At 71.7% G+C, this 225,187-nt stretch carries 204 protein-coding genes, 4 tRNA genes, 4 pseudogenes, 1 riboswitch and 1 other annotated feature (2 of these 214 running past the window's edge); of the genes and pseudogenes, 81 read left to right on the top strand and 131 right to left on the bottom strand.

Annotation, left to right across the window (positions count from 1 at the left end; genetic code table 11):
- Positions 1-58: the 3' portion of a MarR family winged helix-turn-helix transcriptional regulator gene (locus tag HGB54_RS03185; RefSeq protein ID WP_168915170.1), read on the top strand. It extends 446 nt beyond the left edge of the window; the window shows 58 of its 504 coding nt (coding positions 447-504); its start codon lies off the left edge, out of view; it ends in the stop codon at positions 56-58.
- A gap of 19 nt (positions 59-77) precedes the next feature.
- Here HGB54_RS03185 and HGB54_RS03180 read toward each other — a convergent pair whose 3' ends face one another.
- Both HGB54_RS03180 and HGB54_RS03175 read right to left on the bottom strand, forming a co-directional pair.
- Entirely contained in the window at positions 78-479 is a 402-nt protein-coding gene (locus tag HGB54_RS03180) for a hypothetical protein (protein WP_168915169.1), read from the bottom strand.
- Between the two features lie 105 nt (positions 480-584).
- Positions 585-1,376 carry an SDR family NAD(P)-dependent oxidoreductase gene (locus HGB54_RS03175; RefSeq protein WP_228545910.1) on the bottom strand — a complete coding sequence of 264 codons (792 nt, stop codon included), beginning with the start codon at positions 1,374-1,376 and terminating at the stop codon, positions 585-587.
- 170 nt (positions 1,377-1,546) lie between these two features.
- Here HGB54_RS03175 and fgd point away from each other — a divergent pair, with 170 nt between their 5' ends.
- Entirely contained in the window at positions 1,547-2,584 is a 1,038-nt protein-coding gene (gene fgd / locus HGB54_RS03170) for a glucose-6-phosphate dehydrogenase (coenzyme-F420) (RefSeq protein ID WP_168915168.1), read from the top strand.
- Positions 2,585-2,706: 122 nt separating this feature from the next.
- Positions 2,707-3,141 (top strand): hypothetical protein, encoded by a 435-nt coding sequence (locus HGB54_RS03165; RefSeq protein WP_168915167.1) that lies wholly within the window; start codon positions 2,707-2,709, stop codon positions 3,139-3,141.
- Between the two features lie 401 nt (positions 3,142-3,542).
- Here the strand turns inward: HGB54_RS03165 and HGB54_RS03160 are convergent, their stop codons facing one another.
- Positions 3,543-5,435: an ABC-F family ATP-binding cassette domain-containing protein gene (locus HGB54_RS03160; protein WP_168915166.1), complete on the bottom strand. Its 1,893-nt coding sequence runs from the start codon at positions 5,433-5,435 to the stop codon at positions 3,543-3,545.
- Between the two features lie 32 nt (positions 5,436-5,467).
- Here HGB54_RS03160 and HGB54_RS03155 point away from each other — a divergent pair, with 32 nt between their 5' ends.
- On the top strand, positions 5,468-6,121 hold the full coding sequence (locus HGB54_RS03155; protein WP_168915165.1) for a signal peptidase II: 654 nt from the start codon (positions 5,468-5,470) through the stop codon (positions 6,119-6,121).
- On the opposite strand, the gene HGB54_RS03150 is transcribed toward HGB54_RS03155, so the two are convergent.
- From HGB54_RS03150 to HGB54_RS03140, 3 genes are all read right to left on the bottom strand, one after another.
- Positions 6,094-7,032, bottom strand: a complete 939-nt coding sequence (locus HGB54_RS03150; protein ID WP_168915164.1) for a 4-(cytidine 5'-diphospho)-2-C-methyl-D-erythritol kinase — start codon at positions 7,030-7,032, stop codon at positions 6,094-6,096. The two genes, HGB54_RS03155 and HGB54_RS03150, sit on opposite strands and share 28 nt — an antisense overlap.
- A 202-nt stretch (positions 7,033-7,234) precedes the next feature.
- Positions 7,235-8,944 carry an MDR family MFS transporter gene (locus HGB54_RS03145; RefSeq protein WP_168915163.1) on the bottom strand — a complete coding sequence of 570 codons (1,710 nt, stop codon included), beginning with the start codon at positions 8,942-8,944 and terminating at the stop codon, positions 7,235-7,237.
- On the bottom strand, positions 8,941-9,627 hold the full coding sequence (locus HGB54_RS03140) for a TetR/AcrR family transcriptional regulator (protein ID WP_267237844.1): 687 nt from the start codon (positions 9,625-9,627) through the stop codon (positions 8,941-8,943). Before HGB54_RS03140 ends, HGB54_RS03145 begins: the two co-directional genes overlap by 4 nt.
- A 65-nt stretch (positions 9,628-9,692) precedes the next feature.
- Here HGB54_RS03140 and rlmC point away from each other — a divergent pair, with 65 nt between their 5' ends.
- Complete coding sequence (rlmC, locus tag HGB54_RS03135; RefSeq protein ID WP_168915162.1) at positions 9,693-10,817, top strand: 23S rRNA (uracil(747)-C(5))-methyltransferase RlmC; 1,125 nt, start codon at positions 9,693-9,695, stop codon at positions 10,815-10,817.
- Here the strand turns inward: rlmC and HGB54_RS03130 are convergent.
- The 4 genes from HGB54_RS03130 to metG form a co-directional block, all read right to left on the bottom strand.
- Positions 10,814-11,791, bottom strand: coding sequence for a hypothetical protein (locus tag HGB54_RS03130; protein ID WP_168915161.1), 978 nt, complete (start codon positions 11,789-11,791; stop codon positions 10,814-10,816). The two genes, rlmC and HGB54_RS03130, sit on opposite strands and share 4 nt — an antisense overlap.
- Positions 11,792-11,803: 12 nt before the next feature.
- A complete protein-coding gene (gene rsmA, locus HGB54_RS03125; protein ID WP_168915160.1) occupies positions 11,804-12,733 on the bottom strand; it encodes a 16S rRNA (adenine(1518)-N(6)/adenine(1519)-N(6))-dimethyltransferase RsmA in 930 nt (309 codons plus the stop codon).
- Entirely contained in the window at positions 12,734-13,783 is a 1,050-nt protein-coding gene (locus HGB54_RS03120) for a TatD family hydrolase (RefSeq protein ID WP_168915159.1), read from the bottom strand.
- A gap of 86 nt (positions 13,784-13,869) precedes the next feature.
- Entirely contained in the window at positions 13,870-15,462 is a 1,593-nt protein-coding gene (gene metG / locus HGB54_RS03115) for a methionine--tRNA ligase (RefSeq protein ID WP_168915158.1), read from the bottom strand.
- Positions 15,463-15,531: 69 nt separating this feature from the next.
- Here metG and HGB54_RS03110 point away from each other — a divergent pair, with 69 nt between their 5' ends.
- Complete coding sequence (locus HGB54_RS03110) at positions 15,532-15,999, top strand: hypothetical protein (protein ID WP_228545909.1); 468 nt, start codon at positions 15,532-15,534, stop codon at positions 15,997-15,999.
- Here the strand turns inward: HGB54_RS03110 and rsmI are convergent.
- Positions 15,980-16,795, bottom strand: a complete 816-nt coding sequence (rsmI, locus tag HGB54_RS03105; RefSeq protein WP_168915156.1) for a 16S rRNA (cytidine(1402)-2'-O)-methyltransferase — start codon at positions 16,793-16,795, stop codon at positions 15,980-15,982. The two genes, HGB54_RS03110 and rsmI, sit on opposite strands and share 20 nt — an antisense overlap.
- Positions 16,796-16,854: 59 nt before the next feature.
- Between rsmI and HGB54_RS03100 the strand changes: the two genes are divergently transcribed.
- Positions 16,855-18,483, top strand: a complete 1,629-nt coding sequence (locus tag HGB54_RS03100; RefSeq protein ID WP_168915155.1) for a dolichyl-phosphate-mannose--protein mannosyltransferase — start codon at positions 16,855-16,857, stop codon at positions 18,481-18,483.
- A 16-nt stretch (positions 18,484-18,499) separates the two neighbouring features.
- Here the strand turns inward: HGB54_RS03100 and HGB54_RS03095 are convergent, their stop codons facing one another.
- Complete coding sequence (locus tag HGB54_RS03095; RefSeq protein ID WP_168915154.1) at positions 18,500-19,756, bottom strand: DUF418 domain-containing protein; 1,257 nt, start codon at positions 19,754-19,756, stop codon at positions 18,500-18,502.
- Positions 19,757-19,902: 146 nt separating this feature from the next.
- On the opposite strand from HGB54_RS03095, the gene HGB54_RS03090 reads away from it, so the two are divergent.
- The 4 genes from HGB54_RS03090 to HGB54_RS03075 all read left to right on the top strand — a co-directional run bounded on the left by HGB54_RS03090 (position 19,903) and on the right by HGB54_RS03075 (position 25,893).
- Positions 19,903-21,204 carry an O-acetylhomoserine aminocarboxypropyltransferase/cysteine synthase family protein gene (locus tag HGB54_RS03090; RefSeq protein ID WP_168915153.1) on the top strand — a complete coding sequence of 434 codons (1,302 nt, stop codon included), beginning with the start codon at positions 19,903-19,905 and terminating at the stop codon, positions 21,202-21,204.
- On the top strand, positions 21,201-21,785 hold the full coding sequence (locus HGB54_RS03085) for a CoA-binding protein (protein ID WP_168915152.1): 585 nt from the start codon (positions 21,201-21,203) through the stop codon (positions 21,783-21,785). The genes HGB54_RS03090 and HGB54_RS03085 overlap by 4 nt, the downstream gene beginning before the upstream one ends.
- Positions 21,786-21,958: 173 nt before the next feature.
- Complete coding sequence (locus HGB54_RS03080; protein WP_168915151.1) at positions 21,959-24,265, top strand: glycosyltransferase family 2 protein; 2,307 nt, start codon at positions 21,959-21,961, stop codon at positions 24,263-24,265.
- Positions 24,265-25,893 (top strand): chitinase, encoded by a 1,629-nt coding sequence (locus HGB54_RS03075; RefSeq protein ID WP_168915150.1) that lies wholly within the window; start codon positions 24,265-24,267, stop codon positions 25,891-25,893. The genes HGB54_RS03080 and HGB54_RS03075 overlap by 1 nt, the downstream gene beginning before the upstream one ends.
- Before the next feature lie 45 nt (positions 25,894-25,938).
- On the opposite strand, the gene HGB54_RS03070 is transcribed toward HGB54_RS03075, so the two are convergent.
- Positions 25,939-27,816: a thioredoxin domain-containing protein gene (locus HGB54_RS03070; protein ID WP_168915149.1), complete on the bottom strand. Its 1,878-nt coding sequence runs from the start codon at positions 27,814-27,816 to the stop codon at positions 25,939-25,941.
- Between the two features lie 11 nt (positions 27,817-27,827).
- On the opposite strand from HGB54_RS03070, the gene HGB54_RS03065 reads away from it, so the two are divergent.
- Entirely contained in the window at positions 27,828-28,700 is an 873-nt protein-coding gene (locus tag HGB54_RS03065; RefSeq protein WP_168915148.1) for an MBL fold metallo-hydrolase, read from the top strand.
- A gap of 12 nt (positions 28,701-28,712) precedes the next feature.
- Here the strand turns inward: HGB54_RS03065 and HGB54_RS03060 are convergent, their stop codons facing one another.
- Genes HGB54_RS03060 through HGB54_RS03035 form a run of 6 tightly spaced genes read right to left on the bottom strand, consistent with a single transcriptional unit; the run spans position 28,713 to position 34,395 of the window.
- Entirely contained in the window at positions 28,713-29,555 is an 843-nt protein-coding gene (locus HGB54_RS03060) for an aldo/keto reductase (RefSeq protein WP_228545908.1), read from the bottom strand.
- Positions 29,556-29,614: 59 nt separating this feature from the next.
- Positions 29,615-30,742 (bottom strand): bifunctional 2-methylcitrate synthase/citrate synthase, encoded by a 1,128-nt coding sequence (locus HGB54_RS03055; protein WP_168915147.1) that lies wholly within the window; start codon positions 30,740-30,742, stop codon positions 29,615-29,617.
- Between the two features lie 50 nt (positions 30,743-30,792).
- Positions 30,793-31,689 (bottom strand): methylisocitrate lyase, encoded by an 897-nt coding sequence (gene prpB, locus HGB54_RS03050; RefSeq protein ID WP_168915146.1) that lies wholly within the window; start codon positions 31,687-31,689, stop codon positions 30,793-30,795.
- The gene (locus HGB54_RS03045; protein WP_168915145.1) at positions 31,689-33,197 is read right to left on the bottom strand and encodes an MmgE/PrpD family protein; all 1,509 of its coding nucleotides are present in this window, start codon (positions 33,195-33,197) and stop codon (positions 31,689-31,691) included. The genes prpB and HGB54_RS03045 overlap by 1 nt, the downstream gene beginning before the upstream one ends.
- Positions 33,194-33,958, bottom strand: a complete 765-nt coding sequence (locus HGB54_RS03040; protein ID WP_228545907.1) for a GntR family transcriptional regulator — start codon at positions 33,956-33,958, stop codon at positions 33,194-33,196. Before HGB54_RS03040 ends, HGB54_RS03045 begins: the two co-directional genes overlap by 4 nt.
- A complete protein-coding gene (locus HGB54_RS03035) occupies positions 33,952-34,395 on the bottom strand; it encodes an ArsR/SmtB family transcription factor (protein ID WP_168915144.1) in 444 nt (147 codons plus the stop codon). Before HGB54_RS03035 ends, HGB54_RS03040 begins: the two co-directional genes overlap by 7 nt.
- Positions 34,396-34,780: 385 nt before the next feature.
- On the opposite strand from HGB54_RS03035, the gene hrpA reads away from it, so the two are divergent.
- Positions 34,781-38,674, top strand: coding sequence for an ATP-dependent RNA helicase HrpA (gene hrpA / locus HGB54_RS03030; protein WP_168915143.1), 3,894 nt, complete (start codon positions 34,781-34,783; stop codon positions 38,672-38,674).
- 35 nt (positions 38,675-38,709) lie between these two features.
- On the top strand, positions 38,710-40,539 hold the full coding sequence (locus HGB54_RS03025) for a hypothetical protein (protein ID WP_168915142.1): 1,830 nt from the start codon (positions 38,710-38,712) through the stop codon (positions 40,537-40,539).
- A 151-nt stretch (positions 40,540-40,690) separates the two neighbouring features.
- Here the strand turns inward: HGB54_RS03025 and HGB54_RS03020 are convergent, their stop codons facing one another.
- From HGB54_RS03020 to HGB54_RS03010, 4 genes are all read right to left on the bottom strand, one after another.
- The gene (locus HGB54_RS03020; protein WP_168915141.1) at positions 40,691-42,478 is read right to left on the bottom strand and encodes an amidohydrolase; all 1,788 of its coding nucleotides are present in this window, start codon (positions 42,476-42,478) and stop codon (positions 40,691-40,693) included.
- Positions 42,479-42,534: 56 nt separating this feature from the next.
- Positions 42,535-43,518, bottom strand: coding sequence for a ribonucleotide-diphosphate reductase subunit beta (locus HGB54_RS03015; RefSeq protein ID WP_168915140.1), 984 nt, complete (start codon positions 43,516-43,518; stop codon positions 42,535-42,537).
- 65 nt (positions 43,519-43,583) lie between these two features.
- Complete coding sequence (locus tag HGB54_RS12730) at positions 43,584-43,709, bottom strand: hypothetical protein (protein WP_267237843.1); 126 nt, start codon at positions 43,707-43,709, stop codon at positions 43,584-43,586.
- Positions 43,709-46,174 carry a ribonucleoside-diphosphate reductase subunit alpha gene (locus HGB54_RS03010; RefSeq protein WP_168915139.1) on the bottom strand — a complete coding sequence of 822 codons (2,466 nt, stop codon included), beginning with the start codon at positions 46,172-46,174 and terminating at the stop codon, positions 43,709-43,711. The genes HGB54_RS12730 and HGB54_RS03010 overlap by 1 nt, the downstream gene beginning before the upstream one ends.
- 262 nt (positions 46,175-46,436) lie before the next feature.
- Here HGB54_RS03010 and HGB54_RS03005 point away from each other — a divergent pair, with 262 nt between their 5' ends.
- A complete protein-coding gene (locus HGB54_RS03005; protein WP_168915138.1) occupies positions 46,437-47,642 on the top strand; it encodes an MFS transporter in 1,206 nt (401 codons plus the stop codon).
- 49 nt (positions 47,643-47,691) lie between these two features.
- Here the strand turns inward: HGB54_RS03005 and HGB54_RS03000 are convergent, their stop codons facing one another.
- Positions 47,692-48,252 (bottom strand): NADPH-dependent FMN reductase, encoded by a 561-nt coding sequence (locus HGB54_RS03000; RefSeq protein WP_168915137.1) that lies wholly within the window; start codon positions 48,250-48,252, stop codon positions 47,692-47,694.
- A gap of 89 nt (positions 48,253-48,341) precedes the next feature.
- Here HGB54_RS03000 and HGB54_RS02995 point away from each other — a divergent pair, with 89 nt between their 5' ends.
- On the top strand, positions 48,342-49,187 hold the full coding sequence (locus HGB54_RS02995; RefSeq protein WP_456085602.1) for an aldo/keto reductase: 846 nt from the start codon (positions 48,342-48,344) through the stop codon (positions 49,185-49,187).
- A gap of 47 nt (positions 49,188-49,234) precedes the next feature.
- Here the strand turns inward: HGB54_RS02995 and HGB54_RS02990 are convergent, their stop codons facing one another.
- The 6 genes from HGB54_RS02990 to HGB54_RS02965 all read right to left on the bottom strand — a co-directional run bounded on the left by HGB54_RS02990 (position 49,235) and on the right by HGB54_RS02965 (position 54,432).
- Positions 49,235-49,564 (bottom strand): EscU/YscU/HrcU family type III secretion system export apparatus switch protein, encoded by a 330-nt coding sequence (locus HGB54_RS02990; protein ID WP_168915136.1) that lies wholly within the window; start codon positions 49,562-49,564, stop codon positions 49,235-49,237.
- 45 nt (positions 49,565-49,609) lie between these two features.
- Entirely contained in the window at positions 49,610-50,410 is an 801-nt protein-coding gene (locus HGB54_RS02985) for a siderophore-interacting protein (RefSeq protein ID WP_168915135.1), read from the bottom strand.
- A 40-nt stretch (positions 50,411-50,450) separates the two neighbouring features.
- The gene (locus tag HGB54_RS02980; RefSeq protein ID WP_168915134.1) at positions 50,451-51,791 is read right to left on the bottom strand and encodes an MFS transporter; all 1,341 of its coding nucleotides are present in this window, start codon (positions 51,789-51,791) and stop codon (positions 50,451-50,453) included.
- A complete protein-coding gene (locus tag HGB54_RS02975) occupies positions 51,788-52,774 on the bottom strand; it encodes an aldo/keto reductase (RefSeq protein WP_168915133.1) in 987 nt (328 codons plus the stop codon). The genes HGB54_RS02980 and HGB54_RS02975 overlap by 4 nt, the downstream gene beginning before the upstream one ends.
- 71 nt (positions 52,775-52,845) lie before the next feature.
- Positions 52,846-53,331 (bottom strand): SRPBCC family protein, encoded by a 486-nt coding sequence (locus HGB54_RS02970; protein ID WP_168915132.1) that lies wholly within the window; start codon positions 53,329-53,331, stop codon positions 52,846-52,848.
- A 150-nt stretch (positions 53,332-53,481) separates the two neighbouring features.
- Positions 53,482-54,432, bottom strand: a complete 951-nt coding sequence (locus HGB54_RS02965) for a VOC family protein (RefSeq protein ID WP_168915131.1) — start codon at positions 54,430-54,432, stop codon at positions 53,482-53,484.
- A gap of 179 nt (positions 54,433-54,611) precedes the next feature.
- Here HGB54_RS02965 and HGB54_RS02960 point away from each other — a divergent pair, with 179 nt between their 5' ends.
- On the top strand, positions 54,612-55,223 hold the full coding sequence (locus tag HGB54_RS02960; protein WP_168915130.1) for an alpha/beta hydrolase: 612 nt from the start codon (positions 54,612-54,614) through the stop codon (positions 55,221-55,223).
- Between the two features lie 49 nt (positions 55,224-55,272).
- Here the strand turns inward: HGB54_RS02960 and HGB54_RS02955 are convergent, their stop codons facing one another.
- On the bottom strand, positions 55,273-56,133 hold the full coding sequence (locus HGB54_RS02955; protein ID WP_168915129.1) for an alpha/beta fold hydrolase: 861 nt from the start codon (positions 56,131-56,133) through the stop codon (positions 55,273-55,275).
- A 535-nt stretch (positions 56,134-56,668) separates the two neighbouring features.
- Between HGB54_RS02955 and HGB54_RS02950 the strand changes: the two genes are divergently transcribed.
- On the top strand, positions 56,669-57,814 hold the full coding sequence (locus tag HGB54_RS02950) for a DUF4349 domain-containing protein (RefSeq protein WP_168915128.1): 1,146 nt from the start codon (positions 56,669-56,671) through the stop codon (positions 57,812-57,814).
- On the opposite strand, the pseudogene HGB54_RS02945 reads toward HGB54_RS02950, so the two are convergent.
- The 6 genes and pseudogenes from HGB54_RS02945 to HGB54_RS02920 form a co-directional block, all read right to left on the bottom strand.
- Positions 57,811-58,943: pseudogene (locus tag HGB54_RS02945) on the bottom strand (mannitol-1-phosphate 5-dehydrogenase). The gene HGB54_RS02950 and the pseudogene HGB54_RS02945 sit on opposite strands and share 4 nt — an antisense overlap.
- Before the next feature lie 4 nt (positions 58,944-58,947).
- Complete coding sequence (locus HGB54_RS02940; RefSeq protein ID WP_168915127.1) at positions 58,948-59,394, bottom strand: PTS sugar transporter subunit IIA; 447 nt, start codon at positions 59,392-59,394, stop codon at positions 58,948-58,950.
- 123 nt (positions 59,395-59,517) lie between these two features.
- A complete protein-coding gene (locus HGB54_RS02935) occupies positions 59,518-61,029 on the bottom strand; it encodes a PTS mannitol transporter subunit IICB (protein WP_168915126.1) in 1,512 nt (503 codons plus the stop codon).
- 62 nt (positions 61,030-61,091) lie between these two features.
- Positions 61,092-62,714 (bottom strand): phosphoenolpyruvate--protein phosphotransferase, encoded by a 1,623-nt coding sequence (gene ptsP, locus HGB54_RS02930; protein ID WP_407663509.1) that lies wholly within the window; start codon positions 62,712-62,714, stop codon positions 61,092-61,094.
- A gap of 77 nt (positions 62,715-62,791) precedes the next feature.
- A complete protein-coding gene (locus HGB54_RS02925) occupies positions 62,792-63,055 on the bottom strand; it encodes an HPr family phosphocarrier protein (protein ID WP_168915125.1) in 264 nt (87 codons plus the stop codon).
- On the bottom strand, positions 63,048-63,425 hold the full coding sequence (locus HGB54_RS02920; RefSeq protein ID WP_168915124.1) for a PTS sugar transporter subunit IIB: 378 nt from the start codon (positions 63,423-63,425) through the stop codon (positions 63,048-63,050). Before HGB54_RS02920 ends, HGB54_RS02925 begins: the two co-directional genes overlap by 8 nt.
- 236 nt (positions 63,426-63,661) lie before the next feature.
- On the opposite strand from HGB54_RS02920, the gene HGB54_RS02915 reads away from it, so the two are divergent.
- Positions 63,662-65,575, top strand: a complete 1,914-nt coding sequence (locus HGB54_RS02915; protein ID WP_168915123.1) for a BglG family transcription antiterminator — start codon at positions 63,662-63,664, stop codon at positions 65,573-65,575.
- Between the two features lie 48 nt (positions 65,576-65,623).
- Here HGB54_RS02915 and HGB54_RS02910 read toward each other — a convergent pair whose 3' ends face one another.
- Entirely contained in the window at positions 65,624-65,998 is a 375-nt protein-coding gene (locus tag HGB54_RS02910) for a hypothetical protein (protein ID WP_228545906.1), read from the bottom strand.
- A 153-nt stretch (positions 65,999-66,151) separates the two neighbouring features.
- On the opposite strand from HGB54_RS02910, the gene HGB54_RS02905 reads away from it, so the two are divergent.
- Positions 66,152-66,613 carry a nitroreductase family deazaflavin-dependent oxidoreductase gene (locus HGB54_RS02905; RefSeq protein WP_168915122.1) on the top strand — a complete coding sequence of 154 codons (462 nt, stop codon included), beginning with the start codon at positions 66,152-66,154 and terminating at the stop codon, positions 66,611-66,613.
- A gap of 314 nt (positions 66,614-66,927) precedes the next feature.
- On the opposite strand, the gene sufU is transcribed toward HGB54_RS02905, so the two are convergent.
- Genes sufU through HGB54_RS02885 form a run of 4 tightly spaced genes read right to left on the bottom strand, consistent with a single transcriptional unit; the run spans position 66,928 to position 71,407 of the window.
- Positions 66,928-67,383: a Fe-S cluster assembly sulfur transfer protein SufU gene (gene sufU / locus HGB54_RS02900; protein WP_168915121.1), complete on the bottom strand. Its 456-nt coding sequence runs from the start codon at positions 67,381-67,383 to the stop codon at positions 66,928-66,930.
- Positions 67,380-68,666: a SufS family cysteine desulfurase gene (locus tag HGB54_RS02895; protein ID WP_168915120.1), complete on the bottom strand. Its 1,287-nt coding sequence runs from the start codon at positions 68,664-68,666 to the stop codon at positions 67,380-67,382. The genes sufU and HGB54_RS02895 overlap by 4 nt, the downstream gene beginning before the upstream one ends.
- Positions 68,667-68,693: 27 nt before the next feature.
- Positions 68,694-69,962, bottom strand: a complete 1,269-nt coding sequence (locus HGB54_RS02890; RefSeq protein WP_228545905.1) for an acyl-CoA dehydrogenase family protein — start codon at positions 69,960-69,962, stop codon at positions 68,694-68,696.
- Positions 69,959-71,407, bottom strand: coding sequence for an LLM class flavin-dependent oxidoreductase (locus HGB54_RS02885; protein ID WP_168915119.1), 1,449 nt, complete (start codon positions 71,405-71,407; stop codon positions 69,959-69,961). The genes HGB54_RS02890 and HGB54_RS02885 overlap by 4 nt, the downstream gene beginning before the upstream one ends.
- A gap of 187 nt (positions 71,408-71,594) precedes the next feature.
- On the opposite strand from HGB54_RS02885, the gene HGB54_RS02880 reads away from it, so the two are divergent.
- The 3 genes from HGB54_RS02880 (at position 71,595) to HGB54_RS02870 (ending at position 74,387) form a co-directional block, all read left to right on the top strand.
- Positions 71,595-72,599, top strand: coding sequence for a MetQ/NlpA family ABC transporter substrate-binding protein (locus tag HGB54_RS02880; RefSeq protein ID WP_168915118.1), 1,005 nt, complete (start codon positions 71,595-71,597; stop codon positions 72,597-72,599).
- A 71-nt stretch (positions 72,600-72,670) separates the two neighbouring features.
- Positions 72,671-73,726 (top strand): methionine ABC transporter ATP-binding protein, encoded by a 1,056-nt coding sequence (locus HGB54_RS02875; protein ID WP_168915117.1) that lies wholly within the window; start codon positions 72,671-72,673, stop codon positions 73,724-73,726.
- Positions 73,719-74,387: an ABC transporter permease subunit gene (locus HGB54_RS02870; RefSeq protein ID WP_323740680.1), complete on the top strand. Its 669-nt coding sequence runs from the start codon at positions 73,719-73,721 to the stop codon at positions 74,385-74,387. The genes HGB54_RS02875 and HGB54_RS02870 overlap by 8 nt, the downstream gene beginning before the upstream one ends.
- Before the next feature lie 6 nt (positions 74,388-74,393).
- Here HGB54_RS02870 and HGB54_RS02865 read toward each other — a convergent pair whose 3' ends face one another.
- On the bottom strand, positions 74,394-74,618 hold the full coding sequence (locus tag HGB54_RS02865) for an SCO4848 family membrane protein (protein ID WP_168915116.1): 225 nt from the start codon (positions 74,616-74,618) through the stop codon (positions 74,394-74,396).
- Between the two features lie 86 nt (positions 74,619-74,704).
- Here HGB54_RS02865 and HGB54_RS02860 point away from each other — a divergent pair, with 86 nt between their 5' ends.
- Positions 74,705-75,193 (top strand): hypothetical protein, encoded by a 489-nt coding sequence (locus tag HGB54_RS02860; protein ID WP_168915115.1) that lies wholly within the window; start codon positions 74,705-74,707, stop codon positions 75,191-75,193.
- An 18-nt stretch (positions 75,194-75,211) separates the two neighbouring features.
- Here HGB54_RS02860 and HGB54_RS02855 read toward each other — a convergent pair whose 3' ends face one another.
- Positions 75,212-75,562 (bottom strand): YnfA family protein, encoded by a 351-nt coding sequence (locus HGB54_RS02855; protein ID WP_168915114.1) that lies wholly within the window; start codon positions 75,560-75,562, stop codon positions 75,212-75,214.
- An 87-nt stretch (positions 75,563-75,649) separates the two neighbouring features.
- Between HGB54_RS02855 and HGB54_RS02850 the strand changes: the two genes are divergently transcribed.
- Complete coding sequence (locus HGB54_RS02850) at positions 75,650-76,384, top strand: glycosyltransferase family 2 protein (RefSeq protein ID WP_168915113.1); 735 nt, start codon at positions 75,650-75,652, stop codon at positions 76,382-76,384.
- Positions 76,385-76,417: 33 nt separating this feature from the next.
- On the opposite strand, the gene HGB54_RS02845 is transcribed toward HGB54_RS02850, so the two are convergent.
- The gene (locus HGB54_RS02845) at positions 76,418-77,362 is read right to left on the bottom strand and encodes an alpha/beta fold hydrolase (RefSeq protein WP_168915112.1); all 945 of its coding nucleotides are present in this window, start codon (positions 77,360-77,362) and stop codon (positions 76,418-76,420) included.
- Positions 77,363-77,437: 75 nt separating this feature from the next.
- Between HGB54_RS02845 and HGB54_RS02840 the strand changes: the two genes are divergently transcribed.
- Complete coding sequence (locus tag HGB54_RS02840) at positions 77,438-77,998, top strand: dihydrofolate reductase family protein (protein WP_168915111.1); 561 nt, start codon at positions 77,438-77,440, stop codon at positions 77,996-77,998.
- 69 nt (positions 77,999-78,067) lie between these two features.
- Here the strand turns inward: HGB54_RS02840 and HGB54_RS02835 are convergent.
- The 4 genes from HGB54_RS02835 to galU form a co-directional block, all read right to left on the bottom strand.
- Positions 78,068-78,140, bottom strand: a tRNA-Ala gene (locus tag HGB54_RS02835).
- A gap of 80 nt (positions 78,141-78,220) precedes the next feature.
- Complete coding sequence (locus tag HGB54_RS02830; protein ID WP_168915110.1) at positions 78,221-79,213, bottom strand: hypothetical protein; 993 nt, start codon at positions 79,211-79,213, stop codon at positions 78,221-78,223.
- Positions 79,214-79,239: 26 nt separating this feature from the next.
- On the bottom strand, positions 79,240-79,893 hold the full coding sequence (locus HGB54_RS02825) for a GNAT family N-acetyltransferase (protein ID WP_168915109.1): 654 nt from the start codon (positions 79,891-79,893) through the stop codon (positions 79,240-79,242).
- Between the two features lie 39 nt (positions 79,894-79,932).
- A complete protein-coding gene (gene galU, locus HGB54_RS02820) occupies positions 79,933-80,820 on the bottom strand; it encodes a UTP--glucose-1-phosphate uridylyltransferase GalU (protein WP_168915108.1) in 888 nt (295 codons plus the stop codon).
- A gap of 42 nt (positions 80,821-80,862) precedes the next feature.
- Between galU and HGB54_RS02815 the strand changes: the two genes are divergently transcribed.
- From HGB54_RS02815 to mscL, 3 genes are all read left to right on the top strand, one after another.
- A complete protein-coding gene (locus HGB54_RS02815; protein WP_168915107.1) occupies positions 80,863-81,447 on the top strand; it encodes a 5-formyltetrahydrofolate cyclo-ligase in 585 nt (194 codons plus the stop codon).
- A gap of 88 nt (positions 81,448-81,535) precedes the next feature.
- Positions 81,536-81,871 carry an FmdB family zinc ribbon protein gene (locus HGB54_RS02810; protein ID WP_168915106.1) on the top strand — a complete coding sequence of 112 codons (336 nt, stop codon included), beginning with the start codon at positions 81,536-81,538 and terminating at the stop codon, positions 81,869-81,871.
- Positions 81,872-81,920: 49 nt separating this feature from the next.
- Positions 81,921-82,442: a large conductance mechanosensitive channel protein MscL gene (gene mscL, locus HGB54_RS02805; RefSeq protein ID WP_323740679.1), complete on the top strand. Its 522-nt coding sequence runs from the start codon at positions 81,921-81,923 to the stop codon at positions 82,440-82,442.
- Between the two features lie 254 nt (positions 82,443-82,696).
- On the opposite strand, the gene HGB54_RS02800 is transcribed toward mscL, so the two are convergent.
- The 4 genes from HGB54_RS02800 to HGB54_RS02785 all read right to left on the bottom strand — a co-directional run bounded on the left by HGB54_RS02800 (position 82,697) and on the right by HGB54_RS02785 (position 88,000).
- Entirely contained in the window at positions 82,697-83,131 is a 435-nt protein-coding gene (locus HGB54_RS02800; RefSeq protein WP_228545904.1) for an ACT domain-containing protein, read from the bottom strand.
- A 99-nt stretch (positions 83,132-83,230) separates the two neighbouring features.
- Entirely contained in the window at positions 83,231-83,506 is a 276-nt protein-coding gene (locus tag HGB54_RS02795; RefSeq protein ID WP_168915105.1) for a hypothetical protein, read from the bottom strand.
- A gap of 20 nt (positions 83,507-83,526) precedes the next feature.
- A complete protein-coding gene (locus HGB54_RS02790) occupies positions 83,527-87,345 on the bottom strand; it encodes a DEAD/DEAH box helicase (protein WP_407663496.1) in 3,819 nt (1,272 codons plus the stop codon).
- Positions 87,346-87,451: 106 nt separating this feature from the next.
- Complete coding sequence (locus HGB54_RS02785) at positions 87,452-88,000, bottom strand: putative glycolipid-binding domain-containing protein (protein WP_168915104.1); 549 nt, start codon at positions 87,998-88,000, stop codon at positions 87,452-87,454.
- Between the two features lie 71 nt (positions 88,001-88,071).
- Here HGB54_RS02785 and HGB54_RS02780 point away from each other — a divergent pair, with 71 nt between their 5' ends.
- Positions 88,072-89,319: a hypothetical protein gene (locus tag HGB54_RS02780; protein ID WP_168915103.1), complete on the top strand. Its 1,248-nt coding sequence runs from the start codon at positions 88,072-88,074 to the stop codon at positions 89,317-89,319.
- Positions 89,320-89,533: 214 nt separating this feature from the next.
- On the opposite strand, the gene HGB54_RS02775 is transcribed toward HGB54_RS02780, so the two are convergent.
- The 6 genes from HGB54_RS02775 to HGB54_RS02750 all read right to left on the bottom strand — a co-directional run bounded on the left by HGB54_RS02775 (position 89,534) and on the right by HGB54_RS02750 (position 95,185).
- Entirely contained in the window at positions 89,534-90,193 is a 660-nt protein-coding gene (locus HGB54_RS02775; protein WP_168915102.1) for a response regulator transcription factor, read from the bottom strand.
- Positions 90,194-90,203: 10 nt separating this feature from the next.
- On the bottom strand, positions 90,204-91,580 hold the full coding sequence (locus HGB54_RS02770; RefSeq protein WP_168915101.1) for a sensor histidine kinase: 1,377 nt from the start codon (positions 91,578-91,580) through the stop codon (positions 90,204-90,206).
- Positions 91,581-91,717: 137 nt separating this feature from the next.
- Positions 91,718-92,557, bottom strand: coding sequence for a putative RNA methyltransferase (locus HGB54_RS02765; protein ID WP_168915100.1), 840 nt, complete (start codon positions 92,555-92,557; stop codon positions 91,718-91,720).
- Entirely contained in the window at positions 92,554-93,462 is a 909-nt protein-coding gene (locus HGB54_RS02760) for an SMP-30/gluconolactonase/LRE family protein (RefSeq protein ID WP_168915099.1), read from the bottom strand. The genes HGB54_RS02765 and HGB54_RS02760 overlap by 4 nt, the downstream gene beginning before the upstream one ends.
- An 84-nt stretch (positions 93,463-93,546) precedes the next feature.
- On the bottom strand, positions 93,547-94,332 hold the full coding sequence (locus HGB54_RS02755) for a CDP-alcohol phosphatidyltransferase family protein (protein WP_168915098.1): 786 nt from the start codon (positions 94,330-94,332) through the stop codon (positions 93,547-93,549).
- A gap of 124 nt (positions 94,333-94,456) precedes the next feature.
- Positions 94,457-95,185, bottom strand: a complete 729-nt coding sequence (locus HGB54_RS02750; protein ID WP_168915097.1) for a tyrosine-protein phosphatase — start codon at positions 95,183-95,185, stop codon at positions 94,457-94,459.
- 56 nt (positions 95,186-95,241) lie between these two features.
- Between HGB54_RS02750 and HGB54_RS02745 the strand changes: the two genes are divergently transcribed.
- Together HGB54_RS02745 and HGB54_RS02740 are read left to right on the top strand one after the other, a co-directional pair.
- Complete coding sequence (locus HGB54_RS02745; RefSeq protein WP_168915096.1) at positions 95,242-95,667, top strand: GNAT family acetyltransferase; 426 nt, start codon at positions 95,242-95,244, stop codon at positions 95,665-95,667.
- Between the two features lie 78 nt (positions 95,668-95,745).
- Entirely contained in the window at positions 95,746-96,078 is a 333-nt protein-coding gene (locus HGB54_RS02740; RefSeq protein ID WP_168915095.1) for a ribonuclease E inhibitor RraB, read from the top strand.
- A 30-nt stretch (positions 96,079-96,108) separates the two neighbouring features.
- On the opposite strand, the gene HGB54_RS02735 is transcribed toward HGB54_RS02740, so the two are convergent.
- Genes HGB54_RS02735 through HGB54_RS02725 form a run of 3 tightly spaced genes read right to left on the bottom strand, consistent with a single transcriptional unit; the run spans position 96,109 to position 99,187 of the window.
- The gene (locus HGB54_RS02735; protein ID WP_168915094.1) at positions 96,109-96,447 is read right to left on the bottom strand and encodes an iron chaperone; all 339 of its coding nucleotides are present in this window, start codon (positions 96,445-96,447) and stop codon (positions 96,109-96,111) included.
- On the bottom strand, positions 96,444-98,156 hold the full coding sequence (locus tag HGB54_RS02730) for an amidase (RefSeq protein ID WP_168915093.1): 1,713 nt from the start codon (positions 98,154-98,156) through the stop codon (positions 96,444-96,446). Before HGB54_RS02730 ends, HGB54_RS02735 begins: the two co-directional genes overlap by 4 nt.
- Entirely contained in the window at positions 98,153-99,187 is a 1,035-nt protein-coding gene (locus HGB54_RS02725; RefSeq protein WP_168915092.1) for an agmatine deiminase family protein, read from the bottom strand. Before HGB54_RS02725 ends, HGB54_RS02730 begins: the two co-directional genes overlap by 4 nt.
- A gap of 85 nt (positions 99,188-99,272) precedes the next feature.
- On the opposite strand from HGB54_RS02725, the gene HGB54_RS02720 reads away from it, so the two are divergent.
- Positions 99,273-99,932 carry a TetR/AcrR family transcriptional regulator gene (locus HGB54_RS02720; RefSeq protein WP_168915091.1) on the top strand — a complete coding sequence of 220 codons (660 nt, stop codon included), beginning with the start codon at positions 99,273-99,275 and terminating at the stop codon, positions 99,930-99,932.
- A 67-nt stretch (positions 99,933-99,999) separates the two neighbouring features.
- Complete coding sequence (arfB, locus tag HGB54_RS02715; protein ID WP_168915090.1) at positions 100,000-100,422, top strand: alternative ribosome rescue aminoacyl-tRNA hydrolase ArfB; 423 nt, start codon at positions 100,000-100,002, stop codon at positions 100,420-100,422.
- A gap of 234 nt (positions 100,423-100,656) precedes the next feature.
- On the opposite strand, the gene HGB54_RS02710 is transcribed toward arfB, so the two are convergent.
- Positions 100,657-101,727 (bottom strand): Glu/Leu/Phe/Val dehydrogenase family protein, encoded by a 1,071-nt coding sequence (locus HGB54_RS02710; RefSeq protein ID WP_168915089.1) that lies wholly within the window; start codon positions 101,725-101,727, stop codon positions 100,657-100,659.
- Positions 101,728-101,869: 142 nt separating this feature from the next.
- On the opposite strand from HGB54_RS02710, the gene HGB54_RS02705 reads away from it, so the two are divergent.
- Entirely contained in the window at positions 101,870-102,352 is a 483-nt protein-coding gene (locus HGB54_RS02705) for an Lrp/AsnC family transcriptional regulator (protein ID WP_168915088.1), read from the top strand.
- A 54-nt stretch (positions 102,353-102,406) separates the two neighbouring features.
- Here the strand turns inward: HGB54_RS02705 and HGB54_RS02700 are convergent, their stop codons facing one another.
- The 3 genes from HGB54_RS02700 to HGB54_RS02690 form a co-directional block, all read right to left on the bottom strand.
- Positions 102,407-103,045: a class F sortase gene (locus HGB54_RS02700; RefSeq protein WP_168915087.1), complete on the bottom strand. Its 639-nt coding sequence runs from the start codon at positions 103,043-103,045 to the stop codon at positions 102,407-102,409.
- 8 nt (positions 103,046-103,053) lie between these two features.
- On the bottom strand, positions 103,054-103,782 hold the full coding sequence (locus HGB54_RS02695) for a CHRD domain-containing protein (RefSeq protein WP_168915086.1): 729 nt from the start codon (positions 103,780-103,782) through the stop codon (positions 103,054-103,056).
- A 91-nt stretch (positions 103,783-103,873) separates the two neighbouring features.
- Positions 103,874-104,608, bottom strand: a complete 735-nt coding sequence (locus tag HGB54_RS02690; protein WP_168915085.1) for a ThuA domain-containing protein — start codon at positions 104,606-104,608, stop codon at positions 103,874-103,876.
- Positions 104,609-104,714: 106 nt separating this feature from the next.
- On the opposite strand from HGB54_RS02690, the gene HGB54_RS02685 reads away from it, so the two are divergent.
- The 5 genes and pseudogenes from HGB54_RS02685 to HGB54_RS02665 all read left to right on the top strand — a co-directional run bounded on the left by HGB54_RS02685 (position 104,715) and on the right by HGB54_RS02665 (position 109,558).
- Positions 104,715-105,143 (top strand): PDZ domain-containing protein, encoded by a 429-nt coding sequence (locus tag HGB54_RS02685; protein ID WP_168915084.1) that lies wholly within the window; start codon positions 104,715-104,717, stop codon positions 105,141-105,143.
- A 125-nt stretch (positions 105,144-105,268) separates the two neighbouring features.
- Positions 105,269-106,218, top strand: a pseudogene (locus tag HGB54_RS02680) (DUF6807 domain-containing protein).
- Positions 106,215-107,021, top strand: a complete 807-nt coding sequence (locus HGB54_RS02675) for a cupin domain-containing protein (protein WP_228545903.1) — start codon at positions 106,215-106,217, stop codon at positions 107,019-107,021. The pseudogene HGB54_RS02680 and the gene HGB54_RS02675 overlap by 4 nt, the downstream one beginning before the upstream one ends.
- Before the next feature lie 136 nt (positions 107,022-107,157).
- On the top strand, positions 107,158-107,721 hold the full coding sequence (locus HGB54_RS02670; RefSeq protein WP_168915083.1) for a PadR family transcriptional regulator: 564 nt from the start codon (positions 107,158-107,160) through the stop codon (positions 107,719-107,721).
- Positions 107,722-107,929: 208 nt separating this feature from the next.
- Positions 107,930-109,558: an ABC1 kinase family protein gene (locus HGB54_RS02665; RefSeq protein WP_228546051.1), complete on the top strand. Its 1,629-nt coding sequence runs from the start codon at positions 107,930-107,932 to the stop codon at positions 109,556-109,558.
- A gap of 40 nt (positions 109,559-109,598) precedes the next feature.
- On the opposite strand, the gene HGB54_RS02660 is transcribed toward HGB54_RS02665, so the two are convergent.
- Positions 109,599-109,832, bottom strand: coding sequence for a hypothetical protein (locus HGB54_RS02660; RefSeq protein WP_168915081.1), 234 nt, complete (start codon positions 109,830-109,832; stop codon positions 109,599-109,601).
- 192 nt (positions 109,833-110,024) lie between these two features.
- On the opposite strand from HGB54_RS02660, the gene HGB54_RS02655 reads away from it, so the two are divergent.
- From HGB54_RS02655 to HGB54_RS02645, 3 genes are read left to right on the top strand one after another with little or no spacing between them, the layout of a single operon-like run.
- On the top strand, positions 110,025-110,639 hold the full coding sequence (locus tag HGB54_RS02655) for a hypothetical protein (protein ID WP_168915080.1): 615 nt from the start codon (positions 110,025-110,027) through the stop codon (positions 110,637-110,639).
- Between the two features lie 32 nt (positions 110,640-110,671).
- A complete protein-coding gene (locus HGB54_RS02650; RefSeq protein WP_323740678.1) occupies positions 110,672-114,634 on the top strand; it encodes a Pls/PosA family non-ribosomal peptide synthetase in 3,963 nt (1,320 codons plus the stop codon).
- Entirely contained in the window at positions 114,631-115,995 is a 1,365-nt protein-coding gene (locus tag HGB54_RS02645; RefSeq protein WP_168915079.1) for a M1 family metallopeptidase, read from the top strand. Before HGB54_RS02650 ends, HGB54_RS02645 begins: the two co-directional genes overlap by 4 nt.
- Here HGB54_RS02645 and HGB54_RS02640 read toward each other — a convergent pair.
- Positions 115,958-116,491 carry a 4'-phosphopantetheinyl transferase family protein gene (locus HGB54_RS02640; RefSeq protein ID WP_168915078.1) on the bottom strand — a complete coding sequence of 178 codons (534 nt, stop codon included), beginning with the start codon at positions 116,489-116,491 and terminating at the stop codon, positions 115,958-115,960. The genes HGB54_RS02645 and HGB54_RS02640 overlap by 38 nt on opposite strands.
- A gap of 286 nt (positions 116,492-116,777) precedes the next feature.
- Between HGB54_RS02640 and HGB54_RS02635 the strand changes: the two genes are divergently transcribed.
- Positions 116,778-117,365, top strand: a complete 588-nt coding sequence (locus HGB54_RS02635; protein ID WP_168915077.1) for a recombinase family protein — start codon at positions 116,778-116,780, stop codon at positions 117,363-117,365.
- A gap of 285 nt (positions 117,366-117,650) precedes the next feature.
- Here the strand turns inward: HGB54_RS02635 and HGB54_RS02630 are convergent, their stop codons facing one another.
- From HGB54_RS02630 to HGB54_RS02615, 4 genes are all read right to left on the bottom strand, one after another.
- Positions 117,651-118,226 (bottom strand): SMI1/KNR4 family protein, encoded by a 576-nt coding sequence (locus tag HGB54_RS02630; RefSeq protein WP_168915076.1) that lies wholly within the window; start codon positions 118,224-118,226, stop codon positions 117,651-117,653.
- A gap of 3 nt (positions 118,227-118,229) precedes the next feature.
- The gene (locus HGB54_RS02625) at positions 118,230-119,546 is read right to left on the bottom strand and encodes a NucA/NucB deoxyribonuclease domain-containing protein (protein ID WP_168915075.1); all 1,317 of its coding nucleotides are present in this window, start codon (positions 119,544-119,546) and stop codon (positions 118,230-118,232) included.
- A 356-nt stretch (positions 119,547-119,902) separates the two neighbouring features.
- Entirely contained in the window at positions 119,903-121,174 is a 1,272-nt protein-coding gene (locus HGB54_RS02620; RefSeq protein WP_228545902.1) for an IS110 family RNA-guided transposase, read from the bottom strand.
- 250 nt (positions 121,175-121,424) lie between these two features.
- Positions 121,425-122,672 carry an IS256 family transposase gene (locus tag HGB54_RS02615; protein ID WP_168915074.1) on the bottom strand — a complete coding sequence of 416 codons (1,248 nt, stop codon included), beginning with the start codon at positions 122,670-122,672 and terminating at the stop codon, positions 121,425-121,427.
- A 323-nt stretch (positions 122,673-122,995) separates the two neighbouring features.
- Between HGB54_RS02615 and HGB54_RS02610 the strand changes: the two genes are divergently transcribed.
- Positions 122,996-124,267: an IS110 family RNA-guided transposase gene (locus HGB54_RS02610; protein ID WP_228545902.1), complete on the top strand. Its 1,272-nt coding sequence runs from the start codon at positions 122,996-122,998 to the stop codon at positions 124,265-124,267.
- 18 nt (positions 124,268-124,285) lie between these two features.
- On the opposite strand, the gene HGB54_RS02605 is transcribed toward HGB54_RS02610, so the two are convergent.
- Complete coding sequence (locus HGB54_RS02605; protein ID WP_168915073.1) at positions 124,286-124,960, bottom strand: SDR family NAD(P)-dependent oxidoreductase; 675 nt, start codon at positions 124,958-124,960, stop codon at positions 124,286-124,288.
- Positions 124,957-125,739, bottom strand: coding sequence for an SDR family NAD(P)-dependent oxidoreductase (locus tag HGB54_RS02600; RefSeq protein ID WP_168915072.1), 783 nt, complete (start codon positions 125,737-125,739; stop codon positions 124,957-124,959). The genes HGB54_RS02605 and HGB54_RS02600 overlap by 4 nt, the downstream gene beginning before the upstream one ends.
- Positions 125,740-125,839: 100 nt before the next feature.
- On the opposite strand from HGB54_RS02600, the gene HGB54_RS02595 reads away from it, so the two are divergent.
- Positions 125,840-126,871, top strand: coding sequence for a helix-turn-helix transcriptional regulator (locus HGB54_RS02595; protein ID WP_168915071.1), 1,032 nt, complete (start codon positions 125,840-125,842; stop codon positions 126,869-126,871).
- On the opposite strand, the gene gdhA is transcribed toward HGB54_RS02595, so the two are convergent.
- Positions 126,788-128,134, bottom strand: coding sequence for an NADP-specific glutamate dehydrogenase (gene gdhA, locus HGB54_RS02590; protein ID WP_168915070.1), 1,347 nt, complete (start codon positions 128,132-128,134; stop codon positions 126,788-126,790). The two genes, HGB54_RS02595 and gdhA, sit on opposite strands and share 84 nt — an antisense overlap.
- A gap of 200 nt (positions 128,135-128,334) precedes the next feature.
- Between gdhA and HGB54_RS02585 the strand changes: the two genes are divergently transcribed.
- A complete protein-coding gene (locus HGB54_RS02585) occupies positions 128,335-128,757 on the top strand; it encodes a GreA/GreB family elongation factor (RefSeq protein WP_168915069.1) in 423 nt (140 codons plus the stop codon).
- 28 nt (positions 128,758-128,785) lie between these two features.
- Here the strand turns inward: HGB54_RS02585 and HGB54_RS02580 are convergent, their stop codons facing one another.
- A complete protein-coding gene (locus HGB54_RS02580) occupies positions 128,786-129,148 on the bottom strand; it encodes a TraR/DksA family transcriptional regulator (RefSeq protein WP_168915068.1) in 363 nt (120 codons plus the stop codon).
- A 66-nt stretch (positions 129,149-129,214) separates the two neighbouring features.
- On the opposite strand from HGB54_RS02580, the gene HGB54_RS02575 reads away from it, so the two are divergent.
- A complete protein-coding gene (locus HGB54_RS02575; RefSeq protein WP_323740677.1) occupies positions 129,215-129,586 on the top strand; it encodes a YciI family protein in 372 nt (123 codons plus the stop codon).
- A gap of 19 nt (positions 129,587-129,605) precedes the next feature.
- On the opposite strand, the gene HGB54_RS02570 is transcribed toward HGB54_RS02575, so the two are convergent.
- On the bottom strand, positions 129,606-129,920 hold the full coding sequence (locus HGB54_RS02570) for an ArsR/SmtB family transcription factor (RefSeq protein WP_228545901.1): 315 nt from the start codon (positions 129,918-129,920) through the stop codon (positions 129,606-129,608).
- Positions 129,921-130,017: 97 nt separating this feature from the next.
- On the opposite strand from HGB54_RS02570, the gene HGB54_RS02565 reads away from it, so the two are divergent.
- Positions 130,018-131,406: an NAD(P)-binding domain-containing protein gene (locus HGB54_RS02565; RefSeq protein ID WP_168915066.1), complete on the top strand. Its 1,389-nt coding sequence runs from the start codon at positions 130,018-130,020 to the stop codon at positions 131,404-131,406.
- Positions 131,407-131,417: 11 nt separating this feature from the next.
- Here HGB54_RS02565 and HGB54_RS02560 read toward each other — a convergent pair whose 3' ends face one another.
- Both HGB54_RS02560 and HGB54_RS02555 read right to left on the bottom strand, forming a co-directional pair.
- A complete protein-coding gene (locus HGB54_RS02560; protein WP_168915065.1) occupies positions 131,418-132,110 on the bottom strand; it encodes a hypothetical protein in 693 nt (230 codons plus the stop codon).
- A complete protein-coding gene (locus HGB54_RS02555) occupies positions 132,107-132,715 on the bottom strand; it encodes a hypothetical protein (protein WP_168915064.1) in 609 nt (202 codons plus the stop codon). Before HGB54_RS02555 ends, HGB54_RS02560 begins: the two co-directional genes overlap by 4 nt.
- 150 nt (positions 132,716-132,865) lie before the next feature.
- Between HGB54_RS02555 and HGB54_RS02550 the strand changes: the two genes are divergently transcribed.
- The 5 genes from HGB54_RS02550 (at position 132,866) to HGB54_RS02530 (ending at position 138,604) form a co-directional block, all read left to right on the top strand.
- Positions 132,866-133,528, top strand: coding sequence for a hypothetical protein (locus tag HGB54_RS02550; protein WP_168915063.1), 663 nt, complete (start codon positions 132,866-132,868; stop codon positions 133,526-133,528).
- A gap of 142 nt (positions 133,529-133,670) precedes the next feature.
- Positions 133,671-134,693, top strand: coding sequence for a 3-oxoacyl-ACP synthase III (locus HGB54_RS02545; RefSeq protein ID WP_168915062.1), 1,023 nt, complete (start codon positions 133,671-133,673; stop codon positions 134,691-134,693).
- Between the two features lie 29 nt (positions 134,694-134,722).
- Complete coding sequence (locus HGB54_RS02540) at positions 134,723-137,329, top strand: alpha/beta fold hydrolase (protein ID WP_168916759.1); 2,607 nt, start codon at positions 134,723-134,725, stop codon at positions 137,327-137,329.
- Positions 137,326-138,294 carry an NAD-dependent epimerase/dehydratase family protein gene (locus tag HGB54_RS02535; RefSeq protein ID WP_168915061.1) on the top strand — a complete coding sequence of 323 codons (969 nt, stop codon included), beginning with the start codon at positions 137,326-137,328 and terminating at the stop codon, positions 138,292-138,294. The genes HGB54_RS02540 and HGB54_RS02535 overlap by 4 nt, the downstream gene beginning before the upstream one ends.
- Before the next feature lie 52 nt (positions 138,295-138,346).
- Complete coding sequence (locus tag HGB54_RS02530) at positions 138,347-138,604, top strand: zinc-ribbon domain-containing protein (RefSeq protein ID WP_168915060.1); 258 nt, start codon at positions 138,347-138,349, stop codon at positions 138,602-138,604.
- Positions 138,605-138,621: 17 nt separating this feature from the next.
- Here HGB54_RS02530 and HGB54_RS02525 read toward each other — a convergent pair whose 3' ends face one another.
- Positions 138,622-139,464 carry a phosphatase PAP2 family protein gene (locus HGB54_RS02525; RefSeq protein WP_168915059.1) on the bottom strand — a complete coding sequence of 281 codons (843 nt, stop codon included), beginning with the start codon at positions 139,462-139,464 and terminating at the stop codon, positions 138,622-138,624.
- A gap of 286 nt (positions 139,465-139,750) precedes the next feature.
- On the bottom strand, positions 139,751-140,149 hold the full coding sequence (locus tag HGB54_RS02520; RefSeq protein ID WP_168915058.1) for a heavy metal-responsive transcriptional regulator: 399 nt from the start codon (positions 140,147-140,149) through the stop codon (positions 139,751-139,753).
- Between the two features lie 55 nt (positions 140,150-140,204).
- On the opposite strand from HGB54_RS02520, the gene HGB54_RS02515 reads away from it, so the two are divergent.
- Positions 140,205-140,519: a thioredoxin family protein gene (locus HGB54_RS02515; RefSeq protein WP_168915057.1), complete on the top strand. Its 315-nt coding sequence runs from the start codon at positions 140,205-140,207 to the stop codon at positions 140,517-140,519.
- A complete protein-coding gene (locus HGB54_RS02510; protein ID WP_168915056.1) occupies positions 140,516-141,868 on the top strand; it encodes a dihydrolipoyl dehydrogenase family protein in 1,353 nt (450 codons plus the stop codon). Before HGB54_RS02515 ends, HGB54_RS02510 begins: the two co-directional genes overlap by 4 nt.
- Before the next feature lie 397 nt (positions 141,869-142,265).
- Here HGB54_RS02510 and HGB54_RS02505 read toward each other — a convergent pair whose 3' ends face one another.
- The 8 genes and pseudogenes from HGB54_RS02505 to HGB54_RS02470 all read right to left on the bottom strand — a co-directional run bounded on the left by HGB54_RS02505 (position 142,266) and on the right by HGB54_RS02470 (position 156,497).
- Positions 142,266-142,502 carry a hypothetical protein gene (locus HGB54_RS02505; RefSeq protein WP_168915055.1) on the bottom strand — a complete coding sequence of 79 codons (237 nt, stop codon included), beginning with the start codon at positions 142,500-142,502 and terminating at the stop codon, positions 142,266-142,268.
- A gap of 217 nt (positions 142,503-142,719) precedes the next feature.
- Entirely contained in the window at positions 142,720-146,703 is a 3,984-nt protein-coding gene (locus HGB54_RS02500; RefSeq protein WP_228545900.1) for an NACHT domain-containing protein, read from the bottom strand.
- Positions 146,704-147,278: 575 nt separating this feature from the next.
- Entirely contained in the window at positions 147,279-150,383 is a 3,105-nt protein-coding gene (locus HGB54_RS02495; RefSeq protein ID WP_168915053.1) for a type I restriction endonuclease subunit R, read from the bottom strand.
- Positions 150,380-151,543 carry a restriction endonuclease subunit S gene (locus HGB54_RS02490; RefSeq protein ID WP_168915052.1) on the bottom strand — a complete coding sequence of 388 codons (1,164 nt, stop codon included), beginning with the start codon at positions 151,541-151,543 and terminating at the stop codon, positions 150,380-150,382. The genes HGB54_RS02495 and HGB54_RS02490 overlap by 4 nt, the downstream gene beginning before the upstream one ends.
- Positions 151,540-153,042, bottom strand: coding sequence for a type I restriction-modification system subunit M (locus tag HGB54_RS02485; RefSeq protein WP_168915051.1), 1,503 nt, complete (start codon positions 153,040-153,042; stop codon positions 151,540-151,542). The genes HGB54_RS02490 and HGB54_RS02485 overlap by 4 nt, the downstream gene beginning before the upstream one ends.
- The gene (locus HGB54_RS02480; RefSeq protein ID WP_168915050.1) at positions 153,039-154,622 is read right to left on the bottom strand and encodes a type I restriction-modification system subunit M; all 1,584 of its coding nucleotides are present in this window, start codon (positions 154,620-154,622) and stop codon (positions 153,039-153,041) included. The genes HGB54_RS02485 and HGB54_RS02480 overlap by 4 nt, the downstream gene beginning before the upstream one ends.
- A 238-nt stretch (positions 154,623-154,860) precedes the next feature.
- Positions 154,861-155,199, bottom strand: a complete 339-nt coding sequence (locus HGB54_RS02475) for a hypothetical protein (protein ID WP_168915049.1) — start codon at positions 155,197-155,199, stop codon at positions 154,861-154,863.
- Positions 155,200-155,233: 34 nt separating this feature from the next.
- A pseudogene (locus tag HGB54_RS02470) lies at positions 155,234-156,497 on the bottom strand (IS3 family transposase).
- Positions 156,086-156,214, bottom strand: a sequence feature (AL1L pseudoknot). (Overlaps the previous pseudogene by 129 nt.)
- Here HGB54_RS02470 and HGB54_RS02465 point away from each other — a divergent pair.
- The 4 genes and pseudogenes from HGB54_RS02465 to HGB54_RS12800 form a co-directional block, all read left to right on the top strand.
- Positions 156,496-156,672, top strand: a complete 177-nt coding sequence (locus tag HGB54_RS02465; RefSeq protein ID WP_168915048.1) for a hypothetical protein — start codon at positions 156,496-156,498, stop codon at positions 156,670-156,672. The pseudogene HGB54_RS02470 and the gene HGB54_RS02465 overlap by 2 nt on opposite strands.
- A gap of 199 nt (positions 156,673-156,871) precedes the next feature.
- Complete coding sequence (locus HGB54_RS02460; protein WP_166194845.1) at positions 156,872-158,095, top strand: IS256 family transposase; 1,224 nt, start codon at positions 156,872-156,874, stop codon at positions 158,093-158,095.
- Positions 158,096-158,339: 244 nt separating this feature from the next.
- Positions 158,340-158,588, top strand: coding sequence for a hypothetical protein (locus HGB54_RS02455; protein ID WP_168915047.1), 249 nt, complete (start codon positions 158,340-158,342; stop codon positions 158,586-158,588).
- A 15-nt stretch (positions 158,589-158,603) separates the two neighbouring features.
- Positions 158,604-159,293 (top strand): annotated as a pseudogene (locus HGB54_RS12800) (recombinase family protein); the annotation flags it as partial.
- Positions 159,294-159,494: 201 nt separating this feature from the next.
- Here HGB54_RS12800 and HGB54_RS02445 read toward each other — a convergent pair.
- From HGB54_RS02445 to HGB54_RS02420, 6 genes are all read right to left on the bottom strand, one after another.
- The gene (locus HGB54_RS02445; protein WP_168915046.1) at positions 159,495-159,974 is read right to left on the bottom strand and encodes a hypothetical protein; all 480 of its coding nucleotides are present in this window, start codon (positions 159,972-159,974) and stop codon (positions 159,495-159,497) included.
- A 166-nt stretch (positions 159,975-160,140) separates the two neighbouring features.
- Positions 160,141-160,215 (bottom strand) — tRNA-Arg (locus HGB54_RS02440).
- A 48-nt stretch (positions 160,216-160,263) separates the two neighbouring features.
- Positions 160,264-161,271: a nuclease-related domain-containing protein gene (locus HGB54_RS02435; protein WP_168915045.1), complete on the bottom strand. Its 1,008-nt coding sequence runs from the start codon at positions 161,269-161,271 to the stop codon at positions 160,264-160,266.
- A 176-nt stretch (positions 161,272-161,447) separates the two neighbouring features.
- Positions 161,448-161,948, bottom strand: coding sequence for an HNH endonuclease (locus tag HGB54_RS02430; RefSeq protein WP_168915044.1), 501 nt, complete (start codon positions 161,946-161,948; stop codon positions 161,448-161,450).
- A 443-nt stretch (positions 161,949-162,391) separates the two neighbouring features.
- Positions 162,392-162,994 carry a C40 family peptidase gene (locus HGB54_RS02425; protein ID WP_228545899.1) on the bottom strand — a complete coding sequence of 201 codons (603 nt, stop codon included), beginning with the start codon at positions 162,992-162,994 and terminating at the stop codon, positions 162,392-162,394.
- 169 nt (positions 162,995-163,163) lie between these two features.
- The gene (locus HGB54_RS02420; RefSeq protein WP_168915043.1) at positions 163,164-163,853 is read right to left on the bottom strand and encodes a metal-dependent transcriptional regulator; all 690 of its coding nucleotides are present in this window, start codon (positions 163,851-163,853) and stop codon (positions 163,164-163,166) included.
- 98 nt (positions 163,854-163,951) lie between these two features.
- Here HGB54_RS02420 and serC point away from each other — a divergent pair, with 98 nt between their 5' ends.
- The 4 genes from serC (at position 163,952) to HGB54_RS02400 (ending at position 168,073) form a co-directional block, all read left to right on the top strand.
- Complete coding sequence (gene serC / locus HGB54_RS02415; protein WP_168915042.1) at positions 163,952-165,067, top strand: phosphoserine transaminase; 1,116 nt, start codon at positions 163,952-163,954, stop codon at positions 165,065-165,067.
- A gap of 5 nt (positions 165,068-165,072) precedes the next feature.
- Positions 165,073-165,393: a DUF2530 domain-containing protein gene (locus tag HGB54_RS02410; protein ID WP_168915041.1), complete on the top strand. Its 321-nt coding sequence runs from the start codon at positions 165,073-165,075 to the stop codon at positions 165,391-165,393.
- Positions 165,394-165,445: 52 nt separating this feature from the next.
- Complete coding sequence (locus tag HGB54_RS02405; protein WP_168915040.1) at positions 165,446-166,969, top strand: dihydrolipoyl dehydrogenase family protein; 1,524 nt, start codon at positions 165,446-165,448, stop codon at positions 166,967-166,969.
- 126 nt (positions 166,970-167,095) lie between these two features.
- The gene (locus HGB54_RS02400) at positions 167,096-168,073 is read left to right on the top strand and encodes an IS481 family transposase (protein WP_168915630.1); all 978 of its coding nucleotides are present in this window, start codon (positions 167,096-167,098) and stop codon (positions 168,071-168,073) included.
- Between the two features lie 27 nt (positions 168,074-168,100).
- Here HGB54_RS02400 and HGB54_RS02395 read toward each other — a convergent pair whose 3' ends face one another.
- A complete protein-coding gene (locus tag HGB54_RS02395) occupies positions 168,101-169,054 on the bottom strand; it encodes an IS481 family transposase (RefSeq protein ID WP_168915039.1) in 954 nt (317 codons plus the stop codon).
- A 193-nt stretch (positions 169,055-169,247) separates the two neighbouring features.
- Between HGB54_RS02395 and HGB54_RS02390 the strand changes: the two genes are divergently transcribed.
- A complete protein-coding gene (locus HGB54_RS02390) occupies positions 169,248-170,225 on the top strand; it encodes an IS481 family transposase (protein ID WP_168915038.1) in 978 nt (325 codons plus the stop codon).
- A gap of 10 nt (positions 170,226-170,235) precedes the next feature.
- Here HGB54_RS02390 and HGB54_RS02385 read toward each other — a convergent pair whose 3' ends face one another.
- From HGB54_RS02385 to HGB54_RS02375, 3 genes are read right to left on the bottom strand one after another with little or no spacing between them, the layout of a single operon-like run.
- Positions 170,236-170,751 carry a septum formation family protein gene (locus HGB54_RS02385; RefSeq protein WP_168915037.1) on the bottom strand — a complete coding sequence of 172 codons (516 nt, stop codon included), beginning with the start codon at positions 170,749-170,751 and terminating at the stop codon, positions 170,236-170,238.
- Positions 170,748-171,284 (bottom strand): DUF3027 domain-containing protein, encoded by a 537-nt coding sequence (locus tag HGB54_RS02380; protein WP_168915036.1) that lies wholly within the window; start codon positions 171,282-171,284, stop codon positions 170,748-170,750. Before HGB54_RS02380 ends, HGB54_RS02385 begins: the two co-directional genes overlap by 4 nt.
- A complete protein-coding gene (locus HGB54_RS02375) occupies positions 171,277-171,657 on the bottom strand; it encodes a cold-shock protein (RefSeq protein ID WP_168915035.1) in 381 nt (126 codons plus the stop codon). Before HGB54_RS02375 ends, HGB54_RS02380 begins: the two co-directional genes overlap by 8 nt.
- Before the next feature lie 120 nt (positions 171,658-171,777).
- Here HGB54_RS02375 and HGB54_RS02370 point away from each other — a divergent pair, with 120 nt between their 5' ends.
- Genes HGB54_RS02370 through HGB54_RS02360 form a run of 3 tightly spaced genes read left to right on the top strand, consistent with a single transcriptional unit; the run spans position 171,778 to position 175,602 of the window.
- On the top strand, positions 171,778-172,050 hold the full coding sequence (locus tag HGB54_RS02370) for a multidrug ABC transporter ATPase (RefSeq protein WP_228545898.1): 273 nt from the start codon (positions 171,778-171,780) through the stop codon (positions 172,048-172,050).
- The gene (locus HGB54_RS02365) at positions 172,037-173,902 is read left to right on the top strand and encodes a helicase-associated domain-containing protein (protein WP_168915034.1); all 1,866 of its coding nucleotides are present in this window, start codon (positions 172,037-172,039) and stop codon (positions 173,900-173,902) included. The genes HGB54_RS02370 and HGB54_RS02365 overlap by 14 nt, the downstream gene beginning before the upstream one ends.
- 50 nt (positions 173,903-173,952) lie before the next feature.
- Complete coding sequence (locus HGB54_RS02360) at positions 173,953-175,602, top strand: DNA repair helicase XPB (RefSeq protein ID WP_168915033.1); 1,650 nt, start codon at positions 173,953-173,955, stop codon at positions 175,600-175,602.
- Here HGB54_RS02360 and HGB54_RS02355 read toward each other — a convergent pair.
- The gene (locus HGB54_RS02355; protein ID WP_168915032.1) at positions 175,599-176,315 is read right to left on the bottom strand and encodes an alpha/beta fold hydrolase; all 717 of its coding nucleotides are present in this window, start codon (positions 176,313-176,315) and stop codon (positions 175,599-175,601) included. The two genes, HGB54_RS02360 and HGB54_RS02355, sit on opposite strands and share 4 nt — an antisense overlap.
- A 146-nt stretch (positions 176,316-176,461) precedes the next feature.
- Between HGB54_RS02355 and HGB54_RS02350 the strand changes: the two genes are divergently transcribed.
- From HGB54_RS02350 to HGB54_RS02340, 3 genes are read left to right on the top strand one after another with little or no spacing between them, the layout of a single operon-like run.
- Positions 176,462-177,154: a response regulator transcription factor gene (locus HGB54_RS02350; RefSeq protein WP_168915031.1), complete on the top strand. Its 693-nt coding sequence runs from the start codon at positions 176,462-176,464 to the stop codon at positions 177,152-177,154.
- A gap of 12 nt (positions 177,155-177,166) precedes the next feature.
- On the top strand, positions 177,167-178,891 hold the full coding sequence (locus HGB54_RS02345; RefSeq protein ID WP_168915030.1) for a sensor histidine kinase: 1,725 nt from the start codon (positions 177,167-177,169) through the stop codon (positions 178,889-178,891).
- A 49-nt stretch (positions 178,892-178,940) separates the two neighbouring features.
- On the top strand, positions 178,941-179,231 hold the full coding sequence (locus HGB54_RS02340; protein WP_168915029.1) for a WXG100 family type VII secretion target: 291 nt from the start codon (positions 178,941-178,943) through the stop codon (positions 179,229-179,231).
- Positions 179,232-179,431: 200 nt separating this feature from the next.
- Here the strand turns inward: HGB54_RS02340 and groL are convergent, their stop codons facing one another.
- The 6 genes from groL to HGB54_RS02310 form a co-directional block, all read right to left on the bottom strand.
- On the bottom strand, positions 179,432-181,060 hold the full coding sequence (gene groL, locus HGB54_RS02335; protein WP_168915028.1) for a chaperonin GroEL: 1,629 nt from the start codon (positions 181,058-181,060) through the stop codon (positions 179,432-179,434).
- A gap of 127 nt (positions 181,061-181,187) precedes the next feature.
- Complete coding sequence (locus HGB54_RS02330) at positions 181,188-182,288, bottom strand: DUF3048 domain-containing protein (protein ID WP_168915027.1); 1,101 nt, start codon at positions 182,286-182,288, stop codon at positions 181,188-181,190.
- A gap of 79 nt (positions 182,289-182,367) precedes the next feature.
- The gene (locus tag HGB54_RS02325) at positions 182,368-182,937 is read right to left on the bottom strand and encodes a LytR C-terminal domain-containing protein (RefSeq protein WP_168915026.1); all 570 of its coding nucleotides are present in this window, start codon (positions 182,935-182,937) and stop codon (positions 182,368-182,370) included.
- A 43-nt stretch (positions 182,938-182,980) separates the two neighbouring features.
- Positions 182,981-183,286: a DUF3263 domain-containing protein gene (locus tag HGB54_RS02320; protein WP_168915025.1), complete on the bottom strand. Its 306-nt coding sequence runs from the start codon at positions 183,284-183,286 to the stop codon at positions 182,981-182,983.
- Between the two features lie 48 nt (positions 183,287-183,334).
- Positions 183,335-184,321 carry a DUF2332 domain-containing protein gene (locus HGB54_RS02315; RefSeq protein ID WP_168915024.1) on the bottom strand — a complete coding sequence of 329 codons (987 nt, stop codon included), beginning with the start codon at positions 184,319-184,321 and terminating at the stop codon, positions 183,335-183,337.
- Positions 184,322-184,393: 72 nt separating this feature from the next.
- Complete coding sequence (locus tag HGB54_RS02310; protein ID WP_168915023.1) at positions 184,394-184,861, bottom strand: GNAT family N-acetyltransferase; 468 nt, start codon at positions 184,859-184,861, stop codon at positions 184,394-184,396.
- Between the two features lie 56 nt (positions 184,862-184,917).
- Here HGB54_RS02310 and msrB point away from each other — a divergent pair, with 56 nt between their 5' ends.
- Complete coding sequence (msrB, locus tag HGB54_RS02305; protein ID WP_168915022.1) at positions 184,918-185,334, top strand: peptide-methionine (R)-S-oxide reductase MsrB; 417 nt, start codon at positions 184,918-184,920, stop codon at positions 185,332-185,334.
- A gap of 102 nt (positions 185,335-185,436) precedes the next feature.
- Complete coding sequence (gene msuE, locus HGB54_RS02300) at positions 185,437-186,033, top strand: FMN reductase (RefSeq protein WP_168915021.1); 597 nt, start codon at positions 185,437-185,439, stop codon at positions 186,031-186,033.
- Here msuE and HGB54_RS02295 read toward each other — a convergent pair.
- The 11 genes from HGB54_RS02295 to HGB54_RS02245 form a co-directional block, all read right to left on the bottom strand.
- Entirely contained in the window at positions 186,030-187,004 is a 975-nt protein-coding gene (locus HGB54_RS02295; protein ID WP_228545897.1) for a DMT family transporter, read from the bottom strand. The two genes, msuE and HGB54_RS02295, sit on opposite strands and share 4 nt — an antisense overlap.
- A 52-nt stretch (positions 187,005-187,056) precedes the next feature.
- A tRNA-Thr gene (locus HGB54_RS02290) sits at positions 187,057-187,132 on the bottom strand.
- 72 nt (positions 187,133-187,204) lie between these two features.
- Positions 187,205-188,824, bottom strand: coding sequence for an alpha/beta hydrolase (locus HGB54_RS02285; RefSeq protein ID WP_228545896.1), 1,620 nt, complete (start codon positions 188,822-188,824; stop codon positions 187,205-187,207).
- Positions 188,821-189,975: a DNA polymerase III subunit delta' gene (locus HGB54_RS02280; protein ID WP_168915020.1), complete on the bottom strand. Its 1,155-nt coding sequence runs from the start codon at positions 189,973-189,975 to the stop codon at positions 188,821-188,823. Before HGB54_RS02280 ends, HGB54_RS02285 begins: the two co-directional genes overlap by 4 nt.
- Complete coding sequence (tmk, locus tag HGB54_RS02275; protein WP_168915019.1) at positions 189,972-190,604, bottom strand: dTMP kinase; 633 nt, start codon at positions 190,602-190,604, stop codon at positions 189,972-189,974. Before tmk ends, HGB54_RS02280 begins: the two co-directional genes overlap by 4 nt.
- 5 nt (positions 190,605-190,609) lie before the next feature.
- Positions 190,610-193,549 carry a type I DNA topoisomerase gene (topA, locus tag HGB54_RS02270; RefSeq protein ID WP_168915018.1) on the bottom strand — a complete coding sequence of 980 codons (2,940 nt, stop codon included), beginning with the start codon at positions 193,547-193,549 and terminating at the stop codon, positions 190,610-190,612.
- A gap of 139 nt (positions 193,550-193,688) precedes the next feature.
- A complete protein-coding gene (locus tag HGB54_RS02265; RefSeq protein ID WP_168915017.1) occupies positions 193,689-194,006 on the bottom strand; it encodes an Rv3654c family TadE-like protein in 318 nt (105 codons plus the stop codon).
- A complete protein-coding gene (locus tag HGB54_RS02260; protein ID WP_168915016.1) occupies positions 194,006-194,338 on the bottom strand; it encodes a TadE family type IV pilus minor pilin in 333 nt (110 codons plus the stop codon). Before HGB54_RS02260 ends, HGB54_RS02265 begins: the two co-directional genes overlap by 1 nt.
- Positions 194,335-194,517, bottom strand: a complete 183-nt coding sequence (locus HGB54_RS12570) for a DUF4244 domain-containing protein (RefSeq protein ID WP_228546049.1) — start codon at positions 194,515-194,517, stop codon at positions 194,335-194,337. The genes HGB54_RS02260 and HGB54_RS12570 overlap by 4 nt, the downstream gene beginning before the upstream one ends.
- A 242-nt stretch (positions 194,518-194,759) precedes the next feature.
- A complete protein-coding gene (locus tag HGB54_RS02250) occupies positions 194,760-195,671 on the bottom strand; it encodes a type II secretion system F family protein (protein WP_168915014.1) in 912 nt (303 codons plus the stop codon).
- On the bottom strand, positions 195,668-196,774 hold the full coding sequence (locus HGB54_RS02245; RefSeq protein ID WP_168915013.1) for a CpaF family protein: 1,107 nt from the start codon (positions 196,772-196,774) through the stop codon (positions 195,668-195,670). The genes HGB54_RS02250 and HGB54_RS02245 overlap by 4 nt, the downstream gene beginning before the upstream one ends.
- A 534-nt stretch (positions 196,775-197,308) precedes the next feature.
- Between HGB54_RS02245 and acs the strand changes: the two genes are divergently transcribed.
- Positions 197,309-199,273, top strand: a complete 1,965-nt coding sequence (gene acs, locus HGB54_RS02240) for an acetate--CoA ligase (RefSeq protein ID WP_168915012.1) — start codon at positions 197,309-197,311, stop codon at positions 199,271-199,273.
- A gap of 71 nt (positions 199,274-199,344) precedes the next feature.
- On the opposite strand, the gene HGB54_RS02235 is transcribed toward acs, so the two are convergent.
- Positions 199,345-199,806, bottom strand: coding sequence for a RidA family protein (locus HGB54_RS02235; protein ID WP_168915011.1), 462 nt, complete (start codon positions 199,804-199,806; stop codon positions 199,345-199,347).
- Position 199,807: 1 nt separating this feature from the next.
- A complete protein-coding gene (locus tag HGB54_RS02230) occupies positions 199,808-199,930 on the bottom strand; it encodes a DUF4177 domain-containing protein (RefSeq protein ID WP_228545895.1) in 123 nt (40 codons plus the stop codon).
- An 84-nt stretch (positions 199,931-200,014) separates the two neighbouring features.
- On the opposite strand from HGB54_RS02230, the gene HGB54_RS02225 reads away from it, so the two are divergent.
- The 3 genes from HGB54_RS02225 (at position 200,015) to HGB54_RS02215 (ending at position 203,653) form a co-directional block, all read left to right on the top strand.
- Complete coding sequence (locus HGB54_RS02225) at positions 200,015-202,612, top strand: transglycosylase domain-containing protein (protein WP_168915009.1); 2,598 nt, start codon at positions 200,015-200,017, stop codon at positions 202,610-202,612.
- Positions 202,605-203,555 carry a metallophosphoesterase gene (locus tag HGB54_RS02220; protein WP_168915008.1) on the top strand — a complete coding sequence of 317 codons (951 nt, stop codon included), beginning with the start codon at positions 202,605-202,607 and terminating at the stop codon, positions 203,553-203,555. Before HGB54_RS02225 ends, HGB54_RS02220 begins: the two co-directional genes overlap by 8 nt.
- A gap of 24 nt (positions 203,556-203,579) precedes the next feature.
- Positions 203,580-203,653: transfer RNA gene (locus tag HGB54_RS02215), tRNA-Pro, on the top strand.
- Positions 203,654-203,721: 68 nt separating this feature from the next.
- Here the strand turns inward: HGB54_RS02215 and HGB54_RS02210 are convergent.
- From HGB54_RS02210 to HGB54_RS02190, 5 genes are all read right to left on the bottom strand, one after another.
- The gene (locus HGB54_RS02210) at positions 203,722-206,373 is read right to left on the bottom strand and encodes a glycosyl hydrolase 53 family protein (RefSeq protein ID WP_228545894.1); all 2,652 of its coding nucleotides are present in this window, start codon (positions 206,371-206,373) and stop codon (positions 203,722-203,724) included.
- Between the two features lie 184 nt (positions 206,374-206,557).
- Positions 206,558-207,493: a sugar ABC transporter permease gene (locus HGB54_RS02205; RefSeq protein WP_168915007.1), complete on the bottom strand. Its 936-nt coding sequence runs from the start codon at positions 207,491-207,493 to the stop codon at positions 206,558-206,560.
- Positions 207,490-209,097 (bottom strand): ABC transporter permease subunit, encoded by a 1,608-nt coding sequence (locus HGB54_RS02200; protein WP_168915006.1) that lies wholly within the window; start codon positions 209,095-209,097, stop codon positions 207,490-207,492. Before HGB54_RS02200 ends, HGB54_RS02205 begins: the two co-directional genes overlap by 4 nt.
- Positions 209,098-209,175: 78 nt before the next feature.
- Positions 209,176-210,399, bottom strand: a complete 1,224-nt coding sequence (locus HGB54_RS02195; protein ID WP_168915005.1) for a sugar ABC transporter substrate-binding protein — start codon at positions 210,397-210,399, stop codon at positions 209,176-209,178.
- A gap of 134 nt (positions 210,400-210,533) precedes the next feature.
- Positions 210,534-212,609, bottom strand: coding sequence for a beta-galactosidase (locus tag HGB54_RS02190; RefSeq protein WP_168915004.1), 2,076 nt, complete (start codon positions 212,607-212,609; stop codon positions 210,534-210,536).
- Positions 212,610-212,778: 169 nt separating this feature from the next.
- Here HGB54_RS02190 and HGB54_RS02185 point away from each other — a divergent pair, with 169 nt between their 5' ends.
- Positions 212,779-213,795, top strand: a complete 1,017-nt coding sequence (locus HGB54_RS02185) for a LacI family DNA-binding transcriptional regulator (RefSeq protein ID WP_168915003.1) — start codon at positions 212,779-212,781, stop codon at positions 213,793-213,795.
- 27 nt (positions 213,796-213,822) lie between these two features.
- On the opposite strand, the gene HGB54_RS02180 is transcribed toward HGB54_RS02185, so the two are convergent.
- From HGB54_RS02180 to HGB54_RS02170, 3 genes are all read right to left on the bottom strand, one after another.
- Positions 213,823-214,491 carry a thymidine kinase gene (locus HGB54_RS02180; protein WP_168915002.1) on the bottom strand — a complete coding sequence of 223 codons (669 nt, stop codon included), beginning with the start codon at positions 214,489-214,491 and terminating at the stop codon, positions 213,823-213,825.
- Complete coding sequence (locus HGB54_RS02175; RefSeq protein ID WP_168915001.1) at positions 214,491-215,153, bottom strand: response regulator transcription factor; 663 nt, start codon at positions 215,151-215,153, stop codon at positions 214,491-214,493. Before HGB54_RS02175 ends, HGB54_RS02180 begins: the two co-directional genes overlap by 1 nt.
- Positions 215,154-215,228: 75 nt before the next feature.
- Positions 215,229-216,380 (bottom strand): Rv2578c family radical SAM protein, encoded by a 1,152-nt coding sequence (locus HGB54_RS02170; RefSeq protein ID WP_168915000.1) that lies wholly within the window; start codon positions 216,378-216,380, stop codon positions 215,229-215,231.
- A 61-nt stretch (positions 216,381-216,441) separates the two neighbouring features.
- On the opposite strand from HGB54_RS02170, the gene HGB54_RS02165 reads away from it, so the two are divergent.
- Together HGB54_RS02165 and HGB54_RS02160 are read left to right on the top strand one after the other, a co-directional pair.
- The gene (locus HGB54_RS02165) at positions 216,442-217,194 is read left to right on the top strand and encodes a LamB/YcsF family protein (RefSeq protein WP_168914999.1); all 753 of its coding nucleotides are present in this window, start codon (positions 216,442-216,444) and stop codon (positions 217,192-217,194) included.
- Entirely contained in the window at positions 217,194-218,792 is a 1,599-nt protein-coding gene (locus HGB54_RS02160; RefSeq protein ID WP_168914998.1) for a 5-oxoprolinase subunit B/C family protein, read from the top strand. The genes HGB54_RS02165 and HGB54_RS02160 overlap by 1 nt, the downstream gene beginning before the upstream one ends.
- A 154-nt stretch (positions 218,793-218,946) precedes the next feature.
- On the opposite strand, the gene HGB54_RS02155 is transcribed toward HGB54_RS02160, so the two are convergent.
- From HGB54_RS02155 to glyA, 3 genes are all read right to left on the bottom strand, one after another.
- A complete protein-coding gene (locus HGB54_RS02155) occupies positions 218,947-220,656 on the bottom strand; it encodes an ABC-F family ATP-binding cassette domain-containing protein (protein ID WP_168914997.1) in 1,710 nt (569 codons plus the stop codon).
- A gap of 288 nt (positions 220,657-220,944) precedes the next feature.
- Positions 220,945-221,832 carry a bifunctional methylenetetrahydrofolate dehydrogenase/methenyltetrahydrofolate cyclohydrolase gene (locus HGB54_RS02150; protein ID WP_168914996.1) on the bottom strand — a complete coding sequence of 296 codons (888 nt, stop codon included), beginning with the start codon at positions 221,830-221,832 and terminating at the stop codon, positions 220,945-220,947.
- A gap of 14 nt (positions 221,833-221,846) precedes the next feature.
- Complete coding sequence (gene glyA / locus HGB54_RS02145; protein WP_168914995.1) at positions 221,847-223,121, bottom strand: serine hydroxymethyltransferase; 1,275 nt, start codon at positions 223,119-223,121, stop codon at positions 221,847-221,849.
- 50 nt (positions 223,122-223,171) lie between these two features.
- Positions 223,172-223,255, bottom strand: a riboswitch (ZMP/ZTP riboswitch).
- Between the two features lie 97 nt (positions 223,256-223,352).
- On the opposite strand from glyA, the gene HGB54_RS02140 reads away from it, so the two are divergent.
- On the top strand, positions 223,353-224,552 hold the full coding sequence (locus HGB54_RS02140; protein ID WP_168914994.1) for a low temperature requirement protein A: 1,200 nt from the start codon (positions 223,353-223,355) through the stop codon (positions 224,550-224,552).
- Between the two features lie 79 nt (positions 224,553-224,631).
- On the opposite strand, the gene HGB54_RS02135 is transcribed toward HGB54_RS02140, so the two are convergent.
- Positions 224,632-225,187, bottom strand: the final stretch of a protein-coding gene (locus HGB54_RS02135) for an MFS transporter (protein WP_168914993.1). The gene runs 740 nt beyond the window's last position; 556 of the gene's 1,296 nt are visible here — the last part of the coding sequence; the start codon falls outside the window, past its right edge; it ends in the stop codon at positions 224,632-224,634.

Raw genomic sequence — 225,187 nt, 5'->3', positions numbered from 1 at the left:
GGAGAAGCTCGCCGCACTGCTGCGCACGCTCGGCGCCGACTTCGACGGAACCGTCTAGCGGAGCATCCCGCCGCAGCTCACTCGAAGAACGGCATCAGATTCGAGACGAGGATGCCGATCACGCCGACGCCCGTCAGGATCCAGCCGAGCAGCAGCAGTGCGCGACCGTCGTGCACGGGGGTGTCGAGTCGCGCGCTGCCGGGGCGCGCGGGGTGGATCCACACGGTGCGGGCATCCCCCACCGCCGGGATCGGGCCCGTCAGCGGCGAGGCCGTCTCGTGCACGTCGCCCTCCTCGCCGAACCAGCGCAGCTTCGCGTCGCGGTCGTCGACGTTCGTGATGACGGCCTTCGCGCTGCGGTAGCGGTTCGCCCAGGCGCGACGGCCGTAGCCGATCGCGAGCAGCACGACGCCGATGGGCACGGTGAGCCAGGCGATGACCTCCGCCGCGAGGGCGATGGCGTCGAGCGGCTCGGTCATGGGTTCATCGTAGGGCGCGGGGGCGCTGCAGGCGGGCGGCGTGTGGGGCGGACGGCGTGCGGGGCGGACGGCGTGCGGGGCGGACCGCGAGCCAGCGGCGGTGGCCTACCGCGGCGCCATGCGCACGGCGCCGTCGAGCCGGATGGTCTCGCCGTTGAGCATCGGGTTCTCGACGATGTGCTGCACGAGCGCCGCGTACTCCTCGGGCCGGCCGAGCCGGTGCGGGTGCAGCGTCTGCTCCTCGAGCGAGGCGAGCGCCTCCTCGGGCAGGGCCTTGGCCATCGGCGTGCGGAACAGGCTCGGCGCGATCGCCATCACCCGGATGCGGTGCTGCGCCAGGTCGCGCGCGAGCGGCAGCACGAGCCCGACCACGCCGCCCTTCGACGCCGAGTACGCGGCCTGCCCGACCTGCCCGTCGAAGGCGGCGACGGAGGCGGTCATGACGATGACGCCGTTCTCCTCGTTCGCTTCTTCTCCGTCCCCCGCGCCCTGCTCGGCCATGCGCGCCGCCGCGAGGCTCACCGCCGTGAAGGTGCCGGTGAGGTTGATGTCGACGACCTGCCGCCACACGTCGAGCGGGAACGGCCCCGAGCGCCCGACGACCCGCGCCCCGCGCACGATGCCGGCGCAGGCGACGAGCACGTCGAGGCGGCCCAGCTCGCTCGCGGCGTCGACCGCGGCCTGCACCTGAGCCTCGTCGGTGACGTCGGTGGGCGCGAAGCGGGCGCGATCCGGCCCGTGCTCGGCGTTCCAGGCCTCGGCGAGCGCCGCGCCCGGCGAGCCGGGCAGGTCGGCGATGACGACCGAGCTGCCCGCGGCCAGCATCCGCTCGGCGGTTGCGCGGCCGAGCCCTGAGGCCCCGCCGGTGATGAGCGCGGTACGGCCCGATGCGTGCACTGGATGCTCCCCTCGCGTTGGGCCCGCGCCGAGCATCCCGGCGCCGTCGCCCGCCGTCATGCCTACCACGGTCGCGCTGCCCTCTGCGCGGATTCGCACGCAGCGCCGCGGGGCATCCCCGTAGTCTGCAGAGACGGGCGCGCGCCCGGCCAGGACGTACGAGGAGAAGCATGACGAGGTTGCCGTTCCGCATCGGGTACAAGGCGTCGAGCGAGCAGTTCGCGCCGCAGCGGCTGCTCGACTACGGAGTGCTCGCCGAGCAGGCCGGCTTCGAGTCGGTGTTCATCTCGGACCACCTGCAGCCGTGGAAGCACACCGACGGGCACGCGCCGGCGGCGATCGCCTGGCTCGGCGCGCTCGGCGCGAAGACGGAGCGCATCGTCATGGGCACCTCGGTGCTGACCCCGACGTTCCGCCACCACCCGGCGATGGTCGCGCAGGCCTTCGGCACGCTCGGGCAGATGTTCCCCGGCCGCGTCATCCTCGGCGTCGGCACCGGCGAGTCGCTCAACGAGGCGCCCCTCGGCTTCGAGTGGCCCGACATCAAGGAGCGCTTCGCCCGCCTCAAGGAGGCCGTGCTGCTCATCGAGCGCCTCTGGCAGGAGGAGCGCGTGACCCACGAGGGCGAGTACTACCGCACCGACGCCGTCACCATCTACGACCGCCCCGAGGTCAAGGTGCCGATCTACATCGGCGCCTCCGGCCCCGCCGCCACGCGCCTCGGCGGGCGCATCGCCGACGGCTGGATCACCACCTCGGGCAAGGCGCCCTCGCTCTACACGGACAACCTGCTGCCCGCCTTCCAGGAGGGCCTGGAGAAGGGTGAGCGCGTTCCGGGCACGGTCGACACCCTCATCGAGATGAAGGTCTCGTTCGACACCGACCGCCAGCGCGCCATGGAGGACACCCGCAACTGGGCCGCCCTCGCGCTCAGCCCCGACGAGAAGATGGGCGTCGAGGATCCGCGCGAGATGGAGCGCCTCGCCGACCAGCTTCCGCTCGAGCGCGCCGCCTCGCGCTGGATCGTCTCGACCGACGCCGACGAGCACGTCGAGCGCGTCATGGAGTACGTGCGCATGGGGTTCCGGCACCTCGTCTTCCACGCTCCGGGTGATGACCAGGCGCGGTTCCTCGACCTGTACGGCAGCGAGGTCGTGCCGCGGCTGCGGGCGGCGGTCGCCGAGCACGACGCGGCGCAGGGGCTGTAGCGGGGCATCCCGTCGCTCGTCGGCGTCGCGGTCGCTGACGCTGCTGGTAACGCCGCTGCCGCTGTGGCGGGTGGATGCTGCGGCCCTCGCCGCCGCCCGCCCGCGTCTGCGAGGATCGGGGCATGGCCCTGTTCCGCAAGAAGCCCGAGTACGGCGACCTCACGCTGCCGAAGGACGATCGCGGCACCGACTCGCTCGACGGCTACGACTACGACCTGCTGCCGAAGAAGCGCGACCTGACGATGCGCCTCGCGGACGCGACCCCGCACCAGGACGAGATCGCGGAGCTCGCCGGTGAGGACCCGGAGCTGCTCACGACGGCCACCCCGGCGCGCACGATCGAGCAGGAGGGCGTCGACGCCCCCATCGAGGTGCGGGTGTTCGCCGGGCGCCGCGTCTCGGGCGTGGTCGGCGTCGTGCCGCGCGGGCTCGAGGGCGTCTACGACGAGGCCATCCGCCGCCTCGACGGCCGCGGCGACAAGCCGCGCATCCCGGTGAAGGTCGTCGAGACGAAGAAGGGCTGGCGGGTCGACCTGGTGATCGGCGCGAGCCGGTAGAGGTCGTTCGCCCGACGCCCGACGCCCGACGCCCGCGGGCCGGTTCGCTCGTCGGGCCGCGTCGCGTTCGCTCGTTCGGACGCGCGGGTCTGGAACGCGGCGAGTCGACGCCCGGCGTCGGCGTGTCGGCCGCACCGTCCGCACGACGGGGCGCGGCTTTCCTCTCCGAATGTGTGCCGTCAAGGCTCCGGAGCTTTGCGCGCACACAACCCGTCAGGGTTTCCCGACCCCGGCAGGGGTCGGTAGCCCGGCCCGCGCGTGCCCGCGATCAGGACTCGAGGGGTCGACCACGGCGTGTCGCCCCGTAAACCATCACGACGCGCCGCGGCCGTCCTGATCGCGGACACGGCTCGGCCGCGCCGGCGCCGAGGCACGTGGGGTGCGAGGCGGGGCGGGATGCCCTACGCGAGCCGCTCCGAGAGCTCGAGCCAGCGCTCCTCCAGCTCGGAGAGCTGCGCCTCGAGCACCCGCACCTCCTCGTGCAGCGCGCCGATGCCGGTGTAGTCGTTCGCGTCGTGCTCGGCGAGGCGCGCGTGCAGCGCCGCCACCTGACCCTGCAGCTTCGCCATCTTGCGGTCGGCGGCGGCGAGCTCCTTCTCGGCCGTGCGGCGCTCGGCGCCGGAGAGCGCGGGCGCGCTCCCGGCCGACCCCGACCCCGTCCCGCCCGACCCGGCCGCGCCCGCGGCGCCGCCGGAACCCTCGGAACCCGCACCCGCAGCCCCGCCCGACGTCACCGACGCGACCGTCGCGCGCCCGGCATCCTGCCCCGACCGCGTCTCGGCCTTCTGCAGCCGCAGGTACTCGTCGACCCCGCCCGGCAGGTGCCGCAGCCGGCGCGCGCCGTCCGCACCGGGCAGGATCGCGTACTGCTGGTCGGTGACCCGCTCGAGCAGGTACCGGTCGTGCGACACGACGATGAGGGTGCCCGGCCAGCCGTCGAGCAGATCCTCGATGGCGGCGAGCATGTCGGTGTCCATGTCGTTGGTGGGCTCGTCGAGGATGAGCACGTTCGGCTCGTCGAGCAGGATGAGCAGCAGCTGCAGGCGGCGCTTCTGCCCGCCAGAGAGGTTGCGCACCGGCGTCGACAGCTGCGCCGTCGTGAAGCCCAGGCGCTCGAGCAGCTGCCCGGGCGTGAGCTCCTTGCCGTCGGTGACGTAGGTGGTCTTCTTCGCCGCGATGACCGCGCTGACCCGCTCGTCGATGACGGCGCTGAGGTCGCCCAGCTGCTGGTCGAGGGTCGCGATGCGCACCGTCTTGCCGAACTTCACCCGGCCCGTGGTCGGCTGCACGCTGCCGTCGATGAGGCCCAGCAGGGTCGACTTGCCCGCGCCGTTCACGCCGAGGATGCCGGTGCGCTCGCCGGGGGCGATGCGCCACTCGATGTCGGCGAGCACGACGTCGTCGCCGTAGCTGACGCCGACGTCGAGCAGGTCGACGACGTCCTTGCCGAGGCGCGCCGTCGCCATCTGCGACAGCGCCACCGTGTTGCGCAGCGGCGGCACGTCGGCGATGAGCTCGTTGGCCGCGTCGATGCGGAACTTCGGCTTCGCCGTGCGCGCGGGTGCTCCGCGGCGCAGCCAGGCGAGCTCCTTCTTCATCAGGTTCTGGCGCTTCGCCTCGATCGTCGAGGCCTGGCGGTCGCGCTCCATGCGCTGCAGCACGTAGGCCGCGTAGCCGCCCTCGAAGGGCTCGACGATGCCGTCGTGCACCTCCCAGGTGAGGCTCGAGACCTCGTCCAGGAACCACCGGTCGTGGGTCACGACCAGCAGCGCGCCCTGCCCCGCCGGCCAGCGGCGCTTCAGGTGGTCGGCGAGCCAGGCGACTCCCGAGATGTCGAGGTGGTTGGTGGGCTCGTCGAGGGCGACGATGTGCCAGTCGCCGACGAGCAGCTTGGCGAGGGCGACGCGGCGACGCTGGCCTCCGGAGAGGTCGTCCACGATCGCGTCGCCGGGCAGGTCGGCGATGAGCCCGGCGAGGACATCCCGCACCCGGCCGTCGCCGGCCCACTCGTGCTCGGGACGATCGCCCACCACCGACTGGCGCACGGTCAGACCCGTGTCGAGCGCGTCGGTCTGGTCGAGCATCCCGAGCGTGACCCCGCGGCGCCGCGTGACGCGACCGTCGTCGGGCTGCATGGTGCCCGCCAGCAGGCGCATGAGCGTCGACTTGCCGTCGCCGTTGCGGCCGACGATGCCGATGCGGTCGCCCTCGTCGACGCCGACGGAGACCCCGTCGAAGACGACGCGGGTCGGGAACTCGAGGTGGAGGGCTTCCGCCCCCAGCAGATGGGCCACCGCACGAGCCTAGCCAGGGCAGAATGGGAGGCATGCCCGCCGCCGAACGCCCCGACGACTCCGCCGTGCCCGCGACCGACGCCGAGGCCTCCGCCGCGGCGCCGACCCAGACAGCGCCGACCGAGGTGGGGGATGCTCGCACCTCGCTCGCGAACCCCGCCGTCCGTCGCCGCATCCGCCGGGTGCTGCCCTGGACGCTGCTGCTCGCCTTCGGCGTCATCGTGCTCGACCAGGGCACGAAATTCTGGGCGGAGACCGAGCTGGAACCCGGAGTCGGCTACCCCGTCATCGGCGACGTCATCGAGTGGCGCCTCGTCTACAACCCCGGCGCCGCGTTCGGCATCGGCGGCGACTACACCTGGATCATCACCGCCGTCGCCGCGATCGCCGTCATCGCGATCGCCGTCTTCGTCTCGCGCGTCTCGAGCGTGCGGTGGTCGATCGCACTCGGTTCGCTGTTCGGCGGCGCGATCAGCCACCTGGGCGACCGGCTGTTCCGCCAGCCGGGCTTCGCGCGCGGCGAGATCGTCGACTTCATCGACTACGGCGGTCTCTTCATCGGCAACGTGACGGACATCTTCATCGTCGCCGGCGCTATCAGCGTCGCGCTGCTGAGCCTGCTCGCGGTCAACCCGAGACGCCCCGAGCCCGCGAGCGATCAGCCGGAGACGACCCGCGCTCCGTGAACCGGGCCCGTCGCCCGGATGACGCGGTGACGGCCGGCGCTCAGCGCCACCTGCAGCTCGAGCGCCGCGTCGGCGTCGGCGGCGAGGAACGCCACCGTCGGGCCAGAGCCCGAGACGATGCCGGAAAGGGCTCCCGCCCGCTCGCCCTCCTCGATGGTGCGCGAGAGGCTCGGCTCGAGGTGCAGCGCGGGCGCCTGCAGATCGTTGTGCAGGTACTCGGCGAGCTGGTGCGGATCCCCCGCGCGCAGCGCCTGCAGCACCTCGACGTCGACGGTCGGCGCCTCGACGGCGGGTGCGATGTCGTGCACGTGGCGCTCGCGGTGCTCATCGAGCTCGCTGTAGACCTGCGGCGTCGAGAGCCCGACGTCGGCGAGCACGAGCACCCAGTGGAACGTGCCCTGCGCGAGCGCGGGCGAGAGGCGGTCGCCGCGGCCCGTGCCGACGGCGGTGCCGCCCATGAGCGCGAAGGGCACGTCGGCCCCGAGCTCGGCGGCGAGGCTCAGCAGCTCGTCGCGGCCGAGGTTGGTGCCCCACAGGTGGTCGCAGGCGACGAGGGTCGCGGCGGCGTCGGCCGAGCCGCCGCCCATGCCGCCCGCGATGGGCACGTGCTTCTCGATGTCGAGGTGCACGCCACCGCGGTAGTCGGCGACGCGAGCGAGCAGGCGCGCCGCGCGGATCGCGAGGTTCGAGCCGTCGACCGCGAGGCCGCTGGTGTCGATGGGGCCGCTGAACGAGACCGAGAAGTCATCGGCGGGTCGGGCGCGAACATGCTCCAGGATGCTCAGCGCCTGATACGCGGTGGCGACGTCGTGGTACCCGTCCTCCAGCAGGGCGCCGACCTTCATGAACACGTTGATCTTGCCCGGTGCCGTGACGTGCACCACTCGGATCGGAGGAGCCGCCGCGGTCATGCCCCCACCCTATGCGCACGCCCGCCGTGGGTTCGGCGTGCTCCCGCAGCGGTCCCACTCCGCGCAGTGTCCGTCCTGCGCGGTTCCTGGCGCTCCGGTCGGCGAGTCGCCCGCGACCCGCCGTCCTTTCGCGGATCGACCGCGCCAGACGGACACGCGGGGCGGGCCGACATGCGGCGCGCGGCCGCGTCAGCGGCTCCGCTCAGCGGCGGCGGGGCGCGTCGGCGGGGTCGGTGCCGGGGGCGAGCCGCCGGCCTCCGCCGATGAGCTCGGTCGCGCGCGCGGGCTCGGCAGGGGCATCCCGAACCGCATCGTCGGCCGAGGACTCGGCCGGCTGCTGCAGCTGCCCCTCGGCGAGCGACTCGGCGGGGATGCCGCGCTCGATCGTCGTGGCGAGCGGCACCTCGCGGATGAAGAGCATGACGACGACCGACAGCAGCGCGATGGGCACCATGACGAGGAAGATCGGGATGAGCGCCTCGTTGTACGACTCGACGATCGGCACCCGCAGCGCGTCGGGCAGCGACTGCACGAGCTGCGGGGTGAGCGAGCCGGTCGATCCGGCGGCGCCGGCCTCCTCGGGCAGTCGCTCGGCGAACAGGCCGGCGAGGCGCGCGGCGAAGACCGAGCCCACGACGGCCGAGCCGAGACTGCCGCCCACCTGCCGGAAGAAGGTGTGCGCGGCGGTGGCCGTGCCGACCTCGCGGTGCGAGAACGCGTTCTGCACGATGAGCGTCATGATCTGCATGCTCGTGCCGAGCCCGACGCCGATCACGCCGATGTAGACGCCGATGAGGGCGACCGGGGTGGCGACGGTGACGGTGCCGAGCAGGCCCAGGCCGATCGCGAGCACGACGGTGCCAAGGATGGGCATGAGCTTGTAGCGCCCGGTGCGCGAGACGACGGCGCCGGTGATCATCGAGGTGAGCAGCAGCGCTCCCATCATCGGGATCATCAGCAGGCCCGCCTCGGTCGCGGTCGCGCCGGCGGCCATCTGGAAGTACGTCGGCAGGTAGCCGATCGCGCCGAACATGGCGACGCTGACGAGCAGCGCGGCGACGGTCGCGAGTACGAAGTCGCGCGAACGGAACAGGTGCAGCGGGATCACCGGCTCGGCCGCCCGGCGCTCGACGAGCACGAAGAGGGTTCCGGCGACGATCGTGCCGAGCGCGAGGCCGAGGATCTGCGGCGAGGCCCAGGCGTAGGTCGACCCGGCCCAGGTGCCGATGAGCACGACGCCGGTCGTCGCGATGGCGAGCAGGGCCATGCCGAGCGCGTCGATACGCGGCGTCGAGGCGCGGTCGGGGCGCGGCAGGCGCATGAGCACGATGATCGCGACGATGGCGAGGATGCCCAGCGGCACGTTCATCCAGAACGTCCAGCGCCATCCCGGTCCCTCTGTGAAGAAGCCGCCCAGCAGCGGCCCCGCGACGGAGGACAGCGCGAACACGCCGCCCATGACGCCCATGTACTTGCCGCGCTCGCGCGCCGGCACGACGTCGGCGATCGCGGCCTGCGAGAGCACCATGAGCCCGCCGCCGCCGAGGCCCTGCACGCCGCGGGCGAGGATGAGCGTCGTCATGTCGGTGGCGAGGCCGCCGAGGATCGAGCCGGCGACGAACAGCAGCACGGCGACGATGAGCAGCGGCTTGCGGCCGAGCATGTCGCTGACCTTGCCGTAGACCGGCATCGTGATGGTCGAGGCCAGCAGGTAGGCGGTGATGACCCAGGCGAGGTGCTCGGCGCCGCCGAGCTCGCCGACGAGGGTCGGCAGGGCGCTCGAGAGCACCATCTGGCTCAGCGAGGCGAGCAGCATCACGACCATGAGCGTGATGAAGAGCAGCAGCAGGGTGCGGCGGGCGTGGGCGTCGGCGGTCGGGGCAGGGGCGGTCGCGGGGTCGGTGCGGGTCATGAATCGGCTCTCAGGAGGTCGCGGAAGGTGTCGAGGGCGTCGACGAGGGCGGGATGCTCGGCGCCGGCCGCCATGCCCGCCAGGTCGGTCTTGTAGGCGAAGCGCACGACCGTGCCGGCGAGCATGAACGCCGCGGTCGCGCGGCGCTGCTCGGGGCTGCGCGGAGCGGGGGCGTCGAGCGGCACATGCTCGACGCCGAAGTGCTCGGACACGAGGGGCGCGACGAGAGACTCGAGCTGCGAGGCGAGCGCGTCGAGGCGCCCGCGCAGCTCGGGGTGCTTGCGCACGAGCGCGGTGCGGCGCCCGCGGGTGTTGGGGGCGTCGGTCGAGCCGTGGATGGCCGCCATGATGAGCGCGACCGTGCGGTCGACGGCGGGCGCGGGGCTGGCGCGGAAGGCCTCGATCGACTCGGGGCTGAGCCGCGGCTCGCGGAACCCGAGGATCGCGTCCTCCTTCGTGGCGAAGTAGTTGAAGAAGGTGCGCTTCGAGACCCCGGCGCGCGCGGCGATGTCGTCGACGGTCACGGCGCCGGGGCCGTGCTGCTCGGCGAGGGTGGCGGCGGCCTCGTAGAGGGCGGCCCAGGTCTCGCGGCGGTTGCGCTCGCGCAGACCGGGGGCGGCGGGCGTGCTGGCGGCGGCGTCGGCCGCGGCGGTCGGCCGGGTCGGGGTCAGGATTTCTTGCACCAATGCATAATATGCACCGATGCAGAGATTTCGCTGAGTGTGGCGGCGGCTAGCCTGAGCGGGCTATGCAGTGCTCCTACTTCGATGCCGGTCTGTGCCGCTCGTGCACCCTCATGGGCGTGCCGTACGCCGCGCAGCTGGCCGAGAAGCAGCGCAGCGTGCGCGCGCTGCTCGCCGGGCATCCCGACGCCGTCTGGTCGCCGGCCGCGGCGAGCGCCGAGTCGGGGTTCCGCGCCAAGGCGAAGATGGTCGTCGGCGGAACCGCGGCGCAGCCGACCCTCGGCGTGCTCGACGGCCGCGGGCGGGGCGTCGACCTGCGGCACTGCGGCATCATCGCGCCGGGCATCCGCGCCGCGTTCGCGCCCCTCATCGCCACGATCACGGCGGCCGGGCTCGAGCCCTACGACGTGCCGGCGCGGCGGGGCGAGCTCAAGTACCTCATCGTCACCGAGGCGGCCGACGGGGGCCTGATGGTGCGGTTCGTGCTGCGCTCGCGCGCGCGACTGGATGCCCTGCGCCGCGCCCTGCCGTCGCTGCAGCAGGCGCTCCCCCGCGCCGTCGTGGTCACCGCCAACCTGCACCCCGACCACAAGGCCGTCGTCGAGGGCGCCGAGGAGGTCGTGCTGACCGAGCAGTCGACCCTGCCCATGCGCGTCGGCGACGCGACCCTGCAGGTGCGACCGCAGAGCTTCGTGCAGACCAACACCGCCATCGCCGGCGAGCTGTACCGGCAGGGGCGGGAGTGGGTCGAGCGTGTCAGTCCGTCCTCCGTCTGGGACCTGTACTGCGGGGTCGGCGGCTTCGCGCTGCACGTCGCGGCACCCGGGCGCACCGTCACGGGGCTCGAGCTGAGCGCGGACGCCGTCGAGAGCGCGCGCCTGGCGGGGGCGGGGATGCCCGGGCTCTCGTTCGTCGTCGGCGACGCGACGGCGGCGCTCGCCGGCGGGCTTCCCGGCTCCCTGCCCGACCTCGTGATCGTCAACCCGCCGCGGCGCGGCCTCGGGGAGGCCCTCGCGACCGGGCTCGAATCCTCGGGCATCCCGACCATCGTCTACTCGAGCTGCAACGCGACGACCCTCGCCCGCGACCTGGAGCTCATGCCCGCGTACCGCGTGCGCGAGGCGCGGCTGTTCGACATGTTCCCGCAGTCGACGCACGCCGAGGTGATGGTGCTGCTCGAGCGCCGCTAGTCCTGCGCCAGCGGCCCCTTCGACTGCTGGGTCACCGAGGGGATGACGAAGCGGTAGACCGTGAGGCCGATCGACTCGACCGCCATCCACGTGACGACGACGAGCGGCACGAGCGAGAAGTCGGCGGGGAACGCGAGCGCGATCGGCAGCACGAGCAGCCCCGTGCGGGCGCCGCCGCTGAACGCGACCGCACGCACCTGCCCGATGCGCAGGCCCGCCGCGGTGCCGACGAGGATGCCGATCGGCGCCATGAGGATGAGGTAGACGCCGAAGAGCGGCGCGACCTCCTGCAGCAGGGGCAGGCGCTCGAGCGAGCGCGGCACGAGCACGGCGGCGACGACGAGGGCGGCGAGCGCGGTCGCGGGCACGGCGGCCGCTCCCCCGCGGCGCACGGCGGTCGCGAGTCGCGGCCGGCGCACCCCGCCGCGCTGCAGCAGGAAGGCGACGAGAACCGGCAGCAGGATGCCCGCGCCGACGAACAGCGGGAAGAGCGGCGCCTCGATCGTGAGGATGCCGTCGCGCGCCCCGAGCAGCGCCATGAGACCGGGCAGCGTCACGGCCTGCGACAGCAGCACGAGCGGCGCGAGCGCGGCGAGCTGCTCGGCCGCCGCCCCCGCCCGGCGGGCGATCTCGACGACGACGCCGACCGCGGGCGCGAGCAGCGCGAGGATGAGGCCGAACTGCAGGTCGGGGTCGGTGACGACGACCCGGCTCAGCACGAACACGAGCAGCGGGGCGACGACGAGGGCGTGGCCGAGCACGGCGAGCAGCAGCTCCCGCTCGAGCACCGCCCGGCCGAACGAGACCAGCGGCACGGGCAGCAGCACGATCAGCGCGGCCAGCGCGACGACGGCGAGCACGACGGCGTCGGGGGTGGCGCCGAGCTCGGGGACGAGCATCCCGAGCGCGCCGCCGGCGACCGCCCCGACCGCGATGAGCGGCAGGGGCACGAAGAAGCGGCGCGATGCGGGCACGGGATGCCCGGCTCAGGCGTCGGCGCAGTCGCCGGGCGCATCGGCCGAGGCACCCGACCCGGCCGGGCCAACCGCTGCAGCAGCCTCAGCAACTGAACCCGGCGCGAACTCGGCGACCCGCGCGAGCGCGAGGAACTGCGGCATGACGAGCTCCTCCCCCCGCGCCGTGGGGTCGAGCCCCGCGGCCTCGAGCGCCGCGCTCGCCGCCCCGGAGGAGCCGAACAGCGCGCTGAGCGACTGCCGCAGCATCTTGCGGCGCTGCCCGAAGGCCGCGTCGACGAGGGCGAAGAGGCGCTGGCGCTCGGCCTCGGTGCCGGGAGGCGCGGTGCGGCCGGCCATGCCGACGAGCACGCTGTCGACGTTCGGCACCGGCCAGAACACCTGCCGGCTGACGAGCCCCGAGAGCCTCCACTGCCCGTACCAGGCGGCCTTGACCGAGGGGCTGCCGTAGATCTTCGAGCCGGGCAGGGCGGCGAGGCGCTGGCCGACCTCGGCCTGCACCATGACGAGGGTGCGCTCGATGCTCGGGAACGTCGCGAGCAGGTGCAGCAGCACGGGCACCGAGATGTTGTACGGCAGGTTCGCCACGAGCGCGGACGGTGCCGCGGGCAGAGCATCCACCTTCATCGCGTCGGCGGTCACGACCGTGAGCGGCGCGCCCGGCTGCATCGCCTCGACGGTGAGGGGCAGCTGGGCGGCGAGGCGCTTGTCGATCTCGACGGCGACGACGGGATGCCCGGCCTCGAGCAGCCCGAGGGTGAGCGAGCCGAGCCCGGGCCCCACCTCGAGCACGGTCGCGCCCGCGGGCAGCTGCGCCGCCTGAACGATGCGCCGCACCGTGTTGCCGTCGTGCACGAAGTTCTGGCCGAGCTTCTTCGTCGGCGTCACACCGAGCAGCGCGGCGAGGTCGCGCACCTCGGCGGGGCCGAGCAGCGCCGCCACTCAGGCCCCCGGGTGCGAGACGCCCGGGCCGCTCGGGCCGTCGGGGGTCTCGTGCTGCGGCTGCAGGTCGTGCGGGTCGCCGGGAACCTCCTCGGGCGCCGGGTGCTCGGCGTCGGGGCGGTCGGCCCAGGGGTCGCCGGGCGAGGTGACCGGGTTCGCATCCCAGGTGCCGTAGACGAGCTCGGTGTTCGAGCTGATCTGGGCGGCGAGCATCGACACGTCGGTGCCGAGCTCGTCGGCCATGGCCCGCAGCGTGTGCGGCAGCAGGTACGGCGAGTTCGGCCGACCGCGGAACGGGTGCGGCGTCAGGTAGGGGGCGTCGGTCTCGACGAGCAGCAGGGCGCGCGGCAGGATCTCGAGCGCCTCGCGCAGGTTGCGCGCGCTCTTGAAGGTGACCGTCCCGGCGAAGGAGGCGAACCAGCCGTTCTCGGCGCAGAGGCTCGCCAGCTCGATGTCGCCCGAGAAGCAGTGGAAGACGGTGCGCTCGGGCGCGCCGACCCGCTTGAGCGTCGCGACGACGTCGTCGTGGGCGTCGCGATCGTGGATCTGCAGCGCGAGCCCGTGCTTCTTGGCGAGGGCGATGTGGGCCTCGAAGGCGTCGAGCTGCGCGCGGCGATCCGACTCGCCCTCGGTGCGGAAGTAGTCGAGCCCGGTCTCGCCGATGGCGACGACGCGGGGCTGCGCGGCCAGCTCGTCGATGACGGCGAGCGCGGCATCCAGCTCGCCGGATCGCGCCAGCGCGGGGGCCTCGTTGGGGTGGATGGCGACGGCGGCGAGCACCCGCGGCTCGCGCGCCGCGATCGCGGCCGACCAGCGGCTCGTGAGCACATCGGTGCCGACCTGCACGACGCCGCGCACGCCGACGGCGGACGCGCGGTCGAGGTGCTCGCGGTAGTGCATGGGGTTCTCGCCGTCGGCGATCTCGAGGTGCGTGTGGTTGTCGTACACGGGCACGACGAGCGCCTCGGGGCTCGGCGGATAGCTCAGGTCGCGGCTCGAGCCGTCCATCGTCGAGCGGTGGCGCACATGGGGGTCGAGCGAGTCGGTCATGGGGGGCTCCCTCTGCCTCGACGCCGCGCCCGCGAGTCCGCGCGCGACGATCCGTCGAGTCTACGGGCGGGGCCTGCGCGCCCGGCTCAGGCGCCGGTCGGCTCCTGCTCGATGCGCGGGAACAGCGGCTCGAGCGCCACCGTCCGCGTGCCCGCGGGCAGCTGACCCCAGTCGGCCGCGGTCGGGATGCCCTGCTCCCCCAGCGCGCCGAGCGAGTCCTCGACGCCGAGCGCCGTCCAGAGCTTCTGGGCGGCCTTCGGCAGCACGGGCGACAGCAGCACGGCGAGCGCCCGCAGCCCCTCGAGCGCCGTGTTCAGGATGGTGCGCAGGCGGTCCGCCTGCGCCTCGTCCTTCGCGACCTTCCAGGGCTCCTGCCCGGTGAGGTAGCCGTTGAGGTGCTCGACGATGCGCCAGACCGCGGCGATGGCCTCGTGGATGGCGAAGCGCTCCATCGCAGCCGAGGCGTCGCGGAGGGCATCCCGAACCGTCGCCTGCACGGCGAGCTCGGCGTCGGTGACCGGGCCGGATTCGGGCACGACGCCGTCGCAGTACTTCGCCGTCATCGCGATGACGCGCGAGGCGAGGTTGCCGAAGCCGTTGGCGAGCTCGGCCTGGTAGCGGGCGGAGAGGTCCTCCCACGAGAACGAGCCGTCCTGGCCGAAGCTGATCGCGCGCAGGAAGTAGTAGCGGAACGCGTCGGAGCCGAAGACGTCGGTGATCTGCGCGGGCGCGATGCCCGTGAGCTTCGACTTCGACATCTTCTCGCCGCCGACGAGCAGCCAGCCGTGCGCGAAGACGCGGCGCGGCGTCGGCAGCTCAGCCGCCATGAGCATGGCGGGCCAGATGACGGCGTGGAAGCGCGCGATGTCCTTGCCGACGATGTGGTTCGAGGGCCAGAAGCGCTCGAAGGCCTCCGCGGGCGCTGACGGGTCGTAGCCGAGGGCCGAGATGTAGTTGATGAGCGCGTCGAACCAGACGTAGACGACGTGGCTGTCGTCCCACGGCACGCGCACGCCCCAGTCGAAGCTCTGACGCGAGATCGAGAGGTCGTCGAGGCCGCGGCGCACGAACGAGACGATCTCGTTGCGCACGCTGTCGGGCTGGATGAAGTCGGGCTGAGCCTCGTATAGGTCGAGCAGGCGCTGCTGGAACTGGCTCATGCGGAAGAAGTAGTTCTTCTCCTTCAGCACCTCGACCGGGCGGCCGTGGATGGGGCACACCAGCTGGCCGGCGAACTCGCCCGCGCCCTCGACGAGGTCGCCCTGCTGCTTGTACTCCTCGCAGCCGACGCAGTAGTAGCCCTCGTACTCGCCGTCGTAGATGAACCCCTCGTCGTAGAGCTTCTGCAGCAGCCCCTGCACGACGCTCTCGTGGCGCTGCTCGGTGGTGCGGATGAAGTCGTCGTTGGCGATGTCGATGGTCTGCAGCAGCGGGATCCACGCCTCGGCCACGAGCTTGTCGGCCCACTCCTTCGGGGTGACGCCGTTCGCGACGGCGGTGCGCAGGATCTTCTGACCGTGCTCGTCGGTGCCCGTGAGCGACCAGGTGTCGCGCCCGCTCTGCCGGTTCCAGCGGGCGAGCACATCGGCGGCCACCTCGGTGTAGGCGTGCCCGATGTGGGGCGCGTCGTTGACGTAGAAGATCGGGGTGGTGATCGAGAAGGAGTCGCCGGAGGCCATAACTCCCCAGTCTACGGGCGCGGTGGTGGGCGTGACGGCGGCGGGGCGCGTACCGTCGAGGGGGTGAGGATGCCCCTGCCGACGCTCGCCGCCCTGCCCGTGCTGCTGCTCGCGCTCGCGGGGTGCAGCGGTTCCGAGTTCGATGCCGACACGGGCCTCGACGGCTGCGTGGTCGGCACCGTCGGCAGCATCGGCCTCGGCGTCGTCAACAGCAGCGGCGACCCCATCTCGATCGAGGGCATCGAGGCGAACGGGCTCGAGGGCGCCGAGGTGATCGACCGCTGGTTCGCCGCGGCCGAGGTCGAGACCATCGACGGGGGCGAGTCCGTCGTCTTCGGCGGCGATCGCGCCTCGAGCCCGGCGGCGCCCGTCGACCTGGACGGCATCGAGCTCGCGCCGGGCGAGGCCGGCTTCGTGACCATCGCGATCGAGCGCACCGGCGGGGCCGACGGCGTACTCGACGGCGTGCGCATCACGACCGACGGCCGCGCGCTTCCCGCGCCGGTCGGGCTGACCGTCAGCGACTCGTGCGGCTGAGCGCGGCCTCGTAGAGCTCGCGCTTGCCGAGCCCGGTGGCCTCGGCGACGGCCGAGGCCGCATCCTTCAGCCGCTCGCCGCCGGCGACGCGCCCCTGCACCTCGATGACGGCGGTCGGCAGGTCGATCGCCCGGGCCGGCGCGCCCTCGACGACGACGACGATCTCGCCGCGCGCGCCCTCGGCGTAGCGCTCGGCGAGCTCGGCGAGGGTGCCGCGCGCGACCTCCTCGAACTTCTTCGTCAGCTCGCGGCAGACGGCGGCCCGGCGCTCGGGCCCGAAGGCCTCGGCCAGGTCGGCGAGCGCCGTGGCGATGCGGTGCGGCGCCTCGAAGAAGACGAGCGTGCGCGGCTCCCGCGCGAGCCCCCGCAGGTGCCCGAGACGGCCCTTGCGCGGCAGGAACCCCTCGAAGGCGAAGCGGTCGGTCGGCAGCCCGCTGAGCACGAGCGCGGTGAGCACGGCGCTCGGGCCGGGCAGCGCGGTGACGGTGACGTCGGCGGCGATCGCGGCCTCGACGAGGATGTAGCCCGGGTCGCTGATGCCCGGCATGCCGGCATCGGTGAGCACGACGACGTCGGTCTCGCGCGCCAGCTCGACGAGCTCGGCCGAGCGGGCGCGCTCGTTGTGCTCGTGCAGGGCCAGCAGGCGCGGGCGGTTCTCGATGCCGAGCGCGCGCAGCAGGTGCGCGGTGGTGCGGGTGTCCTCCGCGACGACGAGCTCGGCGTTCTCGAGCGTCTCGACGAGGCGGCGGCTCGCATCGCCGAGGTTGCCGATGGGGGTGGCGGCGAGCACGATCATGCGGCCATCCTCCCACCCGCGCCGGGGGCGGCCGGATGCCCGGCGAATAGCATGACCGGGTGAGCACCGCCGCCGAACCCGCCGTGCGCGAGCGGCGCGGCTCGCGGCTCGACGCGGCGTGGGCGGGAGCATCCCCTCGCCGGCAGCGCCTCGTGCGCGCGGCCCTGCCGGCCGCCGTGCTCGGCCTCGCCGCGGCCACCCGGCTGATCGGCCTCGGCGAGCCCGACGTGCTCGTCTTCGACGAGACCTACTACGTCAAGGACGCCCTCGGCCTGCTCACGAACGGCTACGAGTCGCAGTGGCCGGAAGGCGCCGACGCGGCCTTCGAGGCGGGCCGCCCCGGCACCCCGCCCGCCGAGCCCGCCTTCGTGGCGCACCCGCCGCTCGGCAAGTGGGTGATCGCGCTCGGGATGCTCGCCCTGGGCCCCGCGGATCCGGCCGGCTGGCGGCTCGGCACCGCCGTCACGGGCATCGTGGTCGTCGGCCTCGTCATGCTGCTTGCGCACCGACTTCTCGGATCGCTGCCGCTCACGGTCATCGCCGGCGGCCTCGTCGCGCTCGACGGCAACGCCATCGTCATGAGCCGCGTCGCCCTGCTCGATGGCGTGCTCGCCGCCCTCGTCGTGCTGGCCCTGCTGTTCGTCGCGCTCGACCGCGAGGGCTCGCGGCGGCGGCTCGCGGCGTGGCTCGCGCGCCGCCGTGCCGAGGGGCGCGCCACCGACTGGGGCCCCGCGCTGTGGGCGCGGCCGTGGCTGCTCGCCGCGGGGGCGACGCTCGGGCTCGCCGTCGGCGTCAAGTGGAGCGCGCTCTACGTGCTCGCCGCGGTCGGCGTGCTCACCGTCGTGGCCGACGTCGTCGACCGGCGTCGCGCGGGCGTCGCGCTGTGGGCGAGCGGCACGGCGTTCCGGCAGGCGCCGATCTCGTTCCTGCTGCTCGTGCCGACGGCGCTCGCCGCGCACCTTCTCACCTGGTGGGGCTGGTTCGCCACGAGCGGCGGCTACGACCGGAACTGGGTGGCCGAGGGCGAGGGGCGGCGGGCGGAGGGCATCCTGTCGATCGTCCCCGACGCCCTGCAGAACCTCTGGCACTACCAGGCGGCCGTCTACCGGTACCACGTCGGCGTCACGAGCGATCACGCCTACGAGGCGCCCGCCGCGGGCTGGCCCCTGCTGCTGCGCCCGACCTACATGCACTACGAGGAGCTCGGCGACGGAACGGCGCGGGCGCTCACGGGCATTCCGAACCCGCTGCTGTGGTGGGGCTCCGTCGTCGCCGTGCTCGTGCTGCTCGCGGTGCTCGTCGTCGCGGCGGTGCTCGCCGCCCGGGGCGACCGCGACGCGGGAGCCCGGCTGCTCACCCGCTTCGGCGGCGGATGGCCGATCGCCCTCGTGCTCACCGCCATCGCCGCGGGCTGGCTGCCGTGGCTGCTCTACCCCGAGCGCACGATGTTCTTCTTCTACACGGTCGTGCTCACGCCGTTCCTCGTGCTCGCGTTCGTCATGGTGCTGCGCGCGGTGCTCGGCCACGCCGACGACGAGCCGTACCGGCGCCGCACCGGTATCGCCGTCGTGACCGTGGCGGTCATCGCCCTCGTCGCGGTCAGCGCGTACTTCATGCCGCTGTGGACGGGGCTGCCCGTGCCGCTGCCCTTCCTGCGCGCGCACTACTGGCTGCCCGGCTGGGTCTGAGCGGCGGCCCCGCGGCTCAGGCGGCGGGGCGGCGCCGCCCGTAGACGAGCCGGCGCAGCAGCGCCTCGGCGGGCCCCGGCTTGTCGACCGCCTCGAGCGCGATCGCGAGCACGAGCGAGGCGAGCCACGCGAGCACGGCCACCTGGGTCGCCTCGGCGGCGCCGACGATGCCGCCGAGGCCCAGCGCGTACGCCGGGAACACGAGGATGAAGATCACCGACTGCAGCAGGTAGCCGGTCAGCGAGCGCTTGCCGAGGGCCGCGAAGCCGCGGCTGATCGGGCCGGGCCGCGCACCCGGCGCCCGCACCCGCTCGACGACGAGGGCGATGAGCGCCAGGTAGGCCACCGCGCCGATCGGCCCGGTGCCGCCGTGCAGCAGCGCGAAGAGCGGGTCGAGCAGGATGCCGCCCTCGAGCACGCCGAGCAGTACGAGCGCGGCCGGCAGGGCTCCGAGCAGCGAGAGCGGGATGCCCAGACCCGCGATCATCGCCAGCCGGCGCCGATGCGGCTCGGGGTTCTCGAGCACCCGGTACCGGGCGGCCCACACGCCGAGCACCATCGTCGGCAGCATCAGCACGAATCCGCCGAAGGCCGTGCCGAGCACGTTCGCGCCCCACTCCAGCGCGCGCAGCCCGGTCGCGGCGAGGTAGGTGTCGGCGCCGGCGCTCAGGCCGGTGAGCGGGGCGCCGGGGGTCATCTCGGCGATGAGGCTCGCCGCACCCTCGACGGCGGAGAAGAGCACGAGCATCCCGAAGCTGACCCAGCCGATGATCGCCAGCCAGCGGCCGGAGGCCCGGACGAGCAGCACGAGCAGCAGCCCGAGCAGCCCGTAGGTGCCGAGCACGTCGCCGAAGAACAGCAGCACGCCGTGCACGGCGCCGAAGGCGAGCACCCAGAGGTTGCGGCGCACGAGCAGCCCGCGCACGGCGGGCCACGGCGATCCGGCCGCCTGCTCGCGCAGCAGGATCTGCGTGATCCCGTAGCCGTACAGCAGGGCGAACAGCGGGTACGAGCGATTGTCGGCGAGCAGCGCGACGACCGCGTTCGTCACCTGGTCGGCGGTGTCACCGAGCGGCTTGAAGAGGATGCCCTGCTCGACGCCGTACAGCCAGAAGGGCACGTTCGCGAGCGCGATGCCGAGCAGCACGAGGCCGCGCGCGACGTCCGGCGCGAGCGCGCGCGCCGAGCGCGGGGTCGGAGCGGAGGGGCGGCGCTCGGGCCGCGGGGAGGGCTCGGGGTTCGGCCGGGGGTGGGTCGCGGCGGCATCGGTCATGCGACCAGGGTAGGAGCGGGCGGCGCGGCGGCGCCTCCCCCGCGCGACGGATCCGGACGGGGCGCGCGAGCGCGGCATCCCGCGCCCTTTACGGTTTGTGACGGGATGCACGGCCCGCGATCGGCGGCGCGCCCTAGCCTGGCGGCATGGCCGACCGCGACTACGGATTCCGCACGCGCGCACTGCACGCGGGCAACGTTCCCGACTCGGCGACGGGCGCGCGCGCCCTGCCGATCTACCAGTCGAGCGCCTTCGTCTTCGACGACGCGCAGGACGCCGCTGCGCGGTTCGCGCTGCAGAAGTACGGCAACGTCTACAGCCGCCTGTCGAACCCGACCGTCGCGAGCTTCGAGGAGCGCATCGCGAGCCTCGAGGGCGGGCTCGGCGCCGTCGCCACCTCGAGCGGGCTCAGCGCGCAGTTCGTCACCTTCGCCTCGCTCGCGGGCGCCGGCGACCACATCGTCGCCTCCTCTAACCTGTACGGCGGCTCGATCACGCAGCTCGACGTGACGCTGCGCCGCTTCGGCGTCGAGACGACCTTCGTCGCGAGCGACGACCCGGCCGACTACGCCGCCTCGATCATCCCCGGCCGCACCAAGCTCGTCTTCGCCGAGACGATCGCCAACCCCTCCGGCGACATCGCCGACATCGCCGGGCTCGCCGACGTCGCGCACGCGGCCGACCTGCCGCTCGTCATCGACTCGACCGTCGCCACCCCCTACCTGTGCCGCCCGATCGAGTGGGGCGCCGACATCGTCGTGCACTCGGCCACCAAGTTCCTCGGCGGGCACGGCACGACCCTCGGCGGCGTCGTCGTCGAGTCGGGTCGCTTCGACTGGTCGAACCACAACTTCCCGCTGTTCGAGCAGACCGTGCCGCACTACGGCGGGCTCACCTGGTACGGCAACTTCGGCGAGTACTCGTTCCTCACCCGCCTGCGCGCCGAGCAGCTGCGAGACATCGGCCCGGCGCTCGCCCCGCACTCGGCCTTCCTGCTCGCGCAGGGCGTCGAGACCCTGCCGTACCGCATGCAGGCCCACGTCGACAACGCCCGCGTCGTCGCCGAGTGGCTCGACGCCGACTCGCGCGTCGAGGCCGTGCGCTGGGCGGGGCTGCCCTCGCACCGCCATCACGAGCGCGCGCAGCAGTACCTGCCGATCGGGCCGAGCTCGGTGTTCAGCTTCGACGTCGTCGGCGGCCGCGCCGCGGGCGAGGCCCTCATCGAGAACGTGCAGCTCGCGAGCCACCTCGCCAACATCGGCGACGCGAAGACCCTCATCATCCATCCGGGCTCGACGACCCATGCCCAGCTGACCGAGCAGCAGCTGCTCGACTCGGGGATCGGCCCGGGGCTCGTGCGGCTCTCGGTGGGCATCGAGGACGTCGAGGACATCATCCACGACCTCGATCAGGCGCTGGATGCGGCGCAGAAGGCGGCGGCGGCATGAGCGCGACAGCCCCCGGCAGCAGCACCGAGACCGTCACCCTCGCCAACGGGCTGACCTGCGCGATCCCGTCGAGCTCGCCCCTGGCGAAGCTGCTGAAGTCGCAGCGCACCTGGGTGGGGCCCTCCGCGAAGGAGCGGCTGGGCATCCTGCGCCGTGCCGGCAGCATCGCGATCGTCGGCGCCTCGCCGAACCCGGCGCGCAGCTCGTACTTCGTCGGCACCTACCTGCAGCAGTCGAGCGACTACCGGGTGTACTTCGTCAACCCGAACGCCACCGAGATCCTCGGCCAGAAGGCCTACCCCGACCTCGCCTCGCTGCCCGAGGTGCCCGACATCGTCGACGTGTTCCGCAAGGCGAGCGACATCCCCTCCGTCATCGACGACGTGCTCGCGATCGGCGCCTCGACCGTCTGGGTGCAGCTCGGCATCTGGAACGAGGAGGCTGCGCGGTACGGCGAATCGCAGGGCCTCACGGTCGTCATGGACCGCTGCATCAAGGTCGAGCACGCCCGGTTCCACGGCGGCCTGCACCTCATGGGATTCGACACGGGGGTCATCAGCGCGAAGAAGCAGGTGCGCTGAACCGTTTTCACTATCTGGCACGCCGTGTCAGCCATAGTGGGGACAATTTGTACCCCGTTTAGGGTTCGCGAAATCCTCACGGTGAGGAGTACTGTTCTGGAGTCGTGGTCTGCCACCCGACTTCTCATCGCCACCCGAAATGCGATGAGGCCGCGACGAGAAGGACACTCCCCATGCCCTCATCACCCGCCGTTCCGGCGCGCCCGAAAACCCTCCCCAGCACCCGCAAGCGCCAGTGGGGCGCCGAGAAGCGCACCGAGCCGCTGCCGATCGTGCACCCGCGCCCGAGCGACCGCCGCATCGCGCTCGCCCGCGTCGCCATCGTCGCGACCGTGGCGTTCTGGGTGCTCTACGTCGTCTACACGGTCATCGCCGAGTTCCTCAACAACGGCACCCAGAGCTTCGCCTTCACCACGCAGGCGATCTCGTACGTGGTCGTCGTCACCTTCCTGACCTTCTCCGCCCTCATGTACCTCGTGGCGCGCCACGGGGCGCTGCAGCGGTTCCGCGCCCACGTGCGCACGCCCCGCGCCGAGCTCGACCGCCACTTCGCCGACCGCTCCACCTCCATGACGGTGCTCGTGCCGTCGTACGCCGAGGAGCCCGACGTGGTCGCGACGACCCTCTGGTCGGCCGCGCTGCAGGAGTACCCCAACCTGCGCATCGTCCTCCTCGTCGACGACCCGCCCCACCCCACCGACGCCGCCGTCGCCGAGCGCCTCGACGCCACCCGCGCCCTCTCCGGCGCGATCACCGACGCGCTCCACCTGCCGGGCGCGCGGTTCCGGGATGCCCTGCTGCAGCGCGAGGTCGCCGGCACCGACGACCTCGACGACGCCGAGACGGCCGAGGTCATCGGCCACTTCCGGTGGGCCGTGCGCTGGGTCGACCAGCGGATCGCGCAGCACACCGTCTCCGATCACGTCGACGTCTTCTTCGTCGAGCAGGTGCTCGGCGGGCTGCGGCACGAGCTCGCCATCACCGCCGACGCCCTGGAGAGCGCGAACGAGGAGGGCTACGCGCTGAGCGCTGCCCACGCCGTGCACCTCATGCGCCGCCTCGCCTGGACCTTCACCGCCGAGGTCGACGTCTTCGAGCGCAAGCAGTACGCCGGGCTCTCGCACGAGGCCAACAAGGCGATGAACCTCAACGCGTACATCGGTCTCATGGGCGGCTCCTACGCCTACGACGAGACCCCCGACGGCACCGTGCTGCGCGCCGTCTCGTTCGGGCAGCCGGCCGACCTCGTCATCCCCGACAGCGACTACCTGCTGACGCTCGACGCCGACTCGATGCTGCTGCGCGACTACTGCCTGCGCCTCGTGCACTCGATGGAGCAGCCCGAGAACGCGCGCGTCGCCGTGACGCAGACGCCGTACTCCTCGTACCGCGGCGCGAGCACCCGCATCGAGCGCCTCGCGGCCGCCACGACCGACATCCAGCACATCCTCCACCAGGGGTTCTCGCACCACAACGCCACCTTCTGGGTCGGCGCGAACGCCGTCATCCGCAAGCGCGCCCTCGACGACATCGTGCAGATCGAGACGAGCGGCGGCTTCACGATCAAGCGCTACGTGCAGGACCGCACCGTCATCGAGGACACCGAGTCGAGCATCGACCTCGGCACCCACGGCTGGAGCCTCGTCAACTACCCCGAGCGCCTCAGCTACTCGGCGACGCCGCCCGACTTCGGCTCGCTCGTCATCCAGCGCCGCCGCTGGGCCAACGGCGGCCTGCTCATCCTGCCCAAGTACTTCCGGCAGATCCGCGAGCGCAAGGCCCGCGGCGAGCGCGTGACCAAGACCGAGATCCTGCTGCGCATGAACTACATGAGCTCGATCGCCTGGGCCAGCTTCGGCCTCGTCTTCCTGCTCGCGTACCCGTACGACAGCCGCCTGCTCAGCCCCATGGTGCTGCTCGCGGCCCTGCCGTACTTCATCGCCATGGCGAGCGACCTGCGCTACGCCGGCTACAAGGCCAGCGACGTGCTGCGCATCTACGGCTTCAACCTCATCCTGCTGCCGGTGAACCTCGCCGGCGTGATCAAGTCGATCGAGCAGGCCATCACCTCGAAGAAGATCCCGTTCGCCCGCACTCCGAAGGTGCGCAACCGCACCACGACGCCGCTGCTCTACGTGCTGGCGCCGTACCTGATCATCGCCTTCTCGGTGTTCACGCTCTGGCGCGACGTGCAGGCCGAGAACTGGGGCAACGCGGCCTTCGCGGGCTTCAACGCGATCCTCGCGCTCGCCGCCGTCATCGCCTACATCGGCGTCGGCAGCTCGCTCGTCGACATCTTCTACGGCCTCACCAACTGGCTGTACGCCAAGCCGAAGAGCGGCGCGGGCGCTCCCGCGACCGCCGCCGTCGAGGCCGCCGCCGACTGGCGCACCGTGCTCTACCACGGGGCGATCCACGACCACGCCGCCGACAGCCCCGCTCCGGCGCTCGCCGGCTCGACCGAGCGGAAGGCCTCCTGATGCGCGCCGCCGCCACCAGCATCCTCTGGCGCGACGGACGCCGCCTCTCCCCCTGGCGGCTGCTGCTCGCCATGCTTCTCGCCACCGCGATCGGCTTCTGGGGCTTCATCTCCATGCAGAACTGGGCGGGAGCATCCACGCTCGAGAACCAGGACCCGTGGTTCGCCGGCTACGTCGACGCGACCGCGACCCCCGTGTTCGCCTTCGAGGACGTCGAGGAGACCGCGGCGCGCGACATCGTGCTCTCGTTCATCGTCGCCGACCCCGACGAGCCGTGCACGCCCACCTGGGGCACCGCCTACGACCTCGACGAGGCCGCGGCCGAGCTCGATCTCGACCGGCGCCTCGCGCGGGTCGAGCAGCTCGGAGCGGACCTGTCGATCTCGTTCGGCGGCCTGCTGAACGACGAGCTCGCGACCGTGTGCACCAACCCGGCCGAGCTCGTCCGCGCCTACGACCAGGTGCTCGAGCGCTACGACGTGTCGACGATCGACCTCGACATCGAGGGCGAGAACCTCACCGACGCGGTCGCCGGCCAGCGCCGCGCCGAGGCGATCGCCACGCTGCAGGAGCGCCGCCGCGAGGCCGGCGACGACCTCGCCGTGTGGCTCACCCTGCCGGTCATCCCCTCGGGCCTCACCGAGGACGGCACGACCTTCGTGCAGCAGATGATCGAGGCGGGCGTCGACGTCGCGGGCGTCAACGTCATGACGATGAACTACGGCGAGGCGAAGGAGGAGGGCGAGTCGATGGCCGACGCCTCGATCCGCGCCCTGCAGGCCACGCACCGCCAGCTCGGCATCATCTACGAGCTCGCCGACATCGAGCTCGGCTCGGCGACGCTGTGGCGCAAGATCGGCGCGACGCCGATGCTCGGCCAGAACGACGTCGTCGACGAGGTCTTCACGACGAAGGATGCCGAGGAGCTCAACGCCTGGGCGGTGGAGCAGGGCATCGGCCGCATGTCGGTCTGGTCGCTCAACCGCGACGTGCAGTGCGGGCCGAACTACGTCGACCTCAGCCGCGTGAGCGACGCCTGCTCGGGCGTGCCGCAGGGCGACCTGCGGTTCGCCGACCTGCTCTCGGAGGGGTTCACCGGTCGACTCGACGACGTCGCCGGCCTCGTCACGACCCCCGAGCCGCGCGACCCCGCCGACTTCATCGACGACCCGGAGACCAGCCCGTACCCGATCTGGGACGAGGACAACGCGTACCTCGCCGGCAGCAAGGTGGTCTGGTACCGCAACGTCTACGAGGCCAAGTGGTGGACCCGCGGCGAGCTGCCCGACAACCCCGTGCTCAACGAGTGGGAGGTGCCGTGGACGCTCATCGGCCCCGTGCTCGAGGGCGAGAAGCCGCAGGAGGCCGTGACGCTGCCCGAGGGCGTCTACCCCGAGTGGCAGGGCATCGACGTCTACGACAAGGGTCAGCGCATCCTCTTCGACGGCATCCCCTACGAGTCGAAGTGGTGGAACCAGGGCGACAGCCCCGAGGCCTACGCCGCCGATCCCGACAGCTCGCCGTGGTCGCCCGTGCCGCTCGACGAGGTCGAGGAGCTCGCGGCCGAGTGGGAGGCGACCGGCACGATCGCCGACCGCACGGAGGAGGAGCCCGCGGACGAGGAGTGACCGCTGCGGGGCATCCCGGATCGCACGATCGGGATGCCCCGCGCCTCACCCGCCCGCCGTCTGCAGCCGCTCGACGCTCGTGACGGGCAGCCGGCAGACGAAGTCGGTGCAGGGGTACGCGGCCGTGCGGCCCTCGACCGGCGCGCGGCCCTCGAGCAGCTCGAACCCCGCGGCCGCCCACGCCGCGGCCCGGGCGTGCGGGAGGGCGAGGGCGAGCATCCCGTCGCCCTGCTGAGCCCGCGCGTGGGCGACCAGCGGGCCGTCCGCGCCCGCGCCGTCCGGCGCCACGACGACGAGCTGCCGCGACGGCGCTGCGAGCGCCGAGGCGAGCTGCAGCGTCGAGCCGAAGGCGATGGGCCGCTCGAGCGCGGCGGGCAGCTGCGCGGCGACGAGCGCCTCGGCGACCGCGCGGTAGCGGTCGACGGCGGTGAGGCGGTGCAGCAGCAGGGCGGCGCGCGCGATCGCGGCCGATCCGCTCGGCGCCGAGCCCTCGTTGACGTCGTCGATCGTCGCGAGGCCCTGCGCGGCGAGCACGGGGTCGCCGCCGCCCGGCAGCGCCGCGGGTGAGCCGACCGCCTCGCCCGCATCGAGGCAGGCGTCGACGATCGCGCGGGCGGTGACGGCGTACCGCTCGTCCCCGGTGGTGATCGCGAGCTCGAGCAGCCCGACGGCGAGATCCCCCGTGTCCTCGAGGGTCGCCGCGGCGGTGGATGCCCGCCCCGCGCGGCTCGCCCGCACCAGCCGCAGCGCGCCCGCGTCGTCGTGCCGCACGTGCGCGGCGACGAGCTCATCGGCGACCTCCGCGGCGAGCGCCGCCCACCCCGGCTCGTCGAGCAGGCGCGAGGCGACGGCGAGCGCCCCGACCGCGAGCCCGTTCCACGCCGTGAGCACCTTCTCGTCGAGGGGCGGAGCCGGCTGCGCCGTCCGCCCCTCCGCGTCGAGCGCGTAGTAGCCGCCCTCGTTCCGCTCGCCGTCGATGAGGCTCTCGCTGTCCTGCCCCGAGGCGAAGCCGCCCTCGACGCGCATGACGTCGCGCAGAAACTCGACGACGCCCGCCGCGGTCGCGCGGTCGCCGAGGCGCGCGGCGAGCTCGAGCAGCAGCGCGTTGTCGTTGAGCATGCGCTCGTAGTGCGGCTCGCTCCAGTCGCGGCGGGTCGCGTAGCGGAAGAAGCCGCCCTCGACGGGATCGCGCAGGTCGCTCGCGGCGATCGCGGCGAGGGTGCGGGCGGCGAGCGCGGCGGCCCCGGCATCGCCCTCGAGCCCGCGGCCGTGCAGCATGAGCAGGGCGGGGGCGACGGGGAACTTCGGCGCCCCTCCGAACCCGCCGTGCGCGGCGTCCTCGTGGCCGGCGAGCTCGGCGGTGGCGCGGGCGAGGGCGGCGGTGAGCTCATCGGCGGGCGGCAACGGGCTCGTGGGGCGGGCGCCGGCGGCGCGCAGGGCATCCTGCAGGCCGGCGGCGCTCTGCAGCACCTCGTCGCGCCGCTCGTGCCAGGCCGTGACGACCGCGTCGACGACGTCGCGGAAGGACGGCATGCCCTGCACGGGCTGCGGCGGCAGGTACGTGGCGGCGTAGAAGGCCCGCCCCTCGGGCGTGACGAAGACGGTGAGCGGCCACCCGAGCTGCTCGGTGAAGGCGCCGGCGGCGGCCATGTAGGCGGCGTCGACCTCGGGATGCTCCTCCCGATCGACCTTGACGCTGACGACCCGCTCGGCGAGCCACTGCCCCACCGCCGCATCGGCGAAGGTCTCGCGGGCCATGACGTGGCACCAGTGGCACGTCGCGTAGCCGATCGACACCATGACCGGAGCGTCGCGCCGACGCGCCTCGGCGAAGGCCTCCTCGCCCCACGGCCACCAGTCGACGGGGTTGCCGGCGTGCGAGTGCAGGTACGGGCTGACGGCGTTCTCGAGCCTGGATGCCATACGGTCAGCCTATGAGCGACGCCTCCACGACCACCCCGCCCGCCCTCGCCGTCACCGTCATCGGCGGCCCCACCGCGGTGCTCGAGTGGGGCGGGCTGCGCATCGTCACCGACCCGACCTTCGACGCCCCGCGCTCCTACGGCGAGGGCGACGACGCGCTCGTCAAGACGGCCGGCCCGGCGATCGCCGCCGCCGATCTCGGCCGGCTCGACCTCGCCCTCGTCTCGCACCACCACCACCCCGACAACCTCGACGAGTCGGGGCGCGCGCTCGCGCTGAGCCTGGCGCTCGTCGTCACGACGCCCGCCGGCGCGGCCGCGCTCGCGCACGCCGACGGCGAGGGCGGCGCGGTCGCCGCGGCGGCGCGCGTCATCGGCGCCGCCGACGACGAGGTGGTCGAGCTCGACGACGCCGCGCTCGTCGGCTCCGAGGTGGCGGGGCGGGCTCCGGCCGGCGCGCGGCTGCACGCGCTGCCCGCCCAGCACGGGCCGGAGGAGCTGCAGAGCCGGCTCGGGCCGGTCTGCGGGTTCCTGCTCGAGGCGCCCGGGCATCCCACGGTCTACATCTCGGGCGACAACTCCTCCGTCGCGGTCGTCGAGGGCATCGCCGCCCGTCACGGGCGCGTGGATGCTGCGCTCCTGTTCGCCGGAGCCGCCCGCGTCGACGCCATCGACGCCGCCCTCACGCTCACCGCCGCCGACGCCCGCGCGGCTGCCGAAGCCCTCGGCGCGCACCGCGTCGTGGCGCTGCACGTGGACCAGTGGCAGCACTTCAGCGAGGATCGCGCCGCCGTGGAGCGCGAGTTCGCCGGCCTCGAGTCGCCCGCCGGCGGGCCGCTCCTCGCGGCGACGCCCCTCGGCGAGCGCGTCGAGCTCGCGCTGTAGCCGCCCGACCCCCTAGAAGTCGGTGTTGTCCGGGTGCGCGCCGACCCGCAGATCCTTGTCGGCGGCGGCGATCGTCGCCATCTCCTCGGCCGAGAGCTCGAAGTCGAAGACGTCGGCGTTCTGCACCATGCGCTCCTTCTTCGTCGTCTTCGGGAACACGATGAGGCCCTCCTGCAGGTGCCAGCGGATGGCGACCTGCTGCACGCTCTTGCCGTGGCGCTCGGCGATCTCGGCGAGGCCGGGCAGCTCGGCGAGCTCGTACTTGCCCTGGCCGAGGGGGCCCCACGACTCGGTGAGGGTGCCGCGCGGCTCCTGGAAGGCCCGCAGCGCGCGCTGCTGGAACGCCGGGTGCAGCTCGATCTGGTTGACGACGGGCACGACGCCGGTCGCCGCGTCGATGTCCTCGAGGTGCTGCTGCATGAAGTTCGAGACGCCGATCGAGCGGGCCTTGCCGGACTCGCGCAGCTCGACGAGCGTCTGCCACGACTCGACGTGCTTGCCGTACTTGGGCGAGGGCCAGTGGATCAGGTAGAGGTCGACGTAGTCGAGCTGCAGCTTCTGCAGCGAGAGGTCGAGGGCGGCGCGGGCCGAGTCGGTTCCCTGGTCGCTGTTCCAGAGCTTGGTGGTGATGAACAGCTCCTCGCGCGGCACGCCCGACTTCGCGATGGCGCGGCCGACGCCCTCCTCGTTCTTGTAGATCATCGCCGTGTCGATGTGGCGGTAGCCCGCCTCGAGGGCGTCGGTGACGATGCGCTCCGCCTCGTCGGGGTCGACGAGGAACACGCCGAGCCCGAGCTGCGGGATGGTGCGGCCGTCGTTGAGGGTCAGGTGCGGGGTGGGGATCGGGTCAGTCATGACTCCATCCTGCCCCCGCACCCTCGGCGCGCATTCAGGCGACGATCAGGATGCCGCGCTCAGGCGCGCGGCACCTCGCGCTCCTCGGGCCCGTCGTAGAGGCTCAGCGGGCGGATGAGCGCGTTGGCGGCGAGCTGCTCCATGACGTGCGCCGTCCAGCCCGTGATGCGCGCGGCGATGAACAGCGGCGTGAAGATCTCGGTGTCGAACCCCATGAGGTTGTACGCCGGGCCGGAGGGGTAGTCGAGGTTCGGCTTGATGCTCTTCGCCGACTCCATCGCCTGCTCGAGCGCCTCGTACAGCGCGAGCACCTCGGGCCGGTCGTAGTGCTCGACGAGGGTGCCGAGCGCCTGCTTCATCGTGGGCACCCGCGAATCGCCGTTCTTGTAGACGCGGTGCCCGAAGCCCATGATCTTGCGCTTGTCGGCGAGCGCGGCATCCAGCCACGCCTGCGCACCCGCGGCCTCGCCGACCTCCTCGAAGACGTGCTGCACGGCCTCGTTCGCGCCGCCGTGCAGGGGGCCCTTGAGGGCGCCGATCGCGCCCGTGACGGCCGAGTAGACGTCGCTCAGCGTCGAGGCGATGACCCGCGCGGTGAAGGTCGAGGCGTTGAAGGAGTGCTCGGCGTACAGGATCATCGACACGTCGAAGGCGTCGACGACGACCTTCTCGGGCACCTCGCCGAAGGTCATGTGCAGGAAGTTCGCCGAGTACGCGAGGTCGTCACGGGGCTCGACGGGGTGCTCGCCGCGCAGGCGCCGCTGGGCGTAGGCGACGATCGCCGGCAGCTGGGCGAACAGGCGGATGCTGCGCTCCTGCGTGAGGTCGCGATCGATCCACGTGCGATCGGTCTGCAGCGTGCCGTCGAGGGCTCCGAGCACGCTCACAGCCGTCCGCACGACGTCCATCGGGTGCGCCTCGAGCGGGAGCGCGTCGATCGCGGCCTTGACGGTCCCGTCGAGGGGCCGGAGCGAGCGCTCGAGCTCCTGGAACTCGAGCGCCTGGGCATCGGTCGGCAGCTCGCCGTGCCACAGCAGGTAGGCGACCTCCTCGAAGGTGCAGCGCTCGGCGAGCTGCTGCACGGGGTAGCCGCGGTACAGCAGCGAGTTGGTCTCGGGGTTCACCTTCGACACGGCGGTGCGGTCGACGACGACGCCGGCCAGGCCCTTGCGGATCTCTTCGGTCATGGGGGTGCTCCTTCGCGAGGCGGTGCGGGCTTCGGGGGCGTGCGGGGGGCCTAGCGGCCGGTGTAGGTGAAGATGCTCGAGTCGAACGAGTTGTAGGCCTCGTAGTCGAGCAGCTCGTAGAGCCTGCCTCGAGTCTGCATGCCCTCGACCTCGCCGTCGAGCGTTCCGGTCTCGAGCAGGGCGTCCAGCCCCCGCTCGATCGCGCCGAAGGCGATGCGCAGCAGCGAGACGGGGTGGATCACGAGGTCGACGCCGACGTCGGCGAGCTCGGCGTGCGTGAACAGCCGGCTCTTGCCGAACTCGGTCATGTTGGCGAGGATCGGCACGTCGACGGCCGCGCGCATGGCCGCGAACTCCTCGAGCGTGCCCATGGCCTCGGGGAAGATCGCGTCGGCGCCCGCGTCGACGAGCGCCTTGGCCCGCTCGGTCGCGGCCGTGAGGCCCTCGACCCCGCGGATGTCGGTGCGCGCCATGATCACGAGCTGGTCGTCGCGGCGCGCATCCACCGCCGCCTTGATGCGTTGCACCGCGGTCTGGCCGTCGACGACCTGCTTGCCGTCGAGGTGGCCGCAGCGCTTCGGGTTGACCTGGTCCTCGATGTGCAGGCCGGCGACGCCCGCATCTTCGAGCTCGTGCACGGTGCGGGCGACGTTCATCGGCTCGCCGAAGCCGGTGTCGGCGTCGACGAGGGTCGGCAGGTCGCTCATGCGGCTGATCTGGTGGGCGCGCTGCGCGACCTCGGTGAGCGTCGTGAGGCCGATGTCGGGCAGGCCCAGCTCGGCGGCCATGACGGCGCCGGAGATGTAGGCGCCGTGGAAGCCCTTCTCCTGGATGAGCCGCACGCTCAGCGGCGTGAACGCCCCGGGCAGGATCTGCAGGGTGCTGCTGGCGAGGCCGGCGCGGAACGCGCGGCGCCGCTCGGTGGGCGTGGTGGAGGTGGACAGCATCAGAAGATCCCCTTCGCGCTCGTGGGCAGGGCCGTGGGCGGCGTGATCGTGAGGCCGCCGAGCTCGGCGGCGGTGAGCTCGGGCAGGCGCTGGGCGACGTCGAGGAACCGCTCGATCTCCTCCGCGGCCAGGATGCCCTCCGCGAGCATGCGGAACTTCGCCACGTACTCCGCTCGCCCGAAGGGCCGCGCGCCGAGGGGGTGCGCGTCGGCGACGGCGATCTCGTCGACCACCCGCTCGCCGGTCACGAGCTCGATCTCGATGCGGCCGCCGAAGGCCTTCTCGGCGATGTCGAGCGAGTGGTACCGGCGGGTCCACTCGGCGTCCTCCGTCGTGGTGATCTTCTGCCACAGGGCGACCGTGTCGGGTCGGGCGGCGCGTTCGGGCGCGTAGGAGTCGACGTGGTGCCAGCCGCCGTCCTGCAGCGCGACGGCGACGATGTACGGGATGGAGTGGTCGAGCGTCTCGCGGCTGGCGGTGGGGTCGTACTTCTGCGGGTCGCCCGCACCCGAGCCGATGACGTAGTGGGTGTGGTGGCTGGTGTGCAGCACGATGCTCGCGATGTTCGCGGGGTCGCGCAGCTCGGGGCGGGCCGTGCCGAGGCGGCGGGCGAGGTCGATCCAGGCCTGGGCCTGGTACTCGGCCGAGTGCTCCTTCGTGTACGAGTCGAGGATGGCGACGAGCGGCTCGCCCGCCTCGGGCAGGGGCACCTCGTAGCGGGCCTCGGGGCCGCCGAGCATCCAGGCGATGACGCCGTCCTCGCCCTCGTAGATGGGGCTGGGGCTGGTCTGGCCGCGCATGGCCCGGTCGACCGCTTCGACGGCCATCTTGCCGGCGAAGGCGGGGGCGTGCGCCTTCCAGGTCGAGATCTCGCCCTTGCGCGACTGGCGCGTGGCGGTGGTGGTGTGGAGGGCCTGGCCGATGGCCTGGAAGATGGTCGCCTCGTCGAGGCCGAGGAGGGTGCCGATGCCGGCGGCGGCGCTGGGGCCGAGGTGGGCGACGTGGTCGATCTTGTGCTCGTGCAGGCAGATGGCCTTGACGAGGTCGATCTGGATCTCGTAGCCGGTGAGGATGCCCCGCAGCAGCTCGGCGCCGCTGCGGCCCGCGTGCTGGGCGACCGCGAGGATGGGCGGGATGTTGTCGCCGGGGTGCGAGTAGTCGGCCGCGAGGAAGGTGTCGTGGTAGTCGAGCTCGCGCACGGCGACGCCGTTGGCCCAGGCGGCCCATTCGGGGCTGTACCGGGCGTCGGCGGCGGTGCCGAAGACGGTGGCGCCGGGCCGGTAGGGGTGGGCTTCGGCCTGCGTGCGGGCGGCGATGACGGGGGCACGGTGGATGCTCGCGGCGGCGACGCTGGCGTTGTCGATGACGCGGTTGATGACCATGTCGATGGCCCGCTCGTCGAGGGGCCGCGCGGTGTCGGCGGCGAGCGCGGCAAGCTTGCCGGCGAGCTGCTCGGCGACGGGCAGCTCTTCGGTGCTCTTGTAGACGCGCAGGGGGTGGGTCTTCATGGGGTCTCCTTCGTCGCGTTCGTTCGGGTTTGGCCGAGGTGGCTGAGGATGCTCGTGAGGGCGTGGTGCAGGTGCAGGTGCGTGGCGTGGGCGGCCCGTTCGGCGTCGCCGTCGGCGATGGCGTCGGCGATGGCGGCGTGCTCTCGGGCGGAGGCGGCGAGGCGCTCGTCGTCGTCGCGGGCGAGGCGGCGCACGCGGGCGAGGTGCACTCGGGCGCCCGCCGTGGCGGCGGCGAGGTAGGGGCTGTGCGCGGTGGCGTCGTCGACGGCGGCGTCGAACTCGGCGACGAGGGCGTAGTAGCCGTGGCGTCCGTCGTCGTCTGCGGCGGCGAGGGCGGCGGGGTCGACGGCGGCGAAGCGGGCGGCGAGCGCGCGGAGGGTGCTGCGCTGGGCCGCGTCGGCGTGCTCGGCGGCGACGCGGGCGGACTGCTCGTCGAGCGCGCGCCGCAGGGTGAAGAGGGCGATGACGTCGTCGGCGTCGATGCTGCTGACGACGAGGGTGCGGGGTCCGCGTTCGGTCACGAGGCCGTCGGCGACGAGCCGGGCGAGCGCTTCGCGCACGGGGGTGCGGCTGACGCCGAGGCGGGCGGCCTGCTCGGTCTCGGTGAGGGATGCGCCGGGGGCCAGCACGCCCTCGATGATCTCGGCGCGGAGCGCGCGGTGGACGCGCACGGCGGAGCTCTCGGCGCGCGCGGCGAACTCCCCGCCGCCGGCGGTTGCGCGCGCGCTCGTCTCGCGCATCGTCCCCTCGCTCGCTACCACCCTCCCAATGTATACATTGGCGACGCTCGCGTCGATATCGGCGCCAGTTCGTGCGACTTTCGTATACACCAGCAGCCCTCGTCGTCGAGGTCGTCGGGGTGCGGCGCGGGTTCGAGCCCGGCGCTGGCCTCGGTGCCGAGGTCGTCGTACCGCGCGGGTTCGCGCAGTTCGACGAGCCGGTCGACGAGCGCCTGCAGCGCGCCGATGAGCCGCGGGCTGAGCCGGTAGAGCCGCGCGGTCGCGTCGCGCTCGCACTCGATGAGCCCTGCCCGCGCGAGCAGCTGCAGGTGCCTCGATGCGCTCTCGCGGGCGATCCGGAAGCTCGACCCGATCTCGTCGGCGATCTCCCCCGCAGTGGAGGGCCCGCTGGCGAGCAGCTCGACGATGCGCCAGCGGACGGGGTTGCCGAGCAGCGCGAGGACGGCGGCGTGGGACATGGCGCGAGTCTGCCCGTGCGCCCGCGACCGTCGGGAGGGGTGGTCGGAATCGGTGGACCGCGGGTATCGATGCGCCGCGGGGAGGAGTCAGGAGCGCACGGCGTCGTCCAGACGCGCCGGTCGCGAAGTCGGAGCAAGCGACGGGTACTCCGCCCACCACGCGAAGCGCCGGTCACTGCTCTGGGGCGGGAGTTTCCCCTCAGCGAATGTGCGCTCAAGGCTCCGGAGCCTTGAGCGCACATAGCCGAGGAGGAAAGTGTGGCCCCGTCCGGAGTGGGCCAACCGAGCGGAGCCGGGCGGGACTGGGCGGAGCGGGGGGCGGGCGAAGGGCGGGCGGCTCCGCCCGGCCGCCGCCCCGGGAAGCCCGGCGTAGACTGGAATGCTCATGACTGCGCCCGAGAGCGGCCCCGCGCCGCGCATCCCGACCCTGCAGATCAGGTACCCCCCTGACCTGCCGGTGTCGCAGCGGCGCGACGACATCGCCGCCGCCATCCGCGACCACCAGGTCGTCATCGTCGCGGGCGAGACCGGGTCGGGCAAGACGACGCAGCTGCCGAAGATCCTGCTCGAGCTCGGGCGCGAGCGCATCGCGCACACCCAGCCGCGCCGCATCGCCGCGCGCACCATCGCCGAGCGCGTCGCCGAGGAGCTCGGCAGCGGGCTCGGCGGGCTCGTCGGCTACAAGGTGCGCTTCACCGACCAGGTCGGCCGCGACACCCGCGTCACCCTCATGACTGACGGCATCCTGCTCGCCGCCCTCCGCGGCGACCGGCAGCTCGAGAACTACGACGCCATCATCATCGACGAGGCGCACGAGCGCAGCCTCACCATCGACTTCCTGCTCGGCTACCTCAAGCAGCTCCTCCCCCGTCGCCCCGACCTCAAGGTCGTCATCACGAGCGCGACGATCGACCCCGAGAGCTTCGCCGCGCACTTCGCCGAGCCCGACGGCCGCCCCGCGCCGATCATCGAGGTCAGCGGGCGCACCTTCCCCGTCGAAGTGCGGTACCGGCCGCTCGTGCCCGACGTGGTCGACCCGGGCGGCAGCGCCGACGCCGACGACGACGCCGACACCGACGGCCCCGCCACCCCGGGCGACGCGATCGACATGATCGAGGGCGTCATCGCCGCGGTCGACGAGCTCGGCCGCGAGGGCGACGGCGATGTGCTCGTCTTCTTCAGCGGCGAGAACGAGATCCGCGACGCGGCGGATGCCCTGCGCGGGCACCTGCAGCGCCAGGGTGCCCGCGGCGCCGCCACCGAGGTGCTGCCGCTCTACGGCCGGCTCAGCGCGGCCGAGCAGCACCGGGTCTTCGAGCGCGCCCCCGGCGGCGTGCGGCGCCGCATCGTGCTGGCGACGAACGTCGCCGAGACGAGCCTCACCGTGCCGGGCATCCGCTACGTCGTCGACACCGGAACCGCCCGCATCAGCCGGTACTCCGCGCGGGCGAAGGTGCAGCGGCTGCCCATCGAGCCGATCTCGCAGGCGAGCGCCAACCAGCGCTCGGGGCGCTCCGGGCGCACGAGCGACGGCATCGCCATCCGGCTGTACTCGCAGCTCGACTACGAGAAGCGGCCCGAGTACACCGACCCCGAGATCCTGCGCACGAACCTCGCGGCGGTCATCCTGCAGATGATCTCGCTCGGGCTCGGCGACATCGAGCGGTTCCCGTTCCTGCAGCCGCCCGACAAGCGCGGCATCAAGGACGGCCTCGAGCTGCTGCTCGAGCTCAACGCCGTGACCCAGAAGGACGGTGAGAACCGCATCACCCGCGTCGGCCGCGACATCGCGCAGCTGCCGCTCGACCCCCGCTACGGCCGCATGGTCGTCGAGGCCGGCAAGCACGGCGTCGCGCGCGAGGTCATGGCGATCGTCGCGGGGCTCTCCATCCAGGATCCGCGTGAGCGCCCCGTCGAGAAGCGCGAGCAGGCGGACGCTCTGCACAACCGCTTCCGCGACCCCACGAGCGACTTCATCACCCTGCTGAACCTCTGGAACCACCTGCAGGAACGGCAGAAGGAGCTCAGCGGCAACCAGTTCCGCAAGGAGGTGCGCGGCGAGTACCTCAACTACCTGCGCATCCGCGAGTGGCAGGACGTCTACCGCCAGCTGACGAGGCAGGCGAAGCAGCTGCGGCTCACCGTCGGGGGCCCCTCGACCGACGCCGACGCCATCCACCGCTCGCTGCTCGCCGGCCTCCTCAGCCACATCGGCATCAAGGACGCCGAGAAGCGCGACTACCTCGGCGCCCGCCAACGCCGCTTCGTGCTCTTCCCCGGCTCGGGCCTCGCGAAGAAGCAGCCCACCGCCGTCATGGCCGCCGAGCTCGTCGAGACCAGCCGGCTCTTCGCGCGCACCGTCGCCGTCATCGACCCCGCCTGGGCCGAGCCGCTCGCGGGCGACCTCGTGAAGCGCCAATTCGGCGAACCGCGCTGGGAGAAGCGCCAGGGCGCCGCCGTCGCCGACGAGCGCGTCACCCTCTTCGGCGTGCCCATCGTGCCGCGCCGCCGCGTGCAGCTCTCGCGCACCGATCCGGCCCACGCGCGGCACCTGTTCATCCGCCACGCGCTCGTCGAGGGCGACTGGGACGTCTCGCGCATGGACAAGCGCCTCACGGCGTTCCTGCGAGAGAACAGCCGGGTGCGGCGCGAGCTCGAGCAGCTGGAGGAGCGCGCGCGGCGCCGCGACATCCTGCTCGACGACGAGCGCATCGTCGACTTCTTCGATGCGCGCATCCCGCAGGACGTCACCGACGTGCGCCGCTTCGAGCGGTGGTGGCGGGATGCCCGGCAGGAGCATCCCGACCTGCTCACCCTCAGCCGGGACGACCTCGTGGAGCCCGAGCAGCTGCCCGAGCACGACGAGGGCGCCTACCCGACCCGCCTCACGCTCGGCGATCAGACGCTCAGCGTCGGCTACCGCTTCGAGCCCGGAGCGGCCGACGACGGCGTCACCGTCACCGTGCCCCTGCCGCTGCTGCCGCGCCTCGACACCGCCGGCTTCGACTGGCTGGTGCCCGGCCTGCGGCACGAGCTCGTCGCGGCGCTGCTGAAGTCGCTGCCGAAGGCGATCCGCCGCAACGTCGTGCCCGCGAACGACTGGGCGCATAAGCTGCTCGCCGCCGTGCCCGAGGGCGCCGACCTGCGCGAGCTGTCGATCACGGAGTTCCTCGCGCGTGAGATCCGCCGGCAGACGTTCACGCCGGTCGAGCCCGACGACTTCGACCTCACGCGCCTGCCCTCGCACCTTCGGATGGGCTATGCCGTGGTCGACGACCGCGGCGGCCGGCTCGCGCGCGGCACCGACCTGACCGCCCTGCAGTCGAAGCTCAAGGAGCGCACGCGCGACTCGGTCGCCCGCGTCGCCACCGCCGTCGCGAAGAGCCCGATCGAGCGCGGCGGCCTCACCGCCTGGACCGACGAGATCGGGGCGGGCGCGGGCGGACCGGCGGGCACCCTCCCCCGCCTGCTGGATGCTCGCCGCGGCGACACCACCATCCGGGCCTTCCCGGCCCTCGTCGACGAGGGGTCGACGGTCGGGGTGCGCCTGCACGCCACCGCCGCCGACCAGGAGCGCGCCCACCGCGCCGGCGTGCGCCGACTCGTGCAGCTCGGCGTGCCCTCGCCGCTGTCGTACATCCAGCAGCACCTCACCCACACCGAGAAGCTCACCCTCGCGGCCTCGCCGTACCGCTCGACGGCGGCACTCATCGACGATGCGCTGCGGGCCGCGGTCGATGCCGAACTGGATGCCGCCGGAGGAATACCTTTCGACCGGGCCGCCTTCGAGGCCCTCCGCGACCGCGTCAACGCTGGCCTGCCCGACCGCCTGTTCCGCGTCGTCGGCACGACGGCGCGCATCCTCGCCGCCGCCCGCGAGGCCGACGTCGCGATCGGCCGCGCCTCCTCGCTCGCGCTCATGGCGCCGCTCGCCGACGCGCGCGAGCAGCTGAACGCCCTCGTCTTCGACGGCTTCGTCAGCCGCACCGGCCTCGAGCGGCTCCCCCGCCTCGTCACCTACCTCGGCGGCATCACGCACCGCGTCGAGCGCCTCGCCGAGAACGTCGGCCGCGACCGCACCGCGGGCGCCGAGGTGCAGCAGGCGACCGAGCTGCTGACCCGCGCGGGCGGCACGCTTCCGCTGCCCTCCGACGCCCCGGCCCGCCTCGTCACGGCCCGCTGGATGCTCGAGGAGCTGCGCATCTCGCTCTTCGCGCAGCCGCTCGGCGCGCACGGGCCGATCTCGGTGCCGCGCATCCGCAAGGCGCTCGAAGGATAGGCGCCGGTCCGACGCGAACGGAACGGTCGGTAGTCTTGACCACCATGCGGTCATTCACGAGCAATCGCCGAGTGCAGCTCGCGATGTTCGCGGCGATCGCGGGCGTTTCCCACACGCTCCTCCAGTCCTGGACCATCCTCTCGACCGGTCTGGGCTCGCTGAGAGTGTGGTTCGCACACGACCAGCTCGGCTATCTCAGCATGGTGTCGAACGTCGCCGACGGGCGGATAAACGCCCTCGAGCCCGATACCGAGACCGGGTCGAACACCTACCCGCGTGCCTACTACACGGCTGTCGGTCTCGTGGCTCGAACGTTTGATCTCCACCCGGTCCAGGCGTGGAACGGCACCGCTCTGACCTTGCAGTTCGCCATGGTGTTCGTCCTGGGCATCGCCATGGCAGTGATCTCGCGGCGGACGTGGATGGCGTTGCTCGCCCCCCTTCCCTTTCTCGTCGGCAACTTCGCGTGGGTTTTCTTCCCGGGCGATTGGTCGATCCCTCTGCAGTCCCACGCCGTGCTGTGGGGCCCATTCCTCGCGCTGTTCTCGCTGAATGCCGAAGCCGCGGGCCTGTGCATCGGGGGGATCGTCCTCGCGGCACTCGCGATGGCGTGGCTGCGCCCCGCGAGCCCGCGAGCCCGATGGATCACCTCCGCGGCCAGCGCCGCCGCCATCGGCTCGCTCGCGAACTTCCAGACCTATTCGTTCCTCGCGTCGATCTACGCGATCGGCGGCATCCTGGCGGCGATCGAGATCCATCGTCGGCGCAGCGTGCCACTGCTCGTCGCGACCGCCGTCGCCACCATCCTGGTCTTCATCCTCGGACCTGCCGTGTCTGCCGCGACCGGGCAGCTCCCGACGCTGATGTTCGGGCTCCTTCCCTTCGTGCCGGGCCTGCTGGCGCTAGCCGTCACCACGCGGGGGCGCCTAGCACTCGTGGGCGCGATCGCCGTCATCTTCGCGGCGCCCCAGATCGTCATCACAATGCTCGGCGTCGCGGCGGGAGATCCGTTCCTCACCTTCCGCACCGCATCCAATGTCGACCTCGGCATCATCTTCTGGCGGACCATCGCCGCCTCCGGGGTCGCCGCCGTCGGGCTGCTGGCGATCGCGGTATACGGGCTGTGGCGCAGGCAATCGGCCCTCATCGGCGGCGGTGCTGGGCTCGCCTTCACGATGATCCTCGTCTCCGTGAACGACTTATGGGGCGCGAACGCCGAGCCGTACCGCCTGTGGATCAACACTTACTTGCTGGCCCTCGTGGCGATCGCTTTGGGGCTCTCGCGCATGCTCGGCCGCGTGCCCCGTCTGATTCGCCGGTCGGAGGCGGCTGACGGCCTGCGCACCCACCGTCGAGCGGTCACCGTGCTCGCTGGGGTCACCCTGATCGCCGCAGGCGCGACAGCTCCGGACTTCTGGTCGTACGCCACCGACGAGCGCCTGAGAGCGGTCTGGAATCCGAGCACAGAGCGGGAGCGGGCGCAGGCCGATCTCGCGTCGGCGGCGCAGGATCGTGAGGACGCGCTCATCGCCGTTGACCCCTGCATCGACCCTCGCACGACGAAAGTCAGCAGCAGCGCCCGCATCGCTTACTACCACCTCGGGATGGCGTGGCCCGACGAGTATGAGGCGGTCGCTGCGATCGTCCAGTCTCGACTCGACGGGCAGTTCGACTTCGAGGCGGCGGAGCAGTCGGGCACGGGCTGGATCCTGACCGACTCCTCATGCGTGCTCGATTGGGCAGAGGAGTATGCCGATCGACTGGAGCTCGTGGAGTCTCGCGACTACGTTCTGGGACCTGACGACCTCGCCGATTCGCTGCTTGACACCAAGGGGACGATCTCTCTATACCGCGTCCTCGATTGAGCTCGAGTTGCGCTCGGTGAGCGTCCGGCCGGCAGATCGCAGCTTTCGGCGCTCGCGTTTCCGGCCAGTGAGCGGACGGCACGCGCCGCCGTCGCCCTGATCGTCCTGGCCCGGGTGACGTCGACGTGGTCACATGAGAAACGCGTCCCTTCTATCCGCCGATGACGCGGCGACCCGCGACCCAGGTCGCCACCGTGCGGGTCGAGTGGATGCTCGCCGCCGGCCCCGCGAAGGGGTCGCGGTCGGTCGCGGCCAGGTCGGCCACCGCGCCCACGGCGATGACGCCGCTCGGCGCCGCGACCCCCGAGTCGGAGAGCCCCCGCCCGTTGAGCCATGCCGACCCGGCCGTGTACGCGTCGAGGGCCTCGGCGACCGCGAGCGCCTCGTGCGGCAGCAGGGGCTCGGGGTCGAAGTCGGCGTCGCTCTCCGGGTGCTGCCGGTTCACCGCCACGTGGATGGCCTGCCACGGGTCGGGGGTGCTGACGGGCCAGTCGCTGCCCGCGGCGAGCCCCGGCGGAGCATCCCGCCCCGCATCGGCGCCCGCGAACGGCACTATCGCCCGCGCGATCGAGGCGAAAGGGTACTGGTGCGCCGCCCGCTCGGCGCCGAGCACGGGCACGGTGAGCTCGCGCATCTGCGGCTCGTTCGCCGCCCACAGCGCCTGCGCGTTGGCGACGACGCCGAGCTCGGCGAACCGCGGCACGTCGTCGGGGTGCACGACCTGCAGGTGCGCGATGCAGTGCCGCCCGGGCGTCGCCCAGCCGTTCGCGGCGCGGGCGGCGGCGAACCCCTCGAGGGCCTCGCGCACGGCGCGGTCGCCGATGGCGTGCACGTGCGCCGAGAAGCCGGCGGCGTCGATGGCGACGATCGCGTCGACGAGCGCCCGCCCGCCGACGAAGGCGATGCCGGCGGGATGCTCCTCCGAGGCCACCGCCCCGAGGTACGGGTCGAGCATCGCCGCGGTGCCGTTCTCGACCACCCCGTCGGCCATGATCTTGACGGCGCTGAGCCTGAAGCGGGAGTCGGGCCCGAGCTCGGCCGCGTGCCGCTCGCGGCGCGCGACAAGCTCGGGCAGCTGCTCGACCCCGCGAGCCCTGTCCCACCACAGGGCGCCCACCACGTCGACGGCGAGGCGCCCCTCGGCGAGCGCCCGGCGGTAGACGAGCGCCGTGTCGCTCGCGCCGAAGTAGTCGCCCACGATCGCGTCCTGCCATCCCGTGATGCCGAGGCTGAGGGCGTAGCGCTGCGCCTCGAGCAGGGCGGCGTACTCGTCGTCGGGCGTCGCGGCGGGGGCGACAGCGGCGACGAGGGCCGCGGCGCCCTCGTGCAGGGTGCCGCTCGGGCGGCCGTCGGGCAGGCGCTCGATGCGGCCGTCGGCCGGGTCGGGGGTCTCGGCCGTGATGCCGGCGAGCGCGAGGGCGGCCGAGTTGGCCCAGGCGCCGTGGTGGTCGCGGTTGTAGAGGAACACGGGCCGGATCGGCTCGATCTCGTCGAGCACGGCCGCGGTCGGCGTGCCGCCGGGGAAGGCGCTCATCGCCCAGCCGCCGCCGGTGATCCACGCGCGGGAGGCGTCGCAGCCGCGCGGCGGGTTCAAGGTCGCGTAGCGCTGGATGATCCGGCCGTAGTCGGTCGCGGTAGCGCCGGAACTCAGGTCGCAGCCGAGCCGTTCGAGGCCGCCCTGGATGGGGTGGATGTGCGCGTCAACGAAGCCGGCATGCAGCATCCCGCCCGCGAGATCGTGCACGACCGTGCCGGGGCCGCGCCAGTCAGCGAGGTCGGCCCCGATGGCGACGATGCGCCCGTCGACGACGGCGACCTCGAGCGCCTGCGGAACGTCGCCCCCCGCAGACGCCTCCGCCGCAGAACCCGCGGGAGCAGCACCGCGGCCCGGCCCCGCGTAGACGACTCCGCCGGTGAGGAGGAGGTCTGCGTGGGGCACGGGCCGCGGGCTGGGGGTTGGGAAAGGGCGCGAGCGCCAGGGGTTCAGACGGTCGACTACGCCGAGGTCTTGGCGTTGACCTCGTAGGAGGTGTTCGTCGACTCGAAGAAGTTGACGAGCTGCAGCGTGTCGTTCGCCGTCGCCATCCACTTCGCCGGGTTCGACACGTTGTACTCGGGCTCGAAGCCGAGCTCCTCGAGGCGACGGTCGGCCAGGTACTTGACGTACTGGTTGATGTAGTTGGCGTTCAGACCGAGGATGCCGTTGGGCAGCAGGTCGTGGTTGTACGCCGACTCCATCTCGACCGCGTCGAGGATCATCTGGCGGATCTCGGCGGCGAACTCCTCCGTCTGAAGGTCTTCGTTCTCCTCCAGCACGGTGAGGATGAGGTTCATGCCGAACTTCAGGTGCAGCGACTCGTCGCGCACGATCCAGTCGACGAGCGAGCCGAAGTTGCGCAGCAGGTTCCGCTGGCGGAACGACAGCGCCACCATGAAGCCCGAGTAGAACCAGATGCCCTCGAGGATGACGTTGTACGCCACGAGGTTGCGGATGAAGTCCTGCTTGCCCTCGGTGGTGGTGATGTCGAGGGTGTCCTCGGTCATGCGCTTGATGAACTTGACCTCGAACTCCTCCTTGCGCGCCATCGAGGGGACGTCGATGTGGCTGTCGTACGCGGCCACGCGGTCGATCGGGAAGGTCTCCAGCACGTACTCGAAGCTCATGCAGTGGTTCGCCTCCTCCCACATCTGCTTCGCGAGGTAGAGGTGCGCCTCGGGAGCCTTGACGTAGGGGTAGACGCCGAACGCGAGCGCCTTGTTGACGAGCAGCTCGTTCGGGTTGAAGTAGCTCATGAGGAACGTGATGGCGTGACGCTCTTCGTCCGTCATCTTCTTGAAGTCGGCGATGTCCTCGCCGAGCTGCACCTCGTTGGGGAACCAGGTGTTGGCCACAGCCTGGTCGTAGAGGTCCATCGCCCACTGATAGGTGACGGGCTTGAGGAGGAGGCCCTCCTGGATGCCGGTGCCGAGAATGCCCATGGTGTCGAGCCTTTCGTGATGAGTTGCGTACGGGAGATGATCGGGGTGGATGCTGCGAGAACGGCCTACTGGCAGCTCTCGCAGTGCAGTTCGTCCATCGGGTCGATCGGGACCACGTAGGAATAGGACTCAGCGGCGAAGTATTCGGTGGCGGGCGTCGTGGCGACGGGCGCCGTCGCGGTGCCCGACATCAGCTGCCCGCCTTCGCGCCGCCGAAGCCGAAGCCCTTGCGGGCGGGGGCGGCGGCAGCCGGAGCAGCGGCCGGAGCCGAGGAGGACGCGGCGCCGAAGCCCTTGCGCCCGCTCGCGTTGCCCGAATTGATGGCCTCGGCCTTGTTGACCTTGACCGTCGACTGCTCGGCCGTGTGGCGCGGCTTCATGTGCAGGTAGTAGGTCGTCTTCACGCCCTTCTTCCACGCGGCGGTGTAGATGTCGACCATCTCGTCGACGTCGCGCGTCTCGAGGTACATGTTGCGGCTGATGGCCTGGTCGATCCACTTCTGGGCGCGCGCGGCGACCTCGAGGAACGCGTACGGCGAGAGCTGGAAGCTCGTCTTGTACGTGGCCTTGATCTCGTCGGGGATCTCGGCGATGTTCTGGATGTCGCCCTGGCTGCGCAGGATGCTCTCGCGCACGCGCTCCCACAGGCCGTGCTCGCGCAGGGTCGCGACGAGGTTGCGGTTGACCTCGAGGAACTTGCCCGAGCTCGTGGAGCGGCTGAAGATCTGCGAGAACTGCGGGTCGAGGCCGGGCGTGGTGCCGGCGACGAGACCGATGGACGCCGTGGGCGCGATGGCCATGAGCGTCGCGTTGCGCATGCCGCCCTTGACCTTGGCGCGCAGCGCGTCCCAGTCGAGGCGCGTCGTGCGGTTGACCTGCACCTCGAGGCCGCGGTCGGCCTCGGTGAGGTCGATCGTGTCGAGCGGCACGAGGCCCTGCGACCAGCGCGAGCCCTCGAAGTTCGCGTACGAGCCGCGCTCCTTCGCCAGCTCGGTCGACTCGTCGATCGCCGCGTAGGAGACGTGCTCCATGATCTCGTCGATGAGGTCGAAGGCCTCCTCCGACTCGTACGAGAAGCCCAGCTTCTCGACGACGTCGGTGAAGCCCATGACGCCCAGGCCGATGGCGCGGTTGTTCTGGTTGGCGTGGTCGGCCTCGTCGACGCTCGACACGGTGATGTCGATGAGGTTGTCGAGCTGGCGCACCGCGAGGCGGGCGCTCTCCTCGATCTTCGCGAAGTCGATGCGCCCGTTCTCGATGTGGCGCGAGAGGTTGATCGAGGCCAGGTTGCAGACCGAGATGTTGTCGCGGTCCTGCGGCAGGCAGATCTCGGTGCAGAGGTTCGACAGGTGGATCGTGCCGGTGTTGTTGTTGATGGCGCGGTTGTTGATCGTGTCCTTCCACGTGAGCCACGGGTGGCTCGTGGACTGCAGCGAGATGAGGATCTGCTTGAACTGCTCGCGGGCGCCGAGCTTCTTGAACATCTTCAGCTCGCCGCGCTCGGCCATCGCCACGTACTCGGCGTACCGGGTCGAGAACTCCTTGCCGTAGAGCTCGTTGAGGTCGCTGACCTCGAGCGGGTCGAAGAGGTACCAGTCCTCGTCGTTCTGCACGCGCTTCATGAACTCGTCGCTGATCCAGACCGCGGTGTTGGCGGTGCGGGTGCGGCGGTAGGGGTCGCCGGAGTTCTGACGCAGGTCGAGGAACTCCGGGAAGTCCATGTGCCAGTTCTCCATGTAGAAGCACAGGGCGCCGAACTTCTTGCCGCCGCGGCTGACCGCGCGCAGCACCGAGTCGATCGTGTGCATGAAGGGGATCGGACCGGTGGAGGAGGTGTTGTTCGAGCGGATGGGCGAGCCCTGGGCGCGCAGCTTGGTGACCGAGAGGCCGATGCCGCCGGTGCCCTTGGTGAGCCACATGACGTCGCGCACGCTCTTGGCGATGTGCTCGATGTCGTCCTGCATCTCCATCACGAAGCAGTTCGAGAGCTGCGGGTAGCTGGTGCCCGCGTTGACGAGGGTGGAGCCGGCCGCGAGGTACTCGAGCTTCGACATCTTCTCGTAGAAGGCGATGGCGTGGCTCGTGGCGTCGGCCTCGTTGAGCGAGAGGCCCATGGCCACGCGCATCCAGAAGTACTGCGGGGTCTCGAGGGGCTCGTTGTTGCGGGCCTTGATGCCGTAGCGGTTGTTGAGCGTGACGACGCCGATGTACTTCAGCAGCTCGTCGTGGGCCGGCTCGAGGGCCGCGGCGAGGCGGTCGAGGTCGAACAGGGCCGGGAACCGCGAATCGAGCAGCTGCTCGTCCACGCCGCGGTGGATGTACGCGGAGAAGTGGTCGCGGTGCAGCTGCTTGAGCTCGGCCGGGGTCGAGTAGTCGCCGAGCACGCGCTTGTAGATGGTCTTGAGGAGGAGGCGCGCGGCGACGATGTCGAACGCCGGGTCGTCCTTGATGTTCTGCAGGGCGACCTGGATGACGGCCTCGTCGAGCTGCTGCGTCGTGATGCCGTCGAACAGCGTGAGCTCGAGCTCGCTCGCGATCTGCGTGACCCACGTGATGTCGGGGTCGAGACCCACGGCCGCGTGCTCGATCGCCAGGTTGATCTTGTTGGCGTCGTAGGGCTCGCGCGACCCGTCTCGCTTGACGACCGTAATGCTCACGTGCGTTCTCCTCTCGCGCCCTTCCAGGCCCGGTGCTGTGCTGAAATCCGTTGTCCGCCCCCGGCGGCTTGGCCACTATATATCGGGGTCAGCGGGATTGACACACCACTAGATGTAGTGGGCGTGTCGTCCACAGCTGTGCATAAGTCCGCTGACTTATCCCCATGCTGGCACCCACCACCGACACGCCGTCGAGGCCGTGAGAGCGCCGGGAATCCGGGGGTCGCGGGCCCTCCTCCGCGCCGGTCTAGGCTGTGGATCCGTGAGCGGATACGGCGACCTGTTGAGAACTCGCGGCGTCGCGCGCATCATCGGCGCACAGCTGACCGCGCGCTTCCCCTCGGGCATGATCTCGCTCGCGTACCTGCTGCACATCGAGCAGATCTTCGACTCCTATGGCTCCGCCGGCCTCGTGCTCGGCGCGACGAGCATCGGCCAGGCGATCGCCGGCCCGCTGACGAGCCGGTGGATGGGCGTCTGGGGCATGCGCCCGGTCATCACCCTCACCCTCGTCGTCTGCGCCGCGAGCCTCGGCGTCGTCGCCTTCGTCGCCCTGCCGCTGTGGGCCTACATGATCGTCGGCTTCATCGGCGGCCTCGCCAACCCGCCCATCCAGCCCGCGGTGCGCACCATCTACCCCAAGATGGTCACCTCGAAGCAGCTCACTCCCCTCTTCTCCCTCGACGCCTCCGCGCAGGAGATCATCTGGGTCGCCGGCCCTGTCATGACGACCTTCGTCGCCACGCAGGTCTCGACGGTCGCCGCGATCATGCTCGCGGGCGCCTTCCTCATCGGCGGCGGGGTGTGGTTCCTGGCCTCCCCCGAGGTGGGTCGGGTGCGCATCCCGCGATCGCGCCGCTCGATCGGCGTCGTGCTCTCCCGCCCGCCCGTGCTGCTCGCGACCGTGGTGGGGTTCCTGCTCGTCGGGGCCTGCGCCGCGATCGAGGCCGCGGTCGTGGCGAACTTCCGCGACGAAGGCGCCGAGGCGGGCATCGTGCTCGCCATCTGGGCGATCGGCTCGCTCGCGGGCGGTCTCGCCTTTGGGCAGATCCCGATCGGCCCGTGGGCGCTCGCCCGCCGCATGGCGGTCGTCTTCGTCGGCACCGCGGCGGCCGCCTTCTTCCTCGACTTCTGGGGCCTCGCGATCACCCTGCTCATCGCCGGCGCCGGCATCGCCCCGGCGCTCGCGGTCATGTTCGCGATCGTCTCGGCGAGCGTGCGGTTCAGCGAGACGGCGGAGGCCTACGGCTGGCTCGGCACGGGCCAGCTCGTGGGCGCGGCCCTGGGCTCGGCCGCCGCCGGGTTCCTCATCGACGGGTACGGCGCCACCGGCGGGTTCGCCGTGGGTGCGGCCTTCGCGCTGCTCGGCACGGTCATCCCGATCGTGTTCGTGCGCGCCCACCCCGATCTGCGCGGACGCGACGCGAGCCCGCAGGCCGACACCGAACCGGTCGCGACGATCAGCTGATCGCTACGGCGACGGGATGCCCCTGCCGGGCCCCTCGCGGGCGCCAGGCTCAGCCGCGCAGGCCGGCGAGCGCCGCGCTGTAGGCGACGAGCTGCTCCCCCATGGCCGTGAGCGCGGAGACCGCCTTCTCGTCGCCCGCGAACACCCCGTCGGCGACCTGCCCGCCGACGCCCGCGATCTCGACGTTCGCCGGCACCTTGACGAGGCCGACGGTCGTGAGCACGGGCTCGTAGGCGGCGACGGCGCGCGTGCCGCCCGAGAGCCCGCCGTAGCTGACGAAGCCGACGGGCTTCGCGCTCCACTCCTGGAAGAGGAAGTCGACGGCGTTCTTCAGCACCGGCGAGTACGAGTGGTTGTACTCGGGGGTGACGAAGACGAAACCCTCGGCAGCGTCGACGCGCTCGCTCCACGCGATCGTGTGCGGCTTCGTGTAGGCGCGCTTCGCCGGGTGGGCCGGCTCGTCGAGGAACGGCAGGGCCAGCTCGGCGAGGTCGACGAAGTCGATCTCCACCCCGTCGAGCCGCGCGAGGTGCTCGCGCGCCCACTCGGCGACGGGGAGGCCGACGCGGCCGGGACGGGTGCTGCCGACGATGATCATGAGATGGGTCATGGGTCGAGCCAAGCGCAGCTCGGCGCGCAGCGCTCCGAGGCCGGGCGGTCTCCCACGCGATTGACGGGGGATGCCGGGATACTGGCGGGGTGACCAGTGCCTTCTCACCCCTGCTGACCATGAACGACGGCCGCAGCATCCCGCAGATCGGTCTCGGCGTGTACAAGGTGCCCGCCGACGAGACGGCGGCGCTCGTGCACGGCGCGATCGGGGCCGGCTACCGGCACATCGACACCGCCGCGCTGTACCTCAACGAGGAGGGCGTCGGCGAGGGCGTGCGGGCGAGCGGCGTCGACCGCGAGCAGCTGTTCGTGACGAGCAAGGTGTGGAACGACCGGCACGGGCTCGACGAGACGCGGCGGGCGTTCCACGAGAGCCTGGCGAAGACGGGGCTCGACTACCTCGACCTGTTCCTCATCCACTGGCCGGCGCCGACGCAGGATCGCTACGTCGAGGCCTGGCGCGCCCTGATCGCCCTGCGCGAGGAGGGTGTCGTGCGCTCGATCGGCGTCAGCAACTTCGAGCCCCACCACCTCGCCCGCATCGTCGACGAGACGGGCGTCGCCCCGGCCGTCAACCAGGTCGAGCTGCACCCGCACCTGCCGCAGCACGCGATCCGCGCCGCCGACGCCGCCCACGGCACCCTCACCGAGAGCTGGAGCCCCCTCGCCCGCGGCCGCGTGCTCGAGGCCGGCTCGCGCGACCGCGAGGTGCTCGACGCGATCGGCGAGAAGCACGGGCGCACCGCGGCCCAGGTGGCGCTGCGCTGGCACGTGCAGCAGGGGCTCGTGATCATCCCCAAGAGCACCTCGCTCGAGCGCGTGCGCGCCAACGCCGACGTCGTCGACTGGATGCTCGACGCCGACGACATGGTGGCGATCGCGTCGCTCGAGACCGGCGAGCGCACCGGACTGCACCCCGACGACCACGGCTGATCGGCCGAGGGTCGGCGGGCCGGAGCGCTGACGCGCCGCGCCCGCGCTTACACGTTCAGGAAGGCGAATCCCACGAAGGCCCACGGGATCGCGACGGAGACGAGCCCGAGCCCCACGGCGATGATGCCGACGATCATCGCCAGGAGCGAGCGCAGCGTTCCTGCGAGACTGCTGTTGCTCCGCAGCTCACGACGGGCCGCGAGCGCGAAGACGATCGCCCCGATCCCTGCCGCGGCGGACGCGACGTAGCCGCCGGTGACGATCGCGACGAGGGCGACGGCCGCGAGCCACACCGCCGGCCGCACGCTCGGCGCGACGGGCTTCTCGGAGGCCACCAGCACGGGCTTCGGCGGGTAGGGCGCGTCGCTCTCGGTCATGCCGACTCCTCGTTCCCGGCGATCGACCGCCGAGCAAGGCGCACGCTACCGCTTCCAGTAGCCCTTGACCACGGCCTGCTCGACCGGGATGCCCCAGCGCGCGAGCATCGCCCGGGCCGGCGCGACGACCGACTGCTCGGCGCAGACGAAGACGAAGACGTCGTGGCCGTCGGCGCCCGCGTCGGCGTCGGGGGCGGGCAGGGGGCGCGGCCGATCCGTCAGGGCGGCCGTGATCGCGGCGCCCGGATCGTGCGGCACCGGGGGCAGGATGCTGAGCTCGACGCCCGCCGGAACCTCGAGCCCCAGCGCCCGCGGGTCGTGGCGCGTCTCGAGCAGCAGGTCGCCGCGGGTGCCCGCGCCGAGCATCCCGAGGTAGCGGCGCAGGGCGGGCACGGCGGTGTCGTCGCCGGCCAGCAGAGCCCGCTCGGGCCGGCCGGTCATGAGCACGGAGCCCTTCGGCCCGGCGATGACGGCGGGGGCGCCGATCGGGGCCGAGGCGGCCCAGCGGGCCACGCCGGCGCGGGGCTCGGCCGCGGGCTCCCCCACCGCGTCATCCTGGTCGTCGTGCAGCACGACGTCGAGGTCGACCCAGCGCGGCTCGGCCTCGACCTGCCAGGCCACGGCCGTGTACGTGCTCGACGCACCGGCCGGCTGGCCCTGCGCATCGAGGGCGACGACCATGCGGAAGTGATCGCCGGATCCGGGCGCGTCGAAGCCCGCGAGCTCCCCCGGCGACGACTCGACCAGGCGCAGGCGCACGAAGCCCGGGGCGAGCACGGTGCGCTCGGCGAGCGCCACCCGGCGCGGGACGACGACGGCGGGATGGCGCGCGAGGGTGAAGGTCATGACTCCATGCTCGCGCATCCCGTCGTCGACGATCGCGCGCCTACTCGACCGCCGGCCGCCCCGGGGGCTCGGAGGGCGGGTTCTGGTGCGGGATCGCCCCCGTCGCGGCGGGCGGCTCGTCGCCGTTGTCGATCGTCTCGGGGTCGGGCAGCGACATGAGGAAGCGGTAGAAGATCAGGCCGAGCAGCGTGATGCCCGCGCCGCCGATGATCCACGGCACGCCGAGGCCCAGCAGGGCGAGACCGCCGCCCAGGAGCGAGCCGAGCGGCATGGTGCCCCAGAGAAGCGTGCGCCAGGTGCCGTGCACTCGGCCGAGCAGCCAGCCGGGGATGACCGCCTGGCGCAGGCTCATCATCAGGATGTTCCACACGGTGATCGCGCCCGACTCGATCGCGAACAGCGCGAAGGCCGGCCCCACCTCGGGCCAGACGCCGATGAGGATCGTGCTGACGCCGGCGAGCAGGTTGACCGCCGCCATCGTCGGGCCGAGGCCGAAACGGGCGCTCAGCCGTGCGGCGGCGACGGAGCCGAGCACGCCGCCGGCGGCTCCCGCGAGCAGGAACGCGCCGAACCCCGCCTCGGGCACCGCGAGCTCGTCGAGCACGTAGAGCACGAGGGTCGCCGAGGCGGCCGCGTAGAGCAGTCCGGTCGCGATCGTGAAGATCCAGAGGGTGCGCAGCATGCGGTTGCCGACGATGAAGCGCCAGCCGTCGAGGAACTGCTGGCGGAACGGCACCACGGGCTCGGCCGGCGCGCCCTGGCGGGCGGTGCGGAACTGGCGCCCCGAGGCGGCCTGCGGCAGCAGCACCGCGAGCACCACGGCGAGGCCGAAGGCGACGGCGAGCATCCCGAGCGGCACCAGCACGGCGAAGGCGAACAGCAGCGAGGTCAGCGGCGCCGAGGCGAAGTTCTGCACGACGAGCTCGGCGCCCTCGATGCGGCTGTTCGCGCGGGCGAGCTTCGCCTTCGGCACGATGCTCGGCACCACCGCGCGGATGGCACCGTCGTAGAGGGTCTCGCACGCGCCGTAGACGAAGATCAGCAGGTACAGCCAGGCGATCGTGAGGGTGTCGGTCGCGACGAGCGCGATGAGGCCGACCGCGAGCACTGTGCGCACGCCGGCCGCGAGGGCGAGGGCGCGGCGGCGGTCCATGCGGTCGACGAGGATGCCCGACGGCAGCGCGAAGAACAGCCAGGGCAGCATCGCCAGCGCGCCGAGCCCCGCGATGAGCACCGGGTCGTCGGTGAGCCGGGCCGCGAGCAGCGGGCTCGCTGTGCGCGCGATGCCGTCACCGAGGCTCGAGACGAGGTTCGCGGTGAAGACGTTGCCGAAGGTGCGGCCGAGGCCGCGGGGCTCGGCCGCGGCCGACCCCGCGCTCACCAGCGGTCGTGGATGGCAGCGCGGAAGCTGCGGTCGTACAGGTCGACGACACGGGCGTGGAACTCGGCGCCGAGCGGCTCGACGCTGCCGGCCGCCGCGTTCATGATGGCCTGCTCGGGCGAGCGGGCGCCGGGGATGACCGTGCTGACGCCGGGCAGCTGGGTGAGCCAGGCGAGCGCGGCGGTCGCCGGGGCGAGGTCGTACTCGGCGGCGAGTGCCGAGAACTCCTGCGCGGCGGCGACGCCCTTCTCGTAGTCGACGCCCGAGAAGGTCTCGCCGACGTCGAAGGCGTCGCCCTGCCGGTTGTAGGTGCGGTGGTCGTTCTCGGCGAAAGTCGTCTCGCTCGTGTACCGCCCGCTCAGCAGGCCCGAGGCGAGCGGCACGCGGGCGATGATGCCGACGCCCGCGCCGATCGCCGCGGGCAGCACGGCGTCGAGCGGCTTGAGGCGGAAGGCGTTGATGATGATCTGCACGGTCGCGACGTTCGGGCGGGCGATGGCGGCGAGCGCCTCCTCGACCGTCTCGACGCTCACGCCGTAGGCGCGCATGCGGCCCTCGGCGACCATGGCGTCGAGGTCGTCGAAGACGCGGTCGACCGAGTACAGCGCGGTGGGAGGGCAGTGCAGCTGCGTGAGGTCGAGCGTGTCGACGCCGAGGTTCTCGCGGCTGCGGTCGTTCCAGGCGCGCAGGTTCTCGGCGGAGTAGTTCTCGACCTCCTGCGGCATGCGGCGGCCCATCTTGGTGGCCACGAGCACGTCGAGATCGCTGCGGTCGGCGAGGTAGCGGCCGATCAGCTGCTCGCTGCGGCCGTCGCCGTAGACGTCGGCGGTGTCGAACATGGTGACGCCCGACTCGACGGCGGCGTCGAGCACGGCGCGGGCATCCTCTTCGCTCACATCGCCCCAGTCGGCCCCGAGCTGCCAGGTGCCGAGGGAGATGGAGGAGACGGTCGCGCCGGTACGGCCGAGGGTGGAGGTCTTCATGCCTTCAGCCTACGCAGACGCACCACGGGCCGCCGACGCCGGGTGGCGAGGGCGGCCCGTGGAGGGGGGCTCTAGAGAGCGGGGGTAGAGCTGTCCGGCGTGCCGCCGTGCACCTCGCCGCGCCAGCCGCCGGTGGCCGCGCCGCGCTCCTCGATGAACTCCTTGAACTTCTTCAGGTCGGACTCGGCCTGGCGCTCGTCGAGCCCCAATGCCGCGCCGGCCTTCTCGGTGAACGACTCGGGCTGCCAGGCCATCCGCAGCGTGATCGCGGTGCCGTCGCCTGCCGGCGTGAAGGAGACCTCGCCGACGTGCGTGGTGCCGTCCTCGGTCGCCCAGGCGATGTGCTCGTCGGGCACCTGGTCGGTGATCACGGCGTCGAACTCGCGCTCGACCCCGCCGATCTTGGTGACCCAGCGGGTACGGGTGTCGTCGAGCTGGGTGACGCTCTCGACGGCGCCCATGAAGTGGGGGAAGTCCTCGAACTGGGTCCACTGGTTGTAGACGACGCTCACGGGAGCGTCGACCTCGATCTGCGCGTTCATCGTGCTGGCACTCATGAGTGCTCCTCTCATCGGGAATCGCTGACGAGATCGAACGCTACGCAGGGCCGGGCAGCGGCATCAGGGGGTTGACAAGGGCCGGAACGGGGTACGGGCCCGGGCCCCGCGACCACCCGCGGAACCCGAGCCCGTGCTCGTGTCGACGACCTAGACCTCGATGGGCTCCAGGCTGTCGAGGATCTCGTCGCGACGGTCTTCGAACTGCGGCGGCAACTGGAACTTCGAGCCAAGCTCCTCCGGCGACTCGTCGCAGTCCCAGCCGCCCTCGGCGTGGGTGACGGCGATCTCGAAGAGCGCGCCCGCGGGGGTGCGCACGTAGACCGACTTGAAGTACTTGCGGTCCTTCAGCTCCGAGATGTCGGTGTAGCCCGCGCCCTCGATGTCGAACTTGACCTCGGTCTGGTTCTCGAGCGTGCCGGCGTTCCAGGCGGTGTGGTGGATGGTGCCGGCGCCGAAGTGCCAGGTGCCCTGGTCGCTCGTCGTGTCGGGGATGAGCTCGATGGTGTTGCCGTACTGGGCCTCGCCCGGGCGCAGCGTGATGCGGCCGTCCTCCTCGCCGACGGCCTGGTTGAAGAAGAGCGTGTCGGCGAATTCGACGGTGCGGTCGGGCGTCGTCACGTGGATGCCCACGCCGTAGATGCCGTGCACCGCGTACTCGGCCGGCACGCCGTTCTTCGTGTAGCCCTCGCGCGGGTCGCCCGTGACCTCGACGAGCGAGTACTCGAGGCCGCAGGGGTGCGTGAAGACGACGCGGTGGGTGCCGGCGACGTCGGCGCGGACGGCGTCGATGCCGTGCTCGGTGAGGCGCTTCTGCCAGTACTCCCCCGAGCCGGCGGGCACCGAGAGCAGCACCTCGCGAGCCTGGTTGGTGCCCTGCTTGCCGTAGAGGCCGGCCTGCGCGAAGGGGAAGGTCGTGACGACCGAGCTGGGGTCGCCCGTCGCGTTGGAGTAGTAGAGGTGGTAGATCGCCGTGGCGCCGTCGAACAGCACCGTGCGCTTGATGAAGCGCATGCCGAGGGTCTTGGTGTGGAAGTCGACGTCCTCCTGCGCCGTGCCGACGCAGAGGGTGATGTGGTGGCTGCCGTGGATGAAGGCCATGGTGATCTCCTTTGATCGCGGGCGGTTCGAGGCGGTTCGAGCCGCTGGGCCCGACGCTACATCCATGCAAATGCATGCACAATAGGCGCGAGCCGATTTCAGCCGCTTTACGGACAAATAGCCGCTATGCGAACATTGCCGGATGCGCGGCCCGCGCGCATCCCGCCGGAAGGAGCGCCATGACCGAGCTGCTGCACTACGGAGCCGACCCCGCGGAGGCCAGCCGCATCGTCATCGGCGTGCACGGTCGCGGACAGGGCGCCGTGTTCATGCACGGCATCGCGGCGCTCGTCGACGACCCGGGGCTGCACTGGATGCTGCCCGAGGCGCCCGGCGCCACCTGGTACCCGGCGCAGTTCATGGAGCCCTACGAGGCCAACCAGCCGCAGCTCGACGCGGGGCTCGACCGCATCGACGCGCTGCTCGCCGAGGCCGTCGCGCGGGGCGCCGAGCCCTCGCGCATCGCGGTCGTCGGCTTCTCGCAGGGCGCCTGCCTGCTCGCGCACCACCTGCTCACCCGCCCGGGGATCCGCGGGCCGGTCGCCCTGCTCACCGGCGGCTTCATCGGCCCCGCCGGTACCGTCGTCGCGTCGTCGCGCTCGCTGGAGGGCCAGACCGTCTACATGGAGGCGGCCGACGACGACCCCTGGGTGCCGCTCGGGCGCGTGCACGAGACGCTCGACGCCCTGCGGGCGGCGGGGGCGGATGCGCGGCTCGACGTGCGCGAGGGGAACGAGCACCACGTGCCCGAGTCGGCGCTCGCCGCGGTGCGGGCGTTGCTCGCGGGCTGAGCGCGGGGCAAGCCGCGGCGGCGCGGGATGCGGCGCGCGGCGGCGCGGCTCAGGCCGGCGGCGCCGGAGCGGCCGGGGCCGCGTCGATGATGGCCGCCACCGCGCGCGCAAGCTTGCGCCGCACGATGTGGTCGACGCCGTTCACCCGGGTGGTGGTGACGTGCCGCAGCTGCTCGGCGATCTTGAGGCCCCCGGGCGCGAGGAAGGGGTCGAGGGTTCCGTAGACGACGTCGACGGCGACGGGCACGGACGCGAGGTCGGCGATGGTGGTCTGCGTCTCGATGGCGTTCTGCAGCGAGAGCACGAAGGCCTGCCAGTTGCGCTCGGTCACCTCGAGCACGTTCTTGATGGGAGCGATGCGCGCGAGCGCCGCCGCGGTCGCGGTCGTGAACTGCCGGTTGGCGCGCATGAACTCGTAGAGCGAGAAGTAGAGGCCCATCGAGGCGCGGTCGCGCTGATCCCCGATGACGCTCGGCGGCAGGTAGAGGGGCGGGCTGATGAGCACGAGGCGCTCGAGCTCGCGCCGGTGGGTGGCGGCGTAGCGGGTGGCGATGAGGCTGCCGAGCGAGTGCCCGACGAGCACGAAGGGCTCGCGCAGGCGCAGGGCGCGGATGGCGGCCTCGACCGCCGCGGTGTGCTCCTCGAGGGTGTACGTGGCGTCGGCGGGAGCCGGCGATCGGCCGAAGCCGAGGAGGTCGATCGTGATGCAGCGGTGCGTGGGCGAGAGCAGCGGCACGAGGTTCTGGAACGTGACCGACGAGCTCGCGATGCCGTGGATCATGACGACGACGGGGCCCGGCGCGTCGGGCGGCGTGACGGGCACGCCCTCGCCGGCGCGCTCGGGATCGGCCGTGTCGCCGGCGACGTGCAGCTCGGGGGCCGGCCGGAGCCAGCGATCGAGGATGCCCATGGGCTCGAGTATGGCGGGCGGGGCTATGACGTGTCTCGGCGTTCTGCGTGCGGATCCGACCCGCTCTCGCCGGCGCTGATCCGGCGGAGGCGGTTTCGTGTTCGCGCTCCTTCCACTGCGCAGGACTTCGGTGACGAATCGTCGAGCATGTCCTGCAGAGTGGAAGGCGCGAGGATGACGGCACGGAATACGCGAGGCGTCGGCGTCCGGGAGGCGGGCCGGGGAGCCAGCCGGCAAAGCCGGCAGCCCCGAGGATTCGCAACGCGGGCTCGCGTCGCAGCAGGCGGAACGCAACGGAGGGGCCGGCTCAGCCGGCCCCTCCGTCCTTCGCGTCCACCCCTAGTCGCGCAGGTTGTCGGCCCTCCCCGGATGCGTCGCGAACAGGGCCTGGTCAGACCGTACCGACGCCGAAGCCCTCGCCCGCTCGTCTGCAGAATCCGCCCAGTGCACTGTCGGCGAGCGATCAGATAACGAACACGTCTCTGCGCGAAACGTTGGGTGGCGGCGCGCGGAGAGCGCTCCGTACGGTCGCCCCATGACCGCACACGACGCCCGCACGACGCCCCGCCGCACCGTCGCCCCCGGCGCGGCGCGCTCCACCTGCGATTCACACGGTGCGCGGCGCACCAGCGCCGCCCGCACACCCCGCGGGGCCCGCGGCGCCCGCGCTGCCGCCCTCGCCGCTCCGCTCGCGCTGCTGCTCCTGCTCGCGGGCTGCACGAGCGCAGCCGACTCGGCCGCCGACGAGCGCGGCGGGTTCGGCGGCATCGACGGCGGGCCGCTGCCCGCCGAGACGTTCCAGCCCGGCATCGAGGCACCGACCGCCGAGAGCGGCGGCGGCGGCGACGGGGATGCCGGCGGCGGGCTCGGCGAGGAGGTCGGGGACGGGACGGGCGACCTCGTCGACGGCTCCGGCTCGGGGCGCGAGGTCATCACCACCGGCAGCCTCTACGTCACCGTCGACGAGCCCCTGGACGCCGCGGCCGAGGCGGCCCGGATCGTGGAGCGCGCGGGCGGCCGCGTCGACGGCCGCGACGAGTACGCACCGCGGCAGGGCGACCGGGGCGGGGCCGAGCTCGTGCTCCGCATCCCGTCGGCGCAGCTCACCGAGGTGATCGAGTCGCTGCAGAAGCTCGGCGAGTCGGAGGAGCTCAGCCTCAGCGCGAGCGACGTGACCCGCGAGGTGCGCGACGTCGAGGCCCGCATCGGCGCGCTGACGTCGTCGGTCGAGCGGCTGCTCGCCCTGCAGGGCTCGGCGGGAGACGTCGAGGAGCTCATCGCGCTCGAGACCGCCATCAGCGACCGGCAGGCGCAGCTCGAGAGCCTGCAGTCGCAGCAGCGGTCCCTCGCCGACCAGGTCAGCCTCTCGACGCTGCGGCTCACCCTCGGCAGCGAGCAGACGGCGCCGGTCGACGAGCCCGACACCTTCCTCTCTGGCCTCGAGACCGGGTGGGATGCTCTGCTCGCCTTCCTCGGCGGCGCCCTCGTCGCCGTCGGCGTGCTGCTGCCGTGGATGCTCGCCATCGGTCTGATCGTGCTCATCGCGCTGCTCGTGCTGCGGCGCGCGCGCCGGCGCCACGACGCCGCGCGCGCCGCAGCCGCATCCGCGTCGATGTCGACGCCGGCCGAGCCGACGCAGGCCGGGCCCGCGTCCGCCCCGGCCCCCTTGGCGACCGACTAGCCCGCGCGCACCTCGGCGACGACGCTCGCGAGCGCGGCCGCGAGCGGCTCCCCCGCGGCGACGCCCATGACCTCGGCGACGATCTGCTCGTCGCTCGCCTCGGAGGCGAGCAGCTGCTGCAGGGCGACGCTCTCGGGATCGTCGGCGACGTCGAACCGCAGCCCGGCGCCGACCGCCGCGAGGATCGCGACCGGCGCGATGCCGAGGTCGGCGAGGCCGCGCGCGGGCGAGAGGAACCGCTCGTCCCGTGAGAGCTTGCGCATCGGCTGGCGGCCGACCCGGTCGACGCCGTCGGCGAGCGCCGGGTTCGCGAGGTCTCGCGGTAGGCGTCCTGCTCGGCGGCGGCGAAGCCGTGGCGGTCGACGAGCAGCCGCGAGGTCTCGAGCAGCACGGCCTCGACGGCGGCGCGCACGCTCGGAACGCGCATCCCCTCGTCGATCGTGGCCGCCCCGGCGAGGTGGCCGAAGTAGGCGCAGGCCGCGTGGCCCGCGTTCACGGTGAAGAGCTTGCGCTCGATGTAGGGGGCGAGCTCGGGCACGAAGTGCGCGCCCGGGATGCTCGGCACGGCGCCCGCGAACGGCCCCGACTCGATCGCCCACTCGCAGAACGGCTCGACGCGCACGTCGAGACCCGACGCGTCCTGCGCCGGCACGATGCGGTCGACCGCGGTGTTCGCGAAGACGCCGCGCGCGAGCACGGCCGCGGCGTCGTCCCCGAGCGCCTCGGCGATGTGACCGTGCAGCAGATCGGTAGCGCCGAGCGCGTTCTCGCAGGCCATGACGACGACGGGCGGGAGTTCGGCCGGGCGCGCGCGCAGGCCGTCGGCGATCACCGGCGCGATGAAGCGCAGCACGGTCGGGCCGACGGCGCAGGTGACGATGTCGGCGCTCGCGACCGCGGCGACGGCGGCGTCGCGGTCGGCGGAGGAGTCGATCGCGGTGAAGCCCGTGACGGTCTTCTCGCGCTCGTCCTCGCCGATCTCGATGACCCGGTACGAGTCGGCCGCGGCGATCTGGGCGATGAGCGGGCCGTTGACGTCGACGAAGACGAGGTCGTGCCCGGCCTCGTGCAGCAGCAGGCCGATGAAGCCGCGCCCGATGTTGCCGGCGCCGAAGTGCACGGCGGTCATGCCGCTACTCCGCCGCGTCGTTGACGTCGCCGAGCAGGGCGAGCACGGTCTCGGCGTCGGGGGCGGCGAGCATCTGCTCGACCGCGGCCTCGTCGCTGAAGACGAGCGCGAGGGAGGACAGCACGGCCATGTGCCCGCCGTCCTTGCCCGCGATGCAGGCGACGACGCGCACGGGGTTGCCGGCCCAGTCGATGGGCTCGGCGTAGCGCACGACCGTCATGGCCGAGGCGAGGATGGCGGCCTTCGCCTCGTTCGTGCCGTGCGGGATGGCGAGGTGGCTGCCCATGTAGGTGGAGGTGAGCGCCTCGCGCTCGTGCATCGCCGCCGCGTAGTCGGCGGTCACGGCTCCGGCGCGCTCCAGCAGTCGCGCGCCCTCCTCGATCGCCTCCTCCCGGGTGCGGGCGGTCCCGTCGAGGATGATGCGGTCGGTGGTCAGAACGGCGGAGCTCATGGGATGCCTGGTCTCTCTCGTGATCGGTCGGTGCCGAGCGGGGTGGTGCCGCGCGGCGGGGGCCGAGCCGGCCGCGACCTCAGGGGCCGCGGCCGGCTCAGCGCGAGGGTAGCGCCGCCGCCTCTACTCGGACTGCTGCGCGCGCACCCGCGCGACGACGTCGTCGTACGTCGGGCTCGACATGAAGTTGTCGACCGAGACGTGCACGGCGCCGGGGGCGGCCTGCTTGGCCCGCGGGGTCAGATCCTGGTGCGTGACGATGAGGTCGGCCTCAGCATCCAGGTTCGCGATCGCCTTGTTCGTGACGGTCACGCCCTCGACGCCGGCGTCCTTCAGCTTCTTGCGCAGCACCGTGGCGCCCATGGCGCTCGAGCCCATGCCCGCGTCGCAGGCGAACACGATGTTCTGGATGCGCACGTCGGTCGCCGAGGCGGTTCCGGCGGCAGCGCCCTCGGTGCCGAGGAGGCGGCCCACGTCGGAGTCGCGGCCCTTGTTCGACGCGTTCTGGTCGACGGCCGAGGTGAAGGAGTCGCCCTTCTCCTCGAGCGCGGCGAGATCCCGCTTGCGGCTCGCGCGCAGGATGAGCGACGCGATGAGGAAGGTGACCGTCGCCGAGAGCACGACCGAGAGCATGACGGCGACGATGCTGCCCGCGGGGGACTGCAGCGCGATGGCGAAGATCGAGCCCGGCGAGGCCGGGGCGCGGAGCCCGCCGCCCAGGAGCAGGTTCGTCGCGACACCGGTGGCGCCGCCGCCGATGAGGGCGAGCACGAGGATCGGCTTCATGAGCACGTACGGGAAGTAGATCTCGTGGATGCCGCCGAGGAACTGGATGATGATCGCACCCGGCGCCGAGGCCTTCGCGATGCCGACGCCGAAGAAGGTGAAGGCGAGCAGCAGACCGAGTCCGGGGCCCGCGTTGGCCTCGAGCAGGAACAGGATCGACTGGCCGCTCTCCTGCGCCTCCTGCGCGCCGAGAGGCGTGAGGACGCCCTGGTTGATCGCGTTGTTGAGGAACAGCACCTTGGCCGGCTCGATCACGATGCTCGCCAGCGGCAGGAGGCCGGTCTCGGTGAGGAAGCGCGCGCCCTCGCCGAGCGCGTTGCTCAGCGCGGTCACGACGGGAGCGATGCCGAAGAAGGCACCGAGGGCGAGCAGGAACCCGAGGATGCCGGCGGAGAAGTTGTCCACGAGCATCTCGAAGCCGGCGCGGATCTTGCCGGCCCACAGGGCGTCGACCTTCTTCATGAGGTAGGCCGCGAGAGGGCCGACGATCATCGCGCCGATGAACATCGGCACGGGGCTGCCGACGATGACGCCCATCGTCGCGATCGTGGCGACCACGCCGCCGCGGGCGCCGTAGATCATGCGCCCGCCGGTGTTGGCGATGAGCAGCGGCAGCAGGTAGGTGATCATCGGGCCGACGAGCCCGATGTACTCGTTGCCGTCGGCGTCGGGGAAGCCGCCGAGCTGCGGGACGGGCGTCCACCCGGTCGGGATGAAGAACGCGGTGATGAATCCCCAGGCGATGAACGCCGCGATGTTCGGCATGATCATGCCGCTGAGGAAGGTGCCGAAGCGCTGAACGCGCACGCGCGCGTTCCCCTTGGCGGGTGGTGCTGACGTCGTCGTCATGAGGTGGGTCTCCTTGCTGGTGGGTTGGGAGTGCTGGTGGTGGTGGGTGATGCGGGAAGGGGTCAGGGAGCCGCGGGCTCGACCGGGTCGAGCTCGTCGGCTGCGGCCGCGACGGCGTCGCGCGCCGACTCGGCGCTGTCGGCGGCGACGGCGATCGCCGCCAGGGCGCGGGCCTCGTCGAGGGTGTACTGCGAGATCTCGGCGCGCACGTCGGCGATCGACGTCGACGACATCGACAGCGTGGTGGCGCCGAGCCCGACGAGCACGACGGCGAGCAGCGGGTCGGCCGCGGCCTCGCCGCAGATGCCCACCGGCACGCCGTGCTCGGTGCCCGCCGAGCCGACCTGCTGGATGAGCCGCAGCACCGCCGGGTGCCAGGGGTTCTGGAATCCTGCGACGCTGCCGAGCAGCCGGTCGGCGGCGAAGACGTACTGCGTCAGGTCGTTGGTGCCGATCGAGACGAAGTCGGCGTTCGGCACGACGTGGTCGGCCATGATCGCGCAGGACGGCACCTCGACCATGACGCCGGCGATGCGGATGCCCAGCTCGTGCGCGAGGTCGCGGAAGTACGTCGCCTCCTGCGCCGTCGAGACCATCGGGGCCATGACCTGCACCTCCGCCTCGGAGCCCTCGGCGGCCTGCGCGAGCGCGGTCAGCTGGTCGCGCAGCACCTCCTCGTGCGCGGCGAGCGCCCGCAGGCCGCGGCGGCCGAGCGCGGGGTTCTCCTCCCCCGCGTCGGTGAGGAAGGCGAGCGGCTTGTCGGCGCCGGCGTCGAGCACGCGCACGACGACCTTCTGGCCGGGGAAGTTCGCGAAGACCTCGCGGTACGTGGCGGCCTGCTCCTCGACGGAGGGCGCCTTCTCGGCACCGAGGAACAGTACCTCGGTGCGGAAGAGCCCCACGCCCTCGGCGCCGCGCGCGGCGGCTTCGCGGGCCGACTCGGGCGAACCGATGTTGGCGAGCAGCGGCACCGCGTGGCCGTCGGCGAGGCGCCCCGGGCCCGAGCTCGCGGCGCGGATGGCCTGCAGCGTCGCGGTGCGCTGCACGGCGAGGTCGATGCGCTCCTGCGCCGGGTCGAGCTCGATCGTGCCGTTCTCGGCGTCGACGAGCACGAGGTCGCCGTCGTTCAGCTCGGCGGCCTGCAGCGCGCCGACGATCGCGGTGATGCCCTTCTCTCGGGCGAGGATCGCCGTGTGCGAGGTGGGGCCGCCCTCGGTGGTGACGAGCGCGAGCACGCGGTCGAGGTCGAGCGTCGCGGTGTCGGCGGGGGCGAGGTCGCGGGCGACGAGGATGAAGGGATGCTCCGACTCGGGCACGCCGGGAGCGGGCAGCCCCTGCAGGCGCGCGATCGCGCGCCTCGCCACGTCGCCGAGGTCGTCGGCGCGCTCGCCGAGGTACCCGCCCATGCCGGCGAGCAGCTCGCGGAAGGCATCCATGGCGGCGAAGACGGCGTACTCGGCGGTCGCGCCCTTCTCGATGCGCTGCTGCACGTCCGTCGCCAGCGACGGGTCCTCGGCCATCATGGCGAGGGCGTCGAGCACCTCGGCCGCGGTGCCGCCGGCGGCCTGGCCGCGCTCGCGCAGCTGGGCCGCGGTCGCGGCGAGCGCCTCGGTGGCGCGCGCCTTCTCCTCATCGGGCGTGAGGGCGCTCGGGGTGTCGGTCGGGTCGGGCACGGGATCGGGCATGCGCAGCACGGGGCCGACGGCGGTGCCGCGGCCGATGCCGGTGCCGCGCAGCAGGGCGGGGGCGCTCACGGGGGCGCTCACGCGTCGTGGTCCTGCTCGAGGAAGGCCGCGAGCTCGTTCAGCACGGCCTCGTCGTTCTCGCCCTCGACGGCGAGGGTGACCTCGTCGCCGTGGTCGATGCCGAGCGAGATGACCCCGAGGATGCTCTTGGCGTCGACGGTGCGATCGCCCTTGCGCAGGTGCACCGAGGCCCCCGAGTCGGTCGCCGCCTTGACGAACAGCGCGGCGGGGCGGGCGTGCAGGCCGTGCGCGGATGCGACGACGAGGGTGCGATCAGCCATGGGGGTCTCCTTCGTGAGGGGCGGGACGGTGATCGGCGGCGACGGATGCGTCGGCGTCGGACGTATCGGGCGAGGGGATGCCCTGCAGCAGATCGAGGGCCTCGCGCGCCGCGGGCTCGTCGATGCCGCCGACGCTCAGCGGCACGACGATCGCGCCGGGCACGCGCGCGCTCACGGCGGCGTGCTCGGCGCTCACGTGCTGGCCGAGCAGCACGACGTCGAGCTCGTCGGCGCGGTCGTCGAGCTCGTCGAGCGCGAGGGGCAGCACGTGCCAGAACTGGCCGCGGGCGGAGAGCAGCGAACGCAGGCCGCGGGCGAGGAAGGTGCTCGACACCCCGGATCCGCAGACGACGGCGACGGTGCGGGTCATGATCGCCTCCTCGCGGTCGTGAGCGTCGTGCTGTCGAGCAGTGCTGCGGGAACGGTGGGTGGAGCGCGGGCGCAGAGCACCTGCACTAGTGATCGTGCCCGCCGCGCGCCGCGCGCTCCAGCAGACTTCCTTCCTCCCCCGCGGAAAGGGGCTTCCGCCCCGGCCTTCGGGGCCGCGCGCTCGGGCCCGCCGGGCCCCGTTCGGCGCGGCGGCCGCTGGTCTACAGTGGCCAGACGATGGCCGACAAGTACGAGCGGATGCTCGAGCTCCTGCTGCAGCAGGACGACTGGGTGACCGCGGCCGACCTCGCCGAGCAGCTCGGGGTGACGACGCGCTCGGTGCGCAGCTACGTCGCCGCCGCGAAGTCGGCGGCGCATCCCCTCGCCATCCTCACCGCCTCGACCTCCGGCTACCGCCTCAACCGCGAGGCGTACGCCGACTTCGCGGCGCTGAGCCGCGGCCGCGCGTCCGGACCGGAGACACCGCAGGCGCGCGTGCACCACCTCGTGCGCCGGCTCACCGAGGCCCCGGGCGGGCTCGACCTGCACGGCCTCGCCGACGGCCTGTTCGTGAGCGAGTCGACGCTCGAGGCCGATCTGCGCAAGGTGAAGTCGCTCGCCGACGAGAGCGGGGCGGTGCTGAGCCGCCGCGGCGCGACCGTCGAGCTCAGCGGCACCGAGTCGGCCAAGCGCCGGCTGCTCAGCCGGCTGCTGCAGGGCGAGAGCACCCAGGGCGTGCTCGAGCTCGACGCCATCGAGGCCGAGTTCGGGCTCGCCGGCCTCGGCGCGTTCAAGACCGAGCTGATCCAGTCGCTCGACGGCGAGGGCTTCTTCATCAACGAGTACGGCATCGACGCCGTCATCCTGCACGTGGCCATCGCCGTCGACCGCGTGCGGCGCGACCAGCACCTGCCGCCGAGCGCGCGCCCCGCCGCCGTCGCGCAGACCGCGCCGATCGCCGCCGCGCTGCACCGGTTGATCCCCGAGCACTTCGCCGTCGAGGTCACCGACAGCGACGTCGACTACCTCGCGCGCCTGCTCACCACGCGCGTCATCGCCCCCGGGGCGGACGCCGGCAGCGCGCCGACCGTCGACCCCGAGGATCTGGCGACCGTGCGGCGCATCGTCGACCTCGTCGCCGAGGAGTACCTCGTCGACTTCCGCGACGACGCCTTCATCGCCCGGCTCGCCATCCACTTGGGCAACCTCGTCTCGCGGGCCCGCGAGAACGCGCACACCCGCAACCCGCTCACCCGATCCATCAAGAGCTCGTACCCGCTGATCTTCGACATCGCGGTGTTCATCGCCTCGATCGTGCAGCGCGAGCGCAGCATCCAGGTCGACGACGACGAGATCTCGTACATCGCTCTGCACCTCGGCTCGCACCTCGAGCGCATGTCGCGCCGCGAGGAGCGCGTGACCGGCACGATCGTCTGCCCCAGCTACTACGACCTGCACGCCATCCTGCGCACGCGCATCGAGCGCGAGCTCGGCGCGGACCTGTCGATCGAGTTCGTCGTCACGCGCACCGACGTCGACCCGCGCGAGCTCACGAGCGACCTCGTCATCTCGACCATCCCCACCGCGGCCCTGCGCGAGGGCGTCGTGGTGGTGCAGCCCTTCCTCACCGACGACGACGTCGACGCCATCCGCGCCGCGATCTCGCGCGTGCGCCGGCAGCGCCGCCGGGCCCGCATCACCGACGAGCTGCTCGAGTACTTCGACCGCGAGCTGTTCTTCGCCGAGCCGCCCGGCAACGACCCCGAGTCGATCATCCGCGCGCTCGGCGAGGCGATGGCCGCCTCGGGCGCCGTCGGGCAGGAGTACGTCGAGGGCGCCATCGAGCGCGAGCGCATGTCGTCGACGGCCTTCACCGAGACGCTCGCCATGCCGCACGCCATGGGCCTCACCGCCGCGCGCACCGCCATCGCCGTGGCCCTCTGCCCCACGCCGGTGCAATGGGGGGATGCCCGCGTCTCGGTCGTCGCCCTCATCGCGTTCAGCGCCGAGGGCCGGGCGCGGTTCCAGCCCCTGTTCGACCAGTTCGTCGACGTCTTCGCCTCGCGTCGCGACGTCACCGAGCTCGTGCGCACCTCCGAGGGGTTCGACGGCTTCATCGCCGAGCTCGCGCACCTCATCGAGGGGCGCTAGGGGCGCTCGCGTCGGCGGGCGCGGTGCGCCGCGCTTCGCGGGTCGCCGCTACTCGTAGACCTTCACGACGAGCCAGCGGGCGGCGTCACCGCCGTCGCGCACATCGAAGACGCACGAGCGGCCGTCCTCCGCCGTCGCCTGGAACCGCCAGCCGCACGCCGTGCGCGGCGCCGCGGCGAGCGCCGCCCCGTCGGGGTCGAGCCGCGACCACCACGAGATGGGCTCGGTGATCACCGTCGGGCGGTCGGAGACGCGCCAACGCTCGCCGCCGACGACGAGGCGCAGCGGGAGGCCCTCGGCGTCGGCCCAGAGCACGGCGGGCTGCGGGGCGGGGCGCGCGCCGGATGGGCGGGGGTGCGCCGCGGGATCCGCGGGGCGGGCGGCGGCGGGGCAGGCAGCGGTCGCGGGGCGAGCGGCGAACACGGATCCTCCTGTCACGACGGCCGGCCGACGTCGGGGTCTAGTTGGGTGGTCGAGGGTGGAAGCTGTTCGAACATGTGTTCGAATGCTCCGATGGTAGGCCGAGCGGGTGCGACACGCCAAGACCGCGTGCGGGCATCCCGATACGCTCGATGCATGCCATTGACCGGGGAGTACGCGCCGAGCACATCCGAGTGGGCGCGCGAGCAGGCCGAGACCTACGAGCGCACGAACGGGCAGGAGATGAACCTGCTGCGCGGCGTTCCGATCATCGTGCTGACCACCGTCGGCGCCGCGAGCGGCAAGCTGCGCAAGACCGCCCTCATGCGGGTCGAGCACGAGGGCGACTACCTCGTCGTCGCGTCGAAGGGCGGCGCCCCCGAGAACCCGGCCTGGTACGCGAACCTCGTCGAGCACCCGCACTGCGAGCTGCAGGACGGCGCCGAGAAGCGCGACTACCGCGCCCGCGAGCTCGGGGCCGACGACCCCGACCGCGCCGCGTGGTGGCAGCGCGCCTGCGCGGTCTGGCCCGACTACGAGAACTACCAGCAGAAGACCGACCGGCTCATCCCGATCTTCGTGCTCGAGGCCTTCGACCCTGGCGCGCCGGCGGCCTGAGCCGACTCGGTCCGCTCGGCGGCGAGGCACGATCGGCCCGCGCGCTGCCCGCGATCAGGAGCCGCACGGCGTGCCGACCCGATGAGTGCGGCGACACGCCGAGCCCGAGCCCGCGCATCCTGATCGCGGGCAGCCGCACCGCGAGCAGCGTGCACAAATGCAGGACTCGCGCAGCGTGTCGGTCGGAGCGCCGCGGCGACACGCCGGGTCGGGATGCTCGGCTCCTGCATTTGTGCACCGTCGGGGGCGCTCGGCTCGGGTCGGGCGGCCTCCCGCACGCGGACCGGTGGCGCGGCCCAGCCGCGGCGCGGCTCTCAGCCGGCGGCGCGTCGGGCCAGCAGGTCCTCGGCCGCGACCCAGGCGAGCATCGCGCACTTGACCCGCGCGACGTAGCGGGAGACCCCGCTGAGCGCGGCGGCGTCGCCGAAGCGCTCCTCGTCGAGCTCGATCGTGCCGCGCGAGCGCATCGCGGTGCGGAACTCCTCGATCAACTGCGAGAGGTCGGCCGCGCTGACCGGGCCCTCCTCGCGCAGCTCCTCGACGAGGGTGACGAGCAGCGAGGCGCTCGACTGCGAGATGCTGCAGCCGGCACCCTCCCAGGCGACAACGGCGAGCGCATCCCCTTCCCAGCGCAGCGCGAGCGTGATCTCGTCGCCGCAGACCGGGTTGCGCTGGTGGCTGGTCTCCTCCCCCGCCTCGAGCCCGCGGCCGTGCGGGTGCTTCGAGTGGTCGAGGATGATCTGCTGGTAGAGGGCATCGAGGCTGCTCATGCGGCGACTCCGAAGTAGGGGCGCACGCCGGCGACGGCCTCGAGCGCGAGGTCGATCTCGGCGGCGGTCGTGTGCACGCCGCAGCTGAGGCGCAGGCTCGCGGTGGCGCCGAGGCGGCGGTGCAGGGGCTGGGCGCAGTGGTGGCCGACGCGGGCGGCGATGCCGCGGTCGTCGAGGAACTGGCCCGCGTCGTGCGCGTGCACGCCGTCGACGACGACGCTCGCGAGGCCGACGCGGCCGTCGGGGTCGGTGCCGCCGAGCACGCGAACGCCCGGGATGCCCGCGAGCCCGTCGAGCAGGCGGCGACCGAGCGCCTCCTCAGTCGCGGCGATGCGCAGCATGCCGATCTCGGTCACGAACCGCAGCGCCTCGGCGAGGCCCACGGCCTGCGCGATGCGCGGGGTTCCGGGCTCGAAGCGCTGCGGGGAGGGCAGGTACTCGGCCTTCTCGAGCGTGACGGTCGTGATCATCGAGCCGCCGAACAGGAACGGGGGCAGGGCGTCGAGCAGCGCGGCGCGGCCGTAGAGCACGCCGATCCCCGTCGGGCCGTAGACCTTGTGGCCGCTGAACACGGCGAGGTCGACGTCGAGCGCGCGCGGGTGCAGCACGCCGTGCGGCGCCGACTGGCAGGCGTCGAGCACGACGAGCGCGCCGACCGCCCGGGCGAGGGGCACGAGCTGCTCGAGCGGGGAGACGACGCCGGTGACGTTCGACACGTGGGTGAGGGCGAGCAGGCGCGTGCGCTCGGTGATGACCTCGGCAGCGGCATCCACCCACAGGCGGCCCTCGTCGTCGACGGGGATGTGCCGCAGCGTCGCGCCGGTGCGGGCCGCGAGCTCCTGCCAGGGGATGAGGTTCGCGTGATGCTCGAGCTCGGTCGTGACGATCTCGTCGCCGGGGCGCAGCGCGTAGGGCGCCGCCGCCGCGCCGCCCATGCCGAGGCTCGCGTTGCCGATCGCGTAGGCGATGAGGTTGAGGCCCTCGGTGGCGTTCGAGGTGAAGACGACCTCGTTCTCGTCGACGGCGAGGAAGCGGGCGACCTCGGCGCGGGCATCCTCGTAGCGCTCGGTCGCCTCGGCGGCGAGGGTGTGCGCGCCGCGGTGCACGGCCGCGTTCGCCTCGCGGTAGAAGGCGCCCTCGGCGGCGATGACGCGCTCGGGCTTCTGCGCCGTCGCGGCCGAGTCGAGGTAGACGAGGGGATGCCCGTTCACCGTCTGCGCGAGGATCGGGAATTGCGCGCGCAGGCCGTCGACCTCGGCGGGCTCGAGCGGGGCGGCGGTCACCCCACCAGGGTATCGGGGCCGGATCGGCTACTTCTCCCCGGCGTCGCCTCGGGCCCGATGCAGCGGGCTCTTCGGCAGCACGTCGTTGAGCCGGTAGTCGCCGAGCAGCTGGGCGCGCAGGATCGCCGGATTGTGCGACGCGAGGGTGCGGGCGTTGCGCCAGTGCCGATCGAGTGCCCGATCGGCGTCGACGGCGGATGCTCCGCCCACCTCGAACAGGCGGCTCGCGGCGTCGAGCACGAGGTCGATCACCACCTGCTGCGCCTCGAACACGTGCGCCAGTGCGCCGTAGTACCGCGCCTCGTCGCTCTCGTCGAAGCGGCGCTCGCGGTCGGCGGCGTCGAGCCGGCGCACCGCCTCGAGCACGGTCGACTCGACGGCGAAGGCCTGGGCCCCGAGCCGCCCGACGACCTGCTGCACGAGCGGGTCGTGCCGCGGCGACGAGAGACCGGGCACGCCGAAGGTGCGGGTGCGCGGCCGCACGAAGTCGACGGCGTCGCGCACGATCGCCTTCGCGACCCCGGCGAGCGCCGAGAGCAGGATGAGCTGGTAGAGGCCGGTGACGTAGGCCAGCGACCGGTTCTCGTCGTTGTCGCTCCACGCGAGGATGTGCCGCGGGTCGACCTCGACGTCGTCGAAGACCGTCGTGCCGCTGCCGGTGAGTCGCTGACCGAAGCCGCCCCAGTCGTCGATGCGGGTCACCCCGGGCGCGTCGGCGGCCACGGCGAGCGCGACGAACTGCTCGCCGTAGCGGCCGCCCGTCCAGATCCAGTCGGCGTAGAGCGTGCCCGTGCTGTAGAACTTGCGCCCGCGCAGCAGCAGACGCCCGTCGACCTCGACGATCTCGGTGGTCGCCGTCGACGACTCGCCCCGCTCCGCCTGCGCGTTGCCGAACAGCACCTCGCCGCCGGCGATGCGGCTCAGCCACTCGGTGCGCAGGGCGCTCGGCGGCAGAGCCCGCTGGGTCTCGACGAAGGCGATGTGGCCGCGCAGCAACTGCGGCAGGTTCGCGTCGGCCTCGCCGAGCGCGATGAGCAGGCGGAACAGCTGCTCGAGGCTCGCCCCCCAGCCGCCGTACTGCACGGGCACGCGCAGCGCGCCGAACCCCGCGTCGCGCAGCGCCGTCACCTCGGCCACGGGCAGCCGGCGCTGCGTCTCGCGGTCGGCGGCTCCGGCGGCGATCTCGGCGAGGATCGGGGTGAACGCTCGGTCGATGCGCGCGTCGACCTCGGCGGGGGTCGGCTCGCGGCCGGCGTCGTGCGGGCGGTGAGCATCCACCTGCAGGATGCCCGTCACGAGGCCACCTCGATGCGCTCGCGCTCGACGCTCGCGCGCGCGGCGCGCGCCGGGGCGGACGGCCCGAGGTTCGCGCCCCCGCGGTACCGCGCCGCCGGATGCCGCTCGGGCACGCGCTGAGCGCCGGGCCCGAACAGCCGCTCGCGGAAGGTCGACTCCTCGTACCGCGTGCGGTACCGGCCGCGGCGCTGCAGCTCGGGGATGACGTGCTCGATGAAGTCCTCGGCGGTGCCGGGAGTGAGGAACTGCCGCAGGTTGAAGCCGTCGAGCCCGGTCTCGTCCGTCCAGCGCTCGAGCGCATCGGCGACCTCGACGGCCGAGCCGGCGACGAAGAAGGGGTTGCGGTCGAAGGCGGTGACGGCGTCGAGCGCCTCGCCGACGGTCGTGCCGGGGGCGTGGAAGCGGCGGCCCGACTGGCTGTTGTCGCGGCCGGCGCGCGCCTCGGCGGCGATGATGTCGTCGACGATGGCGTCTCGGGGGTGAGCGGCGAGGTCGATGCCGCCGCCGCCCGCGTGCGCGAGGTAGCCCTCCGGGCTCGACAGCCGCCGGAACTCCGAGGCCTTCTCCTGGGCGTCGGCGGTGTCGCGGCCGACGATGACGACGGCGCTCGCGTAGGTCTTGACGTCGTCGGCGCGGCGACCGTGCTCGACGGCCCGGCGGCGGATGTCGGCGACGTTCTCGCGGTACACCTCCAGCGAGCGCCCGCCGACGAAGACGCCCTCGGCGTGCTGCGCGGCGAACTCGCGCCCGCGGTCGCTGCTGCCCGCCTGGAAGATGACGGGCGTTCGCTGCAGCGACGGCTCGGCGAGGTGCGGCCCGGCGACCCGGAAGTGCTCGCCGACGTGGTCGATCGCGCGCACCTTGGCCGGGTCGGTGTAAACGCGCCGGCCGCGGTCGACGACCACCGCGTCGTCGTCCCACGAGCCCTCCCACAGCTTGTAGAGCACCTGCAGGTACTCCTCGGCGATGCCGTAGCGGTCGTCGTGCGCGATCTCATCCTCGAGGCCGAAGTTGCGGGCGGCGTTCGGCAGGTACGAGGTGACGACGTTCCAGCCGAAGCGCCCCTTGGTGAGGTGATCGAGGGTGGATGCCCGGCGCGCGAACGCGAACGGGGGCTCGTACGTCGTGCTGAACGTCGCGGCGAAGGCGAGGTGCTTCGTTGCCGTCGCCATCGCCGGGATGACGAGCAGCGGATCGTTGCTCGGGATCTGCACCGCCTCGCGGATGGCCGTCTCCGGCCCGCCGCGGTACCCGTCGTAGGCGCCGATGACGTCGGCGAGGAAGACCGCGTCGAAGAGCCCTTCCTCGAGGAGCCTCGCCTGCTCGACCCAGAAGTCGATATCGGCGTAGCGGTGGCGGGTGTTCTCGGGGTGCACCCAGAGGCCGTGGGAGATGTGGCCGACGGTGTTCATCTCGAAGAGGTTGAGGCCGATGTAGTCGCTCATGGCCCCTAGATCACACGACCGCGGCGGTGCCGGCAATTGTTACGAAACCTCGCGTCACAGTGCGCCACGAACTGGCGGCACGCCCGAGGCCGCCCCCAGCATGGCCGCACCGCATCGAGCGGATCACCTTCCTGAGCGGGATGCCCGTCGCGGGCATCCCGCCGCCCTCACCGAAAGCAGGCGCAGCATGTCCACCACCACCCCGCCCCCCGCACCGTCCAGCGATCTCCGCGCCGCGCTCGACGACTCGAAGCGCCGTCGTCGGAACGTGCTCATCGGGGCAGGCTCCGTCGTCGGCGTCGGACTCCTCGTCGGCGGCGTGGTGCTCGGCTCCTCGCTCCTCTCCGACGGCTCCGGCCCTGCGGAGGCCGCGGCCGGGGGTGCGCAGGAGGAGCGGCTCAGCATCACGATCGCCGGCAGCGGCGAGAGCGAGTTCCAGGACGCGATCGAGCTCGTCGCCGAGGAGAAGGGCCTCGACGTCGAGTGGGTCAACTTCGAGAACGACTGGGTGCTGCCGAACTCGTCGCTCGTCGCGGGCGAGGTCGACGCCAACGCCTTCCAGCACATCGCCTTCCTCAGCGCGTTCAACGTCGCGAACGACGCGGATCTCACCCCCGTGTTCTCGACCGTCATCACGCAGTGGGGCATCTTCTCGAACTCGATCACCGCCCTCGACGAGCTGGTGCAGGGAGACCGGGTGGTCATCCCCGACGATGCGTCGAACGGGGGCCGGGCGCTCTTCATCCTCGAGGACGCCGGACTCATCGAGCTCTCGGACGACGCGGGGCTGTACCCCACCGTCGATGACGTGACCGGCAACGAGCTCGCGCTCGAGTTCGTGCCCGTGCAGGCCACGACCATCCCCCAGCAGTACTCCGACCCGAGCATCGCGGCCGTCGTCGTCGGTACCTCGTACTTCGATCCCTCGCAGGGCATCACCAAGGACGACGCGCTGTTCCTCGACGACTCGCTCGCCGAGTCCTCGCTGCCGTACGTGAACGTCGTGGCGACGACCGCCGACAACGTCGACGACCCGGCCTTCGAGGTGCTGCAGGAGGTCTACCAGGACGAGCGCGTCGCCGCCGGCCTCGACGCCGACTCCTTCGGCAACAGCGTGCTCGTCGACGTCTCGGTGGACGACCTGCGCGACCGCCTCGCCGACCTCGAGGAGCTCGCCCGCGAGCTGCAGTAGTCGCGCCGTACCGCGGTCGGGGCGGCTGACGCCGCCCCGACCGCTCACCCGCCCCCGTCGAAAGGCTCCCCATGACCACGGCCATCTCGTTCGAGAACGTGTCGAAGACCTACACCGTCGGCAAGCGCGACTTCGCCGCCCTCAGCGATGTGAACCTCGAGATCGAGCGCGGCGACGTCTTCGGCATCGTCGGCTACTCCGGCGCGGGCAAGTCGACGCTGCTGCGCACCATCAACGCCCTCGAGCGCCCCAGCGCGGGGCGGGTCGTCGTCGACGGCATCGAGGTGTCGGCCCTGCGCGGCCGCCCCCTGCATCGCGCGCGCCAGCGCGTCGGGATGATCTTCCAGCAGTTCAACCTGCTGCAATCGCGCACGGTCTACAAGAACATCGCCTACCCCCTGCAGGTGGCGGGGGTGCCGAAGGAGCAGATCCTCGACCGTGTGGAGGAGCTGCTGCACTTCGTCGGGCTCACCGACAAGGCGCTCGAGTACCCCGCGCGACTCTCCGGCGGGCAGAAGCAGCGCGTGGGCATCGCACGGGCGCTCGCGAACCGGCCCGACGTGCTCCTCAGCGACGAGGCGACGAGCGCCCTCGATCCGCAGACGACGGGCGAGGTGCTCGACCTCCTGCGCCGGGTGAACACCGAGTACGGCGTCACCATCGCCCTCGTGACCCACGAGATGGAGGTCGTCCGCGAGATCGCGAACAAGGTCGCCGTCATGCAGCTCGGCCGGGTGGTCGAGCAGGGCAGCGTCTACGACGTCTTCGCCGACCCGCAGCACGAGACCTCGCGCCGGTTCGTCTCCTCCGTGCTCCACCACATCCCCGACACCGGCGCGCTCAAGCGCATCCGCCGGGTGCACCGCGGCCGCATCGTGCAGATCCACGTCGAGAACCGCGAGTCGAACGACCCGTTCCTCTCCCGCATCGCCCGCGAGCGGGGCGTCGACTACAACGTCGTGTACGGCGGCGTGAGCGAGCTGCAGTCGCGCCTCTTCGGCACGCTCACGGTCGAGCTGCTGGGCGACGACCGCGCCGTCGACCTCGCCATCTCCGACATCGCCATCACCGCGGCCATCACGGAGATCACGGCCACCACCCCTGCAGAGGAGCTCGCCCGTGCGTGACATCGACCTCGAGACCCTGCTGCCGAAACTGGGTGAGGCGCTCCTCCAGACGCTGCAGATGATCACGTTCTCGTTCATCATCGCGGGAGTGCTGGGGGTGCTGCTCGGGATCCTGCTCTACGCCACCCGCCCGGGCAATCTGCTCGAGAACCGGGCCGTGTTCGCGGTGCTCAACGCCGCCATCAACATCGTCCGCCCCATCCCGTTCATCATCATCATCATCGCGCTCATCCCCGTGACGCGGGCCCTCATCGGCACGAGCATCGGCACGAGCGCGGCCGTGCCGGCGCTCGCCCTCGTGGCGACCGTCGCGATCGCCCGCATCGCGGAGTCGAACCTCGTCGCCGTCGACCCCGGCACCGTCGAGGCCGGCGCGGCGATGGGCGCCTCGCCCCCGCGCGTGCTGTTCACGATCGTGATCCCCGAGTCGCTCGGCCCGCTCACCCTCGGGCTGACCTACATCTTCGTCGCGCTCGTGGATGCCACTGCCGTCGCGGGGTTGGTCGGCGCCGGCGGCCTCGGCAGCCTCGCGCTGACCTACGGCTACCAGCGCTTCGACTGGTTCGTGATGGTCGCCGTGATCGTCACGCTCATCGTGCTCGTGCAACTGGCGCAGGTCGCCGGCAACCGCATCGCCCGCGCGGTGCAGCACCAGCGCTAGGGGCGATCAGGCGAGCAGCAGCAGCACCGCCGCGAGCACCGAGAGCGCGGCGATCACGAGCGCGATCGTGATGAGCACGACGTGCACGCGGAAGAACGCGGTGCGCCGCCCCCCGGCGTCGCGCGAGCGCGGGTCCGCCGCGATCCGCGGGTAGAACCGCGGCCAGGCGACGACGTTGAACAGTGCGCCGAGCAGCAGCACGGCGACGGCGACGACGGCGGGGGCATCCATGCGATCGAGGCTAGCGGGCCTGGATGCGCGCTCCACGTTTCGCGCGGCGGTCAACCGCCCTCGGCCCGCGCGCCTATGGTTACCGGGTGCCGTTGACCATCGCCGAGACCGTCTGGTGCCAGCACACCGTGCTCCGGCGCCTGCCGGACGACGCCATCGGTACGGTCAGTCCGCCGGCGGGCGCCCGCCGCTTCCTCGGCCGCTGGTCCATCTCCGTGCTCGAGACATTCACGCGCATCGGCACGATCGACCTCGGGTACACGCCGGGCGGGCTCGACAAGGGGAGCGAGCTCACCGCTCTCGTCCTCACCGATGACGTCGCCGATCGGATGACCTACGGCGTCGAGGCGGTGTGGGCGATGATCGACTGGGCGTCGCTCGGCGGCGCGGAATGCTTCGCCGTGCAGACCGTCGTACCGACCGGGCCGCGGCTCGAGATCATGCGCGAGGTGGGTCTGAGCCCCGATGAGAGCCGTCCCGGGGTGTGGCACGCGACCTCGAAGTCGCTCCGTCTGCCGCTCATGCTCGGCCACCAGTCGCCCGACTGGACCAGGTTCCAGCGCAACGACGCCTGAGCGCCGCCTCCGCCACCATCACTCCGGCGGGGTGGCCGTGGCCGTCGGTGCGCCGATGATGATCGCGGCGCCCACCAGCGCCACCGTCGCGCCGATCCAGTCCCAGCGCGTCGGCGCGAAGCCGTCGACGATGACGCCCCAGGCGAGCGAGCCCGCGATGAAGATGCCGCCGTACGCCGCGAGCACCCGCCCGAAGCTCGCGTCGGGTTGCAGCGCGGCGATGAAGCCGTAGGCGCCGAGCAGCGCGACCCCCAGCCCGGCGAACCACCACGGCTTCGACTCGCGCACGGCCTGCCAGACGAGCCAGGCTCCCCCGATCTCGGCGACGGCGGCGAGCACGAACAGGATGGCGATGCGCGCGACGGTCATGGGGCCATCGTGCCAGGCCGGTGCCACACTCCTCGCCGACCGCGCAAGGGCCCGCAGCGCACCACCGCGATCGATCATGATGGGGGGATGCCCTCCGCACCCCGCACGATCACCGTCGTCATCCCGGTCAAGGACGACGCCCGTCACCTCGAGGTCTGCCTCGCCGCCCTCGCCCGCCAGACCCGGAAGCCGCTCGAGATCGTCGTCGTCGACAACGGCAGCACCGACGACAGCGCCGGGGGCGCGCGCGCGGCGGGCGCCCGCGTGGTCGTTGAGGCCGAGCCGGGCATCCCCGCCGCCGCGTCGACCGGCTACGACGCCGCGCGCGGCGAGATCATCGCGCGCCTCGACGCCGACTCCGTGCCGCACGACGACTGGCTGCAGCGGCTCGGGGGCGCGCTCGACGCCGACCCCGGCCTCAGCGCGGTGACGGGGCCGGGCGACTTCTCCTCGCTGCCGTCGGCTGCGGCCCGCCTCGCGATGCTGCTGTACATGCGGCCGTACTTCCGCGTGTTCACGAAGCGGCTCGGGCACCCGCCGCTCTTCGGCTCGAACTTCGCCATGACGCGCGAGACGTGGCTCGCGGCGCGCGACGCCGTGCACCGCCACGACTCAGAGGTGCACGACGACCTCGACCTCAGCTACGCGCTCGCCCCGGGCTCGCGGGTGCTGCTGCTCACCGAGGCGTCGGTGCCGATCTCGGCGCGCCCGTTCGCCGATCCCGTCGCACTCGTCAAGCGCGTGCGCCGCGGCCGTCGCACGATGCGCGTCAACCGCGTGCCGAAGCCCGTGGTGCACCGGCGCCGCGGACTGCGCGACTGAGCCACCGGGCCCGAGCGGCCGACGTCGCGCGCCTCAGCGCGCGGCCGCGTACCCGCTGACGACGCCGAGCACGATCGAGGCGCACCCCATCGGATCGTCGAGCGGCAGCCGGTGGCTGCCCGGCAGGCGCGCGGCGGTGACCGAGGCGGAGTCCTCGGCGAGCGCGTCCGCGCGGCCCGGCACGGGCACCGGGTCGTCGACGCCGTCGACGAGCCACACGGGCACCTCGCGCTCGTCGAGCGCGCGCAGAGCATCCGCCCACCCGCCGTCGCGCACGATCGCGTCGAAGCCGGCGAGGTAGCCCCGCCAGGTGTGGCGGATGACGTCCCGGGCGACGGCGACGGGCAGGCGCGGGCTTACGGCCACCGCGACCGACTCGGCGACGGCGCGGTTCTCGCACATCCAGTGGCAGACGCGCTCGGCGAGCGGGCCCTGCGCCAGCAGCGACTCGAACCAGCCCATGTGCCGCACGCGCGCATCCGCCTCCTCGACCGTGCGGTAGAGCGGGGCGTCGAAGGCGACGACGGCGCGGGCGGAGGGCAGGCGCGCGGCCACCCGCAGCGCGAGCGAGGCCCCCATCGAGTGGCCGACGAGGATCGTCGGGCGGGAATCCAGGTCGAGCGCGCGCAGCACGCCGAGCACCGCGTCGACGTGGGCCGCGGCATCGAGCGGTCCGTCGAGCAGCGGGCTGCTCATCGAGGCGCCGAAGCCGATCGGATCGACCGCCACGACCGTCGCGCGGCGACCGAGCACGTCGTACTCGGCGCCCCACATCCGCTCGCTCGAGGCGAGTCCCGAGAGCAGCACGATCACGGGCTGCCCGGCGCCGAAGCGCCGCACGCCGAGTCCGGCGACCGTCGACCGCTCCCCCTCGCCCGGGCGCCAGCGCCGCGCCTGCCGCGAGCTCGCGTGCACGGCCGCCCAGGCGAGCGGCGGGGCGAGCACGGCGGCGGTCGAGACGATGCGGGATGCCCTCATGCGGGTCGAGCGTAGCCGCGAGCCCCGCCTCGCGCGCCCCTTGCGGTCGGTCGCGCGACCGCCTTGGATGAGCCGATGGGACGCATCATCTACTCCGTGGCCTCATCGCTCGACGGGTTCAACACCGACGGCGACGGCGGTTTCGCATGGGCGATGCCGGACGAGGAGGTCATCGCCGCGCTGACCGCGGATGCGGCATCCGTCAGCACCTACCTCTACGGCCGGCGCATGTACGAGACGATGGCCGGGTGGGAGACCGACCCCTCCTGGGCCGAGGGCTCGCCCGAGTCGGCCCGCTTCGCCCAGGTCTGGACGCGCGCCGAGAAGGTCGTCTTCTCGACCACCCTCGAGTCGGTGACGACCTCGCGCACGCGCATCGAGCGCGCCCTCACCGTCGAGGCGGTCGAGCGGGCGAAGGCCGAGGCGCCGGGCGATCTGACCGTCGAAGGCCCGACCCTCGCGGCGAACGCCCTGCGGCTCGGCGTCGTCGACGTCGTCGAGCTGCTCATCTGCCCGGCCGTCGTCGGCGGCGGGACGCCGGTGTTCCCGCCCGGGGTGCGGCTCGACCTGCGGCTGGCGCGCGAGCGGCGGTTCCCGAACGGGATGGTGCAGGTCACGTACGAGCGAGCGGCCTGACGCCCGAGATTACTCAGCCGGGAAACGCGAGAACCCCGGTCGGGTGACCGGGGTTCTCGCGTGTTTCGGTGGACCTGAGGGGAATCGAACCCCTGACCTCTTCATTGCGAACGAAGCGCGCTACCAACTGCGCCACAGGCCCTCGAACGTCGTCAACCTTATCACCACGGGAACGGGCGGCTCGCACCACGCGGGCCGCCGCGAGGGCCGCGGGAGGAGCGCTCAGCCGACGGCGCGACGGCGCTGCAGCACCTCGTCGAGGTCGGGCGCACCGCCCGCGAGATCGTCGACGATTCCCATGCTGGCGAAGCGGCTGGGGGCGTTCTCGACGGCGGTGAGGCGGGCGGGCGCGGTCGGCCTCTCGGCGACGGAAGCGGCCGCCGACGCGGCGGGAGCGGCGACCGGCCGGGGCCGCGCGGCCTCCGCGGCGGCGACGGCGGCGCTGCGCTCGGCGCGCTCGGCCTCGACGGCGGCGGCGGCGAGCACCGCGGTGTGGTCGATGCCGCCGAGCCCGGGGCGGGCGCCCTCGTCGTAGTCGGGCTGCGTCATGTAGCGCGAGCGGGGCAACGGCACGGGCGTCCAGGCGCGCTCGGCCCCGGCGGCGGTACGCGGGGCGCGCGCGGCGGGCGCCAGGTCGACGAAGCGCGGCGCGGCGGGGCGGGCGACCTCGCCCGTCACGGCGTCGCGACGGCGGTGCGCGCGGGCGAGGGCGACGAGCAGGGATGCCCCGCTCAGGCCCACGAACGCGGCGAGCGCGGCGAAGGCCCACGCTCCGCTCGCGACGGCGGCGGCGAGACCCACGAGGGCGACGAGCGTGAGCGCCGACGTCGCGGCGCGGGATCGGCGCAGCCGCGCCTGACCGCGGCGCGCAGCATCCACCTCGGCGACCAGGCCCGGAGCGGTCTGCGCGAGCCGCTCGCGGACGGCGCGCTGGGCGGCCTCCTCGCGGGCGCGGGCGATGGCGGCCTCCTCGCGCTGGCGGGCGGCGAGCGTGCGCTCCTGGGCGGCGATCTCTCGAGCGGTCATCTCGGCACGCACCTCGGGCGGCAGTTCGGTCGATTGGGCCATGATGCGCAGCGTCTGCTGCAGGCGGATGGCGTTGCGCTCGGTCGCGAGGTACTCGCGGCGCCGGCGCCAGGTGGGCACGAGGTAGACGAGCCAGAGCACCGCTGATGCCGCGATGAGGATGGCCGTGCCGCCGCCCGTGAACTCCATGCGCTCACGGTAGGGCCGAGCGGGCTCTAGGCCAGTGAGATGCCGCGGCGCGCCGCGATGCGATCGACCTCGGGAACCTCGGCGACCCCTCGCGGCACCCGCCCGTCGAGCCAGCGGCGCAGCACGCCCTGCGGCACCTCCTCGACGGTGAGCGCGAAGCAGAAGTGGTCGCGCCAGTCGCCGTTGATGTGGATGTACCGCCGGCGCAGCCCCTCGTAGCGGAAGCCGAGCTTCTCGACGACCCGCAGCGATGGCGCGTTCTCGGGCCGGATGCAGATCTCCATGCGGTGCAGTCCCGCGCCGAAGAAGATGTGGTCGGTGGCGAGCGCGACGGCGGTGGGGGTGAGCCCCCGGCCGGCGAAGCGCTCGCCCACCCAGTAGCCGATGGTCGCCGAGGCGAGCGAGCCGTAGGTGAGGCCCGAGACGTTGAGCTGGCCGGCGAGCTCGCCCTCCGTCTCGATGACGAAGGGGATGCCCGTGCCGGCCCGCGCGCCGGCGAGCAGACTGCGGATCGAGCCCTTGGTGTCCCACGACACGGGCGCGACGGGGCTCGTCGCCTCCCACGGCCGCAGCCAGGCGCGGTTCGCGAGCAGCTCGCGCTCGAGGGCGCGCGCATCGCGCACCCGCACGGGGCGCAGCGTCGTCGCCCCCTCGCGCAGGGTCGGGATGCTCTGGCTCACGTCTCGGTCTGGCTCACGTCTCGACTCGGCGGGGCCGGGCTACTCGAGCCCGGCGGCGAAGTCGCGCAGCCACGGCCGGAGCTCGGGCCCGAGGTCGTCGCGCTCGACGGCGAGCTGCACGATCGCCTTGATGTAGTCGAGGCGGTCGCCCGTGTCGTAGCGGCGGCCGTCGAACACGACGCCGTGGACGCCGCCGTGCTCGGGGTTCTCAGCGAGCTCGAGCAGGGCATCCGTCAGCTGGATCTCATTGCCCTTGCCGGGCGCGGTGGTCTCGAGGATGCCGAAGATCTCGGGCTTGAGCACGTAGCGGCCGATGATGGCGTAGTTGGAGGGGGCGGTGCCGGGCGCGGGCTTCTCGACGAGGCCGGTGATGCGCACGACGTCGCTCTCGTCGGTCTTCTCGACCGTGGCGATTCCGTAGAGGTGGGTCTGCGAGGGGTCGACCTCGAGCAGCGCGACGACGGTGGTGTCGCGGGCCTCGTGCACGTCGCTCATGCGGGTGAGCAGCGGGTCGCGGGGGTCGATGATGTCGTCGCCGAGCAGCACGGCGAAGGGCTCGTGCCCGACGTGCATCTTGGCGCGCAGCACGGCGTGGCCGAGCCCGAGGGGGTCGCCCTGGCGCACGTAGTGCATGTCGGCGAGGTCGGTGGAGTACTCGACCTTCGCGAGCTTCTCGGTGTCGCCCTTCTTGGTGAGGGTGGCCTCGAGCTCGCCGACGCGGTCGAAGTGGTTCTCGAGGGCGGTCTTGTTGCGCCCGGTGATCATGAGCACGTCGGTGAGGCCGGCGGCGACCGCCTCCTCGACGACGTACTGGATCGCGGGCTTGTCGACGACGGGGAGCATCTCCTTGGGCATCGCCTTGGTGGCGGGGAGGAATCGGGTTCCGAGGCCGGCTGCGGGGATCACGGCTTTGGTGAGGCGGGTCATGGGGCCCAGCGTACTGGTGAGGGGCCTTCTACAATGAGCCCCATGTCGAGCGACACAGCCCACGCCAAGCGGGCCCTGCGGGCGGAGCTGCGCGAGCGTCGCCGGATCAGGCCCTGCGCCGAGCGCGATGAGGCGCGGGATGCCCTCACGACGCAGCTCGTCGCCCTCGCCCAGACGCTCGGCGCCCGATCCCTCAGCTGCTACCTCTCCACCGCCGACGAGCCCGACACCCGGCCGTTCCTGCGGTGGGCCTGCGAGCGGGGCGTGCGCGTGCTCGTCCCCGTCTCGCGCGAGGACGGACTGCTCGACTGGGCGCTCTTCACCGACGCCGACGAGATCGAGGATGCCCAGGGGATGCCCGCGCCCGACGGCGAGGTGCTCGGCCCGATCGCCGTCAACGAGGTCGACCTCATGCTCGTGCCCGCCGCCGCCGTCGACGCCTCGGGGATGCGGATGGGCTGGGGCCGCGGCTACTTCGACAAGACCCTCGGCTCGATGGATCGCCGCCCGCCGGTGTTCGCCGTCGTCTTCGACCACGAGGTGGTCGACGCGCTGCCGGCCGAGACGCACGACCAGGGGGTCGACGGGGTCGTCACGCCGACCGGCATCCGGCGCTTCGACCGCTGAGGCGGCCGGGTCGGCTCGCGGTCGGGGCGCGGGCGTCCGCGGTCGGGGGCACGGGCGGCCGCCCGTATCCTTGACCCTCGGAGGATCCATGCCCACGTACTCGTACCGCTGCACCGAATGCTCGACGGCGTTCGACATCCAGCAGGCCTTCACCGACGACGCGCTCACCGCCTGCCCCGCCTGCCAGGGCAAGCTGCGCAAGCTGTTCTCGGTCACCGGCGTGACCTTCAACGGCTCCGGCTTCTACCGCACCGACAGCCGCGCGGCGGCGGGCGGCGGGGAGAAGAAGAGCTCGGGCGGGGAGACGGGTGCCTCGAGCTCCTCCGGCTCGAGCGGGGAGAAGAGCTCCTCCGGTTCGGGTTCGAGCGCGGGGTCGAGCAGCTCGGGCTCGTCGTCGAGCGCCGCGCCCGCCGCTGCGGGCTGACGCGCGCCGAGCATCCCGACCCCGCCGTTGCCGACGGCACGCTACAGTCGTGCCGACCGGGGGCACGCCGGAAGAGATTATTAAGGAGAGCGTCATGCTCAAGGGCTTCAAGGAATTCATCCTGCGCGGCAACGTCATCGAGCTGGCCGTCGCGGTCGTCGTGGGCACGGCGTTCACCGCGCTGGTGAACTCGATCGTCACCGCGGTGATCAACCCCGCGATCGGCGCGCTGTTCAACGCAGAGAGCCTGGCCGACGCCTTCGTCGTGCGCATCCCGACCCTCGACGGCGGCAACGCCGAGCTGCTGTTCGGCGCGGTCGTCGCGGCCGTGCTCAACTTCATCATCGTCGCGGCCGTCGTCTACTTCGCCCTCGTCATGCCCATGAACTACCTCGCGCACCGCGCCGAGGCCCGCCGCAAGGCGGGCGCACCCGCTGTGTCGGAGAACGCCCCGCCCACCGAGATCGAGTTGCTCGCGCAGATCCGCGACCTGCTCGCCGAGCGCGACGCGGCCGGCAACTCGACCGCGACCGGCGCGCACGTCGCGACGCCGGACGAGCCGCGCGCCTAGCTCCTCAGCCCCGGGTTCCGTCGCGGGGTCCCCGGCGTCCGTCCCTCCTGCTCGTCGCGACGCGGCAGTGGACGGGCGGTGTCCGGCCTGCGCGGTCGATCGCAGTCAACACCGGCGATCCGCCCTTCGACGTCGGCGCGTCGTACGCTCGACCGCGCCAGCCGGACAGACGAGGAAGTCGACGAGGCGATCGAGCTACGGGTGCGAGTGCGGGCGCGGGCAGGAGTGCAGGCGACGCCGGACGAGCCGCGCGCCTAGCCGAGCGGGCGCGTCGGCGGGCGCGCGCCGAGCCGGCGCAGCACGACGAGCGCGTCGTCGGCGCGGGCGAGCGGCACGAGCAGGTGGTCGTGGTGGTAGCCGGCGACGACGTTCGCGCTGATGCCGACCTGCGCGAGGGCGGTGCTGATCGCCGCCGTGAGGCCGACCGAGTCGAGCGCCGAGTGCACGTCGAGCGTGATCCAGGCGTAGGCGGCCGAGCCGGGCACCCCGGCCGCGGCCGCATCGGCCGCGCGCAGCACGAGGGTGAGGCCCTCGCGCTCGCGCACGGTGATCGCGGCGACCCGCAGCAGCGCGTCCGGAGCGGGCTCGGGCATGACGGCGAAGACCCACTCCCCCGGCTCGCGGCGCGGGCTGAGTCCCCCGAGCAGGCGGCGCAGGTCGCGCTCGCCGTGCGGCAGTGCATCGGTCACGGGCGCCTCCTCGGCGGGGTCGGGAGCAGAGGTCGTGCACGGGGTGCCGCAGCGAGCGGTGCTCCACTGTAGACGCGCGCGCCGCCGCCCGCGCCCGGCTCAGTAGTGCGGGGGCTTCTCGGCGCGGAGGCGGTCGTCGTTCTCGTCGAGGCGGTGCCGCTCCGGCTCGGGGGCGGGAGCCGGGTCGCTGCCGGCGGGCGGCGACGTGGTCGCGCGTCGCCGCGGGCGGCGCGCGACGAGGGTCTCGGCCGATGACTCGGCGGCGGGATGCTCCGCCGGGGCCGCGGCGTCGGCGTCAGCATCCCGACCCTCGTCGGGGGGCGGCGCGGAGTCGGCGTCCGCTCCGCGACCGGGCGGGGCGGGCTCGGTGCTCATGCGACGGCGCTCGCCCCTGCTCAGCCGACCGTCGTGATCGGCTGGGTCTCGACCATCGCCGCAGCGGCGCGGGCGTTGGCGTGGGTGCCCGCCGGTCGCGGGGCCGGAGCCGGGTCGATCGGAGCCTGACCGGGCACGATGCCCGCCATCGAGGCGATGTGGTCGGCGACCGCGTCGGGCCGGCTGAACAGCTCGAACACGTGCACGCGCGCGTAGTGCCAGCCGAGGCGGCGCAGCAGGTCGGGGCGCAGGCGCAGCGACTCGCGCAGGCTCGTCCCCGCGAGCGCGGCATCGGTGTCGACGGCGACGCAGTAGCCGCCGCGGCTCGCGACGAGCGGGAACTTGCCGCGGTGGCCGAGGGCGACGCGCATGCCGCGCAGCTCGAGGCGGCGGGCGAGGTCGACGAGCATCGGGTCGGAGTCGTCGGGCACCGGCACGGCGGCGCGACGCTCCTCGATGTCGGCGAGCAGGTCGGCGAGCGCGCGCGCGCCGTGCGACAGGCGGTCGTCGTCGAGGTCGTCCGCGCGGATGCAGCTGACGATGCGCACGAATCGGCGGGCGCGGGTCATCGCGACGGCGAGCAGGCGGTCGCCGCCCGGTCGGCCGAGGGCGCCGAACTCGCTCAGCACGCGGCCGTGCGGGGTGCGGCCGAAGCCGATCGAGAAGACGACGCGGTCGCGGCTCTGCGCGACGGCCTGCTCGATCGTCATGACGGCGAAGGGCTCGGGCCGGTCGCCGAGCACGAAGTCGTGCAGGTCGGGGCGGGTGCCGATGGCCTCGAGCACCGCGGTCTGCACGCGCGCGGCGTGCTTGACGCTCGCGGTGATGACCATGAGCGACTCCTTGGGGCGGGCGCTCGCGTGCTCGAGCACGAGGTCGACGACGCGGCGCACCTCGACGTCGACGCTCTCGACCGCTCCCGACTCGTCGTCGGGCATGCCGTGGCCGTCGTCGAGGTAGTCGACGGCGATGCTCGGGTGGCCGAGGAAGGAGCCGGCCCAGGGCAGCGAGTCGATGCGGCCGCCGTAGAAGCGGCGGTTGACGAGCTCGGCGAGATCCTCGCCGCCGGCGCGGTACGAGCGCGTGAGCGACATGACGGGCAGGAGGTCGGCGAGCTGGAACAGGGCGGATGCCGCGTGCCGGGCATCCACGTCGCCGTCGCCCTGCGCGCTCTCGGCCGCGTCGCCCAGCCCGACCGTGAAGGGCGAGGGGCTCTGCGTGACGGGGTCGCCGACGGCGACCACCTGGCGCCCGCGCCGGATCGCCCCGGCGACCTCGGGCACGGTGACCGCCCCGGCGTCGAGCAGGATGACCGTGTCGAAGGGCACGTCGTCGCTGATGCGGTGCACGTCGTAGGGCGAGGCGAGCCAGACCGGCGCGAGCGGGCGGCTGAGGTGCGGGGCGGCGCGCTGCAGCTGCGCGGCCGTGATCGAGCCGCTCTTCAGCAGCGCCTTGAGCTCGGCGGCCTCGTCGGGCCAGTCGGTGATGCCGATCGACCAGCTCTCGGCGAGCTGCCACCCGAGAAGGGCGGCCGTGCCGGCGGCGTGCGCCTCGTCGACGAGGCGGAAGTCGGCCTCGAGGCGGTCGAGCACGGCGGTGTCGGCGCCGAGGAGGGCGCGGTCGGCCTGCAGCAGGGCGTCGAGGGCCGAGCGCCACCAGGCCAGCTCGAGCTCGGCCGAGACCTGCTCGTGCGGCACGTGGCGCACGGCGAGGTCGCTCAGCAGCGGCCCGACCTCCCAGCGCTCCATCTCCTGCAGCAGGGCGGTGCGCTCCTGCAGGTTCGCGAGCACGTCGCTGTCGGCGGCGAGGCCCTCGACCAGCACGACGAGGTCGGCGAGGCGGCGGTGGCGCAGCAGCTGCTCCTTGGCGTCGTGCCCGAGCGGGGCATCCAGCGCCTCGAGATCCTGCTCGACCTGCTGATACGCGTGGTGCACGTCGGCGATGCCCACCGGCACCTCGGGCGTGATGCCGATCGGCACGTAGCGCTGCCAGAGGATGCGCTGCTGCTGGATGCGCGTGAGCGCCTCGTGCAGGTCGCCGACGTGCACGCCGGGGCGCAGGTACTCCTTGGCGAGGCCCTTGAGTCGGCGGCGCGTGGCGGCGGGCATGCTCGAGCCCTCGCGGCGCGGGGCGGTCGCGGCGATGAGCTCGCTGAGCGAGCGGTCGAACACCGCGGGCTGGAACTTGTCGAGCGTGTCGCGGATGTCGGTGAGCAGGCGCAGGTAGATGCCGAGCTCGGCGAGCGTGTCGAAGGGCCGCATGGGCGTGGCGGCGATGAGGGCGCCGGCGCGCTCGAGCAGGCGCGGCAGCAGCTCCCTGTGCAGGCGCTTGGCGCGGTCGTGCGCGCGGTGCGCCTCCTCGCTCGTGCCGAAGCGGGCGTTGAACCAGGGTGAGTCGTCGGGCCCGTACTTGAACTGCCCGAGCTGCGCGGCCTTCACCATGACGTCGCTGGCGTGGGCGCGGTCGTGCGCGAGCAGCTCGACCGCGGTGCGGCTGAGGCGGGCGCGCGTCGTCGGCGGCACGGGCAGCAGCGCGAGGCGGCTGAGCTCGGTGACGCAGTCGTAGACGCTGATGCCGAGCGCGGGGTCGGGGCGCGAGAGCGCCTCGCGGTAGTCGACGAGCACGCCGCGCAGGCGGCTGAGCGCCTCATTGACCTCGCCCACCTGCGGCTTCTCGGCCTTCTCGTTGCGGCCGATGCCGCGGATGAGGTCGCGGCGCAGGCCGGCCGGGCTCACGGCGACGCCGGGCAGCCCGATCTCGGTGAAGCGGCCGGCGATCGAGCGCAGGCTCGCACGGCGCGAGCTGACGACGAGCACGCGCTTGTTCTGCGCGATGAGCTGACCGAGCGCATTGATGACGGTCTGCGTGCCGCCCGTGCCGGGCAGCGTCTTGACGACGAGCGAGTTGCCGGCCGCTATGTGCGCGATGACCGTCTCCTGCTCGGTGTCGGCGTCGAGCAGCATGAGGTCGGTCTCGGGGGCGCGGCGGTCGGCGGGCGTGACCTCGACGGGGCTCGCGCTCTCTTTCACCGCCCAGCGGGCGCTCGAGTTGCCGGCGAGGGCGTCGAGCACGGGATGCGCCAGATCGTGGGCATCGGCCGCCATGGGCGCGCCGACCTCGGCGAAGGTGCTGACGACGAGCCGCGGCGTGATGGTGAAGCCGTCGAGGTGCGCCGTGATGCCGCGCAGGCGGTCGAGCGGCGGGTTCGGCTTGAAGGTGCCCTCGTCGTCGGTGAGCGCGACGAAGGCCTCGGTGTCGAGGTGCAGCGAGAACTGCTGGGCGAGCGAGCGCACGAGGGCGGGGTTGACCTGCACGCGGCCGCGCAGGGTCAGCTCGACGTCGCGCCCGCGACGGCGCAGGCGCAGCGGGCGCAGCAGCAGCGGGGCGCGGAAGTCGACGCCGCCGTGGCTCCACTGCACCATGCCGATGCCGAGGGCGACGGCGTCGAGGCCGCGCACGCTCGCGAGCTCGAGGCCCTTGTCGGCGATGCGCTCGGCCGCGGTGCGGGCGCGGCGGAGGGCGATGTCGTCGCGCACGAGGTTGCTGAGCAGGGTCGGGCTGCCGGCGATGAAGCGGGCGAGACCGCCGGGGTGGCTCGTGCCGAGCTCGATGCGGGTGCGATCGGCGTCGTCGAAGTGCAGCAGCGGGGTCTCGCCGCCGAGGTGGGCGATCTCGTCGCGCCAGCGCTCCCAGACGGGGGCCGCGATGTTGCCGACGCTCACCGCGGGGTCGCCGAGGGTGAGCGCACCGGCCCGGCCGGCGCTCGTCGCGTCGGGGGTCGGGGCGTCGTCAGGGGTCTCGACCTCATCGGGGTCGTCATATCGCTCGGGTCGCCACACGCGGTCACCCTACGCGCGGTGCGGCGCCGAGGGCGGCATTGCGGCCCGCCCGGCGCGGAATCAGGCGGATCCGGGCGCCGCTGGGGCGCCTCGACCGCCCCGGGCGTCACGGGATGCGCGCGAAGAGCCCCTCGTAGCGCTCGACCATGCCGACCGGATCGACGTCGACGAGCGCCGAGAAATCGCTGTCGAGCGAGGAGTAGCGGTACTGCATCGCGCCGAGCCGCTCGTAGCGCTGCGGGCTCGTCCTGACCGGGCCGCCGTCGTCGGGCACGTACGCGGTGACGATGTCGGCGGTGCCGCCGACCGCGAGCCGGAGGCGGCGGATCGGCAGGGTGTTCGTGAGCGGCGACCCGGCGAGGTCGACGTCGAGGGCGCCGTCGAGGCGCGGCAGGGCTCCGGCCGCATCGGCCCAGCCGCCGCGCCCGTCGGCCACGAGGGCGAGAGCGGGGCCGGATGCCCGCTCGACGTCGACCGAGCGCGTGCACCAGCGGGCATCCCACGTCACCAGGTAGCGCAGCACGATGCCGCCGGCCGCGTCGACGATCGCCCCCGTCGCCCTGCCGCCGGCCGTGCCGTGCTCCACGGTGGCGCGCTCGACGCGGGCGGGCTCGACGTCGAGCGACTGCCAGCGGCGGGCGAGGCGCAGGAGCATGACCACATCATGCCGCGCGGCCCGGGAGCGCGCACGGTCGGCGCTCCGACGCGGCTCGTAGACTGCGGCGCATGGAGCTGATCGGCGGGGTCGTGGGCGGCCTCGTCGCCGCCGGGGGCCTCGTGCTCGTGCTCGTCGCGGGCGTCGTCGTCGGCGGCCTGGTGATCGTCGCGCGCCGCCGCCCGAAGCCGCAGGCGGCCCTCGACGAGGTTCGGCTCACCGCCGGCTCGGCCCTCGTGCGCGCCGAAGCCCGCGTCGCCGAGGCCGAGCAGGATCTCGAGTTCGCCGCCGCGCAGTTCGGCGAGCGCGCCACGCAGGAGTACCGCGCCGCGCTGCGCCGCGCGCAGGGCGACCGCGAGGAGGTGTTCCGGCTGCACGGGCTGCTGCAGAGCGACCCCGGCGCCAACCTGCGTCACCGCGAGCGCGCCGCGCGCATCGCCATGCTCGCCGACCGCATCGACCGCGGGCTCGGCGAGCAGGCCGACCGGTTCCGGCAGCAGCGGGCCGTCGAGACCGGCGCGCCCGAGCGGCTGCAGCGCCTGCGCGACCGCATCGGCGAGACCGGCCGCCGCATCGAGGCCGCGGCGCGGCGACGGGATGCGCGGCGCGAGACCTTCGACGCCCCCGCGCTCGGCGCCGAGGTCGACGCCCCCGAGCGCGCCGCCCGCCAGCTGACCCGTGCCGAGAGCCTGGCCTCGGAGGCCGCCGCGCAGCTCGCCGCCTCCGCGGCGAGCGCCGTCGCCGAGCGCCTCGCCGACGCCGAGCGGCTGCTCTACGCCGCGGAGGAAGGGCTCGAGCGCCTGGATGCCCGGCTCGCGCGGCTCGACGACGCGGCCGAGGCGCTCGACCGCCTGCGGCTCGACGCCCGGCTCGCGCGCGACGAGGCGCTCGGCGCCGTCGCGGCGGCTCCCGACCCGGCGACGGCGGACGGGCTGACCCGGGCCGTCGCCGAGACCGATGCCGCGATCGCGGATGCGGCGGAGGGCTCGCGGGATCCGCTGCGGGCGCTGGAGGGCATCCAGCAGGCGCTCGACCGGCTCGAGACGGCGCAGGCCTCGAGTCGCACGCAGACGCAGCGGCTGAGCCACGCGCGCGAGGCGTACCACGCGGCCCGGGTGCAGGCCGAGGCGCAGATCGCCGCCGCGCGCGACGCCATGGGCGGCGGCGCCCCGGCCTCGGCGCGGGCCCGCCTGGAGGACGCGCTCGTCGAGCTGCGGGCCTCGCGCGGGGCCTACGAGCACGACCCCGTCGAGGCGCTCGACGCGGCGCGGCGCGCGCTCGTGCACGCGCGCGACGCCGAGGTGCTCGCGAAGTACTAGCGCCGCGCCGCGGCCCGCGCGGCGACCCGGCCCGCGGCGGCGGAGGCGCGACGCCGAGTTGCGCGTTCCAGCCGAGTTGCGCCGACCGAACCCTCATCTCGGCGCGGAACCCGCGACTCGGCGGGCGCGGGCGCGAGCGGGCCGCGCCGCGGGTCGGTGCGCGGGTCGGTGCGCTGATCGGTGCGCTGATCGGGGTGCGAGCGCGCCGCCGGGCTCAGCCCGCGGCGCCCCGCTGCAGCCACGCGATGACGGCGAGCACGCGGCGGTGGTCGCCGCCGCCCTCCTCGAGGCCGAGCTTGGAGAAGATCGCCGAGATGTGCTTCTCGACCGCACCGGTGCGGATCACGAGGGCCTGCGCGATAGCCGCGTTCGAGCGGCCCTGGGCCATGCGCTCGAGCACCTCGCGCTCGCGGCCGGTGAGCGACTGCAGCGGGTCGACCCGGCGGGCCATGAGCTGCCCCACGACCTCGGGGTCGAGCACGGTGCCGCCCGCCGCCACGCGCTCGAGGGCCTCGCGCACCTCGTCGAGCGAGACAACGCGATCCTTCAGCAGGTAGCCGATGCCGCCCGTGCCGGCCGCGAGCAGCTCCTGAGCGTAGGCGACCTCGACGTACTGCGAGAGCAGCAGGATGCCGACCCGCGGGTGCCGCCGCCGCAGCTCGATCGCCGCGCGCACCCCCTCGTCGCGGAACGTCGGCGGCATGCGCACGTCGAGCACGACCGCGTCGGGCTGGAGCGTCGGCAGGGCCGCGAGCAGGGCATCCGCATCGCCGTAGGCGCCGACGACCTCGAGCCCCGCGTCCTCGAGCACGCGCACGAGCCCCTCGCGCAGCAGCACCGAGTCATCGGCGACGGCGACGCGAAGGGCTGGCACAGCGACCAGACTAGGCACCCGGCTGGGCGACGCCGAGCACGGGCAGGCTGACGGTGACGACGGTCGGGCCGCCCGCGGGGCTCGACAGCTCGATCGTGCCGCCGAGGCCCGCGCTGCGCTCGCGCAGGCCGGCGAGCCCGTGGCCCGTGCGCTCGACCGCGCCGCCGTGCCCGTCGTCGGTGACCCGGATGACGAGCTCGGCCTCGGTGCGCACCACCTCGAGCGTCGCGGCGGTCGCGCCGGAGTGCTTGGCGACGTTGGCGATGAGCTCGCTGGCGGTGAAGTACGCGGTGCGGGCGACCTCGTCGGGCAGGTCGACCGACGAGCCGAGGGTTGAGCGCAGGCTGACCGGGATGCTCGACCGCGTCGCGAGGGACTCCAGCGCGGCGAACAGCCCGCGGTCCATGAGCAGCGGCGGCGCGAAGCCGCGCGAGAGGGCGCGCAGCTCGTCGAGCGCGTCCTGCGCCTGGCGGCGGGCGGCCTGCAGCAGCTCGCGCGCCTCCTCGGGCGCGGTGTCGACGCGGCGCTCGGCGGCGGCGAGATCCATCTGCAGGCGGATGAGGCGCTGCTGCGGGCCGTCGTGGATGTCGCGCTCGATGCGGCGCAATGAGGTGCCCTCGGCGGCGACGGCGGCCTGGCGCGAGCTGAACAGGCTCGAGACCTGGTTCTCGAGCGCCTCGCTCTTGAAGCGGCCGAGGAAGGGGCGCGCGACGACCGCGTGCAGCCAGACGGATGCCCGCACGACGTAGGGCAGGGTGACGAGCGCGACGACGCCGAGCACGACGGCGAGCACGATGCCGACGGCGCGCAGCTCGCCGTCGAAGGGGCCGACGCCCACCAGGCCGTCCCAGCCGCCGATGAAGGAGAACGGCAGGACGACGAGCGCGGCGATGAGCGAGAGCCACAGCACGGTGACGATGAACGTCAGCGTCGCGATGAGCGGCGCGACGATCGCGCCGTGCAGCAGGCTCAGCCAGTAGTGGCCGTTGGCGAAGGGGTGCAGCATGCGCCGCCACGCGCTCGTCTCGCCCTCGAGGCGCCAGTGCGGCTCGACGATCTCGGCGTGGCCGGCCCAGCGCAGGCGCAGCACCTCGAGCGCGCCCGTCCAGCGGGCGACGAGCAGCGTCAGCAGCAGCAGGGGCACGCCGATGACGAGGAGCAGCAGCCCCACCGAGCCGGAGAACATCGAGTTGAGCAGCGCCGAGACGGCGATCGCGATGACGAAGGTGGGGACGAGGTAGACGAGGCCGCGGGGCACGGCGCGCCATAGGGCGCCGTACGACCAGTCGACGGGCGGGCGCGCGGGATCGGCGACGGCCGGCGCGGGCGCGGGGTACGAGGCGACGTCGGGCCCGGGGGCCGAGGTGTCGGGGGCGGCGGTGGTCATGGGGAGCTCCTGGTGGTCGGTGATGAAGGACCCCTTCAGCCTCGCGATCGTGCGCCCAGCATCCCACCGGGCCCGCCACCGTAACGAGAGGGGGGCTGACCCCCGCATCCGGCGGGGGCGCGCCACCCCGCGCGCGATCAGACCGTGAACGCCACGACCGTCACGGCGATGGTCACGCTGATCGGCGCCTTCCACTCCTCGAGCACGGCGGCGACCTTCTCGCGATCCTGGTGGAACGCGTTCGGCCCCATGAAGACGGCGTCGAGCGCCTGCTCGACGGTGAGCTCGACGCGACGGCGCACGGGCACCGAGACGACCGACGACGCATCCGGGATGCTCGCCGCCATCTCCTCCGCCTTGCCGGCCGGCACGCGCATGAGCTTGAGCCCGTGCCCGAGCTCGCGCAGGTGCTCCGCCTCGGGCACCACCACGATGGCCGTGCCGCCGGGAGCGAGCACGCGCCGCAGTTCGCCCGCGCTGCCCGGCGCGAACACGCGCAGCGCCAGGTCGACGCTCGCATCGCGCAGCGGGATGCCCGTCCACACGTCGGCGCTCACCGCGGCGAGGCGCTCGTGCGCGCGGGTCGCGATGCGCACGGCCGAGGTGGAGGCGTCGAGCACGAGCCCGCGCATCGCCGGGCGGTCGTCGAGGATGCGCGCGGCGTAGTGCCCGGTGCCGCCGCCGATGTCGGCGAGCCAGCCGGAGGCCTCGGCGGGCACCTGCGCGAGCACGGCCGCGGTGATCTCGTCGTGGAACCCCGCGCCCTGGAACCGCTCGCGCGCCTCGAGCATCTCGACGGTGTCGCCGCTCGCCGGCTTGCCCTTGCCCTTGTGCGCGGCGCGCAGGCTGAGGTAGCCCTGGCGGGCGCTGTCGAAGTGGTGGCGGTTGGCGCAGGTGGCGCCGCCCTCGGCGGGCGCGAGCGGCTCACCGCAGCTCGGGCACTGGAGGATGTCGAAGGCCGACTCGAGGGTGTTCACACCGGCAACGGTACGGGGCGCCAGCGCGTCGTGGGTGCACCGGTGACGCCGAGCCCGCTCAGGTCGATCGAGAAGACCCGGCCGGCGTCGGGGGCCGCGTGCCGGGCATCCGCGTCGAGATCGCGGCTCGCGGTCGTGACGAGCAGGTGATCGAGCGCGCTGCCCATGAAGGCGAGGCTCGTGACGTGCGGCACGGGCAGCGGCACGTCGCCGTGCGCGGTGCCGTCGGCGCTGAAGCGGCGCACCGCCGAGGCGTCCCACAGCCCGACCCAGAGGTCGCCGGCCGCGTCGACGGCGAGCCCGTCGGGGATGGCGTCGGCGAGCTCGACGAGGGCGTGCCGCTCGCCGACGGCGCCCGTGGCCGCGTCGTAGGAGCGGGCGAAGATCGTGGAGCGCTGCGAGTCGACGTGGTGCAGCACGTCGCCCGCGGGCGAGAAGCCGAGCCCGTTGCTGAGCCGCAGGTCGTCATCGATCACGGTGACCGCGCCGTCGTGCTCGAGGCGCAGCAGCTGGTTGCCCTCGCCCGGCTGCGACTCGTCGAGGGTCAGGGTGCCGACGAGCAGGCGCCCCAGCGGGTCGATGACGCCGTCGTTGAAGCGGCGCCCATCGGGCACGAGCTCGCGGCTCGTCGTGACCTCGCCGAGCGCGTCGACGATCGCGAGGCGGCGTTCGATCGCGACGAGGAACTTGGCGTCGCCGAAGCGCGTGGCGAAGCCGACCCGCTCGCCGAGGTCGTGCGTGCGCAGCACCTCGATGCCGGCGTCGGGCATCGGGCGCGCGACGACGAGCAGGCCCTCCTCGACGTCGATCCAGCTGACCGTGCCGGTGCCGGCGTCCCACTGCGGGCCCTCCCCCAGCACGTAGCGGTCGGTGGGCAGGGCGCGGGGCTCGGGGGTCGCGGGCATGGCCTCGACCCTAGCGAGCGGGCTGCGAGGCGGCGACGGGATGCCCGGCGCGGGCTGAGGCGAGCGGCCGGGCCGCGCGACGCCTCAGCCCGCGCGCCGGGCCTGCACCATCCGGGCGACGACCCGCCCGCCGATGAGCACCTCCATGAGCGCCGCGGGCCGGATCCAGCGCGAGCGCGGCAGATCCACCACCCCGCCCTTCGCGATGCTCACCGCGGTCAGCGCGGCGACGGGCAGCGCCCAGGCGGCGAAGGTCGCGACCTGCCAGGGCCGGCTCTTCTCGTGCGTGAGCACGAACCACGTCCACAACGCGGTGTCGCTGAGGTAGTCGCCCTGCGTTCCGAACCTCGTGACGGTGCCCGTGGCGCGGGCGACCTTGCCGTCGACGAAGTCGGTGACGAGAGCGAGCACCGGCACGGCGTCGCCGAGGCGGTGCGCGGCGGCCGGCAGATTGGCCCGGGCGACGGTGAGCAGATTGGGGATGCCCATCGTGCGGCGCTGCTCGAGCATCCCGAGATGGGTGACCGTCATGACCCAGCTGGTGACCACCCAGGCCCGGCCCTTCGGGTGGGCGAGCGCGCCCATGGCGAGGTGCACCGCGGTGGCCTCGGCGACCGCGATCGGGCGCTTGCGGGCCTCTCGCACGCTGCGCACGGTGATCTCGGCGGCGAAGCGGCCCCAGGCGCGCGGGCCGAAGCGGCCCTGCCGCAGGCCGTCGAGCAGGGCGTTCGAGGCGGCGCGGCTGTCGGCGCCGTCGATCGCGGCCGCGCGGGCCCGCTCGCGCGCGCGGGCGTCGAGCGCCTCGGTGACGACCGCCCCGCGGGTCGGCAGCGGCGGGGTCGGGCTCGGCGGGGTGCGTCGCGTCGGCACGGGGCTCCTTCGCTCGGGATGCGGCGGCGGGGCCGCACTGCTGTGCGTAGGCCGCCCGCCCCCGGGATTCGGAGCGGGCGGGCGGGGAGTCGGGTCGGGAGCGGCGGCGCCGGCGCGCGGGTGGTCAGCCGAGGGGATGCCCCACCGGCGTCAGCAGTCGGCGACGCAGCGGCGCGACGAGCTCGCCCGCCCCCTGCGCGCGCAGCCAGTCGGCGGCGTCGACCTCGTCGAGGAACGCCTCGAGGTGCTCGGTGACCTCGTCGAGCCAGGGCCCGAGCTCGGCGTCGGTGCGCCCGCGCTCGTGCGGCCGAGGATGGTCGCGCAGGTGGAAGTTCGCGGCGATGACGCCGAGCCAGTAGTCGTTGACGATGCCCTCGCGGGCGGTGCCGGCGAGCTTCAGCAGCATCGCGCTGATGAGGCCGGTGCGGTCGCGCCCGCCCGCGCAGTGCACGAGCACGGCGCCGTCCTCCGGCGCCTCGGCGACGGCGCGCAGGGCCGCGACGACCTTGTCGGGGAACGCCTCGAGCGTCGGCCGCCACGCGGCGGGGCTGTTGAGGCGGCGGCCCCACTCCCCCATGAAGGCGGCGTCGCCCTGGTCCTCGACCGGGCGGCGGTGCACGGTGACGCCGGCGGGCAGCGCGAGGGGAGCGACCTCGTCGTCGTTACGCAGGTCGACGACGGTGCGCACGCCCGAGGCGAGCAGGGCATCCCACCCCGCCGCGTCGAGGTCGTCGAGCCGCGGCGAGCGGAAGACCCGGCCGCGCACCGTGTCGGCCTCGGCCGCGGGCAGGCCGCCGAGATCCCAGACGTTGTGCAGGCCGCCCCAGGTCATCGCGCGCGTCATGAGGGACATGAGATCACGATTGCTCAGTTTCTCGAAATCGCGCCGGCGCCCGCGATGATGGCGGGATGCTCATCCGCCCCTTCCACGACGACACCGAGGCCGTGGTCGCGCTCTGGCGCGCGGCGGGCCTCACCCGCCCCTGGAACGACCCGCACCGCGACATCGCGCGCAAGCGGACGGTGCAGCCCGAGCTGTTCCTCGTCGGCGAGGTCGAGGGGCGCGTCATCGCGAGCGCGATGGCGGGGTACGACGGCCACCGCGGCTGGGTCAACTACCTCGCCGTCGACCCCGCGCACCGCGGCCGGGGGCACGCGCGCGCCCTCATGGCCGAGATCGAGCGGCTGCTCACGGCGCTCGGCTGCCCCAAGCTGAACCTGCAGGTGCGGGCCGACAACGAGGCGGCGCTGGGCTTCTACGCCGCCCTCGGCTACTCCCCCGACGCCGCGGTCAGTCTCGGCAAGCGGCTCGTCGACGACGCCCCTCTCGGCTGACCTGGCCGGACGCGGTCGAGACCGGGTCGTGACCGGCCGGGGTTCAGATCGCGCTCCCGCCTGGTCTACGCTCGCGGGGTGGGCGACATCGGACCGCATCTGACGACGAACGTCGAGCAGTACACGCAGCGCATCAAGATGCGCGACGACGTGGATGCTCCGCGCGAGGTCGAGCACTTCGCCAACTTCATGAACATCAAGGACGCCCGCACCGCGGCGCGCCGGCTGGAGCAGCTCGGGTTCACCGTCGAGGTCTCGCGCCGTCGCGTGCTGCAGGCCGTGCTCGTCGCCCGGCGCGTGTCGACGGTCGACGTCGAGACCGCCGACGCCATGGTCGAGCAGGTCTTCGGCGTCGTCGAGGCCTGCCGCGGCGATTACGACGGGTGGGGCGCGCCGATCGTGCGCGAGTAGCGGCCGCGCGCCGCTCCGGCTTCCGGCCGGCTACCCGTGCTGCTCGGCGCACTCCTCCGCGATGCGGGTGATGAGCTCGACCGGCAGCGGCTTGGAGTAGAGCAGCGTCACGCTGTCCTTCGTGGAGCGATACGGGCCGACGAGCTGCTCGAACTCCTCATCCCCGCGCGGAACGGGGTAGAGGCTGACGTGGTTCTTCCAGCCCGCGAAGTGCAGCGCGTAGCGGCCGCCGAGCATGACGGCGGGCATCCCGTACCGGATCTGCTCGGTGGCGTCGGGCACGCCCGCGTGGATCGCCCGGCGCACGGCGGTGAGGATCGCGCGCACGTCGTCGGGGAAACGGGCGATGTAGTCGTCGACGGCGCTCATGGTGCGGCGAGCTCCGGGGTCGCCGAGGGCGCGCGACGGGTCGCTCCGAGCGCGCTGCCGGGCCGAGTCGCTGCCTCCTCGACGGCGCAGCCGAGCGCGAGCAGACGCGCGTCGTCGTAGCCGCGGCCCGCGAGGGTCAGCCCGATGGGCATCCCGATGTCGCTGAGCAGGCCCATCGGCACCTGCACGGTCGGGATGCCGAGGTGGCGCCACACCAGGTTGCCGTTGGCGACCCAGGTGCCGTTGCGCCAGGCGATCTCCGCGGAGGCCGGATTCACGTCGGCGTCGGCCGGGCCGATGTCGGCGACCGCCGGGAAGACGATCGCGTCGAGGCCGAGGTCGTCGAGCCATGCGTCGAAGAGCTCTCGCCGCGCGCGCCCGAGGCCCGGCACGCCCTCGGCGAGGTGCGGGATGGCCTCGAGCGCGGGCACGCCGTCGCGGCGCGCGCGGTGCACGTACTCCTCGAGCGGCACGTCCTCCGGCGCGAAGCGGCTGAGGTGGTCGTCGTAGCGGCCGGGCAGGCTGCCGGGCGGCGTCGGGAAGATGAGCTCCGGCTCGACGTCGACGAGCCGGTGCAGGGCGGGGTCGCCGTTCGCCTGCAGGAACTCCTCCCAGCCGAGCATCGACAGCTGCCAGAGCTCGCTCTCGGCGAAGCCCTCGGGCACGTAGCCCTGCGCGACGAGCGAGCGGTCGGGGGTGCGGCCGCGCGACTCGTAGTCGGCCACGACGGGCAGGTCGACCTCGATGGCCTCGGCACCGGCGGCCTCGAGGTCGCGCCGGGCGAGCTGCCACTGCGCGATGACGCTCGGCCGGGTCGCGATCGGCTCGGCCGCCTCGCCGCCGATGTAGAGGCGCGGCACCCCGAGGCGCACGCCCTCGAGCGACGCGTCCGCGGCGAGCGCCGGGTACGAGGCGGGCCGCAGCTGCGAGGCGGGCGGGATGCTCACCCACGGCTGCACGCGCCAGAAGTCGCCGCGCGGCTCGGGGTCGTCGGCGACCACCGCGTCGAGCACCACGAGCAGCTCGGCCATCGTGCGGGTGTACGGAACGACGACGTCCATCGTCGGCACGAGCGGCCAGTTGCCCCGCACCGAGATCACGCCCGGGCTCGGGGTGTAGCAGCACAGCCCGTTGTTCGAAGCGGGGCCGCGGCCGCTCGACCAGGTCTCCTCGGCGAGCGCGAAGGCGCACAGCGACGCCGCGAGCGCCGTGCCCGAGCCGTTGGAGGAGCCCGAGCCGAACGGCGCCGTCAGGTAGTCGGGGTTGTACGGGCTCTCGGCGCGGCCGTAGAGCCCGCGCTGCATGCCGCCGTTCGCCATCGGGGGCATGGTCGTGAGCCCGAGGCAGATCGCGCCGGCCGTGCGCAGCCGCTCGATCGTGAAGGCGTCGCGCTGCGCGACGAGCTCGGCGAAGGCGGGCGAGCCGCTCGCCACGGTGAGGCCGCGCACCATGTACGAGTCCTTCGCCGCGTACGGGATGCCGTCGAGCGGCCCGAGCGCGCGCCCGAGCGCGCGGCGGTCGTCGCTCGCCCAGGCCTCGGCGAGGGCATCCGGGTTGAGCACCGGCACCGCGTTCAGGAGAGGCCCCCGCTGGTCGTAGGCGGCGATCCGGTCGAGGTAGCCCTGCACGAGCTCGACCGCGGTCGTGCGGCCCTCGGCGAGGGCGCGGCCCAGCTCGATGATCGAGGCCTCGACGAGGGGCAGGCTCATCGCGCGGGCGCCACGGTCGGCTGCTGCTGGGTGATGCAGTGGATGCCGCCGCCCCGCGCGAGGATCTCGCGCGCGTCGACGGTGACGACCTCGCGACCGGGGTACGCCTCGCCCAGCAGGGCGCGGGCCCGGGCATCCGCTCGCTCGTCGCCGTAGCCGCAGGCGATGACGCCGCCGTTGACGACGAGGTGGTTGACGTAGTTCCAGTCGACGAAGCCCTCGTCGTCGCGCAGCTGCGCGGGTGCGGGCAGCTCGACGATGCGCCACTCCCGCCCGGCGGCGTCCGTCGACGCCTCGACGACGGCGCGGATCTCGCGCATGACCGCGTGATCGGGATGCCCGGCATCGGGCTGCGCGTGCAGCAGCAGCACCCCGGGGCTCGCGATCGCGGCGACCATGTCGACGTGGCCGCGGGTGCCGAGCGGCTCGTAGTCGCGCGTGAGGCCGCGCGGCAGCCACACCGCGTGGCGGGCGCCGATCGTGCGCGCGAGCTCGGCCTCCACGGCCTGCTTCGTGGCGTAGCGGTTGCGCTGCGGATCGAGCTGCACGGTCTCGGTGACGAGCACGGTGCCCTCGCCGTCGACGTGGATGGCGCCGCCCTCGTTGACGAGCAGCGAGCTCACGACCTCGGCGCCCGCGCGCTCGGCGACGAACGAGGCGATGCGCGCATCCCGCTCGAAGGAGCCGCCCTGGTCCCCCCAGCCGTTGAAGATCCAGTCGACCGCGCCGAGGGCGCCCGTCGCGTCGTCGACGACGAAGGTCGGGCCGATGTCGCGCATCCAGAAGTCGTCGAGCGGAGCATCCACCAGCTCGATCGCCGGGTCGAGCAGACGACGCGCCCGCTCGCGCTCGCTCGGGTCGACCACCATCGTCACGGGCTCGAACGGCAGGATCGCGTGGGCGACCGCGGCCCAGGCGGCGTACGTCGACTCGCGCGCGGCGGAGGAGTCGCCCATGGTCTCGCCCTCGCGCGGGAACGCCATCCAGATGCGGTCGTGCGGCGCCGTCTCGGCGGGCATGCGCCAGGTCATGGATGCTCCTTCGCGGGTCGCGGCTCTTCCATTGTTGACCACCTGGTCAATAGGATGTGCCGACGGTATCGAGGAAGGCGGCGCAGTGTCAACGAACGACCCCCATGAGCAGGAGCCCGGGCACGAGCCCGCCCCCGAGAACCGCGGTGCGAGGCTCGCCCCCGCCGAGCGGTCGGCCGAGATCGCCGCCGCCGCCCGGGCGGTCGCCCTCGAGGACGGCCTCAGCGGCCTGACCCAGCGCGCGGTGGCGGAGCGCGCCGGCGTCGCCGCCTCGCTCGTCGCCCACTACCAGCCCAGCATGGAGGCGCTCATCGCCGAGACCTTCCGCTCCATCGCGCGCGAGGAGCTCGTCGAGGTCTTCGGGCACGTGTCACTGCAGCGCGACCCCGTGCGCGCGCTGCGCATCCTCATCGTCGCCCTGCTCGACGGCGGGCGCGATGACATCAACCTCGTCTGGACGGACGCCTTCAGCATGGCCCGCCGCCACCCGCTCCTGGGCCAGGAGGTGCTCGAGCAGACGCGCGCGTGGCACGACCGGCTCGTCACGCTGGTGCTGCGCATCCCCGCCGACCCGCCGCTCACCGATGCGGCAGCCGACCGTCTGGCCGCGCAGCTGCTCGGCATGGTCGACGGGCTCAACGCGCACTCGGTGATCGGGCACCGACCCGGCCGGGTCAACGTCGAGCTCATCGCCCACTCCTTCGAGCACGAGCTCGGGCTGGAGACCGGGGCGCTCTCGGGCTGAGGCGCTGCGTGATCCGACGGCGAGCGGCGACCTCGCCCCGGATCGCCCGGCGTGCGACCCTGGAGGCATGGACCTCGAGGTGTCGCCCGCCCTCACGATCCGCGCCGCTGAGCTCAGTTGGCGGTTCTCGCGCTCCTCCGGGCCCGGCGGCCAGCATGTCAACACCTCCGACAGCCGCGTGCAGCTGACCTGGGACATCGCCCGATCGGATGCTCTGACCGACGATCAGCGTACGAGGCTGCTCGACCGCCTCGCCCGCAGGCTCGTCGACGGCGCCGTGACCGTCACCGCCTCGCAGGAGCGCTCGCAGCTGCGCAACCGCGAGCTCGCCCTGGCGGCGCTCGCCGAGCTCGTCCGCAACGCGCTGGCGCCTCCCGGCCCGCGTCGACGGGCGACGCGGCCGACCCGCGGATCGGCGCGACGGCACCTCGCCGCGAAGCAGCAGCGGTCGGCGACCAAGCAGCAGCGCCGCCGCCCGCCCGCCGACTGACCGCGGGCGGCGCGGCGGCGGCGCAACCTCGACGAAACGCCCCACCCGACCCTCTCCTGCCCGACCCACTCGCGTCGTCGTACCCAAATGCAGGAGCAGCTCGGCGTGTCGCCCTCACCTCAGCGGCGACACGCCGATGTCGGGCGCAGAAGTCCTGCATTTGTGCACGCGGACGGTCTGCGACGGGTCGGCAGGCAGCGGTGCCGGCAGGCAGCGCCCGAGCGGCCCTGCGCGCTAGACCAGCGCCCCGCGCCGCTCGCGCGCCTGCTCGACGCGTTCCACCGCGAGGGCCTGGGCCGCGGCGAGCGGCGTGACGCCCTGCGAGCGCGCGGCGTGGAAGACCTCGGAGAGGGTGTCGCCGATGCCGCGCAGGCGGCCCTCGATCTCGCGCTCGGAGGCGCCCTCGCCGACCATCGCCAGGTGGATGACGCCGCCCGCGTTGACGACGAAGTCGGGGGCGTAGAGGATGCCGCGGCTGGCGAGGTGCTCGGCGCCCGAGGCGTAGGCGAGCGGGTTGTTGGCGGGGCCGACGACGGCCTTGACCGGCAGCGCCGCGATCGCGGCGGGGGTCAGCACGCCGCCGAGCCCCGCGGGCACGAAGACGTCGGCCGGCGTCGTCAGGGCCTCGTCGGGCGCGATCCAGCGCGCGCCGATGCTCGAGGCGAAGGCCTGCTTGGTGGCGTCGATGTCGGTGACGCTCAGGCGGGCTCCCGCCGCAGCGAGGCGCGTCGCGAGGCGCGAGCCGACCTGCCCCAGACCCGAGATGACGAAGCTGCGACCGCTGACGATGCCGCTCTCGAAGACCTGCTCGACGACGCGCTCGATCGAGACGTAGACGCCGAGGGCGGTGCCCTCGGCCGGTTCGCCCGCGCCGCCGTTCGCGGCGGGCAGGCCGAGTACGTGCTCCGTCCGCTCGCTGACGACGAGCATGTCGTGCTCGGTGGTTCCCACGTCCTCCGCCGTGCGGTAGAGGCCGTCGAAGGTCTGCACCAGGTCGCCGAGGTCGAGCAGGGCATCCCGTCGCCGGTCGCCGTCGAGCACGTCGTCGGGGCCGAGGGCGATGACCGACTTGCCGCCGCCCGCACCGATGCCGGCGAGGGCGTTCTTCATCGTCATGGCGCTCGCGAGGCGCATCGCGTCGGCGACGCCGTCGATCCAGCTGGGGTAGCGCCACAGGCGGCAGCCGCCGAGCGCGGGGCCGATGGCCGAGCTGTGCAGCGCCACCGTCATGGTGAGGCCGGAGCGCTCGCCGACGGCGGTCGACACCCGCTCGTGGGTGAACTCGGGAAGGGGTGCGGTCGTCATCGAGAGCCTCCTGGGCGGTCCGTCGCGAGGCGTCGTCGTGTGAGCCTCGCGAGAGCAGTGAACCGCGATCGAGCAGATTGCGCTAGACCGCCCCCTCGATATCGTCGAATTGATCAATGGATGCCCGTATCATGGCCCGATCATGGTCAGAGCGTCCAGAATCCTCGACAGCACCTCCCGCGCCGTGCTCGCCGCGCTCGACCGCGATCCGCGCGCCTCGGTGGGCTGGATCGCCGAGACGCTCGGCCTCGCGCGCGGCACCGTGCAGAACCGCATCGGGCAGCTCTTCGACGGCCGCACGCTGCGCCCGCACTCGGTGACGGTGCTGCCGGAGTCGCTCGGCTACGCGATCCGCGCGATCGTCACGGCCGAGGTCGACCAGAGCCGCTTCGACGAGGCGATGCTCGCGCTGCGCGAGATCCCCGAGATCATCGAGTGCGTGGCGACCTCGGGCGAGGACGACCTGCTGTGCCAGGTGGTCGCGCGCGACGCCGACGACCTCTACCGCATCGGCCAGCAGGTGCTGCGCTGCCCGGGCATCCGGCGCACGGCGACCTCGCTCGTGCTCAAGGAGCTCATCGCGCACCGCGTGGCGCAGCTGCTGCCCGAGGCGCCCGCGGGCTGAGCCCCCCGGGCAGCCCGCGGACGCGGCTCGGATGCGCGTCCGCGTCGCGCGTGCTCAGCCGACGCGCTCGGCGTAGACGACGAGGTTGTCGACGTAGCTCGACGCCCCGGGATCGAAGACGCCCGTGCAGGTGATGAGCCGCAGCTCGTCGCGCGCGGAGGCGCCGAAGACCTCGGCCGTCGGGAAGGCGTTCTTCGCGTACTGCTCGACCCGCGTGACGACGGAGTCGTGCACGGTGCCGTCGCCTCCCGTCACCGCGACGGCGTCGCCGACGACGAGCTCGTCGAGGTCGATGAACGCGGCGGGCCCGGTCGGCGAGTCGACGTGGGCCGCGATGACCGTCGGGCCCGAGCCGCCGGGGCGGCCGCCGCCGGGGCGGCCGCCGCCGGTGAACCAGCCGACGTCGTCGAAGTCGACGGGCACCTCCATGGTGCCATCGGCCTCGATGCCGAGATCGATGAGGGGCGCCTCGAGCCCGATCGCGGGCACGGCGACGCCGATGGGCGGCGGGGCGGGGGCCGCCGGTGCGGGTGCGGGCGGCGGGGTCGGGATGCTCGGAGCCGCGCTCGGCGCGGGCGCAGCATCCCGCCCCGCGCCCTCGGGCTCGACCGCCCCCGCGCAGCCCGCGAGCCCGACGATCACCGCGATGGTGACCGCCGGGCCCGCGAGCCTCAGGCGCGAGGAGCAGCGCATGACGCCGTTCAGCGGCTCGCGCGGGCGAGCTCGCGACGACGGCTGGCGATGAGGCCGACGGCGAGTGCCGCGGCTCCGATGCCGGCGACGCCGATGGCGAGGGCGCCCGCGTCGACGCCGGCATCGGCGGCGGTTCCGCCGGCACCGGTCTCGATGCCCCCGACGGGGATCTGCTGCAGCTGGCCGCGCACGACGCCGGCCGGGAAGTCGACCGTGTGCGAGTCGCCGACGAAGCCGGCCGGGTTGGCCTCGATCCGGGCGAGGCTCAAGCCGTCGCCCGTGTCGGTGCCCATGGGGGCGACGCCGGTGGTGAAGGGGCCCTGCAGGCAGCCGGAGCTGGTGCGGGGGCCCTCACCGACGGGCTGCGGGTTCGGGAAGGCGATGCGCGGCGGGCCGGACTGGCCGGCGGCGGCCTCGTGCAGGTGGGTGGCGGTCATCGCCGGGCTCATGTAGTCGCCCGAGACGCCCTCGAGGGTGATGTCGTAGCAGATGATCTCGAGGTCGGAGTTGACGCGGAAGGTGAACTCGCCCGTCGCGCCCTCCTGGCCGGGGGTCGCGACGCCCTCGGTGTTGATGACCTGGTCGGGCGTCGCCATGACGGTGAACGCGCTCCTGAAGCTCGCCGGCTCGGCGACCTCGGTCTCGGCGTGTGCGGGGGCGGCGGGGAGGGCGAGCGCGGCGACGATGCCGAGGGCTCCGCCCGTGCTGAGGATTCGGGTGCCGCTCTTCGTGACCATGATGTGCCTTTCGAGAGGGGGAACCGGGTTCCGTCAGCGATGACGGGCTGAGTCGGTTCGGAGCCCTCCGCCCAGGCGATGGTTGCCTGGCTCAGCGCCGCCGCAGCAGCCACTCCGCCTCGCGCACGAGCAGCGCGCGTCGCGCGGCGGAGGCGTAGGAGCGCTCGTCGTGCCCGAGCAGGTCCGCGATCGAGCGGGGCCCCGCGCCCTCGGGCGCCGCCGGTTCGAGCGCGGCCTGCTCGAGCGCGGCCTGCTCGAGCGCGAGCACGATCGGGTGCGCGCCGTCCTCGCGGTGCTCGAGCAGCGCGACCGCCGCCGGGTGCCGCGTCATGCCGCGGTAGCTCTCGTCCTGCGTCGTGACGGGCCCGAGGCCCGCCGTCACGGGATGCCCCTCCCCCGCCGCCGTCGGCGCCGCGGTCATCGTGCCGAACTCGGGATGCCATGCGTCGGGGCGCAGCCACCGCGCCGGCATGCGCGCGGTGAGCGGCGGGATCTCGCCGAGGCTCGAGCTGCCCGCGTGCACGACGAGCAGCGCGCCGCCCGCCGCCGTGAAGGCGGCGGCCGCGGTGCGCCGCCGCTCCGCGCCCTCGGGGTCGGCGGGGGCGGGCTCGGCGTCGGGGCGGCTCGCGTCGCCCAGATTCAGCACGAGCAGGTCGATGCCGTCGAGGTGCTGCAGGCGGGCATCCGCGTCGTCATCGACCTCGATCGTCACGTCGTCGAGGCCGGCGAGCGTCTCGGCGATGAGGGCGGAGGTGCGGGCGAAGGGGTGCCAGGGGTCGCCATGCCGGCCGGAGCCGGAGAGGATGAGGATGCGCGACGCGGCCATGCGGCCACCCTAGGCGCGGGCACTCACGGCGCGCACCGCGCACACCCGCGGCCCGCGCATAGGCATCCCCCCGCGCCGCCATAGCCGCGGGCGGTGGAGTGGGGTCATGAGCGACGACGGCCCGCGGCTCCCCCTCCCCGGTACTGGTGGCGGGGAGGATGAGGAGGCGCCGGCCCGTCCCCCCGGCGGCGCGGCGGGCCGTCGTCGCTCACCCGTCTCGGCCGTCGGCGCCCTCGGCACGGTCGGCGCGCTCGCCGCGGCGGGCCTGCTCGGGGTCGTCGTCGGCGGCAGCTCCGACGCGCCGCTGGGCGCGCGCATCGCCGGCGTCATCGACGGCACCCCGGCCGGGGAGAGCGGCCTGCAGCGCGGCGACGTCATCACCGCCGTCAACGGCGCGCCCGTCGCGAGCGCCGACGACCTGAGCCGCGCGATCGGCGGCCTCGCGCCGGGCGAGTGGATCAGCCTCTCGTTCAGCGGGGCGAGCGGCGCCTACCGCAGCGCGACGCTCGCACTCGACGAGCGCGGCATCGTCTGAGCTCAGACCGACGGAGCCCTATCCGAGTCGTCCCTCCCCCGCGTTGACAGCCCCTGCCACGATGGGTACCGTCGCGAGCGTCGGACGGGAAAACCCTTTCCGCCGCCATCCCACCGAAGGGCAGCATGACCGCGCTCCGCATCACCGAGACCGAGGGCGCGCTCGTCGTGCGCGCCGGCGAGACCGAGATCGCCCGCTACGTTCTGCACCCCGACGCCCCTGCGAGCGAGGCGCCCAAGCCCTACCTCCACCCGCTGCGCACGCTCGGCGGTGCGATCGTCACGGGCCACCGGCCATGGGATCACCGCTGGCACAAGGCCTGCAGATGACGTGGTCGCACGTCTCCGGCCAGAACTTCTGGGGCGGCCCGACCTTCGCCCCGGAGACCGGCTATGCCTGGCAGGACAACCTGGGCCGAATCGAGCACGAGGGCTTCACCGCCGAGCACGACGAGGGGGCGGATGCCCGCTTCCGCGAGCGGCTCGGCTGGGTGACGAGCACGGGCGAGCGCTGGCTCGACGAGCAGCGCGAGCACCGCTTCCACCACGCCGATGCCGCCCGCGGCCTGTGGGCGCTGGATGTCGCGACGACGCTGCGCAACGTGCGCGGCAGCGAGCTGCGCCTCGGCAGTCCCACCACCGCGGGTCGCGAGAACGCCGGCTACACGGGCTGGTTCTGGCGCGCCCCGCGCTCGTGGACGGGCTGCGCCGTGCACAGCGCGGTCGGCCTCGGCACCGAGGCGGGCACGGGCGAGGCGGGCACGGGAGACCCGAGCCGCGGCGTCGACGCCGTCATGGGCACCGAGCAGCCCTGGGTGGCGCTCGTCGGCGAGCACGACGACATCGACGGCGCGGCGACCCTGCTCGCCTTCGCGGGCACCTCCTCCGCGCCCGGGCCGATCCGCTGGTTCGTGCGCTCCGAGCCCTTCCCCGTGCTCGCCCCCTCCCCCGCCTTCGCCGAGGAGATCGTGCTGGCCCCGGAGGAGGAGCTGCACCTGCGGCACCGCTTCGTCGTCGTCGACGAGGGGCTCGATGCGGCGAGCATCCGCGCGCTCGCGGAGGAGTTCGCCCTGTGACCTCCGGGGAGGCGCGGGCGAGCATCCCGAACGGCGCCCCCGACGAGACCGCGCCGGATGCCCGCCCGATCTTCCCCGGCGGCGTCTCGGTCAGCCGCCTCGCCGTGTACGACTGGCCCGCGGAGGACGGCCTGCGCGGCGGCACCCCGCACCTGCACACCGCCTCGGCCGAGGGCTACGTCGTGCTCTCCGGGCGCGGCGCCGTGCAGACGCTCTCGTCGGCGGGCGCGGGGCAGCACGAGCTCGAGCCGGGGCGCGTCGTCTGGTTCGAGCCCGGTACCGTGCACCGCCTCGTGGACGACGACGCCCTCGAGCTGCTCGTCGTGATGGCGAACGCGGGGCTGCCCGAGGCGGGCGACGCCGTCATGACCTTCCCCGCCGCCGTGCTCGCCGATCCCGCGGCCTACGCGGCGGCCGCGTCGCTCGGCACCGCCGATGAGATCCGGGATGCTCCCGAGCACCTGCTCGCCGACCGCGCCCGCGCCCGCCGCGACCTGGCCCTGCGCGGCCACCGCGAGTGGAGCGCCGCGGTCGAGCAGCACGGCCCCGAGGCCCTCGCCGAGCTGCACGCCCTCGCTGCGGCGCTCGTGCGGCCGCGCCTCGTCGAGTGGGAGCGCATCCTTGACGCGTCCGCGGCGCGCGCCGCCTCCGGCACCGCGCAGCAGCTCGCCACCCTCGCCGCGGGCGGCACCGGCGCGCTCGGCGAGGCCCGCGTCGCGCACGCGGACGCCCGCCCGGGCCGCCCCGCGTTCGGCATGTGCGGGCGGCTGACGACCTGGCCGCTCGGGGCAACCGCCGCCTGACCGAGCCGCACCGCCCGCGCACCGCGCGCATCCAGCCCGCACCGGATCCGCGTCGAGCCTGCGCCCAGGTGCGCGGCGCATGCTGAAGTCCTCAGGGCGGTGCTCGCCGCCCGGTATCCCACGGCGAAAGGCTGTCATGCGCTCCGATTCCGGTTTCGACCTCCGCGAGATCGTCGACGAGATGCGCGAGACCTTCGCCTCCCGGCCGCCGCGCAAGCGCGCCCACGGCGACGTGCGCACGGCCGTTCTGCGGGCCCTGCTCGACGAGAGCCGCACCGGCGCCTCCGTCATCGACGCGGTCGCGGCGAACTCGGGCGGCGCCTGGCGCCCCGCCCCCGGCGAGGTCTACCCGTTGCTGCAGCTGCTCACCGACGAGGCGCTCGTCGAGGTGGCGATCGACGGCGACCGCCGGGTCTACAGCCTGACCGCGGCCGGCCGCGTCGCCGCCGAGGCCGATCACCACGCGCACGCCGACCACGAGCACGGCACGGGCCACGACGACCACGGCCACGGCTCGAGCACCCGCGCCCGCTGGGAGGAGCGCGCCGAGCGCGGCTCCGCCCTGCCGCGCGCCGGCGTCAAGCTCGCGCAGGCCGCCTCGCAGGTCGCCCAGAACGGCAGCCGCGAGCAGCGCCAGCGCGCCGTCGAGCTGCTCGACGAGACGCGCCGCCGTCTCTACGCGATCCTCGCCGAGGACTGAGCGCGTGCCGCCCGCCGCCGGCGGCGCTGCCCCGACGACCCCGACGCGGACCGCCGCCAGCGATATGAGCGCCGCACCGACGCACGCCGCCCCGCCGCCCGCGGTCGCGGCCGCGCCGACCCCCGGCCCTGAGTCGACGGGCACCCCTCCGGCTCCGCCGACGACCGAGCAGCAGGACCGCGCGCTCCAGGCGCGATACCGCCGCATCATGCGCTTCGCCACGCGGGCGCTCGTCTCGGCCTGGTGGTTCGAGCTCGTGCTGCCCCGCTTCGGGCTCGGCCGGCTCGCCGCGCGCGGACGCATCCGCCGCCTCCAGCGCCTCGCGCGCAAGTTCCACGACCTCGCCGTCGACCTCGGCGGGCTCATGATCAAGGTCGGGCAGTTCATGTCGTCGCGCCTCGACATCCTGCCGCCCGAGATCACCCGCGAGCTCGAGGGGCTGCAGGACGAGGTGGCTCCCGAACCCCTGCACCTGATCGTCGCGCAGATCGAGCGCGAGCTGGGCATCCCGATGGAGCGCGCCTTCGCCTCGTTCGAGGAGTCGCCCATCGCCGCCGCCTCGCTCGGGCAGGCCCACCGCGCCCGGCTCTCCCCCGGCATCGCCGAGGAGATGGGCTTCGAGGGCGTCGTCGTCAAGGTGCTGCGCCCCGGCATCGAGCGCATCGTCGAGGTCGACCTCATGGCGCTGCGCCGGGTCGGCCGCATCCTCGCTCGGGTCAAGCTCGTGAACCGCCGCACGGACGCGCCCGCGCTCGTCGAGGAGTTCGCCACGACGAGCCTGCACGAGATCGACTACCTGCAGGAGGCCGCGAACGCCGAGCGCTTCGCCGCCGACTTCGCCGGCGACGACCGGGTCGCCACTCCCGCGCTCGTCTGGGAGCGCTCGGCCCGCCGGGTGCTCACGCTCTCGGACGTCACGGCGATCAAGATCACCGACGTCACCGCCCTGCAGGCCGCGGGCATCGACCCGAACCGCGTGGCGCAGGAGCTCGCCCGCGTCACCTTCCAGCAGATCTTCGTCGCCGGCTTCTTCCACGCCGACCCGCACCCGGGCAACATCTTCGTCACCCCCGGGCCGGGCGGCTCCGACGACTGGCGCCTCACCTTCATCGACTTCGGCATGATGGGCGAGATCACCGAGAGCCTCAAGGGCGGCCTGCGCGAGTTCATCCTCGCCGCCGTCGGCCGCGACGGCCGCGGGCTCGTCGCCACGATGCAGCGCCTCGGCGTGCTGCTGCCCTCGGCCGACGTCGAAGAGCTCGAGCGGGTCATGACGGCGCTCTTCGACCGCTTCGGCGGCCTCGGCGTCAATGAGCTGACGCAGATCGACCCGCGCGAGCTGCAGGCCTTCGCCTCGCAGTTCGGCGAGACCATCCGCACGCTGCCGTTCCAGCTGCCCGAGAACTTCCTCCTGCTCATCCGCACCATCTCGCTCATCTCGGGCGTGACGAGCGCGCTCAACCGAGACTTCAACATGTGGGACGCGATCGATCCCTTCGCCCGCACCCTCGTGAGCGCGGGCACCACGGCGAACCTCATCGGGGCCGGGCAGCAGGTGATCGGCTACGCCACGACGCTCGCGCGCCTGCCGCGGCGGCTCGACGACCTCGCCGCCCGCCTCGACCGCGGGCTCGTGTCGACGCGATCGCCCGAGGTCGAGCGCCGCCTGCGATCGGTGGAGCGCAGCCTCGGCCGGGCATCCTCGGCCATCATCTTCTCGGCCCTGCTGCTCGCCGGCTCGCTGCTCTACCCGGCGCAGCCGGTGCTCGCGACCGTGCTGCTCGCGGCCTCGGCGGTGCCGCTGCTGCACGTCGTCATCAGCTCGCGCCTGCCGTAGCGGGTTCGGTCAGCGGGGCCGGCCAGCAGGGCCGACCGCGTCAGCGCTGGGGCGGCTGGCCGTCGCCGGGACGGCCGGCACCGGGGCCGCCCTGCCCGCCGTCGAGGTACTTGCGCGCCGCGCGGTGCGCCTTGTCCACGGTGGGCGCGTGCTTGCCGCCGCCGAACCTGCGCCCGGCGTCGGCGGCCGCATCGGCGGCCTTGCGGGCGGCGCTGCGGCCCTGCTCGGTCTGGAGCGCGCGGCGCGCGGCGGAGAAGATGCCGGAGAGTCTCATACCGGCATCCTGGCCCAGCCGCCTCGGTATCCGGTGACGGGATGCTCGGCGCACGCTCAGCGACGCGGCCCCGCGGTGCCGCGCGGGGCGAGCCGGGCATCCCGAACCGTTCGCCCGCCCCCTGTACTCTTCACCCCGCACGGAGCCGGCGCATGCCGAGCCCCGCAGGAGCACGAGCGGAACGGGCGGACCATGGCGAAGACCACGAAGACGATGCGAGCGGCCGACGCCGCGCTGGACGCCGCGGCCGCCGCCGCGAAGGACGCGAAGCGGCTCGCGAAGACGCTGCCGAAGCGCGACGCGAAGAAGCTGCGCACGCTCGCCGAGGACGCCAAGGAGGCCTCGACCGCCTCGCGCAAATCCGTCGAGCGCTCGCCGAAGAAGGTCGTGAAGAAGGCCGTCGCCGCGATCGCCCGCGTCGAGAAGGCGACCGACAAGGCCGAGGCCCGCCTCGCCGCCGCCGCCACGAAGACCGCCGAGGCCGAGCGGAAGCGCGCCGCCAAGGAGGCGGACAAGGCTGCCGCCGCAAAGAAGAAGGCGGCGGAGAAGAAGGCGTCGAAGAAGACGTCGTCGAAGAAGACCTCGGTCGCGACGCCGGAGAAGAAGGTCGCGGAGAGGAAGCCCGCGGCGGCGACGACGACCGAGCCGGCTCCGGACCCCACCGCCGCCCCGGCTGACCCGGCCGCTCCCGCGGTCGACCTCGCCGTGCTCACCGTCGCGCAGCTGCGCGGGCGCGCCCGCGCCGCCGGCATCACCGGCTACTCGCGCCTCACCAAGGCGCAGCTGCTCGCCCGGCTCTCCTCCTGACCGGCGCGTCCGGCCCGACCTCGAAGGCGATCGTGCAGCAGTTCCTCGACCGCGGGGCGCTGGCCGCCGAGCCCCGCACGCTCCTCGACATCCTGCGCGAGACGAGCGCACGGCACCCGCAGGCCTCCGCGATCGAGGACGCCGCCGGGGCTCTCAGCTACGCCGAGCTGCTCGTGCAGGTCGGCCGCACCGCCGCTCGACTGCGTGAGCAGGGGGTGCGCCGCGGCGACCGCGTCGGCGTGCGGATGCCCTCCGGCGGTCGGGAGCTCTACCTCGCGATCCTCGGCATCATGGCGGTCGGGGCGGCGTACGTGCCGGTCGACGCCGATGATCCGCCCGAGCGGGCGCGGCTCGTGTTCGGCGAGGCCGGAGTCGTCGGGGTCGTGACGGGAGCCGGGGTGCTCGAGCGCGTGGATGGAGCCGCGAGCGAGCATCCCGCCACCGCGACCGGCGCCGATGCCGCGGCGAGCGCCGCCCTCTTCGCCGGCGACGCCCCGCACCCCGCCTCGCGGGCGATCCCGACCGTGCCGCCGCCGACGGTCGACGACGACGCCTGGATCATCTTCACCTCGGGCTCGACGGGCGTACCGAAGGGCGTTGCGGTGACGCATCGCTCGGCGGCCGCGTTCGTCGACGCCGAGGCCCGCCTCTTCCTGCAGGATGCTCCGCTCGGGCCCGGGGACCGCGTGCTCGCCGGCCTCTCCGTCGCCTTCGACGCCTCGTGCGAGGAGATGTGGCTCGCCTGGCGGCACGGCGCCTGCCTCGTGCCCGCCCCGCGCGCCCTCGTGCGCTCGGGTGAGGATCTCGGCCCGTGGCTGGTCGGCCACGGCATCACCGTCGTCTCGACCGTGCCGACGCTCGCCGCGCTGTGGCCGCGCGACGCGATCGAGAACGTGCGCCTGCTGATCTTCGGCGGCGAGGCCTGCCCGCCCGAGCTCGTCGCGCGGCTCGTCGCCGAGGGCCGCGAGGTCTGGAACACCTACGGCCCCACCGAGGCCACGGTCGTCGCCTCGGCCGCGCTGCTCGACGGCGAGGGGCTCGTGCGCATCGGCCTGCCGCTCGACGGCTGGTCGCTCGCGGTCGTCGACCCGACCGGCGAGCGGGTCGCCCTCGGCGAGGTCGGCGAGCTCGTCATCGGCGGGGTCGGCCTCGCCCGCTACCTCGACCCGGCGAAGGACGCCGAGAAGTACGCGCCCATGCCCTCGATCGGCTGGGATCGCGCCTACCGCTCCGGTGACCTCGTGCGGCTCGAGGCCGAGGGCCTCGTATTCCAGGGCCGCGCCGACGACCAGGTGAAGATCGGCGGCCGCCGCATCGAGCTCGGCGAGGTCGAGGCGGCTCTCGACGCGCTGAGCGCGATCTCCGCCTCCGCCGTCGTCGTGCAGCGCTCGGAGGGCGGCATCCCGCTGCTCGTCGCCTACGTCGTGCCCGCCGAGGGCTTCGACCGGCAGACCGCGCGGGCCGAGCTCGCGCTCGCGCTGCCCGCGCCGCTCATCCCGCTGCTCGCGATCGTCGACGACCTGCCCGTCCGCACCTCGGGCAAGGTCGACAAGGCCGCGCTGCCGTGGCCGCTCACCGGCACCGATGAGGGCGACTCGACGCTCTCGGGCACCGCCGCGTGGCTCGCCGAGCAGTGGGTCGCCGTGCTGGGCATCCGCCCCGCCGACGACGACGCCGACTTCTTCGAGCTCGGCGGCGGCTCGCTCGCGGCCGCGCAGCTCGTCTCGCGCATCCGCACGCGCGCGCCCGAGTTCACGATGGCCGACGTCTACGACCTGCCGCGCCTGCGCCAGATGGCCGACGCCGTCGAGGCGGAGTCGTCAGAGCTCGACGCCGTTCCGAACGGCTTCAGCGTCGCCCGCCCCACCCCGCGCATCATGCAGTGGGTGCAGACCCTCGCGGGCGTGCCGCTGTTCGTCTTCGCCGGGCTGCGCTGGCTGCTGTGGCTGCTCACGGCGAGCGCGATCCTGCGCCTCATGCCCGGCTTCGAGTTCCTGCCCGCCGCCCCGCTGCCGGTCATCATCATCGGGTTCCTGCTGTTCATCACGCCCGCGGGCCGCATGTTCGTCTCCGCCGCCATCGCGCGCCTGCTGCTGCGCGGCGTGCAGCCCGGCGACTACCCGCGCGGCGGCGGCGTGCACCTGCGGCTGTGGCTCGCCGAGCAGGTCGCCCACCAGATCGACCCGGTCGGGCTCGCCGGGGCGCCCTGGGTCTCGTACTACGCCCGCGCCCTCGGCGCGACGATCGGCACGAACGTCGACCTGCACTCGCTGCCGCCCGTGACCGGCATGCTCACGATCGCCGACGGCGCCGCGATCGAGCCCGAGGTCGACCTCTCGGGCTACTGGATCGACGGCGACACCGTGCGCATCGGCGGCATCCGCATCGGGGCCGGCGCCACGATCGGCTCGCGCAGCACGCTCGCCCCCGGCACGCGCATCGGGCGCGAGGCCGAGATCGCCCCGGGTTCCGCGGTCTTCGGCCGGGTACGCGCGGGGCAGCGCTGGGCGGGGTCGCCGGCGGTGCGCGTCGGCGGAGCATCCCGCCCCCTCGCCCCCGAGCGCCCGCCTGCGCCGCGCCGCTGGCTGTGGGCCTACGGCGCCTCGTCGAGCCTGCTCGGGCTGCTGCCCTTCGTCGCGATGACGGCCGGTGCGGGCATCATCGCGACCGGGATGCGCGGCGCCGAGTCCCTCGCCGCGGCCGTCCCGGCGGCGCTGCTCTGGCTCGTGCCGGCGACCCTCGTGACAGGCCTCGTCTTCGCGCTCACCGTGCTGGTGCTCGTGCGGCTGCTGTCGATCGGGCTCGTCGAGGGCGTGCATCCCGTGCGCGGGCGCGTCGCCTGGCAGGCGTGGACGACCGAGCGGCTGCTCGACTCGGCGCGCACGCTGCTGTTTCCGCTGTACTCGAGCCTGCTGACGCCGCTGTGGCTGCGCGCGCTCGGCGCCGAGGTCGGCCGCGACGTCGAGGCGTCGACCGTGCTGCTCATCCCCTCGCTCACGACGATCGACGACGGCGCCTTCCTCGCCGACGACACGATGGTCGCCACCTACGAGCTCTCAGGCGGGTGGATGCGCCTGGGCCGCGCGCGCATCGGCAAGCGGGCGTTCCTCGGCAACTCGGGCATGGCGGGCGCCGGCCACCGCGTGCCGAAGGACGGGCTCGTCGCCGTGCTCTCGGTCGCGCCCGAGAAGTCGAAGCCCGGCTCGTCGTGGCTCGGCTCGCCCGCCGTGCGCCTGCGGCGCGTCGTGAACGACGCCGACCTCGAGCGCACCTACCGCCCCCGCCGCTCGCTGCGACTCGCCCGCGCGCTGTGGGAGCTCGGCCGCATCGTGCCCGTCGTCGTCACCTGCGCGATCGGGCTCGGCGTGCTGCTCGTGCTGGCCCGCATCGTGCTCGACGCCGGCCTGCTCGTCGCCGTGCTCGCCTCGGGCGTCGTGCTGCTCGTCGCCAGCGTGCTCGCCGCGGCCGCGACGACGCTCGCGAAGTGGACGATCGTCGGCCCCATCCGCCCCGGCGAGCACCCGCTCTGGTCGAGCTTCGTCTGGCGCACCGAGGTCGCCGACACCTTCACCGAGATGGTCGCCGCGCCCTGGTTCGCCAACGCCGCCTCGGGCACGCCCGCCCTCGCCGTCTGGCTGCGCTCGCTCGGCGCGACGATCGGCCGCGGCGTCTGGACGGACAGCTACTGGCTGCCCGAGCCCGACCTCGTCACCCTCGGCGACGGCGCCACCGTCAACCGCGGATGTGTGGTTCAGACGCATCTGTTCCATGATCGGGTGATGAGCATCGACACGGTGACCCTCGAGGCGGGCGCGACCCTCGGCCCGCACAGCGTCATCCTGCCCGCGGCCAGCATCGGCGCGAACGCGACCGTCGGCCCCGCCTCCCTCGTCATGCGCGGCGAGACCGTGCCCGTCGGCAGCCGCTGGAGCGGCAACCCCATCGGCCCGTGGCGCGCCGTCACCGTGCGCGCCTACCAGGCCTCGAACGGATGAGCGGCGACCGCTACACCCCGCAGAGCGGCGACGCCTCGATCGGCGTCGACCACTACGACCTCGCCCTCGACTACAAGGCCTCGACCAACCGGCTGAGCGGCACCGCCGTGATCCGCGTGCACGCGGCGGCCGCGATCTCGACCGTCTCGCTCGACCTCGTCGGGCTGCGGGCATCGAAGGTGCTGGTGGATGGTCGGCGCGCGCCCGCGTTCCACCAGAGCGACCGCAAGCTACGCATCACCCTGCCGGCACCGCTCGAGGCGGGCGACGGCGTCGAGCTCACCGTCGTCTACGGCGGAGCACCCCGGCCCCGCCGTTCCCGCTGGGGCACGATCGGGTGGGAGGAGCTGGAGGACGGCGCGCTCGTCGCCTCGCAGCCCACCGGCTCGCCGACCTGGTTCCCCTGCAACGACGTGCCCTCCGACAAGGCCACCTACGGGCTCACGATCAGCACGGATGCGGCGTACACCGTCGTGGCGAGCGGCGTGCGCGTCGAGAAGGGCGGGCGCGGCAGCACGGCGACGTGGAAGTTCGAGCAGAGCATCCCGACCCCCACGTACCTGATGACCGTCGTGCTCGGCCGCTTCGTCGAGGAGACGGTGCCGCTCGACGACCGCACCGGGCGCCTGTTCTATCCGCGGCCCCTGGCCGACCGCGTGCACGCCGACTTCGCCGACCTGGGCGCGATGATGGCGCTCTTCCAGGAGCGGTTCGGGCCCTACCCGCTGCCGGAGTACACGATCGTCGTCACCGCCGACGACCTCGAGATCCCGCTCGAGTCGCAGGGCATCGGCGTCTTCGGCGCGAGTCACATCGACGGCGTCGGCGGGCTCGAGCGGCTCATCGCCCACGAGCTCGCGCACCAGTGGTTCGGCAACAGCGTCGGCGTCGCCGCCTGGAGCGACATCTGGCTCAACGAGGGCTTCGCCTGCTACGCCGAGTGGATCTGGTCGGAGCACTCGGGCGCCGACACCGCCCACGAGCGCGCGATGCACCACCACGCGCGCCTCGACGCCCTGCCGCAGGACCTGCTGCTGCGCGACCCGGGCCCCGACCTCATGTTCGACGACCGCGTCTACAAGCGCGGCGCGCTCGCGCTGCACGCGCTGCGACTGACGGCCGGGGACGAGGCCTTCTTCGCGGTGCTGCGGGCGTGGTGCGCGCAGCACGCCTCGGGCACGGCGACGACGGACGAGTTCGTCGCGCTGGCCGAGCAGCTGTCGCCCGTGCCGGTGTCGGAGCTGCTGCACGACTGGCTCGACGAGCTGCCACTGCCGGCGCTGCCGAGGGCCGGGCGCGCGGGGCGTGCGGTCGCTCGCGCGGTCAGGACGGCGGCGTCGGCGGTATCGCCGCGACGCTGAGCACGAAGCCCTCGGGGCCGGGCAGGACGGCGGCCTCGATCGGGCCTGCTCGGCCGGGTGCACCGACCTCGTACTCGGCGGCGCCGTCTCGGGATGCCGCTGCCGGCGCCTCTCGGATGATGCAGTCGGCGAGCTCGACCCGCAGCCCCCGGCCATCGGCCTTGAGCGCAGCCTCGAGCAGCGTCCACGCCTCCAGGCTCGGAGCAGCTCCGGGCGCGAACAGCGCCCCCAGTTCCCCGAGCGGCGCATGCCGGCCCGCGGCCGTCACGCGCTCGAGGTCCACCCCGACCGCGGCGGTCTCCGTCTGCAGGGCGACCGCGACCGCTACCGCGCCCCCGGCGTAGGCGATGCTCACGACGACCGGCGCGCCCGGGATGCTCGGGGAGCCGTGGTCCTCGGCACCGCAAATCGAGCAGCGGCGGGAAACGGTCACGGTCGCCACGCCCTCGAGCGCGAGCTCGGCGACGAGGGCCGTGAGCAGCTCGCGGGCGAGCACCCGCCGCGCCTCACGCAGTGTCGGTCGGTCCGATGCGTCTCCGGGCACGGACGCCCAGGCAACGCGCACTGGGCCCCACGACGCGCGCCCCGGCTCCATCGCTTCAGGATAGGGAGGCCATGCGTCGGTCGAGCGCGGTCGTGCCCGCTAGCTGTACCCTCACCGGGACACCCCGATTCGGGCGGAGCGGTCCTCGAGACCGGGCTGGATGCTCGTCTCGGCGATTCTCGTAAGACCCGCCCGCAAATCTGCCCGGTGAGGGGGTGGCAAACGCTACAGTCGCGGCATGCTGATCGGGTACGCACGCGTCTCCACCATCGAGCAAGATCTGACCGTCCAGCGGGATGCGCTGATGGCGCTCGGGGTCGAGGAACGGAACATCCACGTCGACCACGGACTGACCGGCACGAACCGTGCTCGGCCGGGCCTGCGGGAGGCCCTCGCCGCGTGTCGCGAAGGCGACACTCTCGTGGTGTCGAAGCTCGACCGGCTCGCTCGCTCCCTGCCGGACGCCCGCGACATCGCCGACGAGCTCGCTGCGAAGGGCGTGCGTCTGAGCCTCGGCGGAAGCCTCTACGACCCGACAGACCCCGTTGGTAGGTTGTTGTTCAACGTGCTCGGCATGGTCGCTGAGTTCGAAGCTGACCTCATCCGAGCCCGCACGCGCGAGGGGATGGCCGTCGCTCGCGCGAAAGGCCGGCTTCGTGGGAAACAGCCCAAGCTCTCGCCGACGCAAGAAGCGCACCTGGTCAGCTTGCACCATGCGGGCGCACACACCTCGGGTGAGCTCGCGGAGTTGTTCGGCGTCGCGCGGTCAACGGTTTACCGCGCGCTCGAGCGAGCCGCCCAGCGCGATCTGATCAACGCCAAATAGGCACGAGTGCGCCCCGCCTTTCGTTCACTACTCGATTTCATCGTCGCGATCGCGCCCGTCACCACCGGCAACGTCCGCGCCACCCGCAGGGCCTTCGCCCCTACCTGCTTGACGGCGCACCGCTCGCAATCATCCAGCTCATCGCTGCCTCCAAGTGACGTCCATAGAGGCCAGCGCCGATAATCACCTCGAGCGGCACATGCCTCCACCCACGCCATCAGCATCAACGGCTCAGCGCCCGCCACCTTCACTCGCTATGGGGCTTGCCGGCAAATATGCCCGCGGTCAGATGACGTCCTTGAAAGCGTTCTTCGGGAACAAGTCGAAGTTCGACTGCCAGGCACCCTTGTCGTCGACGTGCCACGCCTCGTTCTCTATAGCCCAAATGAACCAGCGGAGCTTCTCGGCGACGGTCACGATGGGGTAGTTCAGCACCGACTGCGTGACGTCGTCCACGAGCACAGGAGAGTCGGGGATACGGGTGTTGCTGGTTTCGATGACGGCACTCACCGAGGAGGCCGCGAAGGTCACCCAGCGACTGAACACGTAGCGATCTGCGTCGCCGCTGTTCCGGTTGAGGAGTGAACTGTTGGCGTGATCGATGGAGCGATCGAGGTCCATGAAGTCCCAGGCCGCGCCGATCCGACGGGGCGTTTCGGGCGACGGTCGAGGGCCGATTCCGTTATGCCAAGACCAAATCGCTTTGACGTCCTCGCTGAGGGTGAATCCATGGCGTTGTTCGACATCGTCAATCTGCCCCAGTGAGAGCCCTGGTCGCAAGTACTCGACAGCGATGGAGCCCCGTTCGCGGGCGAGCTGCTCATATTGTTCAAGCAGGCCGCTGACTTCGTCGAAGGCCACGGCTTAGTTGCCATTGCAGATCGCGAGCGTCGGCAACGGCGACGCGGCGGGAGGCAGCGGGATCGCCAGGAATTGCCGCTCGCCGACGGGCTTCGCGGTCAACTTGCATGCGGCGAGGAAGGAGCTGTAAAGCGTCCCCTGGAACGAGTTTTGACCGCTATCGATGACTTTCAGGCTCGGCGCGGGTACGGCGAGCTGCCCGCCCTGCTCGCTCGAGTAGAAGGGGTACTCATCGCAACTGGTTCCTTCGGCCGGGTCCGCGGACGCACAGCGCGGATCCCCGGTGTACCAGCTCCTCGGAGAAGGATTTTCCGTGCTCGGGCGATAGTCCAGCTTCACCCACGAAGGCGTCTGCTGTAGCGCTTCGAGGTCGTGGTTGGTCGCTTGGGGAACGTCGGATTGACCCGAGGCGAAGATCGGCAACGTGCGGCACGTCTTGTATGGGTCGCCGAAAGTGCCGGCGAATGCAACGAGCGCGTAGCACTGCTTGAGAGCTGTTTTCGCGGCTTCGTCGCCGAGACCGTTCTGGGTGCCGAACTGCGGTGCCGACTTGGGCAGGCGCCACAGAGGCGGAAGCGTTTCCGGCACTGGCGGCGAGGAGCGCGGACCACGGTCCGTGCCGTCGACCCAGTCTGGGACGGTTGCAGGAGACGTGCCGTCACCGACGAAGTACGCAGCGAGCATCGCCAGCTGCTCGGCGCCGCCGGCAGTGCGGATTGCGAGGAGGACCGACCGGACGGTAGCGCCGGGCGCGGCGGCAGCGGCCTGACATGCGAGGGTTTGGTCGCTCACGCTCGAGCGAGCGTTACGCGTGCCCGGTTGGAAAAGCGTTGCCTCGCAGATTTTGTTGAGCGCCACTCCAGCCATCAGCGCCGCGAGCGCCTCCACGTCGAGGCTGGAGTTGAGGTCGTTCACAATGAAGCCAGCCGTGGGAGGCGCGTAGCCGGGCTGCGGAGAGGCTGCGCCCACCGAGCCGGCATTACGTCCGTTGAAAGTGCCGCTGCTGGAAAACGAGTAGAGCGTTCCGTTTCGGATGTCCTGTGCAGTGGCGCGGTATTGCTTCCCGGTGCCTTCGATCCAGATTTCGTAGGCGACGTTGGCGGCGGGAGACCATCCTTGCTTTCGCAGCTCCGCCTGCGTCACCCCCTCGTAGGAGGCTCTTGGGGAGTAGAGGTTGTAGAACGTCATGGCGTTCACCATGTTCCGCAAGCTCGACAGCGCGACGGGGTCGTAGATCGAAGCGGCCTTCGCGGGGCTGACTGGGCTCAGTAGGGTGATCGCCATCAAGGCTGTGATGAGTAGTGCGCCGAACCGCTTCACGTGATCCCCAGTCTTTGAGTGATGAATGATCAAAGACTGCACGGGCGGAGAACGTTCTGCCTACCCCACTTCGGGGGGGCTTGCGCTCGCTGCTTAGTGGTGCGGATCGGGTTGTCGTGGAAAATCTCCTCGAGAGAGTGCCCCCAGGGTGACAGCGCCGAGGGAGCTGGACTGATCCGTCACCAGCGGTTGGACCGGATGCGGGCGGCGTAGTCATTGACCGTTTCGAGAGCGGCGATCGCCCGTGTCTCGTCTCCTCCGAAAAGCCCGCCGAGCAATGGTGTCCATCCCGCTCCGTGAGCGCGCGCTTCGTTCAGCATCGGTCAAGTCCCAGGTAGTGGATGCTCCTATTGCTGTCAAGCGGCGCGCGGTGGGCGGAGCCGAGCCAGCGCGAGGGTGGCGCGTTGCTCGAGTTCGGGGTCGGCGCGGGTGCCGATTTCAAGTCGGCGGAGCCGCTGATAGGGGACTCCGAGAGAGGCGGCGAGCACGCTGATCGGAACGCCGATCTCCTGTCGTCTGGCTCGTAGTTCGCGTCCGACCGGATTGTCGGTGGCGGGGCTGAGCAGGATTGCGTAGATCTCGTTCGCGATGTGGCGTTTCAGGCAGCGCATGATGTCACGGTCGGTGAGCTGCTCGGCGCGGCGCCGTTCGAAATAGGCCATGGTGCGCGGCTCCCGGTGTCGCATACGCAGCAGCACGATCCGGTGCAGGGCGGCGTTCGCGTGCCGGTTCCCGCCGCGAGAGAGTCGGTGCCGGGTGCGCTGCCCGGACGAGGCGGGGATCGGGGCGACGCCGGCCAGAGCGGCGAAGCTGGCCCGGGTGGCGAGGCGTTCGGGGTTGTCGCCAGCGGCGACCAGCAACGTCGCGGCAGTGACCGGACCGACCCCGCTGAGCGACAGCAGAGCGGGGTTCACCTGCCGAATCAGGGCGTCCAGTTGTTGCTCGATGAGGTCGATCTCCGCCTGCATGGTGAGGTAGCGGACGGCCAGCCTCCGCAACGTCTGACGGGCAACGACTTCCGGATCAGCCGACGCGCTCGTGCCGGGGCGGGTCTTTGCGAGCGCGCGGATCAGTCGTTGCCCGCTGAGGGCGCGGAACGCCTGCCGGACCAGCTCGGGTGCGGTGATCAGCAGTGCGTGGATCTGGTTCATCGCCTGCGCCCGAGCCTTTGCCGCGGAGCGGCGCTCCCCGAGAAGGATCCGCATGGACTCGACAGCACCATCACCGGTCTTCGGAATCGCAGTGTTCGTGTCTGCCAGAACCGTCACTGCGGCCTGGTGCGCGTCCAACGGGTCGGACTTGCCCCGGAGCCTCCGAGCTCGCCGATCCTGCCTGGCGACTTCGACGACGCTCACTCCGGCCGCGGTCAGTGCCCGCGTGAGGCCAGCACCGTATGAGCCGGTGCCTTCCACGCCGACTCGATCGACTTCGCCGTGTTCACGGAGGAACGCGATGATCTGCGCGTAGCCGCGGCCGTCGGCGCGGAACTCACGATCCGCGACGGGCCTTCCGACGTGATCGAGGATCGCGACGTGATGCGTGTTCTTGTGCGTGTCGACTCCCGCGACCAGCCCGCCCGCCGATGAGAACAGGTTGGCCGGAGAAGGAGCGACTGTCATGCTCGTCATAGACGGGATTCCCTTCCAACGGTGATGAACGTCACCGCGGGTCGGGTAGGGGCAGACGGCACAAAGGCGAGACGACTTCCCGGTCAGGCTCCTATCAAGTCATGTTCCTGCCCGGCCCGCAGCGACCCCGGCGTCGACGGACAGATCCACAAAAAGACAGCCGCGAACGGCGTCCGTGTAATTTCGGGTCACGCCGGCGCCGGAGCCGAATCCATCATCTCTGTGTAGCGCGGTCCTTCGAAGTGATGGGTTAAGCGCTGAGTTCGAGGACGGTGTCGGTAGTCACCTCGTTTCCGGTGTCGGGCACGAGGCTCAGACGGGACTTGGCGAGGATGTCGAGGCCGAGGTAGCGGCGTCCTTCGGCCCATTCGTCGGTCTGCTCGGCCAGGACCGCGCCGACGAGGCGGACGATCGCGTCGCGATTGGGGAAGATGCCGACACTGTCGGTGCGGCGGCGGATCTCTCGGTTCAGGCGCTCGTTGGGGTTGTTGGACCAGATCTGCTGCCAGAGCCCCTCGGGGAACTGCGTGAACGCGAGGATGTCCGCTCTCGCGGCGTCGAGGTGCTCGTGCGCGTCGGGCAGCTTGCCGTCGACGTAGTCCAGGAGTCGGTCGAACTGGGCGTGGACGGAGGCTGCGTCGGGCTGGTCGTAGACGGAGTGCAGCATCGCCTTCACCGCCGGCCACATGCTCTTCGGGCACACGGACATCAGGTTCGCGGCGTAGTGCGTCCTGCATCGTTGCCAGCTCGCGCCGGGCAGGTTCGCGGCGATCGCCTCCACGAGGCCTTGGTGGGCGTCGGAGGTGACCAGACGAACCCCGCCCAGGCCGCGTGCGACGAGATCGGCGAAGAACGAGTTCCAGGCCGCCCCTGTTTCGGAGGTGGCGACCCGCAGGCCGAGGACTTCGCGGCGTCCGTCGGCGTTGACGCCGGTCGCGATCAGCACCACGGCGTTGATCACCCTGCCGCCTTCACGCACTTTCATGGTCAGCGCGTCAGCGGCAACGAAGGTGAACGGTCCGGCATCACCAAGAGGGCGGTGGCGGAACTGCTCGACGTGCTCGTCGAGATCGGCGGCCATGCGCGAGACCTGCGACTTGGACAGCGAGTGGATGCCGAGGGTCTTCACCAGCTTGTCCATCCGCCGCGTGCTGACGCCTGCGAGGTAGCAGTCGGCGATCACGGTGATCAAGGCCGCCTCGGAGCGCTTGCGACGCTCCATGAGCCACTCCGGGAAATACGTGCCCGATCGCAGTTTCGGGATCGCGACATCGATCGTGCCAGCCCTGGTGTCGAGATCGCGGTGGCGGTAGCCGTTGCGGTGGGTGAGGCGGTCAGGGGACGGCTGTCCCCATTCGGCGCCGACCACGGCGTCGGCGTCGGCGGACAGGAGGGCGTTGATCATCGTTTGCAGCAGGTGTCGCATCAAATCCGGGGAAGCGTCGGCAAGGGCTTCACCGAGCACCGTTGCAGGGTCGACAATGTGGGGAGCGGTCATCGTGTTGATGCCTTTCGAGTTGGGGTAAGAGACTTCTCGAAGGATCACACGGTGACCGCGTTCACGTCAGCAACGACGTGCGCGACCACCGTGGGTTACACAGAGATGATGGATTCGGCTCCGGCGCCGGCGTGACCCGAAATTACACGGACGCCGTTCGCGGCTGTCTTTTTGTGGATCTGTCCGTCGACGCCGGGGTCGCTGCGGGCCGGGCAGGAACATGACTTGATAGGAGCCTGACCGGGAAGTCGTCTCGCCTTTGTGCCGTCTGCCCCTACCCGACCCGCGGTGACGTTCATCACCGTTGGAAGGGAATCCCGTCTATGACGAGCATGACAGTCGCTCCTTCTCCGGCCAACCTGTTCTCATCGGCGGGCGGGCTGGTCGCGGGAGTCGACACGCACAAGAACACGCATCACGTCGCGATCCTCGATCACGTCGGAAGGCCCGTCGCGGATCGTGAGTTCCGCGCCGACGGCCGCGGCTACGCGCAGATCATCGCGTTCCTCCGTGAACACGGCGAAGTCGATCGAGTCGGCGTGGAAGGCACCGGCTCATACGGTGCTGGCCTCACGCGGGCACTGACCGCGGCCGGAGTGAGCGTCGTCGAAGTCGCCAGGCAGGATCGGCGAGCTCGGAGGCTCCGGGGCAAGTCCGACCCGTTGGACGCGCACCAGGCCGCAGTGACGGTTCTGGCAGACACGAACACTGCGATTCCGAAGACCGGTGATGGTGCTGTCGAGTCCATGCGGATCCTTCTCGGGGAGCGCCGCTCCGCGGCAAAGGCTCGGGCGCAGGCGATGAACCAGATCCACGCACTGCTGATCACCGCACCCGAGCTGGTCCGGCAGGCGTTCCGCGCCCTCAGCGGGCAACGACTGATCCGCGCGCTCGCAAAGACCCGCCCCGGCACGAGCGCGTCGGCTGATCCGGAAGTCGTTGCCCGTCAGACGTTGCGGAGGCTGGCCGTCCGCTACCTCACCATGCAGGCGGAGATCGACCTCATCGAGCAACAACTGGACGCCCTGATTCGGCAGGTGAACCCCGCTCTGCTGTCGCTCAGCGGGGTCGGTCCGGTCACTGCCGCGACGTTGCTGGTCGCCGCTGGCGACAACCCCGAACGCCTCGCCACCCGGGCCAGCTTCGCCGCTCTGGCCGGCGTCGCCCCGATCCCCGCCTCGTCCGGGCAGCGCACCCGGCACCGACTCTCTCGCGGCGGGAACCGGCACGCGAACGCCGCCCTGCACCGGATCGTGCTGCTGCGTATGCGACACCGGGAGCCGCGCACCATGGCCTATTTCGAACGGCGCCGCGCCGAGCAGCTCACCGACCGTGACATCATGCGCTGCCTGAAACGCCACATCGCGAACGAGATCTACGCAATCCTGCTCAGCCCCGCCACCGACAATCCGGTCGGACGCGAACTACGAGCCAGACGACAGGAGATCGGCGTTCCGATCAGCGTGCTCGCCGCCTCTCTCGGAGTCCCCTATCAGCGGCTCCGCCGACTTGAAATCGGCACCCGCGCCGACCCCGAACTCGAGCAACGCGCCACCCTCGCGCTGGCTCGGCTCCGCCCACCGCGCGCCGCTTGACAGCAATAGGAGCATCCACTATGCGGGGCTCCGCTTGACCGCGTTCGCGCGGACGCCGTGCTCGCGCCAGCGGCGGTCGGCCTCGACCGCGAAGAGCGCATTCGCGGTCTTCGACTGGCCGTAAGCGACACCCGCGTCATACGGTCGGCGCTCGAAGTGCGGATCGTCGAAGAGCACCGGCGAGGCGCCGTGTCCGCTCGAGCTGAGGCTGACGATGCGCGCCTCGCCCCGTTCGACCGCGGCCGCGGCGAGCGCCGCCCACAGGCCGAGGGCGAGCCGGAAGTGCCCGAGGTGGTTGATGGCGAACTGGGATTCCCAGCCCTCGGGGGTGCGGGCGAGGGGCGGAGCCATGACGCCGGCGTTGAGCAAGAGGGCGTCGAGCGGGCCCTCCGACTCGGCGACGAGGCGTGCGATCGAGCCGGAGTCGGCGAGATCGAGCAGCAACACGGCGACGGCCGAGCCGGTCGCGCGCTCGATCGAGGCCACGGCGAGCATCCCGTCGTCGTGCGATCGGCTCGTGATCGTCACGCGCGCGCCCGCCGCGGCGAGCGCCTGCGCGGTCGCCAGGCCGATTCCCGACGAGCCGCCGGTCACGAGCATCGAACGCCCGGTGAGGTCGACGCCGGTGAGCACCTCGGCGGCCGTCGTGCGCTCGCCGAACGGGGTGACGACGCGATCGGGACGCACGTTCATGCCGCGCGGGTCGAGCTGATGCCGCCGTCGACGTCGAGCACGACGCCGTGCACCATCGCCGCATCGTCGGAGGCGAGGAAGACCACGGCGTTCGCGATGTCGACCGGGCGCACCGGGCGGCCCGCGGGGGTTCCGGCGGTCATGGCGTCGAGCACCTCGCCGGCCGAGGCGTTGCCGGGCGTGCGCGTGACGCCGGGCGCGACGGCGTTGACGCGCACGCCGCGCGGCCCGAACTCGGCCGCCCACGAGCGGGTGAGCTGCTCGTCGGCCGCCTTCGTCGCCGAGTAAAGGGCGGCGAAGGGGTTGCCGACCCGCGCCATCCACGAGCCGATCATGATGATCGCGCCTGAGCCGCGCTCGGCCATGGCCGGGGCGAGGGCGGCGACGAGCACGTGCGGGGCGCGCACGTTGACGGCGAGCATGGCGTCGAGGTCGTCGTCGGCGAGCTCGGGCGTCGTCGGGGCGGGGTAGATGCCGGCGTTGTTGACGAGGATGTCGATGCGGCCGCCGAGCGCCGCGTACGCCGATGCGGCGACGGCGCGCAGTTCGGTCGGGCTCGCCGCGAGGTCGATCGGGACGAAGTGGGCGCGGCCGCCCTCGGCGATGATGCCCTCGACGACGAGCGAGCCGCGCTGAGCATCCCGCCCGGCGACACCGACGATGGCGCCTTCCGCGGCGAGCGCACGGGCGATGGATGCGCCGATGCCGCTCGTGGCCCCGGTGACGAGGGCGGTGCGGTCGGCGAGGCGGAGGGGACGGTCGGCGGTCGTGGAGGTCATGGGTCGAGACTCGTCGGCGACCGGCCGCCGCACCAGGCCTCGGTCAACCAGGGCACGGCAGGGCCAGGCGCGCACCACGGAGCCCGCCTAGGGTGAGCCCATGCCCGCCCCCGACGCCGCCGCCTCCGACGCCGCCGCCCTCGGCGCGTTTCTGCGCTCGCGCCGCGACGGCATCACGCCCGCGCAGGCCGGCATCACGGCGTTCCCCGGTCCGCGGCGCGTGCCGGGCCTGCGCAAGGAGGAGCTCGCGATGCTCGCGGGCGTCAGCGCCGACTACTACAGCCGCATCGAGCAGGGCCGGCAGACCGCCGTCTCGAACGAGGTGCTGGATGCTCTCGCCCGCGCCCTTCGTCTCGACGAGGTCGAGCGCGCCCACCTGCGCGACCTCGCCGCCCCGCCCTCGCGCGCCGGCGGCGGCCGCATCGCGCCGCAGCAGGCCGACGCGAGCCTGCTGCGCCTCATGACGACGTTGGATGCCGTGCCGGTGATGCTGCTCGGCGAGCGTCTCGAGGTGCTCGCCCGCAACGCGCTGCTCGAGGCCGTCCTCGGCCCCCTCCCCCTGGGCTCCTCGCTCGCCCGCTGGGTGCTGCTCGACCCCGCTGCACGCGAGCGCCTCGTCGAGTGGGAGCGCTTCGCCGAGTACACCGTGGCCGCCCTGCGCCGCGACATCGCCCGGCACCCGCGGGATGCGCGACTGCGGGCGCTCGTGCGGCAGCTGCGCGAATCCGACGCGCAGGTCGACGCCTGGTGGAACGACCACGGCGTGCGTGAGTACGCCTCCGCGCAGAAGATCATCCGGCACCCCATCGCCGGCGAGCTGCGCTTCGGCCTGGAGATGGTCTCGCCGCCGCTCGACCCCGATCAGCGCCTCATCGTCTACACGGTCGAACCGGGGTCGGCGACGGAGGCGCTGCTGCCGACGATCCGGGCCTGGGGCGCGGAGGCGGCGGACTCGGCGCCGGCCCATGACTCAGCTCAGCCGGCGAGCCGGGCGCAGTCGATGCAGAGCGCGGCGGCGGGAGCGCGGCGCGGCGCCCCCGAGTGCTGCTCAGACGACCCCGAACGCGAGCATGGCGTCGGCGACACGGGTGAATCCGGCGATGTTGGCGCCCGCAACGTAGCTGCCTGGTGAGCCGTACGTCTCCGCCGTGGTGAGGCAACGCTCGTGCACGCCGCGCATGATGCCCGCGAGCCGCGCTTCGGTGTAGTCGAAGGGCCACGCGTCGCGCGAGGCGTTCTGCTGCATCTCGAGCGCGCTCGTGGCGACGCCTCCCGCATTGGCCGCCTTGCCCGGGGCGAACCGCAGGCCGTGCTCGGCGAACAGGCGGATCGCGCCCGGCGTGCACGGCATGTTCGCCCCCTCGGCGACCACGGTGCATCCGTTGCGGATCAGCGCACCCGCCGACGCCTCGTCCAGCTCGTTCTGCGTCGCGCAGGGCAGGGCCACGTCGCAGGCCACGTCCCAGATCGAGCCGTCAGCGATGTAGCGCGATCCGGGCCTGGCCTCCGGGTACTCGCTGATCCGACCGCGTCGGCCGTTCTTGATCTCCTTCACCAGGTCGAGGTCGATGCCCTGATCGTCGACCACGTACCCGCCCGAGTCCGAGCAGGCGACCACGGTGCCGCCCAGCTGGGTGATCTTCTCGATCGCGTGGATGGCGACGTTGCCCGATCCCGACACGACCACGCGCATCCCGTCGAGCGATCCGCCCTGGGCGGCGAGCATCTCCTGGACGAAGAAGACGAGCCCGTACCCGGTCGCCTCCGTCCTGACCTGCGAGCCGCCCCAGCTGAGGCCCTTGCCGGTGAGCGTTCCCGACTCGTAGCGGTTCGTGATCCGCTTGTACTGCCCGAAGAGGTAGCCCAGCTCGCGCCCGCCGACACCGATGTCCCCGGCGGGGACGTCCGTGTACTCGCCCATATGGCGGTACAGCTCCGTCATGAGCGACTGGCAGAAGCGCATCACCTCAGCGTCGGAACGACCCTTCGGATCGAAGTCCGACCCGCCCTTCGCGCCGCCGATCGGCAGCCCGGTGAGGGCGTTCTTGAAGATCTGCTCGAACCCGAGGAACTTGACGATGCCGAGGTTGACGCTCGGGTGGAACCGGAGGCCGCCCTTGTAGGGGCCGAGCGCCGAATTGAACTCGACCCGGAACCCGCGGTTGACCTGCACGCGCCCGCGGTCATCCACCCAGGGGATGCGGAAGATGATCTGGCGCTCGGGCTCGCAGAGCATCCGCAGCACCTCCGCGTCGGCGTACTCGGGATGCATGGCCACGACCGGACCGAGGCTCTCCAGTACTTCGCGCGCAGCCTGGTGGAATTCGCGCTCTCCGGGATTCCGCGCGAGCAGCTCGTCGAAGAGCGGCGACAGGGAATCGTGCAGTTCTGGCATGACGGAAAGGACCTTCTCGACGGTGGGGAGAGGAGAGCCCAGAGTGGTTCTCCTCCGCCGACGCTAGCGCGTCGGGGCCCCGGAGCGGCGCACGGGCTCCGGCCCCGTGCGGGAGTGCGATCCGTGCGGGAGTGGGCTAATCTGGAGGTTTACCCTCTCCGCCCGGCCCGTGCCCGGCCCGCACCCCTCAGGACGCCCCCATGACCACCGCATCTTCCGACATCCTCTGGCTCACCCCGGCGGCGCGCGCACGCCTGCAGGAGGAGCTCGACGCGATCACGCGACCCGGTGCGCCGACGATGCCGACCGTCGAGCGGCGCGTGCACGAGCTGAAGGATCTGCTGCGCCGCTCCGAGGTCTCGTCGAAGCCGGACGACGGCCTGGTGGAGCCCGGCATGGTCGTGAGCATCCGGCTCGACGGCGACGAGGAGGAGACCGTCTTCCTCCTCGCCCAGCGGGAGATCGCGGCCGTAGACCTCGACATCGAGGTCTACTCGCCCACCTCCCCGCTCGGCACGGCCATCATCGGCAGCTACCCCGGCGAAGCGTTCAGCTACGTCAGCCCGGTCGGCGCCACCGTCCGCGGCTCGGTCATCTCGGCCACGCCGTACATCCCGTCCTGAGCGGCTCTGCTGCCCGGCTCGGGCCGGCTCAGCCGGCGAGCCGGGCGCAGTCGATGCAGAGCGCGGCCGCGGGTCGGGCATCCAGTCGCGCCGGATCGATCGCGCGCCCGCAGCGGCGGCAGACGCCGTAGTCGCCGCTCGCCACTCGCGCGAGGGCCGCGTCGAGCTCGTCGAGCTCGCGCACAGCCGCGTCGAGCAGACCCGACGACTGCGACCAGAGCTGCGACATCGTGGCGCCCTCGGGGTCGTGCTCGTCGTCGTCGGAGTTCTCGCCGCGCGCGGTGCGGACGGCACCGAGCTCGGCGCGCAGGCGCTCGACGCGAGCAGCGGCCTCGGCGCGACGGCGCGCGAGGGCGTCGCCCCGCTCGGACCGCCCGCTGGCATCGCTCATGGCCCCATCCTGCCGGAGGGGTTCCGCTCGACGTCGGCGAGGGCCAGGCTGGCATTCAGGTGCCCGATGCGGGCGACCGACGAGGAGGAGTCGACGATGACGCACTGGATGATCTCGTTCCCGAGCGGGGAGATGCGTTTCGAGGAGCACGAGTTCGAGGATGTGGTGCGCGAGTCGCACCAGGTCGTGCACGACATGAAGGCGGCCGGCGTGTACCTCACGGCCGGCGGCGTCGACGAGAGCGTGCCGCCCGTGCGGGTCTCGGCCGACGGCGTCGAGACGCCCGGCACCTACCCGCAGACGGCGCGTCTCGAGGGCGGCTACACGATCATCGACGTGCCGACGCGCGAGGAGGCCGTGGCCTGGGCCGCGCGCATCGCCGCGGCGTGCCGCTGCGATCAGGAGCTGCGGGCGTTCCAGGACGACCCGGACGCGTAGGCCCCGGCGCGATGCGCGATTAGCGTGCCGCGGCGACCTCGCCGAGCGCGCCGGTGAGCGCGCCGACCGCCCCGGGGACGAGCGAGAAGTACGCCCAGCTGCCGCGCTTCTCGCGCGCGAGCAGCCCCGCCTCGACGAGCACGCGCAGGTGGTGCGAGACGGTCGGCTGGCTGAGCCCGACCGGGTCGGTGAGGTCGCAGACGCACACGGCGCCGTCTGTGCTCGCGGCGACGATCGACAGCAGCCGCAGCCGGGAGGGGTCGGCCACGGCCTTGAGCGTGCGGGCCAGCGACTGCGCGGACTCGGCGTCAAGCGGCGGCGCGGCGGTGCTCATGCGCCCACTGTACCCCGCATATTGACAAGCGTCGATATGCAGGAGCAGACTCGGCCCATCGACCTTCATCGATGCCCCTGCGACCCCGGAGAACCCCATGACCCGCACCGATCCCCTGCCCGCCGCCCTCGCCGAGCTGCCGGTCGCGATCATCGGCGCCGGGCCGATCGGTCTCGCGGCGGCCGCGCAGCTGCACGAGCGCGGCATCGAGGCGATCGTGCTCGAGGCGGGCGACTCCGCCGGCGCGGCGGTGCAGCAGTGGGCCCACGCGCGCCTGTTCTCGAGCTGGGAGCACCTCGTCGACCCCGCGGCGGCTCGATTGCTCGATCGGGCGGGGTGGGATGCTCCGGCCGCCGCCCGTCTGCCCACGGGCCGCGAGCTCGTCGACGCTTACCTCGCGCCGCTCGCCGCCACCGCCGAGCTGGCGCCGAGCATCCACTACCGCTCAGCGGTCATCGCCGTCACGCGGGAGCGCGCGGACCGCACCCGCACCGCCCGCCGCGACCGCACGCCGTTCGTGCTGCGCGTGCAGACCGAGACCGGCGTCGAGGAGCGGCGCGCCCGCGCCGTCATCGACGCCTCGGGCACCTGGGGCACGCCGAACCCGCTCGGCTCGAACGGGCTCGACCCGCTCGGCATCGAGACGGTCGCCGAGAACCTGCACGGCGCCCTGCCCGACGTGCTCGGCGCCGATCGGGCCCGCTTCGCCGGCCGCCGCACCCTCGTCGTCGGCGCCGGACACTCGGCGGCGAGCACCCTGATCGCGCTCGCGACCCTCGCCCGCGAGACCGGCGCCGGTTCGGTGACGTGGGCGATCCGCGGCAGCAGGCCGACCCGCGTCTCGGGCGCGGCCGACGACGAGCTCGCCGAGCGCGGACAGCTCGGCTCGCGCGTGCACGAGCTCGTGCGCAGCGGAGCCATCACCCTCGTCGACCGCTTCGAGATCGATCGGCTCGCCCGCGCCGCCGACGGCGCCGTCGAGGTGTCGGGTGTGCAGCGCCGCGAGCGCGCACGACTCGACGCCGACGAGGTCGTCGTCGCCACCGGGTTCCGGCCCGAGCTCGGCATGCTGCGCGAGCTGCGGCTCGACCTCGACGAGATCGTCGAGGCGCCGCGCGCGCTCGCGCCGCTCATCGACCCCAACCTGCACTCGTGCGGCACCGTCTACCCGCATGGCGTCGCCGAGCTCGCGCACCCCGAGCAGGACTTCTACATCGCGGGCATGAAGTCGTACGGCCGCGCTCCCACCTTCCTGCTGCTCACCGGCTACGAGCAGGTGCGCTCCATCGCCGACGAGCTGGCGGGGGATGCCGCCGCGGCGCGCCACGTCGAGCTCGTACTGCCCGAGACGGGCGTCTGCTCGACCGACATCGGCTCGGCCTCGACCTCGGGCGGCTGCTGCGCGGTCGAGCCCGCGGCCGGGATTCCGGCCGAGGCAGTCGCCGCCGCGGACGGGCGCTCGCTGCTGCCGCTCGCCGGGCGCTGAGGAGCCGCTACTCAGATTCCTGAGCGCTCCGACTGCGCGCGAACCTGCAATTCGGCCTCCTCGGCCCATTCCCGGGCGAGATTCGCGTAGCGGGCTCGAGCCTTCTTCCCGAGATCAGCCAACTTCGGCAGGAGCTCGAACAACTGCCGGATGTAGGCCGGCACGTCTCCCGCTGGCCCGTCGGAGGCCGCCAGGATGACCGCGATCACACTGGAGGCGCTTCCCCCCTGGTCGATGAGTGCCACGAGCTCACGCGCGTCCTTCCTCCCCTTCTCCGTGGCATGCCTATCGATGAGCGCGGCGATCTTCGTCGCGATATGCGCATCAAGAGTGAGCGTCAACCAGCCCTCGACCCTGAAGTCAGGATCGACATGCTCGGTGAGTACATCCACTTTCAGCCGGAGTCTGGTGCCGAGCTTGGATTCGTAGGGAAAATACGCGTCGACATGAACGCCATCCGCGTCGCCCCGTGCCTTGCGAGAGCCGCTATGCAGACTGTTCTCGCTGTACCCGGTGAGTCGCTCGGAAAGCGTCCGCCTGAGATTCTGGTCGGTGATAATCAGGTCGATGTCATGGCTGATCTCTCCACCGACTCGGGCGTTCGTCGCCCATCCACCGATCAGGATCGATGGCTCCAGGTCGTATCCGAGCGAGTCGAGAAGTGCGCGAAGCCTTCCCTCGTCATCGGTGGTGAAGACGGTCACCTACGCACACCGCTTTCAACCCACTCCCTGCCGCTGAAGTACTCGTCGCCGAGGGCTTTCCGGAACTCCGATGCTTGCCAGCCGGGTGACGCGAACAGATCCGCGTAGGTCTGGGCGATGCTTGAATACCCCTGCCACATCTTCATTGCGCGCTTATCCATGGCCAGCACTCTCACTTCCGACCCTTCGGGCAGCTCAGGCAGCGTGAGCGAATCGGGCAGGTAGACGATGTGCTCATGGAAATCGGATACGGCGCGTCCCTTCAGGTGAACGTTCGCGGCATCCGGGCCGCCAAGAGCGTACGGCCGTTGATCATCGGTCAGAAAAGGCTCGATAGCGGCACGCGTCGTCATCACAATGGTGTCCCGCTGTAAGTTCCGCCAGGCGCACAGCATGGTCAGAACCTTCTCCACGCTGACGACCGCCAGCCCCCCTCCACGGTAGCGATCGATGGAACCGTTGCTCTCGAGTCTTTCCAGGGCGAGGTAGGCGGTGCTCGCCGGCACTCCGGCCGCGAATGCGAGATCGCCGACATTGCGCCATGTGCGATTGCCACTCACCGCGCCGTCTACCAGCGTGCGCCACACGAGCTCATTGCCCTTCATGACGATGTCCCCTCCCGCACCATCAGTTTTCCCTGAAACTACATTTACAGAATAACATGTAAACACGGTTACAGCTTTTCACGACTGAAGAGGCGATCGCGCTGGCAAAGCCCCCACGTCGCCTCTCCGCCCTGGCTCTACAGTGCTGCCATGGACCTGATCGTGGCCGACGAGCGCGACTCGACCTGGGAGCGCGACGACCCCCGGTTCCGCATCTACGTCTTCACGGCGCCGGCCTCCGAGGCCGACCCGATCCCCGGGTCGTTCGCCGTGCAGACCACCGACGCCGTCGAGGCCTCGATCGACGAGGCGCTCGAGGCAGCCTCGGCCAGCGCCGACGATGACGCGCAGCTCTGGTCGCTCGCGATCGTCGAGGATGATGCGCGCGGCCTGCGCGGGCTGCTCTGGCTCTCGGGCACGGACTACCACGACGCGCCCGACGGCCCGCGGCAGTGGCGGGCGCGGGCGCTCATGCAGGATCGCTGCCTCCGGGCGCGAGTGCGACGAGGCCTCGCGCCGGTGCTGCCCGACGGTCGCCGGGTGATCCGGCTGTTCCCCGAGTACGGCGACGGGCTGCTGGTGTCGCAGAGCGTCACCGAGCGGTACCGGCTCGAACCCGCCGACCTCGGGCTCGATGAGGGTCGGGACGACCCGCTGGTCGAGCGACTGCTCGCCTGGAACAACGCGTGGCAGGACATCCAGGAGGGCGATGCCCCGTCGGCGGAGTGGTGGGACGAGGGCGAGAGGCTGCGCGCGGATTTTCAGGCCGCGCTCGGGGACGACGCCGAGGTGCGCCCCGACTATCTCTTCTGAGGGCCGACCGGCGCAGCTCGGGGCCGACCGGCCCGGGACCATATGCCGCAACCGGGAACCCGCAAGCCCCGCCCGGTGCGCGCGCACAGTCGAAGTGAGATAGAAAACTAGGGGGCCTTTTTCCGATCCCCCGAGGAGACCCGTGTCCGGCAATGCCACCGCCCGCTTCGACAACGTCGCACTGCTCTCCGTCGCGAGCGTTCTTCCCAGCCGGGTGACGACGTCGGAGCAGATCGAGGCGCAGCTCGAGCCGTCGCTCAAGCGCCTCAAGCTGCACCGCGGCCTCCTCCGCCGGGTTGCCGGCGTGCTCGAGCGGCGCAACTGGGCCGAGGGCGAGACGGTCGACGCCGCGACGATCTCGGCCGGCAAGCGCGCCCTCGCCGAGGCCGGGGTCGACCCGAGGGACGTCGGGCTGATCATCAACACCTCGGTGACCCGCACCAACCTCGAGCCCTCCGTCGCCGTCGCCCTGCACCACGGGCTCGGCCTACCGAGCTCGGCCATCAACTTCGACGTCGCCAACGCCTGCCTCGGGTTCATCAACGGCATGTCGCTCGCGGCGACCATGATCCAGTCGGGCCAGATCCGGCACGCGATCGTCGTCGCCGGTGAGGACGCCGACGAGATCCAGGTGAACACCATCGCGCGGCTCCTCGCCGCCGAGGGCAGCCGCGACGACTTCATGCGCGAGTTCGCGACGCTCACGCTCGGCTCCGGATCGGCTGCGGCCGTGCTCGGGCGGGCGGACGAGCATCCCGCCGGCCACCGCGTGCTCGGCGGCGTCACGCGGGCCGCGACCCAGTTCCACACGCTCTGCGTCGGCAGCGTCGACGGCATGTTCACCGACGCGAAGGCGCTGCTCAAGGGCGGCCTCGACCTCGTCGTCTCGGCGTGGAAGGAGGCCTCGAGCGAGTGGGACTGGTCGACGATGAACCGGTACATCACGCACCAGGTCTCGTCGATCCACACCGACTCGATCGTGAAGGCCGTGAGCCTCGACCTCTCGAAGGTGCCGACGACGTTCCCGACGCTCGGCAACATCGGTCCGGCATCCGTGCCCATCACGCTCGAGCGGGAGCAGTCGAGCCTGCGCGAGGGTGACCGCGTACTGCTCGTCGGCGTCGGCTCGGGCCTCAACACCGCCATGCTGGAACTCGCCTGGTGAACGACGAGCACCGTCGCCTTCTCGACGGGATGCCCGGCCTCGCCCCGCACGTCAGCCGCACCCTGCTCGTGCCCGAGTCGGGCTCCGAGGCCGCGCACGAGTGGCACCTGCTCGACACGGGCCCCGAGCTGGAGCGCCGCGGCGTCTCCGCCGCCGGCACGATCCTCGCCGTCCACGGCAACCCGACCTGGTCGTACCTCTGGCGCGGCCTCGTGTCAGCCTCGCTCCGCGCAGCCGGCGCGGGCGAGCAGGCGTGGCGCGTCGTCGCCGTCGACCAGCTCGACATGGGCTTCTCGGCGCGCACCGGCACGCACCGCCCCCTGGCCCGGCGCGTGCGCGACCTCGGCGACCTCACCGACGCGCTCGGGCTCGAGGGCCCGGTCATGACGCTCGGCCACGACTGGGGCGGCGTCGTCGCCCTCGGCTGGGCCGTCGACCACCCCGAGCTGCTCGCGGGCGTCATGTCGCTCAACACGGCCGTGCACCACCCGGCCGGCGTGCCCATCCCGGCCCCACTGCGGCTCGCGGGCGCGCGCGGCGTGCTCTCGAGCTCGACGGTCAGCACCCCGGCCTTCCTCGAGACGACCCTGGCGCTCGCGCGGCCCGCGCTCGATCCGGCCGTGCGGGACGCGTACCGGGCGCCCTACCGCTCCGCCGAGCGTCGGCAGGGCATCGGCGGCTTCGTCGCCGACATCCCGGTGGATGCCGCTCACGAGAGCTTCGCCGAGCTGCAGCGCATCGCCGCCGGCGTCGCCCGGGTGACCGTGCCCGCGCTGCTGCTCTGGGGCCCGCAGGATCCGATCTTCGGCGACCGCTACCTCGACGACCTCGTCGACCGCCTGCCGCACGCCGACGTGCACCGCTTCGAGGGCGCCGGCCACATGATCGCCGAGGAGCGCGACTACGCCGCCGCGGTGCTGACCTGGCTGGGCGACCGCGCGGCGGTCGCGGCCGCCGCGGAGGCGATGCCCGCGCCCGTCGCGCCCGGCGCGGCCGCCTTCACCCCCCTGTGGGCCGCCCTCGACGCGCGCCGCGGCGACGACGCGGACGCCGTGATCGACATGTCCGCGCCCGGCGGCGAGGAGCGCCACGTCAGCTGGCGCCAGCTCGACGACCGCGTGCGGCGCCTCGCCGCCGGACTCGCCGGAGTCGGCGTGCGCAAGGGCCAGCGCGTCTCGGTGCTCGTGCCGCCCGGGCCGACCCTCACCGCCGTCGTCTACGCCTGCCTGCGCATGGGCGCCGTCGTCGTCGTCGCCGATGCCGGCCTCGGCGTGAGGGGCCTCTCCCGCGCCGTCCGGGGCGCCTGGCCGGACGTCGTCATCGGCGAGGCGAAGGGTCTCGCCGCGGCGCGCGCGCTCGGCTGGCCGGGGATGCGCATCTCCGTCGCGCGGCTGCCGCGAGCATCCGCCCGTCTTCTCGGCGTCGCGCACAGCCTCTCCACCGTGCTCGAGCGCGGGACGGGTGCGGCGTTGCCCGCCGAGCCCGCGGCCGACGACCCCGCGGCGATCCTCTTCACCTCCGGCTCGACCGGGCCGGCCAAGGGCGTCGCGTACACGCACCGGCAGCTCTCGGCCCTGCGCGACGTGCTCGCCGCCCACTTCGGCATCGCGGGCGACACCGGGCTCGTCACCGGCTTCGCCCCCTTCGCCCTGCTCGGTCCCGCCCTCGGCACGCGCTCGGCGACCCCCGCGATGGACGTCTCGGCGCCGCGCACGCTCACCGCGCAGGCGGTCGCGGCCGCGGTGCGCGCATCCGATGCCCGCATGGTCTTCCTCTCCCCCGCCGCCGTGCTCAACGTCGTCGCGACCGCCGACGCCCTCGACGCCGCCGACCGTGCCGCGCTCGCGACGGTGCGCACGTTCCTGTCGACGGGCGCCCCGGTCGGAGAGCCGCTGCTGACGGCCGCGGCCGAGCTCATGCCGAACGCCGAGCCGCACACCCCCTACGGCATGACCGAGTGCCTGCTCGTCACCGACGTCACGCTCGACGGCATCCGCGCCGCCGCGACCGCGCCCGATCAGGGCGTCTGCGTCGGCGCACCGATCGGGGCGAACCGGGTGCTGATCAGCGCGCTGGATGCCGACGGCCGCGCCGTCGGAGCGCCGAGCTCCACGCCCCACGTGCTGGGCGAGGTCGTCATCTCGGCGGCGCACCTCAAGACCGGCTACGACCGCTTGTGGCTCACCGACCGCGGCGCCCTGACGGGAACGCCCGAGGACGGCCGCTGGCACCGCACGGGCGACGTCGGCCACCTCGACGCCGAGGGCCGGCTCTGGATCGAGGGGCGCCTGCCGCACATCCTCGTCACCGCCGAGGGCCCCGTCGCCCCGGTCGGCCCCGAGCAGCGGCTCGAGGTCTCGCCGAGCGTGCGCCGGGCCGCCGTCGTCGGCGTCGGACCGCACGGCCTGCGGCAGGCCGTCGCCGTCGTCGAGACCGTGCCCGCCGCCGCGCGACCCGCGCTCGCCCCGCCCGAGCTCGCCGCCGACCTGCGCGCGCGCATCGCTCTCCCGCTCGTCGCGGTGCTCGTCGTGCCGAGCCTGCCGACCGACATCCGCCACAACTCGAAGATCGACCGCACGCGACTGTCGGCGTGGGCCGAGCGCACCCTCGCCGGCGGACGGATCGAGCAGCCGTGACCGTGCTCGTCACCGGCGCCTCGGGATACCTCGGCCGGGCGGTCGCGGCCGAGCTGGTGGCGGCGGGGCACGAGGTGCGCACGCTCCAGCGCCGGGCCTCGGGCGTCGAGGGCGCCACCGACGTGCTCGGCTCGGTGACCGATGCCGCAGCCGTGGCTCGGGCCGTCGAGGGGGTGGAGGGGGTCATCCACCTCGCCGCCAAGGTCTCGCTCGCCGGCGTCCCGGCCGAGTTCCGCGCCATCAACGTCGAGGGCACTCGCCTGCTGCTCGATCTCGCTCAGCGCGCCGGCGTCGCCCGGTTCGTGAACGTGTCGTCGCCGTCCGTCGCGCACGCCGGGCACGCGCTCACCGGAGTCGGGGCCGAGCCGGCATCGCCGCGGGATGCCCGGGGCGAGTACGCGCGCACGAAGGCCGAGGCCGAGCTGCTCGCCCTCGACGCCGACTCCGCGGCGATGCGCGTCGTCGTCGTCCGTCCGCACCTCGTCTGGGGGCCCGGAGACACGCAGCTCGTCGGCCGCATCCTCGACCGTGCGCGGCGCGGGCGGCTGCCGCTCCTCGACGGCGGCCGCGCCCTCATCGACTCGACCTACATCGGCAACGCCGCGAGCGGCATCGTCGCGGCCCTCCGCCGCGCCGACCACGCCCACGGCCGCGCCTTCGTCATCACCAACGGCGAGCCGCGCCCCGTCGCCGACCTGCTCGCCGGCATGTGCCGCGCGGCCGGTGTGACGCCCCCGCGCTGGAGCCTGCCGGCCGGCGTCGCCCGCACCGCCGGCTCGCTCATCGAGCGCGCCTGGGCCCTGCGCCCCGGCGAGGACGAGCCGCCCATGACCCGCTTCCTCGCCGAGCAGCTGTCGACCGCGCACTGGTTCGACCAGCGCGAGACCCGCGCCGCCCTCGACTGGGCGCCGACCGTGTCGATCGACGAGGGGCTGCGGCGGCTCGCGGCGCACGAGGCGCGCTGACCGCGCGCGCAACCCCCTGCCCGAGTTCGGCCGCCGTCCCTACGCTGGCGTGATGTTCCTCCTCTTCGGCACGTCCCTGCGCGATCGCGTGCTCACCGTCGTGCAATTCATCTGCACGGCCTGCGGCGTCGCCGCCCCGCAGCAGGTCATCGAGCGCGCCACGAGGTTCTCGCTCTTCTTCATCCCGCTGTTCACCGTCGGCCGCCGGCACTCGGTCGTCTGCACGAACTGCGGAACATCGACCCCGCTCACGCGCGAGCAGGCCGAGCACGGCCTCGAATGGGCCGAGCGCAACCGCCAGGTCGGCTGACGCGCGCGCAGGTGCGCTTATCGAGCGGGTTCCGTCGCGTCCCGGGGCTCGCGATCGGATGCTCCGCCGAACCGCACCCGTTCCCCGCCGGGAATGGGCCGGAACGCCCACCAGCAGGCCGCCAGCCACAGCGGTGCGAAGACGAAGCTCGCGAGCACGTCGCTCGGGAAGTGCATCCCCTGGTACATGCGCGACCAGGCGACCGCCAGCGGCAGCCCGACCGCCGCGATGACCGCGACCGCGCGCAGCCCTCCTCGGCTCCACGCGAGCACCACCAGGGCGATGCAGCCGTACGTGGCGATCGTGGCGGCGACGTGACCCGAGGGGAAGGATGACGTCGCCGGTTCGGCTGCCAGCTGCTCGACGTCGGGACGGGGGCGGCTGATCGCCAGCTGCGTGGCGAGGAAGATCGCGGTCTCCCCCGCGGTGGCGACCACGATGATCAGGGCCGGCGCCCACCGCCGCGTCACGGCGTGGGCCACGGTCGCCGCGATGAGGACGATCGCGATGATGCCGGGGGTGTCGCCGACCGCGTCGAAGACGAGCGCGAAGAAGGTGGCGGGCTCGGATCGGGTCTCGACGAAGCCGTCGATGATCGCGGTGTCGAGGTCGCGCACCGGCGTGAGGACGGAGGTGATCAGCGAGCCGAGGCCGATGAGGATCGCCACGAGGGCCGCGGCCGCCGCGCCGAGCCCGATCGCGCGCTGCCATGCCGCGCGCGTGGACCTGCTGCGCGAAACCGGCGATGCGTCGGCGGCGGGCACGAGGGTCGTCCACCTGCGCGCGAGGAACCACAGCACGATCGCGACGGGGATCGCCCAGCCCATCTCGGTGGCGATCTCCACGAGGAACTCAGCCATGCACCTTCACCTCTCCGAACCTGCGCATGGGGTTCCATCGGGCAGGAGGCGATGGGGAGGCTGTGACGCAGCGGGGCGATTGCGGAATGACCCAGCTACCGCCCCGGTCCGGCGTGAGATGGCCTATTTCTGCAATCGAACATCGGGCGCATCCCACCGGAGGCTCGACGATATCCCATTAGAGTCACGGCACGGACCACCTCTTCTCGTTCCGTTCCGGCTGGAGAGACCCAGCGCACCGGGCGGGCGGCCCGTTCGCCTGTGTCGCATCCAGCGGCTCACGGCCCTAGTTGACGGGGATGATGTCGCAGATGCCGCTTTCGGAGCACGACATCGGGTCGACGTCCTTTCCGGAGTCGATGAGCGCGACGAGCTGATCCTCCATCTGAGCAAGTTCGCGCAGTCGGGCGCGCACCGCAGTGAGCTTGTCGTCTAGGAGCGACTCCACGTGAGAGCAGGGCGCCTGGCCTGACTCGCGTAGCTTGAGCACATCCGAAATCTCGCTCAGCAACAACCCGGCAGCTTGCGCTGAACGTATGAAGTGGATGCGTGCGGCAGCGCCGTCCTGGTAGCGGCGGTACCCGTTCGCCTCGCGGTGAGGAGGAGGCAGTAGCCCCTCCCGTTCGTAGAAGCGGATCGTCTGAGCGCTCACTCCCGAAGCCTCGGCAAGGTCACCTATTCGCATGCGTCCTATCGAACCACTTGACCTTGTACTCCACTGCAATGTCTAAAGTCGGGCCATGGAGATCACGCTGCAGTACTTCGACGGATGCCCCAACTGGACCAAAGCCGAGGAGCTGTTGCAGGTGCTCGCGCGTGAGAACCCGAGCCTAGAAGTCAGGACGCAGCGAATCGCCACTCCCGCCGAAGCGGATGCTTCGAGCTTCTACGGATCGCCGTCCTTCCTCATCGACGGGAGACCGCTGTTCGAACTACCCGACTCGACGCCCGGCCTTGCCTGCCGCGTTTACCGGACTCCGAGCGGGCTCGCCGGATCGCCTACTCTCGAGCAACTGCGCGCCGCCATCGATGCCGCAGGACGGTTCGACCGATGAGCGACGCCTACGACCTCATCGTTATCGGCGCAGGGATGGCAGGGACTTCGGCGGCCAACAAGTGCGCCGCGCAGGGATGGAGGGTTGCGATCATAGACGAGTTGCCGTACGGCGGGACGTGCGCCCTGCGGGGGTGTGATCCAAAGAAGATCCTTCGCCGCGGCGCCGAGATCATCGACGCCGCCCGCTTGCTCGACGGCGACGGCATCCATGACGGCGAGACCAGCATCGACTGGTCGGATCTGGTGCGACGTAAGCGCCGATTCACAGAGCGAATCCCGGCAGCTCTGGAGGAGGAGCTGATCGGCAACAACGTGGCGACTCTGCACGGACAGGCGCAGTTCGTTGGTCGGCAGGAGGTCCGAATCGACGACAGGGTGTACACGTCGAAGAAGTTCCTGGTTGCGACCGGAGCGCGACCCAGGACACTCGAGTTCCCGGGCGCTGAGCATGTCATCGATAGCACTTCGTTCCTCGACCTCGACAGGCTCCCGAAGCGGATCGTGTTCGTCGGAGGGGGCTTCATCTCTTTCGAGTTCGCTCACATTGCCGCCCGAGCAGGCGCGGAGTGCATCATCCTCGACCACGGCCCGAGACCGTTGCGCGGATTCGACGAAGAACTCGTTCGGCGGCTGGTGCGACGCAGCGAGCAAGCGGGCATCAGCGTTCTGCGAAACACCTCGGTCGACCGGGTAGAGCCGCGGCAGGCGGGGTTCGTGGTCCTCGTTGCGACCGACGGAACGACATCGACGATCGATGCTGACCTGGTGGTTCACGGCGCGGGTCGAGTCGCTGCGCTAGACGACCTGGATCTAGAGGCGGCCGAGGTCGCCTACGGTTCGCGCGGCGTGACGGTTGCAGACCACCTGCAAAGCGCCACCAATCCGGCCGTGTTCGCCGCAGGGGACGCCGCCGACACAGCGGGTCGCCCACTCACGCCAGTCGCCGTGTTCGAAGGCAAAGTTGCGGCGTCCAACATGCTCCGCGACACGACCACCGCGCCGGACTACACCGGCGTGCCTACCACCGTCTTCAGCATCCCCGAACTGAATCGGGTCGGGCTACTGGAAGATGAGGCGCGCGCTCAGGGATTCGATGTCGACGTCCGCTTCACCGATACCAGCGATTGGTACTCCAGTTACCGGGTCGGGGAGACGGAATCTGCGGCGAAGATCGTGATTGACACGGCCACAGACATGGTGCTCGGAGCTCACCTTCTCGGGCACGGATACTCCGAGCTCATCAACACGTTCGGCATGGCGATGAAGCTGGGCTTGACGACGAGGCAGTTGAAGTCTGTGACCGCCACGTACCCTTCACTCGGCTCAGATCTCGGATCGATGCTCTGAGCCCTGCGAAGCGGAGGCGGCAGATCAGAGATCGTCACTGTCGGCACCGCGCGGACCGCGACCATCGTCCGTCGTCGTGACGTATATGCCGGGTGACCGCGCCGCACCTGATCGGACACAGGGTGGGTCGATACGTCTTGCCCGTGTCCCTCACGCGAGTCACCTTCCGTCGTAGGTCGAGACAGCGTCGGGTGAGCCTGTCCGCCAGATGTCGGCACCCTGTCCCCTCAAGGGCCATCGAGCGCCTGCGGTGGCGGGCCGCGGCAGGTCAGACCGCGACATTTCCGCAATCGAGATCCGACATTTCCGCAATCGGCCCGCAGCGCACCTGCTGCAGGTTTACTCGAACCCCGCACCCGGGGTCGTCGCACCTCAAGAACTCGTCTTCCGATCGACGTCACGGGAACCACAGGAGGCGAGCCGCACCTCCCGCCGGCGCGCGCGGCAGTTCCGAGCGAGTGAAGTCGAGCTCGTCGTTGGTCGCTACCTCGCTGTCCGCAACATCCGAACCGTAGCTAGAGAGTTCCAGGTCTCCCGAACGACCATCGCTCGCATCCTCACCGAACACGGCATCGACGCTTCCCGCAAGATGACCGACGCGCAGATTTCCGTCGCAGTCGAGCTCTACGATCAAGGACTCTCGAGCGCCGTGATTGGGCAGCAGCTGGGATTCGACAACCACACGATCTTGAACGCGTTAAGAGGTCGTGGAGTCAAGATAAGGATCCGCGCCAGCAGGAAAAGTGAAGTTCGAGGTGGGTAAAGCTGATCCGCTCACCGGACACGACGTTGCCACGCGCCCCAGGCTCTCTTGGGCCTGCTTGCAGTTCGGGCGGAATCGAGCGCTGCTGTTAATGGCGTTCGGTCACGGCGAGCACTTCCTCGACACCATAGGCACCGAGCTCGAGCATGCTATCCAGAACATCGAGTAGCCGAGCCCGATGTGTCTTGTCACCGGACTGAGATAGTCCGCGAACCACAAGCTGGCTGACGTAGCGCGCGTCGCCCGCAGCGCTAGTTTGGATATCGCTCGCATCACTTGCGAACACGGCAAGGAACTGTTGGGCAGCCTTCAGGACTAGTTCATCGACCTTGTCGGGCGCACGTTGCAGAGTGATCAGAAGTTGAGGCATCGCCTGTTCAAACGCTGGCGACGCGATGAGCGCATCGAGTAGATCGGCAAACGGACGAAGCGGATGGTCACGCAGATGAGAAGCCAGACCAGACGCAGCTTCACGAACCACGGCTTCGTCGTCTTGCATCAGGCTTCGTAGGGTGGAACCGGCGAGCTCCAGGTTCGAGGTGTGGTCAATACGATTCACGCAGACCTCTGCGGCGCCTTTTCTTGTCCTCGCGTCACCTGCCAATACACGGGTCATTAGGTGGGGACGATTCCACTCGAGCGCAGCAAACGCTGCGATTCTTCCGCCTTCTTCGAGCACTTCTTCGTCCGAAGACGCCAGCATCCGCTCGATAACGGGGTCGACGATCGCCGGCTCGACATTGCCGATGTAGATCATGAGCCTTGGAACCAGACTCGCTGCCAGAATTCGATCGTCAGCTTCAATCAACCGCTGAAACGCCGCGACTGCGTCCGCTCGCGCGTATCGGAGAGCAGCCGCCAACGTGTGCGCAACAGAGGATCTGACGAAGACAACCGAGTCGCTCGCGAGTTCTTGAAGGTGGGGCCGAACTAGTTCCGTACGCCTGCCGTCTGAGTCATAGACAAGAAGGTCTCCCAATGCTTCGACGAGGCTACCTCTCGCTGTGTTGATGGAGTTGCTCCTCATATCGGCAGCACCCCTGCCGTCGTTCCCATCCCGGGTGAACAACGGCGAGTCGTCGCCGGGGTCCAAGGAGTGAAGGGCGCGATTAAGAATCAACTCAACTAGGTCAAGCGGAACCTCAGGTAAGTAGCGTCTTAGCGCGCCACCGAGCCATCTGTCAGCACCTTCATGACCGAGAGTCGCGATGTACCTGATCGCGTCGTAGACCAGAGGTGCGGCTTCGTCCGATCGCTCAGAATCGGCAAGTCCCATCAAGATGCCATCGGCGTAAGCCCCGTTCAGCTCCGGTGTGAATCGGAGGGCGAGCTTGGCGAATCGGACCGGATCCGCGGCAACTGCAGCTCGAAGGACGTGCGATAGTTCGCGAGGGCCCCCTGTAAATGTGCTCCAGTTGGTCTCATCGGAGTCATACCTTGCCATGGCGCGAAGCCACTGCTCGTCGGTCATCTTGCTCGCTGCGTCCGGGCCGATAGGAGATCCGATCGTGCCACCGGTAACGCCCCTTGGTTTGGATGGTGTGGTCTCCTGGAACTTGCGCCGGTACTCCGCAAGCCTCCGAACGCCAATTCGGCTCAGCCGATGTTCTTCCATTGCTGAAAGAAACTTGAATGCTGTCAGTCCCGAGCTGGGGAGCGTCTCATATGGGTTCCGCAGGTCACGAAAAAGCTCCTCAAGCTTCCCGTGTGTCTCGTCACTCACATACGTCACCACCGCCCCCAGCAACTCTCGCGCTACCCAGTGCGAATCTGACATGTATCCGCAATCGAGTCGAGCACCTCCGCTGAGAAGCAGACTCGATGCCCAGTCAAAGAAGTTGGCCGCACCCTCAGTAAGCGCTCGATACAGCAAGAACTGGGCAGAGTCGTGGGGGTCACCGGCAAGCTCCTCCAGCAACGGGCGGATATCGTCAGGCGCGGATCGCGCAAGGGTCTCAAGGGCCCCCAAGGAACCAGCGAAAAGCGCATCGTCTAGTTCACGATCGTCGGGGTCGTCAACGTCGAACCGGAAGGAGAAGTGACGGTCACGCACTGGGGCATCGAGACGCGCTTCATATGCCGAAACCGCCATTACGCGAAGGAGGTACGGCACAACTTCCTTTACAAATGCCAGCGGTTCCGAAGCGGCCGCTTGACGCACCAACGCAGACGCGCTGTAGTCACGGAGCCTTAGGAGTGCGACCTTCCCGTCTCCGTTCAGTCGAAGTCCCTCTGGGTGATCGATGATCGTTGCCCTTATGACCTCTACGGCCCAGCTAGGTTCGTGCTCCGCAAGGTCATGAAACGTGAGCCACATCTCGCTCGCTAGCAGGTCGAAGGAACGATCCCGGACTGCATCGAGTACCACGTCGAACAGTTCACGGCTCCGGTGAAGGTTCGCCCTTCCAGCGGTCCAGCGCACCCAATCCAGATACTGAGGGGCGGAACGTCGTGCGCGAAGAAGCTCAGCTACCTTGGCGGGCTCCTCCCGGACGCCGGCCAACATCGCGTTGAGTGCCCGCGCCTGAACAGCAGGATCGCTACTGTCGAGCCAGGCGCCAACATGGCCATCCGAGCACAGCGTTCTGAACCAAGGAGCCCGGCGTGTACTTGACCAAAGCTTCTCCGATATGTATGGCGCCGATGCTGCAACTTCCAGGACGACTCTTGCATCCTCGCTACTAGGCACGGGGAGGCCGGAAAGCACGGCGAGTACTGTCTCTTTGATGTGAAAGCGCACCTGATTGCTCAGCAACAGGGCCGATACCTCAGTTCGAAAGCGATCAGGTTCACGTTCAGCCAGGTGCTGCAGGACCTGCCGAACCTGAGCACGTCGAAACAGCTCTTGCTCGTCCCGGATTAGGAAGTCAAGTAGCGACTCCCCTCTTGAAGCCCATTGGCGCGCAAAGGCGTAGTCAAAGAACGTTTCATGGAAGAAGGCGATTCGATTGCCATCCCGCGCCAGTACATGCTCAGACACAAGTACGTTGGCGTCTTCAATCAACTCCCCTTCGTCAAGAAGTTCGATTGGTATTGACAGCGTCTGCCGATCGCTCGCTTCATTCGCAACCTTGGCAATCACCTCATGGAATCGGACGCCCTGCCGCCTATCGCGAGAGGCTTGCCGCTTGCGCTCCCAAAACGCCTCGAACAATGAGCCCTTGGACTGAAAATCGAGCGCGCCCCCGTGCGCCGCGATCGACGCGAGAAGCACAAGGTGCAGTGGAGTTCGCAGGATCTCGCGCTGGGATGAATTCAACTCCTTAGGATCTAGACCCATTCTTTCCACCGCAGCGGCGATAGCATCATCCTGAAGCGCGCCGACTGATATCGTCGAGATGTCTTCTCGAGCAGCTAATGTTCGAATCCGATGGTCGTTGTCGATATCGAACTGCCTGCAGGAAAGAATCACCCTCATGCCTGTGACCGACAGTGCTTCTCCTATGAGCTCGACGATTACATCAAAGCTTTCAGGCATGCGTCCCGACGCAAGGCTAACTGCGTCAAGCTGATCGACCACAAGGTATGCGTCTCGACCATTCGCTGCCAAAGCCAACGACGCGGCTGGCGAGGCCTCCAGTCCCAGCTGTCTGCCGAGCTCTATCGTTGACTTGAACGCGTCAAGGCGGTCAAGCCGGATTGCAAGCACCTCTGCGCCAGCCCCTTGAAGCGACTCCACACACTGCTCTAGTACAGAGCTCTTGCCGCCTCCTGCAGCGCCTGCCAAGAAGCCTGTCCGATGGGCGCTGAGTGTCTCGAGGAGTTGTGAAGCCTCGTCACGCTCAATGCGGGGCTCAAGCAACTCATGGCGCACCGAAGTCAGCCAGCTCCCTGTGATCGAACGTACCTGATCAAGCGCAGTATTGCGGTCGGCTGACTGGATCGGGTGAATTCCGCGCTCACTGAGTCGTTCCAACAAGTAGCCGCGCGTTATCTCCTTGCCAAGGTTCTCGAGAAGAATTTCCCCAATGGCCAGCGATATCAGTTCCCCAGTTGCACCGCTCAGTTGAATTGCAGCAAGCATCGCGTTAACTCGAGAGATATCCTGCTCGTCCTGGACAGAGAACGTCATCCCCCTCAAAGTTTCCCAAGCCCTTTGTGGGCTGCCGAGAACACCTTCCGCGGCCAGTTGATCGAAGAGTGAACGAAGGTCTTCTGTTAACCAAGATTGAGTGAAAGAAGCAAGATCTGCCGATCGCCGAGAGCGGTCAGCGATCTCTTGCAGTTGTCGAGAGGGAACGAGAGACACAAACCAGAACATGCGGCCAGCTGCAACATGACCGGCAGCATTCTCAAACACACGCAGGTCCGTTAGATTTCTAACGGTCCAGGTGTTGCTGTTTCCATTCTGACGTTTGAGCTGATGGACTTCCGTTACCGCACCGTTCCGGTAAGTGAATTCCGACCCTTTTCCGATCTCAGAGTCAACATCTTCAATTGTTAGTGATCGCGCATCATCGCCAATGCAATAGAGCGCATGCCGAATCGTCCATGCAGCCTCGTAACGATTCCCAAACTTGTCCGCTTCTCCCCCTGGCCTCGGACTCATAAGAACTCCTGACCAAGGCTAGTCTTGGACATCACAATCCCAACTGGCGCGGCCATGACTGGGAAGGTTCGGCGACGTGCGTACGATCCCTCCAATACCTACCGGTTCCTTTCATCTATACCAAGCCCGAAGAATCGTTCGAAAAACGTCCCGAGCTTCTCGATCACGCGCTGCTTCTTCTCCCCATGACCGCCATCACTGGCGAAGCGTGACACGGGCGGAAGTACCTTCGTGATCGCGGTCCCGGATGTTCGGAGTGTGCCGTCACGGAAGGCAGTCGCGACGAACTCGCGTGTGGCCTCGGCCCGAAGACTCTCTTCGTCGATAATCGCTTCGAGTTCAGCTTCGCGCTTGGCGGCAACAAACGCTTGCCACTCGTCATCGATCGCTCCGTCGACAGAGACGGAGTCGACGAACGCTTCGATGAGGTCCTTCTTGTTGCGCAGCGTCGGGCTGGCGTCGACGGCGCGCGAGATCTCCGCGCGAATCTCCTTGTCGTCTCCGTCGCCGAACTTGTCGCGAAACTTCGCGACGAGCATCAGGATGTAATCGACGTTGATCTCGACCTGCTTGATCAGCTCGATCTCGAAGACGATGTCGTCATTGATGAGTTCCTTGTCGGCGTCCTTGTCCTTGCGGAACTCGGCGTAAAGGTCGAGGTAGATACTGCGGTAGTCCTGACTCTGTCGCTCGGTGAGGATCTCGTGGCCGGCGAAGTCGTCGAACGAGGTCAGGATGTTTTCGAGCCTCAAGATATGGCCGAGCAGCTGGATGAACTCCTTCTGAGACGCCTCTCCGATGATCTGCTGACCGAGTGGGAAGCTGGCCAGTAGTTCGCTGACCTTGTCCGCGTACTCTCCGTAGTAGTCGCCATACGGCTTGAGGAGCACAACACCGCGGGCGTCCTTGTTGCCGAAGAGTTCGAGTGCCGCGTTCGTCTCGTCTTCGAGGTTGCGGAAGGCGACGATGTTGCCATAGGTCTTGACCGAGTTGAGGATGCGGTTCGTGCGCGAGTACGCCTGAATCAGGCCGTGCGAACGGAGATTTTTGTCGACGAACAACGTGTTGAGCGTGGTCGCATCGAACCCGGTGAGAAACATGTTGACGACAATCGCGAGGTCAAGCTCACGATTCTTGAGTCGCTGAGATAGGTCTTTGTAGTAGTTCTGGAACTTGTCGGCGCTGGTGTCGTAGCTCGTGCCGAAGACGCCGTTGTAGTCCTGGATCGCATCCTCGAGGAAGCTGCGTGCGTCCATACTGAGCGCGTCGGTGTCGAAAGCCTCGTCATCGAGAATGCCGTCATCGCTGGCGTCGTTCGCTCCGTACGAGAAGATGATGCCGATCTTCAGCCGCCGATCCGGCGCGAGCTGTTCCTGCTGGATCTGGAACTGGTTGTAGTAGCGGCGGGCAGCGTCGATGGACGCGGTGGCGAAGATGGCGTTGAAGCCGCGCACGCGCCTACGTTCCCGCACCGCTTCGGCCTGACGTCGGCCGCGGGTCGATTCGGCAACGTTGATTACGACTGAGTGCTCGTAGCTCGACGAACGTTTCGTCTTCTGGTCGAAGTGATCGAGGGTGTATTTCACGATCTGGCTGATGCGCTCCGGCGCAAGCAGCGCGTTCTCTCGATCGATGGCAGAGACCTGCTTGTCGTCAGGGTTGCCGACTTTGATGGTGTTGACGTAGTCGATGCGGAACGGCAGCACGTTCTTGTCGGTGATCGCATCCACGATCGTGTACGTGTGAAGCTTCTCGCCGAATGCCTGCTCGGTGGTCCTGAGCTGCGGGTTGCCACCGGCGCCCGCGTTGGCCGCGAAGATTGGCGTGCCAGTGAAGCCGAACAGGTTGTAGCGCTTGAACGCCTTCGTGATGTCGGTGTGCATGTCACCGAACTGGGAGCGGTGACACTCGTCGAAGATGATCACCATGTGGCCGTCGTAGATCTCGTGGCCCTTGTTCGCCTTGATGAAGGTTGAGAGCTTCTGGATCGTCGTGATGATAATCCGAGCGTTCGGGTTCTCGAGCTGTTTCTTCAGCACGGAAGTGGAGGTGTTGGAGTTGGCGGCGCCCTTTTCGAAGCGGTCGTACTCACGCATCGTCTGGTAGTCGAGGTCTTTACGGTCGACCACGAACAGCACCTTGTCGACGCTCGGAAGCTTCGACGCGAGCTGGGCGGTCTTGAAGCTCGTAAGCGTCTTGCCCGAGCCGGTCGTGTGCCAGACGTAGCCGCCGGCCGCGACTGTGCCGAGCTGCTTGTAGTTCGTGGAGATATCGATCCGCTGCAGGATCTGCTCGGTCGCGACAATCTGGTACGGACGCATCACGAGCAGCAGGCGGTCGGCGGTGAGGACGCAATAGCGAGTGAGGATGTTGAGCAGCGTGTGCTTGGCGAAGAACGTCTTCGCGAATGAAGTCAGGTCCTGGATCGGCTTGTTCTGGGCGTCTGCCCACCACGAGGTGAACTCGAAGCTGTTCGAGGTCTTACGCCCCTTGCCAGGCTTCTGCCCTTCCTTGAGGTGCTGGTTGCGAGTCGTGTTGGAGTAGTACTTGGTCAGAGTGCCGTTGCTGATCACGAAGAGCTGCACATACTCGAACAAGCCGGAGCCCGCCCAGAAGCTGTCCCGCTGGTAGCGGTCGATCTGATTGAACGCCTCACGGATATCTACGCCGCGACGCTTGAGCTCGATGTGCACCATCGGTAGTCCGTTGACGAGAACTGTCACGTCGTAGCGGTTGGCGTACTTTGCGCCGCCCTCGCCTTGGCCGATCTCGTACTGGTTGACGACCTGAAGCCGGTTGTTGTGGATGTTCTGCTTGTCGAGCAATGTGATGTTCTTCGTTGAACCGTCATCTCGCTTCAAGAGCTGGACGTGATCCTCCTGAATACGCACGGTCTTCTCGACGATGCCATCGTTCTTCCCGGCAATTTTGTTCTCAAAGAAGTCCGACCACTCCGCATCCGAGAAGGTGATGCGGTTCAACGCTTCGAGCTGAGCGCGAAGGTTCGCGACGAGCTGCGCCTCAGACGCGATAGGCAGATACTCGTAGGCCTGTGACTGGAGGAGGCGGATCAGTTCATGCTCAAGCGCAGACTCCGACTGATACGCCGCTGCCGCTTGCGCGTCCGGGACGTACCCAGCAACGACCGTGCTCTCCGCGGAAACAGCAATCGGCTCGAATCTTCGGGAAGGAGCGTCACTCATGCGACGGCCTCCTCGAAGGTCAGCAGCCTATCTCGGTAGTACTCGTACTGCTTCCGACGGGCGTTCAATTCGGCAGGGAGGCCATAGGTCGAGTCGTTCACAATGCTGTCAAAACTCGCCAGACTGAGCGCGACCCGGCGCTGCGTCTCGAGGGATGGCACCCGGACAGTCAAGCGCTTGAATCCATCCACGTCGATGTTCTTCTGAGCGGACTGCGTCGAAGTCGCAAAGATTATCGGTTGCATGCTCAATAGGAGTTGCCCCACGAAATCCTTGTCAACGGATGCATCGATGACGTCGAACGTGAACCCCGAGTCGAGCATCCAAAACTTGCCGACAACCCGACGCACGCAGTTCGCTGACATCGCAAAACGAGAGATTACCCACTCGTCTTCACGGTTGAATGCATCGGTCCGGAAGCTCTCTCCGCCACCCCCGTAGACCGGATAAAGCGAGCCCGCGTCGTCCTTCTTCGTGATTCGCGTGCCGAAGTTCAAACGAATGATTTCACCGAGCGCAAGCTCCCGGACTCCCTCTTCGTCAGACACGTTCAGCAGGGCATGCCGGTAGTAGCCGTATTGAGTGCGTCGTGCTTCCAACTCCGCTTTCAACTCCGCTTCCAGCCGAATGAACTGATCCAGAACTCTCACGATCTCGCGCTGAACCTCCACCGGCGGTACTGGGATTCGGATCTTTGCGAGCGAGGTGCCGGATATGCGCCGGACCTTAGTTCCACTGATGTGACGGCGCTTCTGCTCCCGAAAGGAGCCGGAGTCAAAGAAGTAAGCCACATAGCGGGGATCAAGACTGTGACGATATATGTAAGCATCCCCACTTACCGCTGCTTCGACGGAACCTAGCCACGCCGTGGCTTTCGCCACCGCGGCATCATCTTCGCTCGTTGTAGCGATGACGAGATCTCCCGGCCTCGCTCGCCGTAACTTGGCCGCGAGAGCTGGGTCGGTGAAGGATTTGGTCGAGTCAGCCCAGATACCGTAATGAGTGTGGATCTGACCGTAGTGGATTGCGGGAAATCCTTCTTCCTTGAGGTCAGACTTCTGGAGACCGTTGCCTCGCACGAAATCGCCAAGTTCGCCAAGGGCCCGAAGCGGCACACCACTTGGCGCTAGTTCATTGAGTAATTGGTCAATCCGGCTCATGACGTTGCTCCTTCAAGCTCGGCGACCGAGGCATCAATGCCCCGACGAAGCTCGTTCTGCCGCTGAACGATCTGCGTGATTTCTGAGTTCAGGGCCGCGATGTCAATGACCACTCGCTCAGCGAGGGGCTGCACGTAGCGTGAGACTGAAAGGTCGAATTGCTCCAGCGCGATGTCCTCGTTTGGCACGAGGCGAGCGAAACCTTCTATGTTCTCTCGCGCACTAACTGCATCGAGGATCGATCGCTGGTGATCTTCGAACAACTCGTTCTTATTGCCGACTCGCTTGCACTGCTTCGAAGCATCAACGAACAGAGCCGCGTTATCGCGTTTCGCTTTGCGCAGGATGACGATCACGCCCGCGACAGTAACGCCATAGCCCCAGTCGGGTGGGAGTTGAATTACAGTGTCGATGAGGTTGTTCTCCACCAGGTACTCGCGGATCCTCGCTTCCGTGGCCCCCCGATAGAGAGTGCCGGGGAACTGCACGAGTACAGCGACACCATCCGTGGCAAGCCAGGACGCGGCATGCATCGTGAAAGCGAGGTCGTGATATTTCTTGGGCGCGAGAACGCCCGCGGGCGCGAAACGCTCATCGTTCATTAGGAGCGCGTCGTCCTTGCCGGCCCACTTCTGAGACCATTTCGGATTGGAGACGATGATGTCGAAGGGCTCGTCGTCGCGGTGTGACGGATCGGTCAATGTACTGGCTCCACCGTCGAGATTGATCCAGTTGAACTCAATGCGATGCACGAGCAAGTTCATCCGCGCCATGTTGTAGTTAGCTCGCACGAGCTCCTGTCCACTCACGGTTGCCTCGTGTTTGAGATGCTGACGAGCCTTGATCAAGAGCGATCCCGAGCCGAACGCTGGATCATAAATACTGCGAGCATCGGGATTAGCACCGGTTGCTAGCCGAGCCACCAGCTCCGCGATAGTTGGCGGCGTGAAGTGGTCACCGCCCTTTTTCCCTGCGGTCGTGACGTAATAGCGAAGCAGATCATCGAAGTCATCCGCCGCGTTCGTCATCTCATAGCTGGCGACGGACGTCAGGAGCGCCGAGAGTCGCTTGTTTCGGGCGTGAACCGAATCACCAAGAACAAGCGCGTTTGGATCGAAGGCACTGAAGAGGCCTTTGTAAACGTTCTCGCTTGGACTTCCGACGGCAGTCGCCTCGACAGCCTTAAATACCGTCGCGAGCGTCTCGTTCAGGTTCGCATCGTCAGCCGCAGCAGCCTGGGTGGCAGCAAACAGCTGACTCGGCAGGAGGAAGTATCCCTTCTCCTCAATCGTCGTGAATCGCGCCTGTTCCGCGGTGTTGTCGTCGAGACTCGCGTAGTCGAAATCGTCACGCCCGGCGGCACGTTCCTCGGCATTGATGTACTCCGCCAAGTCTTCCGATAGGAATCGGTAGAAGAGCGCCCCAAGCACATAAGATTTTAGGTCCCACGCCTCGGTCTCCGAGTGGAACTGCTTTGCAACTTGAACAATTCCACTCATGACCGAGCTCCGCTAGACCGTGAACTGCGTAGGTCCATGACAATGGCATCGATCTCCGCACGGAGCGCGGCTTGGCGCGACACAATGACCTCGATATCTCGCTCTAGCACATCGATATCAACAACTTCGCGCGTGTCTTCCCGCTCGACGTAGGAGGAAACGGCGATGTTGTAGGCGTTCGCCGCGATGTCTTCGTTCGACACCAACTTAATGAAGTGATCCTCATCCACTCGGTTCTCTAGCGCGAGCAAGATGTTCTGCTGGTTGTCTGGCGTGAGCTTGTTCTTGTTGCCGACGCGCTTGAACTCGTCCGCGGCGTCAACGAAGAGGACTGCATTGTCAGACTTGGACTTCTTGAGCACGATGATGCAGGTTCCGATCGTGGTGCCGAAGAATAGATCCGGCGGAAGCTGGATCACCGCGTCGACGTAGTTGTTGTCGATGAGGTACTTTCGGATCTTCTGCTCCGCTCCCCCGCGGTAGAGCACGCCTGGGAACTCGACGATGGCGGCTGTGCCGTTGACAGCAAGCCAGCTGAGGATGTGCATCGTGAAGGCGAGGTCTGCCTTCGACTTCGGCGCGAGCACACCAGCCGGGGCGAATCGTTCGTCATTGATGAGCAGCGGGTTAGCGTCCCCGTCCCACTTGATGGAGTAGGGCGGGTTGGAAACGATCGCCTCAAACGGCTCGTCGTCCCAGTGCTGCGGGTCGGCGAGGGTGTCGCCATGGGCGATGTTGAACTTCTCGTAGTTCACGTCGTGCAGGAACATGTTGATCCGCGCGAGGTTGTAGGTGGTCAGGTTGATTTCCTGGCCGTAGAAGCCGCCGACGTTCTCCTTGCCAAGTACCTTGGCGAACTTGAGCAGCAGCGATCCTGAACCGGCGGCAGGATCGTAAACCTTGTTGATGCGCTTCTTGCCCATAACGGTGATGCGGGCCAGGACGTCAGAAACTTCCTGGGGCGTGTAGTACTCGCCACCAGACTTGCCCGCCTGCGACGCATACATCTGCATGAGGTACTCATAGGCGTCGCCGAAGAGGTCGATCGAGTTGTCCTCGAAGTTGCCAAGGGGCAGATCGCCGATTGCCTCGAGTAGTTTGACTAGCTTCTCGTTGCGCTTCGCGACTGTGTTTCCAAGCTTTGAGCTGTTGACGTCGAGGTCGTCGAAGAGACCCTTGAGGTCGTCTTCGCTGTCCGAACCGACGGCGGAGCCTTCAATGTTCTTGAAGACGTGCTCGAGTGTCTCGTTGAGGTTAGGGTCGCTTGCGGCCCGCCTGCGGACGTTCTGGAACAGTTCCGAGGGAAGGATGTAAAAACCCTTCTCGGCGACCGTCTCTTTACGACCAAACTCTGCGTCCATGTCAGCAAGCGATGCGTAGTCGAAGTCCGCGTGGCCTGCCTCGTATTCACCCTTGTTGATGTACGCGGTGAGGTTCTCTGAGATGAATCGGTAGAAGAGCATGCCGAGGACGTAAGTCTTGAAGTCCCACCCGTCAACACTTCCCCGCAAGTCATTCGCAATGCGCCAGATTGTCTTATGAAGCTCGGCTCGCTGTGATTCACGGGTGGTTGGGGGCATTGATTGGACTCCTCGCGCCTGAGCGCTTTATTGATGACGCCTGGTCGGTGGCTCGAACCTATCGCGGACGGCCGACGGCCTGAAGGGCGCCACGAGGCCGCATGGACTTATATGAGCATTGTTCAGATTATATCACCGTAACGTCTGATCGCCCACCCCTCGCGCTCCCCTAACGTGAAGAGGCGGCGCTGGCCAGACCAGAACTCGAGGTTCTGCAGTCCAGCCAGTCGCCGCCGTGTCAGAGGATGTCTTCTCTGAAGATGGGCAACACGTCTTGGTCGAGCACGGGCACGACGCGGACGTCAGTGACCAGCGCCCACCGCTCCAGCAAGAGCATCGCCCAGATGACCGCTTCCCAGTAGTCGGTGTACTTCGCAGCGTTCCGGTGCCACTCGGTCTCACCAATTACTTGCACTTCAACCCTGTAGACCCGGGTCTCCATAAGCAGCGAGACGACCGCCTCAGGGACATCGGTCGTGTTGCCTTCCTCATCGGGCGCGCCGACGATGACGGCATTGCCAACCAGCATTGCGCGCTGCCGGGCTTCCGGAACGTGGAACCACCATAGGAAGGTCATGCGCGAGTTCAGGGGCAGGTGAATCGCCCCGGGTTTAGTGGAGGGCAGGTTCTCCCAACGTCGGCTGACGCTGGGGGTTGATCTCACGGTAGTACTGGTTCTCCATCTCGATGGGTGTGAGGTATCCGATCGATGAGTGCAGTCGGTTCTCGTTGAACCAGTGCACCCAGGAGAGGGTCGCGAGTTCGAGGTCGTCAACCCCGCGGAACGGTCCGTCGATCTTCACGCACTCGTTCCTGTAGAGCCCGACCACGCTCTCGGCGAGAGCATTGTCGTAGCTGTCGCCGACGGTGCCGATCGACGCGATCGCGCCGGCGTCGGCGAGTCTGTCGGCGTAGCGAATCGCGGTGTATTGCGCTCCCGCATCCGAATGTTGGATCACGCCGGTGACGTCTTCACCGGCGCGATCACGAACCCAGAGTGCCATCTCGAGCGCGTCCAACGGCAGCTCGGTTGGCATTCGATTCATCGTGCGCCAGCCAACGATCCGTCGGGAGAACACATCGGTGACGAACGCGGTGAACGCCATCCCGGACCATGTTGGAACATAGGTGAAGTCCACGACCCAGAGCTCGTTTGGACGGTCTGCGCGGAAGCAACGCTCGACGTGATCAGCCGGGCGGGCCGCCTTGTCGTCAGAGCGGGTCGTGACGAACTGCTTGCCCCGACGAACCCCACGCAGACCCTCTTGCCGCATGAGACGTTCGACAGTGCAGCGCGCCACCACGATGCCTTCTCGGCGCAGCAGATGCCACATCTTCCGGACCCCGCTGATCCCGCGCCCGAGGCTCCGATCCGTGAAGACTCGGCGGAGCTCGATGACGAGCTCCGCATCGCTGGCCGCTCGCGCCGATATCGGACGGGACTTGAAGGCGTAGTAACCAGACGGGGCGATCTTGACGCCGTGCTCGGAGAGCACCCGGCAGATCGGCTCGACCCCGAACCGGTCACGATGATCGTCGATGAACTGAACTACCACGGCAGTCGCGGGTCGAGCTCCCGCGCGAAGAACGAGGAGGCCGCCAACAGAATCTCGTTGGCACGCTTCAGCTCGCGGTTCTCGCCTCGAGCTGCTTGATCCGAGCCGCATCGCCGGTCGTGGTCCCGGGCCGCTCACCGGCATCGATAGCGGCCTGCTTGCACCACCCACGCAACGTGTCGGCATTCACCCCCGTCCGCTGCCCGATCCGGACCACCGCCGCGTTCAGCGACAGCTCCGAATCCTCCTTACGCGCCTCTTGCACGAGCCGAATAGCCCGCTCCCGCAATTCCTGCGGATACTTCCTCAGTGCTGGCATGATCCGATCCTCTCGGGGAATCAGACCCTCCATCAAACCCGGGGCGATTCAGACAGCCGAACTCGGGCTGCCGGCCGAAGCGGTGACGCTGGATCGGTCGGTCATCAGCGCGCAACTGCGTGAGGTGTACGACGTCGTCGAGATGGAAGGTCGCATCTATGCCTTCATTCGGTAGCCCGCGCAGCGTCCCGAATCACCCTCCGGGGGTGTTCTCCCACGGCAGACTGCGAGCGATGCGGAATAGTCAACAGGGGTGGCGTCCCCTGGGTTGGTGTAGTTTCCCGGCTCGGGTGTCACGTCGTGGACGTGGTGAGCCATCGTGCGATGGTCAGTGAGAACTGTCTAGGAATCTCACGGAAGGACACAAACGCACGATGGCTCTTGACCAGTCTGCCCTCCTCGAGCTACTCGGGGAACTGAAACTCACCGATGTGAACGACCGGATCCGGGTCGCGACCGAGACGCTCTACCAGGAGCTGATCGACGCGGAAGCAGCTGCGTTCATCGGCGCTGCCCCGTTCGAACGCTCCCCGGACCGTACGACGCAGCGCAACGGGACCCGGCTGCGGACCCTCACCACCACCGCGGGGGAGCTGGAGTTGCGGATCCCGAAGCTGCGGCAGGGATCGTTTTTCCCGTCGCTGCTGGAACGCCGCCGCCGGGTCGATCAGGCCCTGTTCGCGGTCGTGATGGAGGCGTACGTCCACGGCGTCTCCACCCGCAAGGTCGACGACCTGGTGAAGGCGCTCGGTGCCGACACCGGGATCAGCAAGTCGGAGGTGTCGCGGATCTGCAGCAACCTCGACGAGGACGTCGCGGCGTTCCGCGATCGGCCGCTCGCGGACAGCACGTACCCGTACGTGTTCCTCGACGCGACCTACTGCAAAGCCCGCGTCGGCCGGCGGGTCGTCTCCCAAGCCGTCGTCGTCGCGGTCGGTGTCGCCGCCGACGGGCGCAGGGAAGTCCTCGGCTTCGAGGTCGGGGACACCGAATCGCAACCGTTCTGGACCGCGTTCCTTCGCTCGCTGAAGGCCCGCGGGCTGGGCGGAGTGAAGCTGGTGATCTCCGACGCGCACACCGGGCTGATCGCGGCGATCGACACCGTCTTCCAAGGCTCGTCATGGCAGCGGTGTCGGGTCCACTTCATGCGCAACGTGCTTGCCAACGTCCCCAAGACCGCTGGGCCGATGGTCGCGTCGATCATCCGCACGATCTTCGCCCAGCCAGACACCGAGCACGTGTTCACCCAATTCCACGAAGTCGTCCGCATGCTCTCGAGGTCGCACCCGAAGATCGCCGGCATGCTCGAGGACGCGCAGAACGACATCCTCGCGTTCTGTCAGTTTCCCGCCACACACTGGCGGCAGATCTGGTCCACGAACCCGCTCGAGCGGGTCAACAAGGAGATCAAACGCCGCACCGACGTCGTCGGCACATTCCCCAACCCCGCCGCGTTGCTGCGCCTGGCCGGACACGTCCTGATCGAGCAACACGACGAATGGGACGGCGCTGACCGCCGCTACTTCAGCGAGCACTCCATGAAGCTCCTGAACGTCACCGAAGAGGAGGTCGCGATCCCGGAACTCGCTGCGGCATAATCACAACAGCTGACCCGCACGGTGTTGAGAAACTCCACCACTCAGCGGGACGTCACCGTCAACAGGCCCGGAATTCCGGGCCTGGCGAGGTAAAATGGGAGAGTAAACGGAGACCAAAGCCGATGTGCGAGACTGCATCGGGCCAGCGTCCCAGCCCATTCCTGAATGGGGCGCCCACTCCACCACCTCTCTCTCGAAATCACCGCTTCGAGACTGCTCTCACTCCCACGGAAGGAGGGCAGTCATGAGCCTGCCCGAGAACCCCACCACCTCCGCCTTCGTCGCAGCACCACCGCGACTGCCCGACATCGCCCCGCACGTTGAGGTCGGCCCGAGCGAGACGACGATCATCAACCCGATCGCCGACGTCGTCGCGCCCGCCGGATCACGCGCAGTGGTCTACCTGCGTGTGTCATCCAAGGGGCAGGTCAACACCGACTACGACCCCGAAGGGATCTCGATCCCCGCACAGCGGCAGTCCTGCCAACGCTAGGCGGAGCAGCTCGGGCTGACCATCGTCGCCGAGTACGTCGAGGCCGGTATCTCGGGAACAGAGATGACCAAGCGGGTCGCCTTCCAGCAGATGCTGGAGCGTATCCGGCGCGACAAGGACGTCGACTACGTCATCGTTTACAAGCTCTCGCGCTTCGCCCGGAACCGAACCGACGACGCCATCGTCATGGCCGACCTGCAGAAGCGCGGCGTCACCCTGATATCGGCAACCGAGTCGATCGACTCCACGCCGGTCGGGCAACTCATGCACGGCATTCTCGCCGCGTTCAACGAGTACCGGTCACGCGAAGACGGAGCCGACATCGCCTACAAGATGGCCCAGAAAGCCAAGAATGGCGGCACGCTCGGCAAGGCACCAATCGGCTACATCAACACCCTTGAGCGCATCGAAGGGCGTGAGTTCCGCGGCATCGCCGTCGACGAAGAACGCGCCCCCTTCGTCAAGCTCGCTTTCGAGTTGTACGACAAGGGCGAGTTCTCAATGGAGGACATCGCCGACATTCTCACCGAGCGTGGCCTGGAGACTAGAGCGACGGCACGCAGACCTGCGGGCCCCGTCTCCAGTTCGAAGATCTCGGCCATGCTGCGCGACCCGTACTACGTCGGCGACATCGTCTACAAGGGTGAAACTTACGAGGGGCGGCATCCGGCGATCATCGACCGCGACCTCTTCGTTCGAGTTCAGCAACGACTCGAGGCGTCAGGACGCGCCGGTGAGCGCAAGCGTGTCTACCCGCACTATCTCAAAGGCTCGCTGTGGTGCGGCGAGTGCTACGCCGTGCGCGGACTGGTCGACAAGCGGATGATCATCCAACGATCCATCGGCAAGACCGGTGGCGAGTACTTCTACTTCTTCTGCCGAGGCAAGCAGCAAGGTGTCTGCAACTCACGCCACATCCCTTTCGATCTCGTCGAGGACCAGGTCATCGAGCACTACCGCATGGTGCAGCTCAGGCCTGAGTTCATCGAGTGGGTGCACGGCCAGATCGACAATGCGCTTCAAGACCAAGCGGGTTCTCGTCGTCAGCTTCGAGACCAGATCCAGGGGCAGATCGCACGGCTTCAGACCAGGGTCGACAACCTGATTGACCTCGTCGCCGATGGAGGACTGGCTGGATCGAAGGCCCGCGAGAAGATCACCGAGATCGAGCGGGAACGCGCCGGGCTCGAGGCCCGCCTGGGAACCATTGAAGACGACCTGAGTATCGGTGCGGAGTTCCTTAAGGGCTGGCTCGAACTGTTGCGAGACCCCTATGAGCTCTACCGCACAGCCAGCAACGACATGCGCCGCGAGCTCAACCAGGCGATCTTCACGCGCATCTTCGTCATTGACCAAGACCGCGCGGAGTCCGAGCTCCAGGAACACGTTCGACTGCTTCTGGAGGCACAAGCCGAGTGGGCGGCATCGTTCGGCCTCGGCATCGGAGCCGGGTCAAACGAAAACGACGCCGAAGCGTCGTTACGTGGTGAATCAACCGAAGGTCACTGGCGCAAACCCGTGGACTCGGCCCTGGGTTCGAGTAAGCAATCTTTGGTGCCCCTGGAGGGACTCGAACCCCCAACCCTTTCCTTAGGACGGAACTGCTCTTCCATTGAGCTACAGAGGCTGACCGCTCCACTGTACGGGCTGGGCGATGACGTGCGCAGCCGGAGCGTCAGGCGGCGAACCCGTTGGTGAGGAACGCGGCCAGACCGAACAGGGTCACTGCCGACGGCAGCACGCCGAAGATCGCGACGACGACGCCCTCGCCGAACGCCTCACCGAGGGTGCGGCGCGCGGGTGCGGCCGTCGCGGCGGCGACGAGCCCGCCCGGCGTGTAGGCGCGGTCGGATCGAGCGCCCGAGCCGATCAGCCCGCTGGCGAGCGCCGCGTCGATCTGGGCGTCGATGCCGGCCGGGTCGGCGACGGTCGGCAGCGTGCGGCCGAACGAGCCGAGGTGCCGCTCCGAGCGCTCGACGCCCTCGACGAGACGGGCGAACGCCGTCATGGTGGCGGCAGCCGACGACGACGGCTCGGCGAACCAGGTCTGGCGCTCCTCGGCGGCGAGACGCACGAGCTGCAGGCGCGTGGGCGACTCGGCCGCCGGGCGCCACTGCAGCCACGAGAGCAGGTCGCGCGATGAGATGACGTGCGGCAGATCGCGGGCATCCGTGCGGGCGTCGGTGAACGAGCGCTCGCCGATGATGACGGTGACCGGGATGACCGGCTCCTGCACCCCGGTCGCCGCGGTGAGGCGCCTGCCGACGGCCGCGGCCTCGTGCACGCCCTCGGTGCAGCGCGCGAGCCGGCGCGACCCGGCCTCGAGACTGTGATCGTCGACCAGCACGTCGAGTCCGCGGTGGTGCTGGGTGCTGACGGCGTAGACGCCGGTGGGACCGATCAGCAGGTGGGCGAGCGCCGCGTGCGGCCCGAGCGGAACGGCGTGGAGCGCCGTCCACTCCGGACCGAGCATCGCGAGCACGAGCCCCAGCTCGATCTCGCCCTGCGCGCGGTCGAACCACGGCCGGGCATCCGGATGCAGGCGCACCCGATCGCCGACCCGCAGCGCGTAGTCGCGGGCCTCGGCCGCGGACTGCGCCCGAAGGCACCGCTCCGCGGCATCCTGACCCGCGGCTCGCGCCAGCGGCTCCTCAACGGCAGTGATCCCCCCGGATCGTGCCACCGTCGCATTCCCGAAATACGACATTTGTTCCCCCGGCCATCAGGTTAGGGGTCTGAGCGTCGGCGGTCAGGCCCCCTTTAGGGGGACTGTATTGCCCGCCGAGCCGCGCGCCGTGCCGAATGCCTCCCGACGCGCCGCGCGGTGTTCGCTTTGCGAGCGTCGACAGATCGCCGAGGCTACGCGGCCGCCGGCGCCAGGTACTCGTCCCAGGAGGGCTGCGGTCGCTCGATGCCGCGCACGAGCCACGCGGTGCCGTGCGGCGCGCGCGGCTGCACCCGCAGCCGCCATCCCATCTCGGCGGGCGTGCGGTCGCTCTTGAGGTTGTTGCAGCGCAGGCAGCAGGCCACGAGGTTCTCCCACGAGTCGCGGCCGCCGCGCGAGCGGGGCATGACGTGGTCGATGGTGGTGGCGTGGCCGTCGCAGTAGGCGCAGCGGTTGGCGTCGCGCCGCAGCACGCCCCGGCGGGTGAGCGGCACCTGGCGGCTGTGCGGCAATCGCACGTAGCGGCGCAGCACGATGACGCTCGGGCGCTCCCACGAATCGTGGATGCCCAGCACGGGGTGGTCGGAGTCACGGACCAGCACGGTGGCCTTGCCGTTCATGACGAGAACCAGGGCCCGGCGGAACGACACGACGGCGAGCGGCTCGTAGCCGGCGTTGAGAACGAGAGTGCGCACTGCGGAACCTCCAGGGTGAACGGGCCCGCATGGCCTGCGGGCGGTCCTACTCGCCGGTTCCGCCGTCGGCGGGAGGGTTCAGCGCTCCCGCTCGCGCGGGCACAAAAAAAGCACTGCAGTCAGACTGCAGTGCTCATCTCGACGCGACCGTGACAGGGCACGATCCGGCGAACGCTGGGCTGTATGCGGAACAGGACGCGCGCATCCACGGTTTGGATGTCGCGCTGCTCGCACATGGCCTCTCCCGGGCTCCTCTTGGTGGTACCGAGTGGGTTCAGGGTAAACCATGAACCGGCGCGCCGTCCGAGGAGGGCGCGCCGGTTCACGAGCGGTTCATGCGGGAGCGTGCGGGGCGCCTCAGATGCCGATGCGCACGATCCAGTAGTTGTCCGTCCAGATGGGGCGCACGCTCACGTAGGCGCCCGGCTTCGGGGCGTCCATGATCATCCCGTTGCCCATGTAGATGCCGTTTGCCCGGGCATGATCACGAGGTCGCCGGGAGCCGCGTCGGCGCGCGATATGCGGGTGCCCATCGCGTCCTGCCCGACCACGGAGTGCGGCAGCGAGACGCCGAACTGGGCGTAGACGAACTGCACGAAGCCCGAGCAGTCGAAGCCCGAGGGGTCGGCGCCGCCGAAGCGGTACGGGGTACCGATGTACTGCTCACCGACCGCGACGATTCCGTCGAGGCTGAAGCTCGGGTAGGCCGGGTTGGCGAGGTAGTCGCCGACGGACGGCCCGCCGTACGCGGCGCTCGCGGCGGCCGGAGCGGCGGCGATCTCGGCGCGGCGCTCGGCGGCCGCTGCTGCGGCAACCGCGGCGGCCTCAGCGGCGCGGGCCGCCTCGAGCTCCTCCATGGAGGTGGCGGTGAAGACGTCGCGCACGACGGTCTGCGCGGTCGTCGCCTCGATGTCGAGCTCCTGCGCCCCGGCGGCGCGCAGCTCGGCCTGCGCGGTCGCCGCGTCGAGTCCGCCGGCGTTCGCGACCGGATCGATCGCGTAGCCCGGCAGGGCCAGGGTCGCGACGAGGCCGGTGGCCACCGCCATGACGCAGACGTTGAGGGCGGTTCCCCGCCAGGTGTCACGGAGGGGTCGACGCGCCGCAGAAGTGCTGGCGACGTCGCCGGTGGTGTTCGCTGGGATCAGGAGTTGAGAGCTCTCGCATCTCACCGCTCCTCGCAGGCGACGGGCCGATCCCAGATGTTGCGGTTATTCGTCAGTCAGCGACGTATATATGCTGCGCGACCTCGATCGGCAGCTCGATGCCCTCGGCGCGGCCGATCACCTCGACCGAGATGTAGCCGTTCGCCTCCGCGCGGATGCGGGCCTCGGCGCCGGGCAACACGCCCGCCTCGTGCAGCTGGTGCAGCAGGTCGGGATCGAACTGCACGGGCTCGGCGAGGCGCCGGATGGTGCAGTGCAGCGTGCCGGCGGCGAGCGCGTGCGGCAGCGGCAGCACGCCGTCGAGGAACGACTCGGCGACGGGGCCGCCGATCTCCTCCAGCCCCGGGATGGGGTTGCCGTACGGCGACTCGGTGGGGTCGCCGAGCAGCGTCAGCAGCCGGCGCTCGACCTGCTCGCTCATGACGTGCTCCCAGCGGCAGGCCTCGTCGTGCACGAGCGACCAGTCGAGCCCGATCACGTCGGCGAGCAGGCGCTCCGCGAGGCGGTGCTTGCGCATCACGCCGACGGCCTTGTGCCGCCCCGTCTCCGACAGCTGCAGGTGGCGGTCGCCGTCGACGTGCACGAGCCCGTCGCGCTCCATCCGGGCGACGGTCTGCGACACGGTCGGGCCGGAGTGCCCGATGCGCTCCGAGATGCGGGCGCGGAGGGGCACGATGCCCTCCTCCTCGAGGTCGAGGATCGTGCGCAGGTACATCTCGGTGGTGTCGACGAGATCCGTCATTGATCGCCTCCCGGTGGCATCGCACCGCCCTGGCGGGCAGACCTCCAGCCTAATCGACGCGGTCTGTGCGCAGCGGACCGCTCAGTAGCATGGAGGCCATGGCCGACATCGTCATCCCCCGCGATCTGCTCCCCCTCGACGGCCGCTTCGGTTGCGGCCCCTCGAAGGTGCGGCCCGAGCAGCTGGATGCTCTCGCCGCCGCTCGCGAGGTGCTCGGCACCTCGCACCGCCAGGCCCCGATCAAGAACCTCGTGAAGAGCGTGCGCACCGGGCTCTCCGAGCTCTTCCGCCTGCCCGAGGGCTACGAGGTCGTGCTCGGCAATGGCGGCTCCACCGCCTTCTGGGACGTCGCGGCCTTCGGCCTCATCGAGCGCCGCAGCGCCCACCTCGCGTTCGGCGAGTTCGGCGCCAAGTTCGTCGCCTCGGCGAGCGCGCCGTGGCTCGAGGCCCCGCACGCCGTGACGACGCCGGGCGGCACGCGCGGCGCCCTCGAGCCCGTCGACGGCGTCGACGTCTACGCGTACCCCCACAACGAGACGTCGACGGGCGTGAGCGCTCCGGTGACGCGCGTGGGGGCATCCCCCGATGCCCTGACGCTCGTGGACGCGACGAGCGCGGCCGGCGGCATCGACTTCGACGTCGCCGAGACCGACGTCTACTACTTCGCCCCGCAGAAGAACTTCGCCGGCGACGGCGGCCTGTGGCTCGCGCTCATGAGCCCCGCGGCGATCGAGCGCGCGCAGCGGATCAACGCCTCCGACCGCTACATCCCGCCGTTCCTCTCGCTCACGGCGGCGATCGACAACTCGCGCCTCGAGCAGACCCTCAACACCCCGGCGCTCGCGACGCTCGTCATGCTCGACGAGCAGACCCGGTGGATGAACGCCGAGGGCGGGCTCGCCTGGGCGGGGGCGCGCACGGCCGAGAGCTCGGGAATCCTCTACGACTGGGCCGAGGCGCACCCGCTCGCAACGCCCTTCGTGGCCGACCCCGCGCACCGCTCCCCCGTCGTCGTCACGATCGACCTCGACGACTCGATCGACGCCGCGCTCGTCGCGACGACCCTGCGCGCGAACGGCATCGTCGACACCGAGCCGTACCGCAAGCTCGGTCGCAACCAGCTGCGGGTGGCGACCTTCGTGGCGATCGAGCCCGACGACGTGCGGCAGCTCACCCGCTCGATCGACTTCGTGCTCGACGCGATGGCCGGCTGATCCCCGTGCGCCTCTGGATCCGCCAGGAGGAGCGCCGGCCCGAGCCGGCGCCGCTGCGCACGAACGACGCGCGCGCCTTCTGGGTGGGTCTGGGCGGGTGGATGCTCGGCCTCGCCGTCGTCCTCGCCATGCTCGCGGTTCCCGGCGCGATCGACACTTGGGGCGCCCTGCTCACGATCGGCATCGGCATCGCGCTCGGCGTCGCGGGCGTGATCGTCTCCCGGCGCACCGGTCACGACAAGCGCGGGAGCGCGGCCGCCCCTCCCGAGGCCGCGCACCCCGGCGCCGGGCCGGCGATCGGCCCCGTCACCCCGCCGCTCGGCTGACGCACAGCCGCCACACGGGCGCGCGCGGCCCGAGTACGGCACGCTGATCGGCATGACCGACACGCTCGCCCCCGGCAGCCGCGCCGACGCCACCCCCGCCGAGTCCGCCGAGTCCGCCGAGTCCGCCGAGTCCGCCGAATCCGCCGAGGCGGGCGGCCTCGACGAGATCCGCACCGAGGTGCTCGTCGTCGGCGCCGGCCCGGGCGGCACGGCCGCCGCCCTCCGCGCCCGCGAGCTCGGCGCCGACGTCACCGTCGTCGAGGCCGCCGCGACGGGCGGCACCTGCGTCAACCTCGGCTGCGTGCCGACGCGCGGGCTGGCGAAGGCCGCGCGCCTCATGCGCGAGGTGCGCACGGCCGGCCGCTACGGCATCGTCGCGGTCGACGAGCGGGTCGACTGGGCTGCCACGACCGGCCGCGTGCGCGAGGCGGTGCAGGCGGTGCGGGACATGAAGCGCGAGCCGGCGCGGTTCGCCGAGGCGGGCATCCGGCTCGTGCAGGAGGGCCGCGCGCGCTTCGAGGACGCCCACACGATGGTGCTCGAGAGCGGGCGGCGCATCCACGCCGAGACGGTCATCCTCGCCGTCGGCGGGCACTCCAGCCGCATCCCCATCCCCGGGGCCGAGCTCGCGACCGTGCCCGAGCACGTGCTCGACCTGCCTGAGCTGCCGCGCCGCGTCGCGATCATCGGCGCGGGCAATACGGGCGCGCAGCTCGTCACGATCTTCCGCTCCCTCGGCAGCGAGGTGACGGTGCTCGACCTCGCGCCGCGCGTGCTCATGACGAGCGACGAGAGCGTCTCGGCCGCGATCGCCGAGGCCTTCGAGGCCGACGGCGTAGCCGTGCGCACGGGCATCGCCGGCGTCGACCGGCTCGAGCAGATCGATGATGGCATCGCGGTGCACTGGCGACAGGGCGAGGATGCTCAGCGCACCCTCGTCGACGTCGTGGTCATGGCCACGGGGTGGCCCGCCGACCTGAAACCCCTCGCGCTCGACAAGGCGGGGCTCGAACCCGAGCGCGGCTTCCTGCAGGTCGACCGCTTCTACCGCTCGCCCGTGCCGAGCATCCTCGTCGTCGGCGACGCCAACGGCCGCGACATGCTCGTGCAGGGGGCGCAGTTCGAGGGTGAGGCGGCGGCCGAGAACGCCGTGCTCGGCGTCAACCGCCGCTCGATGCTCAGCCTGCTGCCCGCGGGCGGGTTCACCGACCCCGACTACGGCGGAGTCGGCGCGACCGTGGCCGAGGCCCGCGAGCGCGACCCGCGCTGCATCGTCGTCACGGTGCCGTTCAGCGACCTTGACCGCGCCGTGATCGACGATCGCACGCGCGGGTTCCTGACGCTCGTCGTCGACGGCCGGCGCGACCTCGTGCTCGGCGCGCACGCCGTCGGCGAGCACGCGATCGAGATCGTGCAGTCCGTGGCGACCGCGATGGCGGCGGGCGCGGATGCCGCGACCCTCGCGGCCGTGCGCTTCGCCTACCCGACCTACGGCGCGATCATCGGGCTCGCCGCGCGCGCGGCGCTGCGCGACGACCCGGAGGTCGCCGACGTCACGAGCGCCGTGCTCGGCTGAGCCGCGCGGGCGCCGATGCCGTGAGGCGGGCTAGCTGTACCCGGTCAGCACGTTGGTGACACAAGGCAGAGGAGAAGGCCTTCATTCTGGGTGGTGTCTAAACGCCCTGAAGAGGAAGGCCTTCTCGTGGTCCACCGTAACGCTCCCCTTGCTCCCGCCGGCCGACTGATCCTGGTCCGACGGGTGCTGTCCGGCCGGCCTGTCTCGCATGTCGCGAAAGAGCTCGGAGTATCACGCCAGTGCGCTCACCGCTGGGTGACCCGCTTCCGCGAGCACGGAATCCGCGCGCTGGAGGACCGCTCCTCCAGGCCGCACCGCTCACCCACCACCACCTCCCCGCAGCTGGCCGCAGCGCTGATCGCGTCCCGGGAACACGACAGGCTCGGCCGCGATGAGCTCGCCCGACGCTTCGCGGTGAGCCCTTCGACCGCGTCCCGGTTGATCGCCCGGGCCGGCTTGCCTGCCCTGCATGAGTTGGACCCGGTCACCGGGACTCGCATCCGTCAAGGCCGCCGGACCCGTCTTCGATACGAGCGCGAGCAGCCGGGTGATCTGATCCATATCGACGTGAAGAAGCTCGGCCGCATCCCTGACGGCGGCGGATGGCGCCTGAACGGTCTGGGAACGATCGAGCACAACATCGGCCGGAAACGATCCGTGAGGCTCGGCTTCGACTACGTCCACGTCGCGGTCGATGACCACTCGCGGCTCGCGTTCGCGCAGGTGCTGCCGGATGAAAAGGGCGAAACCTGCGCGGCGTTCCTCGCCAACGCTGCTGCGTTCTTCACCGGACACGGGATCAGGATCCGGCAGGTCATGACCGACAACGCCTTGAACTACCGAAACTCCGCAGCCTTCCGAAGCGTTATGGAGTCGTTGGCGGCCACCCACGTGCTCACGAGACCGTATTCGCCCTGGCAGAACGGGAAAGCCGAACGCTTCAATCGCACCCTCCAGGAGGGGTGGGCATATCGACACGCGTTCACCTCGAACCAGGAACGCGCCAACGCCCTCGCGCCCTGGCTTGACCACTACAACTACGATCGACCCCACACCGCCTGCAAAGACCTGCCCCCGATCAGTCGAGTGTCACCAACCTCATGACCGAGTACAGCTAGCTGTACTGGGCAGTCACGTTGGCGACACTCGGCTGATCGGGGGTGCTCCGATGGCTGTGTGGATGCGTTGAGTGTTGTAGTGCTCCAGCCAGGGCGCAAGCGCAGCCGCTCGGTCGTCGTTGGAGGTGAACACTTGCCGGTAAGCCCATTCGATCTGCAGCGTCCGGTTCAGGCGTTCGACCTTGCCGTTCTGCCAGGGGCAGTGAGGACGGATGAAGACCTGTTTCGCGCCGAGTTGAGCCGCCGCAGCAGCGAGGGATTTGCGATAGGCGAAGGCGTTGTCGGTCATGATCCGCTCGATGCGGGTGATGCCGCGCTGGGCGAAGTAGTCCGCGGCGCGGAGCAGGAACTGCGCGCAGGTGATGCCTTTCTCGTCGGGAAGGATCTCGGAATACGCCAACCGGGAGTGGTCATCGATCATGGAGTGGACGTAGTCGAACCCGATGCCGCGGCCGCGGACTTGTTCGCTGCGGCCGTGGGCGCGCCATCCGCCGCCGTCGGGGATCCGGCCGAGCTTCTTCACGTCCATGTGGACCAGCTCGCCGGGCCGGTCTCGTTCATAACGCAGCCCGGTTCGGCGAGAGGCGCGGATCACTGCCCCGGTCAGTGGATCGCATTCCGCCAGGCGCGGCACGGCATGCCGGTGAAGGATCGCGCCGATCGTGCGGGTTGGGATTCCCAACTCCTCAGCAAGTCTCGCCGGCCCGACCCGGCGCCGGCGTCGCAAAGTCAACACTTGTTGCTCGAGGTGGGCCGGTGTTCGATTCGGTGAGCGATGCGGGCGCGAGGAGCGGTCCTGAAGCCCCGCGGCACCTTCCTGCCGGAACCGGCCGACCCATCGATGGGCGCATTGTCGGGAGATGCCGAGCTCGGAGGCGACGTGAGCGACCGGGCGGCCTTGACCGATCACCCGGTCGATCAGCAGCAGCCTCCCGCGGACATTGAGGCGGGCATTACCGTGGGACACGAGACCTCCTGGCAGTGAAGAACTAGACAGCTCCACTAAGCCAGGAGGTCTCCCTGTCTCACAACGGTTGTGTCACCAACGTCCCTGCCGAGTACAGCTAGCTGTACCCGGTCAGCACGTTGGTGACACAAGGCAGAGGAGAAGGCCTTCATTCTGGGTGGTGTCTAAACGCCCTGAAGAGGAAGGCCTTCTCGTGGTCCACCGTAACTCTCCCCTTGCTCCCGCCGGCCGACTGATCCTGGTCCGACGGGTGCTGTCCGGCCGTCCTGTGTCGCATGTCGCGAAAGAGCTCGGCGTGTCACGCCAGTGCGCTCACCGCTGGGTGACCCGCTTCCGCGAGCACGGAATCCGCGCGCTGGAGGACCGCTCCTCCAGGCCGCACCGCTCACCCACCACCACCTCCCCGCAGCTGGCCGCAGCGCTGATCGCGTCCCGGGAACACGACAGGCTCGGCCGCGATGAGCTCGCCCGACGCTTCGCGGTGAGCCCTTCGACCGCGTCCCGGTTGATCGCCCGGGCCGGCTTGCCTGCCCTGCATGAGTTGGACCCGGTCACCGGGACTCGCATCCGTCAAGGCCGCCGGACCCGTCTTCGATACGAGCGCGAGCAGCCGGGTGATCTGATCCATATCGACGTGAAGAAGCTCGGCCGCATCCCTGACGGCGGCGGATGGCGCCTGAACGGTCTGGGAACGATCGAGCACAACATCGGCCGGAAACGATCCGTGAGGCTCGGATTCGACTACGTCCACGTCGCGGTCGATGACCACTCCCGGCTCGCGTTCGCGCAAGTGCTGCCGGACGAAAAGGGCGAAACCTGCGCGGCGTTCCTCAACAACGCTGCTGCGTTCTTCACCGGACACGGGATCAGGATCCGGCAGGTCATGACCGACAACGCCATGAACTACCGAAACTCCGCAGCCTTCCGAAGCGTTATGGAGTCGTTGGCGGCCACCCACGTGCTCACGAGACCGTATTCGCCCTGGCAGAACGGGAAAGCCGAACGCTTCAATCGCACCCTCCAGGAGGGGTGGGCATATCGACACGCGTTCACCTCGAACCAGGAACGCGCCAACGCCCTCGCGCCCTGGCTTGACCACTACAACTACGATCGACCCCACACCGCCTGCAAAGACCTGCCCCCGATCAGTCGAGTGTCACCAACCTCATGACCGAGTACAGCTAGCGCCCGATGGCCTCGAGGCTGCCGGTCGTCTGCCCGGCCTCGTCGTAGACGGTGCAGAGGATCTCGCGGTCGCCGTCGGCCCAGCTCTCCACGCTCGGGCTGTAGTAGCCGATGTAGTACATCGAGGCGTCGTAGGCGACGCCGACGAACCGCTCGAACTCGGGATAGCAGTTGTCGAGGATGGCCGCTTCGAGCTCGGCATCGGTCGGCAGCTCCGCCGTCGTCAGGTCGAACGCGTGGTAGACCTCGCTGTCGTGCGGCTCGGCGCACGGCACGATGGGGAGGGAGTTGACCTCCTCGGCGACGGTCGCGTCGTTGAGGCAGTCGCCGACGACGATCGAGAAGACGTCGGCGCCGTCGTCGCCCTCGACGACCTGCCCGGTCTCATCGCGCTCGACGCTCCCGGTGATCGAGTCGATGACGCTGCACCCGGCGAGGCCGGCGATGAGCAGCGCGGTGGCGGCGACCGCCGCGAGGGTTCGTGCGCGGAGCGCGCGGGCGGTGGTCGTCATGGGGTCAGTCCTCGGGGGCGTCGCGATCGGTCGTGGACGTCGTCCTCGACGGAGTCGTCGTCCTCGGGCGCGTGCGCGTCGATGTCGACCCCGTCGACGTCGTCATCGGGGTCGAGGTCGTCCTCGTCGTGCTCGTGGTCGTCGTCCCCGGAGTCGTCACCCTCGGCGTCGCCGCCTTCGGAGTCATCCTCATCCGCCTGATGAGCAAGGTACTCCTCCAGGCGATCCGACCACGGCACCCAATCGGGGGCCACGAGCGCGCCGTCGGAGGGGATGAGCTCGGTCTCGAGCACGCTCGGCTCGAGGCCCTCGTTGACGGCGATCGCGACGGCCCACACCCAGCCGGGGTAGCCGCCCATCCGCGGCGAGAAGCGCACGGTCGCGACGGCGTCCTCGACGGTGATCTCGCGGAACGCACCGACCGTCGACTCGGGGGTGATCTCGGCGAGCGCCGCCCGGGCGATGGGCTCGAGCAGCTGCCGGCCGGCGAGCGCGTCGCGGCCCGCTGCCGTCGAGGGGCCCGCGTCAGGCATCCAGGTCGTCCGCGACCTTGCGCAGCACCGCGGCGATCTTGCGTCCGTGCTCGGAGTCGGGGTAGCGGCCGCCCTTGAGCTTGCCGCCCATGCCGTCGAGCAGCTTGATGAGGTCCTCGATGATGACCGACATCTCGTGCGCCGGGCGGCGGTTGATCTTGGTGACGCTCGGCTTCGGGTCGAGCACGCGCACCGACAGCGCCTGCGCGCCGCGCTTGCCGTCGGCGACGCCGAACTCGAGGCGGCTGCCCACCTTCACCATGGCGCCCTCGGGCAGGGCCGATGCGTGCAGGAACACCTCGGCGCCCTCGTCGGAGGTGATGAAGCCGAAACCCTTCTCCTGGTCGTAGAACTTGACCTTGCCGGTGGGCATGCACGTACTCCTCGAGGTGGGCGGGTCGGCCGGATGAGCCCGACCCCCGAGGATACCGCGTGAGCGCTCCCCCTGGACCGGGGGTACTGCGCTGTCGTACCGGGCACCTATCCTGAATCCGTGCCCGAAGAGTCGATCGTCATGAACAATCGCGTCGAACGCGTGCTCGCCTACATGGTGGCCGCGATCGTCGTGGTGAGCCTGGCATCGTTCATCGCCGTCATCATCGGCACCGCCGCCGGCATCGGCCGCGAGGGGCTGGCATCCGGCATCTGGCCGCTCGTCACCATCCTGCCGCTGATCGGCCTGCCGATCGGCTTCGTCCTCATCATCGTCCTGCTGGTCGTCAGCGCCGTGCGTCGGGGGCGGGCCGCCAAGGATGCCGGCAACTAGCGCGGCCTCCCTCGCTCTCGCCGCGCGCCTGCGCGACCGGAGCGACGACGAGCTCGCCGCCCTCATCACGAGCCGGTCGGTGAGCCCCGGCTCGGTGAAGGACATCTTCGACCTGGCCGAGGCGCTGCTCGACGCGCATTCGGTGGATGCCGCGCTCGCCGGCCTCGGCCGCCGCAGTCTCGCGGCTCTCGCGACCGCCGCCGAGCATCCCGACGAGCCCATGCCCCTCGCCGCCCTCGCCGAAGCCCTGGAGCGCACCGAGGCCGCGATCGCCGCCGACCTCTCCGCCACCGACGCCCTGGCGCTCTGCGCGCTCGAGCCCGCGGGCGTCACCGTCTGGCCCCCCGTCGGCGAGGCGCTGGCCGCGTGGCCCGAGCGCGGCCTGCCCTCCGCCGAGCAGCTGCGCAGCGCGCCGGCGCCCGCCGCCCTCGCGCCCGTCGACGACACCGACCGCCGGTTCCTCGACCGCGGCGCCGCCGAGCGCGCGTTCACGACCGCCACGCGCATCGCCGAGATCGTCGCGGCGCTCGTCGCGACGCCGGCCCGCATGCTCGCGAAGGGCGGCATGTCGCTGCCCGACGCCAAGCGCCTCGCCGAGGCCTGCGGGGCCGAGCTCGACGAGATCCCCCTGCTGCTCGACCTCGCCGCGATCGCCGGGCTCGTGCACGAGTCGAACGGCCGCACGCTGGCCCTCGACGACGCCGAGGACTGGCGCCGCCTGCCGCTGCCGGCGCGCTGGGCCCGGCTCGCCGACGCCTGGGTGTCGACGCTGCCCGACGAGCTGCACCGCCTGCTCGCCGACCGCGTGGACGCCCGCTGGGGCGACGGCATCGCCGACTTCGTGGCGTGGCTCTACCCCGCGGCGGACGAGGCCCTGCTGATCCGTCTGCGCCGCCGCGGCGCCCAGGGCGACCGCCTCGGCATCGCCGTCGACGGCCGCCCCTCAAGCGTCGGCGCGGCGCTCGTCGCGCACGGTGCCGAGGCGGCCGCGGCCGCGCTCGCCCCGCTCGTGCCGACGACGGTCGACAAGGTGTACCTGCAGCACGACCTCACGGTCGTCTCCCCCGGCCCGCTCGATGGGGGCGTCGACGAGCAACTGCGCCGCATGGCCGAGCTCGAGAGCGCGGGCCTCGCCGGCCGGTACCGCATCACCGCCGAGACGCTCGGTCGCGCGATCGCCCAGGGCGAAACGGCGGATGCTCTCCTCGCCTTCCTCGCCGGCATCTCGCTCACCGGCGTGCCGCAGCCGCTCGAGTACCTCGTGCGCGAGACCGCCCGCCGCTACGGCACCATCCGCGTGGCCGGGCTCGCGCCGGAGGAGATGGCCGAGCTCGGCGCCCGCACCGCCGTGCGCAGCGACGACGCGGGCATGCTCGACGCCCTGCTCGTCGACACCGCGGCCGCCCCGCTCGGCCTCGTGCGCGTCGGCCCGCACCGCCTCGTCAGCCGGCTCGAGCCCGCCGTCGTGCTGTGGACCCTCATCGACGCCCGCTACCCGGCCGCGCCCGAGGGCGGCGCCATGCCGCTCGAGCGGCCCCGACGCGGCGCCGTGCGCACGACCGTGCCGACGCCCGTGGACGCCGTCGCCGCGGCGGTGGGCCGCATGCGCGAGTCCTCCGCGGCCTCCGGCCCCGACAGCGGCGGCGCCTGGGTCGTGCGGCAGTGGGAGCTCGCGATCCGCGGCAAGCTCGGCGTGCGCGCCACCGTGCGCATGCCCGACGGCGGCGAGCGCTCCTTCGACCTCGAACCCACGGGAGCCGCGGCCGGGCGGGTGCGCGGGCGCGACCGCGTCGCCGACGTCGAGCGCACGCTGCCGGTGTCGAGCATCACGGCGCTCGAGCCGCTCGACTGAGCCCGGGCGCGGTCGGGCCCTCCCAGGCGGCGCACCTAGACTGGCCCGCTATGAATCCCGACGGCCCGCTGATCGTCCAGAGCGACCGAACCGTGCTCCTCGAGGTCGCCAGTCCGCTCGCGGAGGAGGCCCGTCACGCGCTCGCCGTGTTCGCCGAGCTCGAGCGCGCCCCCGAGCACGTGCACACCTACCGCATCACGCGGCTGGGCCTCTGGAACGCCCGCGCCGCCGGTCACGCGGCCGAGGAGATGCTCGCCGTGCTGGAGAAGTACTCGAAGTTCCCGGTGCCGCAGTCGGTCTCGATCGACATCGCCGAAACGGTCGGCCGCTACGGCCGCCTCGTCGTCGAGCGCGGTGAGGACGGCGTGCTGCTGCTGCGCAGCACCGACACCGCCGTGCTCACCGAGATCGCCTCGAACCGCAAGGTCGCCCCGCTGCTCGTGCGCCGCATCGACGCAACCACCTACGAGCTCGAGGCGTGGGCGCGCGGCCAGGTGAAGCAGGAGCTCGTCAAGATCGGCTGGCCCGCCGAGGATCTCGCCGGCTACACGCCCGGCACCCCGCACGCCATCGATCTCGATCAGGCCGACTGGAGCCTGCGGCCGTACCAGCAGACCGCCGTCGACCACTTCTTCGACGGCGGCTCGGGCGTCGTGGTGCTGCCCTGCGGCGCCGGCAAGACGCTCGTCGGCGCGGCCGCCATGGCCGCGGCCGGCACGACGACCCTCGTGCTCGTCACCAACACCGTCTCCGCCCGCCAGTGGCGCACCGAGCTGCTCAACCGCACGAGCCTCACCGAGGACGAGATCGGCGAGTACTCCGGCCAGCTCAAGGAGATCAAGCCCGTCACGATCGCGACGTACCAGATCCTCACCGCGAAGCGGAAGGGCCAGTACGCGCACCTCGCCCTCCTCGACGCGCTCGACTGGGGCCTCATCGTCTACGACGAGGTGCACCTGCTGCCGGCGCCCGTCTTCAAGCTCACCGCCGAGCTGCAGGCCCGCCGCCGCCTCGGCCTCACCGCCACTCTCGTGCGGGAGGACGGCCGCGAGAGCGACGTCTTCAGCCTCATCGGCCCGAAGCGCTTCGACGCCCCGTGGAAGGAGATCGAGGCGCAGGGCTTCATCTCCCCCGCGAGCTGCTACGAGGTGCGCGTCGACCTGCCCGCGACCGAGCGGCTGGAGTACGCGGCGAGCGCCGACGACCAGCGGTACCGGATGGCCGCCACGGCCCCGGCGAAGCTCGACGTCGTGAAGCGCCTGGTCGAGCAGCACACCGACGAGCGCATCCTCATCATCGGCCAGTACCTCGACCAGATCGACGAGCTCTCCGAGGCGCTCGGGGTGCCGCAGCTCACCGGCTCGACCTCCGTCGAGGAGCGCGAGCGGCTGTTCCAGGAGTTCCGCGACGGGGTGACCCCCGTGCTCGTCGTGTCGAAGGTCGCGAACTTCTCCGTCGACCTGCCCGAGGCGACGGTCGCCATCCAGGTCTCCGGATCCTTCGGCTCGCGGCAGGAGGAGGCCCAGCGGCTCGGCCGCCTGCTGCGCCCGAAGAAGAGCGGACTGCCCGCGCACTTCTACACGCTCGTGGCGCGCGACACCGTCGATCAGGACTTCGCGCAGAACCGCCAGCGGTTCCTCGCCGAGCAGGGCTACAGCTACACGATCCTCGACGCGACCTCGATCGGCCTGGCCGCCTAGAGCGCGCTGGCCGCCGGGGCCGCCCCGACCGCCGCGACGACGGTCGAGGCGAGCTCGGCGGGCCGCGTGAGCTGCGGCCAGTGCCCCGTCGGCAGCTCGACGATCTCGAGCGCGTGCAGCCGCCGCAGCTCGGCGCCCCACGCCGCCTCCGAGGCGATCGCCTCGTGCAGCATGGCCGCCGGGAACTCGCAGGCCACGATCGTCATCGGCACGGCGAACCGCGCGTCGTCGTGCAGCTGCTGCGGGTCGGTCGCCACGCGGGCGGGCTCGGGCACGGCCATCGCGGTGAAGCGCGCCCGCAGCTCGTCGTCGAGATCGACCAGATCCTCCGGCTCGAACACCGACCAGTCGGGCAGCGGCACGGCGTCGCCGACGACGGGCAGCTCGTCGTTGATGGGGCCGCCCGCGGGGAAGGGCAGCGCGTCGACGAGGATCACCCGCGCGACGGCCGCCGGACGGGCGTCGGCGGCCGCCCAGGCGATCGAGGCGCCGCCGCTGTGCCCGACGAGCACGAGGGGCTGCGGCAGGGCATCCATCGCCGCGATCACGGCGTCGACGTGGTCGCGCAGGCCGATGCCCGCGGCGGATTCGCCCGGCGCCTTGCCCGGCAGCGTGAGGGGATGCGGCCGGTGACCGGCGGCGGCGAGCGCCTCGGTGACCGGCTGCCAGGAGTCGCCGTCGAGCCAGAAGCCGGGGATGAGGAGGACGTCCATGCGGGCACGCTACGCCGCCGCACCGACATCGCGCACCCTGCGCGCCGCGCGCATCCGGCCCGCACCGAGCCCGGATGCAGGGGAATGCGGAGCGGCATCGGCGCGCCTCTCAGGAAACATGCAACGAACGCGCAGATACTAGGCGCATGGCTGACGGACCCAAGATTCTGATCGTGGACGACGAACCGAACATCCGCGATCTGCTCACGACATCGCTGCGCTTCGCCGGATTCATGGTGCGCGCGGTCGGCAACGGCGCGCAGGCGATCTCGGCGGTGCTCGAGGAGGAGCCCGACCTGATCATCCTCGACGTGATGCTGCCCGACATCAACGGCTTCGGCGTCACGAAGCGGCTGCGCTCGAGCGGGTACACGAGCCCCATCCTCTTCCTCACGGCGAAGGACGACACCGACGACAAGATCATGGGTCTGACCGTCGGTGGCGACGACTACGTCACCAAGCCGTTCAGCCTCGACGAGATCGTCGCGCGCATCAAGGCGATCCTCCGCCGCACCATGCAGGAGGAGGACGACGCGATCATCCGCACCGGCGAGCTCATGATGGATCAGGACACGCACGAGGTCACCGTCGGCGACGTCGTCATCGAGCTCTCGCCCACCGAGTTCAAGCTGCTGCGCTACCTCATGCTCAACCCCAACCGCGTGCTGTCGAAGGCCCAGATCCTCGACCACGTGTGGGAGTACGACTTCAACGGCGACGCCGGCATCGTCGAGAGCTACATCTCGTACCTGCGCCGCAAGCTCGACCAGCACACCGACGAGCCGCTCATCCAGACCAAGCGCGGCTTCGGCTACATGCTTAAGGCGGCCAAGGTCTAGCCTCGGCCCGCCATGCATGAGCAGCTGACGAGGTGGTGGGAGGGGATCTCCCTCCGTTCGAAGATCACCGCGGTGACGGTCATGGTCGTGACCATCGGCCTGCTCGTCGTCGGCGCCGGCACCATCACGGTGCTGCAGCAGACGCTCGTCGGCCAGGTCGACCGGCAGCTGCTGCTCGCCGCCGAGGAGCTGCGGGCGCAGGGCGACCGACTCTCGCTCGACGACTTCGACGAGACCTTCACGCCCGTCACGGGCTCCTCCGTGGTCTCCTCGCCGCTGTACTTCGGCGCGGTGGACGCGAGCGGCGCGGTCATCGACGACAACGTGACGGATGCCCGGCGCGCCCAGGCGCCCGACGCGAGCCAGCTCACCCTCTCGTACGTGCAGACCCGCTACGGCGAGGGCATCACGGTGGCGAGCGAGAACCGCACGGGCCAGTGGCGGCTCGCGGCCTTCTCCCTCACGCTCGTCTACGACGAGAACGCGCCGCGCCCCGCGACGCTCGTCATCGGCGCCGACCTCGCCCCGACCAACGGGATCATCGGCAACTTCGCGTCGATCTTCCTCGGCTTCGGGCTCGTGGCGGTCATCCTCAGCGCCGCGCTCACCCGCCTGCTCGTCTCCTCGACCTTCCGCCCGCTGCGCGACGTCGAGGCGACCGCGGCGCGGTTCGCCGGCGGCGACTTCAGCCAGCGCCTCGGCGGGGCGACCCCGAACACCGAGGTCGGGCGCCTCAACCGCTCGCTCAACACGATGCTCTCGCGCATCGACCGCGCCTTCGCCGACCGCGCCGCGACGATCGCCCAGATGCGGCGCTTCGTCGGCGACGCGAGCCACGAGCTGCGCACGCCGCTCGTGAGCCTGCGCGGCTACGCCGAGCTGTACCGCATGGGCGCGATCAAGGAGGAGGCCGACGTCGCCCAGGCGATGGAGCGCATCGAGAAGGAGGCCATCCGGATGTCGGCGCTCGTCGGCGACCTCCTCGCGCTCGCCCGCCTCGACGAGGCGAAGCCCCTCGAGCCCGGCCCCGTCGACCTCGTGCTGCTCGCCCGCGACGCCGCCCTCGACACGATGGCCGGCGCGCCCGACCGCGAGGTGCAGGTCGTGATCGACGAGGCGAGCGCGCTGCTGCTCGCCGAGGCGGAGCCCGCTCCCCCGGCCGACCCCGACCTCGCCCCGCCGCCGCGCGAGCAGCGCGCCCCCGGGCGCACCGTGTCGGCGCTCGCGCGCCTCCGCGGCCGCCGCCGGGCATCCGCTCCCGAGCAGTCGGCGCCCGCCCTGCTGCCCGAGCCCGCCGCCGCCGGCTTCTCGGCCGTCGTCGTCGGCGAGGAGAACAAGCTGCGGCAGGTCGTGACGAACCTCGTCGGCAACGCCATGCGCTTCACCGATGCGGGCTCCCCGCTCGAGCTCGTCGTCGGGCTCGACCTACCCGCCGGGATGGCGACGCTCGCCGTGGTCGACCACGGCGAGGGCATTCCCGCCGAGCTCAAGGAGAAGATCTTCCAGCGGTTCTTCCGCGCCGACTCCTCGCGCACGCGCGACACCGGCGGGTCGGGGCTCGGGCTCGCGATCGTCGCCTCGATCATCGACCTGCACGGCGGCCGCGTCGAGGTGCTCGACACCCCGGGAGGCGGCGCGACCTTCCGCATCGCGCTGCCGCTCCTCCCCAGCGCGGCGCAGGCCGTCGAGGCCACCGAGCCGGTGGCCGCCACCGGCCCCGCCCCGCTCGTCTCCTAACCTCCCCCCGACGGCGGGGAGCGGCTCCGCCGGAGAAGTGGAGGAGACCATGACCCGGTACCAGGTCGACAGCGACGCGGTGCTGACCGCGGTGAGCACCGCGCGCGGCACGATCGCGCGCATCCAGGGCGAGGTCTCGGGCCTCACCGCCGACCTCGGCGCTCTGCAGGGCGCGTGGACGGGCCCGGCTGCGACGGCCTTCCAGTCGCTGCTCGGCGAGTGGACGGCGACGCAGCGGCAGGTCGAGCAGATGCTCGCGAGCATCACCGAGGCGCTCGGCAGCGCGGGCACGCACTACGCCGAGATCGAGCAGGCCAACGCGCGGCTGTTCCAGCGCTGATCCGGCCTGCGCTGACCCGGCCTGCGCTGATCCGGACAGCGCCGATCCGGACAGCGCCGATCGGGGCAGCGCCGATCGAGTCGGCGCCGGAGCGCGCGAGACAGACCCCCGGATGACGACGCCGGGAACGCGGAACGGGGCGGCTCCCTGGTGGGAGCCGCCCCGTTCTGGCGGTGCCGGGTGACCGGCGGGGCGAGGACTTAGAAGTCCATACCGCCGCTCGGGTCGCCCATGGGCGCCGGGTTCTTCTCGGGCTTGTCGGCGACGACGGCCTCCGTGGTGAGGAACAGGCCCGCGATCGAGGCCGCGTTGAGCAGCGCCGAGCGGGTGACCTTCACGGGGTCGGCGATGCCGGCGGCCAGCATGTCGCCGTACTCGCCGGTCGCGGCGTTGAGGCCGTGACCCACGGGCAGGTGGCGCACCTTGTCGGCGACCACGCCGGGCTCGAGGCCCGCGTTGAGGGCGATCTGCTTGAGCGGGGCGTCGATCGCGACGCGGACGATGTTCGCGCCCGTCGCCTCGTCGCCGACGAGCTCGTTCATCGCGGCACCCTCGAAGGCGAGCTTGCCGGCCTGGATGAGGGCGACGCCACCACCGGCGACGATGCCCTCCTCGACGGCGGCCTTCGCGTTGCGGACGGCGTCCTCGATGCGGTGCTTGCGCTCCTTGAGCTCGACCTCGGTGGCCGCGCCCGCCTTGATGACGGCGACGCCGCCGGCGAGCTTGGCGAGGCGCTCCTGCAGCTTCTCGCGGTCGTAGTCCGAGTCGGTGTTGTCGATCTCGGCGCGGATCTGCTTGACGCGGCCGGCGATCGCCTCGGCGTCGCCCGCACCCTCGACGATGGTCGTCTCGTCCTTGGTGATGACGACCTTGCGCGCGCGGCCCAGCAGGTCGAGAGTGGCGTTCTCGAGCTTGAGACCGACCTCCTCGCTGATGACCTGGCCGCCCGTGAGGATGGCGATGTCCTGCAGCATGGCCTTGCGGCGGTCGCCGAAGCCGGGGGCCTTGACGGCGACCGACTTGAAGATGCCGCGGATCTTGTTGACGACGAGCGTGGCCAGGGCCTCGCCCTCGACGTCCTCGGCGATGATGAGCAGCTGCTTGCCGCTCTGGATCACCTTGTCGACGACGGGGAGCAGGTCCTTGATCGCCGAGATCTTGCCGTTGACGATGAGCACGTAGGGGTCTTCGAAGACCGCTTCCTGGCGCTCGGGGTCGGTGACGAAGTACGCCGACAGGTAGCCCTTGTCGAAGCGCATGCCCTCGGTGAGCTCGAGCTCGGTGCCGAAGGTGTTCGACTCCTCGACGGTGACGACGCCCTCCTTGCCGACCTTGTCGATGGCCTCGGCGATGAGCGCGCCGATGGCGGGGTCGGCGGCCGAGATCGAGGCGGTGGCGGCGATCTCCTCCTTGGTCTCGACCTCCTTGGCGCTCTTGATCAGCTCGGCCGAGACGGCCTCGACGGCCTTCTCGATGCCGCGCTTGAGGCTGATGGGGTCGGCGCCGGCGGCGACGTTGCGCAGGCCCTCGCGCACGAGCGCCTGGGCGAGCACGACCGACGTGGTGGTGCCGTCACCGGCGACGTCGTCGGTCTTCTTGGCGACCTCCTTGACCAGCTCGGCGCCGATCTTCTCGTAGGGGTCGTCGAGCTCGATCTCCTTGGCGATGGACACGCCGTCGTTGGTGATCGTGGGGGCGCCCCACTTCTTCTCCAGCACGACGTTGCGGCCGCGCGGGCCGAGCGTGACCTTGACGGCGTCGGCCAGGATGTTGAGGCCGCGCTCGAGGCCGCGACGGGCCTCCTCATTGAAAGCGATGATCTTAGCCATGTGTGTCTTTCGTCCCTCCCGGACCCAGAGAGCCCGGTAGCTTCTGGCACTCGCGGAGCACGAGTGCTAACTGCGATTCTGGCACTCGCGCAGGGAGAGTGCAAGCCGACGGGAGGGAGCCGCCGGGCTACTGGAAGCTGAACGACCCCGCGGTCGGCACGAGCTCGACCCAGGTCGTCCCGGGGGCCAGGCGCACGGCGACGCCCTGGGCGTCGACGAGCCGCGGCGGGGTGTTCTGATCGGGCTTCGACCAGGTCGCCGGCACGATCTTGCCGCCGGACGAGACCCACGCCTCGCCGCTGCCGATCATCTGCGTCGTCGGGATGTCCTGGATGACCTGCACCGGCACCCGCATCACCACGACGTTGACCGCGCTGAGGCGCGCGCCCGAGGCCGCGGTGTCGGGCGCCCCGCCGGTCATGGAGCGCAACCACGTCGCGCTCGCGGCATCCCATGACCACGACGGCGTGGCGAGCGAGCCGAAGGTCATCGCCATCGAGGTGATCGGCTGCCCGTCCTTCGCGGCGGTGGCCGAGGCGGCATCGGCCGCGAACGAGAACTGCTGGGCGGGCGCCGCGATGTCGGCGTGCTGGGCGAGCAGCTCGGGCGCGCGCACGATGACGTTGTGCGGGGCGGGCGCGTTCGAGCCGCGGAACATCACCGAGTCCGTATCGGCCTGCCCGTGGATGGCGTTGTAGACGCGCGTGGCGCGCATGAGGTCGACGAAGCGCTGCTGCCCGCCGGAGTAGGCGACGATGCCGCCGAGCGGGGAGATGATGTCGGGATCCATCGGCCGGATCGAGCGGATCGGGCCGATCTCGGCCGGCACGTCCGAGTGCCAGACGCCGACGTACCGCGTGAGGCCGCCCTCGACGAGCTCCTCGAACACCACGTCGGCGGCGTCGAGCCCGAGCTGCGGGCGCGCGAGCGGGTGGTTGTCGATCTTCGCGGCGAGGGCGCTGCGGGCGAGCGAGCCCGGCTCCACGAGCTCCCCCGTCAGTGGCGCGAGCTCGGGCGCCGCCGGCTCGACGTACGTCGAGACGTACTCGGGCGTCGGGGTCGGCGTGGGCTGCGCGGCGGCGACGGGCTCCGCGGCGGGAGCCGTGCATCCCGCCAGCAGCCCCGACGCGGTCGCGAGCGCCGCGAGGGCGAGCAGGCGACGGGATGCCCCGCCGCGGCGCGCGCGCGGGCTGCGGTCGGTCGGTCTGCCGTGACGGAGGGCGCTCATGCGGTCACGATAACCCCGGTGGCACCCGGTGCCGCGACGACGCGGCGGTCGACGAGATCGGATCCGCGCGGGCCGCGCCTCAGCCCGCGTAGTCCGCGCCGACGGCGACGGTGACCCGCGCCCCCGGAAACGCGTCCGAGAACTCGACCTCGCCGACGCCGAGCAGCTGCACGAGGCCGCGCGCGATGCCCTCCTCGGTGGGGTCGTCGTAGTACACGACGGTGGTCGCGAGGTCGTCCTGCGCGGCGTTCGTCACGGCGCCGACCGGCCAGCCGAGCGGCGTGAGCACGTCGGCGGCCTGCTGACCGAGACCGGTGATGCCCGAGCCGTTGAGCACGGTGATCGAGAAGCCCTCGGGCAGCGTGATGGTCGCGGGATCGGTCACGGGCGGCGCGGTCTCGACGGGCGCCTCGGTCGGGGCCGGCTCGGGCTCGCCCGCGCCGGGCAGCGAGACGGGGAGGTCGAGGTTGACGCGATCGCTGATGATCGCGAGGCCGCCGACGCCCGCGACGACGAGCAGTCCGGTGGCGAGCGCCGCGACGCCGAGGGCCCGCCAGCGCGCGAGGGGGTCGCGCGGCGCTCGGTGGGCTCCGACGCGGCCGTCGTGCTCGGGCACCTCGTCGAACCGATCGCGCGGGAACTTCGCCATGGTGCGGGATGGGCCTTCCGGGTTCGGCGTGCGCTCGTGCCGCTCAGGCGGCGCCGGCGCCGGGTCGCCGCGTGCGGCGGACCTCGGCGCGCTGGGCGCGCACCTCGCGAAGCCGACCCACCAGGACGGGGTCGTAGCGCAGCGCGGCATCGGTGTCGAGCAGGGCGTTCAGCACCTGATAGTAGCGGGCGGCGCTCCAGCCGAACTCCGCCCGGATCCGGCTCTCCTTGCGGCCGCCGGCCGCGCCCCACCACTGCCGCTCGAACTCCAGCACGGCACCGAGGCGATCCTCGGCCGCCGCGTCGCCCGCGGCGGAGGCCGGGGCGGTCGCGCGGGAGGGGGAGCTCATCCCGTCAGGGTACGGCCGCGCGCCACCGGGGCGGCGGAGGCGCGGCGCTCAGCCGCCGACCCAGCGCTCGATGCGGTCGCCGTGGGGCGAGACGACGGCGAGGGGATGCCCGTCGCGGCTCAGCACGAAGTCGTCGTCGCGCGCCGCCGCGTCGAGGGGCAGCACGGCGTCGGCCCGCGCGCCGAGCTCGGGCAGCACCCGCCTCCCGTCGAGCGAGATCCACGTGCCGCCGAGGTCGCCGGCGAGCGCGGCGAAGCGCGTGCGATCGGCCGGAGGCAGGTAGACGAGCACCGCGGGGCTCCACACCACGAGCGTCGCGTCGACCGGGGCGTGCGCGGCGAGCGCGCGCAGCCCCTCGACGGCGTCGCCCGGGACGAGGTGCGGCGGGTGCTCCCGCGCGATCGCGATGGCCGCGTCGAGCTGCGCGGCGCGCTCCCGCTCCTCGGGCCAGATCAGCGTGCGAAGCCAGCGCTCGTCCTCGGCGCGGTCGAGGCGCAGCGGGCTGCGCTCCAGGCCCGCGCGCCAGACGATCTCGGGCATCCGCCGCGGCACGGGCGCGCCCGGCCCGAGGGTCGTGCGCAGCACGAGCGACGACGGCCCGTCGTGCGGGTCGAGGCGGTGCATCCCGCCCCCGTCGTCGACGAGCTCGTGGCTGTACCGGTCGACGAGCAGGCCGAGGCCGGCCGCGGCGCCGACCTCGAGCAGGGCGATGGGGCCCTCGATGACCTGCAGCGCGGCGAGCAGGGGCGCGGTGCGCCGCGGGTCGTTCGTCTGCGTGAAGCGCGCGCGGGCGACGGCGGCGACGGCGTCCCACTCCCCCTCGAGCCAGGTGCGCACGTCGCCCTGCGGGCGGAGTCCGGTGAAGCGCGCCGCCGTGAGCACGAGCACGGGCTGGCGGTCGGCGAGCGGGAGGGTGTCGATGAGGGCGAGCAGCTCGTCGTCCTCGGCGATCGTCGCCGCCCACGCGGCGTAGGTGCGCGAGCGCGGCGCCGCCTCGCGCGCGAAGCGCCGGAACCGCTCGGCCGTCGAGGTCACGCCCGCATCCTGCCAGAGCGGGGCCGGCTCGGGCGCGCCCGGCCCGGCCGGGCACGATCCGGGCGGCGGCGATCAGGGGCGCGCGGCCCGGTACATCGCGCGGTGCGGCAGCCCCGCCTCGAGGTACTCCTCGCCGTAGGGCTCGAAGCCGAAGCGCGCGTAGAGGGGCTGCACGTAGCTCTGCGAGTGCAGGGCCATCGGCTCGCGGCCGAAGCGCTCGATGACGCGGGCGATGAGGGTGCTGGAGAGGCCCTCGCCGCGGCGGTCGGGGCGGGTGACGACGCGGCCGATGAGGCGCCGAGCATCCCGATCGCCCTCGGCCGGCACCGCGTTCTCGACCACGCGCAGGTACGCTGCGACGCCCCGCTCGTCGGGGATCCACAGGTGCTGCGTCGACTCCTCGCGGTCGCGGGCGTCGAGCTCCTCCTCGTCGATGCGCTGCTCGAGGAAGAACACGGCCGTGCGCAGCGAGGCGATCTCGAAGAACTCGTCGAGGGTCAGCCGGCTCCAGGTTTTCTCGATGAGGGAAGGGTCGGGCACGGTTCGGAGTTTAATGGGGTGGAGATCAACCGCCTTCGGGCGAGGGGGAGGAACCCATGAACGAGCAGAAGAGCGGCGCCTACGAGGTCGAGAAGACCGAGGAGGAGTGGCTGGCCGAGCTCGGCCCGGAGCGCTACGCGGTGCTGCGCCAGGCCGGCACCGAGCGCGCCTGGACGGGCGAGCTGCTCGACGAGAGCCGCGCGGGCGTCTACACCTGCGCGGCCTGCAATGCCGAGCTGTTCCAGAGCGGCACCAAGTTCGACTCGGGCTGCGGCTGGCCGAGCTTCTACGAGTCGGTGCGCCCCGACGCGGTCGAGCTGATCGAGGACACCTCGCTCGGCATGGTGCGCACCGAGGTGCGCTGCGCGAGCTGCGGGTCGCACCTCGGCCACGTGTTCCCCGACGGCTTCGGCACCCCCACCGGCGACCGCTACTGCATGAACTCGCTCTCGCTGGACTTCAAGGGCGAGTAGCCCCGACCGTTCGGGATGCGCCTGTTGCGCACTGTGACGGCGGATTGCCGCGCGTGACGGCCCGCTGACGGCGACCGCGCGCGGCCGCCTACCGTGGCCCGCATGACCGCGCAGACCCTCGAGAGACCGCTCGCCGTCGTGGGCGTCTCCGGCAGCACCCACGCCCCCTCCCGCACGACCGCGCTCGTGAGCGCGGTGCTCGACGCCGTCGCCCGCGACCGCCTCGGCGCCGCCGGAGGCACGACGACGCACCTCGTCGAGGTCGACCGCATCGGGCCCGGGCTCGCCGGGACGGTGCGACGGGATGCGCTGCCGAGCTCGGTCGAGCAGGAGCTGCGGCGCATCGAGACGGCCGACCTGCTCGTCGTCGCGAGCCCCGTGTACCGGGCCTCGTTCACCGGCCTGTTCAAGCACCTCTTCGACTTCATCGACCAGCACGCGCTCCTCGGCACCCCCGTGCTGCTCGCCGCGACGGGCGGCAGCGAGCGCCACGGTCTCATGATCGAGCACCAGCTGCGGCCGCTGTTCGGCTTCTTCCAGTCGCTGACCCTGCCGAACGCGATCTACGCGAGCGACGCCGACTTCACCGACTACCGCGTCTCGAACCCCGACATCACGCGGCGCATCGACGCCGCCGTCGCACGGGCGCTGCCGCTCGTCGCGCGGGTCGCGCCCGAGCCGCGGTCGGCGTTCTTCTAGGCGGCGGACGGGTCGGCGGCGCCGCGCGCGCGTCGGGCCGGCAGGGCGGTGACGACGACGCCCACGAGGGTGAGCACGGCGCCGATCGCCGTCGAGGCCGTCGTCGGCACGCCGATCGGCGCGAGCAGGTCGAACAGCAGCGCGCCGAGCAGCTGCCCGGCGACGAGGCACAGCCCGAGCAGCAGTACCCCGATGCGGGCGACCGTGATGGTCTGGATGGCGATGAAGGTCGCCCCGAGCGCGCCGCCGACGTAGAGCAGCGGCTCGGCGGGCAGCGCCTCCGGCAGGCCCGAGACGAGCAGGTGCACGGCGGTCGCGACCGCGAGCGCCGTCGCCCCCACCACGAAGTTCAGGGTCGTGGCCGCGAGCGGCGAGCCCGTCGCCGCGCGCACGCGCCCGTTCACCGCGGCCTGCGCGCCGACGCCGAGCCCCGCGAGCAGCGGCAGCACGAGCGCCGCGACCGGGATCGCCCCGCCGAGCTCGGGGGCCACGGCGATGACGACGGCGGCGAGCGTGAGCGCCGCTCCGAGGATGCGCCGCAGGGTCACGGGCGCGCGGCGGGCGCCGGCGAAGCCGGTGGCGTCGATCCACAGGCCCACGGCGGTCTGGCCGGTCACCGTCGCCACCGTGAAGATCGCCACCCCGAGGATGCCCGCGACGAGGCCCTGGCTGAGCACCATGAAGGCTCCGCCGAGGCCGCCGAGCAGCATCCACCCGCGCAGCTCGCCCGATCGCACCCGGCCGCCGAGGCCGCGGAAGGCCGCGCGACCGCGCCGGCTGCCCGCCATGACCGCCAGCAGGATCACGAGGCCCAGCGTGAAGGAGACGAGCGCGGCCGTGAAGCCGTCGTCGAGGCGCTGCCCGAGCTCGCCGTTGACGCGGTGCTGCGCGGCGACGCCCACGCCCGCGATGACGGTGACGACGGCGGCGGAGGCGGTGATCAGCCGCGAGCGGCGTTCGGAGGGCGGCACGAGCAGGGTCCTCCTCCGATGACCGGGCGTCGGACACCGGCGAGTGAATCAGTGGGGCCGCCTGTGGGAATCGAACCCACGACCTATTCATTACGAGTGAATCGCTCTGCCGACTGAGCTAAGGCGGCGCGGCACGGATCGCTCCGTGGCACGGCTATGGAGTCTAGCCCATGCCGACCGGGTGCTCGCGACGGGGGCGCTCAGCCGAGGCAGACGGTGGCCCCCGCCGGCACGGCCCCCTCGAGCAGGAAGGCGTCGACGAGATCGTTGATGCAGGGATCGCCCTCGTCGTAGGCGATGTGCCCCTCGCCGTCGTAGGTGAGCAGCACGCCGCTCGCGAGCTGCTCCGACAGGGAGACGGCCCACTCGTAGGGGGTCGCCGGGTCGCCCGTGGTGCCCACCACGAGGATGGGCGGGGCGCCCTCGGCGCTCACGGGCTCGAGAGCGGCATCCGACTCGTACGGCCAGTTCTGGCAGACGACGTCGCCCAGCGGGCTCGGATCGGTCGTCACCGGCGCCGCCTCGGCGATGGCCGCGTTCTGCTCCACGATCGTCGCGGGGTCGCGCTCGACCGGGTAGTCGAGGCAGTTGATGGCGATGAAGGCCTCGAGCGAGTTGTCGACGTACTCGCCGTCCTCGCGGCCGTAGTAGAAGTCGGCGAGCAGGAATCCCGTGTCGGCGACGCCGTCGCGCAGCTCGGTGAACATGTCGCTGAGGAACGGCCAGGAGCCCTCGTCGTAGAGCGCCGTCGCGATCGCGATGTCCAGCGTGCTGCCGGTGAACTGACGGCCGTCGGCGGCGGGGATGGGCTCGTCGTCGAGCTGCGCGTACAGCTGCTCGACGATGCCGAGCGCCGCCGCGGTATCGGTCGGGAAGGGGCAGGTGCGCGCCGCGGCGCACTCGGTGATGTAGGTGGTCAGGGCGGCCTCGAAGCCGACGGACTGCGCGAGCACGACCTCGAACTGGCTCGTCGTCGGATCGGTGGCGCCGTCGAGCACGAGCCGGCCGGTGCGGTCGGGGAACGCCTCGGCGTACCGCGCCCCGATCTCGGTGCCGTAGGAGTAGCCGAAGTAGGTGAGCGTCTCGTCCCCGACGATCGAGCGCAGCAGGTCGAGGTCGCGCACGGTGGAGTCGGTGTCGACGAACTCGAGCAGCGGCCCGCTGTTCTCGGCGCAGGCCTCGGCGAAGTCGACGGCGCTCGCGGTGAGCTCGTCGACCCACTCCGGGGTGCCCGCCTCCGCCTCGGGAACGCCGTAGACGAACTCGTCCATCTGCGCCGGGTCGGTGTAGCAGGTGACGGCGCTCGAGCGCCCGACGCCGCGGGGGTCCCAGCCGATGACGTCGTACTGCGCGCGCAGCTCGGCGCTCACGGCCGCATCGACGCTGTCGCGCACGAAGTCGAAGCCCGAGGCGCCCGGCCCGCCGGGGTTCACGAAGAGCGAGCCCTGCGCCTCCTCCGTGGCGGGGTGCCGCACGAGGGCGAGCTCGATGTCGGAGCCGTCGCCCGGGTTGTCCCAGTCGAGCGGCGCGACGGCCGTGGCGCACTGGGCTCCCCCGCCGCAGCGCTCCCAGCGCAGCACCTGGCTGAAGTAGGGGCGCACGTTCTCGGGCACCTCCTCGCCCGTGGGCGTGGAGGACTCGGCGCCCGTGATGCCGTCGAGCAGGCCCGGCACGCAGCCGGTGAGCACGAGCACCGGCACCAGCAGGGCGGCGAGGAGGCCCGCGGTGCGGCGACGGCCTCGGGATGCGCGACGGCTTCGGGATGCGCGGCGGCCTCGAGATGCGCGGCGGGCGGGGTGCGGGGCGGCCGGGATGCTCACACCGCGGAGCCTAGCGACGGCACCCGACCGCTCGCCGCGATGAGCATCGCCTCGAGCGCGAGCGCCGGGGGCGTGTTGCCCTCGACCCGCCGCCGGGCCTGGGAGATCGCGTCGAGCGCGGCGAGCGAGAGCGCGGGGGTGCGCTCGGCCGCCGCCTGCTCGATGCGCGCGCGCATCGCCTCGTTGACCAGCTCGACGCCCGCGCCGAGCTGCACCATGAGCACGTCGCGGTGCAGGGAGAGCAGGTCGACGAGCACGCGGTCGATGCCGTCTCGCACCGAGCGGGTCGCCCGGCGCTTCTGGTCCTCCTCGAGGTTCTTGAGGGTGCTGCGCAGGGCGGGCGGCACGGTGCCGCCGGGCTCCACGCCGAGGGAGCGCAGGGCCGCGTCGCGCTCCTCGGCCTCGCGCTCGGCGGTGAAGGCCTTGGCGTCCGCCGTGGCGAGCGAGACGAGCTGCTCGGCCGCCGTCACGGCGCCCGAGACCGAGGCGACCGAGAGCGCGATGTCGAGGGTGCGCGCGCGGCGCTCGCGAGCATCCGCGTCGGTGGCCAGCCGGTGCGCCATGCCGATGTGGCTCTGCGACTCGCGCGCAGCCTGCTCGGCGAGCGCGCGGTCGACGCCGTCGCGGCGGACGAGGAGATCGGCGACCTCGGCGACGCTCGGCACGCGCAGGCGCACGCTGCGGGTGCGCGAGCGGATGGTCGGGATGAGGTCGGCCGCGTTGGGCGCGCAGAGCACCCAGACCGTGCGGGGCGGCGGCTCCTCCAGCGCCTTCAGCAGCACGTTCGAGGTGCGCTCGGTCATGCGATCGGCGTCCTCGATGACGATGACGCGGTACGGGGCGACGCTCGGCGAGTACTGGCTCTGCTGCACGAGGTGGCGCACCTCGTCGATCGAGATGATGACCCGATCGGTGGCGAGCACGGCGAGGTCGGGGTGCGTGCGCGCGGCGACCTGCGCGGCCGTCACGGCGTCCTCCCCGCCGAGACCGCTCAGCAGCTCGGTCGCGAAGGCGTAGGCGAGGTTCGAGCGGCCCGAGCCGGGCGGGCCCGTGATGAGCCACGAGTGCGTCATCGCGCCCGGATCGGCGGCGGCCTCGCGCAGCAGCGCGATCGCGGCGTCCTGCCCCGTCAGCTCATCCCACGCGGTCATGCGGCGAGGCTAGCGAGCAGGGCCGACACGCGCTCCCGGATGCTCCGCTGCAGCTCCTCGACCGGCCGGGTCGCGTCGAGCACGAGAAACCGCTCGGGCTCGGCGGCGGCCAGCTCGCGGTACGCGTCGCGCACCCGGGTGTGGAACGCCTCGGCCTCCGCCTCGAGCCGGTCGTACCGGGTGCGGCTCGCATCGAGTCGCGCGCGGCCGGTGGCCGCATCGAGGTCGAGCAGCACGGTCAGGTGCGGCAGCAGCCCCTCGGTCGCCCAGAGCGAGAGCTCGCGAACCTCGGCGGTCGACAGCACGCGGCCGGCCCCCTGGTAGGCGACGGAGGAGTCGAGGTAGCGATCCTGGATGACGATGTCGCCGCGCTCGATCGCCGGCCGCACGACGGTCGCCACGTTGTGCGCCCGGTCGGCGGCGTAGAGCAGCGCCTCGGCGCGCGGGGCGATGTACCCGCGACGGTGCAGGATGATCTCGCGCAGCTCGAGCCCGAGCTCGGTGCCGCCGGGCTCGCGCGCGTGCACGACCGTGCGGCCCTGCTCGCCGAGCCATTCCGTGAGCAGCGCCGACTGGGTGCTCTTGCCCGAGCCGTCGCCGCCCTCGAGGGTGAGGAAGAGGCCGGTCACGCGGCCTACTCCGCGGGCTTCGTCGCGGCCGTCGTGCGCGCCGACGGCTTCTTCGCGGCGGCCGGCTTCGTGGCCGCCGGCTTCTTCGCGGCCGTCGTCGTCGCCTTCGCTGCCGTGGTCTTCGCCGCCGCGGTCTTCGCTGCGGCTGGCTTCTTGGCCGCCGGCTTCTTGGCGGCGGGCTTCTTCGCTGCGGGCTTGCGAGCGGCCGGCTTCTTGGCCGGTCCCTTCGCACGCTTGTCGGCGAGCAGCTGCACGGCGCGCTCGAAGTCGACCGACTCGACGTCCTCCCCGCGAGGGATGGTGGCGTTCGTCGTGCCGTCGGTGACGTAGGGGCCGAAGCGGCCGTCCTTCACCTTGATCGGCTTGCCGCTCTCGGGGTCGGCGTCGAACTCCTTGAGCGCGCTCGAGGCCTTGCGAGCGCCGTACTTGGGCTCGGCGAACTTGGCGAGCGCTCCGGCGAGGTCGATCACGAAGATCTGGTCCTCCCCGTCGAGCGAGCGGGTGTCGGTGCCCTTCTTCAGGTACGCGCCGTAGCGGCCGTTCTGGGCCGTGATCGGCTCGCCGCTCTCGGGGTCGACGCCGACGGTGCGCGGCAGGTCGAGCAGCTTGAGCGCGGTCGCGAGGTCGACGGTCGCCGGGTCCATGCTCTTGAAGAGGGATGCCGTGCGCGGCTTCTCCGCGGCCGCCTTCTTGGCGGGCGCCTTCCGGGCCGGGGCCTTCTTCGCGGTGGCGGTCGCGGTCGTCGTCCCGCTCGACGCGTCGGCCGGAGCCGTCTCGAGCACCTCGCCGGTGGCGGCGTCGACCGCCTCCTCCGGCTCGGGGTCGACCTCGGTGACGTACGGACCGAAGCGGCCGTCCTTCGCGACGACCTGCTTGCCGGTCGCGGGGTTCAGACCGAGCACGCGGTCGCCGATGACGGGGGCGTCGATGAGCTCCTGCGCCTTGGCGGGGGTGAGCTCGTCGGGGGCGAGCTCGAGCGGCAGGTTCACGCGCCGCGGGGTCTCGCTGCCCTCCTCGGCGACCTCGAGGTAGGGGCCGTACTTGCCGATGCGCAGGGTGATGGCGTCGGTGATGGCCATCGAGTTGAGGGCCTTCGCGTCGATCTCGCCGAGGTTGTCGATGACGGGCCGCAGGCCCGGCTGGGTGGCGTCGCCGAAGTAGAAGCCCTTCAGCCAGTCGGTGCGGTCGGCCTCTCCCCCGGCGATGCGGTCGAGGTCCGATTCCATCTCGGCGGTGAAGTCGTACTCGACGAGATCGGCGAAGTACTCCTCGAGCAGGCGCACGACCGAGAAGGCGATCCAGTTGGGGACGAGCGCGGTGCCGCGAGGGGTGACGTAGCCGCGGTCGACGATGGTCGAGATGATCGCGGCGTACGTGGAGGGTCGGCCGATGCCGCGCTCCTCGAGCGCCTTGACGAGGCTCGCCTCGGTGTAGCGCGAGGGCGGGCTGGTCTCGTGGCCCTTCGCCTCGACGGCGGTCACGCCGAGCTTCTGGCCCTCGGTGAGCGGCGGCAGCTTCGACTCGGCGGGCTCGGCGGTCTTCTCGGCGTCGCGATCCTCGTCCTGGCCCTCCTCGTAGGCGGCGAGGAAGCCGCGGAAGGTGATGACGGTGCCGCTCGCCGCGAACTCGGCGACGACCCCGGCCGGGGTGGCGCTCGAGGGGGTGGGTCCGGCCTCGATGGTGACCGAGGCGGTCTGGCCCCGGGCATCCGCCATCTGGCTCGCGATCGTGCGCTTCCAGATCAGGTCGTAGAGCTTCCAGTCGTTGCCGCGCAGCGTGCCCTCGAGCGCGCTCGGCGTGCGGAACACGTCGCCGGCGGGGCGGACGGCCTCGTGGGCCTCCTGCGCGTTCTTCGACTTGCTCGCGTAGGTGCGGGGCTTCTCCGGAACGGTGTCGGCGCCGTAGAGGTCGGCCGCCTGCGAGCGCGCTGCGGCAACGGCCTGCTGCGAGAGCGAGGACGAGTCGGTGCGCATGTAGGTGATGTAGCCGTTCTCGTACAGCGACTGCGCGACCGACATCGTCTGGCGGGCGGTGAAGCGCAGCTTGCGCGCGGCCTCCTGCTGCAGCGTCGAGGTCGTGAACGGCGCGGCGGGCCGGCGCGTGTACGGCTTCGACTCGACCTTGCGCACGACGACGTCGATGGCGGGGTCGCGCAGCGCCTCGGCGAGCGAGGTCGCCCCCGACTCGTCGAGCGCGACGGTGGCCTCGGCCTTCAGCTGCCCGCGATCGTCGAAGTCGCGTCCGCTCGCGATCTTGCGGCCGTCGAGCCGGTTGAGGCGCGCGGTGAAGGCGGTGTCGGCGTCGAGCGGGGTGAGGGTGGTGTCGAGATCCCAGTAGGAGGCCGAGACGAAGGCGAGGCGCTCGCGCTCGCGGTCGACGACCAGCCGGGTGGCGGCGGACTGCACGCGACCGGCGCTGAGGCCGGGGCCGACCTTGCGCCAGAGCACGGGGCTGACCTCGTAGCCGTAGAGGCGGTCGAGGATGCGCCGGGTCTCCTGCGCGTCGACGAGGGCGGTGTCGAGCTCGCGGGTCGACTCGGTGGCCCGGGCGATCGCCTCGGGCGTGATCTCGTGGAACACCATGCGCTTCACCGGCACGGTCGGCTTCAGCACCTGCAGGAGGTGCCAGGCGATGGCTTCGCCCTCGCGGTCCTCATCCGTCGCGAGGAAGAGCTCGTCGGCGTTCTTGAGCGCGCGCTTGAGTTCGGCGACGGTGCGCTTCTTCTCCTCGGAGACGACGTAGTAGGGCTCGAAGCCGTTGTCGACGTCGATCGAGAACTTGCCGAGCGGGCCCTTCTTCAGCTCGGCGGGGAGGTTCTTGGGCTCGACGAGGTCGCGGATGTGCCCGACGGAGGCCTGCACCTCGTACCCGTCGCCCAGGTACTTGCCGATCGTCTTCGCCTTCGCGGGCGACTCGACGATGACCAGCTTCTTCGTGCTCGGCACGGTACTCCTCGATCTCGATGGGGCCCGGGGGGATTCGATCCGCACCCCGGGCCGCGCGGTACGACGGCACCGCGATTCAGGCACACCATACACAGGATTCCGCGGAGGCCGCCGACCCGCCGGGGCCAGAGGAGGCCGCTCACGACGGCGGCCCGGCGCGCGCGGCGCGCTCGATCGGGATGCCCAGCACGGGCCCCGAGACCACCACGATCACCGTGCTCGACTCGATGCGGCAGTCCCGCAGCGCGGCGCCGTGCACCGCCGCGAGCCGCTCGGCCGCCGCGCAGGGCTCGCCCGCCGACCATCCGATCAGCACGTCGCCCGCGGCGAGCGCCGCCGCGTCCGCCGCGTGGCCAAGCTGCTGCGCCCGGGCGGTCGCGCCGGCGCCCGCGACCGCTGCGGCGCCGACGACGGCGACGGCCGCGAGCGCGCCGACGACGAGCGGCGCCCCGGCCATCAGCCGCCCCCGAGCGCGCAGGCGCGGGCCGAGACGGCGAGCGCGACGCCGAGCACGCGCGGGTGGGCGGTGACGCGGGCGCAGCGCAGGTCGTCGGCGGGCTCCAGCGCCAGGGTCGCGCCGGGCAGCACCCGGCCGACGTGCGCGCGCGCCGTCGACTCGGGCTCGCCGCGCGCGAGCATGCGGGCGGCGACGGCAGCGGCATCCTGCGCCTGGGCGCGCACGAGCGCGGCCGACACCCCGCCGAGGCAGACGGCCAGCACGAGCACGATCGCCGGCACGGCGACGGCGATCTCGGCCGTCACCGAGCCCCGATCGCGCCCGGCCCTCATACGCCGACGGTGAGGGCCGCGCGCACCATGTCGGTGAGGATGCCCCGCACCTCGTCGCTGCGCATGATGACGACGAGCAGGCTCGCGAAGCCGACGGCGGCCATCGTGGCGATGGCGTACTCGGCCGTGGCGGCGCCCGTCTCGTCGGTGAGGAGCGCGCGGTCCAGCCGCGGCGGCACGAGGCCCGCGCTCGATCGCCCGGCGGCCGCACGGTGCGACGCCGAGGACGGGCGCGGCGGAGTGCGGCGCGCAAGAGAGAGGAGCGAGGCGCGGGAGGCGAGCGGCGGGGCCGGGGGGAGGGCGGGGGTCATGGCGGTTCCTGTTCTGTCGAGCCCGGTGGGGCGGCGGTGCGGCACGAACGTTCGGGAAGTGTGCGCCCGCCCGGACGGGTGGCGCGCGGCGGGAGCCGGAACCGGGGCGATCACGGCAGCGGCAGCGCTGTGGAGGAGAGGAGTGCCACGAGCATGGGCACGACGCCGAGCAGCAAGAAGGAGGGGAGGATGCACGCCCCGAGCGGGAGCATGAGGCGCACCCCGAGCCGTTCGGCCGTGCGGCGGGCCGTGTCGCGCGCGAGGAGGCGCTGCTCGGCGGCCTCGGCCCGGGCCAGCTCGCCGAGCGGCGCCCCCGAGCGCCGCGAGAGCACGACGAGCGCCTCGAGCTCCGTCGCCTCGTGCCCGAGCTGCACGTCGGCGCGCTCGAGCTCGCGCTGCACGAGCAGGCGGGCGGCCTCCGGCGATCCGCCGCCGCCCGCGGCGACGGCGAGCAGATCGAGGGCGAGCCCGGTCGTCGGCGGCGGCGGGTGCGCGCCCCGCACGAGCCGGCGCATCCAGGCTCGGCCGAGCACGATGAGCAGCAGGCCGAGCACCGCCGAGGCGACGCCGAGGGGATGCCCGAGCGCCGCCGCGAGGTCGGCCCCGGTCAGCAGGCTCAGGCCCACCGCGACGAGCGGCAGCAGCTGCACGATGCGGGCAGTCGCCCGCGGGGCGGCGAGCGCGACCTCGATGTCGCGGGCGGCGGCGGCCCCGTCGCGCAGGGCGCCGGCGAAGGCGCGCAGGGCCGGAGCGAGCGGGGCGCCGCTCGCCGCCGCCACCCTCCAGGCGGCGGCGAGCGCCGCCCGGTCGGTCGATGCCGGCCCCCGCTCGAGCGCCTCGGCCACGGGGGCGCCGTCGTCCAGCGCGGCGACGATGCCGTCGAGCCGCGGGTCCGGCGGCGTGCTCGCCTCGGCGACGCATCGCCAGGCCGAGACCGGCGCGGTGCCTGCGGCGAGCAGCACGGCGACGCGGTGGACGTGCCGCGCGAGATCCCCCGGCCGGTCCGGGGCGCGGCCTCTCATGCGGCACCGGGGTCGCCGGGCGCGGGCGACGGCGGATCGAGCGGCACGTCGAGCGGCACGTCGAGCGGCACCGTCTCGACGGCGAGGCGCTCACGGGCATCCAGCACGAAGCGGCCGAGCGCCGCGGTGCGCCCGCCGGCGGCATCGCGCTGCAGATGCACGACGAGGTCGATGCCGCTCATCGCCTGCCGGGCGAGGGCGAGCGGATCGAGGCCGGCGATCATGCCGACGGCCTCCAGCCGGCTCGGCACATCGGCGAGGGAGTTCGCGTGCAGCGTGCCGGCGCCCCCGCGGTGCCCGGTGTTGAGTGCGGCGAGGAACTCGCGCACCTCCGCGCCGCGGCACTCGCCCACAACGAGGCGATCCGGGCGCATCCGCAGGGCCTCGCGCACGAGGCGGGCCAGATCGACCTCGCCCGCCCCCTCGAGGTTGGCCTGCCGGCACTCGAGGCCGACGACGTGCGGATGCTCGATGGGCGCCTCGGCGACGTCCTCGATGACGACGATCCGGTCGCGCTCGTCGGCGAGGGAGAGCAGCGCGCCGAGCAGAGTGGTCTTGCCGCTGCCCGTCGCCCCCGTCACGAGCACCGTGCTGCGCTCGCGGAGCGCGCGGCGCAGTCGCTCCACGACCACGCGAGGCAGCCCGGCGTCGTCGAGCGCGACCCGGCGCACGCGCGGAAGGCGGAGCGAGATCGCGGTGCCCGCCCAGGCGACCGGCGGCAGGGCGACGTGCACGCGCATCCCCTCCCCCAGCCGCACGTCGGCGCACGGCGTCGCCTCGTCGACGTGCCGCCCTCCCGCCTCGATCAGGCGCACGGCGAGCGCCCTCGCGTCCTCCGCCCCGAGGCGGATGCCCGGCACGGGCCGCGCCCCGCCGCCGGCGTCGGCCCACACGCGGCCGTCGCCCGTCACGAAGACGTCGGTCGCCGCCGCGTCGGCGACGACCGGGGCGAGCGGGCCGAGGGCCTCGGCGACCGCCGGCTCCAGCCGGCGGTCGCCGGATCGAGCGGAGCCGGCGGGGCCGGGCGGCCCCGCCGCGCGCGACCCGGGGTCGGCAGGGGGGCGGTGCCGCGGGTCGACGGGGAGGAAGGGCTCGGGATGCACCCGACGATGGTCGACGAGGTCGGGAGCGCGGACCGGGCGCGAGCGGGCATCCGGGGACGACGACGAACGGCCCCTCCTGGGGAGGAGGGGCCGTCGACGGCTGCGGGAGCGCAGGGGCTGCGGGGTCGCAGTCCGCGCCGGTCGCGGGTGATGCAGGTGAAGAGGGGGGGCGGCGCCCGCACTTGGGGGGGACAGGGGCGCCGCCACCGCGGCGCGTGATCGGGGGGAATCGTTCGCGCCGCGTGGTCAGTATTGCTGCTGACGGTGATCAGTCTCACCCTTCACGCGGTCGACGTCAAGCCGAAACGCCCCCCGATTTGTCCCCCGAAGTGCCGACGCTCGTTCGGGGGCCGAACACCCGGGGTCGCAGACCCCCTCGTGGCGCCCTGCGGACCGCTCGTCGCCTCGTCGTGCGCGCTCATCGCACCGCGCCGACGTGCACCCGGCGCGAGCGCCGCGACTCGTAGGATCGAGCCGTAAACCCCCACCGTTGCGGCTTACCAGGCTCAGTCCGCACATCGACCAAGGATGACGATGTCCACGACTTCCATTGACAGCCTCCTGCACGAGATCCGCCGCTTCGCCCCCGACCCCGCGTTCAGCGCGGCGGCGGTGGCGCAGCCCGAGCTCTACGACCGGGCGCGGGCCGACCGCCTCGGTTTCTGGGCCGAGCAGGCGCGCGAGCTCGACTGGACGACCCCCTTCACCGAGACCCTCGACTGGTCGAACCCGCCGGTGGCGCGCTGGTTCGGCGACGGCGAGCTCAACGTCGCCTACAACTGCCTCGACCGGCACGTCGAGGCGGGCAACGGCGACCGCGTCGCCATCCACTGGGAGGGCGAGCCCGGCGACACCCGCACCATCACCTACGCCGAGCTCACCCGCGAGGTGAAGAAGGCGGCGAACGTGCTGGCCGGACTCGGCATCGGGCAGGGCGACCGCGTGGCGATCTACCTGCCCCTCATCCCCGAGGCGGTCATCGCGATGCTCGCCGTCGCCCGCCTCGGCGCGATCCACTCGGTGATCTTCGGCGGGTTCAGCGCCGAGAGCATCCGCGCCCGGGTCGAGGATGCCGATGCCAAGCTCGTCATCACCGCCGACGGCGGCTGGCGCAAGGGCAAGGTCTTCCCGCTCAAGCACGCGGTCGACACCGCGCTCGCGGCCGCCGAGTCGAACGTCGAGCACGTGCTCGTCGTCCGCCGCGGCGAGAACGACGTCGAGTGGGACGACGCCCGCGACCTGTGGTGGCACGAGCAGATGGAGGGCGCGGCGGAGGAGCACGAGGCGCAGGGCTTCGAGGCCGAGAACCCGCTGTTCATCCTCTACACCTCGGGCACGACCGGGAAGCCGAAGGGCATCCTGCACACCAGCGGCGGCTACCTCACGCAGGCGGCCTACACCCACCGCGCCGTCTTCGACCTCAAGCCCGAGACCGATGTGTACTGGTGCACCGCCGACGTCGGCTGGATCACCGGCCACAGCTACGTCGTCTACGGGCCGCTCGCCAACGGCGCCACCCAGGTGCTGTACGAGGGCACGCCCGAGACCCCGCACCCCGGCCGCTGGTGGGAGATCATCGAGAAGTACAAGGTCTCGATCTTCTACACCGCGCCGACGGCCATCCGCTCGTTCATGAAGGCCGGGCGCGAGATCCCCCTCGCGCACGACCTGTCGAGCCTGCGCCTGCTCGGCTCGGTCGGCGAGCCGATCAACCCCGAGGCCTGGGTCTGGTACCGCGAGATCATCGGCGGCGGCACGACCCCCATCGTCGACACCTGGTGGCAGACCGAGACGGGCGCGATCATGATCAGCGCCCTGCCGGGCGTCACGACGACGAAGCCCGGCTCGGCCCAGGTGCCCATCCCCGGCATCTCGGTGGACGTGCTCGACGAGGACGGCTCGCACGTCGGGCTCGACTCGGGCGGCCTGCTCGTCGTCACCGAGCCCTGGCCGAGCATGCTGCGCGGCATCTGGGGCGATCCCGACCGGTTCGCCGAGACCTACTGGTCGAAGTTCGCCGACGCGCCGGACGGGCCGCTGTACTTCGCCGGCGACGGCGCGCACCTCGACGTCGACGGCGACGTCTGGCTGCTCGGCCGCGTCGACGACGTCATGAACGTCTCGGGCCACCGCCTGTCGACGATGGAGATCGAGTCGGCGCTCGTGTCGCACCCGATCGTCGCCGAGGCCGCCGTCGTCGGCGCCTCCGACGAGACGACGGGCCAGGCGGTCGTCGCCTACGTGATCCTGCGCTCGAAGAAGGCGAAGAGCGTGACGGCGGCCGAGGCGAGCCAGCTGCTGCGCGCGCACGTGGCCGAGCAGATCGGCGCGATCGCGCGGCCGCGCGAGATCTTCGTCGTCACCGAGCTGCCGAAGACGCGCTCGGGCAAGATCATGCGGCGCCTGCTGCGCGACATCGCCGAGGGCCGCGAGATCGGCGACACGACGACCCTCACCGACACCACGGTCGTCACCGTGATCCGGGAGACCTCGCGGTAGAGCATCCCGAGATCGGAGACGACGAAGGAGGCCGTCCTGCGGGGCGGCCCCCTTCGTCGTGCGGTCGGTCGTCAGGCGAACTCGACGACGAGCTCCACCTCGACCGGGGCGTCGAGCGGCAGCACCGCGACGCCGACGGCGCTGCGGGCGTGCACGCCGACGTCGCCGAAGATGCTGCCGAGCAGCTCGCTCGCGCCGTTGAGCACGGCGGGCTGGCCGGTGAAGTCGGGCGCCGAGGCGACGAAGCCGGTGACCTTGACGATGCGCGTGATGCGGTCGAGCGAGCCGATGACGCTCTGCACCGCGGCGAGCGCGTTGAGGGCGCACTGCCCGGCGTACCGGGCGGCGTCCTCGGCCGCGACCTCCGCGCCGACCTTGCCGGTCGCCGGCAGCGCGCCGTCGACGAAGGGCAGCTGGCCCGAGGTGAACACGTGGTGGCCGCTGATCACGGCGGGAACGTAGACCGCGACGGGCTTCGCCAGCGGCGGGATGCTGATGCCGAGCTCGGCGAGGCGCGCGTCGATCGTGCTCACCTCAGACCGCCTTGGGCCGCTTGAGGTAGGCGACCAGCCCGCCCTCGGGGCCGGTGACCACCTGCACGAGCTCCCAGCCCTGCTCGCCCCAGTTGTTCAGGATGGCGGCGGTCGTGTGGATCATCAGGGGGGTCGTCAAGTACTCCCATTGGGTCACGAAAGGCTCCGTTCAGAGTGATCGTCATCGAACTCGCGTACCCTTGATCTTATGTCTGCCCAGAAGAAGACGGCCTCCAGCGCCGCAGGAGCCTTCACCGGTCTGCTGGTGCTCAGCGCCCTCGCCGGGCTCCTCGTGACCGTCATGGTCACCCCCGCCATCGCCGTCACGAGCATGGCCGCCAGCAACACGATCGGCATCTTCGAGTCGCTGCCGAGCTACGTGCGCATCAACGAGCTCTCGCAGCGCAACACGATCTTCGCCCAGAACACGAACGATCCTGCCGCCGGCTACACCCCCATCGCCGAGGTCTACGACCAGAACCGCGAGGAGGTGTCGATGGAGGAGATCTCGCCGTACATCATCGGCGCCACGATCGCCGGCGAGGACCGTCGCTTCTACGAGCACAACGGGGTGGATGCGCAGGGCATCATCCGCGCCGCGGTCAACAACGCGACGAGCGACAGCCTGCAGGGCGCCTCGACGCTGACGCAGCAGTACATCAAGAACGTCTGCATCCAGGAGGCCATCGTCTCCTCGAACGGCGACATCGAGGCCGAGCGCGCGGGCATCGACGAGTGCCAGCTCAGCACCCTCGAGCGCAAGCTCAACGAGGCGAAGCTCGCCATCAGCCTCGAGAAGGAGTACACGAAGGACGAGATCCTCGTGGGCTACCTCAACATCGCGGGCTTCGGCGGCAACACCTACGGCATCCAGGCAGCCGCGCAGCAGTACTTCAGCATCAACGCGATCGACGCGACGCCCGCGCAGGCCGCGAGCCTCGTCGCGATCGTGCAGCAGCCCGGCGCCCGGTCGCTCGGCACGCCCGACAACTACGCCGCGAACCAGGAGCGTCGCAACGTCATCCTCGGCTTCATGCTCAGCGAGGGCTTCATCACCCAGGCCGAGCACGACGAGGCCGTGGCGATCCCCGTGGACGAGAACTTCGTGCGCCCTTCCGCCCCGCGTGCCGGCTGCATCGCCGGCAACGACTACGCCAAATTCTTCTGCGACTACGTCGTGCGCCTCGTGCCCGAGCTCGAGTCGCTCGGCGCGACACCCGAGGAGCGTCAGGCGAACTGGCGCACCGGCGGGTACGAGGTCTACACGACCCTGAACATGACGCTGCAGCAGCCCGCGCAGGACAAGATCTGGGAGGTCGCGCCGAGCGACGTCACGCAGCTCGCCCTCGGCTCCTCCGCCGTCACCGTGCAGAGCGGCACGGGCCGCATCCTGGTCATGGCCCAGAACAAGCGCTACGGCCTCGACCCGGCCGACATCAACCAGACGACGGTGAACTTCTCGACCGATCAGCAGTACGGCGGCTCGACCGGGTTCCCGACCGGATCGACCTACAAGATCTTCGCGCTCGTGCAGTGGCTGCAGGAGGGTCGCGGGCTGAACGAGGTCGTGAACTCGAGCCGCCGCCCGTTCCCGCAGGCATCCTTCCCGGCCTCCTGCGCAAACTTCAGCGGCGCCGCGTACAACCCCGCGAATGCCGGACCGACGCCCGCACGGACGACCGTCCTCAATGCGACCGTTCAATCGATTAACACGGCGTATGTCGCCATGGCGCAACAGATGGATCAGTGCGCGATCCGCGACTCCGCGGAGGCGCTCGGTGTCCACCGCGCCGACGGCGCCGAGCTCGGCGTCACCCCGGGCGCGGTGCTCGGCTCGAACGAGCAGGCCCCGATGACGATGGCCGCGGCATCCGCCGCCCTCGGCGCGGGCGGCCTCTTCTGCGAGCCCTACGCCGTCGAGCGCATCGTCGACCGCGACGGTGAGGAGCTGCCCGGTCAGGCGCAGGACTGCCGACAGGGCATCCCGCAGGAGATCGCCGCGGCGACCACCTTCGCCCTCGAGGGCGTGCTGACGAACGGCACCGGCACCCGCTCGAACCCGCGCGACGGGGTGCCGATGTTCGGCAAGACCGGCACGACCGACCTCACCGAGCACACCTGGATGGTCGGCGGCAGCACCTCCGCCTCGACCGCCGTCTGGGTCGGCAACATCATCGAGCGGATCGACGTGCGCCGCTACGGGCTGGGCGGCAACATCCGCCACGAGATCTGGCGCACCCTGCAGGGCGGCGTCAACGCGCAGTACGGCGGCCAGGCGCTGCCCGACGCCTCCGACCGGCTGCAGCGCGGCGCGGGCGTGACCCTGCCCAACGTCATCGGGCAGAACATCGACTCCGCCCGTGCAGCGCTCGAGGCGCTCGGCTTCGGCGTGCAGGTCGGCGATCCCGTCGACTCCGACCGCGCCGAGGGCGTCGTCGCCCAGACCGACCCGGGGCCGGGCTCGACCCTCTCCCGCGGTCAGACCGTGGTGCTGCGCCCGAGCAACGGTCAGAACGCCGGCGTTCCCGACGTGGTGTCGCCCGGATTCGACCAGAACCAGGCCCGCTCGGCCCTGACCGCCGCCGGTTTCTCGAACGTCGCCGTCGTCTGCGAGGGACTTCCGGCCGGCGCCGACCCCGCCACCGCCGGCCGCGTCGTCGCGCAGAACCCCGCGCCCGGCACCGTGACCAACCGCGGAACCACCATCACCATCGCCGTGTCGCAGGTCAGCTGCGCCAGCGGCGGCGGCAACGGCGGCGGCGCGACGCCTCCTCCGGGAAACGGTGGCGGCGGCGACGATGAGTAGAGCCGGCATCGCGGTCGCGGCGGGCCTCGGCCTCGCCGTGACCGCGGCCGCCTACGCGACGCTCGTCGAGCCCCGCGCCTACGGCCTGCGCCGCGAGACGGTGCCCGCGCTCGCGCCCGGGGCGGACCCGATCCGGGTGCTGCACCTCAGCGACCTGCACCTGGCTCCCTGGCAGCAGCATCGCATCGACTGGGTGCGCGGGCTCGCCGCGCTCGAGCCCGACCTCGTCGTCAACACGGGCGACAACATGGGGCACCGGGATGCCCTGCCGGCGCTCGCGGAGGCCCTCGCCCCGCTCGACGGAGTGCCGGGCGTGTTCGTCAACGGCTCGAACGACTACGTCGAGCCGCAGTTCAAGAACCCGCTGCGCTATCTCACCGGACCGTCGAAGGGCGGCCACGGCGACACCGCCGCCCCGCTCGACGTCGACGCCATGGAGCGGCTCTTCACCGAGCGCTTCGGCTGGCACTCGCTCAACAACGACGTCGCGCAGCTGACGATCAAGGGCTCGATCATCGAGTTCATGGGCACGAACGACGCCCACCGGGGCTGGGACCGCCTCGACGCACTCCCAGGGCTGATGGATGCCCTGCGCGAGCTCGACGAGGACGACACCGACGACCCCGCCGTCGTCATCGGCGTCACCCACGCCCCGTACCGCCGGGTGCTCGACGCCCTGACGAACCAGGCCGCCGACGTGATCTTCGCCGGCCACACGCACGGCGGCCAGGTCGCCCTGCCGGGCTTCGGAGCGATCGTGACCAACTGCGACATCCCCCGTCGCCAGGCTCGCGGTCTGAGCCTCTGGCAGCACGCCCACCATGCCTCGTACCTGAACGTCTCCGCGGGGCTCGGGCACTCGATCTACGCCCCCATCCGCTTCGCCTGCCCGCCCGAAGCGGTGCTCGTGACACTGGTGCCCGACGACATCGGCTATTCTTGACGGGTTGCCGCGAAAGCGGCGCACCGGGGTATGGCGCAGCTTGGTAGCGCGCGTCGTTCGGGACGACGAGGCCGCAGGTTCAAATCCTGTTACCCCGACAGCACGGAAGGGCCCGGAACCGCATCGCGGTTCCGGGCCCTTCGTCATCGGGCTGGCGCCCGGTCCATCAGTCGAGCGCGCCCGCCGTCTTCAGCGCGCGTCGCCGGCTTACGACCAGCGCACCGCCGAGCAGCAGCAGCGCTCCGCCGAGGAGGGCGACCTCCACGCTCCCGGTCGCCCCGGTCGCGGCGAGGCGCGGCGAGACGGTGACGTCGACGAGCACCGAGCCGGTGACGGCGCCGCGCACCTCGATGCGGTGGGCGCCCGCCGGGGTGTCCCGCGGGATGGTCACGGTCGCCACGACCGAGCCGTCGCTCGAGGCGGTCGTGCTGCGCAGCAGCACGGGCTCGGAGCGCAGCCAGATCTGCACGGCCTCACCGGGCTCGAAGCCGGCGGCCCGCACGGTCACCGTCCCGCCCGCCACGAGCGCGGTCGAGGAGACGGTGGCCGTCGGCTGCTCGTCGAGCGTCGGATCGGCGCCCGGGTCCGTCGGGTCAGTCAGCTCCGTCGGCTCGCCGGGCCCCGTTCCGGGATCGGTCGGGTCCGTTCCCGGGTCGGTGGGGTCGGTCGGGTCGGTGACGGGTAGCTCCTCGAGCCCGGCGATGGCGGCATCGACGAGCGCCGCGACCTCCGTGACGTCGGCCTCGGTCGGCGAGACCGCGCCGAGCACGACGCGCGCCTCGGCGAGCGCCGCGTCGAGCGCGGCGAGCGTCTCGGCTGTCCACGCCGCGCGGTCGACCGCCTCGGCGCGCTCCACGGCCGCCTCGAGCGGCGCGGTGTCGGCGGCCGCGGGCGGGGCGAGGCTGAGCTGCACGTCGTCGATCGAGCCGTAGGCGCCCGCGAGCAGATCGTCGATCGAGAAGGTCAGCGTCGCCGAGCCCCCGTCGGCGACAGCGACCGCGCCCGTCGTCGGCTGCGACCAGTTCGCGTAGCCGTCGAGGGTGAAGGGCGCGGTCGCGCTCTCCCCGCCCGAGCTCAGCGTCAGCCCGAGCGCGCTGCCCGGGCCGTCGAGGTCGCCCTGCACGTAGCCCGAGGCGACGTAGTCGCCGGCCGGAAGCCCGGTGACGGTCTGCGTGAAGCCGACCGAGAAGGGCGACCCGGAGTAGAAGTGCGCCGAGCGCGATCCCGTGCGGGGATCAGAGCTCGAGCCGACGGTGCCGCCCGTGCCGGTCTTTTGCCACGCGCCGGTGTCGCCGAGCTCGAAGCCCGGGTTCAGCGCGTAGTTGCGCGCGGTGATCGTGATGGCGGCGCTCGTGGCGAGACCCGCGCTCGTCGTCCCGGGGATTCGGTACTCCCCCGGGCCGGCGATGCGATCGACGGCCGACGACCAGGTGACGGCCTGCTCCTCGCTGCTGCCGTCGTTGTACGAGACCGTCACGGTCTCGGGCAGGGCGACGGGCTGGGTCTCGTCGAGGGCGAGGGTCACCGTCTCGACGTCGGTCACCTCGAGCGGCGCGACCGCACCGGTGCGCGCGTAGGCGAAGGTGCGCAGCGACTCCAGCGGCGTGCCGTCGGCGGCGAAGAGCGCCTGGTTGTCCCAGGCCGAGCCGCCGAAGTACTCCCCTGCATCGTTCGGGTCGTACTCGGCCGCGTAGCTGGATGCCCATCCCGATCCGTCGCGCTCCCAGAGCAGGCTGTTTGCCGCGTACTCGTCGGCCGGGCCCACCGGCAGCCAGGCCGGCTCCCAGTAGAAGACCCCGAGCCCCGCATCCCCCACGTCGACGACCGCCTGCATGACGTCGCGCAGCGCCGTGGCCTGGCCCTGCACGCTCACCGGGTACTGCGTGGCCTCGCTCGGCTGGTCGATGACGTTGCCGTGCCCGTCGCCATCGGCGAGGGTGTTCGCCCACGAGGTCTCGGCCACGATGACGTCCTTGCCGTAGGTCGTGGCGACCTGGCTCAGCACCGAGGTCAGGTTCGCCAGCGTGCCGTGCCAGAACGGGTAGTACGACGAGGCGAAGACGTCGTAGTCGACGTCGCGCGCGTCGAGCTCGGCAGCGTAGCCGGCGTAGGCGCCGCTGCGCTCGGGGTTGGTGAAGTGCACGGCGACCTGCGCCTCGGGCAGCACCGCGCGAACCGCGCGCGAGCCGGCCGAGAAGATCTGCGCCATGCCGTCCCAGCCCGAGACGCCGGCGACGCGGCCGTTGGTCTCGTTGCCGACCTGCACCATGGTGACGTCGACCCCCGCGGCGACGAAGCCCTCGAGCGCCTCGGTGGTGAACTGCTCCACGGCCTCCGCCTTCGCGGCGGTGTCGAGCGCGGCCCAGGCCTTCGGCGACTGCTGCTTCGCGGGGTCGGCCCAGAAGTCGCTGTAGTGGAAGTTGACGAGCACGCCGAGCCCCGCATCCGTCGCCCGCTCGCCGATCTCGATCGCGCGGTCGACGTCGGTGTTGCCGCCGCCGTAGCCGCGGCCCTCGGCGTCGAAGGGGTCGTTCCAGACGCGCACGCGCACGTCGGTGACGCCCTCGGCGGCGAGCACGTCGAAGAGGTCGGCGGGCTCGCCCGCGGCGTCGCGGAATACGACGCCCGACTCCTCGAGGCTGAGCACGCTCGAGACGTCGACGCCGTTGATGAAGTCGGCGGGCAGGCCCTCGACGCGGGGCACGGTGATGCCCGCCTCGACGGGGCCGTCCGCGGCGGCGGCCGGCGCGATGCCGACCCCCGCAGCGAGCAGGGCGGCGGCGGATGCCGCGGCCGCGAACCGGGTTCTGAGCAGCACGATGGAACTCCTTGTCGTCGTTGACCGGCCGTCCGCGGGCGCGGTCGACCGTGGCCCGAGCCGCGGGGGCGGTCGGGTCGAGGGGTGCGGGTGGTGTGAGGGGTGCGGATGGTGGTGGTGCGGGCCGCGAGCGCGGCGGTCGGAGGGATGGAGGGATGCGGGCCGCCCGCGCGGCCCGGCGCGCTCAGCCCTTCACGGCGCCCTGCGTCAGCCCGCCCACGATGTAGCGCTGGAGAGAGAGGAACAGGACGAACACGGGGATGGAGGCGAGCACGGCGCCGGCGGCGAAGAGCCCCCAGCGCGACGTGAGCTGGTTGGAGACCCACTGGTACATGCCGACGGCGAGAGTCCAGTTCTCCTCGCTCGTGAGCACGATGCGGGCGAGGATGAAGTCGCCGAAGGAGGCGATGAACGCCAGCAGGGCGACGACGGCGAGCACGGGCGTGACGAGGGGCATGATGATGCGCCAGAAGATCTGGGCGTGGCTGGCGCCGTCGATCTTCGCCGATTCGTCGATCTCGGTGGGGATCGAGTTGAAGAACCCGTACATGAGGAAGGTGTTGGCCCCGAGCGCGCCGCCGAGGTAGACGCAGATCAGGGCCACGGTCGAGTTGATGCCGAGGATCGGCACCACCTGCCCGAGCGCGAGCAGCAGCAGGAACACGGCGACGAAGGCCACCGTCTGCGGGAACATCTGGATGATGAGGAGCCCGGTGAGGCTCGCGCGGCGCCCCGTGAATCGGAACCGCGAGAAGGCGTAGGCGGCCGCGGCCCCCATGAGCACGGCCCCGATGGCGGATGCCCCGCCGATGTACAGCGTGTTGATCATCCAGTTCCAGTACCGGGTCTCGCCGAGGGCCGCGAAGTTGTCGACCGACACGGCGCTGAACAGGGCGCTGGATCCGGCGAGGCTCCCCCGCGGGTTGAACGCCGCCGACAGCACGTACACGAGCGGGAACACCGCGTAGAAGATGATGAGCGCCGCGACGGGGTACTTCCAGCCGACCTCGGCCCAGAACCGGCGCCGCCGGGCGGGGGCGCGGGAGTCGGCGGGCGCGGCAGCAGGGCGGGGGCCGCGCGGGGGCCGCGCGTCGCGGGGGGCGGGGGCCGTCGTCGTCACTGGTACTCCTCGAGCTTTCGGGTCTGGCGGAAGGCCAGGGCGGAGATGACGCCGATCACGATGAAGACGATGATCGAGAGGGCGCTCGCGAGGCCGTAGTCGGCCGTGCCGCCCGCGACGCCGGAGATCTGGTAGATCGCCGAGATGAGGATGTCGGTCGAGCCGAGTCCGGAGGATGAGCTCGGGAAGGCCGGCCCTCCCCCGGTGAGCATGTAGATGATCGTGAAGTTGTTGAAGTTGAAGGCGAAGGAGGCGATCGCCAGCGGCGCGGTCGACACGAGCAGCAGCGGCAGGATGATCGACCGGAAGCGCCGCCACGGGCCCGCGCCGTCGATGGTGGCGGCCTCGAGCGTCTCTCCGGGGAGGGCCTGCAGGGCCCCCGTGCAGACCAGGAACCAGTACGGGAAGCTCAGCCACAGGTTCACCCAGAGCACCGCGAACTTCGCCAGGAACGGGTCGCCGAGCCAGTTGATGTCGGCGCCGAAGAAGAAGAGGTCGTTGATGACGCCGAACTCGCTGTTGAGCATCCCGCGCCAGAGGAGGGCCGACATGAAGGCCGGGAACGCGTACGGGAGGATGAAGAGCGTGCGCAGCAGCTTGCGCGCCCGCACCCGCGGGTCGTTGTAGATGATCGCGAAGAGCAGCCCGAGGCCGAAGCTCGACAGCACGGTGAGGATCGCGAAGGCGAAGGTCCAGAGCGTGACCTCGAAGAGCGGGGCGGCGAGAGCGGTGTCGGTGAAGGCCCGCACGAAGTTGTCGAAGCCGACGGGCACGTACCAGCCGGCGGCGAGCCGCGAGCCGTCCTGCGCGACGAAGTTGCCGCGGTCGTCGGCGGCGTAGACGAGGCCGGTCTCGCTGTCGCTGATGGTCATCGCCTGCTCGTCCCAGGAGAGGGTCGAGCTGTAGATCGAGCCGGAGGTGCCGTCGCGGGTGCGGATCGAGCCGTCCTCGGGGTCGTCCGACACCGCGACGCGCAGGTTCACGACGCGCTCCTGCAGCTCCGGGTCGGAGAGCACCGCCGCACGGGGCAGCACCTCCCAGCCGGGCACGTCGACGGGGCGGTCGTCGTCGAGGGATGCCCCGCCCGCCTCGCTCAGGGGCTCGAGCTCGCTGCCGACGCGCACCCCGCCGTCGTCGACGATGGCGAAGCCGAGCTCGTCGCCGCGCTGCACGATCGCCAGCGGGTAGGTCGCCGCGCCCTCGACGCGCTGCTCGCCCTGGATGAGCGCGGCCTCGACGGCCTGCTCCATCGAGCCCGCGTGGCCCGAGCCGTAGTTCGTGAAGGCGACGTAGCCGGTGTAGCCGAGCGTGAAGATCTGGAAGATGAGGAGGAAGCTGAGGCCCGGCAGCAAGTACTTCAGCGGCAGGGCGCGCTTCGCGAGGTAGACCGCGTCGACGATGACGAGCAGCACGATCGAGGCGATGAGGATGACCCACGCCTCGGTGCGCCACGCGGCGAGGATCACCGTGATGCCGACCGCGTTGACGAGGGCCAGCAGCGCGAGCTTCACGATGAAGCCCCAGCCGAATCCGCGTCGTCGCGGCTCCAGCGGGCGCCGGGCGATCGGCGCCGTCGTGCGCGGCGCGTCGAGCTGCACCGTCATGTCATCTCCTGTCGTGGGGGTGGTGGTGCGGGAGCCCGGTGCGGGGCGGCGGCGAGGCCGCCCCGCACCGGGGGGAGGTCACCCGGCGAGCGCGGCCTCGAGGTCGGTGATCATCTGGTTCCAGGTCGTCACCGGGTCGGCCCCGTTGATGATCTGCGCCTCGGCGGCGTTCCAGAAGTCCCAGACCGAGCCCATCTCGGGGATGCTCGGCATGGGCACGCCGCCCTGGGCCGAGGCGAGGAAGCCCGCGATGATCGGGTCGCTGGCGACCTCGTCGGCGAGCACCGTCAGGGCCGGGATGCGCGGGTCGGCCTCGTACAGGGCGCGCTGCGCGTCGTCGGTGGCGAGGTGGTTGACGAGGAAGTCCGTCGCGAGCAGCGCGTTGTCGCTCTGCGAGCTGAGGAAGAAGCCCTGCACGCCCACGAACGGGGCGGCGGTCTCGCCGCCGGCCGAGGGGATGGGGTTCACGGCGACGTCGACGTCGGGGAAGGCGCTGATCGCCCAGGGGCCCTGGATCGTGTACGGCGCCTGGCCGCTGTTGAACAGCTCGTTGTTGATGTCGTAGTCGACGGTCGTCGACAGGTAGCCGGTGCCGGCGGTGCCGTTCTCGGCGAGCCACTGCGCGAAGGCCTCGCCCTGCGCGCCGCCCATGCCGACCTCGGTCGTGTACGAGCCCGAGTCGTCCTGCACGAAGACGGGGGCACCGAACGAGGTCTGCAGGCCGTACATCGTGTAGCCGTCGCCGCTCTCGCCGTTGGTGTTGATGACGAAGGGGCGCTCGGTGCCGGCGGCGAGCCCGCTGGCGATCATGTCGTCCCAGGTGGCGGGGGCCTCGTCGCCCACGAGCGCGGTGTTCTGCAGCAGGGCGATGGTCTCGAGCGAGTAGGGAAGCGCGTAGAGCTGGCCCTCGTAGGTCATGGCGTCGATGGCGACCTGCTCGAAGTCGGCCGCGCGCTCGCCGAGGTCGATCGTGTCGACGACGCCGGCGGTGACGAGCGCACCGAGCCAGTCGTGCGCACCGACGGTGATGTCGGGGCCCTCGCCGGTCGGCACCTGCGCGATGAAGTCGTTGCGCAGATCCTCGAAGTTCTTCTGCACGAGGGTGACCGTCGCCCCGGTCTCGGCCTCGAACTCCTCGGCGGCGGCGGTGATGGCGGCCTCGCGCTCGGCGTCGGTCCAGATGACGATCTCGCCGGCGCTGCCGGTCGACTCCTCGGGGGTCTCGGCCGCCGGGCTGCTGCAGCCGGCGAGGAGGAGGGCGGACGCCGCGACGGCGGCACCCATTGCCACGTGCTTGCGCATGATGTTCCTTTCGAAGGCGGTCGGTGCGCGAAGCGGCTGCGTCGCGTCGTTACGACCGGGTGGTGTGAGGTGGTGCGGTCAGTGGTGCGGTGGACGGTGCGGGAGGTGGTGCGGATGGTGGGGCGGAGCGGGGATCAGGGGACGGACAGCGCGGCGCCGTCGGGCCGGGATGTCTCGCGCGCGCGGACGGCGCGCGCCGGCACCGCCCGCACGACCGCCACGCCCCCGGCGGCGAGCGCGAGGGTACCGGTGCAGGCGGTGCCCGTGAGCAGTTCCTCCCCCGCCACCGGGATCTCGACGGGCTCGGCCGTGTGGTTGACGGCGATGAGGTAGTCGGCCTCCGCGCTCTCGCGCGTCACGAGCTCGACGCCCTCGGGCATCCCGGTCGCGCGCAGTCCGGCGTCGGCGTAGACGGCGTCGAGCACGGGGCGCAGCGCGGCGGCGTCGAGGCGGGTGCTGACGTACCAGCCCGTTCCCGCGCCGTGCGCGTTGCGGGTGATGGCCGCGCCCCCGGCGGCGGGGCCCTCGGCGTACCGGGCGATCACCTCGGCGCCGATCGGGTCGAGGTCCTCCTGCCAGACGTCGGCCGGCAGCTCGATCGCCGGGCCGTCGTGCTGCCAGCGCAGCGCGGCGGTCTCGCCCTCGCGCAGCGGCAGGTGCTCCTCGACGCGCACGCCGAGGGCCTCGTGCAGCGGCGCGAGGAACCCGCCGGGATGCACGGCGTCGTGCTCGTCGACGACGGCCGAGAAGAACGACACGAGCAGCGTGCCGCCCCGTGCGACGTACTCGTCGAGGTTCGCCGCGTCGGCCGCGGTCAGCAGGTACTGCGCCGGCGCGACGACGAGCGGGTAGGCCGAGAGGTCGTCGCCCGGTAGCACGAAGTCGACCGTGAGGCCGTCGCGCCAGAGCCGCTCGTAGTAGCGGCGCACGAGGTCGCGGTGGTCGACGTCGCACGAGGGGCGCCAGTCGAGATCCTGCGCCCAGAACGACTCGAAGTCCCACAGCATGGCGACGTCGGCGCGCACGGTCGAGCCGCGCAGCTCGCCGAGGCGGCCGAGCTTCTCGCCGAGGTCGACGACCTCGCGCCAGACCCGCGAGCGGGTGCCGGCGTGCGGCAGCATCGCCGAGTGGAACTTCTCGGCGCCCGAGCGCCCGGCGCGCCACTGGAAGAACAGGATGCCGTCCGCTCCGCGCCCGAGGTGGCTGAACGCGTTGCGCGCCATCTCGCCGGGCGTCTTCGCGATGTTGCGCGGCTGCCAGTTGACGGCCGAGGTCGAGTGCTCCATGAGCATCCAGGGGGCGCCGCGGCCGACCGAGCGGGTGAGGTCGGCGGCGATCGCGAGCCCGATGTGCGCTTCGGGGTCGGCGGCCCAGAGGTAGTGGTCGTCCGAGACGAGGTCCATCTCGTCGCCCCAGGCCCAGAGGTCGGTGGTCCAGCTCTGGTTGGCCATCATGTTCGTCGTGATCGGCTGCGGGGCGTGCGCCCGGATGGCCTCGCGCTCGATGATGAAGCACTCGCGCAGCTGGTGGTCGGTGAAGCGGGCGAAGTCGAGCTTCTGCGCGGGGTTGACGGTCGAGGGGGCGGCGGCCGGCGTGCCGACGTGCCGCCAGTCGGTGTAGTGCTGACCCCAGAAGGCGGTGCCCCAGGCGGCGTTGAGCGCGTCGAGGTCGCCGTAGCGCTCCTGCAGCCAGACGCGGAAGGCGGCGGCGCTCTGCGGCGAGTGGTCCTCGCCGACGGGCACGCCGTACTCGTTGTGCACGTGCCACAGCACGACGGCCGGGTGGTCGGCGTAGCGGGCGGCGAGGGCGTCGGCGATGCGGGCGATCGCCTCGCGGTAGGCGGGCGAGGAGGGCGAGGCCATGCCGCGGGAGCCGAAGCCCATGACGACGCCGTCGCGGTTCACGACGCGGGCCTCGGGATGCGCGGCGAAGAACCAGGCGGGCGGCGAGGCGGTGGGCGTGCCCAGGTCGACGGCCACCCCGTTCTCGTGCAGCAGGTCGATGATCTCGTCGAGCCACGAGAAGTCGAAGACGCCCTCGCTCGTCTCGATGAGCGCCCACGAGAAGATGCCGATGCTCACGAGGTTCACCCCGGCCTCGCGCATGAGCGCGACGTCCTCGCGCCAGACGTCGCGGGGCCACTGCTCGGGGTTGTAATCGCCGCCGAAGGCGATGCCGGGCAGCGCGGGCCAGGGGGTACTGCGGTTCATGACACTCCATCGGATCGAACTGGGACCGGTCACAGCCTGCGGCACGGGATGCTCGGCCCGCCACCGCGCCGCCGGTTTCGTTACCGGACTGTGACCGGTCTCAGTCGGTGCGCTCCCGTCGACCGGGGCGACCATCGCCGCGGCGGCCGCGACGGGTAGAGTCCCCCTCGTGACCGAGACGAGCGCCCCCGCGCGCAGGCCCACGATCCGCGACATCGCCGTCGCGGCCGGCGTCTCGCGCGGCACCGTCTCGCGGGTGCTCAACGGCGGCCACTGGGTCTCGCCCGAGGCGCGCGAGGCGGTCGAGGAGGCGATCCGCGCGAGCGGCTACACCGCGAACCACGCCGCCCGCAGCCTCGCCACCGGGCGGGCCAACTCGCTCGCCTTCCTGCTCACCGAGCCGCAGCACCTGCTGTTCGACGACCCCACCTTCGCGCTCCTGCTGCGCGGCGCGGCCGCCGCCCTCGCCCAGCGGCGCATGACGCTCGTACTGCTCGTCGCCGGCACCCCCGAGGAGCGCGCGACCATCGAGCACTACGTGCGCGCGGGCCACGTCGACGGCGTCATGCTCATCTCCTCGCACGAGGCAGACCCGCTGCTCGGCTCGCTGCTCGGCGCGGGCATCCCGACCGTGTGCTGCGGCATCCCCCTCGGCCATCAGCACGACACCCCCTTCGTCTCGGTCGACGAGATCGGCTCGGCCCGCACGATGACGCGCCACCTGCTCGATCGCGGCCACGAGCGCATCGCGATGATCGCGGGCCCGCAGGACACCCCGGGCGGGCGCTACCGGCTCGACGGGTTCCGCGAGGAGATGGGCGGCCGGTTCCGGCCCGAGCTCGTTGTCGAGGGCGACTACGGCATGGAGAGCGGCGCGGCCGCGATGGCCCGCCTGCTCGCGACCGGCGAGCGCATCGACGCCGTCTTCGCCGCCTCCGACCTCATGGCCTCCGGGGCGATCCAGACGCTGCGCGCGGCCGGGATGCGCGTGCCCGACGACATCGCGGTGGCGGGCTTCGACGACTCCGGCCTCGCCGCGACGCACGAGCCCCCGCTCACCACGATGCGCCAGCCCTGGCAGCGCATCAGCGAGGAGATGGTCGGGATGCTGCTCGAGGCGATCGCCGGCCGGCCGACGACGCCCCTGACGCTCGGCACCGAGCTGGTCGTGCGCGAGAGCGCCTGAGCGGGGCATCCCGCATCGGGGATCTCGCTACGCGAAGTCGGCGTCGGGCCCCATCGGCTCGACGCCGAGGGCGACCGGGGCCTTCCAGCCGGAGGCGAGCGAGTCGCCCGACTCGTCGAGGTAGCAGAGCCCGCACAGCGACTCGTAGGCCACGTCGACGCCGTCGATGGCCACCTGGTCGCCGTCGAAGACGAACTTGCCGTCGATCGTGCGCGCGTTGAAGACGGCCTTGCGGCCGCAGCGGCAGATCGTCTTGAGCTCCTCGAGGGAGTGCGCGATCTCGAGCAGGCGGCGACTGCCGGGGAAGGCCGCCGTCTGGAAGTCGGTGCGGATGCCGTACGCCAGCACCGGGATGCCCTCGCGGATGGCGATGCGCAGCAGATCGTCGACCTGCTGCGGGCTGAAGAACTGGGCCTCGTCGACGAGCAGGCACGCCACGTCGACGCCGTCGGCCCGGATCTCGGCCTCGCGCTCGCGCTGGAAGACCGCGTAGACGTCGTCGCTCGCGCCGATCGTGAAGTCGACAGGGCGCGAGACGCCGAGGCGCGAGACGATGAGCTGCTCGCCCTTGGTGTCGATGAGCGGCTTCGCGAGCAGCACCTTCTGCCCGCGCTCCTCGTAGTTGTAGGCGGCCTGCAGCAGAGCCGTGCTCTTGCCGCTGTTCATCGCTCCGTAGCGGAAGTACAGTTTCGCCATTACTGCAGGTACCCGTCCTCGGCTGCTCGTCTGATCAGATCGGTCTTCGTGCTCGCGGGGCGCCCCGTCTTCGCGTACTTCTCGCGCACGCGGCGCAGGTAGGTCTTCGCCGTCTCGTACTGCACGTGCATCTCGCTCGCGACCTGCGCCGTCGACATGCCCGCGACGTAGAGGCTCAGCGCCTCGCGCTCGCTCACCGAGAGCTTGGGTCGGGGCGGCCTGCGGGCGCCGCTCGGCAGCGGGCGCCACTCGCGCACCGGCTCGCCGCTCGACTGCATGCCCATGACCTGCCGCGCGGCGTCCATGACGTCGGCGAGCGGCAGCGCCTTGGAGAGGAACGCCGCCGCACCCGCGTCGAGCGCGCGCTCGCGGGCCTCCTCGGTGTCGAGGCTCGTCAGCACGATGACCTTCGCGCCCGCGGCGCGGCAGGTGCGCACGCGCGCCTCGATCGACACGGGCTCCTGCAGCTGGAAGTCGAGCAGCACGAGATCGGTCGGGAACTGGTCGCTCTGCACGAGCTCGAACCAGGTCGGCGCGGTGAGCACGAGGTCGAAGTCGGGCGCGTTCTGCGAGATCCACGTGCTGAGGCTGTCGAGCAGCAGCTCGTGATCGTCGAGGATGGCGAGTCTCACCGACCCCGTCGCGGGCACCCTCGTCTCCATGGCCACGACTCTATTCCGAACGGGCGGGCCTCGGGCGGCGGCGGGCCGGGGGCGGTCGGGCGCGCGGCCGACGGCTCAGAAGAGCATGCCGGGGCTCGTCGCCGGCGGGGATGCGGCGGCCGACGCGTCGGCGGGCATCCCGCGCCGCACTCCGCGGTGCGGCCCCGAGGGGTCGGCGGCGAGGGCGCGCGTGCGCAGCGGGGCCCCGGCCGCGACCGTGCCGGTGGCGGGGTCGAGCGGCCTGCTGCCGAGGCCGTGGCGACGTCGGGCATCCCGTACCCGCTCGGCGAGCCACGAGCGGTAGCCGGCCGGCGGGTGCGGGCCGCCCGCGTAGAGCTCGCGGTAGCGGGGCACGAGGGCGGGATGCTCGCGCTCGAGCCAGGCGAGGTACCACTCGCGCACCCCCGGCTTGAGGTGCAGCGCCGAGGCCATGACCGAGCGGGCGCCCGCGGCGCGGATGCGCTCGAAGGCCGTGTCGAGATGCGCGCGGGTGTCGGTGAGGTCGGGCAGCACCGGCATCATGAGCACGCTCGGTGCGAAGCCCGCTGCGGCGGCGGCGGTGATCGTGGCGAGCCGGGCCTCGGTCGAGGGGGTGCCCGGCTCGAGCGACTGCTGCAGGGCGTCGTCGTAGATCGCGATCGACATGCTGAGCTCGACGGGCACGTGCTCGCGGGCCCGGGCGAGCAGCGGCAGGTCGCGGCGCAGCAGCGTGCCCTTGGTCAGGATGCTCAACGGGGTGCCGCTCTCGGTGAGCGCCGTGATGATGCCGGGCATGAGACCGTAGCGGCCCTCGGCCCGCTGGTACGGGTCGGTGTTCGTGCCGAGCGCGACCGGGTCGCGGCTCCAGCTCGGCCGGCGCAGCTCGCGCGCGAGCACCTCGGCGACGTTCACCTTGACGACGATCTCGCGGTCGAAGCCCTCGCCCGTGTCGAGGTCGAGGTAGGCGTGGGTCGGCCGGGCGAAGCAGTACACGCAGGCGTGCGTGCAGCCCCGGTACGGATTGACGGTGTGGCCGAAGGGCAGCGAGCCGCCTCCGCCGGGCACCCGGTTGAGCGCCGATTTCGCGAGCACCTCGTGAAAGGTGATGCCGGCGAACTCCGGCGGCCGCACCGTGCGCACGAGCCCGCTGCGCTCGAGGGCCGAGCGCCGGGCGAGCGCGGCGGTGTCGACGAGCTCGGGCAGGGCATCCGCCTGCTGCGCCCCCACCGTCTGCCCGCTCCACCGCATGGCAGCATTCGAACACACGTTCGAATGTCTGTCAAGCCGGGGTGCGGCTTAGGCTCGCGGTATGCCGATGATCGATCTCAACAGCGACCTCGGCGAGTCGTACGGCGATGCGATCGTCGGCGATGACGCGGCGATGATGCCGCTCGTCACGAGCGCGAACCTCGCCTGCGGCGCGCACGGCGGCGACCCCGCGACCATGGCCGCGGCCTGCGCGTCGGCCGTCGCCCACGGCGTCGCGATCGGCGCCCACCCCTCCTACGACGATCGCGCGGGTTTCGGCCGCCGCGATCTCGAGGTCGCTCCGGCCGTGCTCGCCGCGCAGCTGCGCGCGCAGCTCGCCACCCTGACCGCCGCGGCCGAGGCCGCCGGGGGCCGGGTGCGCTACCTGAAGCCCCACGGCGCGCTCTACAACCGCATCGTGCACAATCCCGCGCGGGCCGCGGTCGTCGCGGATGCCGCCGCCGCGGAGGGCGTACCGCTGATGGGGATGCCCGGCAGCGCCGCCGAGCGCGCGGCCGCGGCCGCGGGCATCCCGTTCCTCGCCGAGGGCTTCGCCGATCGCGCCTACCGCGCCGACGGCTCGCTCGTGCCGAGGTCCGAACCCGGAGCGGTGCTGCACGACCCCGATCTCATCGCCGCGCGCGCCGTTCGGCTCGCCCTCGAGGGCGTCGTCGAGACGATCGACGGGTCGCTCATCGCGCTGCCCGTGCGCTCGCTCTGCGTGCACGGCGACACCCCCGGCGCGGTCGCGATCGCGCGGGCCGTGCGCACGGCGCTGCTCGACGCCGGCATCGCGATCGAGTCGCTCGTCTGATGCGCCTGCTGCCCGCCGGCGACCGCGCGCTGCTCGCCGAGTTCGACTCGCTCGCCGGGGCACTCGCCGCACATGCCGCCTGGGGCATGAATGCACCCGTGGGGGTGCTCGAGCTCGTGCCGGCCGCGCGCACCGTGCTCGTGCGGATCGATCCGGCGGTGCTCGGCCTCGGGCACGCGGAGCACTGGTTGCGTGCGACCGCGAGCGCCGGCGAGGGCGGCGCGGGGTCGCGCGGTGCGCGGGGCGGGCGGAGCATCCCGATCGCCGTGGAGTACGACGGCGAGGATCTCGCGGCCGTCGCCGAGGCCTGGGGGTGCACGGTCGCCGAGGTCGCCGAGCGGCACGCGGCCGTCGAGTGGGTCTGCGCGTTCTCGGGCTTCGCGCCCGGGTTCCCGTACCTCGTCCCGGCCGCGCTGCTCAGCGACGCAGAGGCCGCCGACCCGCTGCCCGCACTCCCCCGCCGCGCGACCTCGCGGCCGCGGGTGCCGGCCGGCGCGGTCGCCCTCGCCGCCGAGTACTGCGGCGTCTACCCGCGCGAGTCGCCCGGCGGCTGGCAGCTCATCGGGCGCACCGACGCGGTGCTGTGGGATGCGGCGCGCGAGCAGCCCGCGCTCATCGCGCCGGGCGACCGGGTGCGGTTCGTGCCGGTCGAGTCGATCGGGGGCCCCGCGGCAGAGGCGGCGCGGGATGCTCCGCCCGCGCCGATCGCGCCCGACCGCGCCCTGCGCGTGCTCGACCCCGGCCCGCGCACGCTCGTGCAGGACCTCGGGCGCCCCGGCCTCGCGCACCTCGGCGTCGGAGCGGCGGGGGCCATGGACCGCGCCGCCCACCGGCTCGCCAACCGCCTCGTCGGCAATCCCGAGCACGCGGCGACCCTCGAGGTGCTGCTCGGCGGCCTCGTGCTCGCCCTGCCGGCGGGCGCCTGGGTCGCTGTCACCGGCGGCACCGGCCCCGTCACCCTCGATGGCCGGCCCGTCGCCCCGCGCACCGCCGTGCGCGCCGAGCGCGACGGCGCCGAGCTGCGCCTCGGGATGCTCGAGCACGGCCTGCGCGCCGTCCTCGCCGTGCGCGGCGGCGTCGACGTGCCGGCCACCCTGGGCTCGCGGTCGCGCGACACCCTCGCCGGGCTCGGGCCGGCGCCCCTCGCCGCCGGGGACGCGCTGCCCCTCGGCCCGGAGCCGCCGACGCCCGTGCCCGCCGTCGACCTCGTGCCGCTCGACCCGCCGACGGACGGCGCGGTCGAGCTCGCGGTGCGGCCCGGTCCGCGCCGCGACTGGTTCGAGCGGGCCGCGTGGCAGGCGCTGCTCGACGCCGAGTGGACGGTCTCGGCGCGCAGCGACCGCACGGGCGTGCGGCTCGACGGCCCGGTGCTCGCGCGCGAGCCCTCGGCCGTCGGGCGCGAGCTGCCCAGCGAGGGGATGCTGCCCGGGAGCATCCAGGTCTCGCCCGACGGCGCCCCCACCGTGCTCGGCCCCGACGCGCCCGTCACCGGCGGCTACCCCGTCATCGCGGTGGTGACGGATGCCGCGCTCGACCTGCTCGCCCAGCTGCGGCCCGGCCAGCCGGTGCGCCTGCGGCTCGCGACCGGCCGCCGCTGAGCCGCGCGGCTCTTGCCTCTCAAGCCATCGTCCCGGCACGCGCAGCCCCCGCATCGTGCACGAATGCAGGACTCGCTCGGCGTGTCGGCTCCGGCGACGCGGCGACACACCGAACCCCCGCCGCTGAGTCCTGCATTTGCGCGCACGGAGCCGGTCAGAGCGCGACCTCTCGCCCCTCCCACCGGGCCCGCAGCCAGCGGTCGTGCGACGCCACGACGACCGCGCCCGGGTAGGTGCCGAGCGCCGCCTCGAGCTCGCCGGCGAGCCGCAGCGACAGGTGGTTCGTCGGCTCGTCGAGCAGCAGCAGGTGCGGCGGCCGCGCGATGACGAGCGCGAGGGCGAGCCGGCGCTGCTGGCCGAGCGAGAGCGCTCCGACAGGGCGGTCGAGGTCGGCGGGTGCGATGAGCCCGAGCTCGCGCAGCGGGAGGGCGGCGGCGCGCTGCTCGCCGATGGCTCCCGCGTAGATGGCGCGCGGCGTGCGCGAGGGGTCGGCGAAGCGGGCGTCCTGCTCGAGTGTTCCGACGCGCAGCCCGCGCCGGGCATCCCGAACGCCCTCGTGCGCGAGCGCCCCCGCGAGCACGGCCAGCAGCGTCGACTTGCCCGCGCCGTTCGCCCCCGTCACGAGCACGCGGTCGAGCGCGCCGATGCGCAGGTCGATCGGCGCGAGCCGGCCGGACACCGCAGCGCCGCGCAGCTGCACGAGCACGCCGTCGGTGATCGGCGTCGTGCCCGCCGGCACGCCGGAGAAGGTGAGCGGTGCGGGAGGTTTGCGCAGCTGCTCGGCCTCGAGCCGTTCGAGCCGCTGCTCGGCGCTGCGCACCCGTCGGCGGGTCGCCGCCTCGGTGCGCCGGCCCGTGAAGTGCCCGATGAACTTGTCGTTGTCGCGCGGCGGGCGCGGCCCGGTATCGAGGGCCCGGGCCGTCACCGCGACGCCGCCCCGCAGCCGGTCGAGCTCCCGCTGCTCCTCGGCGAAGCGCTGCTCCCAGCGCTCCCGCTCGCGCGCCTTCTCGACGAGGTACTCGCTGAACCCGCCGCCGTAGCGCTGCGCCACCGCCCCCTCGGGCCCGCCGTGCGCCCGCCGCGCCGGGTCGAGGTCGACGATCGCCGTCGCCGCCTCGTCGAGCATGGCGCGGTCGTGGCTCGCGAACAGCACCGGTCCTCGCCAGCCGAGCAGGGCCGTGCGCAGGGTCGCGACCGCGGCGTCGTCGAGGTGGTTGGTGGGCTCATCGAGCAGCAGGGCCTCGGGGCGCTCCAGCAGCAGGGCCGCGAGCGCCAGCCGGCTGCGCTGCCCGCCCGACACGGCGCCGAGCGGCGTGCTGAGCGGGATGCCCGCCACGCCGAACCCGTCGAGCAGGGCATCCCGGCGCGCCGGCCAGCCCCACAGCTCGACCCGTTCGGCGGCAGCGAGCGCCCCGGCGTACCGGTCGGCGGCGGCCGCCGGAGCGGCGCCGCCGGCCTCCCCCGCCCGCCCGGCCTCCCCCGCCAGCCCGGCCGCCGCGCTCTCCAGCTCGCGCTCGAGCGCGCGCAGCGGCGCGACCGCCGCGTCGATGAGCGACCCGACCGGCGCCGTCGGGTCGAAGGGCACCTCCTGCGGCAGGTAGCCGAGCCGCGCGGGACGGGAAACCTCCCCCGCGTCGGCCGGGTCGAGCCCGGCGAGGATGCGCAGCAGCGTCGACTTGCCCGCCCCGTTCTCGCCGATGAGACCGATGCGCGCGCCCGCGGGTACGACGAGGTCGACGCCGTCGAGCACGGGCCCGCGGTCGAAGGAGCGGGCGAGGCCGCGCGCGATGATCGCGTCGGTCGCGGCGGTCGCGATGGTCGTGGCGCCGTCAGCGGCCGCCGAGGAGAACGAGGGAGATGACATGGGATGCCCGTCGAGTCGCAGTGATCCCGCCGGGCAGGGCCTCGGGCGCGGGATGGTCGTCGACGTCAGATCAGCATGTCGGGGTCGACGGTACGCGAACCCCCGCGCGGGCGTCAACCCGCGCCGGGCATCCCGAAACGCCATCGGCGGGGCGCCGCGCTTTCGTTCGCCGACATGCAGGAGCCATCCGGCGCGTCGGCCTCGGGCAGGCGGCAACACGCCGGGCTCCGACCCCGTGCTCCTGAATCTGTGCACGCCCCGGTCACGCCGAGGAGGTCGACCGACCGGCTAGTGGATGCCCGCCGCGCGCTCCGCCGTCTCCACCACGTTCGCGAGCAGCAGTGCGCGGGTCATGGGGCCGACGCCGCCCGGGTTCGGCGAGATCCACGACGCCACCTCGGCGACGTCGTCAGCCACGTCGCCCGCGATGCGCGACTCGCCCGTCTCCGCGTCGACGACCCGCGAGACGCCGACGTCGAGCACGATCGCGCCGGGCTTCACGTCGGCGGCCGAGACGATGCCGGGCACGCCCGCGGCGGCGACGATGACGTCGGCGCGGCGCAGGTGCGCGGGCAGGTCGCGGGTGCCGGTGTGGGTGAGCGTCACGGTGGCGTTGATCTCGCGCCGGGTCAGCAGCGCGCCGATCGCGCGGCCGACGGTGACGCCGCGGCCGATGACGACGACGTCGAGGCCGTCCCAGGAGAGGCCGTGGCGCTGCACGAGCTCGATGACTCCGCGCGGCGTGCAGGGCAGCGGGGTGTCGATCTCGCGGCTCGCACGCAGCACGAGCCGGCCGAGGTTCGTCGGGTGCAGTCCGTCGGCGTCCTTCGCGGGGTCGACCCGCTCGAGGATCGCGTCGGTGTCGATGTGCTTCGGCAACGGCAGCTGCACGATGAAGCCCGTGACGGCGGGGTCGGCGTTGAGGTCGTCGATGACGGCCTCAAGCTCGGCCTGCGTCGTCGACTCCGGCAGGTCGCGGCGGATCGACGCGATGCCGACCTCGGCGCAGTCCTTGTGCTTGCCGCCGACGTACCACCGGGATCCGGGGTCGTCGCCGACGAGCACCGTCGCGAGTCCGGGCACGATGCCGCGGCCCGCGAGCACGCGGACGCGCTCGGTGAGCTCGGCCTTGATCGTGCGGGCGGTGGCGGTTCCGTCGAGGCGCTGGGCGGGCATCCCGGAGCCCCCGCTCACAGACCCGGGTACAGGGGGAAGGCGTCGGCGAGCGCCGCGACGCGGCCGCGCAGGGCGGCGACGTCGGGGCTCGGCATGAGGGTGCGCGCGATGATGTCGGCGACCTCGGTGAACTGCTCCTCGCCGAATCCGCGGGTCGCGAGCGCGGGGGTGCCGATGCGCACACCGCTCGTCACCATCGGCGGGCGGGGGTCGAAGGGCACGCCGTTGCGGTTGACGGTGATGCCGACCTCGTGCAGCAGGTCCTCCGCCTCGAGGCCGTTGAGGGGCGAGGTGCGCAGGTCGACGAGGGCGAGGTGCACGTCGGTGCCGCCCGTGAGCACGTTGACGCCCGCGGCGATCGCGTCATCCTGGGTGAGGCGGTCGGCGAGGATGCGCGCGCCGGCGATCGTGCGCTCCTGGCGCTCCACGAACTCCGGCAGGGCCGCGAGCTTGAACGCCACGGCCTTCGCCGCGATGACGTGCATGAGCGGCCCGCCCTGCTGACCCGGGAACACGGCCGAGTTGAGCTTCTTGAACAGCGACTCGTCGTTGCTGAGGATGATGCCCGAGCGGGGGCCGGCGAGGGTCTTGTGCACGGTCGAGCTGACGACGTGCGCGTGGGGCAGCGGCGAGGGGTGCAGGCCCGCGGCGACGAGGCCGGCGAAGTGGGCCATGTCGACCCAGAGCTTGGCGCCGACCTCGTCGGCGATGGCGCGGAAGGCGGCGAAGTCGAGCTGGCGCGAGTAGGCCGACCAGCCCGCGATGATGACCGTCGGCTTGACCTCGAGGGCCTTGGCGCGCACGACGTCCATGTCCACGAGCATCGTCTCGGGGTCGACGCCGTAGCTGGTGGCGTTGTAGACCTTGCCCGAGAAGTTGAGCTTCATGCCATGGGTGAGGTGGCCGCCGTGGGCGAGCTCGAGGCCGAGGATGGTGTCGCCCGGCTGGGCGAGGGCGTGCAGCACGGCGGCGCTCGCGGAGGCGCCGGAGTGGGGCTGCACGTTGGCGAACTGGGCGCCGAAGAGGCTCTTGGCCCGCTCGATGGCGAGGTTCTCGGCGATGTCGACGAACTCGCAGCCGCCGTAGTAGCGCTTGCCGGGGTAGCCCTCGGCGTACTTGTTGGTGAGCACCGAGCCCTGCGCCTCGAGGATGGCGCGCGAGACGAAGTTCTCGCTCGCGATCATCTCGAGGGTGTCGCGCTGACGGCCGAGCTCCTGCTCGAGCACGGCGGCGATCTCGGGGTCGACGTCGATGAGCGCGTCGTTGAAGGAACTGGGCAGGCTGGACACGGGATGCTCCTCAGGTACTGGCGGGCGCGCGGGCGCTCGCGGGTGTGTGGACGAGCAGCCCAGGCGGACGGCGGCTCACCGTGTCGGTCGCTCCCTGATGGTGCCCCATCTCAACGCCAGTCGCGACGGGTCAAGTGTACGCGCCCGCGCCCGACGCCAGCCAGGGCATCCGCCCGGAGCCCGCCCGCTCGCGCCGCGGGCCGCGCACCCCCGGCGTGCGATGATCGCGGCATGACGAGCTCGCCGGTGCGCTTCGGGATGCGCACGAACGTGATGCGCCCCTCCGACCGCGAGCGAGGCGATCGCGTCGCCTTCGTCGAGCTCTTCTTCGACCTCGTCTTCGTCTTCGCCCTGACGCAGATCAGCGAGGTGGTCGCCGCCGTCTCCACGCCGCTCGACGGCGTGCGCGCGGCGATCCTGATCGGGGCCGTGTGGTGGCTGTGGATGAACACCACCTGGGTGACGAACTGGCTCGATCCGGCGCGGATGCCCGTCCGCATCGTCGTCGTCGCCCTCGCGTTCGCCGGCCTCGTGGTCTCGACGTCGATCCAGGAGTCAGGGGGCGAGCGGGCGCTCGCCTTCGCCCTCGGCTACGTCGGGCTGCAGGTCGTGCGCTCGCTGCTCATGATCATCGCCACCTTGCGGCACGAGCCCGCCGTCGCCGCGGACTTCATGCGCATCACCGCCTGGTTCCTCCTCACCGGCGCCGCCTGGATCGCGGGAGCGCTGCTGGGCGGCGTCGCGCTCGTCGCGCTGTGGGGCGCCGCGGTCGCCGTCGACTACGCCGTGGCGCGCACCGACTACGCGCTGCCGGGGCTCGGGCGCGGATCGATGGACGGCTGGGACGTATCGGCGGCGCACATCGCCGAGCGGGCATCCCTCTTCATCATCATCGCGCTCGGCGAGTCGTTCCTCGTGACCGGGTTCGCCTTCGTCGCGGAGGAGTCGAGCCCCGCGCGCATCGCGGCGCTCGCGAGCGCGTTCCTCGCGGCCGCCGGCATGTGGTGGCTGTACTTCGACCGCGGCGAGCAGCAGGGCGAGGATCGCATGGAGCGCTCCTCGCGCACGGGCGCCGTGGCCCGGGCGGCCTACGCCTACGGGCACGTGCCCATCGTGGCGGGCATCATCCTCACCGGCGTCGCCGACAAGACCGTGATCGGCGAGCCCGAGGTCATGAGCGCGCTCGCCGTCACGACGGTGCTCGGCGGGCCGGTGCTGTTCCTGATGGGCTCGGCGGTGTTCCGGCGCGTGGTCGAGGCCCCGGGCGCGGCGGTGCTGCTCGGCGCCGCGGTGGTCGTCGCCCTGCTGCTGCCCCTCGCGGCGATCGTGCCCGCCTGGGCGCTCTCCGGGGCCGCCTCGCTCGTGCTGCTCGCGGCCGCGGCCGTCGATACGGCGCTGCGCCGTCGTCGCGGCGAGGCCTCGCGGGGCTGAGACGCGGGCGCGACGACGCCGCGGGCGCGACAGCCCGGCGAGCGCGCGCGACCGTCGGCGCCGGGCCGACCCGCCGCCCCTACCGCCCGGAGGGCCGCTGCCGCGGGATCGAGCCGGTCTGCGGCGGCACGGGGATCTCGCTCGTGTACTCGGGCAGCACCTCGACCTCGCGCTCGCGCGCGGCTGCACCGCGCGAGGCCGCGGCGCGCCGGCCGTCGGCGACGACGAGCAGCACGACGCCGAGCGCGATGACGCCCGCCTGCACGAAGGCGAGCGAGGGCACGGGGATGACGTCGAAGAGCGCGCCGCCGATCGCCGCCCCTCCGCCGATGCCGATGTTGAAGGCGGTCGTCAGCAGGGCGGCGCCCACGTCGCGCACGCGCGGCGAGGCCGTGTGCAGCAGCCGCGTCTGCAGCAGGGCGGGGATGCCGCCGAACGCGGCGCCCCAGATGACGAGGCACACGATGACGACGACCGGGATGCCCGCCGAGGAGCCGATCACGAGGACCGCGCCGATGACGACGAGCAGCATGACGTAGAGGCCGCCCCGGGGGTAGCGCGAGCCGACGACCCCGGCGAGCACGAGACCGACCGCGCCCGCACCGCCGTAGACGAACAGCAGCGCGCCGACGCTC

The sequence above is a fragment of the Microcella flavibacter genome (assembly GCF_012530535.1).
Lineage (GTDB): Bacteria > Actinomycetota > Actinomycetes > Actinomycetales > Microbacteriaceae > Microcella > Microcella flavibacter.
The sequence above is the reverse complement of the archived record's forward strand: the minus strand, read 5'-3'. Positions and strand labels throughout refer to the sequence as shown.

Excerpts from the sequence above, each read along its gene's own strand:
- HGB54_RS03180 (WP_168915169.1), bottom strand. The coding sequence starts at position 479 with ATGACCGAGCCGCTCGACGCCATCGCCCTCGCGGCGGAGGTCATCGCC.
- fgd (WP_168915168.1), top strand. The coding sequence starts at position 1,547 with ATGACGAGGTTGCCGTTCCGCATCGGGTACAAGGCGTCGAGCGAGCAG.
- HGB54_RS03165 (WP_168915167.1), top strand. The coding sequence starts at position 2,707 with ATGGCCCTGTTCCGCAAGAAGCCCGAGTACGGCGACCTCACGCTGCCG.
- HGB54_RS03155 (WP_168915165.1), top strand. The coding sequence starts at position 5,468 with ATGCCCGCCGCCGAACGCCCCGACGACTCCGCCGTGCCCGCGACCGAC.
- HGB54_RS03150 (WP_168915164.1), bottom strand. The coding sequence starts at position 7,032 with ATGACCGCGGCGGCTCCTCCGATCCGAGTGGTGCACGTCACGGCACCG.
- HGB54_RS03145 (WP_168915163.1), bottom strand. The coding sequence starts at position 8,944 with ATGACCCGCACCGACCCCGCGACCGCCCCTGCCCCGACCGCCGACGCC.
- rlmC (WP_168915162.1), top strand. The coding sequence starts at position 9,693 with ATGCAGTGCTCCTACTTCGATGCCGGTCTGTGCCGCTCGTGCACCCTC.
- HGB54_RS03120 (WP_168915159.1), bottom strand. The coding sequence starts at position 13,783 with ATGACCGACTCGCTCGACCCCCATGTGCGCCACCGCTCGACGATGGAC.
- metG (WP_168915158.1), bottom strand. The coding sequence starts at position 15,462 with ATGGCCTCCGGCGACTCCTTCTCGATCACCACCCCGATCTTCTACGTC.
- HGB54_RS03110 (WP_228545909.1), top strand. The coding sequence starts at position 15,532 with ATGCCCCTGCCGACGCTCGCCGCCCTGCCCGTGCTGCTGCTCGCGCTC.
- rsmI (WP_168915156.1), bottom strand. The coding sequence starts at position 16,795 with ATGATCGTGCTCGCCGCCACCCCCATCGGCAACCTCGGCGATGCGAGC.
- HGB54_RS03095 (WP_168915154.1), bottom strand. The coding sequence starts at position 19,756 with ATGACCGATGCCGCCGCGACCCACCCCCGGCCGAACCCCGAGCCCTCC.
- HGB54_RS03090 (WP_168915153.1), top strand. The coding sequence starts at position 19,903 with ATGGCCGACCGCGACTACGGATTCCGCACGCGCGCACTGCACGCGGGC.
- HGB54_RS03085 (WP_168915152.1), top strand. The coding sequence starts at position 21,201 with ATGAGCGCGACAGCCCCCGGCAGCAGCACCGAGACCGTCACCCTCGCC.
- HGB54_RS03080 (WP_168915151.1), top strand. The coding sequence starts at position 21,959 with ATGCCCTCATCACCCGCCGTTCCGGCGCGCCCGAAAACCCTCCCCAGC.
- HGB54_RS03075 (WP_168915150.1), top strand. The coding sequence starts at position 24,265 with ATGCGCGCCGCCGCCACCAGCATCCTCTGGCGCGACGGACGCCGCCTC.
- HGB54_RS03070 (WP_168915149.1), bottom strand. The coding sequence starts at position 27,816 with ATGGCATCCAGGCTCGAGAACGCCGTCAGCCCGTACCTGCACTCGCAC.
- HGB54_RS03065 (WP_168915148.1), top strand. The coding sequence starts at position 27,828 with ATGAGCGACGCCTCCACGACCACCCCGCCCGCCCTCGCCGTCACCGTC.
- HGB54_RS03060 (WP_228545908.1), bottom strand. The coding sequence starts at position 29,555 with ATGACTGACCCGATCCCCACCCCGCACCTGACCCTCAACGACGGCCGC.
- HGB54_RS03055 (WP_168915147.1), bottom strand. The coding sequence starts at position 30,742 with ATGACCGAAGAGATCCGCAAGGGCCTGGCCGGCGTCGTCGTCGACCGC.
- prpB (WP_168915146.1), bottom strand. The coding sequence starts at position 31,689 with ATGCTGTCCACCTCCACCACGCCCACCGAGCGGCGCCGCGCGTTCCGC.
- HGB54_RS03045 (WP_168915145.1), bottom strand. The coding sequence starts at position 33,197 with ATGAAGACCCACCCCCTGCGCGTCTACAAGAGCACCGAAGAGCTGCCC.
- HGB54_RS03035 (WP_168915144.1), bottom strand. The coding sequence starts at position 34,395 with ATGTCCCACGCCGCCGTCCTCGCGCTGCTCGGCAACCCCGTCCGCTGG.
- hrpA (WP_168915143.1), top strand. The coding sequence starts at position 34,781 with ATGACTGCGCCCGAGAGCGGCCCCGCGCCGCGCATCCCGACCCTGCAG.
- HGB54_RS03015 (WP_168915140.1), bottom strand. The coding sequence starts at position 43,518 with ATGGGCATTCTCGGCACCGGCATCCAGGAGGGCCTCCTCCTCAAGCCC.
- HGB54_RS12730 (WP_267237843.1), bottom strand. The coding sequence starts at position 43,709 with ATGTCGGGCACCGCGACGGCGCCCGTCGCCACGACGCCCGCCACCGAA.
- HGB54_RS03000 (WP_168915137.1), bottom strand. The coding sequence starts at position 48,252 with ATGACCCATCTCATGATCATCGTCGGCAGCACCCGTCCCGGCCGCGTC.
- HGB54_RS02990 (WP_168915136.1), bottom strand. The coding sequence starts at position 49,564 with ATGACCGAGAGCGACGCGCCCTACCCGCCGAAGCCCGTGCTGGTGGCC.
- HGB54_RS02985 (WP_168915135.1), bottom strand. The coding sequence starts at position 50,410 with ATGACCTTCACCCTCGCGCGCCATCCCGCCGTCGTCGTCCCGCGCCGG.
- HGB54_RS02975 (WP_168915133.1), bottom strand. The coding sequence starts at position 52,774 with ATGAAGACCTCCACCCTCGGCCGTACCGGCGCGACCGTCTCCTCCATC.
- HGB54_RS02970 (WP_168915132.1), bottom strand. The coding sequence starts at position 53,331 with ATGAGTGCCAGCACGATGAACGCGCAGATCGAGGTCGACGCTCCCGTG.
- HGB54_RS02965 (WP_168915131.1), bottom strand. The coding sequence starts at position 54,432 with ATGGCCTTCATCCACGGCAGCCACCACATCACCCTCTGCGTCGGCACG.
- HGB54_RS02960 (WP_168915130.1), top strand. The coding sequence starts at position 54,612 with ATGACCGAGCTGCTGCACTACGGAGCCGACCCCGCGGAGGCCAGCCGC.
- HGB54_RS02955 (WP_168915129.1), bottom strand. The coding sequence starts at position 56,133 with ATGGGCATCCTCGATCGCTGGCTCCGGCCGGCCCCCGAGCTGCACGTC.
- HGB54_RS02950 (WP_168915128.1), top strand. The coding sequence starts at position 56,669 with ATGACCGCACACGACGCCCGCACGACGCCCCGCCGCACCGTCGCCCCC.
- HGB54_RS02940 (WP_168915127.1), bottom strand. The coding sequence starts at position 59,394 with ATGAGCTCCGCCGTTCTGACCACCGACCGCATCATCCTCGACGGGACC.
- HGB54_RS02935 (WP_168915126.1), bottom strand. The coding sequence starts at position 61,029 with ATGACGACGACGTCAGCACCACCCGCCAAGGGGAACGCGCGCGTGCGC.
- ptsP (WP_407663509.1), bottom strand. The coding sequence starts at position 62,714 with ATGCCCGATCCCGTGCCCGACCCGACCGACACCCCGAGCGCCCTCACG.
- HGB54_RS02925 (WP_168915125.1), bottom strand. The coding sequence starts at position 63,055 with ATGGCTGATCGCACCCTCGTCGTCGCATCCGCGCACGGCCTGCACGCC.
- HGB54_RS02920 (WP_168915124.1), bottom strand. The coding sequence starts at position 63,425 with ATGACCCGCACCGTCGCCGTCGTCTGCGGATCCGGGGTGTCGAGCACC.
- HGB54_RS02915 (WP_168915123.1), top strand. The coding sequence starts at position 63,662 with ATGGCCGACAAGTACGAGCGGATGCTCGAGCTCCTGCTGCAGCAGGAC.
- HGB54_RS02905 (WP_168915122.1), top strand. The coding sequence starts at position 66,152 with ATGCCATTGACCGGGGAGTACGCGCCGAGCACATCCGAGTGGGCGCGC.
- sufU (WP_168915121.1), bottom strand. The coding sequence starts at position 67,383 with ATGAGCAGCCTCGATGCCCTCTACCAGCAGATCATCCTCGACCACTCG.
- HGB54_RS02885 (WP_168915119.1), bottom strand. The coding sequence starts at position 71,407 with ATGAGCGACTACATCGGCCTCAACCTCTTCGAGATGAACACCGTCGGC.
- HGB54_RS02880 (WP_168915118.1), top strand. The coding sequence starts at position 71,595 with ATGTCCACCACCACCCCGCCCCCCGCACCGTCCAGCGATCTCCGCGCC.
- HGB54_RS02875 (WP_168915117.1), top strand. The coding sequence starts at position 72,671 with ATGACCACGGCCATCTCGTTCGAGAACGTGTCGAAGACCTACACCGTC.
- HGB54_RS02865 (WP_168915116.1), bottom strand. The coding sequence starts at position 74,618 with ATGGATGCCCCCGCCGTCGTCGCCGTCGCCGTGCTGCTGCTCGGCGCA.
- HGB54_RS02855 (WP_168915114.1), bottom strand. The coding sequence starts at position 75,562 with ATGACCGTCGCGCGCATCGCCATCCTGTTCGTGCTCGCCGCCGTCGCC.
- HGB54_RS02850 (WP_168915113.1), top strand. The coding sequence starts at position 75,650 with ATGCCCTCCGCACCCCGCACGATCACCGTCGTCATCCCGGTCAAGGAC.
- HGB54_RS02845 (WP_168915112.1), bottom strand. The coding sequence starts at position 77,362 with ATGAGGGCATCCCGCATCGTCTCGACCGCCGCCGTGCTCGCCCCGCCG.
- HGB54_RS02840 (WP_168915111.1), top strand. The coding sequence starts at position 77,438 with ATGGGACGCATCATCTACTCCGTGGCCTCATCGCTCGACGGGTTCAAC.
- HGB54_RS02830 (WP_168915110.1), bottom strand. The coding sequence starts at position 79,213 with ATGGAGTTCACGGGCGGCGGCACGGCCATCCTCATCGCGGCATCAGCG.
- galU (WP_168915108.1), bottom strand. The coding sequence starts at position 80,820 with ATGACCCGCCTCACCAAAGCCGTGATCCCCGCAGCCGGCCTCGGAACC.
- HGB54_RS02815 (WP_168915107.1), top strand. The coding sequence starts at position 80,863 with ATGTCGAGCGACACAGCCCACGCCAAGCGGGCCCTGCGGGCGGAGCTG.
- HGB54_RS02810 (WP_168915106.1), top strand. The coding sequence starts at position 81,536 with ATGCCCACGTACTCGTACCGCTGCACCGAATGCTCGACGGCGTTCGAC.
- HGB54_RS02795 (WP_168915105.1), bottom strand. The coding sequence starts at position 83,506 with ATGAGCACCGAGCCCGCCCCGCCCGGTCGCGGAGCGGACGCCGACTCC.
- HGB54_RS02785 (WP_168915104.1), bottom strand. The coding sequence starts at position 88,000 with ATGCTCCTGCGCCTCGCCCGCCGCTGGCAGTCGCTCGACGTCGAGCCC.
- HGB54_RS02780 (WP_168915103.1), top strand. The coding sequence starts at position 88,072 with ATGGAGCTGATCGGCGGGGTCGTGGGCGGCCTCGTCGCCGCCGGGGGC.
- HGB54_RS02770 (WP_168915101.1), bottom strand. The coding sequence starts at position 91,580 with ATGACCACCGCCGCCCCCGACACCTCGGCCCCCGGGCCCGACGTCGCC.
- HGB54_RS02760 (WP_168915099.1), bottom strand. The coding sequence starts at position 93,462 with ATGCCCGCGACCCCCGAGCCCCGCGCCCTGCCCACCGACCGCTACGTG.
- HGB54_RS02750 (WP_168915097.1), bottom strand. The coding sequence starts at position 95,185 with ATGTCCCTCATGACGCGCGCGATGACCTGGGGCGGCCTGCACAACGTC.
- HGB54_RS02745 (WP_168915096.1), top strand. The coding sequence starts at position 95,242 with ATGCTCATCCGCCCCTTCCACGACGACACCGAGGCCGTGGTCGCGCTC.
- HGB54_RS02735 (WP_168915094.1), bottom strand. The coding sequence starts at position 96,447 with ATGAGCGCCGTCGACGACTACATCGCCCGTTTCCCCGACGACGTGCGC.
- HGB54_RS02730 (WP_168915093.1), bottom strand. The coding sequence starts at position 98,156 with ATGAGCCTGCCCCTCGTCGAGGCCTCGATCATCGAGCTGGGCCGCGCC.
- HGB54_RS02725 (WP_168915092.1), bottom strand. The coding sequence starts at position 99,187 with ATGACCTGGCGCATGCCCGCCGAGACGGCGCCGCACGACCGCATCTGG.
- arfB (WP_168915090.1), top strand. The coding sequence starts at position 100,000 with ATGGACCTCGAGGTGTCGCCCGCCCTCACGATCCGCGCCGCTGAGCTC.
- HGB54_RS02710 (WP_168915089.1), bottom strand. The coding sequence starts at position 101,727 with ATGACGACCGCACCCCTTCCCGAGTTCACCCACGAGCGGGTGTCGACC.
- HGB54_RS02705 (WP_168915088.1), top strand. The coding sequence starts at position 101,870 with ATGGTCAGAGCGTCCAGAATCCTCGACAGCACCTCCCGCGCCGTGCTC.
- HGB54_RS02700 (WP_168915087.1), bottom strand. The coding sequence starts at position 103,045 with ATGCGCTGCTCCTCGCGCCTGAGGCTCGCGGGCCCGGCGGTCACCATC.
- HGB54_RS02695 (WP_168915086.1), bottom strand. The coding sequence starts at position 103,782 with ATGGTCACGAAGAGCGGCACCCGAATCCTCAGCACGGGCGGAGCCCTC.
- HGB54_RS02690 (WP_168915085.1), bottom strand. The coding sequence starts at position 104,608 with ATGGCCGCGTCGCGCATCCTCATCCTCTCCGGCTCCGGCCGGCATGGC.
- HGB54_RS02685 (WP_168915084.1), top strand. The coding sequence starts at position 104,715 with ATGAGCGACGACGGCCCGCGGCTCCCCCTCCCCGGTACTGGTGGCGGG.
- HGB54_RS02670 (WP_168915083.1), top strand. The coding sequence starts at position 107,158 with ATGCGCTCCGATTCCGGTTTCGACCTCCGCGAGATCGTCGACGAGATG.
- HGB54_RS02665 (WP_228546051.1), top strand. The coding sequence starts at position 107,930 with ATGCGCTTCGCCACGCGGGCGCTCGTCTCGGCCTGGTGGTTCGAGCTC.
- HGB54_RS02660 (WP_168915081.1), bottom strand. The coding sequence starts at position 109,832 with ATGAGACTCTCCGGCATCTTCTCCGCCGCGCGCCGCGCGCTCCAGACC.
- HGB54_RS02655 (WP_168915080.1), top strand. The coding sequence starts at position 110,025 with ATGGCGAAGACCACGAAGACGATGCGAGCGGCCGACGCCGCGCTGGAC.
- HGB54_RS02645 (WP_168915079.1), top strand. The coding sequence starts at position 114,631 with ATGAGCGGCGACCGCTACACCCCGCAGAGCGGCGACGCCTCGATCGGC.
- HGB54_RS02635 (WP_168915077.1), top strand. The coding sequence starts at position 116,778 with ATGCTGATCGGGTACGCACGCGTCTCCACCATCGAGCAAGATCTGACC.
- HGB54_RS02620 (WP_228545902.1), bottom strand. The coding sequence starts at position 121,174 with ATGACGAGCATGACAGTCGCTCCTTCTCCGGCCAACCTGTTCTCATCG.
- HGB54_RS02615 (WP_168915074.1), bottom strand. The coding sequence starts at position 122,672 with ATGACCGCTCCCCACATTGTCGACCCTGCAACGGTGCTCGGTGAAGCC.
- HGB54_RS02610 (WP_228545902.1), top strand. The coding sequence starts at position 122,996 with ATGACGAGCATGACAGTCGCTCCTTCTCCGGCCAACCTGTTCTCATCG.
- HGB54_RS02605 (WP_168915073.1), bottom strand. The coding sequence starts at position 124,960 with ATGAACGTGCGTCCCGATCGCGTCGTCACCCCGTTCGGCGAGCGCACG.
- HGB54_RS02600 (WP_168915072.1), bottom strand. The coding sequence starts at position 125,739 with ATGACCTCCACGACCGCCGACCGTCCCCTCCGCCTCGCCGACCGCACC.
- HGB54_RS02595 (WP_168915071.1), top strand. The coding sequence starts at position 125,840 with ATGCCCGCCCCCGACGCCGCCGCCTCCGACGCCGCCGCCCTCGGCGCG.
- gdhA (WP_168915070.1), bottom strand. The coding sequence starts at position 128,134 with ATGCCAGAACTGCACGATTCCCTGTCGCCGCTCTTCGACGAGCTGCTC.
- HGB54_RS02585 (WP_168915069.1), top strand. The coding sequence starts at position 128,335 with ATGACCACCGCATCTTCCGACATCCTCTGGCTCACCCCGGCGGCGCGC.
- HGB54_RS02580 (WP_168915068.1), bottom strand. The coding sequence starts at position 129,148 with ATGAGCGATGCCAGCGGGCGGTCCGAGCGGGGCGACGCCCTCGCGCGC.
- HGB54_RS02575 (WP_323740677.1), top strand. The coding sequence starts at position 129,215 with ATGCGGGCGACCGACGAGGAGGAGTCGACGATGACGCACTGGATGATC.
- HGB54_RS02570 (WP_228545901.1), bottom strand. The coding sequence starts at position 129,920 with ATGAGCACCGCCGCGCCGCCGCTTGACGCCGAGTCCGCGCAGTCGCTG.
- HGB54_RS02565 (WP_168915066.1), top strand. The coding sequence starts at position 130,018 with ATGACCCGCACCGATCCCCTGCCCGCCGCCCTCGCCGAGCTGCCGGTC.
- HGB54_RS02555 (WP_168915064.1), bottom strand. The coding sequence starts at position 132,715 with ATGAAGGGCAATGAGCTCGTGTGGCGCACGCTGGTAGACGGCGCGGTG.
- HGB54_RS02550 (WP_168915063.1), top strand. The coding sequence starts at position 132,866 with ATGGACCTGATCGTGGCCGACGAGCGCGACTCGACCTGGGAGCGCGAC.
- HGB54_RS02540 (WP_168916759.1), top strand. The coding sequence starts at position 134,723 with ATGCCCGGCCTCGCCCCGCACGTCAGCCGCACCCTGCTCGTGCCCGAG.
- HGB54_RS02530 (WP_168915060.1), top strand. The coding sequence starts at position 138,347 with ATGTTCCTCCTCTTCGGCACGTCCCTGCGCGATCGCGTGCTCACCGTC.
- HGB54_RS02525 (WP_168915059.1), bottom strand. The coding sequence starts at position 139,464 with ATGGCTGAGTTCCTCGTGGAGATCGCCACCGAGATGGGCTGGGCGATC.
- HGB54_RS02520 (WP_168915058.1), bottom strand. The coding sequence starts at position 140,149 with ATGCGAATAGGTGACCTTGCCGAGGCTTCGGGAGTGAGCGCTCAGACG.
- HGB54_RS02515 (WP_168915057.1), top strand. The coding sequence starts at position 140,205 with ATGGAGATCACGCTGCAGTACTTCGACGGATGCCCCAACTGGACCAAA.
- HGB54_RS02510 (WP_168915056.1), top strand. The coding sequence starts at position 140,516 with ATGAGCGACGCCTACGACCTCATCGTTATCGGCGCAGGGATGGCAGGG.
- HGB54_RS02500 (WP_228545900.1), bottom strand. The coding sequence starts at position 146,703 with ATGACGTTCTCTGTCCAGGACGAGCAGGATATCTCTCGAGTTAACGCG.
- HGB54_RS02495 (WP_168915053.1), bottom strand. The coding sequence starts at position 150,383 with ATGAGTGACGCTCCTTCCCGAAGATTCGAGCCGATTGCTGTTTCCGCG.
- HGB54_RS02490 (WP_168915052.1), bottom strand. The coding sequence starts at position 151,543 with ATGAGCCGGATTGACCAATTACTCAATGAACTAGCGCCAAGTGGTGTG.
- HGB54_RS02485 (WP_168915051.1), bottom strand. The coding sequence starts at position 153,042 with ATGAGTGGAATTGTTCAAGTTGCAAAGCAGTTCCACTCGGAGACCGAG.
- HGB54_RS02480 (WP_168915050.1), bottom strand. The coding sequence starts at position 154,622 with ATGCCCCCAACCACCCGTGAATCACAGCGAGCCGAGCTTCATAAGACA.
- HGB54_RS02475 (WP_168915049.1), bottom strand. The coding sequence starts at position 155,199 with ATGACCTTCCTATGGTGGTTCCACGTTCCGGAAGCCCGGCAGCGCGCA.
- HGB54_RS02465 (WP_168915048.1), top strand. The coding sequence starts at position 156,496 with ATGATCCGATCCTCTCGGGGAATCAGACCCTCCATCAAACCCGGGGCG.
- HGB54_RS02460 (WP_166194845.1), top strand. The coding sequence starts at position 156,872 with ATGGCTCTTGACCAGTCTGCCCTCCTCGAGCTACTCGGGGAACTGAAA.
- HGB54_RS02455 (WP_168915047.1), top strand. The coding sequence starts at position 158,340 with ATGAGCCTGCCCGAGAACCCCACCACCTCCGCCTTCGTCGCAGCACCA.
- HGB54_RS02425 (WP_228545899.1), bottom strand. The coding sequence starts at position 162,994 with ATGGCGGTGGCCACCGGCCTCGTCGCGACCCTGGCCCTGCCGGGCTAC.
- HGB54_RS02420 (WP_168915043.1), bottom strand. The coding sequence starts at position 163,853 with ATGACGGATCTCGTCGACACCACCGAGATGTACCTGCGCACGATCCTC.
- serC (WP_168915042.1), top strand. The coding sequence starts at position 163,952 with ATGGCCGACATCGTCATCCCCCGCGATCTGCTCCCCCTCGACGGCCGC.
- HGB54_RS02405 (WP_168915040.1), top strand. The coding sequence starts at position 165,446 with ATGACCGACACGCTCGCCCCCGGCAGCCGCGCCGACGCCACCCCCGCC.
- HGB54_RS02385 (WP_168915037.1), bottom strand. The coding sequence starts at position 170,751 with ATGACGACCACCGCCCGCGCGCTCCGCGCACGAACCCTCGCGGCGGTC.
- HGB54_RS02380 (WP_168915036.1), bottom strand. The coding sequence starts at position 171,284 with ATGCCTGACGCGGGCCCCTCGACGGCAGCGGGCCGCGACGCGCTCGCC.
- HGB54_RS02375 (WP_168915035.1), bottom strand. The coding sequence starts at position 171,657 with ATGCCCACCGGCAAGGTCAAGTTCTACGACCAGGAGAAGGGTTTCGGC.
- HGB54_RS02365 (WP_168915034.1), top strand. The coding sequence starts at position 172,037 with ATGCCGGCAACTAGCGCGGCCTCCCTCGCTCTCGCCGCGCGCCTGCGC.
- HGB54_RS02360 (WP_168915033.1), top strand. The coding sequence starts at position 173,953 with ATGAATCCCGACGGCCCGCTGATCGTCCAGAGCGACCGAACCGTGCTC.
- HGB54_RS02355 (WP_168915032.1), bottom strand. The coding sequence starts at position 176,315 with ATGGACGTCCTCCTCATCCCCGGCTTCTGGCTCGACGGCGACTCCTGG.
- HGB54_RS02350 (WP_168915031.1), top strand. The coding sequence starts at position 176,462 with ATGGCTGACGGACCCAAGATTCTGATCGTGGACGACGAACCGAACATC.
- HGB54_RS02345 (WP_168915030.1), top strand. The coding sequence starts at position 177,167 with ATGCATGAGCAGCTGACGAGGTGGTGGGAGGGGATCTCCCTCCGTTCG.
- HGB54_RS02340 (WP_168915029.1), top strand. The coding sequence starts at position 178,941 with ATGACCCGGTACCAGGTCGACAGCGACGCGGTGCTGACCGCGGTGAGC.
- groL (WP_168915028.1), bottom strand. The coding sequence starts at position 181,060 with ATGGCTAAGATCATCGCTTTCAATGAGGAGGCCCGTCGCGGCCTCGAG.
- HGB54_RS02330 (WP_168915027.1), bottom strand. The coding sequence starts at position 182,288 with ATGAGCGCCCTCCGTCACGGCAGACCGACCGACCGCAGCCCGCGCGCG.
- HGB54_RS02325 (WP_168915026.1), bottom strand. The coding sequence starts at position 182,937 with ATGGCGAAGTTCCCGCGCGATCGGTTCGACGAGGTGCCCGAGCACGAC.
- HGB54_RS02320 (WP_168915025.1), bottom strand. The coding sequence starts at position 183,286 with ATGAGCTCCCCCTCCCGCGCGACCGCCCCGGCCTCCGCCGCGGGCGAC.
- msrB (WP_168915022.1), top strand. The coding sequence starts at position 184,918 with ATGAACGAGCAGAAGAGCGGCGCCTACGAGGTCGAGAAGACCGAGGAG.
- msuE (WP_168915021.1), top strand. The coding sequence starts at position 185,437 with ATGACCGCGCAGACCCTCGAGAGACCGCTCGCCGTCGTGGGCGTCTCC.
- HGB54_RS02280 (WP_168915020.1), bottom strand. The coding sequence starts at position 189,975 with ATGACCGCGTGGGATGAGCTGACGGGGCAGGACGCCGCGATCGCGCTG.
- HGB54_RS02265 (WP_168915017.1), bottom strand. The coding sequence starts at position 194,006 with ATGGCCGGGGCGCCGCTCGTCGTCGGCGCGCTCGCGGCCGTCGCCGTC.
- HGB54_RS02260 (WP_168915016.1), bottom strand. The coding sequence starts at position 194,338 with ATGAGGGCCGGGCGCGATCGGGGCTCGGTGACGGCCGAGATCGCCGTC.
- HGB54_RS02250 (WP_168915014.1), bottom strand. The coding sequence starts at position 195,671 with ATGAGAGGCCGCGCCCCGGACCGGCCGGGGGATCTCGCGCGGCACGTC.
- acs (WP_168915012.1), top strand. The coding sequence starts at position 197,309 with ATGTCCACGACTTCCATTGACAGCCTCCTGCACGAGATCCGCCGCTTC.
- HGB54_RS02230 (WP_228545895.1), bottom strand. The coding sequence starts at position 199,930 with ATGATCCACACGACCGCCGCCATCCTGAACAACTGGGGCGAGCAGGGC.
- HGB54_RS02225 (WP_168915009.1), top strand. The coding sequence starts at position 200,015 with ATGTCTGCCCAGAAGAAGACGGCCTCCAGCGCCGCAGGAGCCTTCACC.
- HGB54_RS02220 (WP_168915008.1), top strand. The coding sequence starts at position 202,605 with ATGAGTAGAGCCGGCATCGCGGTCGCGGCGGGCCTCGGCCTCGCCGTG.
- HGB54_RS02200 (WP_168915006.1), bottom strand. The coding sequence starts at position 209,097 with ATGACGGTGCAGCTCGACGCGCCGCGCACGACGGCGCCGATCGCCCGG.
- HGB54_RS02195 (WP_168915005.1), bottom strand. The coding sequence starts at position 210,399 with ATGCGCAAGCACGTGGCAATGGGTGCCGCCGTCGCGGCGTCCGCCCTC.
- HGB54_RS02190 (WP_168915004.1), bottom strand. The coding sequence starts at position 212,609 with ATGAACCGCAGTACCCCCTGGCCCGCGCTGCCCGGCATCGCCTTCGGC.
- HGB54_RS02180 (WP_168915002.1), bottom strand. The coding sequence starts at position 214,491 with ATGGCGAAACTGTACTTCCGCTACGGAGCGATGAACAGCGGCAAGAGC.
- HGB54_RS02175 (WP_168915001.1), bottom strand. The coding sequence starts at position 215,153 with ATGGAGACGAGGGTGCCCGCGACGGGGTCGGTGAGACTCGCCATCCTC.
- HGB54_RS02170 (WP_168915000.1), bottom strand. The coding sequence starts at position 216,380 with ATGCGGTGGAGCGGGCAGACGGTGGGGGCGCAGCAGGCGGATGCCCTG.
- HGB54_RS02165 (WP_168914999.1), top strand. The coding sequence starts at position 216,442 with ATGCCGATGATCGATCTCAACAGCGACCTCGGCGAGTCGTACGGCGAT.
- HGB54_RS02160 (WP_168914998.1), top strand. The coding sequence starts at position 217,194 with ATGCGCCTGCTGCCCGCCGGCGACCGCGCGCTGCTCGCCGAGTTCGAC.
- HGB54_RS02155 (WP_168914997.1), bottom strand. The coding sequence starts at position 220,656 with ATGTCATCTCCCTCGTTCTCCTCGGCGGCCGCTGACGGCGCCACGACC.
- HGB54_RS02150 (WP_168914996.1), bottom strand. The coding sequence starts at position 221,832 with ATGCCCGCCCAGCGCCTCGACGGAACCGCCACCGCCCGCACGATCAAG.
- HGB54_RS02140 (WP_168914994.1), top strand. The coding sequence starts at position 223,353 with ATGACGAGCTCGCCGGTGCGCTTCGGGATGCGCACGAACGTGATGCGC.